Here is a 230,686-nt window from a genome sequence, read left to right as displayed (position 1 = left end):
CTGTTCCGCAGAGAAAATCCGCCCGGCTGAATTCCATTGAAAAAAAACGTTTGCCGAGGCTTTGCCAAAACGGCGAGTAACCGTGTTCATCGATCACGCCGCGCATCTCAGCCACGACCTTCTCATTAAACTTGTCACGAAACGCGGCCATAAACATAAAGCGCGATTTTGACAACAAATAGCCGTTGCCTTCTTTTCGCCAGTCCGGATCGAGAAACAGCGTACAAAGCTCGCTGCTACCCGTGTGATCGTTACTCAGAAACAACGTCGGCAGCGCGTTATACACATTCAGCTCTTTCGAGGCGTGGACCAGTGTGCCGACCCGATAGTTGTACCAGGGATCGTTAAGTCCTACCGCCACCTCAATGGCGCAAATCCCGGCCACAGTTCCGCTGGCGCTGTCTTCCAGCACAAACACATATCCCTGCTCACTTTTGGGCAACTCACCGCGCCAGGTTTGTAGCGAACGTTCGATACGCGCCATTAGCGTCGCTTCATTCGCCGGTAGCGAGGTCAATCCGCCGCCGGTCTTACCGGCAAGCTGCATCAACGCGGTGATATCAGCACGTTCAATGGGACGAATCACCATCATGATGAACCTCCTGCTTTAATGCGTTCGCAGGCCAGCGCAAAGCGATCAAGTCCGGTGGCGACTTCTTCTTCGCTGACATTGAGCGCTGGCGCAAAACGCACCACGTTAGCGCCAGCAATCAGTACCATCACCCCGGCAACAGCCGCTTCTTGCGAGATGAGTTTCGCTTTCCCGGCAAATTCCGCGTTCAGCACGCAGCCGATCAGCAGCCCGAGTCCACGAATTTCACTAAACAGTCCAAAACGTTCGTTAATGGCGTTAATACGCTCCACAAACCAGTCGTGGCGCTGTTTTACTCCGTTGAGCACTTCCGGCGTGTTAACAATTTCCAGCAGTTTACCCGCCACCGCCGTCGCCAGCGGGTTGCCGCCGTACGTTGTACCGTGCGTACCCACCGTCATCACACTGGCGCAATGCTCTGTCGCCAGCAGCGCGCCGATGGGGAAACCACCGCCCAGCGCTTTAGCTGTCGTCAGCAGGTCCGGCGTAACGCCGTAATGCATATAGGCATACAGCTCGCCAGTACGGCCAACCCCGGTCTGAACCTCATCAAAAATCAGCAGCGCATTATGGCGATCGCATAATTCACGCACCCCCTGCAAAAACGCGTTTGTTGCCGGCACCACGCCGCCTTCGCCCTGGACAGGCTCGACGATGACCGCACAGGTCGTGTCATCAATCAGTTGGCTGGCAGAATCGAGATCGTTATACACGGCATGGCGGATATCCGGCGGCAGCGGCGCGAAATCCTGTGAATAGGCGGGCTGACCACCGGCGCTGACGGTAAACAGCGTGCGGCCATGGAAGGCATTTTTAAACGCCACAATCCCGCTCTTCTGACTGCCAAAACGATCGTGGGCATATTTACGCGCCAGTTTTAGTGCCGCTTCGTTGGCTTCTGCGCCGGAGTTACAGAAGAAAATGCGCTCGGCGAAGGTGGCGTCAATCAGCTTTTTCGCCAGACGCAATACCGGCTCGTTGGTGTAGCCATTTCCGGTATGCCAGAATTTGCTCGCCTGGTCGTTTAATGCCTCGCGCAATGCCGGATGGGCGTGACCCAGCGCGTTAACCGCAATGCCTCCCGCGAAATCGATATACTCTTTACCCTGCTGATCCCACAGACGTGAACCTTCACCCCGCACCGGAATAAAAGGGGCCGGAGCGTATACAGGCATCATCCATTCATCAAAATTTTCACGCGTAATTGACAGAGACATAGCGACCTCAACGGTAAATAAAAGGTTATTTATATGTTAATAAATATAGTGTTTGCGGTGTAAATGTAGATTGCAGGGTTCGTGCCAGCCAGCGAAAAAAGTGCATAAACGGAGGTCGAGGACGGAATATCAACGGGTTACAACGTGACGATATTCACTATACGTGCATATAAAGTGAATATGTTTGCGCATCAGGTGACTAAACAGAGGAAAAAACGCAGTTTTATTCAGTCGCCAAATATAATTCTGGAATTGTGATCGTATACGAAATTTTTCGGAAATTATTGCTCCATTCCGGCGCGCTTCGCGCCAAAACGGTGCAGTTTTTGCTCCATCGTTAACACCATTAGCAATCATTGTTGGAATCAGGTGACAAGAAGCAGTCAGTCTGCAGAAATTCTGCTACCATCCTTGCACTATTCATCTTGCAAAGTGGCAGTGACTATGAAATTTGTCTCTTTTAATATCAACGGCCTGCGTGCCCGTCCCCATCAACTGGCAGCCATTGTCGAAAAACATCAACCGGATGTTATTGGCTTACAGGAGACAAAAGTCCACGACGATATGTTCCCTCTCGAAGAGGTAGCAAAGCTCGGTTACAACGTCTTTTATCACGGCCAGAAAGGCCATTACGGCGTCGCGTTGTTAACGAAAGAAACGCCAATTGCGGTACGTCGTGGCTTCCCGGGCGATGACGAAGAAGCGCAGCGTCGTATTATCATGGCAGAAATTCCGTCCCCTCTGGGCAGCATCACTGTGATCAACGGCTATTTCCCGCAGGGCGAAAGCCGCGACCATGAAACTAAATTCCCGGCCAAAGCCGCGTTTTACCAGAACCTGCAAAACTATCTTGAGACAGAGTTGAAGCGCGACAATCCGGTATTGATCATGGGCGATATGAATATTAGCCCAACCGATCTCGATATCGGCATTGGCGAAGAGAACCGTAAACGCTGGCTGCGTACCGGAAAATGTTCCTTCCTGCCGGAGGAGCGTGAGTGGATGGAACGCCTGCTGGGCTGGGGTCTGGTGGATACCTACCGTCACGCAAATCCTGAAAAGAATGACCAGTTCTCGTGGTTTGATTACCGCTCAAAAGGCTTTGACGATAACCGTGGCCTGCGTATCGATCTGCTGCTGGCGAGCAACCCATTGGCGGAACGCTGCGAAGAAACCGGCATCGACTATGAAATTCGCAGTATGGAAAAACCGTCCGACCATGCGCCGGTATGGGCTAAATTCCGCGTCTGACCTTCTATGTTTTTTTACTCTCCGGGCCCGGCCTGGAGAGTCTGTTTATTCTGTGCAAAATCAATAAAGCGACGGTAATACATTGTTGCGGCCGGGAATTTATTATATCTTCGCGCGCACTTTTCGCTGACGAAAATGCTCCATTGCACTCGGTTTTACAGGAGAACCCCCATGAAAAAGAAGTTCGCATAAAGCAGAATACCGGCTGCTGATTGTCGCGGTCCTGTTCTGCGTTCTGGCGGGAGTTTTCCATCATTATGGTCTGACCGACCTGATAACCAATTTCCACCATTTGCAAGACGTCATCCGCCAAAGCGGTATGTTCGGCTATACGCTTTATATCCTGCTGTTTATTGTTGCTGCGCTGTGTCTGATCCCCGGCAGCATCCTGGTGATCGTCGGCGGTGTGCTGTTTGGCCCCGTGGCAGGGACGCTTATCTCGTTAGTGGCAGCAACCGTGGCCTCGGCGCTGTCGTTTTTGCTGGCTCGCTGGCTTGGACGGGATCTGCTCCTGAAATACGTTGGGCATACGACAATGTTTCAGGCTATCGAAAAAGGTATTGCCCATAGCGGAGTTGACTTTCTGATCCTCACCCGGCTCGTGCCGCTGTTCCCTTATAATATTCAAAATTACGCCTATGGGCTGACGGCCATTCCGTTCTGGTCATTTACCGTGATATCTGCGGCAACCACTTTACCAGGCATTTTTATTTATACGCTGATGTCGCACGAACTGGCCAGCGAAGGAATTAGCTGGGCATTTATCGGTAAGCTCAGCGTGGCGGGGCTGGCGTTATTCGCCCTCGTACAGGCAACCAAAGCCTGGGCCCGTTATAAGCATGTCGATCCATCAGCTCCTCACGAGTGCGCAGATAAATGATAAAACGACGCATCCATTACTACCGCGCAGGAGTGATAATCCTGCTGCTGCTCGCGCTGATAGCGTGGGCGTGGATACCTGGCGTGAGCGATTTTCTCCACGCCAGCCTGGCGGCATTTGCCACGCTCGATCAGCATGCAATTGAGAATTTTATTCGTTCTTACGGAACTCAGGCGGCGGTCGTTTCATTCTTCCTGATGATCTTGCAGGCCATCGTCGCCCCGCTTCCCGCTTTTGTGATCACCTTTGCCAACGCTTCGCTGTTTGGTGCATTTTGGGGCGGCATATTGTCCTGGTGCAGCGCAATGGCAGGCGCGGCGCTGTGCTTTTTTATTGCCCGCGTTTTAGGCCGTGGCGCGGTGGAGAAACTGACCGGAAAAACGGTGTTGAACAACATGGACGCTTTTTTCGAGCGCTATGGCAAGCACACCATTCTGGTCTGTCGCCTGTTACCTTTTGTACCGTTCGATCCGGTAAGCTACGCAGCAGGCCTGACCTCGATTCGGTTTCGCCATTTTTTCATCGCCACCGGCATCGGTCAGTTACCCGCCACTATCGTCTATTCATGGGCGGGTAGCCTGTTAACCGGCGGTACATTTTGGTTTGTAACCGGCCTGTTCATCCTGTTCGCTCTGAGCGTAATAATTTCAGTGGCGAGAAGCCTTTATCTTGAACATCAGCGAAAAAAAACCTGAGACTTCCCCCCATTTTTAGCCATGGAGATACTATGCGTTACTGCTTATTGTGCCTGAGTTTAATGCTCTGTCCGCTGGCGACGTTTGCCCAGGACGACGGCTGGCAACAAATCAAAAATGATGCCCGCGGTCAGACGGTGTGGTTCAACGCCTGGGGTGGCGACAATGCAGTTAACCAGTATCTCGATTGGGTTAGCGGCGAGATGAAAACGCACTATGCAATTAACCTGAAAATCGTACGTCTCGCAGATGCCGCCGACGCGGTAAAACGTATCCAGACAGAAGCAGCATCCGGGCGAAAAACCGGGGGTTCTGTCGATTTATTGTGGGTTAACGGCGAAAACTTCCGCACCCTGAAAGAAGCCGGGCTTCTGCAAACTCAGTGGGCGCAAACGCTGCCTAACTGGCGCTATGTTGATACCCAGAAACCGGTGACCGAAGATTTCTCCGTTCCAACGGAGGGGGCTGAATCACCGTGGGGCGGTGCCCAACTCACCTTTATTGCCCGGCGCGATCTCACCGCACAGCCGCCGCAATCTCCGCAGGCACTGCTTGAATTTGCGCAGGCGCACCCTGGCACGGTGACCTATCCGCGCCCGCCAGACTTTACCGGCACGGCGTTTCTGGAGCAGTTGTTAATTTCGCTCACCACCAAACCACAAGCATTGAAAGTTGCGCCAGATGCAGCGACATTCGCCGACGTTACCGCGCCATTGTGGCATTATCTTGATACCTTGCACCCTGTACTTTGGCGTGAAGGCAAAGATTTTCCGCCCACGCCAGCACGAATGGATGTACTGCTCAATAGCGGCACCCTGCGTTTGTCATTGACCTTTAACCCAGCCCACGCGCAGCAAAAAGTAGCCAGCGGCGAATTGCCTAAAAGCAGCTACAGTTTTGGTTTCTCACAGGGCATGCTCGGCAACGTGCACTTTGTTGCCATTCCGGCGAATGCCCGCGCCAGTGCCGCAGCAAAAGTCGTGGCAAACTTCCTGCTTTCGCCCGAAGCACAACTACGTAAAGCCGACTCAACTGTCTGGGGAGATCCTTCGGTGCTTGATCCACAAAAATTACCTGTCGAACAGCGTGATGCGCTGCTGGCACGGATCCCACAAGGACTCCCTGCCGTTCTGCCGGAACCGCATGCTGCCTGGGTAAACGCTCTGGAACAAGAATGGCTACGCCGCTACGGTACGCATTAATTTTGCTACTCTGGGCCATCATGGCGACAGTTTATCTGCCGTTGGTGCCAGCGGCTTTCTCTCTGATAACGCCAGCCCTTAGCCTACCCCATTGGCAGGCTCTCTTTGCCGACCCTCAACTTCCGCAGGCGTTACTGGCGACGCTTGTTTCCACAGGACTGGCTGCCGGCGGCGCACTAATCATCGCGCTGCTGGCGATCCTCGCTTTATGGCCCGGTGCAGGCTGGGCGCGACTAAGCACCCGTCTTCCGTGGCTGCTGGCGATCCCGCATGTTGCCTTCGCCACCAGCGTGCTGTTGGTTTTTGCCGAAGGCGGTAAAATCTGGCAATGGCTTCCGTTCCTCAGCCCACAGCCAGACCGTTACGGCATTGGGCTTGGCGTGACGCTGGCGGTAAAAGAGAGCGCTTTTTTGTTATGGATCCTCTCGGCTCTACTGAGTGAAAAACAACTTTCGCAGCAGGTTATCGTGCTGGATTCGCTGGGTTACAGCCGACTGCAATGCCTGAACTGGCTGGTACTGCCCGCTATCGGCCCGGCATTAGGCAAAGCTATGCTGGCGATTGTTGCCTGGTCACTCTCCGTTGTGGATGTGGCAATCGTCCTCGGCCCCGGAAATCCGCCAACACTGGCCGTATTGAGCTGGCAATGGCTCAGTCAGGGCGATGTCGAACAGCAGGCGAAAGGCGCACTCGCCAGCCTGTTGCTGGTGCTGTTACTCCTCATTATCGCGCTGGTGAGTTATCTGTTGTGGCGCGCCTGGCGACGTACTATCCCGGCAGTAAATGGTGAACGCCTGCATTTTTCACCTATAACAATCGCACGCCCGCTGGTACAGATCTTGCCCGTCAGCGGTGTGGTATGCGCGCTTGTACTGGCGCTTATCGCCAGCTATTCCTCACTAAACCACGAGGCGCTCAGCAATAGCCTGCAGCTAGGGCTCCTTTCCAGCGTGTTAACGCTACTGATACTTTTTGTCTGGCTGGAATGGGGTCCACAAACCGGGCACCGCTGGGTCTGGCTACCGCTCATTTTGCCTGCGCTACCACTGGTAACCGGACAATATCTGCTGGCGTTATATGCCGGACAGGATGGACTGATGACGACCATTATCTGGGGCCACCTGCTGTGGGTGATGCCCTGGATGCTATTTGTGCTTAAACCGGCCTGGCAGCGCATTGACTCGCGATTAATTTTGATTGCACAAACGCTGGGCTGGTCGCAGGGGCGGATATTCTGGCTGGTGAAATGCCCGCTGCTGGTGCGCCCGGCATTGATTGCCTTCGCGGTTGGCTTCTCGGTCAGTATCGCCCAGTATATGCCGACGCTGTGGCTAGGTGCCGGACGCTATTCCACTCTGACCACCGAAGCGGTGGCATTAAGCAGCGGCGGTAGCAGCGAGATTCTGGCAACACAAGCGTTGTGGCAGCTTCTTCTACCACTGCTCGTTTTCGCACTCGCAGCCTTTCTCGCCGCGTGGGTTGGCCGCTTTCGACAAGGACTCCGCTAATGCTCATTGTGCAAAACGTTTCGTTGTACCAGGGGGCGACTGCGCTGCTGAAGAACGTTACCTTTGAGGTTGATAAAAGTGACATTGTCACGATCATGGGTTCTTCCGGCAGCGGAAAGTCTTCGTTGTTTTCGTGGATGGTCGGGGCGTTGTCGCCTCAGTTTCAGGCATCAGGCGAGCTGTGGCTCAACGAACGACGCGTTGACGCGCTACCTACGGCGCAGCGCCAGATTGGCATTCTGTTCCAGGATGCGTTGTTGTTTGACCATTTCAGCGTTGGGCAGAATTTACTGCTGGCCCTACCTGCCAGCCTGCAGGGTTCCGCCAGACGACATGCGGTGGAAAGTGCTCTCGCACGCGCTGACCTGGCCGGTTTTTATTCTCGCGATCCGGCGTCGCTCTCCGGCGGACAACGCTCGCGTGTCGCCCTGCTCCGCGCGCTACTGGCTCAGCCCCAGGCACTGTTACTTGATGAACCCTTTAGTCGGCTGGATGCGTCGCTACGCGACACCTTTCGCCAATGGGTCTTCACCGAGGTGCGTAAGCTAGGGATCCCGGTGGTTCAGGTGACCCATGACGCGCAGGACGTTCCGCCTGCAGGCCGCGTACTTCAGATGGAAAACTGGGCGTGAATGTGGCGATATGCTGCGTTAACGCAAGGTTTTTACGTAACCGGCGGCACAGAATGTCGTCCTCTTTTTTTCAACGTCGGGCTATTCGATGAAACGTGTTTCTCAAATGACCGCGCTGGCACTGGCTTTAGGGCTCGCTTGCGCTTCTTCCTGGGCAGCTGAAACAGCTCAGACGCTCACCCTCGACCAGTTACAGCAAAAGCAAGGCGCGGCGATCGATACCCGTCAGAGCGCTTTTTACAACGGCTGGCCGCAGTCGCTTAATGGTCCTTCAGGACACGAACCTTCCGCACTGAACCTGTCTGCCGCCTGGCTCGACAAGATGAATGATGAACAACTCAGCGCCTGGATTCAGTCACATCAGTTGAAAACTGATGCGCCAGTAGCGCTGTATGGTAGCGATAACGACATACAGGCTGTCAAAGCCCGCCTGCAAAAAGTTGGCTTTAACCATATCTCCACCCTCAGCGATGCGCTTACGGACCCAGCCCGCCTGCAACGTCTGCCGCACTTCGAACAGCTGGTGTACCCGCAGTGGCTGCACGACCTGCAGCAGGGTAAAAACGTAACCGCTAAACCGGCGGGTGACTGGAAAGTGATTGAGGCCGCCTGGGGCGCGCCGAAGTTGTATCTGCTCAGCCACATCCCTGGTGCGGGCTACATTGATACCAACGAAGTTGAAAGCGAACCGCTGTGGAATAAAGTTTCCGACGCGCAGCTCAAAGCGATGCTGGCGAAACACGGTATCCGCCACGACACCACGGTGATTTTATACGGTCGCGATGTCTATGCCGCTGCTCGCGTGGCGCAAATTATGCTGTACGCAGGCGTGAAAGATGTTCGTCTGCTCGACGGCGGTTGGCAAACCTGGTCCGACTCAGGTTTACCGGTCGAACGCGGAACTCCGCCAACGGTGAAACCAGAACCTGATTTCGGCGTGAAAATCCCTGCCCAGCCGCAGCTGATGCTCGATATGGAACAGGCTCGCGGTCTGCTGCATCGCCAGGATGCGTCTTTGGTGAGCATTCGTTCATGGCCAGAATTTGTCGGTACCACCAGTGGCTATAGCTACATTAAGCCAAAAGGTGAGATTGCAGGTGCACGTTGGGGCCACGCTGGCAGCGACTCCACGCATATGGAAGATTTTCATAACCCGGATGGCACCATGCGCAGCGCGGATGACATCGCCGCCATGTGGAAGCAATGGAATATCCTGCCGAATCAACAGGTCTCTTTCTATTGCGGTACCGGCTGGCGCGCTTCAGAAACGTTTATGTATGCCCGCGCGATGGGCTGGAAAAACGTCTCCGTCTACGACGGCGGCTGGTATGAGTGGAGCAGCAATCCAAAAAATCCGGTTGCCAGCGGTGAACGGGGCCCGGACGCCAGTAAGTAAGATTGTCATTATTGCCGGATGCGGCGAGAACGCTTTACTCTGCCTGGATATACCATCGTTGTAGGCCGGATAAGCGAAGCGCATCCGGCAACGCAATATCTTACTCCTGACGCTGGACCGCTTTCAGTGTCAGGTATCCGCTCCAGATCCGGGTAAATGTCGTCATCCAGCACAGCGCGCCAAAGACCCACGCCATCACGGCAAAATATTCCGGGAACAGACAACCCAACACAAATAGCAAAATCGTCTCAGTACCTTCGGTCAGTCCCCCCAGATAATAAAACGATTTATGCGCGTAGCCCGGGTTATCAATTTGATGTTTCGCCGCCAGCGCGGCAAAGGCCAGAAAGCTGCTGCCGGTTCCCATAAAGGCGAACAGCAGCCAGCCGCCAGCCAGCGAGTTAGCCGCCGGATCGGCGAGCATAAAACCGAATGGCACTAAGGCGTAAAACAGAAAATCGAGCGTGATATCAAGAAATCCGCCTGCGTCGGTTAGCCCTCTGCGCCGCGCCAGAGCCCCATCCAGCCCATCAAAAAGCCGATTGAGCACAATGACCGCCAGCGCTGCCAGATACCAGCCTAACGCCAGAAATGGCAAGGCCAACACGCCAATGGCAAAACCGACCAGCGTAAGCCCGTCCGGGGTAATCGCCGGTTTATCAATAATGCTTACGCAGCGATGCAAAAGGGGTTTTAATCGCGGATGAATATGACGATCAAGCATGCGGGCGTCCTTTAAAGCTGTCGCACAGCCCCTGGGAAGGAATATCGAGAGCAGCATTAAAACGCGCCGAGAGATTTTGAAACGCAATCAGCGCGGTCATTTCCGTAATGACATCATCGGTAAAATGCTGCTTCATCTGCGCTTTCAGCGCATCATCAACCTGTGGAGGCGTTGCGGTCACCGCATCGGCATAGGCCAGCGCTACTCGCTCTTCTGCGCTAAATAGCGCCGATTCTTGCCAGTTGGCAACCTGTAAGACTTTATCCAGCGCGCCACAGCGTTCAGCCAGCCGTAGACTGTTGGCATCAACGCAGAAAGCGCAGTGGCACACCTGAGAAACGCGGGTCATCAACAGCGCGCGCATCACCGGCGTTAAACGCGCCTTTTTACGCTCCAGAAACCCGACAAACAGCGCCACCAGCCAGAACAGAAACGGCATCCGCCCCCACCAGCGCGTGGGATGCAGCACATCGCCATAATGTTTTTTCTGCGTAGCAACGAGCGGTTTTAGACTGGAAGGGATACGCGTTAACGGCTTTACCCACGACTGAGGTTCGTTCAACGGTGGCTCCTGAATACTTTAGATAAAACAAAGATAACGATAGTATGTCATTTTCTGCTGTTAGATCTTGATGAATATAATGAAAACCCTTGATGTGGTCGCCGCTATCATTGAACGTGATGGCAAAATTTTACTGGCTCAGCGTCCGCTACAGGCGGATCAGTCAGGCATGTGGGAGTTTGCCGGCGGTAAGGTTGAACCGGGCGAAAGTCAACCCGAGGCGCTGTTCCGTGAACTGCGTGAAGAGTTGGGCATTGAAGCAGTCGTGGGGCGCTACATTGCCAGTCATCAGCGCGAGGTTTCGGGCAGACTGATCCACTTACATGCCTGGCATGTACCGTCATATCAGGGGGAACTGAAGGCGTATGAACATCAGGATATCGTCTGGTGTTCACCCGAAGAGGCGCTGCGTTATCCGCTGGCGCCTGCCGATATCCCACTACTGGAAGCGTTTATTCTTTTACGCGACGCCAGACCAGCGGATTTGTGCTGATCGTTTTCTCATCGCGTTGGCACTGAAGCAAGACGCCGTCAGCTTTAATCACTGCCCCTTCTGAATAGTTTTGATCCTGATAAATACAGCACTGGCTACAGGGCTGCGCCCGCTGACCGCTGGAACTGAACACTTCCGGCGGTACGTTAACCTGCACATCCGGGCGATAAGGCTGATTTGCCAGCGTCGCGCCGGACACCAGGGCCAACACGCCTGCCACGATTAAACGGCGCATATTCTTTCCTTTTTAACTGACAATTATGCTCAGTATAACGGTATAAATCGGCAGAAACTTTAGCCTCTTCGATCATCGTTTTTGGTTATGACCCACGACACAATATTAATTTACTTAGCGGGGTTAATTTTTTCTTGCGTCGCGTCACAGTGCTGATGGTATAGTCAAAAACTGCACAACACTTAACACAAAAATCAAAAATATAACCATATCAATACATAAGAGGTTCTTATATCTATGGATCAGACATGTTCTCTGGAGTCATTCCTTAACCATGTGCAAAAGCGCGACCCGAATCAAACCGAGTTCGCGCAAGCCGTTCGTGAGGTAATGACCACGCTGTGGCCTTTCCTTGAGCAAAACCCGCGTTATCGCCAGATGTCATTGCTGGAACGTCTGGTTGAACCGGAGCGCGTGATCCAGTTCCGCGTAGTCTGGCTGGACGACCGCAATCAGGTGCAGGTCAACCGCGCATGGCGCGTGCAGTTTAGCTCTGCCATTGGCCCATACAAAGGCGGTATGCGTTTCCACCCTTCCGTGAACCTGTCGATCCTGAAATTCCTTGGCTTCGAGCAGACGTTTAAGAATGCCCTCACCACGCTACCAATGGGCGGGGGTAAAGGCGGGAGCGATTTCGATCCAAAAGGGAAAAGCGAAGGCGAAATCATGCGTTTCTGCCAGGCGCTGATGACCGAACTGTTCCGCCATTTAGGTCCCGATACCGACGTTCCGGCGGGCGATATCGGTGTGGGCGGCCGTGAAGTCGGCTTTATGGCCGGGATGATGAAAAAACTCTCCAACAACAGCGCCTGCGTCTTTACCGGTAAAGGTCTCTCTTTCGGCGGCAGCCTGATTCGCCCGGAAGCCACCGGCTACGGTCTGGTGTATTTCACCGAAGCGATGCTCAAACGCCATGGTCTGGGCTTTGAAGGCATGCGCGTAGCGGTTTCTGGCTCCGGTAACGTGGCGCAATTCGCCATTGAGAAAGCCATGGAGTTTGGCGCGCGGGTGGTTACCGCCTCCGATTCCAGCGGTACCGTAGTTGACGAAAGTGGATTTACCAAAGAAAAACTGGCGCGGCTGTGCGCAATCAAAGACAGCCGCGACGGTCGCGTAGCAGATTATGCCCGTGAGTTTGGCCTGACCTATCTGGAAGGCAAACAGCCGTGGTCGGTTCCGGTCGATATCGCCCTGCCGTGTGCCACGCAGAACGAGCTGGATGTCGATGCAGCACGCGTATTGATCGCCAACGGCGTGAAAGCTGTCGCCGAAGGGGCAAACATGCCGACCACTATCGAGGCCACCGATCTGTTCCTCGAGGCAGGTGTACTGTTCGCACCGGGTAAAGCCGCTAACGCCGGTGGTGTAGCGACATCCGGTCTGGAAATGGCGCAAAACGCCGCTCGTCTGGGCTGGAAAGCGGAGAAAGTGGATGCGCGCCTGCACCACATCATGCTGGATATTCACCATGCCTGCGTTGAATACGGCGGCGAAAGCAAGCAGACCAACTACGTACGTGGCGCCAACATCGCAGGCTTCGTAAAGGTTGCCGACGCGATGTTGGGTCAGGGTGTGATTTAATATCTTCTCTGTAGACCCGTAGGCCGGATAAGGCACAGGTGCCGCATCCGGCAAAGCCTGATGGCGCTACGCTTATCAGGCCTACAAACTTACAGGCCCGCCTCTTCAGATGGCGGGCTTTTTTTCGCCGGACGTTTACGCGGCGCACTCTTTTTCTTATCGCCACCACTACCGCCAGGTGCAGCAATTCCACGAAAGCGTCGTACCGGTGTGCTGCGCGCCTGATCGATAAGCTGATACAGCGTCCCCACCAGCGGCTGCATGAAATCCTGATAGCGACATTGCTTTTCGCTGATTTGGGTCAGGATAGATTCCCAGTGCGCGGTCATGTCCGGACGCGTCGCCATTTCTGGCAACGAGTGGAACAGCGCTTTTCCCGCGTCGGTAGAATGGATATACCGTCCTTTTTTCACCAGGAACCCGCGCTTAAACAGCAGTTCGATAATTCCGGCGCGCGTCGCTTCTGTACCTAAACCATCCGTTGCACGCAGGATCTTTTTCAGATCTTTATCCTGCACGAATCGCGCAATCCCGGTCATCGCTGACAGCAGCGTGGCATCGGTAAAGTGACGTGGTGGTTGAGTCTGACGTTCAACCACTTCGCCTTTTTCGCACAGCAGTTCGTCATCTTTTGCCACCACCGGCAACGGCGTTCCGTCGTTGTCTTCGTCGCGCTCTTTGTTGCCAAGCAGCGTGCGCCATCCGGCTTCCGCCAGAAAGCGCGCTTTGGCGACAAACTTGCCTTTGGCGATGTCCAGCTCAATCACGCACTTTCTGAATACCGCATCCGCGCAAAACTGCATCAGATACTGACGGGCAATCAGGTTGTAGATTTTCGCTTCGTTGTCGTTCAGGTTAATGGATGAACTGCGCGCGGTAGGAATGATGGCATGGTGCGCATCCACTTTTTTGTCGTCCCAACAGCGATTTCGCGTATCGGGATTGACCGCCGGTTGCGGGAGCAGATCCGGTGCATGGACGCTAATCGCGTTCAGTACCGCATGACGTCCGGCAAAGTGCTCTTCCGGCAGATAACGGCTATCCGAACGCGGATAGGTAATCAACTTATGGGTTTCATACAACTTCTGGCAGATATCCAGAACGTTTTGCGCACTTAAACCGAAGCGCTTCGCCGCTTCAATCTGCAACGCCGACAGCGAGAACGGTAACGGCGCGGATTCTGATTCCCGTTTATCGTTATAGCTGGTGACTATCGCCGGTTGACCGTTAATTCGGTTCACCACGTGTTCAGCCAGCGTGCGATTCAGCAAGCGCCCTTCTTCATCCTGATACGGCTCACACGCTTCACTCGGCTGCCAGATAGCGGTAAACCGCTCATCGGCGGGCGTTACGATATGCGCTTTCACTTCGAAGAAGTCTTTGGCGACGAAGTTCTCAATCTCTTCATCACGACGCACAACCAGCCCGAGCACCGGCGTTTGTACGCGCCCGACCGAAAGTACGCCCTGATAGCCTGCGTTACGTCCGAGAATGGTGTAAGCGCGCGTCATATTGATACCGTACAACCAGTCCGCACGCGCTCGCGCCAGTGCCGACACGCACAGCGGAATAAACTCACTGTTGGCGCGCAGCCGCTCAATAGCCCGCTCAACGGCCTGCGGGTTGAGGTCGTTAATCAGGCAACGCTGCACCTTCTGGCGCTTTTCAGGCGCCAGTTGCAGGTAATCCAGCACTTCATCCACCAGCAGTTGCCCTTCACGATCGGGGTCACCGGCGTGAATAACTTCGCTGGCCTCATGCAAAAAGCGCTTAATGACGTTGAGCTGTTTGGTCACCGAGGGGCGCGGTTGCAGTTGCCACTTTTCCGGGACAATCGGCAGATCGACCAGACTCCAGCGAGCATAACGACTGTCGTAGGCATCCGGCTGCGCCTGTTCAAGCAGGTGACCAATACACCAGGTCACCACTTGTCCATTTCCGCATTCGATAAAACCATCGCCTTTGCGATGCGGCTTTGGCAACACATCGGCGATAGCACGCGCCAGACTTGGTTTTTCGGCAATAAACAACCGCATCGAGTTAACGAATCTCAACCATGGCGCGACCGCCACGAGCTTCCACTAACTCACCAATGGCGGTGAGATCGATACCGAACTGCGCCGCTGCCGCTTTCACTTCGGCTTCAGCTTCCGGCGTTACCGCCAGCAGTAGGCCACCGGAAGTTTGCGGATCGCACAACAGATCGCGTACCGATTGCGGCATTTCACCCATCAGGTGTCCGTAGCTGGCAAAGTTACGTTGGGTACCGCCGGGTACTGCACCCTGCGCGATGTATTCTTCAACGCCAGGCAGTTTAGGAATATCCTGGTAGATAATTTGCGCCTGAACGCCTGCGCCCTGACACATTTCGCTCAGATGCCCCAGCAGACCAAAACCGGTAACGTCGGTCATGGCTTTCACACCGTCGATATCGGCGAATGCCGCACCGGCAATGTTCATCCGACACATCACTTCTGTCGCCAGTCCTTTGTGTTCTTCCTTCAGTAGTGATTTTTTCTCTGCTGTCGTCAGAACGCCAATCCCCAGAGGCTTGGTCAGGAATAACTTACACCCTGCCTCTGCGGTGCTGTTTTTCTTCACGCGTTCGGTCGGCACAACGCCGGTTACCGCAAGGCCAAAGATAGGCTCTGGAGCATCGATAGAGTGGCCGCCCGCCAGCGCAATACCCGCCTGACGGCAGGCAAAACGTCCGCCTTCGGTGACTTCGCGGGCGATTTCCGGCGCCAGCTTATCCAGCGGCCAGCCCAGAATAGCAATTGCCATAATCGGTTTGCCGCCCATAGCGAATATATCGCTGATGGCGTTAGTCGCGGCGATGCGGCCAAAATCAAACGGATTATCGACAATCGGCATAAAGAAATCGGTGGTGCTGATAACGCTGGTGCCGTTTCCCAAATCGTATACGGCCGCGTCGTCGCGAGTTTCATTACCCACCAGTAAGTTCGGATCAACAAACTTCGCCTGCTCGCTGTGCAGGATGGTTTCCAGCACTTTTGGGGAAATTTTACAACCGCAACCGGCTCCGTGGCTGTATTGCGTTAAACGAATAGCTTGCTCGCTCATGGACATCTCCTGTCATTGCAATCCGGATATGGTAGCGCTCATTCCATGATGTGGTAAGAGTGACTGTCTGAATTCGAGTGTCTTTGCTCAGAATCCAGACAGTTTTGCCGTTGATATCAGAAATAACGGACGAATGCGCTCGGATCGGCAAGGTTGATCGTCGTGGATGCTTTTAGCTGCGGTGTGCCCAGATAGAGGAAACCGACGATTTTATCTTGCGGGCGACAGTCGAATGCTTCACGAACGACCGCACTTTCGGTTAATGCACCACTTCGCCAGATACCGCCAAAGCCCTGGGCAATTGCGGCCATCTGCATAGCCATCACCGCACAACCGGCAGACATTTCTTGTTCCCACAGAGGAACCTTGTCGTTTTCTTCACATTTCGCCACCACGGTAATAATCAGCGGTGCGCGAAACGGTGCGTTGCGCGCTTTTTCCTGAGCTTTCTCATCGCTACCTGCGGCAATCGCGCCTTTCTCAAGTACGGTGCTAAAGCGTTCACGCCCTTCGCCCTCAATGACATAGAATTGCCACGGTTGCAGCGTTTTATGGTCCGGTGCGCGCATTCCCGCCCGCAGAATGTTTTGCAGTTGCTCTCCCGCCGGGGCCGGCTCGACAAGACGAGAAGCGCTACGACGGGTGATAAGTAATTCGAGTGCATCCATTTGCTTAACTCCAACAATGAGATTTGTTCACAAAATTAACACGTGAGCGGATTTTGTTACAGCACAGGCGGTGATTCCTGCTGACAAGTGCCTGTCTGGTCATTACGATAGCCTCATCTTATCGCCTTTCTCCGGGATTTCGGGATGGCGTGTTGTTAATCGGTAGGGAGAATACATGCGAACCCTGTGGCGATTTATTGCCGGATTTTTTAAATGGACATGGCGATTACTTAATTTCGTCCGTGAATTTGTGCTTAACCTGTTCTTCATCTTCTTGGTGCTGGTGGGCGTGGGTATCTGGATGCAGGTCAGCAGCAGCAATACCAGTGAACACGCTGAGCGAGGCGCACTGCTGCTGGATATCTCGGGGGTGATTGTCGATAAGCCGTCGAGCACCAGTCGCTTAAGCGTTATTGGTCGTCAGCTGTTTGGTGCCAGTTCCGATCGCCTGCAGGAAAACTCCCTGTTCGATATCGTGAATACTATTCGCCAGGCAAAAGATGATCGCAACATCACCGGCATTGTGATGGATCTGAAAAATTTTGCCGGGGCCGACCAGCCTTCCATGCAGTATATCGGTAAAGCGCTGCGGGAATTCCGCGACAGCGGCAAACCGGTCTTTGCCGTAGGCGATAACTTCAGCCAGGGGCAGTACTACCTCGCCAGTTTCGCCAATAAAATTTATCTTTCTCCACAGGGTTCCGTTGATCTGCACGGCTTTGCCACCAACGGTTTGTACTACAAGTCCCTGCTCGACAAGCTGAAAGTTTCCACACACGTGTTCCGTGTCGGGACTTATAAGTCTGCCGTAGAACCGTTTATCCGTGATGATATGTCTCCTGCCGCGCGTGAAGCTGACAGCCGCTGGATCGGCGAGCTGTGGCAGAACTATCTCGACACGGTTGCTGCCAATCGCCAGATCCCTGCTCAGCAGGTGTTCCCTGGCGCACAGGCCATGCTGGACGGTTTGACAAAAGTCGGGGGTGATACCGCGAAATATGCGCTCGACAACAAACTGGTGGATGCACTGGCCTCCAGCGCTGAAGTCGAAAAAATGCTGACCAAACAGTTTGGCTGGAGCAAAGCGGATAAAAATTATCGCGCTGTCAGCTATTACGATTACTCACTGAAAACGCCAGCGGATACTGGAGACAGCATTGGCGTTATCTTCGCCAATGGCGCGATTATGGACGGTGAAGAAACCCCTGGGAATGTGGGCGGTGACACGACTGCCGCGCAGATCCGCGAAGCCCGTCTTGATCCGAAAGTAAAAGCAATTGTTCTGCGCGTGAACAGCCCTGGCGGCAGCGTCAGTGCCTCCGAAGTCATTCGTGCTGAGCTGGCTGCGGCAAAAGCGGCGGGTAAACCGGTTGTGGTGTCCATGGGCGGCATGGCGGCATCCGGTGGGTACTGGATCTCCACCCCAGCAAGCTACATTGTGGCGAACCCCAGCACGCTGACCGGTTCAATCGGCATCTTTGGCGTGATCAACACCGTGGAAAACAGTCTGGATTCCATTGGCGTACACACCGACGGCGTGGCGACATCCCCACTGGCGGATATCTCCATCACCAAAGCGTTACCACCAGAAGTGCAGCAAATGATGCAACTTAGCATCGAGAACGGCTATAAGCGCTTTATCACGCTGGTCGCAGATGCGCGTAAAACAACACCTGAGCAGATTGACAAAATCGCGCAGGGCCACGTCTGGACCGGACAGGATGCAAAAGCCAACGGTCTGGTAGACAGTCTGGGTGATTTTGATGACGCCGTGGCGAAAGCGGCTGAGCTGGCCAAACTGAAACAATGGCACATTGCGTATTATCAGGACGAACCGACATTCGTTGATATGGTGATGGACAGCATGTCAGGCTCCGTTCGTGCCATGCTGCCTGACGCCATTCAGGCTATGCTCCCACCACCGCTGGCCTCTGCGGCCAGTGCAGTAAAAGCCGAAAGCGATAAGCTGGCCGCATTCAACGATCCGCAAAACCGCTATGCGTTTTGCCTGACCTGCGCCAACGTTCGCTAACTATTGACCCCTCTTCGGGATGAAGAGGGGTTTTCTTTGAGACAGAAGAAAAGTCATGCAGAAAAAATCAATTTACGTTGCCTATACCGGCGGTACCATTGGTATGCAGCGCTCAGAACAGGGTTATATTCCCGTTTCCGGTCATCTGCAGCGCCAGCTGGCATTGATGCCTGAATTCCACCGTCCGGAGATGCCAGACTTCACCATCCACGAATACGCCCCGCTGATGGATTCCTCCGATATGACGCCGGAAGACTGGCAGCATATTGCGGAAGACATTAAAGCGCACTACGACGATTACGATGGTTTTGTCATTCTGCACGGCACTGACACCATGGCGTTTACGGCTTCGGCACTCTCTTTTATGCTGGAGAATCTGGGCAAGCCGGTCATTGTGACAGGGTCACAAATCCCATTAGCAGAACTACGTTCTGACGGACAAATCAATTTGCTGAATGCGTTGTACGTTGCAGCAAATTACCCGATCAATGAAGTTACCCTGTTTTTCAACAATCGATTGTTTCGCGGCAACCGGACCACTAAAGCGCATGCTGATGGTTTTGACGCGTTTGCCTCACCCAACCTTGCACCACTGCTGGAAGCCGGGATCCACATTCGTCGGCTGGGAACTCCGCCCGCACCTCACGGTACAGGTGAGTTGATTGTGCATCCTATCACTCCGCAACCGATTGGCGTGGTCACCATTTATCCTGGGATCTCCGCTGATGTAGTACGCAACTTCCTGCGCCAACCTGTAAAAGCATTAATTTTGCGCTCCTACGGCGTGGGGAATGCGCCGCAGAATAAAGAGTTCCTGAAAGAACTTGAAGATGCGAGTTCGCGTGGCATTGTGGTGGTGAACCTTACGCAGTGTATGTCCGGCAAGGTGAACATGGGGGGCTACGCGACAGGCAATGCGCTGGCGCATGCTGGCGTGATTGGCGGCGCGGATATGACCGTCGAAGCCACTCTCACCAAACTGCACTATTTGCTGAGTCAGGGACTGGATACGCAGACGATCCGTGAAGCGATGACGCAAAATCTGCGTGGTGAGCTCACGCCTGACGATTAAAGGAGTCTATGCCCATGGCCCGAGCCTTACTGTTGGTCGATTTACAAAATGACTTTTGTGCCGGTGGTGCCCTCGCGGTCCCACAAGGTGACAGCACAATCGATATTGCCAACCGTCTGATTGACTGGTGTGCCTTACGCGGCGACATGGTCGTTGCCAGTCTGGACTGGCACCCGGCTAATCACGGCAGTTTTGCCAGCCAGCATCAGGTCGAGCCCTACAGCCAGGGACAACTCGATGGACTGGCGCAGACATTCTGGCCCGATCATTGCGTACAAAACAGCGCAGGTGCAGCCCTGCATCCGCTGCTGAACCAGCGTGCGATAACTCAAACGTTCACTAAAGGTGAGAACCCGCTGGTCGACAGCTATAGTGCGTTTTTTGATAACGGTCGTCGTCAGGCTACCGCGCTGAATGCATGGCTACTCGAACGCCGCATTGCCGAGCTCATCATCATGGGTCTGGCAACCGACTATTGCGTTAAATTCACTGTACTGGATGCGCTCGATCTTGGCTACACCGTCAGCGTTATTACCGACGGCTGCCGTGGGGTTAATATTCAACCCCAGGACAGTGCAAACGCCTTTATAGAAATGGCGGCGGCGGGTGCAACGCTGTATACGTTGGACGACTGGCTGGAAACCCAACCGTAAGCGATGCCGACAGGGTCACTCCTGTCGGCGCGTTATCTCAGGCCAGCGCTGAAATCTCTTCCAGCGATACTTTGCGTGTTTCGATGCCAAAACAAAAAAGAATCAGCGCGCATAGAACCAACATTACTCCTAACACGATAAAGACCGTAACGGAGCCATAGCGGGTCAACAAAATAGCGACGCCATAGGGCGTAAACACAGCGACAATCCTTCCCACCGCATTAACAAAACCTGATCCTCTCAATCTTAGGTGCGTGGGCCATAGTTCTGGGACATAAACTGCAGAGGCAAAGCAGACATACATATACAGAAAAAAAATCATCACCAGCCCGTAGCTCAGAATGGCCCACTCTTCAGTTTGAAGTGAATAGAAATACCCGAGCAATGCGATAATAATCAACAAGAATGAGCCAAACAATCGCCGTGGAAAGCGATCGATAATTAACGCGGCAATAAATATCCCAACTGGCGCGCCAATCATAATTATCGCGGTCATAAATATGGATTTCGTTACATCGATTCCCGAATTAACAAATATAGTCGGGATCCATACCGTAATGGTGTAGAGCGAAATATTCATTGCGATAAGCACCGTGATCGCCACCAGTGTACAGCGCAACATTGGCCCCTTAAACAATAGCCAAAATGAACCACTTGCCGTGCTTAAATCCGCCGACGGGCATTCGTTCCGGCAGGATGGTAAAGTGATGTTTTTTTCTAGCTCAATTTGCGATTCAACCTGCATAAGATGTTTTTCAGCTTCGCTTCTCTTCCCTTTACCAGCCAGCCAACGTGGGGATTCAATATAGTATTTTCCTGACAGATACCAGGCCAACAGCATTGCCATGCCACCGAGCAGAAACATCACCCGCCAGCTTAAAAGTGCAATGATCACGACGCCAATTGCCGCAGATAGCATTGGTGCCCAGTTGCCGACAAATGACAGACGGGCAGACCATTTCCCACGTACCGCGGGTGGAATGAATTCTGTAAATGAGGCATAGCCCACCATAATTAGCGCCCCCATTCCAATCCCCATCAGACAGCGGAAGAAGATAAGCCAGTACATGTTGGGCACAAACGTTGCAGCGCAGGCTGAGGCCCCGACGATTAACAAATTGATACGGAACGCTTTGCGTCGACCGAGATAATCACCAATAAAGCCGCCGGCTAGTGAACCGATAAAGTAGCCGAACATCAGCGCTGAGGTAAACGCGGCATTTAGATAATTGTTTGACCAGCCAGTGTTGACTAATTTTGCTAATACCACATTCCCGGAATAGCTGAGAAAACCGGTTATTAACAAACTAAAACTAATAATACCGAAAATACGAAAATGAAATCGAGATAAAGGTAAGCGATCTAATCTTGCGCCGATAGGGTCACATTGTTCCATCTGGATGCCTCAAATTCAGCTAAATAGAAAGTATGGCGATCGCGGCAGAAGCAATTTTGCCGCGCCATCCATCATCATTAGATTCTTATGGCATTTCCCAGGTGCAAACTAAAATAATATCGACACAACCCTCGCTATAGTTAATAAACGAGTTGAATATTATTCTCTTTGCAAAATGCAATCCACTCTGCACCCGGTGCCTTATTGGTTATTAGGTAATTAATATGGCTAAAGTCCACTAGCTGAACGAAAGCTTTACGATCAAACTTTGAGTGATCAACTAACAATGCCACCTCAGTCGCCTGGCGGATCATGGTTTTTTTGATTTCCGCTTCCGCTTCATTAGAATCAAGCGCCCCACTCTGCATATCCAAACCTTTGCAGCTCATCACCATGATATCAACATGATAGCGGCTGATAATCTCCTTGGTGATTCTTCCCTGCAGCGACAGCGTATTCTTATTCAGCTCACCGCCAGTAGAGACCACGTTAATTTCTGACTGCGCCAGCTCATGAAATGCTTCAGCCGAATTGGTAAGCAACGTCAGATCGTTTCTTTCCTTCAACAGCTTTAATAATTCCATCGCGGTACTGCTGGAGTCGGCAGCCATTGTGGTCTTATTTTTAATAAACGGTAATGCATTACGTGCAATGATCTGCTTTTCTTCGAAGAAAGATTTTGCACGCTTATAAAAATGAATATTGTCGGACAACGCAGTGGTATTGAGCACTGCACCGCCATATGTTCGGGTCAAAAAACCTTCATCTTCCAGTTTTTCAAGATCGCGGCGAATCGTTTCCTCAGTCACCTGAAAGATTGAACTTAAATTAGATACCACCACTTTCTTATCGTTAGCCACCATTTGCTTAATGGCCTGAATCCTGTCTTTTGCCGCCACGATGATACCTCTGTTTCCTGCAAAGTAATAATAAGACCCTAGTATCTCACAGGCTATATTTATTTTCAAAAGAACATGTCTGAATCACAGATTTTAATACTCTTTTACACAGAAACAGAGGTCAATCCTATCTGAATTAATTTATATCCAACGCTTCCGCCATTCGCCTCATCAATAATGAATCATCATCTGTCAGGGGAATGGTTAACGCCTCGACATTCTCGCGAACCTGTTCAGGTGCGGTTGCGCCACTCAGTAAGGTGATCAAATCGCTTTGCTTTAAAATCCACGCCAGAGCTAGTGCGGGGATTGTGCAGCGGTATTTTTCACAAAGCGGCTGCCACTGCCCAAGCATATCAATCACCCGCAACATATTTTCCCGCTGAAACCAGACCTTGTTAGCCCGCGCGCCGCCAGGAACATAATCTCGGGCGATAGTACCGGTCAACAACCCCTGCTCAAGCGGTGAATATACCTGCACGATGATGCCATTCTGCTGACATAGCGGCAGCAGTTCAGCTTCCAGCGCCCGGTCAAGAATGCTGTACTTGGCCTGGATAATATCCAGCTCACCGTGTTTGAGATACTCCCTGATATGCCCGGCATTGACGTTTGCCGCACCAATCGAACGGATTTTCCCCTCTTTTTTCAGTGCGTTCAGCGTGTCTACGGTTTCCGAAATCGGCGTAAAACAGGGTTCGACCGACTGCCAGTGGGTCATATAGATATCAATACTGTCGATACCCAATCTTTGCAGGCTGGCATCAACCTCTTCGCGAATAGACTCAGGCGTGAGGTTTTTATACAGCTGGCGATCGCCCACTTTGTTAAACAGGCTGCCTGTTCGCTCCCAGACGATGCCGCATTTGGTTTCAACCACTACCTCGCTGCGCGGCAGCTTTTTCAGCGCCTGACCGACAATCACTTCACTGTTGCCAAAGTTGTAGCCTGGCGCGGTATCAATCAGATTGATACCGCAGCGATGCGCCTCAACAATGGTATCGATACAAATCTGCAGATCGAGATCGCCATTCCATGCCGGACCACCGCCAATAGCCCATGTGCCTAATCCCATGCGGGAAAGCGTAATATCCGTACTTCCTAAAGGAATCATTTTCATCTGCCGCTATTACCCTTCGTATTCGTCAAGAAGTTGTTCAACCAGCTTTCTGTTCTTCACACCCGTCGTGGCACCCACGCTCAGTACCGATATTGCCGCCGTTGCATTAGCAAACAGCGCGCAGTCGCGAAGCGGTTTGCCTTCTAGCAGCGCGGAGATAAATCCTGAAGCAAAGTTATCCCCCGCGCCGATGGTGTCGATGGCGGTAATTCCTGACACCGCCGGGACCTCCATTTTCATGTCAACACGCTTGATAAAACAGCCTCTCTTGCCGGTCTTAATCACGACGGTTTTCACGCCACAGTTCAGAAAACTGTCGGCAATCTCATCCAGCGTCTCTTTCCCAGTGAGCAGTTTTGCCTCTTCAAAATTGGGAAACAGATAATCCACGTAGCTCAGCGCTTCACGGATATCGTCCAGCGTTTCATTCAGTCGCGGTTTAATCATATCCGCGCAGATAATGAGCTTATGCGCTTTCGCCTGAGTGAAAATTGCCGTCAGTGCATCACCATCCAACAACGGGCTATTAAAAATACTCGCCAGCGACAGCAGCTTTGCTTGAGAGAAACGGTCAAAATCAACATCGTTTATATTCAGTTTCCATAAGCTGCCGTTACGGTTAGTCACAAAGGTGCGTTCACCATCAGCGGTGACTAAACCCACGTTAATGGAAGTATCAATATCAGCATCCTGCTTCAGGCTTTTAATATCAATATTCTCCCGACGGCAGTGGTCGACAATAAAATGCCCCGCAGCATCGTCACCTATCCGGCCTATTAACGCCGTGCGATGGCCGAGGCGAGAAATAATCGTCGCCTCATTAATAGCGTCACCTCCCGTGGTCATAGCTATTCGTTCTAATGGATAAGAGTCAACATCAAAGATATTTTTACTCACTGGTTGCAAGGGAATATCAACAATTGCCGCCCCTATACAAATAACCTCGATATTATCCATATTGTCATTCCGCTTTACCGTCTGAACCAAACAATTTGATTTTCTCCAGCGCGCGCGCTTTTACGGCTTTACGTACTTCACGTTCAACGTGCAGGAACGGCTGGTCCTGGTTCTCCTGCACCGCCACCATTGCGGCCTGGCACAGTTCGGTGTGAATATTGATTTTCGAAATGCCTAATGAAATGGCTTTTTTGATATCCGCGTCGCTAATGCCGGACGCGCCGTGCAGCACCAGCGGAACGGATACCGCCTGACGCACTCGTTTAACCACGTCAAAGTTCAGTTTCGGTTCGGAGGTGTAGACGCCGTGCTGGTTACCAATCGCTACCGCCAGCGAGTCACAGCCGGTACGCTCGACAAACTCAGCCGCCTGGCTTGGGTCAGTGTAGTGATAACCCGCCAGCGCCTCTTCGTAGACCGTTTCATTACCCACATGGCCCAGCTCTGCTTCGACCGGAATACCCAGCGGGTGGAAGAAATCGACCGCCTCTTTGGTCAGGCGAATATTCTCCTCGAAATCAAAAGCGGAAGCATCACGCATCAGTGAATTCATGCCGTGGGCCCATGCGTTATGGATTATCTCCATGCTGCGTCCGTGATCCCAGTGGGTAATAACCGGCACCGAGGCTTTTTTCGCCATAGAAACCATCATATGCGAAAAATCTTCAAACGAGGTATTACCCACAAAGCCGGTACCGAAGGAGATAATTACCGGCGATTTAGATTCTTCCGCCGCATCAATCACTCCCATTAGCATTTCCGCATTCCACACGTTAAAGTGGGCAATCGCATAATGTTTATTTTGAGCATCATTTTCCCAATATTTAATATCTGCCAGCATGGTTATTTCTCCCTTTTCAATAGATTAATAATTTACTTTAATAACGCCTTTGATAATTTCACATTTGTTATTAACGGATTCATCAAACGCGCGCTGAACATCTTCATAATCGTAAATATGCGTCACCATCGACTTCACATCAAAACGCCCTGAGGAGATGGCTTCAATCGTGACCGGGTAGCGGTTGGCATAACGGAAAACGGTCTGAATAGACACTTCACGGTTAATTTTGAGGAAATTAATCGCTGAATCACCAGGTACAGTACCCACGATCATGATTTTCCCGCCGCGCATTACCAGATATGGAGCCTGCTTAACAGTGATCGCTGAACCTGCGGTTTCAAAAACAATATCGGCCCCCATATCGCCGGAGAACTGCTGGCAGCGGACAACGGTGTCCTCTTTCGCCCCGTTGATCACGGTCGTCGCACCAAGTTGCTCGGCCATGGTCAGACGCTTTTCCAGGACATCAACCACCGCAATGTCGGTAGCACCCAAACATTTACAGGCTTGCAGGGTCATTAAACCAATACAGCCCGCCCCCAGAATGACGATTTTCTTGCCCGGTTTAACGTCCGCCAGCATTGCGGCATGCATCCCTACCGCCGCGGGCTCTACCAGCGCGCCTTCCATGGTGTCCATATTATCGGGCAACTTGTAAGTGAAGCTCTCCGGATGGCACAGATAGTGGGTTAGCGCGCCGCGATAATTAGGTTGCGTGGCCATAAAGTCAACATCAGGGCAGATGTTGTATTTCCCTTCCAGACAGAAGCGGCAGTGACCGCACGGCACGCCCGGTTCGATATTCACCTGGTCGCCGGGTTTAAATTCAGTCACACGGTTCCCTACTGCCACCACCGTACCGGCGCATTCATGCCCCAGACCAATTTCCTGATTGGGATCTTTCGGCGGAATAAAAGGACCTGATTCAAAACCATGAACATCTGATCCACAAATTCCAACGTATTCCACTTTAATCAGCACTTCGTGCTCTTTTGGCACCGGGATATCGGCGGCAATAATTTTCATCGTGCCCGGCGTTTTTAATATCGCTTTTGAATTTTTCATTTTATTTCCCATCAATATTATTTGCTGGTAACTGCATCAATACCGAGACTTTCGACAGAGACGCCTTTGGTTTCAATTCCGATGGTAGCAATGGCGACAGCGACAATAATGGAGACCGCACCCAGCAGTACAAATACACCCGTCACTCCATAACCATTAAGCAATACCGCGACCGCATAAGGCGCAGCGATACCACTGATACGTCCTACCGCATTCGCCAGACCAGAACCGCGGAGTTTCGCTTCGGTTGGCCATATTTCCGGAACATAGACTGCCGAGGCGTAGCAAACGTACATATAGACAAAAGTAATCAGGAAGAAACCAATTAGCGTAATCAGCAGCATGCTGGTTTGCAGTGAATAGATATATCCCAGCACGGCAATTAACACTAATAACCCCACACCCATGGTCTTTCTCGGAATTTTATCCATTACCAGCATGGCGATAAAAATCCCAAACGGCGCGCCGAACATACTCATGGTATTTAAGACAATGGAGTCTTTCAGATTAATGCCCTGTGTCATAAATATTGTCGGTAGCCAATTAATTAAGGTGTACTGGACGACGTTCATAGCAATCAGAACAAAGGAACCCAAAATAACCCGCTTCAGTAACACCCCTGTTAATAATGCGGAGTACGGAACAGAACACGGTTGTTTGCCATCATCATCTATTACGACTGGTGGCAGCGGCTTACCGGTCTGTCGAATGACACCTTCCTCAATTGCCCGCATCACCTTTTCGGCTTCCTGGTAGCGCCCGCGAGACTCCAGCCAGCGAGGCGACTCAGGGAAACTGCGCCAGGCAATAACCGTTGCTATGAGCGACAGCACCGCAGGAATCAACAACTGTACGCGCCAGTTCCATTCCGTGCTGATAAGTGGCGTCAGCCCCATCGCAATCAGCGAACAGAGTGGATAAGACCAGTTGCCGATAAACGAGACCCGACTCGACCATGTACCACGATTTCTACCAGGCATATATTCGGTAAACCCGGCAAATAAGGTCACTAACAGCGCGCCTAATCCAACTCCCATTACAAAACGGCAGGCGATCAGAAAGGTCATATTGGGTGAAAACGCACCCACGATCATAGAAATAATATGAATCGCTTCATATAGAATAAATGCGTTTTTACGCCCGATTTTATCGCCAATAATTCCCCCACCGAGCGCGCCGAGAAACATTCCTGCCGTCGTAATGGCAGAGAACGTGGCGGTGGTGGAATTATCAGTCCAGCCAAGTTCTTTTAACTGCGCGAGAATTAATCCGCCGACGGCATTACTCCAGCAAACCAGTAATCCGAAGGCAACCATCGCAAACATTGACGTATGCCAGCGACAGTCAGGTAGCCTGTCCAGTCTGGCGCCGCAGTGCGGTTTTGCTATTTGTTCCATGCGATAACGTCCTTTTAATAAACATGTTATTCATCAAAGTCGTAAGTCATGATGACTTTAATCGCGGTTTTATTGACCATGGCGTCAAATCCTTCGCGCCATTGCGATAGGCCGATACGGTGAGTGATCATCGGTTTGACCTTGATCGCTCCGCTGGCCAGCAGGCGTATGGCGTTGCGCCAGGATGTAGAATCGTAGGCCATATGGCCAATGATGCTTTTGTTCCACGCGGTGATGTCGTTGATGGAGAAATCGAGAGGTTTAAAGCCCATGCCGACGCGAACGACTTCACCATTCGGGCGCAGCATTTCGATCGATTGTTTCAGAGCTATATTGGCACCAGAGCATTCAATGACTAGCCCCAGATTGTCTTTACCGCAGATTTCCTGGCAACGTGCAACCACATCTTCGGTCGAACCGTTAACGACAGCTGTCGCGCCCAGGTCTTTGGCGATGGGGAAGCGTACGGCAACATCCTCTTCCAGCCCGACCATCACAATATTAACGGCCCCCATAATGCGCGCCATTTGCACGGAAAAGAGCCCTAATGGGCCGGTGCCGAAAACCACGACATCCTGGCCGGGAAGGAATTTGGATTGCTGAGCAATAGATTTGTAGGCGTTACAGATAGGATCCAGCACCGCCGCTTCTTCATAATCAACGCCTTGTGGGATTTCCCACAGCGCATGGCGGTGAATTTTGAGGATTTCTCCCGGCACCAGGCAATATTTAGAGAACCCTCCGCCCCATGTGTTGTTGTCGAGACCTAAGTTCACTTTTTCTGTACAACACAGAAAATCGCCTTGTTCGCAGGCCGGGCAAACACCGCAGACATGTCCACTATTGTCAGAAACCACCCGCTGACCGACTTTCCAGTCCTTAACTTTGTCGCCAACGCGGACAATTTTACCGGCGAACTCATGGCCGCGGATGGAGTTAAATTGATCAGATCCGCTATCAACATTGTAGTGTTTCATGTCCGCGCCGCAGATAGCCGCCGCTTTGATTTCAATCACGATGTCATCCGGGCCACAAACTGGTTCCGGTACATCAATCATCTTATAGCCGCCAAAGGCCTTGCCAAATCTTGCCAGTGCTTTCATTGAATTTTCCTTTGTGTTCAGTTTTGCATCAGTGACAATCATACTTATCCATATAATTTTTGAGGTCAACATCAAATCTTTAAAACACAGATTATTATCTGCATTTCACAACCAAGATCACAAATAAGTGCAAAGATGAATTGAAAACCAAGTGAACCTGGCAGCCGCTTCGCTAAAATGGCGTGAACCCCTTCGCATTTTTCCTGTTATGAAACTGTTAACCTGCGGGTGCTGTTTTTTTCGCCACGCCATTTCCGTGGCGTGTTTACTTGTTTAAATGTCAAAGAGGAACACCGATGAAACTATTGCCTTTGTTGGCAGCATTACCCTTGCTCTGCGCCAGCGTTGTTTCCGCCAATTCACTGATGTCAGTTGGCTACTTTAATGGCGGTGGCGACGTCACTGCCGGTCCTGGCGGCGACATCAATAAACTGGATGTTCGCCAGATAACTCATCTCAACTATTCGTTTGGCCTTGTCTACAACAACGAAAAAGACGAGACCAATGACGCCTTAAAAGACGCCAGCAAACTGCATCAAATTTGGCTTTCACAGAAAGTGCAGGATGATTTGCTGAAAATTCCACAGCTGCGTAAACAAAATCCAAACCTGAAAGTGTTACTTTCCGTCGGCGGTTGGGGAGCGCGTGGATTCTCTGGTGCGGCGGCAACGAAGGATACGCGCGCAGTGTTTATTCAGTCTGCGCAAGAGATAATTGCGAAATATGGTCTGGATGGCATCGACCTCGACTGGGAATATCCGGTTAACGGAGCCTGGGGACTGGTCGAAAGCCAACCGGCTGACCGCGCTAACTTTACCGCGCTGCTAACAGAACTGCGGACCGCATTGGGGCATAAAAAACTGCTGACCATCGCCGTGGGCGCAAATGCAGAAAGTCCGAAAAGCTGGGTGGATGTAAAAGCCATTGCACCATCGCTCGACTACATCAACCTGATGACCTATGACATGGCTTACGGCACCCAGTATTTTAACTCGAACCTGTATGATTCGACGCAATGGCCGACGGTCGCCGCGGCGGATAAATACAGCGCCGATTTTGTGGTCAGTAACTATCTCGCAGCCGGTCTGAAACCGAGCCAAATGAATCTGGGCATTGGCTTTTATGGACGCGTACCAAAACGCGCCGTTGAGCCAGGTATTGACTGGAGCAAACCTGACGCGCAGAAAAACCCGGCTACCCAGCCCTATTTCGAGTCAGCTCAAATTGAGTTGTTCAAATCACTGGGCGTCGACCTGAGCAAAGATACCTACGTGAAGTACAACGATATCGTGGCGAAGTTGATCAACGATCCGCAAAAGCGCTTTAGCCAACATTGGGATGATGAAGCGAAAGTACCGTGGCTGTCGGTGCAGTCTGCGGATGGAAAAACACTCTTTGCCCTCTCCTATGAAAATCCGCGTTCGGTGGCGATCAAAGCCGACTACATCAAAAGCAAAGGGTTGGGAGGCGCCATGTTCTGGGAGTACGGCGCAGATGACAATAATCAATTGGCGAAGCAGTTAGCCGATTCATTAGGCATCAAACACTGATCCCAACGCCTGACACAATAGGTTATGATTAGCACATTCTGCTGCGCCAGCTTTTGGCGCAGCTCTTCATTTTCTACTGGAGGCATGAGCTTTATGGCTTTTATCCCTAAAAATTACGCCCGTCTGGAAGTCGGTTACCGGGAAAAGGCGCTTAAACTCTTTCCCTGGGTCTGTGGACGCTGTTCCCGTGAGTTCGTGTATTCAAATTTGCGCGAGCTGACAGTACATCACATCGATCACGATCACTCCAATAACCCGGAAGACGGTAGCAACTGGGAGATGTTATGCCTGTACTGTCACGATCATGAGCATTCGAAATACACTGAGGTGGATCAGTATGGTTCTACCGTAGTGGCAGGGGAAGATGCGCAGAAAGACGTCGGCGAGGCGAAATACAATCCGTTCGCCGATCTGAAGGCGATGATGAACAAGAAATAACAGCAACTGCGGGCCCGACACCGATGTTTGCCGGGCCAGGTTAATCAGGATTTAAACGTCGCAATCGGTTCGGGCGTAATACCAAACTCAACCTTCAACTGCTGCTTGCTCTTCATCACCATCTCACCGTTGGTATCAATCGTCATATGCTGCGCGTCAATATTGTTTCGCGCCTGCCATAACATTACCAGCTGTAAGCTGTTCTCTTTTTGTTCTGCCGTTAGCGCTACGCCATCCGGCCATTTTCCGAGTTCAACGGCAGTCGATAAGCGCTGATAAACTTCCGGCGTCATACTGTTGATCATCTCATCAAGATTCATGTTAAATCCACTCTCCGTAGAATAATTTGCTGAATCGTTTCTTCAACCCTTGGTTTGCTCACCGTTTTCACTATCGGTGAAGTTCAAAGACGCTGAGTTAACGCAGTACCGTTCACCGGTAGGTTTCGGACCATCCGGGAAGACGTGTCCCAGGTGCGCATCGCAGTTTCCGCAGCGGATTTCTATGCGCTGCATGCCGTGTGACGTATCTTTTATGTAATGGATAGCCTCATCGCTGACAGGCTCGTAAAAGCTGGGCCAGCCGCAGCCAGAGTCATATTTTGTCTCGGAACGAAATAGCGGTTTATCGCAGATCAGACAGTGGTAGATGCCGTCACGCTTGTTATGCAGCAAACGCCCGGTAAATGGCGGTTCTGTCCCGTGATTCTGCGTCACGTAGAACTGCATTTCGGTTAAATTTTTTTTCAGTTCTTCTGGAGAAGGTTGATTAGCCATTTGCTCACATCTCGCTTTATCTAAACTCACATCGCGAGACAGATTCTAACAAAACATTAACACCGGAGTGCGAACTTTTGTTCTAAACTTGATCCTTGCGAAATGGCAGCCTGCAATTCGTGATCAGAATCACGTTTTTATCTTGATTGCCCTTTAAAATTCGGGCCGCCGACCCCATGTGGTTTCAAGCCCAAAGGAAGAGTGAGGCGAGTCAGTTGCGCAAAGCTTAGGCAGCAGATTGATTTGTCGCAATGATTGACACGATTCCGCTTGACGCTGCGTAAGGTTTTTGTAATTTTACAGGCAACCTTTTATTCACTAACAAATAGCTGGTGGAATATATGACTATCAAAGTAGGTATCAACGGTTTTGGCCGTATCGGTCGCATTGTTTTCCGTGCTGCTCAAGAACGCTCTGACATCGAGATCGTTGCAATCAACGACCTGTTAGACGCTGACTACATGGCTTACATGCTGAAATATGACTCCACTCACGGCCGTTTCAACGGTACCGTTGAAGTGAAAGACGGTCATCTGATCGTAAACGGTAAAAAAATCCGTGTTACCGCTGAACGTGATCCGGCTAACCTGAAATGGGACGAAGTTGGTGTTGACGTAGTAGCTGAAGCTACTGGCCTGTTCCTGACAGATGAAACCGCTCGTAAGCACATCACTGCTGGCGCGAAAAAAGTGGTTCTGACTGGTCCGTCCAAAGATAACACTCCGATGTTTGTTAAAGGCGCTAACTTTGACAAATACGAAGGTCAGGACATCGTTTCTAACGCATCCTGCACCACTAACTGCCTGGCTCCGCTGGCTAAAGTTATCAACGACAACTTCGGCATCATCGAAGGTCTGATGACTACTGTTCACGCGACCACCGCTACTCAGAAAACCGTTGATGGCCCGTCTCACAAAGACTGGCGCGGCGGCCGCGGCGCATCCCAGAACATCATCCCGTCCTCTACCGGTGCTGCTAAAGCTGTAGGTAAAGTACTGCCAGAACTGAACGGCAAACTGACTGGTATGGCGTTCCGCGTTCCTACCCCGAACGTATCCGTTGTTGACCTGACCGTTCGTCTGGAAAAAGCTGCTTCTTACGAAGAAATTAAGAAAGCAATCAAAGCTGCTTCCGAAGGCCCGATGAAAGGCGTTCTGGGTTACACCGAAGACGACGTAGTATCTACCGATTTCAACGGTGAAGTTTGCACTTCCGTGTTCGATGCTAAAGCTGGTATCGCACTGAACGACAACTTCGTGAAACTGGTATCCTGGTACGACAACGAAACCGGCTACTCTAACAAAGTTCTGGACCTGATTGCTCACATCTCCAAATAAGTTGAGATGAGTATCTGATCCAAAAAGGCGACTTCGGTCGCCTTTTTTTATGACCAAAATATTCACATACCAAGGATTGCATCATGATTAACAAAATTTTCGCTCTCCCGGTCATTGAACAGCTTACCCCTGTCCTCTCCCGCCGTCAGCTTGATGAGCTTGAGGTTCTTGTTGTCGATCACCCCCAGGTTAAAGCGTCTTTCGCGCTACAGGGCGCACATCTTCTTTCCTGGAAACCAAACGGCGAAGAGGAAGTCCTGTGGTTAAGCAACAATACCCCGTTTAAAACCGGCGTAGCGCTGCGTGGCGGCGTACCCATTTGCTGGCCGTGGTTTGGTCCGGCTGCTCAGCAGGGCCTGCCTTCGCATGGTTTTGCCCGTAACTTGCCATGGACGCTGAAAGCGCACAACGAAGACGACAATGGCGTGGTGTTGACGTTTGAACTGCAGAGCAATGCCGAAACGCATCAGCTTTGGCCGCACGAGTTTTGCCTGCTGGCCCGTTTCAAAGTGGGAGCCACCTGTGAGATGGAGCTGGAAGCTCACGGTGAGTTTGAAACCACCTCGGCACTGCATACCTATTTCAACGTTGGTGACATTGCGGCAGTGAAAGTTAGTGGTCTCGGCGATCGCCTGATCGATAAAGTGAATGATGCTAAAGAAGATGTGCTGGCTGATGGTATCCAGACCTTCCCGGACCGCACCGATCGTGTCTATCTGAATCCGGAAGCGTGCAGCGTGATTCATGATGATGCGTTGAATCGCAATATCGACGTTGTCCACCACCACCACCTGAATGTCGTGGGCTGGAACCCTGGCCCGGCGCTGTCCGTCAGTATGGGCGACATGCCGGATGATGGCTACAAAACGTTTGTTTGTGTAGAAACGGCTTACGCGACCGCTCCGCAGAAAACCACCGAAGAAAAACCATCTCGCCTCGCGCAGACTATTCGTGTTGCTAAACGCTAAGACAACTCTGCACAACATGCCGGATGCGGCTAACGCCTTATCCGGCCTACAAACACACGCAGTCGTAGGCCTGATAAGCGCAGCGCCATCAGGTAAATCAGTGCAACATGCCGGATGCGGCTAACGCCTTATCCGGCATGCAAACCACACGCAGCCGTTGGCCTGATAAGCTGCGTGAGCATCGTCATTTGGCAAATCAGGCCATATCCAGCGCTGTTTTACCTTTTGGCGCCGGATACGCCTTATCTAACTGCTTCAGCTCATCTACAGAGAGCGTTATCTGCAGCGCGGCGGCATTTTGTTCGACATGCGCTACGCTTGCGGCTTTCGGAATTGCTATTACACCCGACTGACGAATCACCCACGCCAGCAAAATCTGCGCAGCACTAACATTGTGCACGCGCGCAATGTCATTCACCACGGAATTAGAAAGCAAATCGCCACGCAGGCGTCCCGCCTGGGCCAGCGGACTGTATGCCATAACCGGCATCTGCTGCTGCTGGCACCACGGCAGTAAATCATATTCAATACCGCGCGAGGCTAAATGATAAAGCACCTGGTTAGTCGCACACTCCCGTCCACCGGGTACCTGCCATAACGCCTGCATATCATCATAATCGAGATTTGAGACGCCCCAACGGCGGATTTTCCCTTGCGCAATCAGTGTTTCCATGGCATCGACGGTCTCTGCAAATGAAAAATCGCCCATCCAGTGCAGCAAATAGAGATCCAGATAATCAGTTTTCAGTCGACGCAGGCTGGCTTCGCAGGCGGCAATGGCTTTCTCTCCACCGGCATTCCATGGGTAAACTTTCGAGACTAAAAAAGCGCTATCACGCCGTCCCGTTAATGCTTCACCCACCACCTCTTCCGCTGCACCATCAGCGTACATTTCTGCGGTATCAATCAATCGCAGGCCGAGATCCAGTCCGGCCTGCAGCGCAGACACTTCATCCCGGCGTCGGCTTGGATCCTCGCCCATGTACCATGTTCCCTGCCCAATAGCAGGAAGCGATACCTGGTTTGTAAACGTCACCTGTTTCGCTGTCATCGCACCCTCCTGTGTTAATGCACCACAGTAAAGCAAAACAACGTGCATGTGTCCTGTTAGGGTGCACAAATTGCACCATCATGATCTGGGGGTTGTCTTAAATTTAATGACGTAAAAAAGCCCGCAGAGATGCGGGCTAGTGTTTGACACCGAGTAGTATCAGAACTTGTAGGTCACACCCACCGAGAAGATGCCAGACCAGGACTTATCGACCATCGGGCTGTCTTTAACTTCATCACTCAAACGCACATAACGGCCAGTGCCGTACACGTTCCAGTTGCCAAGGAAGTTATAGCTCGCGGTCAACTCCAGGTACGGATCCCATCCATCGTCAGCGTTGTAGCTATTCAGACCACTGCGGCGAGACTCGTGATTGGACACACCATAATAGTAGTCGTTGTAGTTTTCGCTGCTGTACTGCACACCGATACCCGGCGTCAGGGTCAGACCACCATTGGTGTAACGGTAGAGCCAGGCCAGATCCCAGATAAAGCCGTTGCTGTTATCCAGGGTATCACCCGCCAGTGCGGTACGCAGGAAACCATACTGGGTGTTATGTACATATGATAGACCAGCCATCAAGCTGCTTTTACGCTTGTCGAGTTGGCGTAAAGCATGGCTATCGCTATCACCCGGCTTGAAATGCGTCGGATCATAGTACGCCATGATGGAAAGCTTATCTGCCGTATCATTCCACAAATAGTAACCGCCACCCAAGCCGCGGAACCACACATTATCGCCTTCATAGGTGACAACCGGAACAGGGTAAACATCGCGGTCATACTGTTTGTACGGGCTGTTAATCACACCAACACCCGCGCCAACAGTCCACTGACTTTCCGCCTGTGCGGTGCTAACTGCGGTTGCGGCAAGGACGCCAAGTGCCAGAAGTTTGAGTTTGGTCACAATCCATAATTCCTTATTCAAATGTGTAGCGGTCAAAGTGTAACCGCCAATACGCTTCAGCCCAACTATTTTACGTATTCACCCCAGAATGTAACCCCCTAATTTCTCAGCGAGTGATGACATTTTGCTTGCAGCACGGTGAACACCGCATGAATCCCGCTCCAATTCTTTACATAAGATGTGCTTTTTTTGCTGATGAGTTATTGATATGCCATTGAAATTCATTTGCGCACACAGGCAAGTTTTGCAAATGCCATCTACGCTTAATTTTAGAAGGTGTATCACCGAATACGTTGATCTCCTGACCACTAAAATGGCATGAGAGTTGCTTATTTCTTCAGCAGCGACGTCGTTCAGTTTACCTCTTCAGGGGCCTCTACTATTCATATGAACGGCTCTTAACATGTGCTAAAAAACGAAAGGACGGCATACCATGAATATATTCGATCACTATCGCCAGCGTTATGAAGCTGCCAAGGACGAAGAGTTCACGCTGCAGGAGTTTCTTACCACTTGTCGGCAAGATCGCAGTGCTTATGCCAACGCGGCAGAGCGGCTATTAATGGCTATTGGTGAGCCTGTCATGGTTGACACTGCCCATGAACCTCGACTTTCTCGACTCTTTTCGAATCGGGTAATTGCACGCTATCCCGCTTTTGAAGAGTTTTACGGCATGGAAGACGCCATTGAGCAGATTGTTTCTTATTTGAAGCATGCGGCTCAAGGTCTGGAAGAGAAGAAGCAGATTCTGTATCTGCTGGGGCCTGTGGGAGGGGGGAAATCATCTCTTGCTGAGCGGCTGAAGTCGCTGATGCAACGAGTACCGATTTATGTCCTGAGCGCCAATGGCGAACGTAGCCCGGTCAACGATCATCCGTTATGCCTGTTTAATCCGCAGGAAGACGCGCAGATCCTGGAAAAAGAGTATGGGATCCCGCGTCGTTATCTCGGTACGATCATGTCGCCGTGGGCTGCTAAACGTCTGCATGATTTTGGCGGGGACATTACAAAATTCCGCGTCGTCAAAGTCTGGCCGTCTATTCTGGAGCAGATCGCTATCGCTAAAACGGAGCCTGGTGATGAAAACAACCAGGATATTTCTGCGCTGGTCGGGAAAGTGGATATTCGTAAACTCGAACACCACGCCCAGAACGATCCTGATGCCTACGGTTATTCGGGCGCACTGTGCCGCTCAAACCAGGGGATTATGGAGTTCGTTGAGATGTTTAAAGCACCGATTAAAGTGCTGCATCCTCTGCTGACCGCCACCCAGGAAGGAAACTACAACGGGACAGAAGGTATCTCCGCCCTGCCGTTTAACGGGATTATTCTTGCCCACTCGAACGAGTCTGAATGGGTAACGTTCCGTAATAACAAAAACAATGAGGCGTTCCTTGACCGTGTTTACATCGTCAAAGTGCCTTATTGCCTGCGGATCTCTGAAGAGATCAAAATTTACGAAAAACTGCTTAACCACAGTGAGCTGACCCATGCGCCTTGCGCACCGGGCACGTTGGAAACGCTCTCTCGCTTTACCATTCTTTCTCGCCTGAAAGAACCTGAGAACTCGAGCATTTACTCGAAGATGCGCGTTTACGATGGCGAAAGCCTGAAAGATACCGATCCAAAAGCGAAATCCTATCAGGAGTATCGTGATTACGCCGGGGTTGATGAGGGAATGAACGGTCTGTCCACGCGTTTCGCGTTTAAGATCCTCTCTCGCGTATTTAACTTTGACCATGCTGAAGTGGCAGCTAACCCGGTTCATCTGTTCTACGTACTGGAGCAGCAAATCGAGCGTGAACAGTTCCCGCAGGAGCAAGCTGAGCGTTATCTTGAGTTCCTGAAAGGCTATCTGATCCCGAAATATGCTGAATTTATCGGCAAGGAGATCCAGACAGCTTATCTCGAATCCTATTCCGAATACGGACAGAACATTTTCGACCGTTATGTCACTTATGCGGATTTCTGGATTCAGGATCAGGAGTATCGCGATCCAGATACCGGGCAGCTGTTTGATCGCGAGTCACTGAACTCAGAACTGGAGAAAATTGAGAAGCCGGCGGGTATCAGTAACCCGAAAGATTTCCGTAACGAGATCGTCAACTTTGTTCTGCGTGCCAGAGCGAATAACAGCGGTCGCAATCCAAACTGGACCAGTTACGAAAAACTACGCACGGTTATTGAGAAGAAAATGTTCTCCAATACCGAGGAGCTGCTGCCGGTCATTTCGTTCAATGCTAAAACCTCGACTGACGAGCAGAAAAAACACGACGATTTTGTCGACCGTATGATGGAAAAAGGCTACACGCGTAAACAAGTGCGTTTACTGTGCGAATGGTATTTGCGCGTACGTAAATCGTCTTAACATAAGTGCCCGGTGGCGCATGCGCTTACCGGGCTTGCAAAACAATGTTCCGTAGGCCGGATAGCGACAGCGCCATCCGGCACTTACAGACATGGCGAACAGTTGGCAGTACGGGGGGCTTATGACCTGGTTTATTGACCGGCGTCTTAACGGCAAAAACAAGAGCACGGTAAACCGCCAGCGCTTCTTACGCCGTTATAAATCGCAAATTAAACAGTCGATCTCCGAGGCCATTAACAAGCGTTCGGTGACTGATGTGGATAGCGGCGAATCTGTCTCTATTCCGACTGATGATATTAGCGAACCAATGTTTCATCAGGGACGTGGTGGCCTGCGCCATCGCGTACATCCGGGTAACGACCATTTTGTGCAGAATGACCGCATTGAACGCCCACAAGGCGGCGGTGGCGGCTCAGGAAGTGGACAAGGCCAGGCCAGCCAGGATGGTGAGGGTCAGGATGAGTTCGTCTTTCAGATCTCTAAAGATGAATATCTTGATCTGTTGTTCGAAGATTTAGCACTTCCTAACCTGAAGCAGAATCAGCAGCGTCAGTTAACGGAGTATAAAACACACCGGGCAGGTTTTACCTCTAACGGTGTGCCTGCCAACATTAGCGTGGTGCGATCCCTGCAAAACTCACTGGCGCGCCGTACGGCGATGACAGCGGGTAAGCGTCGCGAACTGCATGCTCTCGAAGCGGATCTGGAAACCATCGCGAAAAGCGAACCAGCGCAGTTGCTGGAAGAGGAACGGTTACGCAAAGAGATTGCCGAACTGCGGGCAAAAATCGAACGCGTGCCATTTATCGACACCTTTGATTTACGCTACAAAAATTATGAAAAACGCCCCGACCCTTCCAGCCAGGCGGTGATGTTCTGCCTGATGGACGTCTCTGGTTCGATGGATCAGTCGACCAAAGATATGGCTAAACGCTTTTATATCCTGCTGTATCTGTTCTTAAGCCGGACCTATAAGAACGTGGAGGTGGTTTATATTCGCCACCATACCCAGGCGAAAGAAGTGGATGAACATGAGTTCTTCTACTCTCAGGAAACCGGGGGAACCATTGTCTCCAGTGCGCTGAAGTTAATGGATGAAGTGGTGAAAGATCGCTACAACCCTGCCCAGTGGAACATCTATGCTGCACAGGCATCGGACGGTGATAACTGGGCAGATGATTCACCGCTGTGTCATGAGATTTTGGCGAAAAAGCTACTGCCAGTGGTACGCTATTACAGCTATATCGAAATCACTCGCCGCGCCCACCAAACCTTATGGCGTGAATACGAACATCTGCAATCAACCTTTGATAACTTTGCGATGCAGCATATCCGCGACCAGGATGATATTTACCCGGTATTTCGCGAACTGTTTCATAAGCAAAGTACGACCAGTAACAATTAATCTAAACAAATCAGTCAGCGCGTAGATGTGCTGACTGATTTTATAAATAGTGCCCCATCCTGTTTTTATTTTCCCTTAACAGAGCAGCAGGCAATGTAGTTTAGCTGATGACGTTGCGAACGGAAGAAGCGAAACATTTTCAGGAACCGACGACGATTTTCGCTCGTGCGTAAGCCGTTAAACACAATTTTAACTGCCCCTGTAAGCCCTTCATCACGAATTAATCCGCGCGGTGACATCAGCGACATGTTGCCATTCTGCTGCAAGACCTGTTCGAACCCGCAGTTAAGAAACAAATCACGCCAGCCTTGTCTGGTCATTGGGCTAACGTTTGATTTCACCACATCGACAAGCTGGCCCTGTTCGCCCGCGCCCAGTTTTTGGGCGGTGAACATAATATCGTGGGTGAGCAGGCGCCCACCGGGCTTCAACACGCGATAATATTCGGCTATTAACTTCGCCTTCGCTTTATCGGCATACATTGTCAGCATGGCTTCGTTAATCACAACATCGAAACTGTTATCCGCAAAAGGAAGAGTGTTGGCGTTTGCCGCCATCACATGAATGTGATTTTCCAGACCATTTACTGCCACATTATTTCTGGCATTAGACAGCGCGGTTTTATCCATATCGATAGCGTAGACCGTACAACCAAAGCGTTGAACTAACTCTATCGCCGTCGTGGCCATGTTGCACGCCACTTCAAGCACCTGGCTGCCGGGCGTCAGCTGTGACTGGCTAAACAACCATTCTGTTGCTTCAACGCCGCCCGGACGCAGACGGGTTTTGCCCAGGCTGGCTAAAAATGTATGACCCGCTTTTTCAGTCGCGCTCATTGGCCTGTCTCCTTTTATAAGTTGCATTATAAATACAACATTAAGAGTTAAAGGTGAAGCGCGCGAATGATTTTTATTACAAAATGTCCTTGCCCGTAGCGTTAGAGCGGATGTATGCCGTGTGATAGACTGAATTATCAGACTTACAGGGCTGTAAACCATTATGAAATTGCATCATAAAGCGCTCAGGCTCTTTATCTCCGTCAGCGTAATTGTTTTGACGTCTTCTTTTTTGGTTTATGAGCTCATTGCCAGCGATAAAGCAATGAATGCGTACATGCGCTATATCAATGAGAAAGCCGACTCATCGTTTCTCTATGATAAGTACACAAATCAAAGCATCGCAGCCCATCTGATGCGCACATTTTCGTCCCCCCAGGAGCCAGCCTCTCTCGAACAGCAAAAAGCACTTTGCACCACTTTCGACAGCGTTAACGGCGCTCATGGGCTCAACCTTACTAAGCACAACTATCTGCCATTGCACGGTACGTTGCAGACCACCTCAACAAAATGTAGTGAACAGCTTGATGACATTTTTCTGCTGCCTTCTTTTGACCGGGCGGTCAATGTTAATCGTCAGCAGAAAGATTACGGTCAGGGATTAGGGACGTTAGAGTATAAATTTCGATATTACGTCGATCTCAAAAATAACTACGTCTATTTCTATGATTTGATCGACTCGCGGAAATTTGCGATACACAACTGGTCGTTTTTGCAAAAAGGTACGCTGGGAATCGACCAGAATGATATTGATGGTATTTTCACCGGCCGCACGGTGATTTCCAGTATTTATGAAGATAACCTGACCGAGAAAAAAGTGATGAGCTTTTTAACACCGGTCTACTACACCGGTAAGTTAAAAGGTGTGGTGATGGTAGATATTAATAAAGAGAATTTACAGAATATTTTCTATACCAGCGACCGCCCTCTCGTCTGGCGCTATCTTAATGTAACGGTCTCGGATACCAGCTCCGGTAAAGAGATTCTCGTTCATAAAAGTGAAACCGATCTGTTCCGCTATGTTGACTATGAGAAGGACATACCCGGTGGTATACGCATCACACTCTCACTCGATGTTATGTATTTTATTGTCTCGTCCTGGAAGATATTCGCATTCTATTTACTGGCAACGATATTACTGCTGAATATGGTCAGAACGCATTTTCGGTTGTATCACAACGTCACGCGGGAAAATGTCAGTGATGCGATGACCGGGCTCTACAACCGTAAAATTTTAACGCCGGCGCTTGAGCAGCGTTTGCAACAGTTGGTGAACACGGGAACGCTCGTCACCTTTATCGCCATCGACTGCGATAAACTGAAAGTCATCAATGACACGTTAGGGCATAAAGAAGGCGATCGGATTATCACCCATCTGGCCAAAGCCATTCAAAGCTCTATTCGCAAAAGCGACTACGCCATCCGCCTCGGCGGCGATGAGTTTTGTATTATCCTCATCGACCACCCCAGTGATTTAACGCCCCGCCTGCTGGAAAGAATTCGCTATAACTTACAAATTATTGCGCATGATATATCCATCAGCTTCTCCGCCGGGGTTTATAATATGCAGCCGAACGACACTATTGATGATGCTTACAAAGCATCTGATGCACAGCTCTATCTGAACAAACAGAAAAAACACGCCGGTGCGTGATTATTTTTCTGCAGGATTTTCATTGTTGTACCAGGAGTAAGTCATGACGGAAGTGAACAAAGGTAACGCAACGCATCAGCGTTTAATTTCGCTGTTGTCAGAGCAAGGCGCAACGTACCGCGTGGTAAGCCATGAAGCCGTCGGCAAATGTGAGGCAGTTTCTGAAATTCGTGGTACCGCACTGGGCCAGGGAGCAAAAGCGCTGGTCTGCAAAGTAAAAGGCAACGGCGTCAATCAGCATGTTCTGGCGATCCTCTCTGCCGATCAGCAGGCCGACCTGAGCCGGTTAGCCAGCCATATTGGCGGGTTGAGAGCGTCTCTTGCCAGCCCGGCGGAGGTAGATGAACTGACTGGCTGCGTATTTGGCGCTATCCCACCGTTCAGTTTTCATCCTAATCTCAAGCTGGTCGCTGATCCGCTATTGTTTGAGCGTTTTCATGAAATTGCGTTTAATGCCGGGTTGCTGGAAAAATCCGTGATCATGGATACCGCAGATTACCTGCGTATCGCGCAACCTGAATTAATCCCTTTCCGCCGCGAACAATAATAGTCTGCGTTAGCAGTAAAAAACGTCGCATCGTGCGTTAGCCCAAAAAAAATCATAATCATTAAAAAAAGCCTGTTCCGTCACGCATTTACGCGTACAGTAAGCAGGCTTATTTTTTCTTTTGGCAAGGAAACTACGATGTTTGATGTCACTCTGCTGATCCTCCTCGGACTGGCAGCTCTGGGCTTTGTCAGCCACAACACCACTGTCGCTGTTTCAATTCTGGTGCTGATCATTGTCCGTGTTACCCCTCTGAATACTTTCTTCCCCTGGATTGAAAAACAGGGCCTGACCGTCGGGATTATCATTCTGACCATTGGCGTCATGGCACCGATCGCCAGCGGAACGCTACCGCCCTCCACGCTCATCCACTCCTTTGTAAACTGGAAATCACTGGTCGCTATTGCCGTCGGGGTATTTGTCTCATGGCTCGGCGGACGCGGCGTTACGCTAATGGGCAGTCAGCCCCAGCTTGTTGCCGGATTACTGGTGGGCACGGTACTGGGCGTGGCGCTGTTTCGCGGTGTGCCGGTGGGGCCGCTTATTGCGGCAGGCCTGGTCTCGTTGATTGTTGGGAAGCAGTAGCCAGCCCGTTCAGATAACGGCCTGGCGTCTGCCCCAGGCCTTTTTTGAACATAGTGATAAATGCCGTGGTCGAATCGTACCCGAGCATTTGCGCGACCTGTTGTACATTGCGGCCATCGATCAACGCCTGCAACGCCAGAATCAGCTGGAGCTGGTGACGCCAGCGGCGAAAACTCAACCCCGTTTCTTTGACGACCAGACGAGCAAGGTTACGTTCACTCATCGCAAATACGCTGGCCCATTGTCCCAACGTCTGCCATTGTGCAGGCTCTTTCGCCATCGTTGCGACCATTCTGCGAATTTTCGGGTGATCGGAAACCGGTAACTGCATCTGCTCCTGGGGTTGCTGCGGGAGTTCATCAAACAACACTTGCGTCAGCCGCTGAGTTGCCGGTTCCAGTCGCTGAGCATCCGATTTGGACGCCAGCGCCAGAATGAGTTCCCGACATAACGGGGCGATTTTCAGCGTGCAGCAACGTTCAGGCATCACGACAGCCTGCGGCTCAATAAATAGAAAACACAATTGCGCGCCCACGGTAACGTGGTTGCTGTGTGGAATTTCGCCAGGGATCCACACCGCATATTGCGGAGGCACCATCCACATAGCGTTTTCAACTTCACAGGTGATCGCGCCATGCAGCGCCAGGATCAACTGTCCCTTACGATGCTGATGCAGCGGACTGAAAAGTTCATCTTCCCGAGCCTGAATACAAAATGCTACCGCCGCATCGTGGTGCAAATCGGGCTCATATCCATCCAGTCTCAGTCCCAACATAAGAATGTCCTATTTTAGCGATAATCTGTCATTTTAGCTTGATTCATCCATAGTGTAAAAACGCTAAAGTATCGCCTCGCCTGACGATATGAGAAAAAAATGATTACTACACCTTCCTCCCGTGGCAAAAATGCAGCGTTGCTGATCGCGGGGATCCTGATGATTGCCACCACACTGCGCGTCACCTTTACCGGCGCAGCCCCGTTGCTGGATGCCATTCGCGCCGACTACGGCTTGAGTACCGCCCAGACTGGGCTTCTGACTACCCTGCCGCTGCTGGCCTTCGCGCTGGTATCACCCCTGGCTGCCGCCGTTGCGCGCCGCTGGGGCATCGAACGTAGCCTGTTTGCCGCGATGCTGTTGATTTGCGTAGGTATTGCGATTCGTTCGCTGCCTTCCTCAGGGTTCCTGTTTAGCGGTACCGCCATCATTGGTTGCGGAATCGCGTTGGGAAATGTGCTGTTACCCGGATTGATTAAGCGTGATTTTTCCCAGCATGTGGCGAAACTCACTGGCGCATACTCGCTGACCATGGGCGCGGCGGCGGCACTGGGCTCGGCAATTGTGGTTCCATTGGCACTAAATGGATTTGACTGGCGCGGTGCGTTGATGGTGCTGATGGCCTTCCCGCTGCTGGCGCTGATTATCTGGTTGCCCCAATGCCGCCAGACTGCTCATGCCAGCCTGAGTAACTCGCGCGCCTTGCATTCCCGCGCGATCTGGCGCTCTGGCCTAGCCTGGCAAGTGACGCTGTTTCTGGGGATCAACTCCCTTGTCTATTACGTCATCATTGGCTGGCTACCCGCCATTTTAATTAGCCATGGCTACAGTGAATCTCAGGCCGGTTCGTTGCATGGTTTACTGCAGCTGGCGACTGCCGCGCCGGGAATATTGATCCCTCTCGTCCTGAACAGATTTAAGGATCAGCGCGCCATCGCCGCTCTGGTTTCGTTAATGTGCGCCGTCGGCGCGGCGGGATTCGCCATAATGCCCGAACAGGCATTGCTATGGACCATCCTGTTTGGCTTTGGCTCAGGCGCGACGATGATCCTCGGCTTAACCTTTATTGGCCTGCGCGCAAGCTCAGCGCATCAGGCTGCAGCGCTCTCCGGCATGGCGCAGTCTGTCGGATATTTACTGGCCGCCTGCGGGCCACCGCTGATGGGGAAAATTCACGACCTCAACGGTAGTTGGCTGATTCCATTAACGGGTGTCGCCGTGTTAGCGATGCTGATGGCGGTGTTTGGTTTGTGCGCGGGGCGCAATCGGGAGATCGCGAGCGCATAATGCAGAGGGCAGGTTCGCGGACAACCTGCCCAATATTTATCCGCGCGCGGCGCGCAGCATCGCCTGAACCAGAGGTACGGGTTTTCCCGCCAGCGCTCCGCGTTCATGCTGAAAGAGCGTGCCGACATAAAATGGATGTGTCACCAGCTCAATGGCACGAATATCACCAGCCTCATCCCAACCGGTCACACGGAGATCGCCACGCTCCAGCTCAGCGGCAAAATCTTCCGATACGCCGTAGTTGCAGTGATATCCCTCCGAGATAACATCCCGTCCGTAGGCTTTGGCAATCAGCGTATTGGCCCGAAGCTCAATATCATCCGTTTTTTCTACCAGCGAGCAGGTCAACGGTGCTATCACCATCCGACCCGTGGTGTCCGTCTCCGCGTGGGCGGCGTCGATCCAGCCCAGCACGTTGCGGGCATACTCCAGAATGGCATGTTGAAAGCCGCCACAGGTACCCAGGAATGGGATGCTGTTTTCACGCGCATAGCGTATCGCGATCAGCGCCCCTTCCAGGTGGCGATAAGGACTGCCTGGAACGACCCAAATGGCATCATAACCTACCAGGTCCTCACTGCTGCTGATATCAGATGTGGTTAGCCAGTCATAATCAGCCACTAATTCCAGGACGGCAGCGGCATCATCAATGGCAAGAGGAATAGCCTGATGCGCCACAATATCGGGGTTGTAATCGCCCACCAGCGCAATGCGAAGCGTATCTTTAATCGGGGAAATTTCCATTAAACGTTCCTTATGTCCAGACAATGAGGGACACTATAAGGAGCCTCAGCCTACCGATTTTTTGTTGGTATCACAATCCCTTAAATTGGGAGTCAGGGCTGGCGGAATGCTATAATGGTCACGTTTTACGATCTTATTTAACCGTAATAGCGATAGCTTAATGGAGCGGATGAAGAGATGAATATTCAGTGCAAACGTGTGTATGACCCGGCAGAAAAAAGCGATGGTTACCGCGTGTTGGTCGACCGGTTATGGCCTCGCGGGGTGAAAAAGAGCGATCTTATTTTCAACGAATGGAATAAAGCACTTACCCCGTCATCTGATTTACGTAAGGCATTCCACGCAGAGTTGATTGATTTCTCGCATTTTTCTGAGCAATATCGCGCTGAACTGGCTCAACAGCAGCAAGAAGGAAAGCGCCTCGCAGAGATTGCCCGACAGCAAACCTTAACGCTACTGTATGCGGCGAAAAATACCCAGCAAAACCACGCGCTGGTGCTCGCTGAGTGGCTACGTCAATGCTGACCGCGTATCACTTGCCCGCTGTCGGATGATCTCTACGCCAGAGCGCCCATTCATCAATCACTTCCCCTCCGGGTAGTTTGCAGTCTGACCTTACGCCTTGCGGAGTCTGCACCGCAACCAGCGTACCGCCCTTTTGTTCGCAATACACCGATGCCGGATTCGCCATGCCGATTTTTGGTGGTTTAGGGGCATCAGGCTGCGTTGTACACCCCGCCAGCACCAGCAAGCCGGGCAAAATAATAGACGCTAGTTTCATCTCTACTCCTGTTTAAAAGTATTATTCCGGCAGGTTACCCCGACTTCCCTTCTATCTCCATGTTTTACGTTCTAATTTCAATTTTATGATTACATTTCAGCCAGAAACACGTGTTTCATCTTGCTCCCTGATGTTCTATCATGCGCCCACGCCAGCCTTGTCATCACTCAGGAGTATTTACACCTCATGTCGGACATGATCCTTGCCAGAGTCTCACAATCCTTAGCCACGGAGCAGTCAGTTGAGAGTCTGGTACGCCAACTTCTGGAAATGCTGGAAGTAGTGACTGAGATGGAATCTACATACTTGACCAAGGTCGATCTGGATGCCCGTCTGCAGCATATTCTGTATGCGCGTAATAGCTGCCAAATGCAGATCCCCGAAGGGCTGTCCGTACCGTGGGATGAAACGCTGTGCAAACGCGCTATTGAGGAAAACTGTCTGTACAGCGACAACGTGCCCGCACGATGGCCGGAATGTACCGCCGCTCGCGCACTGGACATCACCACTTTTCTGAGTACTCCCGTTCATCTTCCGGACGGAACGTTTTACGGAACGCTCTGCGCCACCAGTCGCCGCCAGCATGCGTTAAGCGAACGTGGTGAACAGGTGTTGCATCTGTTTGCCGGACTAATCGCCCAGTCTATTCAAAAAGAGTCGCTGGTTGCTCAGTTACGTGAAGCGAACGCTGCGCTGATTGCTCACTCCTACACCGATGCCCTGACCGGATTACCGAATCGGCGCGCAATTTTTGAAAATGTAGAGACCCTTTTTTCGCTCGCCCGCCACCTCAGGCAGAAGATAGTTGTCGCCTATATCGATTTGGATGATTTCAAATTGATAAATGACCGCTTTGGTCACGAGGTTGGCGACCAGTTCCTGATCCAGATTGGCCACCGCCTGCTGCGTAAATGTAGTGATAATGACATTCTCGGTCGACTGGGCGGTGACGAATTTTTAGTCGCTCGCCTGTCGCCGGAAGATGACAGGGAGCAACGTGTTCGTCTGCAGCAGGTGAAACATCAGTTGCAGCAGCAAATTTGCGGCGACTATCACCTGGGCGATATTCATCTGTTTTATCCTGGTGCCAGTCTGGGCGTGGTGGAAATTGATCCGCTGGAGACTGATGTAAACTGTGCGCTTCATCTCGCAGACAGCGCAATGTACAAGGATAAAAAGCGTCAGGATAAAACCGCTTTTGTCGTACATTAACCCCTGCTATGCTGACTCGTCTTTAAATAACTCTGGTAGATAATCGTATGCGACTCGGTATTATTTTCCCTGTCATTATTTTCATTTCCGCTGTCGTTTTCTTATCCTGGTTTTTTATTGGCGGTTACGCTGCGCCTGGAGCATAACGATGAAAAAAACAACGCTTATTATGATTGGCGTGGCTATCATCGTGGTTCTGGGCACGGAACTGGGGTGGTGGTAACCAAAGAAAAAGGCCACTTATCAGTGGCCTCTATTGTCTGCATGTTTACTTAACTTTTGACTTTTCTATAGATAAACAACACCACAATCGCACCGATAACCGCTACGACAAAACTACCAAAGTTGAAACCATCAACTTTACCAAAACCAAAGAAGGTACTGATCCAGCCACCTACTACCGCACCGACAACCCCTAAGATGATGGTCATAAAGAATCCGCCGCCATCTTTACCCGGCATAATCCATTTTGCCAAAATCCCAGCGATAAGACCGAAAATCACCCATGAAATAATGCCCATAATATCCCTCACTTATGTTTTTAAGTTAACGATTCGCTCGTTGTATAAAAGCATAGCATAGCGCTGAAAAATTAAAATTTGTGATCGGTATCACCTGCTATTTTCATCTTTTTCTGATCTTTCATAAGGTTAAACCATTCGATGGAGACATTTTCCCTGACGTAGCTCGTCATTAATGTCGAATCGTCAGTCATTCTGCTTTACTCATTCGCCCTCAGTCCCTGCAATTACTAGGTTTTCACTTCTGGCACGATTTATGCTTAAACAGCCGGTCACTATGACAAATCGTAGTCCGCGATGCGTATCGCGCGGCTCCGTTTACAATTCGCGCTATTTCAGCATTTAACAGGTCTGTTATTGATGAAAAAAATCACCAGTGTATGCCCATACTGTGGGGCCGGGTGCAAGCTCAAGCTTGTTGTTGAGAATAACAAAATCATCCGCGCCGAGGCCGCAGAGGGTGTAACGAACCAAAATCAGTTATGCCTGAAAGGCTACTATGGTTGGGATTTTCTTAACGACACTCGCCTTCTGACTCCCCGTCTGACTCGCCCGATGATCCGTTATGAAAAAGGTGGAAAATTCACTCCCGTTAGCTGGGATGAAGCCATTCGTTACACCGCAAAACGCTTATCTGAAATCAAAAATACCTATGGCCCCCGCGCCATTATGACCACCGGGTCTTCACGTGGAACAGGGAATGAAACCAACTACGTGATGCAAAAATTCGCACGTGGCGTTCTCCATACCAATAATGTCGATTGCTGCGCCCGTGTCTGTCACGGCCCTTCCGTTGCCGGGTTACAGGAAACATTAGGCAATGGCGCCATGAGCAATTCCATCAGCGACATTGAAAACTCAAAATGTCTGCTGATCTTTGGCTATAACTGCGCCGACTCGCACCCGATCGTGGCTCGCAGGGTAATTAAAGCTCGCCAGAATGGCGCAAAAATCATTGTCTGTGACCCACGTCGTATTGAAACTGCTCGTATCGCTGACCAACATTTGCAGTTAAAAAACGGTTGTAATATGGCACTGGTTAACGCCTTTGGCCATGTCCTCATCGAAGAGCAACTCTACGATCGCGAGTATGTACAAAAGCATGCGGAAGGACTGGAAACATACTGGGAAACCGTGAAGGACTATGCGCCTGAAGCCGTTGAACATTTAACGGGTGTTCCCGCACAGCAGGTTCGTCAGGCGATGCGTACATTTGCCGCAGCGCCATCGGCAACCGTGATGTGGGGAATGGGCGTCACCCAGTTTGGCCAGGCCGTTGACGTGGTTCGTGGTTTGTCGAGCCTGGCGTTGCTGACCGGCAATCTGGGACGTCCTAACGTCGGCGTTGGGCCGGTGCGTGGGCAGAATAACGTGCAAGGCGCGTGCGATATGGGGGTACTGCCTAACCAGTTCCCTGGGTATCAGGACGTGACCGATTTCACCGTCAGGGAGAAATTCGCCAACGCCTGGGGCATTGACGTTAATCAGATGGATGACAAGGTTGGGACGCGCATCACCGAAGTTCCGCATCTGGCTATTGAAGGCAAAATTAAAGCCTACTACATCATGGGGGAGGATCCGTTGCAAACCGAGGCCGATTTAGGTCTGGTCCGCGAAGGGTTTAACGCGCTCGATTTTATTGTCGTGCAGGATATCTTCATGACCAAGACAGCGGAAATGGCCGACGTCCTCCTGCCGGCCACCTCCTGGGGTGAACACGGTGGCGTCTTTACCTGCGCCGATCGTGGATTCCAGCGTTTTGAAAAAGCGATTGAACCCTCAGGTGATGTCAAGCGTGACTGGGAGATCATCAGCCTGCTGGCCAGTGAAATGGGCTATCCCATGCGGTATCAAAGTAACCAGCAAATCTGGGATGAGATGCGCGAGCTGTGCCCGCTGTTCTACGGCGTAACCTATGAGAAAATGGGTGAAATGGGGCATGTTCAGTGGCCATGTCCGGAGCTCGATCACCCCGGCACACCTTACCTTTACGCGAACAGCCAGTTTGATACCGCCAATGGCAAAGGCAAACTGTTTGCCGCACAATGGCGAGCGCCCGCAGAAGTTCCTGATGAAAAGTATCCGCTGGTCCTGTGTACAGTGCGTGAAGTTGGGCACTACTCTTGTCGTTCAATGACCGGCAACTGCGCAGCGCTGCAAGCCCTGGCAGATGAGCCTGGGTATGTGCAAATCAATACTCATGATGCAGAAAAACTGGGTATTCGTCATCGTGACCTGGTATGGGTCAGCTCGCGTCGTGGTAAGGTCATCAGCCGCGCGGATGTATCCGAGCGTATCAATACCGGAACGGTGTATATGACCTATCAATGGTGGATTGGTGCGTGTAACGAGTTAACCCAGGATAACCTCGATCCTATTTCGAAAACGCCGGAAACCAAATATTGCGCCGTAAGTATTGAGCACATTAGCGATCAGGGATGGGCTGAAAAGTATGCCGCACAGACGTATAGCGACATGAAATCACGCTTGTGCGAGGCCATTGCGTAAGTCACCTCGCTAACCGCCTGAGTCTGGTCATTCCAGACTCAGGTATTTTCCCGTTACTTCGCCAGCTGTGGTTCACTAAAGCGAATGGCAGCAGATTCTTCCTGCTTATCCCGCTGCATAAAACCGAGGTTCATAAGGAACAATCCCACCATAAACGGGAGTTCATACAGCTCTTCAATGAGATCGCCGTACTGCGCGTTGTGCAAAAAGATAGGGGCCAGCAGACGATGATGCTCTACCGTATCGGAGATCAAAAATGCACAGGTGGTGATCGCTAACAGCCCTAGCGGCAGCGGTTCATTGCGTAAGCGACGGGCTATATCCTGGCGTAAGCGTTTTGATATCAGGACAGGCAGAATAATCATTGCAATCAATACCACTGAGATAACTCTGAACAGAAGTTTAGGGTGCTCGGGGAAATAATCACGGCCCCAACTGGTACTGCGACCCAGCAACACCAACCACCACACAGCCGCCCAAAGCCAAAATTGTTTCTCGCCTTCAGGACGTGATAAAGGCCGGATGTAGCTGAGAGTAAAAAGCGCTCCAAACAGCAGCCATAACGCCTGGCCATTCTCAATCCATCTGACGACAGTACCGTTGAGCAAAGGTAGATTCCAGTTCGCAGTGAACGGGATCGCTACGATGATCAGCCCAAGAATGAAAGTGGGTAATGTTAGTCGGGTATTCAGTTTCATAAGCGAGGTTCTGTATTGTGACTGTTTCACGATCATAACCCCTGTGAATGATCCAACATTAGCAATCAATGCGGATTTCTTAAGGTATTCTTAAGAAATCTTTTTCCGGATATTTCCAGGTTTAACACGGATAAAAAAACCGCTCTGCGCCAGAGAAACGCAGTGCGGTTTATAAATCAAAAACGAAAATATGCAATCAGAGGCAGAGGCTAACATCTACCAGCCGCAGACGTCGTGCTCATTCTCGGTATCGTATGAACGTACCGTATTGACCAGGTCTTTAACCACTTCAGCGGCCACATCCGGAATCAACAGCGTCATCGGCGCTTCAGTTTCATAATCGACTGACACGCCGTTGCTGTTATTGGTCACTGTTACGGTATAGGTTGCTTTGCCCATGATTTACTCCTTGCCGGTGCGCACGACTTTTCGTTGATTCGCGCTCTCCATCAGAACTTCCGGGGCAACGAAAAAATCGATATTAAAGTAAGTGTCGTCGGTCATCACTTCGATGTTATGCCATTTTTCCGGTGGAAAAACGCCAAACTGACCGGCTTCAATAACCATCACCTCTACGGGCTCCGGGCTATGTTCATCTGCGTATCCGAGATATTTGACCGCCCCCTGCATAACCGAAAGTCGAGGGTAAACCCCGGCACGGGTTCCTTTATCAAGGTGGCGTTCGAAAATTCCGGCAGGTGCCGTTTCTTTGTTCCAGAATGGAGTAGAGCGTGTATGGATATGGTTCTGTGGAATTTGAAGCATTTTTCTTCCCTTTTCCAGTCGACAACCAGCGAGTTCTTACTGAACCGCTGCTGTACACAGGGTACGCCTCATAATATTCATTTGAAATACCATTTATTGGTTATAACAATACAATTATAAATGAATTGCAGGGTGTAATATTGAAGGCCCGCCGTAACCAACGGGCCAATGGCGTCACGACTGAAGCGTGGCCAGACGAGCGGCAAAACCAACAAAAATCAGACCAATAAGGGAATTACCCACTTTGGCCAGCTTTTTCTTCGTACGGATATACTGCGTCACGAACGCGCCGGAGAAAATAAGAAAGCTCAGGTAGAAAAAGCTCACTATCTCAAGCGTAATAGCCAAAATAAAGAATGACAGCCCTGAGTGCGGCGCATTGACATCAATAAACTGCACGAAGAACGAAACATAAAAAAGAATAGCTTTAGGATTCGTCAGGCTCAGAATTAACGCACGTTTAAAAATAGCGCCAAACGGGACTTCTTCAGGCGCGGCATCGCTTGCTTTCGATTTCAGTGTTGCATACAGGATCTTCGCACCGAGGTACAGCAGATAAAACGCGCCAAGATAGCGAACGATGTTGAACAAAACGGGCGTTGTTTTGATCAATGCGGCAACTCCGGCATAGGCCAAAAACATTAACACGGCATCGCCGATAAACACACCGCTTGCGGCGAGATAACCGCCCTTCACTCCCCGACCAACGCTGTTCTTCAACACAAATATCGTATTTGGCCCCGGTACCAGCACGATAAAAATAGCCCCCACCAGATACGTCCAGTAATTCAGAACTCCATACTCTGCGAACACGTTAACCTCTTCCTGAAAAAACACATGCACTTGCTGCGAGACAATATGCTAACGAATGCATCGGGTGATGGAAAGAGAAGGTTATGAATTAAAAAACCCGCCACTGGTGACGGGTGTGTACAGATAAGGTTAGCCCGGATTAATGGTGCAGCATCTCATCCACAACCTCTTCTCCCTTCAACTGGTAAGGGTAGTAGGTCGGCCAGTTTTCCATCTCTTCAAGCAAGGCTGCCTGCGAGGTATTTCCCATAAAAATATGGAAGTGGCTCGATTTACGCGGCGCGATAATATGATCGCTGAATTGCACGTATTTAGGTGCTTTGCTGTTAGCGTCTTTACACTCAAACAGATAACGTACACCTTTCTTGCCTGACTTATAGTGCAGAATTTTATAACCGGCGTAGTCGTATTTACATGATGCAACCTGATTACCGGTGTGAAATTCCATTACGTCATTTTCGATGCCGATGGTGTCTACGTTGGTTGCATAACCTTTACGGTAGTAATCTTTAATTTGTTCTGCCGTTTTGCTTTTGTCTTTCTCAGCTTTCTTTTTGAAGACCGGATCAAGCTCGCCGCTGACCAGATACGGATAGACAGATTGCCACATGCCATCCCAGTCGGTCAGCGCCCTATTTTGCACCTGGTTATCATCAAAAACCCCTTCCGACGCCTTTTGTTCTGCTTCGCTCATCGGCGCACCATGGGAATGATGACCGTGCGCCATAACCGAACCACTGACTACAAGCATCCCCAGAGCAATTGTCAGTTTTTTAATACAAATAGCCAAAATTTCACCCTCAAATCATTTGCGAGTGAATGTTATAATATAACATATCAATTTAATCAATAGATCAGCTACAAGCCTTATCTCATTTCACGTTACAAGGAGTTTGCTGGAACAAAGCTGCTCAAGCAGGGCCTGTTGATGGCTGATAATCAGCATAGCCAATGGCCGACGCTGGCATTCTTCAAGCAGCAGCGCCCAGATATCCCGTTGAATGGAAGGATCGAGCTGGGCGGTAATTTCATCAGCAATAAGAAAACGTGTCCGCGGGTCCAGCGCACGAAGTAAAGCAATTCGCGCCAGTTCACCGCCAGAAAGTTGTCCGGGGCGGCGAGTTAACCACTCTGGGTTGATGTGAAGACGGGTAAGCATTTCAGCATCCGGTCGCCAGGCATCATGAACCGCATCACCGGTGCTGCGTCGGGGGTTAAAAGTTAATTCCGGATGCTGTGGCACCAGTTGCACCGGGCAATACTGGTGCATCGGTAACGGTTGTTCATCAACCAGAATGTCACCCGAAGTTGGTTTCTGCCAGCCCGCCAGTACGCGTCCCAGCGTCGTTTTGCCCGTCCCACTTTGCGCACAAATCCCAATACGTTCTCCAGGGTGTAGAGAGAAGGTCAGATTTTGCCACAGAACCTTTTCTCCCTGACGGATTGTTACATCACGACAGCACAACATCGCGCTCTCCAAAAAGTTGATTTCTTTCAGGCAGCGCCCGCCATTGTCGTTGCAGATGTTCGCTAATCTCTCCGCGTAACAGCTGTTCCCGGCTGACGTTATCCGACACCCTTCCCTGATGCAGCGCGACAATACGATCCGCATGGCGGGCCGCCAGCGTGAGGTCATGCGTTACCCATAAAACGCCAGCCCCTTGCTCACATTGCTCACGCAACTGTTCAAGGAGTTGATTAGCCAGAGGTGCATCAAGCCAGGCGGTAATTTCATCCGCCAGAATATAGCGAGCCTGACTCAGAGACGCATGACAGGCCAGGACACGTTTCGCCATACCGCCTGAAAGCTGGCGCGGAAAAGCATCTAATACGCGACTTTCCAGTCGGCTACGCTGGAGCAATCGTTCAATTTTTCCGGCATTCCATTGTTGGCCAGAAAGCTGGCATGCCCTGCGCAGATGCTTTTCAATCGAGAGCAGCGGGTTAAGCGCCTGAACGCCTTGCGGGACATAGCTGAAGGTATTGCCACGACATTTGCGAATATCATCGCTGTTCAGCGTTTTTCCCTCCAGCGTGATAGTGCCCTGGAAGCGCAAATTCTCCGGTAAGAGATCGAGCAGGCATTGCAGCAGCAGGCTCTTACCCTCCCCGCTTCCTCCCACTAACGCCACCATTTGACCCGGTGCCACGTCGAAAGAGATATCCTGCAACAGCGAAGACCAGTTTCTCGCGCCATACCAGCGATAACGCGCCACCTCCAGCGAGACCTGTCTTAAACTCAACATGCGTCACCTCGTAACCATAAACGATGTACCGCCCTTGCGAGCTGATCGAATAACATCACCAGACTGAACAGCATCAGTCCCGGAAACAGCACCAACCACCAATCGCCATGACTGATAAATCTCAGCGCATCCGCCAGCAGCAGTCCCAGTGACGGTTCATGCGGTGCCAGCCCAAAACCGAGGAAGCTTAACGCCGCACTGTGCAACACCGCGTGGGGAAACATCAGTAGTGTTCCCGTTAGCCATTGAGGTAATAAGGCGGGTAGATAGTGATGTCGCCAGCAGTAAAAATGGCCGTGCCCCAGGCGCCAGGTCAGCGTCAAGTAGTCACTGTGGGCCACGCGCTGCGCTTCAGCACGCAGGATTAGCGCCAAACGCGGCCAGTGGGTCAGCGCAACCGCCATAATCACGCCGTTTTTCCCACCGCCCAGCGTAAAACAGATCAAAATGAGCAACAGCAGATGCGGCATCGACAGCATGGCATCGGTAATCAGGCGCATAAGCACATCCAGACGCGGATGTATGCGCGAAACCGCCGCCATCACTAACGCGATGAAACCGCTGCACAATGCCGCGCCAATACCAATTTGCAGACTGGTTAGTGCCCCCTGAAAACAACGGATCCACAGGTCGCGACCAAGGTTATCGGTGCCAAACCAGTACAGCGCATCAGGCGGTAAATGCCGGGCAAGCAGATTAACGCTCAACGGGTTATCCAGCATTGCGGCACCATACACTGCAATGAATAACAGGCAGCTAAAAGAGAGCAAAAGACGAATCAGCGTCGGCGTCGGGTTATAGAGCATCAGGTCGTTCCAGAGCACGGTTCAACATACGGACAAGCCAGGTAGACAGCGAGTTACCAATAAACACCAATACGGTACTGAACAATACAATTCCCATCAGTAACGGCAGATCTCCACGTAATCCGGCATCAATAGTGGCCTGCCCCAGTCCCGGGTAAGCAAAGACTTTTTCGGCCAATAATGCGCCTCCCAACAGCTCCCCCAGCGAGGCAAACTGCAAACACAGCGCAGGCGTAATTGCATGACGCAGAACCTGATGGCGTAACAGTGACCAGCCTTTATCTCCCTGAGAACGCGCAAAACGGACAAAATCGCTTTTCATCACGCTGGCGATGCTTTCCCGTGTATGAAGCGTAATTTGTCCCAGTCCCAGCAAACTGAGCGCGCAAACGGGAAGCACCAGATGGCGCAGACGCTCAGTCAGCGTCGCCATATCGCCGCTATTGCCCGGCTCCCACGCGCAGCAGACCGGAAATACCGGCCAGCGCACGGCAAATAATGCCAGCAACAGCATGCCAATCCAGAAGGTCGGCAGCGAAGAAAGCAGATAACTGAGGCGACAGATTGCTTTATCCGGCCAGCGATTCAGGTAGCGACCCGCGACAAACCCCATTGCCGTTCCCAATATGCCAGAGAGTAGCCACGCGCCACCAAGCAGCGCAAACGAAGTCGCAAAGCGCTCCTTGATCACGCTGGCAACCGGCGCGTTAAACAACATTGAGTAGCCGAGATCGCCCTGTAATACACGGCCAAACCAGTGACCAAAACGCTCCCATAGCGGTTGGTCCAATCCCCAGCGAGCCGCGATACGCGCATATTGCTCCGGCGGCACATGCAGGAGATCGTTGCCGATATAAGCCCGAATAGGATCGACCGGAGAAAAGCTGAGCAGCACAAAAGTGCCAGCCGCAACCAGCACTAATAACACTATCAGCCGTAGAAAATGGCCCACAACAGACTTCATCAACGGCAGGTCCAGGTCCATTCATCCAGATTATTGAGCAGTGACCAGCTACCGTGAATCTCCGGTGCGCCTTTACCTAAGTCAATACACGGATTTGCCAGGTAGGTATGCTGAATATTCAGCAGCCATGCCCAGGCAGCATCGCCCTGCACGCCAGCCCCTTGCTTGCCATCCCACTCAACTTGTTGCCAGAACGGCAACGCTTTTTGCCAGTCCGGAGCGTCAATTGCCTGTTTAAGATGCTGCTCAACGACAGGATTGCTGTAATAGCCTGGATTGTAGTATTCCACGCCCGCAGCCTGATTACTGTAGTGATGGAAAAGCTCCATCGGATCCAGACTTCCCCAGCCAAACAGCGTCGGGTTGGCATGCATATGCCGCTCAACAGTTTCCCAGCTCCCGGATTGCAGAGAAATCTGAATACCCACTGGCTCCAGCATCGCACGTACGGCTTCGGCTAAATCCCGGCGTGTACTGTCACCGCTGGCGTACCACAACGTTAAGCGAGCCTCTTTACCGTCCTTCACGCGTACGCCGTCTTTACCCACCTTCCAGCCGGCTTCTTCAAGAATCGTTCGCGCTTTTTCGCTATCGCCATCTTTGAACGCAACTGATTGTCCCTGCCATGGCAGACCCTGAACCGCGCTATACGCCGGAATCGCATGACCTTCCATGACCTGATCGGCAAGCTGCTTACGGTCGATGGCGTAGTTGATGGCGCGCCTGATGGCAACATCGGCAGTGATATCGTTCCCAATCGGATAGCCATTGGCGTCTTTTTTACCTGCAGGAACCATCGGGAACACAATGCCGCGGTTTTCCACGCTGTCGCGTACCCAAAGTTTCAAATTTTTCTGCTGAGGAGCGACCGCCATCGACGGCGCGATACGTACGAGTCCCAGTTGGCCACTACGCGCTGCGGCATAAGCGTTATCTTCATCAAGGAAGACAAACACCAGCTTACTGAAATCATTTTTCTTACCGGCATACCAGGGGTTAGCCTCAACGATCAACTGCTGCCCCGGCTGAAAACTCACCAGTCGATACGGACCCGCGCCAATCGGATTTTTAGCGAATGTTTTTTCGTCATACCGTTTTTGCGGAACAATTCCTAATGAACCCAGCACGTTCACAAAGGTACTTTGCGGGCTACGCAACGTAATTTCTACCGTGCGGTTATCTTTCAGACTGGCATGGGTGAAGTTTCCCATGTCGATTTTGCCGCCGCTTTTTGCTGCTTTGTTATAGGTGAACACCACATCTTCAGCGGTTAACGGCGAACCATCAGAGAATTTAAGGTCAGGTTTTAACATCAACGTCCAGGTTTTGCCGTCTGCGCTGGTCTCTACTTTTTCCGTCAGCAGGTTTCCCCAGCTCATATCTGCATTTTGTTTTAATAATGGTGCATGCAAAAGCAGATAGCTGCCATGACTCCAGCCCAACATCGGGTCAAAACCTTCCGTTGGCTCCGGTCCAATTGCCAGTTTTAACGTCTGCCCTTCGCTCGCATTTTGCGCGGCGAGAAGTGGTGAGGTTAATGCGAGAGTCAATACGCACGTAAGCAGTGCCAGCTTGCCTTTGATCATTATGTTATCCAGATTTACGTTATTTTTATGCTGCATAACGATTTACAGTCGTTAAGCAGTCTCCTGGGGAAGGGATTATGGCGGACAGAAATGACGAAAAAAATGATGCGGCGCAGAAAAGTATGACGATTTTCTAAAATTATCATACTTTTTTTCTGATACTCCGTTATGAGTACGATGTGAATCTCAAAATATAGATTAATCCCTCGCCATTTATTCAAAGGAATATTAATCCCTATCTAATAATTACTCATGCGGACTATTTACCCTTCCTGCTATTTCCTTATCTAAAATTCATGACAATTTATGTATATTTATTCAAAAAAAACACCAGAAGTGACAAGTTATGTAAATTTGTAATGATAATTATTTGTATTATCATTACGATCACTTATCTTACTGCCTTTGATTTTTAACAAAGGAAGTTTGACTATGCGTTTAAAACCTGTTGCCTCTGTCGTTCTGTCCTGTTTAGGATTTTCCAGCCCCCTGGTATTTGCTGAAGATGTCATGGTGGTAACCGCTTCCGGTTACGAAAAGAAAATCACCAATGCCGCCGCCAGCGTCTCTGTTATTTCGCAGCAAGAGTTACAAACCAATAAATATAATGACTTAGGTGAAGCCCTGCGTTCTGTTGAAGGGGTAGATGTTGAAAGCAGCACCGGTAAAACTGGCGGTCTGGAGATCAGCATCCGTGGCATGCCCGCCAGCTATACCTTGATCCTGATTGACGGTATTCGTCAAAACGGCAGCAGCGACGTGACGCCAAACGGCTTCTCTGCCATGAATACCAGCTTTATGCCCCCGCTGGCGGCAATCGATCATATTGAGGTTATCCGCGGCCCGATGTCGACGCTTTATGGCTCCGACGCAATCGGTGGCGTGGTGAATATCATCACCAAAAAAAGCACCGATAAATGGAGCACTTCCATCAATACCGGCGTTAACCTGCAAGAGAGTAATAAATGGGGTAACAGTACGGTCGCCAACTTTTGGTCAAGCGGCCCGTTAATCGCGGGCGTACTGGATATGCAGGTTCGGGGGAGCACAACCCAGCGTCAGGGTTCCAGCGTCACTTCGCTGAGCGATACCTCTTCCACCCGCGTACCTTATCCAACCGAGTCGGAAAACTACAATATTGGCACGCGATTCGACTGGAAAGCCAATGAAAGCAATACGCTGTGGCTGGATCTCGACTCCGCCAGACAGCGTTATGACAACGATGACGGTCAGTTGGGTAACCTGACGGGAGGTTATGATAAAACGCTGCGCTATGAGCGTAACAAAGTGACCCTCGGCCACGATACCGCCTTAACGTTCGGCACCTGGAAATCCTCCCTCGGCTGGAATGAAACCGAGAACAAGGGCCGACAACTGGTCTCCTCCGCACTCACGCCAGAGAACGCAGGTCGGGCCGGTGACGCGCGTGAACTGAAGAACACCAACGTCATTCTGGACTCCGTGCTGCTGACACCACTAGGTGATTCGCATCTGTTAACCCTCGGCGGGGAATATTGGGATGCACGGATGAAAGATGGTGTGGTGCTGGCCAATACCGGCGAGACGTTCCACCAAAAAACGTGGGCAGCCTATGCCGAAGATGAATGGCATATTCTCGATTCGCTGGCCTTAACCGCAGGAACACGCTATGAGCATAACGATGTCTTTGGCGGTCATCTCAGCCCACGTGCGTATATGGTCTGGGACGTATCTGATGAATGGACCCTCAAAGGCGGCGTAACGACAGGTTATAAAGCACCATCACTGAGTCAGTTACATAACGGGATCAGCGGTGTAACCGCGCAGGGAACGGTGAATACAGTCGGTAACCCGGACCTCAAACCAGAGGAAAGCATCAGCTACGAAACCGGGCTGTATTACGAGAACAACGCCGGGCTTAACGCCAACATTACCGGCTTCTATACTGAATACAAAAATAAAATTGTCTCGTATTCTATCGATGATAATACCAACAGTTATACCAACAGCGGCAAGGCGAGGACCGATGGCGTTGAATTTGCCAGCACCTTCCCTCTATGGTCGGATGTGCTGACCTTATCTCTCAACTACACCTACACTCAGAGCAAGCAAAAAGATGGTGACAATAAAGGCGCGCCGTTAAGCTATACACCAAAGCATATGGCTAACGCCCGTCTGAACTGGCAGGCAACGGAAGATATGAACGCCTGGCTGAGCGCACGTTATCGCGGTAAGGCCCCACGCTTCACGGAAAATTACGACAATCTCAGCGCAGTACAAAAAGCCGTCTATGACGATAAAGGTGCTAATTTAAAAGCCTGGACCGTCCTGGACATGGGAATGTCTTACAAACTGACCAAAGATCTGACACTTAATACGGCAGTTAATAACGTGCTGGATAAAGACTTTAGCGAGGTTAAACTTTACCAGGTGGGCCGTAATAGCACCTACGCAGGTGATTATTATCAGACTGCACAATCCACTACCGGATACGTAAACCCGGGCCGTAACTACTGGGTATCGTTAAACTATCAGTTCTAATGTTGTTTTCCCTTCCTGACGGACTGGAATTGATAGCCCGTCAGGAATTATGTTACATCAAATAACAGGCGGATGATGTTATAAAATCGCACTCTTTATAAGGATATGATTAAAACACTCTCAGCCACCTGTAACTAAAAGTAACTAATTTTCATGTTAAATTCTTACCAGGCAAGAACACCAGAATCAGATTTATTCACACAACAAATGCCTAGATTTTAAAAACCGAAAAACAAAAGCCAACATCATCATATTTTTCTGAGTTACCAGACCTTACTCTCAAAAAACATTTATCAAAATAATAATAAAAATACATTCACATAATCAATTCTTCAAGTTTAAAAAACAAAAAGAAACATCTTCTTTGATTTGGAACGGATACTCAATGTTATTATTTCAAAAATAACATCCACGGTAACCGCCATGCTCATCACACGCGAAATACTTAATGGAATAATGGGTGAAAGAGTTTCCGATGATTGTATTATTTACTTGTCTGGACCTTCATCATTAGATACGCCCCTTGAGATAATGCGTAGTAAAAGCTGCATTTGCGTAAATGGTAGCGCAGGCTATTTAATTAACAACAATATCCCTGTATTTCTTTATGTTGTTTGTGACGGTTCTTTTTATGAAAACAATAAAGACTTATTTTATAAGTATTCCGCCTATGCTCAGCATACCTTTATTAGTGAAGATGTTATTAAAAGAGCTAATTCAACAGAGGCAGAGAACTTGCTCAACACATGTTTTCTGTTAAAGGACATTTGCAAATCCAGAGGTGGTATCGGTAGAAAGATTCGCTATAAAATAAAAACAATGACTAACAGGAATCTTCGAATTAAATGCTCTGCATTCAGAAAAGTGAAAACAATTGCATTTTCAACTGATATAACACATGGTCATTTTGGTAGTGCTACGGTCGCATTTAGCGCGTTACAAATAGCCTTTAGTCTAAAATTTGAAAGAATAATTTTTTCAGGTTTAGATTTGAAAGGTAGCTGTAAACGGTTTTACAATGAAGTTAACGCTCAACCCACGACTCTACCCGCTGATCTTAGCTTTATATTAAAGTCATTTTCTTATGTAAGTAGCCACTATGACGGTAAGATCTACAATCTTTCTCCACAAACAGCTATTCCCTACGATGTTATTCCGTTCATCAATACAGAAGAAGTAGCTTGTTCCACCTCCTACTAGCAATACACCAACGGTAAGAATATTTAAACAATTAATACAGAAACACCCCTTCTTGCGCCATTAGATACAATGTCAAAACAATAACCCCGACGATACCACCTAAAAACAGTACTGCGGCAATCGCAAACTGGTTGCGGTTTGTGTACTTCGTATTGTTTCGCACATCCAACTTTTTTTTCGCCGCTTTGTGACTTGAATCACGCTCCATCGCGAATGTTATATCTGCCATGCCATTATCCAGTTGCTGTATATGAAAACACAAATAACCACCATATCGATAAGGGTATAGATTTTAAATAACAGAATCTGAGATTTGTCTCACGATAAAGATAATCGTCGGATTTTTACTCCCGAAGCAGATTTCATGCTCCCTTTTCATCAATAAGGTTATCCTGTATTTATTCGACAAAAACCTTCACTTTAGGCTTTGCCAGCAGAATCATGACGAACTCAGTGAAGGCTACTGGTTTATAGAAATAGTACCCTTGCAGGAAAACAATGTTGTTTTTGTTGAGATAATCGAGCTGGGCCTTCGTTTCAACTCCTTCTGCAACGATGCTTAAAGATAGCTTGCGCGCCAGATCGAGAACACAATCCAAAATTCGGGTTGAATCGGGAAGCTCATTAACCCTTCCCACAAAGCTCTGATCGATTTTAATGTAATCAATGTGCAGGTCATGCAAATAAGAAAGCCCGGAATAGCCCGTACCAAAATCATCAAGCGCAATCACAAAGCCATTTTCATGCAGGATATTGAGCCTCTGCACAAGTTCTTCATCTACATGTAATGGCTCACGCTCAGTAACTTCAATCACCAGGTTGAGATCATGGCGGCTGAAGCTATCTTTGAATTTCAGACACTCTTCAACAAATGTAGGGGTAGTGATATGGGATGCGCTGAAGTTAATACCGACATGGAATCCAGATGGCAGTTTGCTGGCAATGGCGTTCATATTCGCCGCAACCTGCCTCATCAGACTTTGAGTTAGTGGCACTATCAGGCCTGATTTTTCGGCGACGGGAATGAAGGAGGCAGGAGAGATATATCCGGCTGTTGGATGTTTCCATCGGGCCAGCACTTCAACACCGCGTAACGTCCCCTCACGACCATTTACGATAGGTTGATAAAAAGGCACGATCTCTCCTTTTACTATCGCTCTGCGCAACGTTTCTTCTGGGGTATCGTTCTTATTTAGATATTTATCAATGGCATAAGCGGCTGCGAAAGATATTAACAGGATAAAAACCAGAATCCCTGAACCTTGTGTAACCAGCCTTTTTGCACTAAACAATGGCGGTTCATTATAAATAATGCTGAACGGATACTTTGCGGAATTTACCTGACCAGACATCTGTGAGCTTGCTGTAACGGTTTTCACATCACCCAATAAATCAAGCACTTCGTCACCTACGAGTAGTGAATATGTCACCCCCTTTAACGGAACATTCAATGCTCCACGGATATGCACCCCGCTAATAGTGACAATGATGTGGTTGGTTTGAAAACGAGTTTGATACAGCAGAACGGGTATCTCATTTTCCGTATTTCTTGCGGGAGTAAGCAGCAAATTTGTATCAGCAATCACCGGAATTTGCTTAAGCAAGATCCGATTACCTGGCAGTGACGTACACCAAAGCTTCCCCTGTCGGATAATGATCAGCGTTCGCAAATGAGGGCGAAGTGCAGCTTCAGTTCCAAGTTGGTATTGACCCTCCAGATCGCATTTTTTTTCGGCGATGTGCATAGCAGTTCGAGTTGCCTGGAAAGCTTCATCCAGTATGTTATCCATATTTTTCGCGGCATATCTGGCTCCTCCAAGGGTTTCTGTCGAAGAGGAATACCAAAGCTGCATATTAAGAATAAAAACACCTATCAAAAAAAGACACACCGCAGCGGTTACCGGTAAAAGTACTTTGCGCATTCTCATGTCCCGTGGCGAAAACTGATCAGTCGTTGCGATGAGCATTGACGTGTTCTAATTTATCTCTACAGAGCATGGTAGATAGAATCAAAAGTCGCCATGCGCCCAGTCACACTTCCAAAGCCACAACATAAGAAATTGATTTTTATATAAAATTAACCCTGAAAAGATCATAACAATAATGACATCCCTCCTTCCGATTTTGCTATCATATGAATGTACTAATAAGAGGTAAGCAAATGAAAATCTTTATCACTGACAATGAAGGGAATCTCATTCCTGTTGACGGAAAAAGCGTCGTGATCGAATTGAATAGCGGCGGAACTATTGAGATCGCCGAGGAGTACAGTCGGGACGATGTTCCTGAAGGTATTAATCTGTGGGGAGGACGAGAACCTTCCCCTTCACTCTCATTCGAGGAAATTAAAGCTCGAACAGAAGGCCTTGGTGTTTACCCCATTGCAGCCAATGCCCTGCACGTATTCCCATACAAACTTTCATCAAAAGAATGATTACATACAGCAGGCGAAGCGTTTTTCTCAAACCAAATTAAGGCCATTGTTATCATAAATACCTCTGGCCTTGGGGGGAGTCAATTCGCCAATATCTGTTACTTCTGATTGCAGTCCATGCTGGCGCTGCATTATTTCATCACTATATACAGAAAAAAATACGCTTTTGAGAGTGATTCCTGAGCATAAGCATTTGAATAATTAATAAATGATTATAATGTTAAGAACATAAGCACTCAAGACAGTAAGTACGTGGTCTAAAATATTAATCGTCATCATAATGCTTATGCTTCTTGCGATCACTCATAGACTCTTTAAAAGCATCTGCTTGTGTATTAGCAGCCTGCAGTCGACTCATGTTAGCACTGTAATTATTCCAATATTCTTTTTCTTCATGATAACAAACATCACGGCTAATTCCCTTCGCTTCGCACTTAGCTAAGCGTTGTTCTTCTGATACGCAACCAGACATCAAAGAAACAGTAGAAAATGCAACTAGTATTATCATTAATTTATTCATATAAATAACCTTAGAATTTCCAGCCGGCACCGACTACAATACTATTAGCTTGCGCGCCAAAGACCTTAGAACCTTCATAGCCTGCATCAACAGTGAAAGCTGCAATGGGGGTAAACTGAATACCAGCACCATAGGCAAAACCTGTAGAAGTATCAGTTTCACCATTAGCTTTGATCGCACCTCTCCCAATACCCACCATTACATAAGGTTTTATCACATCATTTACTTTATAACTTGCACCGACTAATGCAGAACCATAACCACGATCTATATCATTATCGTCATTTGCTGAAATAGTTAAGGATGTTATAACGCCTAAATCACTTTCATCTGGGGTATAACCATATTTAGCGTTAAGACCGTTAAGGTTCTGTCCATCTGTCCGGGTATGTACATAACCGCCGGTGACTACGCTTTCTCCTGCATAAACTGTCATAGCAAAGCATAATGTAACAGCCACTAAACCTGTTTTTAAACTTAGCATTTTAATAACCATTTTCATCATCAACTAATAGTAAGTTACATACATAACAAGGAGTCATGCTTTGAATTTTATTTCTCAAACATGTCGCCAAGATAAAAACAGAAAGGTAATAAAAAATCAATCGAGAAAAATGTTCTTTTTTGGACATTATTATCGTTCAGAATAATAAATTGTCATAACATGCTGATAAAAATGGATTTAAAATTAGAGAAAAATAACATTAAAACGCCACCACATTTAATATCCCCCCAATATTTTCTTGTTTTTAAAACGACTGTTTTACATCTAAAAATCAACAATATACAAACACCACTCAATTATAGTTAGCTCTCATGCCCGAATATATTTAAATAAATATTGAAAGATATGGATATCTTTTATCAATAAATAGAATTGTAATGACAAAGATAAAAATTAAATCTTTAGTGCTATTAAAATGAGTTTAATAGTCTGAGTGCCAGGAAAGCACTTTGCAGGTAAAAAAACGGGAACCAATCGGCTCCCATTCTTATACAACCCAGAATCTGGATTACATGTTTTCGATGATCGCGCCTTCCATACCTTTAACAATTAAGTCAGTCGCTTCGGTCCACCCCATGTGGCGCAACATTTCATTGCTAAAATCATAGCAACCATTTGATAAAGTCGAAATTATCATCCTCTCTACTTTCAAATCAGCCAGTAGCTACCATTTTAAACTCATTGATTATCTAAACTTTGGTTTTAGTTTTGGGGAAGAGTTTTCGCCAAGAATCCAAGTTTTTCACGCCAGCGCATTCAACATGTTGCGACCAATGACAAACCTTAATGGTGAAGCTTTTACAGTCGCTGAAATTCGCTATTAGCTAGAAGCGGAAGTCCGCCAGGCATTAGCGACATCGCTAAGTCTTAATTAATAGGGAGTAGGTTGCACATATCAGCAATGAGCCATCGCAGGCAGTAAGTGACGCATCCACAACAAGCAGCCCCCCTGACGTATTCCTTCCCTGAAATGTGAACGCGATGCCCGCATGAAATAAGTCGCTGCGGGCTGGCTGATTAGTTGCTGATCGAGGGAGATTCGTGTTTCAACATAATCTGCCGCAGGTGAAGGAAAGCCCATGTTTATGCCCTCTCTTGAATACCGGATAAAAACACAGTATAAATACTGTATACCCATCCAGTAAAAAGGCGATAAGCAATGTTCGTGGAACTCGTTTATGACAAAAGGAATTTTGATGGTCTGCCCGGTGCAAAAGATATCATTCTGGGCGAATTGACCAAGAGGGTTCACCGGATTTTCCCCGACGCTGATGTCCGGGTTAAACCGATGATGACATTGCCGGCGATCAACACTGACGCCAGCAAGCACGAGAAGGAACAGATAAGCCGTACTGTTCAGGAAATGTTTGAAGAGGCTGATATGTGGCTGGTTTCAGATTAAGTGCGTTCGATTCATCTTCCTTTACCCTATCCCGCTCAACTGTATTCTGCTGCTATACGCAGATAGCTGTCACAGCCGGGATTAAGTGCAGCAGTCAGTAATTCATCTGTGTTGAGGCCTGATTAAGCCGTATCGCGGTTAAATAGCCAAGGAACCTTAACTGGAGAAGCATTGATGGAGTGGGTAAACGCGTTGATGAGCCATTTCGCGCTTCATCCTTTCAGCCTGTGGGGCCTGCTTTTTGGAATAGCATTCGCAAAATCTACGTTCCTCATTTCAGCTGTATTACCGCCAGCATCTGTTATGTTGGTTGCTGTAATTTCCGTCGGCAAAGCGACTATTGCGCCATGGGAAGCGGGAATTGCTGTAATGATTGGCGCATGGTGCGGGACAATTGTTAATTATCACCTTGGAATGATGATGGGACATCTACCCTGGCTGGCACGCATCATGTCGCGTCATGCCGATACAGTAGTACGGGTTCGACGCCGGTTGCAAGACAGTTCTGTACCGATACTTTTTACTTCGCGCTTTATTGCCGTGCTGCGTTACATTGTGCCATTAGTTGCTGGAATGTTGCATCTTCATCCAGTGAAAGTGTATGCAGTCAGTCTGATCTCTGCGGCGACCTGGTCAGCGCTTTATGTCGGAGGCTTTAGTCTCGTTTTGCCTTTTTTTAGCTAAACCAAACATAAATAGACCACAACAAGCCCTGATCCCCCCTAGTGCTGGGCGGATAAAAAGACAGGGAAAGAATTTATCAGGCACAAAAAACGGGAACCAATCGGCTCCCGTTCTCATACAACCCAGAATGTGGATTACATGTTTTCGATGATCGCGTCGCCAAACTCACTACATTTCAGCAATTTAGCGCCATCCATCAGACGTTCGAAGTCATAGGTTACGGTCTTGGCGTTAATCGCGCCTTCCATACCTTTAACGATCAGGTCAGCCGCTTCGGTCCAACCCATGTGGCGCAGCATCATTTCTGCAGACAGAATGATAGAACCTGGGTTCACTTTATCCTGACCTGCATACTTCGGTGCAGTACCGTGGGTTGCTTCGAACAGTGCGCATTCGTCACCGATGTTTGCACCCGGCGCGATACCAATACCACCAACCTGTGCGGCCAGCGCATCGGAGATGTAGTCACCGTTCAGGTTCATACAGGCAATCACGTCATACTCAGCCGGGCGCAGCAGGATCTGTTGCAGGAACGCATCGGCAATGACGTCCTTAACCACGATCTCTTTACCAGTTTTCGGGTTCTTGATTTTAACCCACGGACCGCCATCAATCAGTTCACCACCGAACTCTTCACGCGCCAACTGGTAACCCCAGTCTTTGAACGCGCCTTCGGTGAATTTCATAATGTTACCTTTATGAACCAGGGTAACAGAATCACGATCGTTAGCGATGGCGTACTCAATCGCTGCACGAACCAGACGCTTGGTCCCTTCTTCGGAACACGGCTTGATACCGATACCGCAATGTTCCGGGAAGCGGATTTTCTTCACGCCCATCTCTTCGCGCAGGAATTTAATCACTTTCTCAGCATCAGCGGAGTCCGCTTTCCACTCAATCCCCGCATAGATATCTTCTGAGTTTTCACGGAAGATGACCATGTCGGTCAGTTCTGGGTGTTTAACCGGGCTAGGCGTACCCTGGTAATAACGCACCGGACGCAGGCAGACATACAGGTCAAGTTCCTGACGCAGGGCAACGTTCAGAGAGCGAATACCGCCGCCAACTGGAGTGGTCAGTGGGCCTTTGATGGCAACACGATATTCACGAATAAGATCAAGGGTTTCAGCAGGCAGCCAGACGTCCTGGCCATAAACCTGAGTGGATTTCTCACCGGTGTAGATTTCCATCCAGGAGATTTTACGCTCGCCTTTATAGGCTTTCTCGACAGCAGCATCGACAACTTTGATCATCGGTGGGGTTACATCAACGCCGATACCGTCGCCTTCAATGAACGGGATAATCGGATTTTCAGGAACGTTGAGTTTGCCGTTTTGCAGGGTGATCTTCTTACCTTCCGCCGGAACAACTACTTTGCTTTCCATTCACCTCTCCTTCGAGCGCTTCTGGTTCTGCTCGTCTGTCATCGCGCTGCATGTGCGTTTGCGTCCTGCTGCACGAATGCGTTAGAGCAATTTTTTGTTAATGTTTTGTAATGAGCATGTCAATACTACCCTAATGTTTGCCGCCATGAAAGACACTCGTTCTTAGGCTATAATGCGGCAATTGATATAATCTGAAAATACCATGCAAAAAACTTCTTTTAGAAATCACCGGGTTGAGCGATTCAGCTCACGACAAGTCACCAGGCAGCGTAAAGAAAACCAGCCAAAACGCGTGGTTTTGTTCAATAAACCCTACGATGTTTTGCCGCAATTTACGGACGAGGCAGGCAGAAGCACGTTAAAAGATTTTATTCCCGTGCCGGGAATCTATGCTGCGGGCCGACTCGACCGGGACAGTGAAGGGCTTTTGGTGCTGACCAATGACGGTGCGCTGCAGGCCCGTTTAACACAACCCGGAAAGCGCACCGGGAAAATTTATTACGTCCAGGTTGAAGGCGAGCCGACGACAGAAGCGCTGAATGCGCTGCGTACCGGGGTAACGCTCAATGACGGTCCCACGCTGCCAGCAGGTATTGAAGTGGTAGAAGAGCCTGCATGGCTGTGGCCGAGAAACCCACCCATTCGGGAGCGGAAAAATATCCCCACCACCTGGCTGAAAGTGACCTTATATGAAGGCCGCAACCGCCAGGTTCGCCGTATGACAGCACATGCTGGATTCCCGACGCTGCGCCTCATTCGCTACGCCATGGGAGATTACACACTGGATAATCTCGCCAATGGTCAATGGCGGGATGTAACTAACTGAATAAGGAACAGGTATGTTCAAACCGCACGTCACGGTCGCCTGCATTGTGCATGCAGAAGATAAGTTTTTGGTCGTTGAGGAAACAATCAATGGCAAAGCCTTGTGGAATCAACCAGCAGGACATCTGGAAGCGGATGAGACGTTAGTGCAGGCCGCCGCGCGCGAGCTCTGGGAAGAGACAGGTATCCACGCACAGCCACAACATTTCATTCGAATGCATCAATGGATTGCGCCGGATAAAACGCCCTTTTTACGTTTTCTGTTTTCTATCGAGCTTGCCAATATGTGCGCTACCGAACCTCATGACAGCGATATAGATTGCTGTCACTGGGTCAGCGCAGAAGAAGTTCTCTGCGCGCCAAACCTGCGCTCACCGCTGGTTGCGGAGAGCATTCGCTGCTACCAGAGCGGACAACGCTACCCGCTGGCGATGATCGGTGAATTTAACTGGCCGTTTACAGAGGGTGTCAAGTAAGGGGCTGCGTGCTAGAATATGCCGCCTTGAAGTTCAATGTCGTGAGTATTCCTATGTCTGAAAGCCCAAAAAAAGTGATCGTCGGCATGTCCGGCGGTGTCGATTCCTCCGTTTCTGCCTGGCTGTTGCAACAACAGGGTTATCAGGTAGAAGGCCTGTTCATGAAGAACTGGGAAGAGGACGATGGCGAGGAATATTGCACAGCAGCCGCCGACCTTGCGGATGCTCAGGCTGTCTGTGACAAACTCGGCATTGAGCTGCATACCGTCAACTTTGCCGCAGAATATTGGGACAACGTCTTTGAACTGTTCCTTGAAGAGTACAAAGCGGGTCGTACGCCGAACCCGGATATTCTGTGCAACAAAGAAATTAAGTTTAAAGCCTTCCTCGAATTTGCCGCTGAAGATTTAGGTGCCGATTACATCGCCACCGGTCACTACGTGCGTCGCGCGGATGTCGACGGTAAAAGTCGATTGCTGCGTGGGCTTGATGGCAATAAAGACCAAAGCTATTTCCTCTATACCCTCGGCCATGAGCAAATCGCGCAAAGCCTGTTCCCGGTTGGCGAACTGGAAAAACCGCAGGTACGTAAAATTGCCGAAGATCTGGGTCTGGTTACTGCGAAGAAAAAAGACTCCACCGGCATCTGCTTCATCGGTGAACGTAAGTTCCGTGAGTTCCTCGGTCGTTACCTGCCAGCACAACCCGGCAAGATCATTACCGTTGACGGTGAAGAAATTGGCCAGCATCAGGGGCTGATGTATCACACCCTGGGTCAGCGTAAAGGTCTGGGTATTGGCGGAACAAAAGAAGGTACCGAAGATCCATGGTATGTGGTGGATAAAGACGTTGAGAACAACATTCTGGTTGTCGCTCAGGGTCATGAACACCCGCGCCTCATGTCCGTTGGCCTGATTGCACAGCAATTACATTGGGTCGACCGTCAACCGTTCACCGGCACCATGCGCTGCACGGTGAAAACCCGCTATCGTCAGACCGACATTCCGTGCACCGTTAAGGCACTGGATGCCGAGCGTATTGAAGTCATTTTCGATGAACCCGTCGCGGCGGTAACGCCGGGTCAGTCGGCGGTCTTTTACAATGGCGAAGTGTGCCTCGGCGGCGGCATTATCGAACAACGATTGCCTCTGCCGGTATAATTATTTACACATTTGATACAAGGAAGCAGTGAACGTGGCAAAGAATTATTATGACATCACCCTCGCCCTGGCAGGCATTTGTCAGTCGGCACGCCTGGTGCAAGAACTGGCGCACCAGGGGCATTGTGATGCCGATGCATTACACGTTTCACTGAACAGCGTCATTGACATGAATCCCAGCTCTACGCTGGGCGTGTTTGGCGGCAGCGAGGCCAACCTGCGTCTCGGTCTGGAAACGATGCTCGGTGTGCTCAACGCCAGCAGCCGTCAGGGGCTGAACGCGGAACTTACCCGCTATACATTAAGCCTGATGGTACTGGAGCGTAAGCTTTCGGCCGCCAAAGGCGCCATGGACACGCTGGGAGACCGTATCAACGGCTTGCAGCGCCAACTGGACCATTTTGATTTGCAGTCAGAAACACTGATGAGTGCGATGGCCGGCATTTATGTTGACGTCATCAGCCCACTCGGCCCGCGTATTCAGGTCACTGGCTCCCCGGCTATCCTGCAGAGCCCACAGGTTCAGGCCAAAGTACGCGCTTCATTGCTGGCTGGCATTCGCGCTGCCGTGCTCTGGCATCAGGTAGGTGGCGGCCGTCTGCAACTCATGTTTTCTCGTAATCGCCTGACGACTCAGGCAAAACAAATTCTTGCTCATTTAACCCCGGAGTTGTGATCTATGGAATTATCCTCACTGACCGCCGTTTCCCCTGTCGATGGACGCTACGGCGATAAAGTCAGCGCGCTGCGCGGGATTTTCAGCGAATACGGTTTGCTGAAATTCCGTGTACAGGTTGAAGTACGCTGGCTGCAAAAACTGGCCGCGCACGCAGCGATCAAGGAAGTTCCTGCTTTTGCTGCCGACGCAATCGGTTACCTTGATGCGATCGTCGCTAACTTCAATGAAGAAGATGCTGCGCGTATCAAAACCATCGAGCGTGCGACCAACCATGACGTGAAGGCAGTTGAGTATTTCCTGAAAGAAAAAGTGGCGGATATCCCGGAACTGCACGCTGTTTCCGAGTTTATCCACTTCGCATGCACCTCAGAAGACATCAACAACTTGTCTCACGCGCTGATGCTGAAAACGGCGCGCGACGAAGTAGTCCTGCCGTACTGGCGCCAACTGATTGATGGCATCACCGCGCTTTCTGTTGAATATCGCGATATTCCCCTGCTCTCCCGTACTCACGGTCAACCTGCCACCCCGTCAACGATGGGCAAAGAGATGGCAAACGTGGCGTACCGCATGGAACGTCAGTATCGCCAGCTCAACCAGGTTGAAATCCTCGGTAAAATCAACGGTGCTGTGGGTAACTATAACGCCCACATCGCCGCTTACCCGGAAGTTGACTGGCATCAGTTTAGCGAAGAGTTCGTCACCTCGCTGGGCATCCAGTGGAACCCCTACACCACGCAGATTGAGCCGCACGACTACATTGCTGAGCTGTTTGATTGCATCGCCCGTTTTAACACCATTCTGATCGATTTCGATCGCGACGTCTGGGGTTACATTGCGTTGGGTCACTTCAAGCAGAAAACTGTTGCCGGTGAAATTGGTTCTTCCACCATGCCGCACAAAGTAAACCCTATCGATTTCGAAAACTCTGAGGGTAACCTGGGCCTGTCTAACGCGGTTCTGCAACACCTGGCGAGCAAACTGCCGGTTTCCCGCTGGCAGCGCGACCTGACCGATTCAACCGTTCTGCGTAACCTGGGCGTGGGCATTGGCTATGCGCTGATCGCCTATCAGTCCACGCTGAAGGGTGTGAGCAAACTGGAAGTGAACCGCGATCATCTGCTGGATGAACTGGATCATAACTGGGAAGTTCTGGCAGAGCCGATCCAGACCGTGATGCGTCGCTATGGCATTGAAAAACCGTACGAGAAGCTGAAAGAACTGACTCGCGGCAAACGCGTTGACGCCGAAGGTATGAAGCAGTTTATCGATGGTCTGGCACTGCCGGAAGAAGAGAAAACTCGCCTGAAAGCAATGACGCCTGCCAATTATATTGGTCGCGCCATCGCCATGGTTGATGAACTGAAGTAATCAGCAACTCCCCAGATGCTGAACAGAAGCCGGATAAGCGTAAGCGATTCCGGCTTTTTATCACCCGCTACATTATCCCTTCCCCCCCACCACATTTGCCCCCAAATAAGTAACAATCTATGGTGGTCTAAGCTGCTACTAATTTATCCACGATCTGAAACTGCAGCCACCCGCAGAATGTTTAAACCACTCTGGCAGCATGGCCGCGCAATTTTCTTTGCTGATGGTTGCTACGAATGGAAAAATGAAGGCAACAAGAAACAGCCCGGATTGCCGGAAAGGACCCGTAAGTGATAATAATTATTAAAACATTCACGTGCGGTCATTGGAATAACAATTTCTTAATCTCTCAACGAAAATAAGGATTTGTTAAGCTTCATACTTTATGGTCGATGCAACACACCCTTTGAGGAAACAATAATGATGAAATTCTCAAAACTTCAGATTCGCTTACACTGGCTGACTCTGATGTTAATAGCGATAACCTATGCAGCTATGGAGCTACGCGGCTGGTTTCCTAAAGGCAGCAACACCTACCTGCTCATGAAAGAAACACATTACAATGCCGGGGTATTTGTCTGGTTTTTAATGATAATACGATTAATTATTAAACATAAGTATCATGACCCAGCCATCACTCCGCCCCCACCGACCTGGCAGATGATGGCTGCTAAAATAATGCATATCCTGCTATACATTTCTTTTTTGGCTCTGCCATTATTAGGTATTGCAATTATGGCTTACGGTGGGAAGGACTGGAGCTTCTTAAGTTTTAACATTTCACCTTTCGTTACTCCTGACGGGGAAACAAAATCACTTATTAAAGATATTCACGAAACACTGGCAAACGTCGGATACTTTTTAATTGCAGCGCATGCAGGTGCAGCGTTATTTCATCACTACGTCCAGAAAGATAATACTCTTTTGAGAATGATCCCTGACTGTAACGATAAGAAATAAATACAAATTTTAATGTTTAACATTACAGCAGGCACTCAGTGAATGCCTGCTGTAATCCTGGAGAATTGGTATCGCGTCTTTTGGTAGTTCTTTAGTGCGATCAATGGCTAATTCAACTCCCATAATTACCTCCGATGTATACACTGTTTTTTTATACAGCCCCCCTGTAAGCAGAAATGATCAACGATTTAAGAGCGCAAATTATTAATTTTTTACGTAATGTATTTACACATCAGATATTCCGTTTTTTCGGGTCCTACACATTTTTGTCGCGACATTGGATTTAAATTACCTGGCTCATGCTCAACTTAATGTTGACATAATGTTGACTCGCCATACTGGTAAGACGCTAAAAGAGGTCTTCCTATGCGAATCTTATCTCCTTATACGTTGCGCTGGCTTCCAGGTGAACGTGAGCAAAATGATATTTCAGAGTTTATTCGTGAAAGTTATTCTCAGTTTTATCATGCTTCTCTTCCTCGCTGCATGCCATGGTTACTTGGAATGTTCGATGCCAACGGAGAATTAAAAGCAGCCTGTGGCGTCCAGCCGGCCTCAATGGGCAAGATATACCTCGAACACTATCTTGATGTCCCGGTTGAAGTCGTGCTGTCTGCACGATTGTCACATCCCGTTTCACGCGACTCGATTGTTGAAATTGGTAATTTTGCCGCGAGCGATGGGGCAAGCACCCGAATAATGTATGCGGCTCTATGCCTGCTTCTCAATCAATACTGCTATTCGTGGATTGTCTTTACCGGAACTAAAAAAATACGCAATACCTTTTTCCGCCTGAATCTGCAACCAGTCACATTGATGCCTGCTGACTCGACAAGGCTTGGCGAAGCTGCGCGTGAATGGGGGAGCTATTACGAACATGACCCGCAAATTATGGCGGGGGAGTTACATGGTGGGCAAACCACACTGAGTCAGACCAGCCTGTTGCTGGGAATGTTTGCTGATCCGCCTTCTGCTCCCTGGATAACCCCTTCCGGAGGATCTTATGCTTCTGAACACGCTTGAGAAACAGGCTGCGCTTCAGCCAAATGCCATCGCCCTGCAGGGCGATTCTCGCTCGTGGAGCTGGCAGCAATACCATGATGCCGTTAAAGCAGTGGCCGAACAATTAGGTAAAACGGCTGGCACTTGAAATGGATAACAGCCCTGAATGGGCCATCATCGATCTCGCATGCCTGATAAGTGGAGTGGTGATCATCCCTGTCCCCTCCTTTTTCAGCGGGCAACAGAAAGCCTGGGTACGATCATCAGCCTCTGTGGATGCACAAATCGGTGGAGAAATCCTGGCGGATTGGCAGGAACACGATTTTGTACTCGGGAGACTGCAAATCCGTGCAGTAGAGGACCCCGTGACTCTGCCGGCAGGAACGGCAAAGATAACGTATACCTCCGGTACAACCGGAGAGCCAAAAGGCGTCTGTCTGAGTCTGGATGGTATGGTATGGATGGCTCAAACGTTAGCGGCCGCATTGCACCCCCTGAAACTGGAAAAACACCTGGTGACACTGCCCCTCAGTATTCTGCTGGAAAATCTGTGCGGCGTTTACATCCCTCTGCTACTTGGCGCTGAGACGGTGATTCTCCCACCCTCCCGGATTGGGTTTGAAGGTTCCAGCCGCTTTAATCCAGCCCAGTTTCTTCAGGCGCTGACCACCTGGTGCCCACAAAGTCTGGTGCTGGTACCAGAGTTGCTACGTGTGTTACTGCATCTACACAAGCAGGTACCAGGCAGTACGCAATCTTTACGGTTTGTCGCCGCAGGCGGTGGCAAGGTTCCGGCTTCATTGCTGACAATGGCGATAAAGAGTGGCTTACCTGTATATGAAGGATACGGTCTCTCAGAATGTGGCTCTGTCGTTGCCCTCAATCTGCCCGACGCTATAAAAGAGAACAGCGTCGGTCGGCCATTGCCAGGTATCCAGATCAATGTTGATGACCAGCAACAATTGTGTGTCACCAGCCCGGCTAACGCTTTGGGATATCTGGGATCCGCACCAGCCTCCCCAACAGTTGCCACCGGCGATCTTGGCAGTGTTGATGAACACGGGTTTGTTCGTATTCAGGGGCGCCTGAAGAATGTCCAGATAAACGCTTTTGGTCGTAATTTTTCACCTGAATGGCCTGAGGCAGAGGCCATGACCTGTCCAGCTGTACGCCGGATAGTGATTTTTGGAGAAGGCTTAAGGCATAACGTTGCACTCGTCGATGTCTTCGACGGGCAACAGATGCAGGCCCGCGAGCAGCTGCTGGCCCTTTCAGCTCGCCTGCCTGATTATGCGCAGTTCCATCGCCTGTTATTCACTTCAGCTATATCAGAGCCTGGCATGCTCACTGCAAATGGCCGCCCACGCCGGGAACTCATCCGGCAATCCCTCTGGCAACACATTCTCACCTGTAGTGAAGAGGAGTCATCATGAGCTTTTATAACAAATTACAACAACAGACTGAGGCCGAACGCCGGAGTTTACTCTCCTCGCCTGTCATCGCGCGCTGCCAGACTGGTGACATCTCGCGCGACCTGTATATCGCTTTTCTGACACAGGCTTACTATCACGTCAGCCATACCGTCCCCCTGTTGATGAGTGCTGGCAGCCGTTTGCCAGCCTCACATGAAGCCATTCGGGGCGCAATTGCTGAATATATTGACGAAGAGTACGGGCATCAGGAATGGATCCTGAACGATATTCAGGCTTGCGGCGGTGATGCGGAAAGCGTTCGCAATGGCACCCCAGGGATACCGATAGAAATGATGGTGGCCTGGCTCTACTACCGCATTGAACGGGTCAACCCTATGAGTATTTTTGGCATGGTACAGGTTCTGGAGGGAACCAGCGTATCTATTGCTACCGCGATTGCAGCCCAGGTGGAACGGACACTGGGGTTGCCAGAACAGGCGACAACCTACCTGCGTTCACACGGTGAACTTGATCAAGGACATCTTAAATTTTTCGCCTCACTTATGGATACCGTGACTGACGAGGCCGATCAGGCAGCCATTATCTATGCCGCTCGTCGCGTCTATCACCTGTACACAGAGATGCTTAACCAACTGGGGCAGACCACGTATGAACCTGCATGATAAAACCGTTCTGCTGACTGGCGCCAGCGGTGGTATCGGACAAGAGCTGGCGCACAGGCTGGCGCACAAAGGAGCCAGACTCTGCCTGGTTGGACGAAATGCACAGGCGATGACGCTTCTGAAAGAGATGCTTCCCTATCCGGAACGGCATCATATTGTGCTAATGAGCAGTTATACTGATGACGAAATCGTCGCGCTGGCCAGCAGATTCAAAGATGAGAACAAACTGGATATCCTGATCAACAATGCCGGAACCAGCCGTTTTGCACTGTTTGAACAACAGTCTTTTGACGATATTCGGGAACAGATTAGAACCAATATCGAAATCCCCACTCTGTTGACCCGCGCCATGCTGGATAAGTTTAATCCACAGGGCATCATCCTAAACATTGGTTCGATATTTGGTGAGATTGGCCACCCTGCCTGGAGCGTGTATAGCGCCACCAAAGCGGCCACGCACCGTTTGTCGGAAGCGCTGGGGCGCGAATTAAAGGGGAATGGTATCAGCGTACTGTATGCCGCGCCGCGTGCTACCGAAACGGCGCTCAACAGTGACGAGGTTTACGCGCTTAACCGCAAACTGGGCAACAGCAGTGACTCCCCACAATTTGTCGCCGTACGTCTGGTACATCTCCTTGAGACAGAGCAGAAACGCTACCGCTTCGGCACGATGGAACGTCTGTTCGTTAAAATCAATGCCTGGTTTCCCGGTATGGTAGACAAAGCGCTGGGTAAAAAATTAGCAGTGATCCAGTCCTATACCCAGGGCACATTCAAAGGTGAAGACAAATGAAAATTATAAAAACGTTGCTCCTGACAGCAGCTTTTCCCGCCTCTGCCATGGCGACTACCACGCTGGAAAACCTCCAGCACGACTGGTCCGTTTGTCAGTATCAGACCCTTGAAGCAAAAAAAGAGAGCTGCTTTACCACACTAAGTCAGCGGGCCCATAGTGCGAGTCAGGCAAAAAATAATGCTGACGCAGCATTGCTTATTTGGTCGGCGATTATCGACAGTAGCTGGGCGGGGGCTAAAGGAGGGCTGGGTGCATTGAGTCTGGTCAAACAGGCCCGTAGCGATCTGGAAAAAGCGATCAGCATCGACCCCAATGCTTTACAAGGATCAGCCTGGACCAGCCTTGGGGCGCTATATTATCAGGTTCCCGGCTGGCCGATTGGGTTTGGTGATAAAAGCAAAGCCGAAGAAATGCTGAAAAAAGCACTGGCGATAAATCCTGATGGCATCGATCCAAACTATTTTTATGGTGACTTTTTGCTGAAAGAGAAAAAGACTGGCGAAGGGAAACGCTATCTGGAAAAGGCTCTTAAAGCGCCGGCTCGCCAGGGGCGTGAGATTGCCGACCAGGGACGCCATCGCGATATAGCAAAAGACCTGGAAAGTATTCAGTAAAATATTCAACCCCTGCGTTGTTATAACGCCAGGGGTTGTTGATCTGTAAATCCGTGTCACCTTTCCTCAATTGGCGAACTCTCCGTGATGATTTACTCGGTAATGATCATAAGGGCATTTCAGTCCCCCCATACCCATCCCATATGGTTTTAGGGTGTATTCAGGCAATCTTCGCGCGCTCATCACAAGCGAAATACAGCTCGGTAAGTTCGACTATGCGGAACGTTTCCCGGAATCCAAAGCGCTTAAGAAGTTCATCACAACCCAAAAAATCATCACGTTTAAAGAACTGAGTGATTTTTTTACAGACACCAAAGCCTTAGAGGTATCTGGTGCAACACTGCTATCGCTTACTTCGGTCGTAAATACGTTACTGCGTGTAATCGGAGAAAATACCCGTCTGGTAGATATTGAGCATGCCGACATTTTGCATTACCGAAAGGAGTTATTGACCGGGACAATTATTAACCCGGCAATGCCGAATCTGGCCAGGCAGGGCCGCGCGCCCTCAACAGTCAATAAACAGATGGCAGTTTTATCAGAAATGCTTAAGCTCGCAAACCGAAGCCAGTTTATATTGCATGCTCCTTATGAAGGAGTGTCGCGACTCAAGTTATCTAAAAATGATCCCGACCCACTTTTACTTCATGAGTACCAGGCACTGATAGCCGCCCTTCCCCGTAGCCAGGCATTAATCATCATTGTTGCCGTTCATACGGGGATGAGGCCGGGCGAGATATGCGCCCTGGCATGGGAAGACATTGATTTGGTAAAAGGTGAAATCCACGTATCCAGAAGTTTGACGAATAAGCGAGTATTTGTACCCCCTAAGACAGATGCCGGAATAAGGACGATAACGTTGCTTAAACCTGCTCTGGATGCACTGAAGGAACAATACGAAGTCACCGGCGCTAATCCGAAGCAAGAAATTCGATTTCACCATCGGGAGATCGGAAAAACTGAGCAGCAATCTCTTCGCTACGTTTTTTCACCGACAGCATATTCGTCAAAAAAAGGCAGTTACTTCTCCAAGAACTCGATTGCCTATGGCTGGAAGCGAGGCACTAAACTTGCAAATATCCGCGAAAGGAATCCTTATCAGTCACGGCATACCTACGCATGCTGGACGTTGATGGCCGGAGCGAACCCGTCATTCATAGCGAGTCAGATGGTACATGAAGATGCGCGCATGGTGTACGAGGTTTACTCCAAGTGGATTGGCGACATGAACCAGGATCAGGTCAACATGCAGAACAATCAGATGCCAACAGCACTGCCCCCTGGACGCCCCCACGGGCAGGGGAGCATGAGAAAAGTTATTTAATTTCATAGCGCTGCTTTCAATCCACATAATCAGCGTTAAACTATTCATACCATTATTTTAGGGAGAAACGATGATGCGCGTACTGGTTGTCGAGGATAATGCTTTATTACGCCACCACCTCAAGGTTCAGTTACAGGATTTAGGGCATCAGGTGGATGATGCAGAAGATGCGAAGGAAGCGGACTATTATCTGAATGAGCATCTGCCGGATATCGCGATCGTTGATTTAGGGCTCCCCGATGAAGATGGTTTGTCGCTAATCCGCCGCTGGCGCAGTAATGAGGTTTCGCTGCCAATTCTGGTATTAACCGCGCGCGAAGGCTGGCAGGACAAAGTGGAAGTCCTCAGTGCAGGCGCTGACGATTATGTCACCAAACCGTTTCACATCGAAGAAGTGGCTGCACGCATGCAGGCACTGATGCGTCGAAACAGCGGTCTGGCATCGCAAATTATCTCCCTTCCGCCTTTTCAGGTAGACCTCTCCCGACGCGAGTTATCCGTCAATGATGAGGTTATCAAGCTCACGGCGTTTGAATATACCATTATGGAAACTCTCATCCGTAATAATGGCAAAGTGGTCAGTAAAGATTCGCTCATGTTGCAGCTTTATCCGGATGCCGAGCTGCGCGAAAGTCACACTATTGATGTCCTGATGGGGCGTCTACGTAAAAAAATTCAGGCGCAATATCCGCATGAGGTGATCACTACCGTACGTGGACAAGGCTATCTTTTCGAACTGCGCTAATGAATAAACTATTGCGTCATTTTTTCCCGTTATCGCTGCGGCTGCGCTTTTTACTGGCCACCGCGGGCGTGGTATTGGTGCTTTCACTGGCCTACGGCATGGTTGCCCTGGTAGGCTATAGCGTCAGCTTTGATAAGACAACGTTCCGCCTGCTGCGGGGCGAAAGTAATCTGTTTTATACCCTGGCGAAATGGGAAAACGGCAAGATTAACATCGAGCTGCCCGAGAACCTCGACATGCAAAGCCCAACAATGTCTCTGATTTACAATGAAGCGGGTGAACTTCTGTGGGCGCAGCGCAATGTTCCCTGGCTGACGAAAAGTATCCAACCGGACTGGCTAAAAACCAACGGATTTCATGAGATTGAAGCCAACGTAGACGCTACCAGCACCCTACTGGGCGAAGATCACTCCGCGCAGCAGCAGTTAAAAGAAGTCAGAGAAGATGACGACGACGCCGAAATGACCCACTCCGTGGCGGTAAACGTCTACCCTGCTACTGCCAGAATGCCGCAACTGACCATTGTGGTTGTCGATACCATTCCAATAGAGCTAAAGCGCTCGTATATGGTCTGGAGCTGGTTTATTTATGTGCTGGTCGCCAATCTGTTGCTGGTCATTCCGCTGTTATGGGTGGCCGCGTGGTGGAGCCTGCGGCCGATTGAATCGCTGGCGCGTGAAGTCCGTGAGCTTGAGGAACATCATCGTGAGATGCTAAACCCCGCCACCACACGCGAATTGACCAGCCTGGTTCGTAATCTCAATCGGCTGTTAAAAAGCGAACGTGAGCGTTATGACAAATACCGCACCACGTTAACAGACCTCACCCATAGTCTGAAAACACCACTGGCGGTATTGCAGAGTACTCTGCGCTCAATGCGTAATGAAAAGATGAGCGTCAGCGACGCAGAGCCTATCATGCTGGAACAAATCAGCCGTATTTCCCAACAGATAGGCTATTACCTGCATCGCGCCAGCATGCGTGGCAGCAGTGCCCTGCTCAGCCGCGAACTGCACCCGATCGCGCCGTTGCTGGATAAACTGACCTCGGCACTGAATAAGGTGTATCAGCGTAAAGGCGTCAACATTAATCTCGATATCTCACCTGAAATCAGCTTTGTGGGCGAACAGAATGATTTTGTCGAGGTGTTGGGCAACGTACTGGATAACGCCTGTAAATATTGTCTGGAGTTTGTCGAGATTTCAGCGCAACTGTCTGAGGATCAGCTGCATATTCTGGTTGAAGATGATGGTCCTGGTATTCCGCAAAGCAAACGGGAAGTGGTGTTTGACCGTGGACAGCGCGTAGATACGCTACGTCCAGGACAAGGCGTCGGTCTGGCGGTGGCGAGAGAAATCACCGAACAGTATGACGGGCAGATTATTGCCGGTGATAGCCTGCTGGGTGGTGCGCGCATGGAAGTTATTTTTGGTCGCCAGCAGCCGGGCCAGAAAGACGAGTAATCGTCGCATGTAATAAATATGTACTGACTTCACGCTTGAGGTTAAGTATCCGTTATAATCGGTTGCAGATACCAGCCTGCGGGATGCTCATTATGGAATACCAACTCACACTTAACTGGCCCGATTTTCTTGAACGCCACTGGCAGAAACGCCCGGTGGTCTTAAAACGCGGGTTTAACAATTTTATTGATCCTCTCTCTCCTGACGAACTGGCTGGACTGGCAATGGAAAGCGAAGTCGACAGCCGACTCGTCAGCCACCAGGACGGAAAATGGCAGGTTAGCCACGGTCCCTTCGAAAGCTACGACCATCTTGGCGAGAACAACTGGTCTTTGCTGGTGCAGGCGGTCAACCACTGGCACGAGCCAACTGCCGCGCTGATGCGCCCGTTCCGTGAATTACCGGACTGGCGCATCGACGACCTGATGATTTCTTTCTCTGTCCCCGGCGGCGGCGTTGGCCCGCACCTGGATCAGTACGATGTATTTATCATTCAGGGAACAGGTCGTCGTCGCTGGCGCGTAGGTGAAAAACTGCAGTTGAAACAACACTGCCCTCACCCGGATCTCCTTCAGGTCGACCCGTTCGAAGCTATTATCGATGAAGAGCTGGAACCCGGCGATATCCTGTACATTCCACCGGGATTCCCGCACGAAGGTTATGCGCTGGAAAACGCGATGAACTATTCGGTCGGTTTCCGTGCGCCAAACACTCGCGAGCTGATCAGCGGGTTCGCCGATTACGTTTTGCAACGCGAACTGGGTAGCACCTATTACAGCGATCCGGACCTGCCGCCGCGCGATCATCCGGCCGACGTTCTGCCGCAGGAGATGGATAAGCTGCGCGAAATGATGCTCGGGCTGATTAATCAACCAGAACATTTCCAGCAGTGGTTTGGCGAGTTTATTTCTCAGTCTCGTCATGAACTGGATATTGCCCCGCCGGAGCCACCGTATCAGCCAGACGAAATTTACGATGCCCTGAAGCAAGGTGATGTGTTAGTGCGTCTGGGCGGATTGCGTGTATTGCGTATTGGCGACGACGTCTACGCTAACGGTGAGAAAATTGATTCACCGCATCGTCCTGCCCTGGAAGCGCTGGCCAGTCATATTGTGTTGACGGCTGAGAACTTTGAGGATGCGCTGGAAGATCCTTCTTTCCTTGCCATGCTTGCCGCGCTGGTCAACAGCGGGTACTGGTTCTTCGAAGGATAATGCGAAGTGTGCCTGATGCGACGCTACGCGTCTTATCAGGCCTACTGGAGTGTAATAATGTAGGCCGGATAAGCGAAGCGCCATCCGGCAACTACACATACTTTATTTTTGTTGCGCGGCCAGTTCAGCAATACGCACAATCACTTGTACCGCTTTTTCCATTCCTTCCAGGGTTACAAACTCATGTTTACCATGATAGTTGTAGCCGCCGGTGAACAGATTCGGACACGGTAATCCCATAAACGACAGCTGCGCGCCGTCAGTGCCGCCACGGATCGGTTTTAGCACCGGCTCAATATCGCAATCGCGCATCGCCTGCTGGGCGATATCCAGTACGTGCGGATGCTCAATCACTTTTTCGCGCATATTGTAGTAACTGTCTTCAATCACCAGTTCGATATAGCAGTCGGGGTGTAACCCTTTACCGACCTTCTTGGCGATATCCATGATCTTGCGTTTACGCGCTTCAAACTGCTTACGGTCAAAATCACGAATAATGTAGTGCATATCCGCCCGATCGACCGTCCCTTTCATGCTCGCCAGATGATAAAAGCCTTCGTAACCTTCCGTCTTTTCCGGGCTTTCATCTGCCGGAACCTCTGCATGAATACGCGCCGCCAGCGACAGCGCATTCACCATCACCCCTTTTGCGGTGCCGGGATGCACATTGTTGCCAACAATTTTAATATTAACCGACGCAGCGTTGAAGTTTTCAAACTCCAACTCACCTACGCCACCACCGTCAACGGTATAGGCCCACTGCGCATCGAATGCCGCAACGTCAAAATGCTTCGCCCCTTTACCCACCTCTTCGTCCGGTGTAAAGGCCACGCGGATATCACCGTGCGGAATATCTTTTTGGATAAGCACAGCCAGTGCGGTCATGATTTCCGCCACGCCTGCTTTATCATCCGCGCCCAGCAACGTTTTGCCATCTGTGGTGATCAACGTCTGCCCCAGAAGTTGATGCAGCACCGGGAACATCACTGGCGATAAAACTTCATCACCAATGCCTAACGCAATATCGCCACCGCGATAGTTTTCAACAATTTGCGGATTGACATTTTTACCACTGAAATCCGGTGAGGTATCCACATGGGAAATAAAGCCGATCGCAGGAATATTGCCAGCAACGTTAGCGGGTAACGTTGCCATCAGCGTGCCTTTTTCGCTCAGTGAAATATTAACCAGCCCCATCTCTTCGAGCTGTTGTTTGAGCAGTTGTAATAATTTCCACTGTCCTTCGGTGCTGGGTACCTGCCGCACGCCCGATTTTGATTGGGTGTCCAGCGACACGTAGTGTAAAAAACGCTCAAGTAGTTTATCCATGCAGTCACCCTCACTTTTTGTGACAACATTATCAATAAGCAACAAAAGACAAATATTGCGTCAGGTCACTTTTATCCCCGCAAGTGAGAATATTTCGCCCTGACATCCCCTCTGACTATAGGGCTAAGTCAGTAATTCGCAACAAGGATTGGCGATTACAATGGTTTGCCGTAGAATAACGGCCCTCATTAAGAGTCATCAAGGTGGTTAACCACAAACCCCGCATCGGTCAGCCATCCGTTGCGTTTACATGGGACAGAGTAAAAAATTGAATAAACAACCGCGTTCGCTTTCTCCACTGGTGCAATTAGCGGGAATTCGCAAAAGTTTCGATGGCAAAGAGGTGATTTCCAGCCTGGATTTGACCATCAATAATGGCGAGTTTCTTACGCTGCTTGGCCCCTCTGGCTGCGGTAAAACAACCGTTCTTCGCCTGATTGCCGGTCTGGAAACGGTTGATTCCGGTCATATTATGTTGGACAACGAGGACATTACTCACGTTCCAGCGGAAAACCGCTACGTGAATACCGTCTTCCAAAGCTATGCGTTATTCCCCCACATGACCGTATTTGAGAATGTGGCCTTTGGTTTACGCATGCAAAAAACGCCCGCAGCCGACATTTCTCCCCGCGTTACCGAAGCCCTGCGCATGGTGCAACTGGAAGAGTTCGCCCAGCGAAAACCGCATCAACTTTCCGGCGGCCAGCAGCAGCGCGTAGCGATTGCCCGAGCTGTGGTCAACAAACCCCGCTTACTCTTGTTAGATGAATCCCTCTCTGCGCTGGACTACAAACTGCGTAAGCAGATGCAGAATGAACTGAAAGCTCTGCAGCGTAAGCTTGGTATCACTTTTGTCTTTGTCACACACGATCAGGAAGAAGCGCTGACTATGTCCGACCGCATCGTGGTGATGCGCGATGGTAAGATTGAGCAGGACGGTACACCGCGCGAAATCTACGAAGAGCCCAAGAATCTGTTCGTCGCCGGGTTTATCGGCGAGATCAATATGTTTAACGCCACGGTGATTGAACGTCTGGATGAACAGCGCGTTCGTGCTAACGTTGAAGGCCGCGAGTGCAATATTTATGTCAACTTCGCGGTGGTTCCCGGACAAAAGCTGCACGTCCTGTTACGTCCTGAAGATTTGCGCGTAGATGAAATCAACGATGATAATCATATCGAAGGCCTGATCGGCTACGTGCGCGAACGCAACTACAAAGGCATGACGCTGGAGTCGGTTGTGGAACTGGAAAATGGCAAGATGGTGATGGTCAGCGAATTCTTCAATGAAGACGATCCTGACTTTGACCACTCTCTCGACCAGAAAATGGCGATTAACTGGGTAGAAAGCTGGGAGGTAGTACTGGCTGATGAAGAACACAAGTAAATTCCAGAGTGTGGTGATCGTCACCATTGTCGGTTGGCTTGTGTTATTTGTCTTTCTGCCCAACCTGATGATCATCGGTACCAGCTTTTTGACCCGCGACGACGCCAATTTCGTCAAAATGGTCTTTACGCTGGAGAACTATACGCGCCTGCTCGATCCGCTCTATTTTGAGGTGCTGGTTCACTCCCTCAATATGGCGCTGATTGCCACGCTCGCCTGTCTGGTACTCGGCTACCCGTTTGCCTGGTTTTTGGTGAAACTGCCGGAAAAAGTGCGCCCGCTGCTGCTGTTCCTGCTGATTGTTCCGTTCTGGACCAATTCACTTATTCGTATCTACGGACTCAAAATTTTCCTCAGTACCAAAGGCTATCTCAACGAGTTTCTGTTATGGCTCGGGGTTATCGATACACCCATTCGCATCATGTTTACCCCCAGCGCGGTGATTATCGGGCTGGTATACATCCTGCTCCCGTTTATGGTGATGCCGCTCTATTCCAGCATTGAAAAGCTCGATAAGCCGCTGCTGGAAGCCGCACGCGATTTAGGCGCCAGTAAACTTCAGACCTTCACCCGCATCATTATTCCGTTAACGATGCCGGGGATTATCGCCGGATGCCTGCTGGTCATGTTGCCCGCAATGGGGCTGTTTTACGTTTCCGACTTAATGGGCGGCGCGAAAAACCTGCTGATTGGCAACGTAATTAAAGTTCAGTTCCTGAACATCCGTGACTGGCCGTTTGGTGCAGCCACCAGCATTACGCTGACCATCGTGATGGGTCTGATGCTGCTGATCTACTGGCGTGCCTCGCGCTTGCTGAACAAGAAGGTGGAACTCGAATGATCGGTCGACTGCTCCGCGGCGGTTTTATGACCGCTATCTACGCGTATCTGTATATTCCAATCATCATTCTGATTGTGAACTCCTTTAACAGCTCGCGCTTCGGCATCAACTGGCAGGGTTTTACTACCAAATGGTACGGCCTGCTGATGAATAACGACAGCCTGTTGCAGGCGGCGCAGCACTCGCTGACGATGGCGGTGCTATCCGCCACGTTTGCCACCTTGATCGGCTCACTCACTGCGGTTGCGCTGTATCGCTACCGTTTTCGCGGTAAACCGTTCGTCAGTGGTATGCTGTTCGTGGTGATGATGTCGCCAGATATTGTGATGGCAATATCTCTGCTGGTGCTGTTTATGCTGATCGGCATTCAACTGGGTTTCTGGTCGCTGTTGTTCTCACATATCACTTTTTGTCTACCTTTTGTGGTGGTGACAGTTTACTCACGCCTGAAAGGTTTTGATGTACGCATGCTTGAGGCTGCTAAAGATTTGGGTGCCAGCGAAGTAACTATTCTGCGCAAGATTATACTGCCACTGGCTATGCCTGCGGTGGCTGCGGGTTGGTTGCTGAGCTTTACGCTGTCGATGGATGATGTCGTCGTTTCGTCCTTCGTTACCGGACCGGGTTATGAAATTTTGCCATTAAAAATCTACTCAATGGTCAAAGTCGGCGTATCACCAGAGGTGAACGCGCTGGCGACCATTTTGTTGGTTCTGTCGCTGGTTATGGTGATCGCCAGCCAGCTTATTGCACGTGATAAAACCAAGGGCCGCTGAGGCCCTTAATTCAGGGGACGTTAAATGATGAAAAAATGGTCACGCCACCTGCTCGCGGCGGGTGCTCTGGCACTGGGCATGAGCGCCGCTCACGCGAATGACAACAACACGCTCTATTTCTATAACTGGACCGAGTATGTCCCGCCAGGACTGCTGGAACAGTTCACCAAAGAGACCGGCATTAAGGTTATCTATTCGACCTACGAGTCGAACGAAACCATGTACGCCAAGCTCAAAACCTATAAAGACGGCGCATATGATCTGGTGGTTCCGTCCACCTATTACGTCGATAAAATGCGTAAAGAAGGCATGATCCAGAAGATCGACAAGTCGACGTTGACCAACTTCCACAACCTCGATCCGGAAATGCTCAACAAGCCGTTTGACCCGAACAATGACTACTCCATCCCGTATATCTGGGGTGCGACGGCCATTGGCGTAAACAGCGATGCTATCGATCCGAAAACCGTCACCAGTTGGGCCGATCTATGGAAACCGGAGTACAAAGGCAGTCTGCTGTTAACGGATGATGCGCGTGAAGTGTTCCAGATGGCGCTGCGCAAGCTGGGATACTCCGGCAATACCACCGACCCGAAAGAGATTGAAGCTGCCTATAACGAGCTGAAGAAACTGATGCCTAACGTCGCGGCGTTTAACTCTGACAACCCGGCCAACCCGTATATGGAAGGTGAAGTCAATCTGGGGATGGTATGGAACGGCTCCGCGTATGTTGCGCGTCAGGCAGGTACACCACTGGAAGTGGTATGGCCTAAAGAAGGTGGCATTTTCTGGATGGATAGCCTGTCTATTCCGGCTAACGCGAAAAACAAAGAAGGTGCGCTGAAGCTGATTAACTTCCTGCTGCGCCCGGACGTAGCGAAAGAAGTTGCGGAAACAATTGGTTATCCGACGCCAAACCTGGCAGCACGTAAGCTGTTAAGCCCTGAAGTCGCAAATGATAAAACCCTGTACCCTGACGCAGAAACCATCAACAAAGGGGAATGGCAGAACGATGTCGGTTCCGCCAGCGCTATCTATGAAGAGTATTATCAGAAGCTAAAAGCAGGACGTTAATTGCCCTCCTCATAGGCCGGATAAGACGCGCCAGCGTCGCATCTGGCGCATCATCACTGCCCGATGGCGCTACGCTTATCGGGCCTACGCCATCCGTTCTTACAGACCTTTCAATAACTTCTCAACAAACTCTGGCACCACCTGGCTTGCCGGACCGTAATACTTCTCTTCAAACTCGCTGCCAACCTGGCTCGGTTCGAGATTTAGTTCTACCGTATGTGCCCCATGCAGCCGCGCCTCATGCACAAAACCCGCAGCCGGATAAACATGTCCCGATGTGCCAATCGCAATAAATACATCCGCCATTGCCAGCGCCATGTAAATTTCATCCATGCCCAGCGGCATTTCACCAAACCACACCACGTGTGGTCGCAGCGGTGCCGGAAATTGACAGCAGTGACATTTATCTTCCGGGGTCACATCGTCCTTCCATTCCAGAATCTGCCCGCTTTGCGAGCAGCGAACCTTGAGCAGTTCGCCGTGCATATGGATAACGTTCTGGCTGCCCGCACGCTCATGCAGGTTATCAATGTTCTGCGTCACCAGTAAAAAACGGTCGCCCAGTTCGGCTTCGAGTTTTGCCAGTGCGATATGCGCCGCGTTGGGCTGGATTTCTGGCTGTTGCAATTGATGGCGACGGGCGTTATAAAACGACTGAACCAGTTCCGGGTTTCGACTAAATCCTTCCGGAGTCGCAACGTCCTCAACCCGATGTTCTTCCCAGAGACCATCCGCCGCGCGGAAGGTTCGAATTCCTGACTCAGCGGAGATTCCCGCTCCCGTCAGTACCAGCACTCTTGGTTTTTCCATCAATTCAGGCACCACTCTGTCTCTGAAAAAGATTCGTTGACGCAGGCGATCGCGCAAATGGCGTTTATTTTTACGAAAGCGGCTTAACCGATGACCCCGACGCGACAGCATAACAACCTCTTTGTATTAATCGGTAAGATGTAGGAAAGCAGCCCCGCGCATCCCGCCGGCATCACCGTGCCGTGCCTGCTCAATACGCGGTACCCGGGCAACCGGCAACAGATGACGAGGCAGTCGGTCCGTCAGTTGCGTCGTAATAGCGGTAAAATTCGATAAGCCTCCGCCAATCACCACCAAATCAGGATCGACGATAGTCAGGATATTCCCAAGACACACCGCCAGCAAATCCAGATAGCGTTCAACGTGTGCACGCGCATGTTCATCGCCTTGCTCCCACAACGCGATAATTTCACGGGCATCCAGCGGTTGATGGTAGTAATGCTGATACAACCACGCAAATCCACCGCCGGAAAGATAGCTTTCGATGCATCCCAGTTGGCCGCATCCGCAGCGACGCAGCGGGAAATCAAAGCCCATCAGCGTCAGCGCATCGACCGGCAAACGAATATGACCAAACTCGCCGGTGATATAGCTGCGTCCGGTGATGGATTTCCCGTTAAGCACCAGGCCGCCGCCAACGCCCGTACCGAGGATCAACCCCATCACCAGCGGATATTGGGTAAACTCGTCATCCCAGGCTTCGGAGAGAGCAAAACAGTTCGCATCGTTATCCAGACGCACATCGCGGTCAAGGCGAGCGCTAAGATCGGCGCGGAGCGGTTTGCCACTGGCGGCAGGAACGTTGGCCGCGTACAACGTGCCGTCTTCCGTTTCCGGCATGCCAGGAATCCCGATACCGACCGAACCTTTGATACCAAAACGCTGGTCAGCTTCCGTCACCAGATTGCAGACCGCATCAAGGAAAGCGTCGTAGCTGTCGCGAGGTGTAGGGACGCGAGTTTCCCATTGCAGACGACGTTGCTTATCAAACACGCCCAGCGCAATTTTGGTCCCGCCGATGTCAAATCCGTAATACATCACCGCTCCTTGATACACGTCATCCTTCAAGATGCCTCTGCGTTGGCTACGCCTTGATGCAGCATGAATGCTGTCGTGTATTATTGTTGTTATTGGCCGCTAAGTACTCTCGCTGGATCAATATTGCTGGCGCGACGCGCCGGATACCAACTTGCCAAAAGACTCAGCACGAGTGCTGTCACCAGCACGTAAATCACATCCAGCCAGTGTAATTCCGATGGCAGGAAGTCAATGAAATAGATATCGCCGGACAGGAACTGATGACCGATAAGCGCCTCGATTCCGTTGATGATCGGCGTCAGTTGCAACGAGACAACCACCCCGATGACGACGCCTATCAGGCTACCGAACAGGCCCGCCAGCAGGCCGTACCAGACAAAAATGGCACGGATCAACCCATCTTTCGCCCCGAGGGTTCTTAATACCGCAATATCGCCGCTTTTGTCTTTTACCGCCATCACTAACGTGGAAACGATATTAAAGCAGGCCACACCAATCACCAGCACCATCGCCAGATACATAATGGCGCGAATCATCTGGATATCGCGATACATATAGCCGTAAGTACCGATCCAGCTCTTAATATAAACATAGTTATTGGTGACTTCACCCGCGTCGCGCACCAGCTTATTGGCGTTAAACACGTCGTTAACTTTCAGCGCAATCCCGGAAACGCTGGTTCCCATATCCAGATATTGCTGCGCATCTTCCATTGGGATCATGGCAAAGCTGTGATCGAGTTGGCCGCTCAGTTGCAGGATCCCAGTAACGTGTAAACGCACGCGTTTAGGCTGCTGTAACTTATGATCCGCGCTGGCGTTAGGGATCATAATCGACACCCAGTCGCCCTGCTTCACCTTCAGCGCATCGGCAATACCCTTACCAATGATGATTTGTTGTTCACCGGCTTTAAAATTATCCCAGGCATGGTTTTGCACGAAGGATGGCAGTGCGCTTAAACGCTGTTCCTGTTTCGGGTCAACGCCCTTCACCTGCACCGCGCGTAAATTCGCCCCACTCTCTACCAGTCCGGTAAAGTTGATATAAGGCGCCGCGGCGACAATACCCGGCACTTTTTGTACTTTGTCGAGCGCTTCCTGCCAGTTATTCCACGGCTGATTTACGGCTTCAATCTCTCCGTGTGGGACTACGGCCAGAATACGGTTGTTCAGCTCACGCTCAAATCCGTTCATGGCACTTAAACCAACGATCAACACCGCCACACCCAACGCGATGCCAACGGTGGAAATCACAGATATCAGCGAAACCATACCGCCGCGCCGCCGACCACGGCTAAAGCGCAGACCAATCAATAACGATAAAGGCGAAGCCATTACTCAGCTCCCATCAGGCTCAGTTCAGCCGTCAGGCGACCATCGCGCATTTCAAGCTGGCGGCTCATCCGCTTCGCCAGTTGCAGATCGTGCGTCACCACCAGAAATGCCGTGCCCTGAGAGCGGTTCAGCTCGCCCAGAAGCTCGAAAATGCTATCCGCGTTACGCGCATCCAGGTTACCCGTTGGCTCATCCGCCAGGACCAGACGCGGGTTATTCACCAGCGCACGAGCGATGGCCACACGCTGGCGTTCGCCGCCAGACAGTTCAGACGGGCGATGACTGGCACGATGATCCAGTCCTACGGCTTTCAGCATATCCCGTGCGCGCTCGGTTATTTCAGCCGGTTTTTTCTTGCCGATCAGCAGCGGCATCGCTACGTTTTCCAGCGCGGTAAAGTCCGGCAGTAAATGGTGGAACTGGTAAATAAAGCCCAGCTTCTGATTGCGCAGTTCCGCTTTCGCCGCCGACGAGAGCTTGCTCATCGGCTGACCGCTAAAAATCACGTCGCCGGAAGTCGGCGTATCCAATCCGCCCAGCAGATGCAGCAGCGTACTCTTTCCGGAGCCAGAGCTGCCGACAATCGCCATCATCTCACCTTCGCCGACGCTAAAACTGACATCGTGCAGGACATCGGTCTGCACAGTGCCTTCCTGATAGCGTTTGCACAGGTTGTCGCATTGCAACAGGATCTTATTCATAACGTAAAGCCTCAGCGGGTTGAGTGGCGGCAGCGCGCCAGGAAGGATAAAGCGTAGACAGCAGCGCGATGGCCATCGCCACCAGCGCAATGACGATAACCTGCAGCGGCTCGATAGCGACCGGCAGCGCCGCGCCATCCAGCAGCACACCAATAATTGGCATTAAATTGTTCAGTTGACTGGCGAGCAATGCGCCCAGCACCGCGCCAAGCAGCGCGCCGATAATCCCGGCACTGGCCCCCTGAACCATAAACACCATCATTATCTGCCGCGGCGTTAGCCCCTGCGTTTGTAGAATCGCCACTTCCCCTTGCTTCTCCATTACCATCAGACCCAGCGAGGTAATAATATTAAAAGCCGCCACAGCCACGATCAGGCTAAGCAGTAGCCCCATCATGTTCTTCTCCATGCGCACGGCCTGGAACAGTTCTCCTTTGCGCTCGCGCCAGTCCTGCCATTTGGTGCCCTGCGGCAGCGTTTGCTGGCTCAGCGTATCAACTTTTAACGGTTCGTTCAGCCACAAACGCCAGCCGGTAATATTGCCCACCGGATAGCGCATCAGGCGGGAAGCATCCTGAATGTTGGTCAGCATCTGGTAGCCGTCTACTTCGCTGTTGGCGGCGAAGGTGCCAATCACCGTAAACAGACGCTGGCTCGGCAAACGCCCCATCGGCGTAAACTGGCTGGCCGAAGGCACCATCACGCGAATTTGATCGCCACGGTTTACGCCCAACTGCCCGGCAAGCTGCTCGCCGAGGATGACATTATACTTACCCGGTTGCAGATCTGTTTGCTTCACATTGACCAGATACGGCGTTAACGGATCTTTTTGCGCCGGATCGATACCGAGCATCACGCCGACCGCCACGCTACGCGCGCTTTGCAGCACCACATCTCCCGTAGTTATGGGTGCAACGCGGTTGACGCCGTTCAACACCACCGCTTTTTCCGGCAGTTGTTGCGGGTTGAGGGAACCCTGTTCAGACGAGAGAACGGCCTGAGGCATCAGGCCAAGAATATTGTTTTGCAGCTCGCGCTCAAAACCGTTCATCACCGACAACACCGTGACCAGCGCCATTACCCCGAGGGTAATGCCAATGGTGGAGAGCCAGGAAACGAAGCGACCGAAGCGATCTGCTGCACGCCCACGCATATAACGCAGGCCGATGAATAGAGCGACAGGTTGGTACATGAAATCCGTCTGGTTGCTGTTAGCAAAGTCACGAGTATATAAGCGAAAGCGGAATGGGTAAATGACTGAACCGTAAGTGTTCGTCAGCACTATTCCTAAAAGTATAAATAAATCAATTCGCTAAAGTTGTCCGTCTTCCCTTCCATCCTGGTCCCTGATCTTTATCTTAAAAAATCAAAATGCAGACAGTTACGCATTACAGCGCACAGCGGGTTGCGCAGGATGGCAGGCTATAACCAACAATATGGATACGCCGTCTCGATGAATAAAAAAGAACTATGGATTAATCAAATCAAAGGGTTATGTATTTGTCTGGTGGTGATTTACCACTCGGTAATCACATTTTACCCGCACCTCACTACTTTTCAGCATCCGCTTTCAGAGCTGCTGAGCAAATGCTGGATTTACCTCAATTTGTACCTGGCGCCGTTTCGCATGCCGGTCTTTTTCTTTATTTCGGGATATCTGATCCGTCGCTACATTGATAGCGTCCCGTGGACCACCTGCGTGGATAAACGAATCTGGAGTATTGCCTGGGTGCTGATTCTCTGGGGTGTGGTGCAATGGCTGGCGTTAGTGACGCTCAATAACTGGCTGGCCCCACAGCGCGATCTGAGCCATGCTGCCAACGCCGCTTATGCTGGTTCGATCGCAGGTTTTACCCACGGGATGCTGACCGCCAGTACCAGCTTGTGGTATCTGTACGCGCTGATTGTCTATTTTGTTCTGTGTAAAATTTTCAGCCGCTGGGCGGTGCCGCTGTTGGCGTTATTTGTGGCGCTGAGCGTGGCGATCAACTTTGTCCCGACGCCGTGGTGGGGAATGAACAGCGTGATTCGCAATCTGCCCTGGTACAGCCTCGGTGCATGGTTTGGCGCAACGCTGATGGTATGGATTAAGGAGGTGCCCCTGCGCCGCCATGCGCTCATTGTTCTGGTTAGCGCAATCGCCGCCATCGTCGCGTGGCTGGCAAATGTCTCACTATTACTTTCTCTTCTTTCCATTGTGCTGATCATGAAGCTGTTTTATCAATTTGAGCTGCGCTTTGGTATGCGTGAGTCCGGCCCGTTAAGCGTGATTGGTGCCAATACCATCGCCATCTACACCACCCACCGTATTCTGGTTGAGCTGTTCAGCTTAACGCTAATCCCAAACATTAATCATGCCGCCTGGCCTGCATATGCAGAGCTGGCCCTGCTGCTGGTGTATCCATTCGCCTGCCTGCTGCTGTGCACCTTGTTTGGCCTGTTGGTGCGTAAAATTTCACAAAAAACAGTGGCCGACCTGCTCTTTTCCCCGCCTTCATTATCGGTCGTTTCGCGCTAACCCCAACGCGCTTTTTGCCCCCATCAGGGGGCGAATCAATTTGCTTATGAGAAACGATCACGGATAATAAAGAACATTGCTTATCAGATGTATATCTAAACGAGAACCTGACAACCGAATGCCTGAACAACATCGTTACACGCTCCCAGCGAAAGCTGGCGATCAGCGCCAGTTGGGTGAGCTTACCGGTGCCGCCTGCGCAACGCTGGTCGCCGAAATCGCCGAACATCACGCCGGTCCAGTGGTGCTGATCGCGCCGGACATGCAAAATGCTTTGCGCCTGCATGATGAAATTCGTCAGTTTACCGACCAGATGGTGATGAACCTGGCCGACTGGGAAACGCTGCCCTATGACAGTTTTTCTCCCCATCAGGAGATTATCTCTTCGCGTCTCTCTACGCTGTATCAACTGCCTGCCATGCAGCGAGGCGTGCTGATCGTTCCGGTAAATACTCTGATGCAGCGTGTCTGTCCGCACAGCTATCTGCACGGGCATGCGCTGGTCATGAAAAAAGGTCAGCGGCTTTCGCGCGACGCCCTGCGCGAACAGCTGGATAGCGCTGGCTATCGCCATGTTGATCAGGTCATGGAACACGGCGAATACGCCACGCGCGGCGCGTTGTTGGATCTGTTCCCGATGGGCAGCGAGTTGCCTTATCGTCTGGATTTCTTTGATGACGAAATCGACAGCCTGCGTCTGTTTGATACCGACACCCAGCGCACGCTGGAAGAAGTCGATGCCATTAATTTGCTTCCCGCGCACGAATTCCCGACTGACAAAACGGCCATCGAGCTATTCCGTAGTCAGTGGCGCGATACCTTTGAGGTTAAACGCGACGCCGAACATATTTATCAGCAGGTCAGCAAAGGCACGTTACCTGCGGGTATTGAATACTGGCAACCGCTGTTTTTCAGCGAGCCGCTGCCGCCGCTGTTCAGCTACTTCCCTGCCAATACGTTATTGGTCAATACCGGTGATATCGAGACCAGCGCAGAACGCTTCCAGGCCGATACCCTGTCACGCTTTGAAAATCGCGGTGTTGATCCAATGCGCCCGCTTCTGCCGCCGGAATCGCTGTGGCTGCGGGTTGATGAGCTGTTTTCTGAACTTAAACGCTGGCCGCGCGTTCAACTGAAAACCGAGAGTCTGGCGAACAAAGCTGCGAATACCAACCTCGGGTTCCAGAAGCTGCCGGACATCGCCGTGCAGGCACAGCAAAAATCACCGTTAGATGCGTTACGTAAATTCCTTGAGGGCTTTACCGGCCCGGTGATTTTCTCGGTCGAAAGTGAAGGCCGACGTGAAGCGCTTGGCGAGTTGCTCGCTCGTATCAAAGTGGCACCGAAGCGGATATTGCGACTCGATGAAGCCGTAGATAACGGTCGTTATCTGATGATTGGCGCAGCTGAGCACGGCTTCATCGATAGCAAACGCAATCTGGCACTGATTTGTGAAAGCGATCTGCTTGGGGAACGCGTGGCGCGTCGCCGCCAGGATTCGCGTCGCACCATCAACCCGGATACATTAATTCGTAACCTTGCAGAGCTGCATCCCGGTCAGCCGGTAGTGCATCTGGAACACGGCGTGGGTCGCTATGCCGGGATGACCACGCTGGAAGCGGGCGGTATCACCGGTGAATATCTGATGCTCACCTATGCCAACGATGCCAAACTGTACGTGCCGGTGTCGTCACTGCATCTGATCAGCCGCTATGCAGGCGGTGCAGAAGAGAATGCACCGCTGCATAAACTGGGCGGCGATGCCTGGTCACGCGCCCGACAGAAAGCCGCTGAGAAGGTGCGCGATGTCGCGGCAGAGCTGCTGGATATTTATGCCCAGCGCGCGGCGAAAGAAGGCTTTGCCTTTAAGCATGACCGTGAACAGTATCAGCTGTTTTGCGACAGCTTCCCGTTTGAAACCACGCCTGACCAGGCGCAGGCGATCAACGCTGTACTCAGCGATATGTGCCAACCTCTGGCCATGGACCGCCTGGTGTGCGGTGACGTCGGTTTTGGTAAAACCGAAGTCGCGATGCGCGCCGCTTTCCTTGCCGTAGAGAACCACAAACAGGTTGCCGTGCTGGTTCCGACTACCCTGCTCGCACAGCAGCACTTCGACAACTTCCGCGATCGTTTTGCCAACTGGCCGGTACGCATTGAGATGTTGTCCCGTTTCCGTAGCGCCAAAGAGCAAGCGCAGATTCTGGAACAGGTTGCCGAGGGGAAAATTGATATTCTCATCGGCACGCACAAACTGCTGCAAGCGGATGTGAAGTTAAAAGATCTGGGTCTGCTGATTGTCGATGAAGAGCACCGTTTCGGCGTTCGCCACAAAGAACGCATCAAGGCGATGCGCGCGGATGTCGATATTCTGACCCTGACGGCAACGCCTATTCCGCGTACGCTCAATATGGCGATGAGCGGCATGCGCGATCTGTCGATCATCGCCACGCCGCCCGCTCGTCGTCTGGCGGTCAAAACCTTCGTGCGCGAATACGACAGCCTGGTGGTACGCGAGGCGATCCTGCGTGAAGTTCTGCGCGGGGGACAAGTTTATTATCTGTTTAACGACGTCGAAAATATCCAGAAAACCGCTGACAGATTAGCAGAACTGGTGCCGGAAGCGCGTATTGGTATCGGCCACGGGCAAATGCGCGAGCGCGAGCTGGAACGCGTGATGAACGATTTCCACCATCAGCGTTTTAACGTGCTGGTGTGTACCACCATTATCGAAACCGGGATCGACATTCCGACCGCAAACACCATTATCATCGAACGCGCCGATCACTTTGGTTTAGCGCAATTGCACCAGCTACGCGGTCGTGTGGGACGCTCACACCATCAGGCGTACGCCTGGCTGCTGACGCCGCATCCAAAAGCAATGACCACCGACGCGCAAAAGCGTCTGGAAGCCATCGCTTCGCTGGAAGATTTGGGTGCAGGATTTGCGCTGGCGACCCACGACCTTGAAATTCGCGGCGCCGGGGAACTGTTGGGTGAAGATCAAAGTGGTTCCATGGAAAGCATCGGCTTCTCGTTGTATATGGAGCTGCTGGAAAATGCTGTCGATGCGCTCAAAGAGGGACGCGAACCATCACTGGAAGATCTCACCAGCCAGCAAACCGAAGTTGAATTGCGTATGCCGTCTCTGCTGCCGGATGACTATATACCGGATGTTAACACCCGACTATCGTTCTACAAGCGCATTGCCAGCGCGAAAGGCGAAAACGAACTGGAAGAGATTAAGGTCGAGCTGATAGATCGTTTTGGCCTGCTGCCCGACCCGGCCCGTACGTTGCTGGATATCGCTCGTTTACGCCAGCAGGCGCAGAAACTGGGGATCAGAAAGCTCGAAGGTCATGACAAAGGCGGTACCATTGAATTTGCCGAGAAAAACCACGTCAACCCGGTCTGGCTGATTGGTTTACTGCAAAAACAACCGCAACACTTCCGTCTGGACGGCCCAACCCGACTGAAATTTATGCAGGATCTGGGCGAGCGTAAAACGCGGATCGACTGGGTCCGCCAGTTTATGCGTCAGCTTGAAGAAAACGCCGTAGCATAGTGAACAGGCCGGGTGAGCACACCACTCACCCGGCCTGATGAATTTACAAACTCTTTGCACTTCCCTGCACTTCCAGACACAGCAAACCGCCATAATTCTCGTTTACTTTTACATAATAAAAACCACGTAAAAACAATGGATTTATGGTGATGTTAAACAATAAACGACTCTCTCGCTGGCTCGCGTTTTTTACGCTGGCAGCGACCTTCGCGTTAGCACTTCCGGCTCAGGCAAACACCTGGCCGCTGCCACCGCCGGGAAGCCGTCTGGTAGGCCAGAATACCGTTCACGTTGTTGAAGACAATGGCGGTTCTCTGGAGGCGATTGCGAAAAAATATAATGTCGGCTTTTTAGCGCTGCTGCAGGCCAACCCCGGCGTTGACCCTTACGTACCACGTCCGGGCAGCGTGCTGACTATACCGTTACAAACTCTGCTACCTGACGCCCCGCGCGAAGGTATTGTTATCAACCTCGCCGAACTGCGTCTTTATTATTACCAGCCGGGGACCAATTCGGTGACCGTTTATCCTATTGGTATTGGCCAGTTAGGTGGTGACACGCTGACGCCTACGATGGTAACCACCATTTCTGATAAACGCGCCAACCCCACCTGGACGCCGACGGCAAATATCCGCGCGCGATACAAAGCAAACGGAATTGACCTGCCTGCCGTTGTACCTGCCGGTCCGGATAACCCGATGGGCCATCATGCAATTCGCTTAGCGGCATACGGCGGCGTTTATCTGCTGCACGGCACCAATGCTGACTTTGGCATCGGCATGCGCGTCAGTTCCGGCTGTATTCGTCTGCGCGACGGTGATATCGAAACCCTGTTCCGTCAGGTAACGCCCGGAACTAAGGTCAATATTATCAATACGCCGATCAAAGCATCCGTTGAGCCTAACGGCGTGCGGCTGGTAGAAGTACATCAGCCGCTGTCCGAAAAAATCAATGACGACCCGCAACTGTTGCCAATCGTGCTGAACGCGTCCATGCAGACATTTAAAAATGCGGCGCAAACAGATGCCGCCGTCATGGATCATGCGATGGAGATTCGCTCAGGCATGCCGGTCGATGTGACCCGTCATCACGACGTTGCTCAACAGCCGATGTAAACTCCGCACATAAAAAAACCCCCGCTGGATTTTATTCCGCGGGGGTTTTTTATTTAACTCGCAGTGGCATTGCGATGGGTTAAATCTTATTTGTAGATAACAGCAGTCCCATGAAGGGTGTTAGGGCCGGTAACGGAAGTAATACGGAAAGACTTCGCACCCATCTCATCGGCTTTCTGCGCCAGTTGATCTTCCAGTGAACCTAAGTTAGTCCCCGCATTCGCAGAAATAGTACCGACTTTCTCTTGACCCGCAGGTGTGGACTGAACTTCAACAGCGGCGAAGCTTGCAAATGACAGTGAGCTAAGAACAGCAGCAACAAACAGGGTTTTTACGTTTTTCATGATAGTGACCTTTAGCAGATGAATGGGTGTCGGAAAGATTAACTTAACGATCGATAGGTAAATCATAGATGTGATCCAGGTCACACGTCAATACTTTTTTATAATGATCGTTATATAAAATATAAAGGTCTTATTTTTCATGACAATAGATATAATTTATTTTTATCGTGAATCCGCTGGAGTGTGCAGTCGAATATTTTTATAATGGTTATTCAATAAACCCAACAAAGGTACATCGGCGCCATGACAACTGAAACGACAGGTTGTGCAAAAAAAAGCCGTGGCCGACCAAAAGTGTTCGACAGGGAAGCCGCGCTTGATAAGGCCATGACACTCTTCTGGCAGCACGGATATGAAGCGACCTCGCTCGCCGATCTCGTAGAAGCTACCGGCGCAAAAGCGCCCACGCTGTATGCGGAGTTCACCAATAAAGAAGGGTTGTTCCGTGCCGTACTGGACCGCTACATCACCCGCTTTGCGGCGAAACACGAAGCCCAGCTGTTTTGTGAAGAAAAAAGCCTTGAGTCCGCACTGGAAGACTATTTCACCGCCATAGCGACCTGCTTTACCAGCAAGGACACCCCAGCGGGATGTTTCATGATTAACACTTCTGCGACGCTGGCAGCCTCTTCCCGCGATATTGCGCATACGGTGAAATCTCGCCATGCGATGCAGGAACAGACGCTTACTCAGTTTCTTCATCAGCGTCAGCAACGAGGTGAAATCCCCGCCTACTGTGACGTGCAAAAACTGGCTGAATACCTGAACTGTATTTTACAAGGTATGTCGATCAGCGCCCGTGAAGGTGCAACGTTTGAAAAACTGATGCAGATCGCACGTACCACCCTGCGGCTGTGGCCCGAACTCGTCAAAGCTTAACCCTTTCCCGCAATTCCCCCGCTGTACTAACACCCCCGGGAGCTGATAAAGCCCCCGGTTAGATTCCCGTTCCATTGCCCCTACATTTCTCATTGTTTTCATCGTGTTATCCGATCATTTTTTGTAAAGGGTATTGATAACGACAATTGTTATCAGCAATATTCGCATTTGTTTTAATGCCTGTTTCACAATGTAACCATCGGTTTCTCTACCTCCATAACAAAAACAGATCGACTCTTTTTAAAAGGAATACAAATGAATAAGCGTCTCTGGGTGCTCAATCCTCTCCTGTTGTCTTTAACCCTCCCGGCCATTGCGGCTGAGGAAGAGAACCTCATCGTCAGCGCCAACCGTAGCCAACGCACCGTGGCAGAAATGGCGCAAACGACCTGGGTTATTGAAGGAAGCGAGATTGAACAACAGGTTCAGGGGGGGAAAGAGTTCAAGGATGTTCTTGCTCAGTTAATCCCAGGAATCGATGTCAGTAGCCAGGGGCGTACAAACTACGGCATGAACATGCGTGGTCGCGCCATTGTCGTGCTCATTGACGGTGTCCGTCTGAACTCCTCACGAACCGACAGCCGTCAACTTGACTCCATTGACCCGTTTAACATTGCGCACATTGAAGTCATTTCAGGCGCAACCTCACTTTATGGCGGTGGCAGTACCGGCGGATTAATCAACATCGTCACCAAAAAAGGCCAGCCGGAGCGTGAAGTAGAACTCGAACTGGGGAGCAAAAGCGGCTTCAACAACAGTAACGATCATGATGAACGCGTTGCCGCGGCGGTGAGTGGAGGAACAGATCGCGCTTCCGGGCGTATGTCCGTCGCGTATCAACGATTTGGCGGCTGGTATGACGGTAATCACGATGCCCTGCTGCTGGATAACACCCAAACCGGGCTACAGCACTCCAATCGTCTGGACGTGATGGGCACCGGGACGATTGAACTTGACGACGACCGTCAGTTGCAACTGGTTACACAGTATTATAAGAGCCAGGGAGATGACGATTACGGGCTGGATCTCGGCGAGAATATGTCCGCCGTAACCGGAAACGGTAAAGCTTATACCAGCAGCGGACTGAATTCCGATCGTATTCCCGGCACCGAACGTCATCTGATCAGCCTGCAATATTCAGATGCGGATTTTTTCGGCCAGAACCTGGTCAGCCAAATCTATTACCGCGACGAATCGCTGAAATTCTATCCTTTCCCGACGCTCAGCAAAGGTAAGGTCACCAGTTTCTCCGCATCACAGCAGGACACAGACCAGTTTGGCGCCAAAATTACCCTCAACAGCCAGTTGATGGATAACTGGGAGCTGACGTGGGGTATCGATGCCGATCACGAGACCTTCGATTCCAATCAGAAATTCTTCGATCTGGCCTGGTCCCTGCCCTCCGGCGGCATGGATAACCGCACCGCTTATACCACCGGGCGTTACCCCGGTTACAGCATCACCAACTTTGCGCCTTTCCTGCAAAACAGCTATGACATTAACGACATCTTTACCCTCAGCGGCGGCGTGCGCTATCAATGGACCGAAAACAGGGTTGATGATTTCGTTGGCTATGCTCAACAGCAGGGAATCGCGACCGGGCTTGCGAACTCTGCCGATACCATTCCGGGCGGCAAAACCGATTACGATAATTTCCTGTTCAACGCCGGTATCCTCGCCCATCTGACTGACCGTCAGCAAACGTGGTTTAATTTCTCTCAGGGCGTGGAGCTTCCGGATCCAGGGAAATATTACGGTAACGGCACCTATTCGCTGGTTGGCGATCATTACCAGCTCCAGCGCAGCGTCAACGTGGCGGATTCACGTCTGGAAGGGATTAAAGTTAACTCGTACGAACTGGGATGGCGCTACACCGGCGATAGTCTGCGCACGCAACTGGCCGCTTACTACTCGACTTCGGATAAATCGATCGTTATCAACCGCAGCGATATGACCATTAACGTTCAACCCGACGATCGCCGCATTTATGGCCTTGAAGGCGCGGTGGATTATTTCATTGCGGATACGGACTGGAGCCTGGGCGGCAACTTCAATGTCATTAAATCGGAAGTGAAACAGAACGGTAAATGGCAAAAATGGGATGTGACTCTGGCCTCACCGTCGAAAGCAACCGCATGGATCGGCTGGGCACCAGAACCGTGGATCTTGCGCGTACAGAGCCAGCAAACATTTGATCTGACCGACGCCAGCGGCAATAAGCTGGATGGCTATAACACCATGGACTTTATCGGCAGCTATCAGCTCCCGTTGGGTAAGCTGACCTTTAGCGTGGAAAACCTGCTGAATGAAGAGTACACCACGCTGTGGGGACAACGTGCGCCACTGCTGTACAGCCCAACCTACGGCAGTCCGTCACTGTATGAATACAAGGGCCGGGGCCGCACCTTTGGTCTGAACTATGCCTTAACCTTCTGATAAAAAAAGCCCCCCAGCCTGAGCGAATGGGGGGCTAATGTTCAGGATAATGCTATTTTACGCTTTGTTATTCAGTATCAACTGTCCGTTGTTATCCAACGGAATTTGCGCGCCGGGGTCCTTATCCATACGGATTTTCCCCTGCTGATCGCCAATTTTGTACGTCACGTCGTAGCCCAGCATCTTTTCAGATTTGTCATACACCGTTTTACAACGCTGCTGCGTGGTGGTGTAAGTATCGTTTTCCTGCATCGAACCCTGAATCTGATTACCTGCATAGCCGCCGCCTAAAGCCCCGGCCACGGTGGCAATATCTTTACCACGTCCGCCGCCAAACTGATGGCCAATAACGCCACCCGCAACCGCCCCCAATACGGAACCCGCAATACGGTTTTCATCTTGTACCGGCTTACGGTGCGTGACAGTTACGTTCCGGCACTCCTGACGCGGTGTTTTTACCGACTCTTTAATCGGTGTTGCAGAGACAACTTGCGCATACTGTGGGCCACGCTCGAAAACGTTCAGACTGGCCACTGCTGCAACACCCAGCGCAGCAGCTACGCCAATCCCTATACCCGCCAACATTGATTTATTCACGGGACTTCCTCCTTTTTTGCTATTAGCAACAACTTTGCAACAGAAGGTAAGGAATGCCAATCAGATTACGGATGAAAATAGCAGGATGAGGCATGAACGCAGGATGATTCGGAGAACTCTGAAGGAAGGCGCCGGATGCGTAAAATCATCCGGCGCCACAAGTCGATATTAATGCAGTTTCAGACGCGGGCGAATCACCCGGTTGATACTGCCGACCAGCATCATCAGGCCGGTTTTGAAGTAGCCGTGTAAAGCAATCTGGTGCATGCGGTACAGTGAGATGTATACAAAGCGCGCAATACGCCCTTCCACCATCATCGAACCACGAGTCAGGTTGCCCATCAGGCTACCCACGGTAGAAAAGTTAGAGAGCGAGACCAGAGAGCCGTGATCTTTGTACTGATACGCTTTCAGAGGCTTGCCGTTCATCTGTGCCAGAATATTGTTCATCGCACAGGTCGCCATCTGGTGTGCTGCCTGAGCGCGCGGAGGCACAAAACCCCCTTCCGGGCGAGCGCAGGAAGCGCAGTCGCCAATCGCGTACACGTCAGGATCGCGCGTGCTCTGCAAAGTTGGCTCAACCACCAGTTGGTTAATACGGTTCGTTTCGAGACCGCCAATGTCTTTCATAAAGTCTGGCGCTTTGATACCCGCCGCCCACACCATCAGGTCGGCTTTAATGTATTCGCCATCTTTGGTGTGCAGTCCGCCTTCGTCAGCGCTGGTAACCATCGTCTGGGTCAGTACGCGTACGCCCAGTTTGGTTAACTCATTATGCGCAGCACCGGAAATACGCGGCGGCAACGCAGGCAGAATGCGCTCGCCAGCTTCCACCAGCGTAACGTTCAGCGCATCGTTGGTCAGCCCTTTGTAACCATAGCTGTGCAGCTGTTTTACCGCATTGTGCAGCTCAGCGGAGAGCTCAACCCCCGTCGCACCACCGCCCACAATGGCGATATTCACTTTTCCGTTAGCGCCCAGATTCGCGGAATACTTCAGGAACAGATTCAGCATCTCCTGGTGGAAACGACGCGCCTGATGCGGGTTATCGAGGAAAATGCAGTTTTCTTTCACGCCAGGAGTGTTGAAATCGTTGGAGGTACTGCCCAACGCCATCACCAGCGTGTCATACGGCACTTTACGCTCAGGAACCAGCAGATCCCCCTTCTCATCGCGCAGCTCAGCGAGAGTAATGGTCTTCGCTTCACGATCGATATCTATCACCGAACCTAACTGAAACTGGAAGCCATGGTTACGGGCATGTGCCAGATAGCTCAGCGCATCCACGCCTTCATCCAGTGAACCCGTCGCCACTTCATGCAGTAACGGTTTCCACAAGTGACTGTGGTTTCTGTCTACCAGTGTGATTTTGGCCTTTTTCTTACGCCCGAGTTTTTTACCCAACTGCGTCGCCATTTCCAGTCCGCCAGCACCGCCGCCGACAATCACGATCCTTTTCAATGGTGTAGTCAACGTGACCCCCTCAAATTTATTAACCAATTGTTAATTAAAAGTTATTAATATAGCTCTTAATTAACAACAAGTTACAGTAATGAAAATGTTCTTCGAGAGTGAGAATAACACGAACGGTGCATTGGTCATACCAAAATTGATGTGTATCAAGTTTTGATGCTGAAAAGATAGACAACCGGAACTTTAAGAACAAAAAAACCAGCCCGATGGCTGGTTTTTTACGCATTCAATAAGGATTAACCTAACGTCTTGAACGCTTTGATGCGCTGCAAATGCGGAGAGATATTCTTAAACTTATGCGTCTGCTCTTCGTCCCAGACTATCTCGTAAAAGTGATGCAGCTCTTCCGACGAACGCTGGCTATTGAGCGCTTCATCATGACGCGACAGGATAACCAGACAGCGATCGCGATTCTTTTCGCGGAAATTGGTCACGCATTTTGTTGCGATGTCTGCATACTCCTCAGGTCTGTCAATTTTGCCTTCCATGTTCTCATACGGGAACAGGTTAGGATTAAACACGACCTGACGAATATCACACAGAAAACCAATCCGTTCAGCCCAATATCCCCCGAGCCCCACACCACAAATCAGCGGACGGTCATCCACATTCAGCTGTAGCATTTTGTCCACTTCTTTTAGCAGATGCTGCATATCATGTTTGGGATGCCGCGTACTGTAGCTAATCAGCCTGACATCCGGGTCGATGAATTGCAGCTGCAACACCTTCTCATGGTTGCCCGGGCTGTTAGAGTCAAAACCGTGTAAATAGATAATCATCGCATCCTCGCCAAACTTGCGTTAATGACCTGCTTTCTCTTCCTGCCAGCGCTCATGAAGCTGGTTTAGCTGAGCGCTTACCGTCTTCCAGCGTGCCGAATCCATCAGTTCCTGACGTGAAAATGAACCTTTATGATACAAACGTGTAACACGTTCTGCATTGATCGGCGACAGATTATCTAACACACTGACCGCTCCCTTACGATTATTGCAGACCAGGATCATATCGCAACCTGCATCCAGCGATGCCTGTCCACGCTGGGCATAGCTTCCCATAATCGCCGCCCCTTCCATCGACAAATCGTCGGAGAAAATGACACCATCGAAGCCAAGCTCCTGGCGCAGCACCGTTTTCAGCCAGTGAGGTGAGCCACTCGCCGGACGCGGATCTACATCACTGTAGATAACGTGCGCAGGCATAATGGCATCCAGTTTGTTCTCAGTAATCAACGTCTGGAACACGGACATATCTTTCGCACGAATCTCGGCTTCTGAGCGAGGATCGGTTGGGGTTTCTTTGTGTGAATCCGCCGTCACGGCCCCATGACCAGGGAAATGTTTACCGGTCGTTTTCATGCCTGCGGCATGCATACCGTCAATGAAGCGGGTCGCCATCGCCAATGCTTTTAGCGGATCGGCGTGGTAAGAACGCTCGCCGATTGCGGCGCTGATATGGCCCACATCCAGTACCGGTGCAAAGCTGATATCAATGTCCATCGCGATCATTTCGCTGGCCATCAACCATCCGGCGTCCTGAGCCAGTTTGCCGCCCTCTTCCAGACCGTGCAGCGCGGCAAACGATTGAGCCGCAGGCAGGCGAGTAAAGCCTTCTCGAAAGCGCTGTACGCGTCCGCCTTCCTGATCTACCGCCACCACCAGATGGTTACGTGACGCAGTCCGGATCTGTCGCACTAATTCACGCAGCTGTTCCGGGTCATGATAATTTCGGGTAAAGAGGATCAACCCACCTACCAGCGGATGCGCCAGAATCTCACGCTCTTCTGCGTCCAGCTCATACCCTTCGACATCCAACATTACTGGGCCCACACTGCTCTCCTTATCCTTTCATTGTTAGCTGCCGCCAGGTTTCATCGGCCAGCCTGATAAATTGTCTATCGCCGGTTTGCCGCCAGCGATACTCAAACCACCCCGCCTTCAGCATCATTATCCAGGGTTGCCATTGTCTGACTTGTCGCCACAAAACGTCTGGCTCAATGTGCGCTCGTTGAGCGTAGGTGCTAACCAGCTGTTGGTGCTGGGATTCATCGCTGACCCATACCGCCGCCAGCTCCAGGGCAATATCACCGTCTCCGGCGTATTCCCAGTCAATCAGCCGCAGCCCTGAGGCTGTGCGTACGATGTTGTCACCGTGAACATCCATATGCAGCGGCCCCAGACGCAAAGGTCGAGGCTCACCTCGTTTCCTCAGCCGCTTCAGCGCGCGCAGCCAGCATGGTGTACGACGCGCCGGATCGCCACACTGCCAGTACTGTTCAAGTAGCGGCAGCAGGCTGATTCGCCAGCCCAATCGGGGTTGCTGGTGCAGATGATACAGTAAGCCTGTGAGTTCGTCGGCGTCCGGTAATCTGGATTCTACCTTACCGTGAAAAAACTCGACGGCCATCCACCCACGCGTATAAAAATAAGGACGTGGCGCAAGGTTTTCTGGCAGGTGTTTTAACGCATGATATTGGCGTAAGAAATGCGATTCCGGCGCATCAGGGTCGTGATGACAACGCAGTACCAGCCGGTGAGAATGATGCTCAATGATGCAGCTCCCGCCGCTCAGGCCAGTTTGGCTGGCTGCGACGGGATGATACTGCGGGAAATAGCGCGACAACACTTCGCCGCGCGTGAGTCTGTTATTGTTGCTGAACGGCACCTTTACCTGACCAGATTATCTCGCCAGTTTGTACCAGCATTAATTGCATTTGCAGCGCAGGCGAATTGACGTTGCCGGATGCGCTGGAATAAAGCACATACTGCGCGCCAACGTTACGGGCGATACCAATCGCTTTACTGCGCGTTCCCAGGCTATCGTTCGGCGACAGACCTAACTGCTGCTTGGCAACTGCCAGTTGCTGAGCGGAAACCAGAGTAAACTTACCGTTATTCGCCAGAGCATTACGTAAGGTTTCGGTGGCTTCACCCGCGTTTAACGAGCCGTTGGTGCGGTTATTCACGCTATCAACCAGCAGAACGCCGCCCGCTTTTACGCCGTCAGCCTGCAGCATTTTTCCGACCATCGGCTGCATAGCCCCGTTCCAGTCATAATGACGTTGACGTGGCGTCGGCTGCGCCGTTTGGTCCTCGTGCTCAATCGGACCCGGCTGCTGCGGTATGGTTGGCACCGTTGGCACTACTGGCACCGGCTGTTGCGGCTGCACAGGCTGTTCCGGCACCGGCTTGACTTCCTCTACCGGTGCGGGCTCTCGTTGCACCACACAGCCAGAGAGAAACATCGCCAGCGCGGCAATCAGTGCGTAGCGATTCATTTTGATCATCAAGATTCACCCCTTACAAATAAAGATAAAGTCTAACCTTGTGCGCCCCCAGAAAATTGGCGCTGCCGTACAGCGTCACCGACGAATGAGCCGGGATAGTCACGCTGCGCGGCGCTTCCAGAGGATGCATTTCCAATCCTCTGGCGTCATACCAGTAAAACCGATAATGAACGGTGACGGGTTCTTGTCTTTCGTTATAGAGTCGCGAGGATGCCGAGGCCTGAATATCAGACGTGGTTAACGTGGGCTGTTCTGCTGTTATACCTGCCGCCAGAATCGTTGACTCCATCACCAGCGACTGCTCATCACTTACCGGAATTTCTGGGTGTGTTCGACAACCCGCCAGTAGCAGCAAGCCCAGTGAAAGTACAATGCATCCTCTGATCATGCCTACAGACCTTTATGCGCGAGCATTGGGCCAAGCGCACGGCCACCCAGCAGGTGCATATGAATGTGATACACCTCCTGACCCCCGTGGCGGTTGGTGTTCATGATTAAGCGGTACCCATCTGCAGCAATGCCTTCCTGCTCAGCAATTTTCGCTGCAACGGTGATCATGCGGCCCAATGCCTGTTCATGTTCAGCCGTCACATCGTTGACGGTTGGGATCAGGATGTTAGGAATGATCAGAATATGCGTAGGTGCCTGAGGGGAAATATCACGAAACGCAGTGACCAGTTCATCCTGGTATACGATATCCGACGGAATTTCACGACGAATAATTTTGCTGAATATAGTTTCTTCTGCCACGACGTTTTCCTTTTTTCATTAACAGCCCAAGCGTTTTGCCATGCTACGCCGGGTAACTCTGCGAGTATAGAGTATGAGCGAGTTACTCACGCTCTTTCAACTTTAACCCTCGATTTTTTAAGCGAAAACCCCAGTCAGTGCTGCTCTTATAACCATTTCCCTGCGCTATTGCTTAAGCATAGTACTGAAATCCTATTTTATTTATGCCCAAAGCGGTTTACACGTCAGGCATCAATGCGTGGCCGTTACCTTCTCGTCAGGGCGTATAACGGCTACATGACGATATCGGCCTCCCCGGCCATCACCAGGCGCAAGAAATCGTCCCGCCGATGGTTTTTAATTTTGGGGTTCCATGCCACACCAATGTTCCAGCGAATTTGTTTTTCAGCGAGCATCAATAGTCTCGCTTCGGCAGGCAAAAAATGCCGGACACTTGTGGGTAAAAAGGCGACTCCGTTCCCCCCGGCAACCAATGCCAATAGCGTAGTCATGTCATTTGTTACAGAGACCGGTTCAGCGCTAAGTTGGATGCTTTGTAGAAAGAGTGAGGTTTGTTCCGCAAGACATGGGCTGGTTGATGGATCCAACTGGAGTAAGGGATATGCCGATAGCGCACTCTGAATAGTCATGCTTTCCATATAACCCTCCATCGGAACAGCAAGAGCCAGCGTTTCCTCATAAAAAATATATGAAGCCAGGCCTTTACTGACCGGCATCCGGACAAAACCGATATGCAAGCGTCCTTCCAACAACATTTTCATCTGAGCGCTGGAGGGAAGATGATTAATAACCACTTCACACTCGGAAAATTGCTGATGGAATTGATTTATCCACTTAGGTACTTGCTGAAAAGAGGAAAGACCAAATCCCATAAATAACTTTTCACGATTTCTGGTATTTATTTCTTTCGCATAGTTTAGAAATTCAATATGGGATTGTAAAAGTTCATTGGCTTTTGAAAAAATCTGTTGACCAAATACTGTCAAACTCGCGCCATGGCGTCCGCGCAAAAAAAGCTCACCACCGGTCAAATGCTCCAGCGTTTGTATCTGCTTTGACAGTGCTGGCTGAGTCAGGAAAAGTTCCTTTGCAGCATTGCTATAACTTCCTTTTATCGCCAACGTAACAAAGGCACGCAGCAATTTCATATCTATTCCTTTCATTTATCGAACCTTGAAAAAAATGGAATTATACAAATACCTATAATAAGCACATGATAGCAAAGCATGGCAATAAATAAACATAACTCTCCATAGAGAAATCGCAAAAAAAATTACGCCCATTATTTTAATGATAAAAGAATATAAATATGCCAAATGTAGCTGTGTTAACAAATGATCTGCAATATGAATTTACATATAAAATAACCCATTCGACTCAGGAATTAGAACAAAAATTGACTGCATTTAATCAGTTTCTTGACGGCATCAGAAATCAAAACCAGGCAGTCATCCATTTGCAGTTAATAAATGACCCTGCCGATCCCGCAGTACAACGGCGCTATAAAAATCGCGATGCAGGTATTCCCGCCCTCGCAGGACGACCTGAAAACCGAATAATCGACAGTATTTGCGCCCCCTCCGATCTCATCGTAGTAAAAGGCAGAGATAGCGGTTTCTTTAATAATAATCTTGATGAAACACTGCAAAAACTGGGTGTAAAAACGGTCATCGTGACCGGCTTACAAACGCATGTTTGCGTACAAACCACGGCCGCAGATGCATTTTTCCGCGGATACAATGTTTGGGTGCCGGAAGATTGCGTATTTGCCCCTTCTGCCGATGATACCACTCGCGCCTTAGAGTGGCTTGCCAGCTATTGCGCAACCGTTGCCCCCTCGGCTGAGATTTTATCGCTGCTAGCAAAACATGACGATCTTCCTGAGCGCAACGAAAGGAAAACCGCATGAAAAGTCCATTAACACAAGCGATGAAACCAACAGATACCGTCGTTCTGGACCATGGCACGGGCGCTCGCCTGAGCAGGGAACTGGTCGAATTAATTGCGGAAATTTTGGGCGATACTTATCTGGGAACCATGGAAGACAGCGCGTTACTGGAGTTACCGTCCCGACAAATTGCATTTACTACAGATTCTTTTGTTGTCACTCCGCTGATCTTTGGCAATGGGGATATCGGTAAAATTGCCGTATGCGGTACCGTTAACGATCTTGCGGTAAGTGGCGCACGTCCGCTGTATCTGACGCTGAGTCTCATTATTGAAGACGGTATGCCCATATCTGAACTGAGCGCCATTATTGAGTCAGTTCGCGATACAGCCATTGCTGCAGACGTCAAAATTGTTGCCGGAGACACGAAAGTTGTCGGCAAGGGTGAGGCAGATCGCTTGTTCATCAATACAGCAGGCGTCGGCGTTATTGAGCGCGCCCCCGTTTCAATCAAAAACGTGCGCCCAGGACAAAAAATCATCCTCAGTGGTTTTATTGGGAATCACTCCATTCATTTGTTATCTCTGCGTGAAGGTCTGGGGTTTGAACGAAATATTCTCAGCGACTGCGCCCCTCTCAACGCGATGATTCACCAGCTTATCGATGCCGTTCCTGCCGGGAAAATTGCCTCGATGAGAGATGTCACTCGCGGTGGACTTTCCGCGGTACTCCATGAACATGCCCGTGCAGCAAAGCATGAAATGCGCTGCGAACGGCAATCTTTACCCATCCAGCCTGAAACGGCGATGGCGGCAAATATGCTGGGCGTCGATGTCATCAATCTTGCAAACGAGGGATGCCTTTGCCTGTTTGTCGAACCAGACAGCGCAGAAGACGTGCTCAGACTATTAAAGACGCACCCACTTGGCCAAAAAGCCGCCATTATTGGCGAGGTATTAGCAACGCCAGAAGTGAGAGTCAGCATGCTTGAGCAGGATGGAACCGTATCGACAATAGAGGAGCTCTATGGTGCAGAATTGCCACGACTCTGCTGAGCAAGGCGGCGCTCTGGAAACCCGACGTTACCGCATTTGCGGAATTGTCCAGGGAGTCGGGTTTCGTCCTTTCGTCCATCGACTGGCTCGCACCTTTGCCGCGACCGGCTGGGTTCTCAATGATTCCGAAGGCGTGTTACTGGAACTACAGGCTACATCAGACAATATCGCGCAGCTTATTGATGAGCTGGCATCTAACCCGCCGCCAATGGCCCGCATCAATGGTATTGTGGAGGTACCGCGAGAAAATTCGGATCAACGTTACGCAGAGTTTAGTATCCGTAAAAGCCGTCAGCTTGCGAAGATGGATACCATTATCCCGCCAGACTCAAACGTCTGTCAGGATTGTCTGAACGAAATGTTTGATCCGCAGAACCCGCGCTATCGGTACGCTTTTATTAATTGCACAAACTCTGCGGGCCGCGATATTCAATTATCCAGGCAATGCCCTATGACCGTTCACAAACAACAATGCAAGCCTTTGCAATGTGCCCGGCCTGTCAGCATGAGTATGACGATCTCGATAATCGTCGTTATCACGCGCAACCCAATGCCTGCCCCGCATGCGGACCAAAACTGGATCTGAGGTCGCGTAATGGCGAGACCGTAATAACAGATGATATCGTCAAATTTGCCATAGCAAGGCTACACGAAGGGGCGATTATTGCGATTAAAAGCCTTGGCGGTTTTCATCTGGTTGTTGATGCGAGTAATGAAGATGCGGTTTCGCAACTGAGGCAACGCAAACGTAGAGATGCAAAACCTTTTGCCATTATGGTAAGGGACGCGGACAACGCGGCACAAATAGTCCACGTCAACGCTCAGGAAAGAAAACACCTGGAAAGTGTAGAGCGCCCCATCGTACTGCTGCGTAAACGCCGCAGTACGATGCCGGAAATCATCGCACCGCATAACACGAATATTGGCGTCATGCTGCCATCAACGCCGCTTCAGTATTTAATGCTAGAAGATGCCACAATGCCAGCGCTGGTGATGACCAGCGGCAATCTTTCAGGCCACCCTATCGTATTTGATAATGTGAGTGCAATTGCGCAGTTGGGCGAAATCGCGGACTATTTTATTCTTAACGATCGTGATATTCACACGCGTATCGATGATTCAGTGGTCCGCGTTATGGCTCATCGTAACCACCTTTCATTCCTGCGACGTTCACGAGGTTATGCCCCCTATCCTGTCCACCTTCCTTTCAACGTTGATCCGATCATCGCTCTCGGGGCGGAACTGAAAACCACCGTTAGCATTGCTAAAGGTAATAAGGTGTTTATGAGTCAACACATTGGCGATCTCAAAAATGACCTTACGTTTAAATCACACCTTGCGTGCGTCAATCACCTGCAAAAGCTCCTCGATATTGAGCCAACGATTGTGGCCTGTGACCTTCATCCGGCATTTCGCTCAACGCGCAATGCGCTGGAGCAATCGCAGCTGCGGGTTATTCAGGTACAGCATCATCATGCGCATATGGCTGCGTGTATGGCCGAGAACGGACTCAGAGGAAAAACAATTGGCGTAGTATTCGACGGTACGGGTTACGGCACTGATGGCACAATCTGGGGTGGCGAATTTCTTGTGGGGGATACCAGAAGCGTTGAACGTGCAGCACATCTGCGCCACATCGCTTTGCCAGGCGGTGACAGCGCAGTTAAAGAACCCATCCGGATCGCTATTTCGCTATTAACAGAAATTTTCGGCGAGCATATTCCTGAATCCTCAATTCCAGGTCTAAGCACGTTGCCGGCTCAACAGCGTGACGTCTTCGCCAAAATGGCTATGCGCAGGATCAACACGCCTGTAACCAGCAGCATCGGTCGACTTTTCGATGGCATCTCCGCATTAATGGGTATTTGTACGCATATTGAATACGAAGCGCAGGCCGCCATTGAATTAGAAGCGTTGTTGCAATGCGATCTTCATATGGCACAACCTTTTGCCTTCTCGATTGTGGAATCAGAAGGCCATCTCGAAGTGGATTATCGCCCGTTGGTCCACGAACTGATTTCAGCACTGACAACACGGCCTCTCGATTTACCTGAGTTAAGCCGACGCTTTCATTCGACCATCGTAGAGATTATTACCGCGGTCTGTATCCGTTTGTCTGTGCACGCAAAAACACGGCAAGTGGTATTAAGCGGCGGGGTTTTTTGTAATGAGTTTCTTCTCATCAATGCTCTTGACCGATTACACGCGGCAGGATTTGAAGCTTACTGCCATCAACTTGTACCCACTAATGATGGAGGGATCTCTTTAGGACAAATTGCCGTCGCGTCCAGACTAAGTCAAACGAGTCAAACTAATAATAAGGAAACCGAGTATGCATAATATCACCAACAGAGCTGCCGCCGTGTTATTTGACATGGATGGTGTGCTTATTGATTCAAATGAGGTTATAGAAAGAGCCTGGCGCGAAGCAGCAGATATGTATGGTAAGACAATATCTGAAGACGAGATTATCAAACATATCCACGGGCAACCTGGTCCACATACTATTAGGGCACTGTTCAGTGACCTACCGCTCGTGGATCAGCAAAAAGTTCAGGCTCATATTATTCATGTCGAAAACACGGCTTCCTACAACCCTATTCCCGGTGTCTCTGAGCTTATCACTGCGCTGGATGCAGCAGGCGTCCGGGTTGGTATTGTAACCAGTGGCTGGCGTGAGAAAATCGACCGTGTGACGGCGATGCTTCAGGTTCAGTCTTGCATTTCCGTTATTGTTGAACGCGATGACGTCTCCCGGGGAAAACCCTTCCCTGACCCGTATCTTCTCGCAGCCGAACGTCTTGATCTTCCTGCGGAGAAAACAATCGTCTTTGAAGATTCTAAAAGTGGCGTAACGTCCGCAGTTGCCGCTGGCGCGTTTTGCGTTGGCATCGGTGGCGTTGAATTGATTCCATGTGGTGCCAGACTTGCTATTCCAGACTTTACCGGTGTTGAGGTCATATCACGACTGGACGGAAACACCGCGATTTCATTTTGTCCGGACCACATTTTGATCATCGATAAAAAAGATATGTCTCAGGCATCAGAGTAGAATTAAAAGGATCACTAATGGAAGTCGCGCAAAAAGGGCGCTGGGCTGTTACAACATTATTTTTAGTGAATGGGTTTGTAACCGGTGCCTGGGCAGTACAAATTGCCCAACTGGTTTCACGCTTTCACATTACTGATAAAGTAATTGGCCACCTGATATTGATTTTCGGGCTTGGCGCATTATTTATGATGCCGATGTCCGGCATGGCCATGGAAAAATACGGCTCACAGCGTGTCGTGCGCATTTTTTCCATTGCGGCATCCGTCGCCCTTATTCCTGTTGGATTCGCACCTGATATCTACTGGTTAGCACCAGTGCTATTTTTGCTGGGTGCTATGATTGGAGCAATGAACGTCGCAATGAACTCGAATGCCGTGGCAGTCGAAAAAGCACTGTCACGCACGGTGTTATCTTCATGTCACTGTTTCTGGAGCATTGGGCTTTTCATTTCAGGTCTTATTGGGGGGTATCTGGTTAAGCAATTCGGCTTTCTCATGCACCTGTTTTTAATTAGTGCTATTTCCTTAGCGATCACGCTGTCGGTATATCCACATATCATCAAAGATAAATCGATAAAAATAAAACGGTTAATCAAAGGAAAGCAGCCACATCGCTCATGCACGATCTACTTTATAGGCGTTATTGCCCTGCTCGCCATGATCCCGGAATGTGCTGTTGTGGACTGGTCGTCACGTTATTTATTGAAAAATCTCAATGCGACTACAGAAACGGCAAGCCTTTCCTTTGCCTGCTTTGCGGGAACAATGGCAATCTTTCGCTTCATGGGAGACTTCATTCGTAACCGCTTTAATGCCATTCTCGTGATGCGCTCATCCAGTCTGTTAGCTGGGATTGGGCTGCTGGCAGCCGCAATGGCTAGTCATCCCTGGCAAGCCACCGTTGCCTTCGCTATTGCCGGTATTGGCATAGCCAATCTGGTACCGATTGCTTTTTCCGCTGCGGGAAACCAGCCTGATATCTCGACCAACACGGGAATGAGCATCGTCACCACGATCGGTTATCTGGGTACGCTACTGGCCCCTGCACCTATAGGCCTGGTGGCTGAAATCACAGGTTTTCCTGCTGTATATACCGGGATGGCCGCCATGTTGGGCATGATTATGCTGCTTGCTCCCCTGATTAGGGTAAAGGCCAGCGTCAAATTTGATGCCAATTTGACGCGTTGAAAACAAAAAGCCTGCTTAGTTTCCTGAGCAGGCTTCTTAAATATGGCTCCTCTGACTGGACTCGAACCAGTGACATACGGATTAACAGTCCGCCGTTCTACCGACTGAACTACAGAGGAATCGTTGTGGAGGCTTATCTTAGCGGCGAAAAAAATTTTGTCAAACCTCATTTCTTCGAATGCGAATCAATTGATGCTTCTCTCGACAGTTTGTTGCATTTACAGACATTTTAAATAGAAAAAACTTTGCAGCTTTTATGATTCTCCCTCATCATTTGAAATGAGGTTTCAACTTTCTTCGTTAAGGTCCACTTTGAACGTCTCCGCTGCCTTACGCCAGGTCGCTTCCCGCACGCCCTGGTATGCCAAACGCAAGAGTTATAAGGTTCTTTTTTGGCGCGAAATCACTCCGCTGGCTGTCCCCATTTTCCTGGAAAACACCTGTGTGCTATTGATGGGTGTTCTGAGTACCTTCCTGGTAAGCTGGTTGGGAAAAGAAGCAATGGCCGGTGTCGGACTCGCCGACAGTTTTAATATGGTCATCATGGCATTTTTCGCCGCCATCGATCTGGGTACCACCGTAGTTGTAGCATTTAGCCTCGGGAAACGAGATCGTCGACGGGCCAGAGCCGCAGCCAGACAATCGCTGGTGATCATGACAATTTTTGCTACCGTGCTGGCAGCGGTCATTCACTATTTTGGTCAACAGATTATTGACGTTGTCGCAGGTGAAGCAACGCCAGACGTTAAAGCTTTGGCACTTACCTATCTGGAGCTAACGGTGCTCAGCTACCCGGCGGCAGCCATTGCGCTGATCGGCAGTGGCGCACTACGTGGGGCCGGAAATACTAAAATACCGTTGTTGATAAACGGCGGTATGAACATCCTGAATATCATCATCAGTAGCATCCTGATTTACGGGATCTTTTCCTGGCAAGGTCTGGGATTTGTGGGAGCAGGCCTGGGACTGACCATTTCGCGCTACATCGGGGCGATTGCCATCATCTGGGTACTGATGATTGGTTTTAACCCCGCGCTGCGAATTCCCTTCAAAAGCTATTTTAAGCCACTCAATCTCGCCATTATATGGGAAGTGATGGGGATCGGCATTCCGGCAAGTATCGAGTCAGTGCTGTTCAACGGCGGTAAACTTTTGACGCAGATGTTTGTTTCAGGCATGGGAACCAGCGTTATCGCCGGGAACTTTATTGCATTTTCTATCGCCGCGCTTATCAATTTACCGGGGAATGCTTTAGGTTCCGCGTCGACAATCATTACCGGCAGGCGTCTGGGAAATGGCCAGATTGCCCAGGCTGAAATCCAGCTACGGCATGTGTTCTGGCTGTCGACGATTGGGCTAACGGCAATTGCCTGGCTAACCGCACCTTTCGCCGGGGTGATGGCCTCATTTTATACCCACGATCAGGATGTAAAAGAGGTCATAGTCATCCTGATTTGGCTCAACGCAGCATTTATGCCGATATGGGCAGCCTCCTGGGTGTTACCAGCGGGCTTTAAAGGTGCGCGAGATGCACGTTTTGCTATGTGGGTATCGATGCTGGGCATGTGGGGCTGCCGCGTAGTCGCGGGCTACACTCTGGGTATCGTATTAGGATGGGGAGTTGTCGGCGTTTGGTTAGGTATGTTCTTCGACTGGGCCGTGCGCGCCGCGTTATTTTACTGGCGTATGGTCACAGGCCGCTGGTTGTGGAAATACCCACGCCCCGAACGTGAAAAGTGCATAAAACAACCGGTTGCGTCTGAATAATCGGCGAAATGGGGAATATTTCAGCAAACGATCGCATTTATCCATTCAGGCTTTGACAACGCTGAGCGGCATCGCTAATATTCGCCTCGTTCAAACGATTCCTCTGTAGTTCAGTCGGTAGAACGGCGGACTGTTAATCCGTATGTCACTGGTTCGAGTCCAGTCAGAGGAGCCATATTTAAGAAGCCTGCTCAGGAAACTAAGCAGGCTTTTTGCTTTTCTGCGATCCCATTAGCCAGGTAGAGCGCTTCACTTCACACCCAGGCTTTTCCATACTGGCGACGAGAGAAGCCCGTTTGCTCACGGGCTTTTATTGTTAAATCTGATAATCAATCACCGCTTCATCTGGCTCCATCGCCTGACGCTTAATTTCATCGACGGATAACCCTGCGTTGCATAGCTCGATGAATCGCCAGACGTAGTTACGCTGCAGTTGTCCGCGTTTAAGTCCTAGCCAAACGGTATTTGCATCAAACAAATGCCGGGTATCCAGACGGGTTAACGTCCCCTCTTCCTGCTCGCCGCTGGATTGCTCTGCCACCAGCCCAATCCCCAATCCCAGTGACACGTAAGTTTTAATCACATCCGAGTCCTGGGCGCTGAGAATAATATCAGGTATCAGCCCCTTGCGAGCAAACGCCTCATCGATGCGGGAACGCCCTGTAATCCCTTGACGATAGGTAATTAACGGCCAGTGAGCGATGGACTCCAGCGTTAGCGGAGAAACCTTCACTAATGGATGGTCCTGAGGAACAAGCAGGCTGTGGTGCCAACGAAACCAGGGAAAAGCCACCAACAATGGATCGCTGCTCAGCCGCTCACTGGCAATTCCGATATCTGCCCCGCCATTTTGTAGCAGGACATCAATCTCCTGTGGTGTGCCCTGAATAAGTTCCAGACGCACCTCAGGGAACAGCTCACGAAAGGCTTTTATCACCGCAGGCAAGCTATAGCGTGCCTGGGTATGCGTGGTGGCAATCGTCAGAACGCCGGACGTGTCATTGGTAAACAGATCCGCCAGTCGACGAACATTACTGGCCTCATTCAGAATACGTTCGGCAATGATCAGCAAGGCTTTACCCGGTTCAGTCATGCCCAACAGGCGTTTACCGCGACGGATAAAAATTTCGATGCCAAGTTCATCTTCAAGTTCACGAATGTGTCGGCTGACGCCCGACTGCGAGGTGTACAGTATATTCGCGACCTCCGTCAGGTTGTAATCCTGACGGGCCGCCTCGCGGATTATTTTGAGTTGCTGGAAATTCACGTTTCACTCCGGGCACATCAGACATTACGCTATTGTTAAAGTCTGATGCCCGGCATAACAAATAATAAAAACCTGCATCTTATTCCTCGCGGGAATAAGGTTTAGCTGACCAGCTGCAGTTCGCGATTTTCCAGCGCCGGACGGCTAACCAGCGACATCAGGATCTCCTTCACTGCCTGCGCCTGGGGCGATAAGCTCCCTCTGGCTGACACGTTCAACGATAATGGCAGATTCATCGATGGGGTTGTGATGCGTGCCATCCAGCCGTTCGCTGCATTGCATAATGAACGGGCGGCCGACTCGGGCAACACTGTGACGCCCATACCACTGGCAATGGCAGCCGTCAGGGTGGAGATAGATTCAATTTCGCCAATCACTTTAGCCGTTAAGCGACGTAGCGAAAAAGCTTCATCTACGCGCAGGCGAACCGCGCTGTAATCCCGTGGCAAGAACAAATTCATCTGCGCCACCGCGGCTAAATCGACGCTTTGCCCCGGGCACTCACGCGTGCCGACCAGATACAGATCCTCTTTAAGCAACGGTTGACTGCTGATGCCCGCCACGGGTGAACGCTCATAGAGCACTGCCATATCTAATTGCCCGCTGAGCAGCTTGTCATTCAGCACTGCCCCACTGTTTTCATGCAGATAGACCTGCACATCGGGCAGTTCGGCACGTAGCGTCTGTAATAACGGCATGGTAATGGATGACGCTGCTGTCCCCGGCGCAAGGCCGATAGAGACCTGGCCTGTCAAGGTCTGTCCCACGTTATTAACCGCAAGTTGCGCCTGTTCACACTGACGTAAAATCGTCCGGGCGTGGGTATATAACACTTTTCCTGCTTCCGTCGGCGTGACGCCACGCTTGGTACGAATCAGCAATTGCTGATCAAGCTCACCTTCCAGCGTTGCGACCTGCTGGCTCAGCGCGGGTTGCGCAATGTGCAATACTTCCGCTGCCTGGGTCAGGCTACCAATATCGACGATTTTCACGAAATATTTCAGTCGTCTGAAGTTCATTTTGCCTCCTGTCGGAATACCAGAACCCGTGCTGGCAGTCATTGAATTCAGGATTGCAAGATGCTTGCCACTTTCGTCTAAAACGGTGTTTTATGGTTAAAGCCGCACAAAGTCAGGAGTAAAAGCGAAGGAAGATCATTCTGCACACCGAAATATCTCATTCAGGCTGCCCTGGAAGAGGTAGACACGCACCAGAATGGGGCAAAAGCATAAAAAGACGGAAAGATCGCCGCTTTGCTGATTTTGTCAGCAAACGAACACACAAATGTATTTACCCCTTTGACAAGCCTCACCACCCTCGCTAATATGCGCCTCGTTCAAACGATTCCTCTGTAGTTCAGTCGGTAGAACGGCGGACTGTTAATCCGTATGTCACTGGTTCGAGTCCAGTCAGAGGAGCCATATTTAAGAAGCCTGCTCAGGAAACTAAGCAGGCTTTTTGCTTTTATGCTATTGCTCATTGCGCATATCAAAGCCACAGCTCAGTCTGGCCAACACTTCATTCATAATGACCGCAGGTATTTGTTCCAGGCGCTTGCCGTTCCGAGGTTCCATATCAATAGTTCTGGGCTGATCACGACGAATAACGCCCGTCGTTTTAGTGCCCGCATCATCCAGATAAACGCTAACACCAGCAGCATGAGCAAGGTTTCCGCCACTGGTGACAGGAAGTGAGGTGTCCGATTCTCACTCACAACAGACATGGTCAGATGTCATTCCAACCATCACATGCCAAAAGCAGACTCCTTTTCCCGTCTAATATCCACATCATAAGATTTTTATAAAAAACAATGCGTTAATACGTTCAACGTAATACAATTATATTTCCAATTGTAATGATAACCATTCTCATATTACTATAATCGCGTGATAATTAACTTTTGATACATTCCGCATGTCTGACCACGCCACTACCACTGCTTCCTTTACGCTCGAGTCGCTTTATGGCGCACATCACGGCTGGCTGAAAAGCTGGCTGACGCGCAAACTCCAGTCCGCCTTTGATGCAGATGACATTGCCCAGGACACTTTTCTACGGGTAATGGGCAGCGGGTCGCTCTCGACGATCCGCGATCCGCGCTCCTTCCTGTGCACTCTCGCCAAACGGGTAATGGTCGACCTGTTTCGTCGAAACGCGCTGGAAAAAGCCTATCTGGAGATGCTGGCGCTGATGCCGGAGGCGCTCGCGCCTTCGCCCGAGGAACGCGAGAGTCAGCTCGAAACCCTGCAACTCATCGACAGCATGCTTGACGGGCTAAGCGGAAAAACACGCGAAGCGTTTCTCCTTTCGCAGCTGGATGGTCTGACCTACAGCGAAATAGCGCTAAAGCTCGGTGTTTCGGTCAGTTCAGTGAAAAAATATATGGCAAAGGCTATCGAACATTGTCTGCTGTTTCGTCTGGAGCACGGTCTGTGAACGCTTCTATCACCGATTCTCGCCGTCAGGCTTTGCGCTCGGCATCACACTGGTATGCCGTATTGAGCGGCGAGCGTGTCAGCCCACAGCAGGAAGCGCGCTGGCAACAATGGTATGAAGAGGACAAAGATCATCAGTGGGCCTGGCAACAGGTTGAAAACCTGCGCAGCCAGCTCAGCAGCGTTCCGGGCGATGTCGCCAGCCGGGCGCTGCACGATACGCATCTTACCCGTCGTCATGTCATGAAAGGGCTACTGCTGCTGCTCGGCGTGGGCGGCGGCTGGCAGCTCTGGCAATCTGAAGCCGGAGAAGGTCTGCGCGCAGACTACCGCACAGCCAAAGGCGCGGTCAGCCATCAGCGGCTGGACGATGGCTCGCTGCTGACGCTCAACACACAAAGCGCCGCGGACGTTCGTTTTGATACGCGTCAACGCGCTGTCCATCTCTGGTACGGCGAAATTGCTATTACTACCGCAAAAGACGCGAAGCAGAGACCTTTCCACGTTGTGACCCGCCAGGGCCAGCTCACCGCGTTAGGCACAGAATTTACCGTCTACCAGCAGGACAACGTCACACGCGTTACCGTTCAACAACACGCGGTTGAAGTCTTACTGGCAAATCTTCCGCAGGAAAAACGCATCGTCAGCGCTGGCGAGAGCCTGCAGTTTAGCGCGTCTGAATTTGGTGCAATTACCTCAGCGGATGATGAAAGCGCCGCCTGGACGCAGGGCATTCTGAGCTTTAGCGATAAACCTCTGGGTGAAGTGATTGCCACGCTGAGCCGTTATCGCAACGGCGTGCTGCGCTGCGATCCGGCTGTGGCCGGGTTACGCCTGAGCGGGACCTTCCCGCTGAACAATACCGATGCCATCCTGAATGTTATCGCGCAGACTCTTCCAGTGAAAATTCAGTCGGTTACGCGATACTGGGTAAATATCTCAGCATTGTAAGAAAAATAATTCTCATTTCGATTGTCCTTTTTCCCCTTCTCATTCGACTCATAGATGAACACAACAAAAATGATGATGGAGAAGGTATGACGCCTTTACGCGTTTTTCGCAAAACAACACCTTTGGTTAACGCCATTCGCCTGAGCCTGCTGCCGCTGGCTGGGCTCTCGTTATCCGCTTTCGCAGCGCAGATTGATATTGCACCAGGCTCACTCGATAAAGCGCTAAACCAATATGCCGCACGCAGCGGAATTACCCTGTCTGTTGACGCCAGCCTGACGCGCGGCAAACAGAGTAACGGTCTTCACGGTGACTACGACGTCGAAACCGGTCTGCAACACCTGCTGAACGGTAGCGGCCTGCAGGTGAAACCACTGGGGAATAACAGCTGGACGCTCGAACACGTTCCTGCGCCGCAGGAAGATGCGCTCACGGTTGTGGGCGACTGGCTGGGCGATGCGCGCGAAAACGACGTATTCGAACATGCCGGCGCGCGTGACGTTATCCGCCGTGAAGATTTCGCCAAAACCGGCGCGACGACCATGCGCGAGGTGCTGAACCGCATTCCTGGCGTTACCGCCCCGGAGAACAACGGTACCGGTAGCCACGATCTGGCGATGAACTTTGGTATTCGCGGCCTGAACCCGCGCCTTGCCAGCCGTTCAACGGTACTGATGGACGGTATTCCGGTGCCGTTTGCCCCTTACGGCCAGCCGCAGCTTTCCCTGGCACCCGTTTCGCTCGGAAATATGGACGCCATCGATGTGGTACGCGGCGGCGGTGCCGTACGTTACGGACCTCAGAGCGTGGGCGGCGTGGTGAACTTTGTCACCCGCGCCATTCCGCAAGACTTCGGTATCGAAGCCGGCATGGAAGGCCAGCTCAGCCCAACGTCCTCACAAAATAACCCAAAAGAGACACACAATCTGATGGTGGGCGGCACGGCGGATAACGGTTTTGGTACCGCCCTGCTTTACTCCGGCACCCGCGGCAGCGACTGGCGCGAGCACAGCGCGACGCGCATCGACGACCTGATGCTGAAAAGCAAATATGCGCCGAACGACGTGCATACTTTCAACAGCCTGCTGCAATACTACGACGGTGAAGCCGACATGCCCGGCGGCCTGTCGCGCGCGGATTACAACGCCGACCGCTGGCAGTCCACGCGCCCTTACGATCGCTTCTGGGGGCGCCGCAAGCTGGCAAGCCTCGGCTATCAGTTTCAGCCGGACAGCCAGCATAAATTCAATATTCAGGGCTTCTACACCGAAACCCTGCGTAGCGGCTACCTGGAACAGGGCAAACGCCTCACCCTTTCACCGCGTAACTACTGGGTACGCGGCATTGAACCGCGCTACAGTCAGAGCTTTATGGTGGGTCCTTCCGCGCACGAAGTGGGCGTGGGATACCGCTATGTGAGCGAGTCGACGCATGAAATGCGTTACTACACCGCCACCAGCAGCGGACAACTCCCGTCCAGCGCTAGCCCATACGATCGCGACACCCGTTCCGGTACCGAAGCGCACGCCTGGTATCTGGATGACAAAATCGACGTAGGCAACTGGACGATCACACCGGGTATGCGCTTTGAACATATCGAGTCATACCAGAACAACGCCATCAAAGGCACACATGAAGAAGTGAGTTACAACGCCCCACTTCCGGCGCTAAACGTGCTTTATCACCTGACTGATAGCTGGAATCTTTATGCAAACACTGAAGGCTCATTCGGCACCGTACAGTACAGCCAAATTGGCAAGGCTGTGCAAAGCGGCAATGTGGAACCGGAAAAAGCGCGAACCTGGGAGCTCGGAACCCGATACGACGATGGCGCGCTGACAGCGGAAATGGGGCTGTTCCTGATTAACTTTAATAATCAGTACGACTCCAACCAGACCAACGACACCGTAACCGCACGGGGTAAAACGCGCCATACCGGGCTGGAAACCCAGGCCCGCTATGACCTCGGCACGCTGACGTCAACGCTCGACAGCGTTTCGGTCTACGCAAGCTATGCGTATGTGAACGCCGAGATCCGCGAGAAAGGCGACACCTACGGCAACCAGGTGCCGTTCTCCCCGAAACACAAAGGCACATTGGGCGTGGACTATAAACCGGGTAGCTGGACGTTCAACCTGAATAGCGATTTCCAGTCCAGCCAGTTTGCGGATAACGCCAACACCGTGAAAGAGAGCGCCGACGGCAGTACTGGTCGCATCCCTGGCTTTATGCTCTGGGGCGCACGCGTAGCTTATGATTTTGGTCCGCAAATGGCAGACCTGAACCTGGCGTTCGGCGTGAAGAATATCTTCGACCAGGCGTACTTCACCCGCTCTTATGACGACAACAACAAAGGCATCTACGCAGGCCAGCCGCGCACGCTGTATATGCAGGGGTCGTTGAAGTTCTAATTCACACCGATTTCGTTGGCCGGGTAAGCGCAGCGCCACCCGGCTTTCAGGAGCACCGATGTTCACATTTATCCGCACACTTTTCGCCGCTCTGCTGCTGGTCACCAGCCACGCTTTTGCCGCCACGGTTCAGGACGAACATGGCACCTTTACGCTTGATAAAACGCCACAGCGGATAGTGGTACTGGAGCTGTCGTTCGCGGACGCGCTGGCTGCCGTCGATGTCAGTCCGGTCGGCATTGCCGACGATAACGATGCCACGCGCATTCTTCCCGAAGTTCGCGCCCATCTGAAACCCTGGCAGTCTGTCGGCACGCGTGCGCAGCCGAGTTTAGAAGCCATTAGCGCGCTGAAACCGGACCTGATCATCGCCGACAGCAGCCGTCATGCGGGTATTTACAGCGCCTTACAGCAAATCGCACCGGTGCTGCTGCTGAAATCTCGCAATGAAACCTACGCTGAAAATCTTCAGTCTGCGGCCATCATCGGCGAGATTGTGGGCAAAAAGGCACAGATGCAGTCACGTCTGGCGCAACACAAACAACAGATGTCAGCGTGGGCCAACCAGTTACCAAAAGGCACGCTGGTGTTGTTTGGTACGTCCCGGGAGCAGCAGTTCAACCTGCACACGCAGGAGACCTGGACTGGGGGCGTCCTGACCGCTCTGGGGCTGAAGGTACCTGCGGCGATGGCGGGTGCGTCTATGCCGTCCATCGGCCTGGAACAGCTGCTGGCGATCAATCCTGCATGGCTGCTGGTCGCCCACTACCGCGAAGAGAGCATCGTCAAACGCTGGCAGCAAGACCCGCTGTGGCAGATGTTAACGGCTGCGCAAAAACAGCAGACGGCGTCGGTCGACAGTAACGCCTGGGCGCGGATGCGCGGCATTTTTGCGGCCGAACGTATTGCCAGCGACACGGTAAAAATCTTTCATCACCAGCCTTTATCCGATGTGAAATGACAGTTCTCAGACATCCGGCACTGCAATGGGGGCTGCCCCTTGCCGCGCTTATCGCAATTTTCTGGCTGAGTCTGTTTTGCTACTCGGCCATTCCTGTTTCTGGCGTTGATGCTATTCGCGCCCTGCTGCCGGGCCACGTGCCGACGCTTGCACAAGCGCTGGTGCAAAACCTACGTCTGCCGCGAAGCCTGGTCGCCATTCTGATCGGCGCAAGCCTGGCTCTCGCGGGAACGCTGCTGCAAACCCTGACGCATAATTCAATGGCCTCCCCTTCACTGCTCGGCATTAACAGCGGCGCGGCGCTGGCTATGGCACTGACCAGCGCGCTCAGCCCCGTGCCCGTCGCGGGTTACTCCATCGCCTTTATCGCCGCCTGTGGCGGCGGCGTAAGCTGGCTGCTGGTGATGACCGCAGGCGGCGGATTTCGCCACACCCAGGACCGAAACAAACTGATCCTCGCGGGTATCGCTTTCTCGGCGTTTTGCATGGCCCTGACCCGCATCACCCTGCTGCTGACGGAAGATCACGCCTACGGCATTTTTTACTGGCTCGCAGGGGGCGTATCTCACGCACGCTGGCAGGAGTTCTGGCAGCTTTTACCGGTGGTGGCGGTCGCTGTACCGGTGGTGTTGCTGCTGGCCAATCAACTGAACCTGCTTAACGTCAGCGACAGCACCGCCCGCACGCTGGGGGTGAATCTGCCGAAGCTGCGTTTGATCATCAACATTCTGGTGCTGCTTCTGGTCGGTACCTGCGTCAGCGTGGCTGGCCCGGTGGCGTTTATCGGTCTGTTGATGCCGCATCTGGCTCGCTTCTGGGTAGGATTTGACCAGCGCAAGGTCCTGCCGATGAGCATACTGATGGGCGCCACACTGATGCTAGTGGCGGATGTTCTGGCCCGCGCGCTGGCTTTTCCTGGCGAATTACCCGCGGGGGCTGTGGTTGCTCTGATTGGTGCGCCCTGCTTTGTCTGGCTGGTCAGGAGGCGTGGTTGAAAATTGTGTTAGTCATTTTTATCGCCCTCGCACTGGCAGGATTTTCGCTGCTGTCTCTGCAAATGGGGGGGATCGCCGTTCCCTGGCGCGCCCTGCTGACCAACTGGCAGGCCGGGCGTGAGTATCATTACGTGTTAACGGCGTACCGCCTGCCGCGACTGCTGCTGGCGTTGTTTGTCGGAGCAGCCCTCGCGGTTGCAGGCGTTCTGGTACAAGGGATCGTTCGTAACCCTCTGGCGTCGCCGGATATTCTCGGCGTAAACCATGCCGCCAGCCTTGCCTCTGTGGGCGCACTGCTTCTCGTACCGTCACTGCCGGTGATTGCTCTGCCGCTGCTGGCCTTTGCCGGTGGCATGGTGGGCCTGATACTGCTGAGAATGCTGGCGAACACCAGCCAGCCGATGAAGCTGGCACTCACGGGTATCGCGCTGTCTGCCTGCTGGGCCAGCCTGACGGACTGGCTGATGCTTTCGCGCCCGCAGGATGTGAACGGCGCCCTGCTGTGGCTGACCGGCAGCTTATGGGGCCGTGACTGGAGCTTTGTGAAGATTGCCGTCCCGCTGCTAATGTTGTTTCTGCCGCTGAGCCTGGGTTTTTGCCGCGATCTCGACCTTCTGGCACTGGGCGATGCCCGCGCCACCACGCTCGGTGTGTCGGTGCCGCGTATCCGGCTCCTGGCTTTGCTACTGGCCGTCGCCATGACATCTACCGGCGTGGCCGTCTGCGGCCCAATTAGTTTTATTGGTCTTGTGGTGCCGCATATGGTGCGCAGTATTACCGGTAGGCGTCACCGCTGGCTGCTGCCCATATCGGCCATGACAGGTGCGTTGCTGCTGGTGGTTGCCGACCTGCTGGCGCGAATTACTCATCCCCCGCTGGAGCTTCCGGCTGGCGTACTGACCGCCATTATCGGTGCACCGTGGTTTGTCTGGCTGCTTGTGAGAATGCGATAAATGACATTACGAACTGAAAATCTGACGGTCTGTTACGGTACAAACAAGATCCTTGATGGCGTTTCACTCGCCCTACCAGCGGGGAAGACAACCGCCCTGCTCGGCCCTAACGGCTGCGGGAAATCGACGTTGCTAAACTGTTTTTCACGGCTGTTAGCGCCGCAATCCGGTGGCGTATTTCTCGGCGATAATGCCATCAACACGCTCTCATCACGCCAGCTAGCCCGCAGGCTGGCGCTGCTGCCCCAGCACCATTTAACGCCAGAGGGGATCACCGTCCAGGAGCTTGTTTCGTACGGTCGCAACCCGTGGTTGTCACTCTGGGGGCGCCTCTCCGTTGAAGACAATGCGCGGGTCCAAGATGCTATGCACCAGACCCGGATCCAACATCTTGCCGACCGACGGTTAACCGATCTTTCCGGCGGTCAGCGCCAGCGCGCCTTTCTGGCGATGGTCCTGGCCCAGAATACACCCGTCATACTACTCGATGAGCCAACCACCTATCTCGATATCAATCACCAGGTGGAACTGATGCGGTTGATGGGCGAACTCCGGGCTCAGGGGAAAACGGTGGTCGCAGTGCTGCACGACCTTAATCAGGCCAGCCGGTACTGCGATCATCTGGTGGTAATGGCGAACGGACATATTATGGCGCAAGGCACACCAGAAGCGGTGATGAACCCTGGATTGCTGAGAACCGTATTCAACGTGGATACGGAAATACACCCCGAACCAGTATCTGGTAGGCCGATGTGTGTAGTGAGGTAAATGACACAAGCTGTAATGTTACCATGGTCTCAACAGGTCGCCTGTCATATCACTTGCGCTGTGATGACTTCACTCTGCCCAGGTAACATTTCAACTGTTCTGAGCTGAATAATATTGCAGCGTTCTGTCATCAATCATCATGCGTTTAGGACCAGTCAAAACCATGTTAATCATCGGTTCATAAACTGCAGACAGGCGGTGTTCAGGGATTACTCTCAACACCATAGCAACCCGTGAAATGCAGGTTTCGGTACGCTGATTATCCGTGGCTAATGCAAGTTCTAGTAACTTCGGTAATTTTTGCATTTACCGAGTGATAACACGTCGCTGTATGCACAGCAAGAGAGGCAGGATAAAGGAAAAAGCGAAGAGGATGGAGAAACGGGGAGACGCGTTAATTCATCTTTCCGCTTAATATTAACGGGCGCCGGGTTGCTTCATGCCAACACCCGCGGTGTACCAGGAGCGGACGTTGCTAAGTTTGGTCTGCATTAATTTGAAGGGAGCAGGACATATGAGCCAAGAACGAATTTCTGCGGATTTTTTTTCGTGCACCGCGGAGGTAAAGGTCATAAATGGTACGCCAGCACCGACTTTACCTGGTTTTTTTAAGTTCAGCAGCAAAACCTGCCTTGTAGGTTTCCGGCGTCGGGATAATCGATACTGAACCTTGTGCATACCATTCTCATCAGTTGAATTAAAGATTCCACAGTCTTTGCCGATATCACCTTGGTTCTTGCTTGTGATGCGTTCAGTGTTCAGCGCTATTTGCTGTAGCCCTCCGGACTGATTACAGACCGCCTCTTAAAAGCCAATCCATACTCTAAAGGGAACTCATGAGATTAAAATACTCAGCACTCTTACTCGCCGTTGCCATTACAGGCTGTGATAACAAAAAAGACATGATCGGTTGTTCCTCTGAAATGACCCAGTCAGCTCTCATGGATTTATTAAAAAAATCTGCTTATGAAGGTCTCTCTGAACAGGTCGACAAATACCCTGACGTCACTAATCAGACCAAACGAAGCGCTTTGGACAAGATTAAACTGACCATCTCTGAAATCTCCACAACTTCAAGTGACACGGGCAGCACAATGAAAACTTGTGAAGGGACCGTGACGATGACCCTACCTGCGAACGAGTACGCACAGCTTTCTGATGCTTACAGAAAGAACTTTAACCGTAATCTCGACAAGCAAATGGAAAGCCTGTCTTTGGATAACAACGCAAACGCCTTTTCAAAACGCATCTCCTACACCGCACAGGCAACCGACGATCAGAAAAACGTTTTTGTAAAAGCTTCTTCTGATAACCCAATATCAGTGGGTGCCGCTGCACTGACATCGCTTTCCATCATCAACCCGATCGTTGAGCAGCAGAAAATCCAGCAGGCTAAGGATGCCCAGCAGAGTCAAATTGAAGCAGAACAACAGGCACAACTCAGGGCGCAGCAACAAGCTAAGTATGAGGCGGAGCAGCAAGCTCAGCAAACCATTCAACAACAATCCTACCAGCAGCCTCAGCAGCAAAAAGCTGACAACCTTGATCAGTCCCGAATGGCTTTTGCGAATGCCGACTCTGATTTGAATACCGCTTGGAGCACATTAACGCCAGCGAAGAAAAAAGAGTTGCTGCCTTCTCAGCGCCAGTGGATCAAAACTAAGGATGCTATGTGTGGCAAAGTTTCAATGCAGGGAACAGATGCTGAAGTCAAGAAAATGGTCGACTGCCAGACACAAATGACTCTTTCAAGGACCGCTTTTTTCAGAAATCAATAGCGGAAGCTCCCTTCAAGCTGGTGGCCAGGGCTAAGCTGGCGCCAGCGGAATGCGGGAAAATTTCAGCCGTTGTTCCCTGATGTCCCACGCGGATATTTTGCTCGCGGTTAGAACGGGATTTTGGGGCGTAGATATTTCCTTAAAGGCGATGATCAGTATAGTCATCAAGTACATGAACTTTCTGTTACAGATATGCAAGTATTAAGACAACTTGCTTTCCGTGATTACCAATGATGTTCATCGTTGCAGGCACTCAAAAAAGAATTCATCGATCATCAATTGCAACAGGTATTGCCTGCCCGGGATCGATTAATACAAATTAAATTTGTTACTGGAGAGTGATGCCTAATTATTCTGGAACGCTCCACCGCCATGAGTAAAATGTCTGCACTTCGCTCAAAGTTGCCCCTCAGCTCCACACCAGGTGTTGAGTAAACGCATCCGTGTAAGTGCACAATTTTCATGTGCCACTAAAGCAGTGTGTTCCCATCGACGTTCAGTCAGCTTTATACGCCTGCCACTCGCGCCAGACATTCTCAGGATCAATATCGCGGTAGCCACGCTCTCTGATTATATCCTCGGCTGCTTCGGCCGGCAGGCGGATGGCTGTAGCGCCATCGCGAATGGACTCAACCTCATCGCGGGTCAATTCCCGTCCTATGTCCTGTTCTTTATCAATCAGGACTACGATCAACGCAGGGATAAAAACAATCTTCATACTGACAAGCCTCTGAAATATTCGCATCCCACTGTATCACTGACAGTTTTGATATAATTTAGTAATCGTCAATTTATTACCAGGACGGGAATCATTCATGACATTACAAATCCGTGACGCCACACCGGCCGACGCGATGTTGCTTAATGCGCTGGGCTACCGCATCTACCGCGCACACTTTGAACAAAAGGCACTGGAGCTTCGCTTATATGTCCACGGAGATAACGGGCGTGCGATTCGTGCTTATGAGCGATGTGGTTTCACTGAATCTCCGTATACCATTATGAAAGTGGGTATATAGCTTCCCCAAATACAGTACTCCTAATGCTCCGCCTGAAATCAGAACACTCCTGACAGGCCACGATTCCACCTGATTCAGATTTTTCATTCATCTTATTTTTCATGTTGCCATCAGATGAGGGAGATAATCGTTTTCACTTCCCGTCTGTCGCGATAATCTCATAACGGTCGTTAATATTGCGACTGCAATGTGTGTAACCCAACTCAAATACTAATAACTAAAAAACAGTACAGACAGGATAACTATGGATTCCACCCTCACCTCCACGGGTCCCCAACAGGACGCCTCTTCGCTTAACCGCGCCCGACGCGCTGCGCTTGGCAGCTTCGCGGGTGCCGTGGTCGACTGGTATGATTTTCTGCTTTATGGCATTACTGCCGCACTGGTCTTTAACCGCGAGTTCTTCCCGCAAGTCAGCCCAGCGATGGGGACACTTGCCGCATTTGCTACCTTTGGCGTCGGATTTTTGTTCCGTCCGTTAGGCGGGGTGATCTTCGGCCACTTCGGCGATCGTCTGGGCCGTAAACGTATGCTGATGCTTACCGTCTGGATGATGGGTATTGCCACTGCGCTGATCGGGATTATTCCCTCTTTTGACACCATTGGCTGGTGGGCTCCTGTGCTGCTGGTGACACTACGCGCCATTCAGGGATTCGCCGTTGGCGGTGAATGGGGCGGCGCAGCGTTGCTCTCGGTCGAAAGCGCGCCGAAAAATAAAAAAGCCTTCTACAGCAGCGGCGTCCAGGTTGGTTACGGCGTCGGACTGTTACTTTCTACCGGTCTGGTCTCGCTGATTAGCTCGCAAACCACCGATGAGCAGTTCCTGAGTTGGGGCTGGCGTATTCCATTCCTGTTCAGCATCGTGCTGGTATTGGGCGCGTTGTGGATGCGTAACCGAATGGATGAATCGGCCGAATTCGAACAGCAGCAGCAGGCACCGCAACCAGAGAAAAAGAGACTACCGGTAGTCGAGGCATTAATCCGTCATCCAGGGGCGTTTTTGAAAATTATCGCTCTGCGCCTGTGTGAACTGCTGACGATGTATATCGTCACCGCGTTTGCCCTTAATTACTCCACGCAGAATCTGGGCTTACCTCGCGAACTGTTTCTGAATATCGGGTTGTTAGTTGGTGGACTGAGCTGTCTGACCATCCCCTGCTTTGCCTGGCTCGCCGACCGCTTTGGTCGCCGGCGCGTTTACATTACTGGCGCACTGGTCGGGACGCTTAGCGCATTCCCGTTCTTTATGGCGTTAGAAGCGCAATCCATTTTCTGGATCGTGTTCTTCGCGATTATGTTGGCCAACATTGCACACGATATGGTGGTCTGCGTACAGCAGCCTATGTTTACCGGTTTGTTTGGCGCAAGCTATCGCTACAGCGGCGCAGGCGTTGGTTATCAGGTAGCAAGCGTAGTTGGCGGCGGTTTTACCCCCTTCATTGCTGCTGCACTGGTAACATTCTCCGGCGGAGACTGGCACAGTGTAGCCATTTATCTGATGGCGGGTTGTCTTATTTCCGCGACTACAGCATTGCTGATGCGGGATAAGCAGCACGGTTAAGCCAGGGTGCGGAGGCCGTCCGGTCTTCGCGCAATCTTCCTCAACGTCTGACTTTTGTTTCACATTCCTGTGACATACTATCGGGAGAGCAGTACATCTGTGGAACAAGGAGACAGACATGAACAATAAGGGCTCCAGCCTGACCCCGGCTCAGGCACTGGATAAACTGGACGCGCTGTACGAGCAGTCGGTTAAAGCACTGCGTAGCGCCATTGGTAAGTATATTGAAACAGGGACGCTCCCTGATGTAATCGCCCGCCATAACGGTCTTTTTGTTTACCCATCACTGTGTGTCACCTGGGATGGCATCGCCACCAATCCCCCGAAAACCCGAGCCTATGGTCGTTTTACCCATGCGGGCAGCTACACCACTACGATTACCCGTCCGTCGCTTTTTCGTCCGTATCTTGAAGAACAGCTCACGCTGCTGTATCAGGATTATGATGCGCATATCTCGGTCGAGCCGTCGCAGCATGAAATCCCCTATCCCTATGTGATTGACGGTTCAGAACTGACGCTGGATCGCTCGATGAGCGCCGGATTAACGCGCCATTTCCCCACCACTGAATTGTCGCAGATTGGTGACGAAACGGCAGACGGGATTTTTCATCCGGCGGAATTTTCTCCGCTGTCTCACTTCGATGCCCGACGCGTGGATTTTTCGCTGGCGCGACTACGTCATTACACGGGAACGCCGGTTGAACATTTTCAACCTTTTGTGCTGTTCACCAACTACACCCGCTACGTCGATGAGTTTGTGCGTTGGGGTTGCAGCCAGATCCTCGACCCGAACAGCCCATATATCGCGCTTTCTTGTGCGGGCGGGATCTGGATCACCGCCGAAACCGAAGCGCCAGAAGAAGCCATCTCCGATCTCGCCTGGAAGAAACACCAGATGCCCGCCTGGCATTTAATCACGGCTGACGGTCAGGGGATCACGCTGGTCAATATCGGCGTTGGCCCGTCTAACGCCAAAACCATTTGCGATCATCTGGCCGTACTGCGTCCTGACGTCTGGCTGATGATTGGTCACTGCGGTGGTCTGCGTGAAAGCCAGGCGATTGGCGACTATGTTCTGGCCCACGCTTATCTGCGTGACGATCACGTTCTGGATGCCGTACTACCGCCGGATATTCCGATTCCGAGCATTGCGGAAGTACAACGCGCCCTGTATGACGCCACCAAAGAAGTCAGCGGTATGCCCGGTGAAGAAGTTAAACAGCGCTTGCGTACCGGTACTGTCGTCACCACCGACGATCGTAACTGGGAGCTACGCTATTCCGCTTCTGCGCTGCGTTTCAACCTCAGTCGCGCGGTGGCTATCGATATGGAAAGCGCCACCATCGCCGCTCAGGGATACCGTTTCCGCGTTCCGTACGGCACGCTGCTGTGCGTTTCCGACAAGCCGCTGCACGGTGAGATCAAACTACCTGGTCAGGCCAACCGTTTTTATGAAGGTGCTATTTCTGAGCATCTGCAAATAGGTATCCGGGCTATCGATCGTCTGCGTGCTGAAGGCGACCGACTGCACTCCCGTAAGTTACGTACATTCAACGAACCGCCGTTCCGTTAAGACCTGAAGGTTAACTATGCACAACTCAACTCCTCTTTCCGCCCTGCGCAACCTGCTGATAGCGCAGGGGCTGGATGGCATGATTGTTCCACGCGCCGACGCTCATCAAAGCGAAGATTGTACGCCGCATGACAATAAACTGGCCTGGCTGACCGGATTTAGCGGCTCTGCCGGCCTCGCGTTGGTCCTTCAGGACCGTGCGTTAATGTTTGTCGATGGACGCTATCAGGTCCAGGTACGCAATGAAGTCTCTCTGGATGATTTTGAAATTCATCATTTACACGATGAACCGCTGGCCGACTATTTGCAGTCTCACGTTGCAGCGGGTACACGTATCGGCTTTGAACCGCTGCTGATGGTCAACAGCCAGTTTGAAGCCTTGTCGGCAACTCATTGCGAGCTGGTACCTCTTGAGCAAGATCCTTTTGACCAGGTGTGGCTTGACCGACCGGCAGCCCCCTGCGGCATCATTCGTGAAATGCCCATTGAAATCAGCGGGGAAAGCAGCACGCAAAAGCGTGCCCGCGTCGTGGAACAACTCGCTCAACATGAGGCTGACGTACTGGCAATTACCCTGCCGGATAACATTGCCTGGCTGTTGAATGTTCGCGGTTCAGATCTGGCTATGGTGCCAGTACCGTTTTCGTTTGCCCTGCTCCATCGCAGCGGTGAGCTGGAATGGTTTGTGGATAGCAACAAAACGCAGCAACTACCCGTATCACTGCTGAACACGCTCACGCTGGCCCCGCAAGAGAGTTTCCTGGTACGTTGCCAGCAACTGGCCAGTGGGAAACGCTTCCTGGTCGATAAAGACTACGCCCCGGTTGCGTTGCGTTTTGCCATTGAAGAACACGGTGGCAACGTCTTATGGGCCCCTGATCCCATCACCTTGATGAAAGCCCACAAAAATGACGTTGAACTGGCGGGCTATCGGGAATGCCATGAACAAGATGGCGCAGCCTGGGTTAATTTCCTTGCCTGGCTGGCCCATGAAGTCCCTTTGCGCGAAGCGGCTGGCAATCCGGTCACCGAACTGGAAGCCCAGGCAAAACAACTGGAATTTCGCCAGCAGCAGCCGGGATTTATTGAGCAAAGCTTCAGCACGATATCGGCCTCTGCCAGCAATGCGGCGATGTGTCATTACCACTCCAGTGAAAAAACCAATACGCCAATTACCTCGCAGGCCATGTATCTGAATGATTCCGGCGGCCAGTACCACAATGGTACGACGGATACGACGCGTACCTTCGCGTTTGGTCCACAGGATCCGCAACGTCGTCTGCATTACACCGCCGTGCTGAAAGGCTTTTTGTCGCTTATTTCACTGCAGTTTCCCAGCGGCACTCAGGGCCATCAACTGGATGCCTTTAGCCGTCGGGCGTTGTGGGATTTAGGCCTGGATTTTGATCATGGAACAGGACACGGCGTAGGCCACCAGTTGCTTATCCATGAACAACCCCATCGCATTGCCAAGAAAGTAAACCCCTGGCCTCTGGTCGCGGGCAATATCATCACTATCGAACCGGGTTACTATCTGGCCGGGCAATATGGGATCCGTATTGAGAACCAGGTGGAAATAATCAACAGCCGCCCTGGTTTCTGTCGTTTCTCTACGCTGACGCTGGTGCCGATTGATTTGAATCTGGTTGAACTGCATCTATTGAGTGAAGCTGAAAAGCAATGGATTGATGATTACCACCAGCAGGTCAGAGAGACGTTATCCCCTCGCGTGAATGCAGAGGCTCGTCCGTGGCTGTTCGCAGTCACCGCGCCGATTCGCATTCAGGCTAATTAATGCAATAAAAAAGGCAGCCCGTAGGCTGCCTTAGTTCTCCCCAATTTCTTACTGCTTAGCTGTTACGGATGTACTCATCCATTTCAGTTTTCAGGTTATCGGACTTAGTACCGAAAATCGCCTGAACACCGGAACCAGCTACCACAACGCCCGCCGCACCCAGTTTCTTCAGGCCAGCCTGATCCACTTTGGCAACGTCAGCCACGCTGACACGCAGACGGGTGATACACGCATCAAGGTTAGTGATGTTTTCTTTACCGCCGAACGCCGCAACCAGAGCCGGAGCCATTTCGCCTGACGCACCTGCTTTGCTGTCTTCGGTGGCATCTTCACGACCCGGAGTTTTCAGGTCCAGCGCTTTGATCAGCACACGGAAGATGGTGTAGTAAACAATCGCATAACCGATACCGACAATCGGGAACAGCCACAGTTTGCTGCTGTTACCGGAAAGAACGATAAAGTCGATCAGACCGTGGGAGAACGACGTACCGTCACGCATACCCAGCAGGATACAGATCGGGAATGCCAGACCAGCCAGAATCGCGTGGATGATGTACAGGATCGGCGCCACGAACATGAAGGAGAACTCGATCGGCTCGGTAATACCGGTCAGGAACGAGGTCAGCGCCGCGGAGATCATGATACCGCCCACTTTCGCGCGGTTTTCTGGTTTAGCAGAGTGCCAGATAGCGATAGCAGCAGCCGGCAGACCGTACATTTTGAACAGGAAGCCACCAGACAGTTTGCCCGCAGTCGGGTCACCCGCCATATAGCGAGGGATGTCGCCGTGGAACACCTGACCTGCAGCGTTGGTGTATTCACCGATCTGCATCTGGAATGGAACGTTCCAGATATGGTGCAGACCAAACGGCACCAGGCAGCGTTCAATGAAGCCATAGATACCGAACGCCACGACCGGGTTCTGGTATGCAGCCCACTGGGAGAACGTCTGAATAGCAGTACCGATTGGCGGCCAAATGAAGGACAGAACCACACCTGTGAAGATAGCAGCCAGACCAGAAATGATAGGAACGAAGCGCTTACCCGCAAAGAAGCCAAGATACTCAGGCAATTTAATACGGTAGAAGCGGTTGAACATATACGCTGCAATCGCACCGGAGATAATCCCCCCGAGAACACCCGTATCAGCAAGGTGTTTAGCTGCGATCTCTTCAGCAGGTAAATGCAGAACCAGCGGCGCAACTACAGCCATGGTCTTAACCATGATGCCGTAAGCAACAACGGATGCCAGTGCAGATACACCGTCATTATTAGTGAAGCCTAACGCAACACCGATAGCAAAAATCAGCGGCATGTTCGCAAAAACAGAACCGCCCGCTTCTGCCATTACGTGCGATACAACGGCTGGCAGCCAGCTGAAGTTAGCGGAACCGACGCCCAGCAGGATACCTGCAATTGGGAGTACGGATACCGGCAGCATCAGCGATTTACCGACCTTTTGCAGGTTAGCAAATGCATTCTTAAACATAATTAGGAGTGCTCCTGAGTATTTGTGCTTTTCTACGTTCTCACGCATTAGCGAGGGGGGAGAACCTCGCCGTGTACAGGGCATCTAAGTACCCTTTATTTATTACACAGAGTAAAATAATTCAGTTTGTTTTTGTTTGACGGCTATCACAGTTCAGTCGTGAATGGCCGCAAAATCCGCACATTCCGATAAAATGCGTTTCTGAATGTGTCAAGCTGGTTATTCACCGCCCATTTTGTGGCGGTGAACTTTACTCGCATTAGCGATTAATTACGAGCTTTAAAAAAAGTCAGTTAACGAACAGATTGCAGGCGAGAAGCGTCGATGTGAAACAGGCGGGCAAAGTTATCAGTGGTTGCCTGCGCCAGTTCTTCAACGGCAACACCTTTCACTACGGCCATGTACTCTGCAACGTCACGAGTCATGGCGGGCTGGTTCTCTTTTCCACGATGCGGTACAGGCGCAAGGTAGGGAGAATCCGTCTCGACCAATAACCGGTCCAGAGGAACATAGCGGGCGGCATCACGGAGCTGCTCTGCATTTCGGAACGTGACGATGCCGGAAAACGAGATATAGAATCCAAGGTCCAGTAGTTTGCCCGCCGTTTCTCTGTCCTCTGTAAAACAGTGTAGTACGCCGCCACAATCCGTCACTTTTTCTTCGCGCAGAATAGACAGCGTATCGGCTCGCGCATCGCGGGTATGCACGATAACCGGCTTCTGTAACTCACGGCCGATCTGAATATGGTGGATAAAGGATTCCTGCTGGCGCACCTTTGTTTCCGGCGTGTAAAAATAGTCCAGTCCGGTTTCTCCCATCGCCACAACCCCCTCTTCAGCGGCAAAACGACGCAGCACCTCAACATCATAGGTTTCATCCTGATTTAACGGATGCACGCCGCAGGAAAAAACCACATTGTCACGCTCACCAACCAGTTCACGCATACTGCGGTATCCTGGCAAGGTGGTTGCAACGGCAAGACAGAATTTCACATCGCGTGCGGCCGCTTTCGCCAGCACGTCGTCCACGTCCTTATGCAGAGATTGATAATCCAGGCCATCAAGATGGCAGTGTGAGTCGACTAAAAACATAATGTCTCTCTCAAAGATGGGGAACAGGCAGTACGGTGCCTGGTTGCAGGTAATGCTCAATACGAAGAATAAGATCGGTTAATACCAGCTCGCGGTTTACGCCCGTCACGTTCAGCAACTGCTGACGGCAATGACAAACGTCACCGAGTATCGCCTGTATCTGGGCAACGGATAACCGTTCTGCGATGGAAGATATCAGGTCCAGGGCATCGGGATTGGTTAAATGGGCAATCCCATACGGACGTTTCAACGCATCCGTAAGCAACGTTGCCAGCCAGTGTAAACGGGCGGCAGCCTGATCGTGGTTTAACGCCGCGAGCAAGATATACCAATCACCGGCGTTTAATGTATTCACCAGTGCCGCACAAAAATCTGTACGGTGCGCCCAGCTTTCAGCCTGTAACAGCGTGAGTGCCGCGCCTGGCGAACCGGCACTTAGACGTAACGCGCTAAGCAGCGCTTCTGACGACGCAGTCACTTCACGAGCAAGCCAGGAGATAGCATACGACTCCGGAGGTGGCGCAAGATGATGTAACCGACAACGGCTGCGTAATGTCGCCAGCAAACGAGCAGGCTCTGTGCTGGCGAGGAAAAACCAGGTCTGTGCCGGGGGTTCTTCCAGCGTTTTCAACAGGGCATTGGCGGCAGCATCGGTTAACTGGGCGGCATCAGGGATCCACACGACCTTCGCACCGCCGAGACGCGAATGCTCGTACAGCTTTTCACTGACTTCGCGTACAGCATCAACCCCCAGCGTGCTTTTGCCTTTTTCTGGCAGCAGCGAATAGTAGTCAGGGTGCGTCCCCGCCTGCATCAGCTGACAGCCACGGCACTGTCCGCAGCTTTTATGTCCTTCCGGCTGCTGGCACATTAAATAGCGGCTGAGAGCGTAAATAAGCGCCTCGTCGCCCATTCCGGGTAACGCCTGAATCAGTAACGCATGGTGACCACGACCCGCCTGGTAGCTGGCCACCAGTTTTTCAAAATCCGGTCGTAACCATGGGTACCATTTCATGCGCCCTGCTCCTTCACCCACTGGGTGATGGTATTGCGAATATCAGCCATCACAGCCTCCAGCGGCTGCGTAGCGTCTATAGTGCGAATGCTGGCGTCTTTGGCAGCCAGCTCAAGATAGCGCGCGCGGGTACGATTAAAGAAATCGAAAGATTCCTGCTCAATACGATCCAGCTCGCCGCGTGCACGGGCACGCTTCAACCCGACTTCTGGCGTCACATCCAGATAGATAGTCAGATCCGGGCGAAAATCGCCGAGCACTGCATCGCGCAGGGTTGCCAGCATGTTTTGATCGATACCACGTCCACCACCCTGATACGCCTGCGTAGACAGATCGTGACGATCGCCAATTACCCACGCGCCTTTCGCCAGCGCAGGTTTAATAACGGTTTCGACCAGTTGTACGCGCGCGGCGTAAAACATCAGAACTTCGGCTTTGTCGGTGATAACCTCGTCACCCACCGACTTAATGTCCAGCACCAGGCTTCTTAGTTTCTCAGCCAGTTGCGTGCCGCCAGGTTCGCGGGTGAAAACCATGTCACGAATACCGAGTTGCTCAAGTGTCTCTACCACTACGTTACGCGCGGTGGTTTTTCCGGCGCCTTCCAGGCCCTCGATGACGATATAGTTACTGCCCATTTTTTTCCTTAAGCACTTTCAGGTAATCCTGCACGGACCGGTTGTGGCTGGCAAGATTGGTGTTAAACGTGTGGCCACCTTTACCGTCAGCCACAAAATAAAGATACGGCGTTTTTGCCGGATGTGCCGCGGCCTGCAACGATGCCTCTCCCGGCATGGCAATCGGGCCAGGTGGCAGTCCTGTAATGGTATAGGTGTTATAAGCGGTCGGGGTGTCTAAATCCACGCGCGACAATTTGCCATTATACCGTGACCCCATACCGTAAATCACCGTCGGATCGGTTTGTAAACGCATACCGATACGTAAACGGTTAATAAACACCGAAGCCACCTGGTCACGCTCGCTGGCAACCGCAGTCTCTTTTTCAATAATAGAAGCCATGGTTACCAGCTGATTTTTGTCCTGATAAGGCAGGCCGTCAGCGCGCCCTTCCCAGACAGTATCCACCGCTTTAACCATTTTCTGATGCGCGCGTTTTAGCAACGCTACGTCAGTCGTATTGGCGGTATACATCCAGGTATCTGGCCAGAACCAACCTTCCACCCATTGCGGGTTTTCCAGTTTCAGCGCCTGGGCCACGGTCTCATAGCTATCGTCGCTTAACGTATGTTTGATATACGGGGCATCGCGCACCTGTTTCAGGTAATCGCTTAGGCGCATCCCTTCAACCAGACGTAACGGGAACTGCGCCTCTTTTCCGCTTTCCAGCAGTTGCAGCATATCCCGAACCGTCATGTCGGGTGTAAAACGGTAGGTTCCGGCCTTAAAATGCGACAGTTCAGGTTCCACACGCAGCAGCCATTGGAACACGCGCGGACGGTTAATAACCTTGTCCGCATACAGCTGTTCGCCAAGGGCCAGGCGGCCCGTCCCCGCTTTCAGCGTAAAAATCGTCTCTTCTTTAATCAATAATTTACTGTCCGCCAGATGGCGAACTTTCCACATTCCCACTCCCGCGGCAATGCCCAGCACAACCAGCAATAACAGGACAACGAGTAACAGTTTTTTCATGACTAATTCGGGTGCTCACAAAGTGGGGCTAAAAAATCGAATAACAAACGTGAAGACAGCAATGTGTCGCCACAGGCACGCACGGGAATAATGGGCATTAACGCGTTACAGACGACGATTTCATCAGCCTGCATAACCTCCTCCAACCCGGCATACACTTCGACAATACTGAATGGCGATTGTGCCAGCATCCGGATACAGAATTGTCGCATAATGCCGTTTACTCCGGCCTGATCCAGGCGGGGCGTGTAAACCACATCACCTTTACGCCAGAACAAATTAGCCGCACAGCATTCCGTAACCCATCCCTCGCTGTCAAGAACCAGTGCTTCATCTGCGTCCGTCTGTTCAAGATGAGAGCGAATCAACACCTGCTCCAGTCGATTCAGATGTTTAAGCCCGGCAAGCAGTGGATTACGTCCCAGACGTACTGGGCTTAGCGCCAGCACAATGCCATCTTGCCGCCAACGATCGTAATGAACGGGCCAGGCTGAAACGGAGAGGATGCGTGTGGCGCTGTGACAACTTTTGCCACTGTAGCCCCGGCCTCCACTGCCACGGCTGATAATCACTTTCAACACCCCGCGTACGTGCCCTTTCGCCAGCATTTTCATTTCATTTTGCAGCTCGGACCAATTTTCAAAAGAGATCAGCAGTTTTTGGCAAGCGTCTTGTAAACGCTCAAGATGCGCTGCAAAGAGAGGGATTTCGCCGTCGATAATACAGGCAGTGGTAAAACAGCCATCACCAAATTGTGTCGCTCGATCGCTTGCTGCCAGCATATTTTGCTCGCAGCCATTAATTAAGAACATGGTGGCTCCTTATTTCTGGTCCGCTAGTTTGGCAGGATGAGTAACACAGGACAAGGGCGGAAAACCGAATAAAAAAAGGCCCGACAAGCGGACCTTTTCAATTTGCTATCGATGCTAGCGCATCACCTAACGGGCTTAAATCTTTTTAAAGATCAAAGAGCCGTTGGTACCACCGAAGCCAAAGGAGTTACACAGCGCATACTCCAGACCACTAACCTGACGCGCTTCGTGAGGTACGAAGTCCAGATCACAACCTTCATCCGGGTTATCCAGGTTGATGGTTGGCGGAATAGCCTGATCGCGCAGCGCCAGAATAGAGAAAATAGACTCTACCGCGCCCGCCGCACCCAACAGGTGTCCGGTCATAGATTTGGTGGAGCTTACCATTACACGGCTTGCCGCATCACCAAAGACAGATTTCACTGCCTGGGTTTCTGCTTTATCGCCTGCAGGCGTAGACGTACCATGCGCGTTGACATAGCCAATCTGACCCGCTTCAATAGCCGCATCACGCAGCGCGTTGACCATTGCCAGCGCAGCGCCTGCACCGTTTTCCGGTGGTGACGTCATGTGGTAAGCATCACTGCTCATACCGAAGCCAACGACTTCAGCATAGATTTTTGCACCGCGCGCTTTCGCATGTTCGTACTCTTCCAGTACAACCATGCCTGCGCCGTCGCCCAGCACAAAGCCATCACGTTCTTTGTCCCACGGACGGCTTGCCGCTTGCGGGTTATCATTACGTGTAGACAGCGCACGTGCCGCGCCAAAACCACCCACGCCCAGCGGCGTACTGGCTTTTTCTGCACCACCCGCAACCATCGCGTCCGCATCGCCGTATGCAATGATACGTGCAGCATGACCGATGTTATGCACGCCTGAAGTACAGGCGGTCGCGATGGAGATGCTTGGCCCTTGCAGGCCGTACATGATGGTCAGGTGACCTGCCACCATGTTAACAATCGTCGACGGAACGAAGAACGGGCTGATCTTACGCGGTCCACCATTTACCAGAGAGGTATGGTTTTCTTCGATAAGACCGAGACCGCCAATACCAGAGCCGATAGCGGCGCCAATACGGTGGGCGTTCTCTTCCGTTATTTCGAGGCCAGAATCCTGCATGGCCTGAACGCCAGCGACAATTCCATATTGAATGAAAGCATCCATCTTGCGCTGTTCTTTGCGCGAGATAATGTCTTCACAGTTAAAATCCTTTACTAAGCCAGCAAATTTCGTTGCATAGGCGCTAGTATCGAAATGGTCGATCAGGCTGATGCCACTCTGACCGGCAAGGAGAGCTTTCCAGGTAGACTCTACGGTATTGCCGACAGGAGACAACATGCCCAGTCCGGTCACAACTACACGACGCTTAGACACGGTTGTCCTCCAGGGAGGGAAAATAATTCAAGTGGGATAAAAAGATAAAACTCAGGCGGTCGAATGACCGCCTGGAGATGTTCACTTACGCCTGGTGGCCGTTGATGTAATCAATGGCAGCCTGAACGGTAGTGATTTTCTCAGCTTCTTCGTCCGGAATCTCAGTATCAAACTCTTCTTCCAGAGCCATTACCAGCTCAACGGTGTCAAGAGAATCTGCGCCCAGGTCTTCAACGAAGGAAGCATTGTTGGTTACTTCTTCCTGCTTAACGCCCAGCTGTTCGCCGATAATTTTCTTAACGCGTTCTTCGATAGTGCTCATACTCTTAAATTTCCTATCAAAACTCGCTTTCGCGATGGTTTTCGTAGTGTATAAAATGTTGAAAAATTTGCAACTAAATCCCGGCAGGTCTTACCACGATTTTGCGCTATTTTGAGGCCATTCACCCTAATAACGCAAATATTTTTCAATCGTGGTTAAACCATGTACATCCCGCCGTTGACGTGCAAAGTCTCACCTGTGATGTAACTTGCTTCGTCAGAAGCTAAAAATGCAACCGCACTGGCGATTTCCTGAGCGCCGCCAAGGCGACCCGCAGGAACCTGCGCCAGAATACCCGCACGCTGATCATCAGACAGCGCACGCGTCATGTCCGTTTCAATAAAGCCCGGAGCAACAACGTTTACAGTAATGCCACGAGACGCAACTTCGCGCGCCAGTGATTTACTGAAGCCGATCAGACCCGCTTTCGCCGCAGCGTAGTTAGCCTGACCTGCATTTCCCATGGTACCAACCACAGAACCGATAGTGATAATACGCCCATGACGCTTTTTCATCATAGCTCGCATTACCGCTTTTGACAGACGGAAAACAGATGACAGGTTGGTTTCGATGATATCGTTCCATTCGTCATCTTTCATGCGCATTAACAGGTTATCACGAGTAATCCCGGCATTATTGACCAGGATATCGACTTCACCAAATTCTGCGCGAATATTTTCCAGAACAGATTCGATAGATGCAGGATCGGTCACATTCAACATCAGACCTTTACCATTTGCACCTAAATAATCGCTAATGGCCTGCGCGCCGCTTTCGCTGGTAGCAGTACCGATAACTTTCGCGCCACGGGCAACGAGTGTCTCAGCAATTGCGCGGCCAATGCCACGGCTTGCACCGGTAACCAGCGCGATTTTTCCTTCAAAACTCATGGTCTTCCTCTTTTATTGCTCTAGCGCCGCAGACAGTGCCGCCGGCTCATTCAGTGCCGAAGCAGTCAGGGTGTCAACAATACGTTTCGTCAAACCGGTCAGAACTTTACCCGGACCAACTTCATACAGGTGCTCTACGCCCTGGGATGCCATAAATTCAACGGTTTTAGTCCACTGAACCGGGCTATACAGCTGACGAACCAGCGCATCGCGAATTGCGTCTGCCGTGGTTTCACACTTCACATCGACGTTGTTCACGACCGGAACTGTCGGTGCATTAAAGGTGATTTTCTGCAGCTCAACGGCCAGTTTCTCAGCAGCAGGCTTCATCAGCGCACAGTGAGACGGCACGCTAACTGGCAGTGGCAGAGCACGTTTCGCACCCGCAGCTTTACAGGCAGCGCCCGCACGTTCAACCGCTTCTTTATGACCCGCGATAACCACCTGGCCTGGCGAGTTGAAGTTAACCGGAGAAACAACCTGACCTTCTGCTGACTCTTCACATGCTTTAGCGATAGACACATCATCAAGACCGATAATCGCAGACATGCCGCCTGTGCCTTCTGGTACAGCTTCCTGCATGAACTTACCGCGCAGTTCTACCAGACGTACGGCATCAGCAAATGCGATCACGCCTGAGCAGACCAGCGCAGAATATTCGCCCAGGCTGTGACCCGCCATCAGCGCAGGTGTTTTACCACCCTGCTGCTGCCATACGCGATAAAGCGCGACAGATGCGGTCAACAGCGCTGGCTGCGTCTGCCAGGTTTTATTCAGTTCTTCGGCCGGGCCCTGCTGAGTCAACGCCCACAGATCATAGCCCAGCGCAGCTGATGCTTCAGCAAATGTTTCTTCAACAATTGGGTAGTTTGCTGCCATTTCAGACAACATCCCAACGGTCTGGGAACCCTGCCCCGGAAACACAAATGCAAATTGCGTCATGTTTAAATCCTTATACTAGAAACGAACCAGCGCGGAGCCCCAGGTGAATCCACCCCCGAAGGCTTCAAGCAATATCAACTGCCCAGCTTTAATACGCCCGTCGCGGACGGCTTCGTCCAGCGCGCACGGTACGGAGGCAGCAGAGGTATTACCATGTCTGTCGAGCGTCACGACAACATTATCCATCGACATACCCAGCTTTTTCGCCGTCGCGCTGATAATGCGCAGGTTAGCCTGATGCGGTACCAGCCAGTCCAGCGCAGAACGGTCGAGATTATTGGCTTCCAGCGTTTCATCAACGATGTGCGCAAGTTCGGTCACCGCGACTTTAAATACTTCGTTACCCGCCATCGTCAGATGAATCGGGTTTTCTGGGTTCACGCGATCGGCGTTAGGCAGCGTCAACAGTTCGCCATAGCGACCGTCGGCGTGCAGATGCGTGGAGAGAATGCCTGGCTCTTCCGATGCGCTCAGTACAACCGCGCCCGCCCCATCACCGAAAATGATGATCGTTCCGCGATCGGTTGGATCACAGGTGCGCGCCAGAACATCAGAGCCAACGACCAGAGCATGCTTAACTGCGCCAGATTTAACATACTGGTCGGCAACGCTCAGGGCGTAAGTGAAACCAGCGCAAGCGGCCGCAACGTCAAACGCCGGACAGCCTTTGATCCCCAGCATACTTTGGATCTGGCACGCCGCGCTTGGAAATGCGTGAGTGGATGATGTGGTAGCAACCACAATCAGACCAATTTGTTCTTTGTCGATGCCCGCCATTTCAATCGCACGGTTTGCGGCGGCAAAGCCCATCGTCGCAACTGTTTCATTTGGCGCTGCAATATGGCGTTCACGGATACCTGTACGAGTGACGATCCACTCATCAGATGTCTCAACCATTTTTTCCAAATCGGCGTTAGTACGCACTTGTTCAGGCAGATAGCTGCCAGTACCAATAATCTTCGTATACATGTACGCTCAGTCACTTTTTGGTTATATACCGCCACGAGCAAATCGCTGATACGGTGGCTACATTCACAAACGCACCGTTATCTGTGTGCTCGTGAGGTTGCGCTTTCGCCACCGTCCAGCAGTTCGAATCCAGCTGGGTATACAGATTCCAGGCGAGCGGCAATTCGCTGAGGAACTTGTCGCTGCACCGCCTGCACTGCCTGTTCAATCGCGACTTCAAATGCTCGCTGATTGGCCGCACCATGACTCTTAATCACCGTGCCGCGCAATCCTAACAGACAGGCGCCATTATACTGGTCGGGGTTGAGGTGACTAAATCGCCTTGTCAGGCTTTTTTGTAACCAACGTTTTAATAACAGAAGCCACCACGACCGTTTTTTGCCCTCACCCTGAGATTTCAGCAGTGAAAGGAACATTCTGACAACACCTTCCATCGTCTTTAATGTGACATTACCTGTAAAACCGTCACAGACCAACACATCGGTTTTGCCAGTCAGTAACTCATTGGCTTCAAGATAGCCGATATAATTAATGGAAGGGATTGTTTTTAGCACAGCTGAAGCATCTCGAATACTGTCGAGACCTTTCGTTTCTTCTTCGCCGATGTTGAGTAACGCTACGCGAGGATTGGCAATGCCAACAACCTCTTCTGCCAGCACGGAACCCATGACGGCAAATTGCACCAACATCGTGCTATCACAATCTACGTTGGCGCCCAAATCCAGCACCACCGTTTTGCCCTTTTGCTGATGCGGTAAAACCGTCACCAACGCCGGACGCTCAATCCCCTCAAGGGGTTTGAGCAATAACTTCGCAAGTCCCATAAGTGCGCCCGTATTACCGGCGCTGACACAAGCTTGTGCCTGACCTTCTTTCACGAGCTCCAGGGCAACACGCATTGAGCTTCCACGACTGGCGCGAATAGCTTGCGAGGGCCGGGCATCACTGGCAATAACTGACTGAGCAGGGATAATCTGCAGACGCGAACGTTGTTCGAAGTCAGCTTTGGCAAGTAATGGCGTGATTGTATCGGGATCCCCGACTAAAAGAAGTGTGAGTTGCGAATTAGAATTCAGTGCCTGCAATGCTGCAGGCACTGTCACGGTAGGGCCAAAATCTCCCCCCATGACATCTAACGCCAGGGTTAGACGTGTCAAGGTATCGTCGCTGCCCGGTTAGGTGTTTCCCCAGTTACCCGGGGAAAGCCTCACTAAGCTTCATCACGCGTTCACTCTTTGTCTTTCTCACCAGCGGTGGAAAGCCATTGAGTCATGCGTGATTACTTAGCGATTACCTTACGGCCACGGTAGAAACCGTCGGCAGTGATGTGGTGACGCAGGTGTTGTTCACCAGAAGTTTTGTCTACAGACAGGCTGGTGACTGCGGTCAGAGCGTCATGAGAACGACGCATGCCACGTTTGGAACGGGTTGGTTTATTCTGTTGTACGGCCATGGACCTTACTCCTCAATTACTTACGCTTTAAGCTGGCTAATACGGCAAATGGGTTTGGTTTTTGCGCTTCATCAGGCAATTCGCCAAAGACCATGTCCGCCTCGGACACTTCACAGTGTTCAGAATCATGCACCGGAACTACCGGCAAGGAGAGGATAATCTCATCTTCAACCATTGCAAGCAGATCGATTTCACCGAATTCGTTAACCTCAATCGGCTCATACGCTTCCGGGAGTGCTTCAGCCTGCTCGTCAGAACGGACAGGACTAAAACAATATGTTGTGTGAACATGAAGTGGGAACGGTTTCCCGCAACGCTGACATTCGAGCGTAACCGATACCTTCGCATCACCGGTTATAACGGCGAGACGCTGGTTATCGATAGCGAACGACATGGAGCATTCCACATCACTGTCCACACTGACTACAGAATCGGCGACGCGCTCAACCAGATCAGAAGTATAGATACCTTCATAATCGAGGCGTTTCTGAGCCGTACGAACCGGATCAAGAGTCAGGGGTAATTTTACCTTTTGCATAGGGCGCGCATATTAACTTTGTAACGTCATATAGTCAAAGAAAAAGGCAGCCTGTGGTTGCCTTTTGCCAATAATTCGCACACATTGCGGGTCATCGACTTAAAATCGCTCAAGACAAGCCACTACAGCCAGCTTGTAGGTCGAAGTCCATAGTTTAAAATGGCTCTCATCAATACGCTATATGCGAGGGAAAAAATATGCCTCAACTTATTCTTGCTTCCACCTCTCCCTGGCGTCGCGCTTTACTCGAAAAACTAGCAATTCCGTTCGAATGCGCAGCACCAGAGGTTGATGAAACACCATTACCAGGCGAGGCGCCGCGTCATCTGGTGTTGCGACTGGCGCAGCAAAAAGCACAATCACTCGCCCACCGTTATCCCTCGCATCTGATTATTGGCTCCGATCAAATTTGTGTTCTTGATGGTGAAATAACCGGCAAACCATTAACAGAAGAAAATGCGCGCCAGCAATTACTCAAAGCCCGTGGCAATATTGTGACGTTTTACACCGGACTGGCGCTGTATAATTCTGCGAGCGGACATTTACAAACTGAAGTAGAACCTTTTGACGTCCATTTCCGTCATTTAAGCGAGGCGGAAATTGACGATTATCTGCGCAAAGAGCGTCCGCTCCATTGTGCAGGTAGTTTCAAAAGTGAAGGGTTAGGTATTGCACTCTTTGAACGCCTGGAGGGTCGTGACCCAAATACCTTGATAGGTTTGCCGCTGATCGCGTTGTGTCAAATGCTGCGGCGGGAAGAAATGAACCCGTTGAACGCCTGATTAATCTGCATGATGTCGACGCGATGCGTCTTATCAGGCCTACGGTCCATCACACGATTGTAGGCCTGATAAGCAACGCGCATCAGGCTTTGCTGCGTAATACCTCGAGGCAGCGCTTCAACTGCTTATCCATTGGCGCTTCAATACGCATCACTTCTCCCGTACCCGGATGAGTAAACTTCAACGCTGCGGCATGCAGGAAAAGTCGGTGCAACCCCGTATCCGCCAGTTGCTTATCGAACTCACGGTCACCGTAGCGATCGTCAAAAGCAATTGGATGACCGGCATACTGGGTATGCACACGGATCTGGTGCGTACGTCCGGTCACCGGACTACAGCGCACAAGCGTGGCAAACGCATAGCGCTCTTCCACTTTAAAACGTGTTTCTGACGGTTTGCCTTCCTGATTCACCCGCACGATACGCTCGCCGCTTTGCAGAATGTTCTTTAACAGCGGCGCCTGCACGGTTTTGACATGCGACTGCCATTGGCCACGAACCAGCGCGAGGTAATCTTTCTGCATGCCTTTTTCACGCAGTTGTTCATGCAATGAACGCAAGGCTGAGCGTTTTTTGGCAACCAGCAGCACACCGGAGGTATCCCGGTCGAGGCGATGCACCAGCTCAAGGAAACGCGCTTCCGGACGCAACGCACGTAATCCTTCAATGACGCCAAAGCTTAACCCGCTTCCGCCATGCACGGCCGTACCTGAAGGTTTGTTAAGCACCAGAATGTGGTCATCTTCATATAAAATGACATCGGTCAGCGCCGCAACCTTCTGCAGGTTTGGCGAAATGGCCTCTTCTTCACGTTCAGCGACACGCACAGGTGGAATACGCACAATATCCCCATCTTCGAGTTTGTACTCGGGTTTAATGCGTTTTTTATTCACCCGCACTTCGCCTTTACGCAAAATGCGATAAATCATACTTTTCGGCACGCCCTTAAGCTGGGTGCGCAAAAAGTTGTCGATGCGTTGCCCTGCTTCGTCGGCAGTAATGGCAACTGTTTTTACGGCTGGAGTCTCTGTTTTCATGGGGGCCGATTTTAAATAGCCATCAAGATTCGCGCCACACATTTTTCTATGCTTATATTAACTGCTATACCTTATTACTTAAGTTTGACATAGCCGATTTGGTGGTTATTAAAGCAATCACTACGCGGAAGTGAAAAAACTGTGAGTAACCGGGTGATAAATGGCAAAAGTCATCTTGCTATAACAAGGTTAGCAGTGGAATAATGCGGTTGTTTCCGTGTTGAATCTTGTTAAAACAAGAACTTTTCCGGAATGACCCAATTTTGCCCGACCGATCATCAACGCAGCAATGGCGTAAGACGTATTGATCTTTCAGGCAGTTAGCGGGCTGCGGGTTGCAGTCCTTACCGGTAAGTGCTCTATGGATTTCACATTGTAGGAAGGCGGCAAGTCTGGATACCCCCAGGTTCTTACTCCTGTAAGTGACCAGGGTGAGAAGATAAAGCCAACGCACCGACAGCGTGAAAGACGACAAGCACAATGGAAGCTTCTCTGGAGAGTAACACCCAGACTGTTCCCCTGATAATTGCGCTGTGTTTCCGTATGAAATACAGGCAACCGACACTCTGCGCCTCTTTGAGCTGACGATAACCGTGAGGTTGGCGACGCGAATAGACACGAGGCCATCGGTTCACACCCGGAAAGGCATTACTCTGCCCGCAGCTTAGTCGTCAATGTAAGAATAATGAGTAAGTTACGATGAAAAGAATGTTAATTAACGCGACTCAGCAGGAAGAGTTGCGTGTCGCCCTTGTAGATGGGCAACGTCTGTACGATCTGGATATCGAAAGTCCTGGACACGAACAGAAAAAAGCCAACATCTATAAAGGCAAAATTACCCGTATTGAACCGAGTCTGGAAGCTGCTTTTGTTGATTACGGCGCTGAACGTCACGGTTTCCTCCCGTTAAAAGAAATTGCCCGCGAATACTTTCCCGCTAACTACAACTCCCATGGTCGCCCCAACATTAAAGACGTGTTGCGTGAAGGTCAGGAAGTCATCGTTCAGATCGATAAAGAAGAACGCGGCAACAAAGGCGCTGCGCTGACTACCTTTATCAGCCTGGCGGGTAGTTATCTGGTTCTGATGCCGAACAACCCGCGCGCGGGCGGCATCTCCCGTCGCATTGAAGGCGACGACCGTACCGAATTAAAAGAAGCGCTGGCAAGCCTGGAACTGCCTGATGGCATGGGGCTTATCGTGCGTACCGCAGGGGTAGGCAAATCCGCCGAAGCGCTGCAGTGGGACCTGAGCTTCCGCCTGAAGCACTGGGAAGCGATTCAAAAAGCCGCTGACAGCCGCCCTGCTCCGTTCCTGATCCATCAGGAAAGCAACGTTATCGTGCGTGCCTTCCGCGACTATCTGCGCCAGGACATCGGCGAAATCCTCATCGACAACCCAAAAGTCATGGAGATGGCGCGTCAGCACATCGCCGCGCTGGGTCGTCCGGATTTCAGCAGCAAAATCAAACTGTACACCGGCGAAATCCCGCTGTTCAGCCACTATCAGATCGAGTCTCAGATTGAGTCCGCGTTCCAACGCGAAGTGCGTCTGCCGTCCGGCGGCTCAATCGTTATCGACAGCACTGAAGCACTGACCGCTATCGATATCAACTCCGCACGCGCAACCCGCGGCGGCGACATCGAAGAAACAGCGTTCAACACCAACCTTGAAGCAGCCGATGAAATTGCACGTCAGCTGCGTCTGCGCGACCTCGGCGGTCTGATTGTAATCGACTTCATTGATATGACGCCGGTTCGTCACCAGCGCGCGGTTGAAAACCGTCTGCGCGAGGCCGTACGCCAGGACAGAGCGCGTATTCAGATCAGCCATATTTCTCGCTTCGGTCTGCTGGAAATGTCCCGTCAGCGTCTGAGCCCGTCACTGGGTGAATCCAGCCATCACGTGTGCCCGCGCTGCTCCGGCACTGGTACCGTACGTGATAACGAATCACTGTCGCTGTCTATTCTGCGTCTGATCGAAGAAGAAGCACTGAAAGAAAATACGCAGGAAGTACACGCTATTGTTCCTGTGCCGATCGCTTCCTACCTGCTCAACGAAAAGCGTACCGCGGTAAATGCAATCGAGACGCGTCAGAATGGCGTGCGCTGTGTGATCGTGCCAAACGATCAGATGGAAACCCCGCACTATTCTGTGCTGCGCGTACGTAAAGGGGAAGAAACGCCGACCCTGAGCTATCTACTGCCGAAACTGCATGAAGAGGCAATGGCATTGCCGACGGAAGAAGAGTACGTCGAGCGTAAACAGCCTGAGCAACCGGCGTTGGCCACCTTCGCCATGCCAGACGTTCCGCCAGCTCCTGCTCTGCAGGAACCTGCCGCGAAGGCCGCCGCGCCTAAAGCTGCGGCAGCGACTGCAGCCGTTGCCGCACAGCCCGGTTTGATTAGCCGTTTCTTTGGCGCACTGAAGTCCATCTTCGGTGGTAGCGAAGAAGTGAAACCGGTTGAACAACCTGCGCCGAAAGCTGAAGAGAAAACCGAACGCCAGCAGGATCGTCGTAAACCGCGTCAGAACAATCGTCGCGACCGTAACGATCGTCGTGATAACCGTGATAATCGCGGTGACCGTGACAACCGTAACGAACGTTCAGAAAACGGCGAAAACCGTGAAGATAACCGCCGTAACCGTCGTCAGTCACAGCAGCAAAATGCGGAAGCTCGCGATAACCGCCAGCAAACTACTGACGTTGCAGACAAAGCGAAATCTGGCGATGAGCAGCAAGCTCCGCGTCGCGAACGCAACCGCCGTCGTAACGATGACAAGCGTCAGGCACAGCAGGAAGTTAAAGAGCTGAACCAAGCTGAACAACCTGTGCAGGATGCCGAGCAGGAAGAGCGCGTACGTCAGCCTCAGACTCGCCGTAAACAGCGTCAGTTGACTCAGAAAGTGCGTTTCACTGACAGCCCGGCGGTTGAAGCCGAAGTGGCAACTGCCGCAGTAGTCGCTGAAACCGCTGTCGCTCAGCCTACTGAACAGTCTGCGCCGGTACAGCGTACCGAACTGGCGAAAGTTGATCTGCCAGCCGTCGTTGCGACTGAGCAGGAAGACAACAGCGACGCGCGTGACTCCAATGGTATGCCGCGTCGTTCCCGTCGCTCCCCTCGCCATCTGCGCGTCAGTGGACAGCGTCGTCGTCGTTACCGTGACGAGCGTTATCCGGTTCAGTCACCAATGCCGTTAACGGTCGCCTGTGCATCTCCTGAATTAGCGTCCGGTAAAGTTTGGATCCGCTACCCTGTCGCACGTCCTCAGGATCAGCAGGTTGAAGAACAGCGCGAACAAGAAATGGTCCAGCAACAAGCCGCACCTGTCGCCGTAGAGCCTCAGGTTGCTGCAACTGCCGTGGAACACATTGTGGATGCCCCTGCGCCAGTTGAAGCCGTGCAGCCAGAGATTGTCGTAGCTGAGCCTCAGGCCGCCGTTGTTGAAACCACACAGGTTGAAACCACGCATCCGGAAGTCATTGCGACCCCGGTCGAGGAACAACCGCAAATTATCGCTGCATCTGATGCGCCCGTTGCAGAAGAAATCGCCGCTGGAGCCGAACCTGTGGCTGACGTTGTGACTGCGCCGGTTGTTGAAGAGCCTGCAGAGGTTGTTATTTCCCAGCCAGAAGTGGTTGAAGAGATTGCCGAAGTTGTTGAAACAGCGCCAGTTGATGAAGAGATTGCTGCGCCGCAGGAAGTTGTTGCAGCGCCAATTGTAGAAGCGACTGTCGTTAAGCCTGAAGTTGTCGCAGCCAGTGTTGATGCTGAACACCTTCACAGCCATGCGACCGCACCGATGACCCGCGCCCCGGCACCGGAATATGTGCCAGAAGCGCCGCGTCATAGCGACTGGCAGCGTCCGGCATTCGCCTTTGAAGGCAAAGGTGCCGCAGGTGGACACAGTGCAACGCATCAAGCGACTGCGCCAGCAACACGTCCTCAGCCTGTCGAGTAAGCAATAATAATATCAAAGCCGGCCTTCGGGTCGGCTTTTTTATATCTGATCTACGCCTTTCATCCCCGTCAGCTGCGGCATAACATCCTTCATTAAGTCCAGAAACTTGCGTAAGCGAATCGGATAGTAACGCGCCCACGGATAAACCAAATGTACAGGCAACGGCGCCGCATGCCACTCAGGTAGCAACGCAACCAGACGTCCGTTGGCAATATCCTCCGCCACCATCCAACTTGAAACAATAGTCACTCCCAACCCCGCCAGCGCGGCATTCCTTGCGACATAAATACTGTCGGTACTTAATCTGGGTGAAATATTCAACGTGACTGGCTCATTACGCAATTGGTGCAACAACGAAACGCTATGTTGATAAAACGTGTTCACGGCAATCCAGGGCAGCGCTGATAACTGCTCAGGATGAGAAAGCTCGCCGTATTGTTCCAGCAGCCCAGGGCTCGCCACCATACTACGGGGAACTTCAGCCAGTAAAACGGCAACCGTGGCCGGATCCACCTCGGCACCAACCCTGATAGCGCAGTCAATATTATCGCTCAGAAAATCAACGGTTTTATCGTTGAGCATCCACTCTACTGCTACCTGGGGATAGCGCGAAAGAAACTGCAAAAGCGGCTCAAGCAGTTGTTGTTGCCCGAACGCATGCGGTGCACGGACTCGCAACGTCCCCACCGGTTCATCTTCCGTGACATTAAGTCCATCTTCCAGCGCCAGCCAGGCATCAATAATCTTCTTGGCATGCTGGTAGCCTCTTTCGCCGTCGTCGGTCAATTTCATCGCATGCGTGGTACGCATGATCAGTTTCACACCCAGCAGAGTTTCCAGGGATTGCAACCGTCGGCTTACGGTCGCTTGCGTTGTCCCCATCTGTTTTGCCGCTGCCGAAAGCGATCCTGCTTCGACAATACGTACAAACGTACGCATCAGCTCCACCCTGTCTATACGCTCATTTTTTATCATTTTCAGTTTCATCATACGCCTGACGTATAACTGTTTTACCACTGCGCTCGCTACCACGCCACTCGCTGAAGGATAAAAATAGCCGCACATCCTGTGATTGAGGAATCATTTGTGAACACATATATTGCACTTTCCCGTTGGGTCACTTTCGTTCTGGCAGTAGGTGCCGGATTCAGTGTCGCTGCTATCTACTATGCTCAACCCCTTCTGCCTTTAATGGGTCAGGATCTGAACTTAAGTATTACCGGCATGGGGTTGGTCCCGACGCTGACCCAGGCGGGATACGCGCTGGGTATTTTGTTTTTATTGCCATTGGGCGATCGTTATGACCGCAGGACATTAATCCTGCTGAAAAGTATCTCTCTTGCTGTGCTGCTTCTGGCATGCAGCTTTACCGGGCAGTTGCATTCACTGTTAATAGTGAGCCTGTTGATGGGCATGGCGGCAACCATGGCACAAGATATTGTGCCTGCGGCGGCAATACTGGCGCCCGAAGGCAAACAGGGAAAAACGGTGGGCACCGTAATGACGGGCCTTCTGCTGGGAATTTTACTCTCACGTACCGTCAGTGGGCTGGTCGGTGAGGCGTTTGGCTGGCGTGAGATGTACCAACTTGCTGCCGTCAGTATTGCCGTAATTACCGCGATTATGTGGAAAGCACTGCCTCGTTTTACGGTCCATTCCACGTTGAGCTATCCATCATTAATGCTCTCGATGGTGCAACTTTGGCAACGATATTCCACCTTGCGCCGCGCAGCACTGGCACAAGGCTTTCTGTCCATTGCTTTTAGCGCCTTCTGGTCTACGCTGGCGGTGATGTTATCTGAGCATTACCACCTGGGTAGCGCTATAGCGGGTGCTTTTGGTATCGCGGGAGCAGCCGGAGCGCTTGCTGCACCGATGGCGGGCCATCTTGCCGATAAAGTGGGTGCAGCAAAAGTGACGCAATTGGGTGCTTTGCTGGTAACGGTATCTTTCGCACTGATGTTTTTGTTACCCGCCCTGCCCGTTCAGGGGCAGTGGCTGCTTATCGCCCTTTCGGCGGTAGGTTTTGATCTCGGATTGCAATCCAGCCTGGTTGCCCACCAAAACCTGGTCTATAGCCTGGAGCCTCAGGCACGAGGACGATTGAACGCTCTGCTGTTTACGATGGTGTTTATCGGTATGGCTCTGGGTTCCGTTCTCGGGAGTCAGGTCTATGCGCTTGCCAACTGGGAAGGAGTGGTGACGCTGGCAACATTCAGCAGTGCGATCGCGTTGGTCATAAGACTGACGGGGAACCCGTCGCTTAGTAAGCCGTCGGTTGCCTAAAAAAATGCCCGCTCCGGGGTGTTAAAGGAGCGGGCAGACAAACATACCCAGTTTCATGATATGTTCAAAATGGATCGTTACCGGTTAAGCTGGAACAGCGACATTCCCTGCATATCAGTAAACGTTTTATACGATGCCTGTAGTGCGGCTTGTTGCATCACGTAAGACGAAATCGCGGCGTTCCAGTCGACATCCACCAGATTACTCATCTGCTGAGTTTGCCCCAATGCACGATCGGCGCCCAGTGAATCCAGCGAGCTCAATTCGCTAAGCTGCGTGCCTAATTCTGCACGCACGGACAGCACATTATTCAGCGAGTTTTTAAGACCTCGGCTGGTTTTATCGATGGCTGCAGTGGCAGTAGCTTTTGCCGCATCATTGCCCTCAACCGGTGTCTTAAGCGCATCAATAGCAGTATCCAACATTTTGAACACATTCTTTTCCTGGGTACCGCCGCCTGGCTCCGGCACAGCGTTGCTGGTCAGACTGGCGAAGACTTTATCACCGGTATGACCAATCACCATGGTCCGGGAGGCATCAACCTGCTGGGTGACGTTTGTCGTACCGCCGCTGTAAGCGCCATCAGCCTGGGCAAACGGTGCAGATTCTGTTTTATATCCGCCAAAAATGTAGCGCCCATTACCGTCGGTGCTGTTCGCCAGGTTCATCAGTTGATCGCGGATCCCCTGCAGGTCGGTGGCCAACGATGCACGGTCATCATCACTTAACGTACCGTTTCCCGCACTAACGATTTTTTCCTGCGCGGTCTGGATCGCCGTCGTCACCTGATTCAGCACGTTCTCTTCCAGCGATACTTTTTGCGTCGCGAATGAACGCGCCAGCGTGTATTGGCTGTTCTGCGCCTGAGCCTGCGAAAGTACTACGGCCTGCGAGGCGGCAATCGGATCGTCAGATGGATTGATCACGCGTTTACCCGTCGACATCTGCTCACCGAACTTCATCCATTCAGCCTGAGAGTTAGTGATGCCGCGCATATTCTGCTGGTACATCATCTGGGTGCTAATACGCATAGTCTCCCTCTCCCTTAGCGAATATTGATCAGTGCATCAAACAGCGCATTCGCAGTTTGCAGAACTTGCGCATTAGCCAGGTAATATTGTTGATAACGCTGCAAATTTCCGTACTCTTCATCGAGGTTAACCCCGGAAATAGACTGCTGCTGCTTATAAAGCTGCGTTACCACGTTGTTCTGAGTGGTGGCGCTGGTTTTCAGCGTCGCCGTTTTGTTCCCGACATCGCTCACCAGCGTAGCGTAAGCATCGTTAAAGGTTTTATTCCCGATGGTTGCCTTGGTTTGCAGATCCAGCAGTTTCTGGCCGTTACGGTTATCGCTTTTTCCTTTATCAACATTGGGATCAGTGTCATTTTTGGACACTTCAGCCATGGCGATTTTCGACTCATCGGTCACCGCCACTTTCATATTAATAATGGCGTCACCCACGGGTTTCACCGTAAAGCTGTCATTTGCCAGCGCACCATTTTTGACGGTGATTTCCAGCCCATCAAAGGACATTTTTCCGCCAGTGACGGTCGGCTTAAAGCTGGTATTGTCAGCCAGACGGGTTACCTGCCAGTCAGTACCATCAAACGTAATTTTATAGTCTGTGGCTTGCACCGACGAACTATCCGTTATTTTAACATCAAGCGCACCGGTCCCTTTATTCGTCGTATTGCTAAGGACTGCCGGGCCACCAATATCGAAAAAGTTTTTGCCCGGGTCGCCGTTGGCATCAAAACCTTCTTTGTGCTGCGTGTTAAACGCATCAGCAAAAGCGAGGGCCAACTGACCAAGGGTATTACGCGTTTGGTCGAGTTCCTGCGAACGGAACGTCAACAGCCCGCCCAGCGAACCGGTCGTGATCAGCTTTTCCGGGATGGCAACTTCTCCGGCCACGCCGTCAACATAAGCGACAGTCGTGCGAGAGGGATCGTCGCTGGAAGGGACTGCCGCCAGTTGGCGAGCGTTGCTGCCCTGCACCAGCGAATAGCCATTCGCCATGGTCACGTTGTAAGTCCCGCCGTCCTGCACGCTGACTTCCACGCCGACAATTTGGTTCAGTTCACTCACCAACTGGTCGCGCTGGTCGAGTAAATCGTTCGGCGATGCCCCCGCGCCGACGCCCGTCATACGGGAAATCTGGTCGTTAAGGTTGGCAATCTGTTTCGAGTAATTGTTGATCTGGTCAACGCTGGCCTTAATCGCCGTGTTTACTTGCTTGTCCTGATCGCGCAGATACTGATCGGTCGTTTTAAACTGATTTACCAACCCATCAGCTTTACCGATCAGCGCCTGACGTGCCGCCGGATCTTCAGCGTTGCTGACCAGCGTCTGCAGGCTGGTAAAAAAACCCTGCATTGAGGTCGAAATAGAGCTGGTTTTGCTGGAGAGCAAATTATCGATTTTTGACATTTGCTCATAGCGCGTCGTCAGACCGCTGCTCTGGTTCTGCGCTGCTCTCAACTGGTTAGTGATAAAGGAGTCATATTCACGTTGTACACCAGAAACATAGACGCCATTACCTACCCAGCCCCCCGCACCCAGCGTGCTGTTCGCTTGCGCCATAATTGTTGTTTGTCGGGTATATCCGGCAACGTTATAGCTGGAGATGTTATTACTGGCAGTATTCAACGCGGCCTGCGCTGCGCTGAGTCCACTCATCGCGTTATTAATCAAGCTGGACATGGAGGTTCCTTGTAATCCTTCAATACTCGTTATTATCGGCAGCAGGTCGGTAGACTTGAGCTATTTAAAAGAGATTATCGAGATTCGTGCTGTAGGTTTTACTCACCTTTTCGCTCATCGATTTCAACTGCTGGATCATGCTGGTTAATTTACGTGCATAGTTAGGGTCTGTGGCGTAGCCCGCATTTTGCAATGCCTGCGCCCCCTGTTCGGCGGTCGCGGCAGCGGTCACCGCCGCATAGCGCGGGTTACGAGATATCAGACCGACATAATCCGACAACGCCTCAAGGTAAGAGCTATAGACGCGGAATCTGGCTTTCACCTTTTTCGCCTCACCGTTCTCATATTCAGTGGTGGTGATTTCAGTGGTTGGACCTTTCCAGCTTCCCGAAGCCTTCACACCAAAAATGTTGAAACTCGGTTCGCCATTCTCGCGACGAATTTGTCGCTGCCCCCATCCGGACTCCAGCGCCGCCTGCGCCAAAATCAGATGATGCGGGACCCCGCTCTGCTGACTGGCCAGCTTAGCCGGCAGTGACAGCTGGGCGAGGAAGTCTTTGCTGTCACCTGACAGCGGCTCATCATTGCTGTCTGTCGCCCGGGGGATGGCTTTGCGGACCAGTTGCGTCAGTGCCTGATTTTGATAGCTGGTCACCGTTTCCAGTGAAAACTTCATCGGCACCTGCGGCGCGTCATCCGCAGGTTGCGCTTGCCCTTCAGTCATCTGCTTGACCATCATTTCAGCCAGCCCCAGACCTTTGCCTGCGGTCATCTGCTGCGCAATTTGTTGGTCATACATGCTGGTATACAAGCGCGTTGAATCGCTGCTAAACACGCCATCTTTCGGTAACGCTTCACGCATGCTTTTCAACATCATTTGCACGAACATCCCTTCAACCTGACGGGCGACCGGGCGGATATTCGCCGCCGGGTCCTGACCCGCTTTCGCTTTCAGTTCGTTCAGAGATTGCGCATCCCAGGCGGCACTGGTCAGCAGTTTGCTGTCACCAATCATTAGATGATTTCCAGTTTGGCGCGTAAGCAACCCGCGCTCTGCATCGATTGCAGAATGGACATCAAATCCATCGGCGTTGCTCCCAGCGCATTCAGCGCACGCACAACATTGTTCAGGTTGGCGCTGGAACGCACGCTTTGCAGCGAACCACCGCTTTGGCGCAGGTCAATCTGAGTTTGTGGCGTCACTACGGTTTGTCCACCGCCAAACGGTGTGTCCGGCTGGCTGACGTTCGCCTGGCGGTTCACCGTGATCGACAAGTTGCCTTGTGCCACGGCACAGCTATCCAGCGTTACTTCGCGGTTCATGACGACAGATCCGGTGCGCGAGTTGATAATCACTTTAGCGTCCTGCGGCGTGACGTTCACCTCCATATTCTGGATATCAGCAAGGAAACGCACCTGCGAGCTGTTGCCGCTTGGCACGCGCACCTGAATAGTGCGGGCATCCAACGCCGTTGCGCTGCCAAAGCCACGCGAGCGGTTAATGGTGTCGGTAATCTGCTGCGCCATCGTGAAATCTTCATTATTCAGTTGCAGATTAATGGTGTTACCGCCGCCGAACTGGCTGGGTAATTCACGTTCGATGGTCGCGCCGTTGGTAATGCGTCCGCCATTGAGCTGGTTTACCTGCACGCTGCTGCCACCCGCAGCCGCGCCGGCACCGCCAACCAGAATATTCCCCTGCGCCAACGCATATACCTGGCTATCGACCCCTTTCAGCGGGGTCATCAGCAACGTTCCGCCGCGCAGGCTTTTAGCGTTACCCATGGAAGAGACCACAACGTCAATAGTTTGCCCCTGACGACCAAAGGCCGGGAACTGCGCGGTGACCATTACCGCTGCCACGTTTTTCAACTGCATATTGGTGCCGGTGGGCACGGTGATCCCCAACTGCGACAGCATGTTGTTGAGCGTTTGCGTGGTAAACGGCGTCTGGGTGGTCTGGTCGCCTGTACCATCCAGACCGACCACTAGCCCATAACCAATCAGCGAGTTTTCCCGCACGCCTTGCACGCTGGTCAGGTCACGAATACGGTCGGCATGCGCGAAGGCGGTTACCAGCACCAGTGCCATTCCAACAAAAAATTTAAACACGGGGTACCTCGCTTACATCGGCGACAAATTAAGGAAGAAACGCTGCAACCAGCCCATATTTTGCGCTTCATTGATGTAGCCGTTGCCGACGTACTCAATACGCGCATCCGCAACCTGGGTTGACGGTACGGAGTTGCTGCCACTGATGGTGCGCGGGTTAACGACCCCGGAGAAGCGAATGAATTCAGTGCCCTGATTTATGGCGATCTGTTTTTCACCCACGACATGTAAGTTGCCATTCACCAGTACCTGATCGACCGTTACGGTCAGCGTACCGCTGAAGGTATTTCTGGCGTTCGCGCCGCCTTTACCGTTAAAGGAGTTACCGCCTGAGGCTTCTACGTCGGCACGTTCGTTACCGAACAGACCTTGCAGATAGCGCGGTACGGTATCAAAGCCAAAGTTTGTCTTGCCGTCGCGGCTGGCGTTCGCCGAAGAGCTTTTGCTCGCGCTGACGTTTTCCTGCAATACGATGGTCAGCGTATCGCCAATATTGCGTGGACGACGGTCTTCAAAGAGTGGCTGATAACCATAGTTAATCGGTTGTGCCGACTGGAAGATTGAGCCATTCGCCACCGGCGTTGGACCTGGAACGGGCTGGGCAGTCGTCGCACCCTGCACGAGGGGCGTGGCCGGGATCCAGGCACATCCTGTTAGTGAAACCACCAGCAGGGCTAAAATAGGGTATGGGTGAAGCGCGTATTTTCGCATTGCGGTCATCTTCAAAATCAGTGTGCCGGTGAGGTTTTCACCCCACCGGACTCCACTTTAGAGTTGCGTCAGTTTTTGCAGCATCTGATCGGTGGTCGATACCGCTTTACTGTTGATTTCGTAAGCGCGCTGAACCTGGATCATGTTTACCAGCTCTTCCGCCACGTTGACGTTAGAGGTTTCAACATAGCCCTGATACAGCAGACCCGCGCCGTTCAACCCCGGCGTGCTCTCGTTCGGCGCACCGGATGACTGCGTTTCGGTGTACAGATTCTCACCAATACTTTCCAGACCGGTATCGTTCATAAATGTTGTCAGGTTAAGCTGCCCGACCTGAACAGGCGCCGCCTGTCCCTGCTGGGTCACACTGACAATACCGTCGCGTCCAATGGTGATACTGAGCGAGTTAGCCGGAATGGTGATGGCAGGCTGAACCTGAAAACCACCCGCCGTCACCAACTGGCCGTTCTGATCCACCTGGAAAGAACCGTCGCGGGTATAAGCGGACGTACCATCGGGCAACATGACCTGGAAAAAGCCCTGGCCTTTAATCGCCACATCTTTACTGTTGTTGGTCTGCGACAGGTTACCCTGGCTGTGTAAACGCTCGGTTGCAACCGGACGTACACCGGTACCAATCTGCAAACCAGACGGCAGCGTGGTTTGTTCAGAAGACTGTGCGCCAGGCTGACGAATCGTCTGGTACAACAGATCTTCAAACACGGCGCGTTGGCGCTTAAATCCGTTGGTGCTGACGTTTGCCAGGTTGTTGGCAATCACATCCATGTTGGTTTGCTGCGCATCCAGGCCGGTTTTGGCGATCCATAATGAACTGATCATAAAATGTCCTGTATTAACTCATCGACAGCAGTTGGTTGGCGCGGCCCGCGTTATCATCCACGCTACTGATAATTTTCATCTGCATTTCAAAGCGGCGGGCGTTGGCGATCATGTCGCTCATCGCAGCAACCGGTTTAACATTACTGCCTTCCAGCACGCCCGACATCACACGGATACTGGGGTCGGCCTGTAACGTCGCACCACGGGTAGCCTGTGCGGCCTGGGTCAGACGGAACATACCGTCATCGCCACGTTGCACTTCGATCCCTGTAGCCTTCACCAGCTTCAGCCGCCCCACTGGCGCGACCGTATTAGCCGGATCGCCAGGGTTAAGTGCAGAAATTGTCCCGTCCGCCGCAATGGTGACTTCTGAACCTTCCGGTACGGCTATCGGTCCGGCTTCGCCAATTACCGGGTGTCCCTGAATAGTCAGTTCACCCGTTGGGCTTACCTGAATAGCACCGTTACGGGTATATCCTTCGCTACCATCCGCGGTCTGCACAGCCAACCAGCCATCCTGTTGCAGCGCCACATCCAGCGGGCGGGAGGTATAGTCCATCTGACCCGGTGTCATATCGGCCCCCGGTGTGGAGGCCACGACCAGCGTACGCGTCGGTAAAGACAATCCTTCTACAGGAACCGCGCGCAGTGCATTGAGCTGTGCACGAAACCCTGGCGTGGAGGCGTTTGCCAGGTTGCTGGCCGTCACCGCCTGTTGATTCAGCGTCTGACTGGCCGCGCCCATGGCGGTATAAATTGCGTGATCCATTAAGCCATCCCGTCAGGCGCTTAGCGCAGGTTGACCAGCGTGTTGAGGATCTGATCCTGGGTTTTGATGGTCTGCGCGTTCGACTGATAGTTACGCTGGGCGACAATCATATTCACCAGTTCTTTACTCAAATCCACGTTTGACGCTTCCAGCGCACCGTTGGTCAGCTTACCGAAGTTACCTTCGCCTGCGGTACCCAGCAGCGCCACGCCGGAAGCCTGAGTCGCCGCCCAGACGTTATCGCCCTGAGATGCCAGACCTTCGTTATTGGCAAAGTTTGCCAGCACGATCTGCCCCAGAACCTGTTGCTGTTCGTTGGAGTAGTTACCGACCACCGTACCGTCATTGTTAATCTGGTAGCTCACCAGATCGCCCGGCTTGTAGCCGTTCTGATTCGTGGCGACGATGTTGTTGGCACCGGTGTTTTGCTGCATGGAGTTCTGGAAACTCATTGCGAAGGTGACAGCCGGTGCGCCATTGAGCGCAGCTGTAGTGATATTAAATGTACCGCCGCCGGTTAGCGCCCCATTGGTATCAAATTCCAGCGTGGACGTCGGTGCGGTTGGTACAGCAGCGTTAGGATCGCTGCTATCAATGGTATAGACAGCCCATTTGTTATTAGGCTGTTTTACAAAATAGGCGTTAACTTCGTGGGCATTGCCAAGGCTGTCATAAACGGTGACAGGGCCTTTTTTGTTATAGCTGTCAGCATCTTTCGGATCGAACTTTGTCGTTGTCGGAATTATTTTATCCGACGAGTTCAGGTTGATCTGCATTGAGGCCTTGCTGGTTGGCTGTGCCGCCATCAATGTATTAGGGATCGTGATCGGCCCCGGGTTCGCACCCTGCTGAACTGTCGGTGGCGTACCGGTAGCCGGGTAGCCCGTCAGTTGCAGCCCCTGCATGTTGACGATATTGCGGTTTTCATCGAGCTTGAACTGACCGTTACGGCTGTAGAAAACGGAACCGTTGCTGTCTACCATACGGAAAAAACCGTTCTGGCTGATAGCAACATCCAGCCCGCGGCCGGTGTTGGTGGTGGTGCCGTCGGTAAAGTCCTGGGTAATACCCGCAACTTTAACGCCCAGACCCACTTTAGAACCGGCGAACATATCGGCAAAAGATGCCGTACCGGATTTAAAACCGTAGGTGGCGGAGTTGGCGATGTTGTTACCAATGACATCGAGGTTGGTCGCTGCAGCGTTCAGACCGCTGACCGCTTGAGAAAAGGCCATGACTTACTCCTGATAAGTGTGAAGGCTTAAATTATCTGCCGTACTTCGTCGAGGGTGGTGGTTCCATAGGTGCCAAGATCCAGCGTATTACCGCCGTTACTGCGAATAACGCCCTGCACCAGCGCAAACTGAAGCGGCTGTGCCACCAGTTGCGTTCCGCCATTGCTGGCAGCAATTGACACGTTGTAAGAACCGCTTGGTGCATCCGTGCCATCGGTCATGGTGCCGTCCCAGGTAAAGGTATGAACGCCTGCTTTCAATCCGCCAATGTCAATGGTGCGTACCACTTTGCCGTCTTTATCGGTAATGGTTGCGGTAACCTTATCTGCCGGCTGCTGCAGCTCAACGCCAAATGGTGTTGTCGTGGTTTTGGCACCCTCTTCCGCCCCTTTACCGGTCAGGATGGTGGTACCCGGGATCATGACCCCGTGGCCAATCAGCGTACTGGCCTGCAGCGACTGACTGTTGTCGATCTGCCCGGAGATCGACCCTAACGTGGTGTTCAGTTTCTCAATCCCGCTCACGGTACTGATTTGCGCCAACTGGGTAGTCAGTTCGTTGTTTTGCAGCGGATTGGTTGGGTCCTGGTTTTTCAACTGTGCGACCAGCAGCGTAAGAAAGCTGCTTTGCAGGTCAGCGGCATTGCTGCCCGTCAGGGAGCTATTCCCCGTGGCGGCATTAACCCCCGTCGTGCTCGGGTCATTCATTTTTACAGCAATAGACATGTGCGCCTCCTTTACTGGCCTAGCGTCAACGTTTTGAGCATCAGGCTTTTCACGGTGTTGAGCACTTCGACGTTTGCCTGGTAGCTACGTGAGGCAGACATGGTGTTGACCATCTCGCCAACAACGTCCACATTCGGCATTTTTACGTAGCCATTCGCATCGGCCAGCGGATTACCGGGTTCATAAACCAGCTTATCCGGCGCCTGACTTTCAATGACGTCAGCAACTTTTACGCCACCGGTAGCCGCACCTGGCGCAGCATCTACCTGAAAAACAACCTGTTTCGCGCGATACGGCTGACCGTCGGGCCCGCTGACGCTATCCGCATTCGCCATGTTACTGGCCGCGACGTTCAGGCGTTTAGACTGAGCCGTCAGCGCAGAACCTGCGATATCAAAAATATTTAACAGCGCCACGAATTAGTTCCCTCCTTGCAGCACGTTCATCATGCCTTTGATTTGCCCACCCAGCGCGGTCAGCCCCATTTGATACTTGAGGCTGTTGTCTGCAAATTGCGTGCGCTCCCGGTCCATATCCACCGTGTTGCCATCAAGAGATGGCTGGTCAGGAATACGGTAGAGCAGCTCCGTAGACGGCGAAGAAACGGTCTGGGCCGGAATGTGTTGTGCAGAGGTCAGCGTCAACGAAACGCCGCCGGTTTGTTCCCGTCCTCGCACCATGACTTTTTTTAATTCACTGGCGAAATCCAGGTCACGCGCCTGGTACCCCGGCGTGTCGGCATTGGCAATGTTGGCCGCCAATATTTCCTGGCGTTGGGCGCGCAAATTCAGCGCTTCCTGTTGAAAACGTAAGGCGGCGTCGAGCTTATCGAGCATATCTCCTCCGCAAATGACAAAATTCAGCCGACAGCTTAAATCCCATTACGCGCGCGTTATCGCCGGAATAAACGCAAAATGCGTCGCTATTTGTTGCGTTGATGACTGCGTCACACAGGTAAAATCCTGCCACTACCTGAAAAAGCGCGAGGTTTTGATGCAAACGTTTAAACGTGGAATAGTCGTGGCAGCACTGCTGTTCAGCCCTATGACGCTGGCGCAAGACCTGAATTCGCAGCTAACGGCATGGTTTTCCCAGCGCCTGGCCGGATTTAGCGATGAGGTGGTGGTCACTATCCGAACGTCGCCAAACTTATTGCCGAGCTGTGAGCAACCGGCATTAAGCGTGTCAGGTAGCGCGAAACTGTGGGGTAATGTGAATGTGCTGGCTCGCTGTGCCAACGAAAAACGTTATCTGCAGGTGAACGTCCAGGCGACGGGAAACTACGTAGTAGCCGCCGCGCCTGTAGCGCGAGGTAGCACCCTGACCCCAGCCAGCGTAACGCTGAAACGTGGTCGACTGGACCAACTACCGCCGCGCGCGGTGCTGGATATGAGTCAGGTGCAGGATGCTGTGAGCCTGCGCGATCTGGTCCCTGGTCAACCGATACAGCTTTCGATGTTGCGCCAGGCATGGCGGATCAAGGCCGGTCAGCGCGTGCTGGTTATTGCCAACGGAGATGGCTTTCGGGTTAACGCCGAAGGTAAAGCGCTGAACAACGCCGCTGTCGCACAGAATGCGCGAGTGCGGATGATTTCAGGCCAGGTGGTGAGCGGCGTCGTCGATTCTGATGGGAATATTCTTATTAACCTATAATAGGTTAAAGATTTTTTAGCGTGTGCCGATAGATAAACAACCAATGATTACAGCGGGCCGCTATAGCGTAACCCCTCGATGAGGAAAAATAAAATGAGCATTGATCGTACCTCACCATTGAAGCCAGTAAGCACCGTTCAGCCGCGTGAAACCAGCGATGCGCCGGTACAAAAAGCGCAGAAGGAAAAAACCACCGCGACCACCAGCACCAGCGTCATGCTGAGCGACGCCCAGGCCAAACTGATGCAGCCCGGCACCAATGACATCAATATGGAACGCGTGGAAGCACTGAAAACCGCAATCCGTAACGGTGAATTGAAAATGGATACCGGAAAAATTGCCGACTCGCTGATTCGCGAGGCGCAGAGCTACCTACAGAGTAAATAAAGTATGACTCGTTTGTCAGAAATACTTGACCAGATGACGACTGTCCTCAATGACCTGAAAACGGTAATGGATGCTGAACAGCAGCAGCTTTCCGCAGGGCATATCAATGGCAGCCAGCTACAGCGTATTACAGAAGAAAAAAGCTCGCTGCTGGCAACCCTTGATTATCTTGAGCAACAGCGCCGCCTGGAGCATGACGCCACGCGCAGCGCCAATGATGAGATTGCTGAACGCTGGCAGACTATCACCAAGAAAACACAGCACTTACGCGACCTCAACCAGCACAATGGTTGGCTGCTGGAAGGGCAGATCGAGCGTAATCAACAAGCAATACAAGTGCTGAAACCGCACCAGGAACCGGCGTTGTATGGCGCAAACGGTCAAACTTCAGCTGCGCACCGCGGCGGGAAAAAATTCTCTATCTGATGCAAGCCTGATAACGTTTTGCTTATCAGGCCTACACTTTTTGTAGGCCGGATACGGCGTTATGCCGCCATCCGGCATTGATTCTTTATGCCGTCCGGCGCACAAACTCTTTTACTTTAAAGCCCAGCACAGCGAGTGCTACGAAGTAAGCAGCAATACCTGCCACCACGACCGCCATCAGACGCAGCAGGCGCCACAACATCGTTCCCTGCGACCAATCTGGCATGATGTAAAGCATCCCTACCAGTGCCGCCGACATCACCAGCACAGAAATCACCAGTCGCGTCAGGAACCAGGTCCAGCCCGGTTGCGGGGTGAAGATTTTCTGCTTACGCAACTGCCAGTACAGCAGTGAAGCGTTCAGACACGCTGCCAGACCAATCGACAGCGACAGCCCGGCATGCTTTAACGGCCCGATAAAGGCCAGGTTCATCACCTGGGTCATAATCAGCGTCACAATGGCAATCTTCACTGGCGTTTTTATATCCTGGCGCGAGTAAAAGCCCGGAGCCAACACTTTCACCACGATCAAGCCAATCAAACCTACCGAATACGCCACCAGCGCACGCTGGGTCATCGCAGCATCAAAGGCAGTAAATTTACCGTACTGGAACAGAGACACCGTCAGTGGTTTGGCCAGAATACCCAACGCTACGGCACTCGGTAATGCCAACAGGAAACACAAGCGCAGGCCCCAGTCCATCAGGCGACAATACTCATCATGATTACCGCTGGAAAAGCTTTTGGACAGCGATGGCAGCAGGATAGTCCCCAGCGCTACGCCAAGCACACCGGACGGAAACTCCATCAGACGGTCGGCATAGTACATCCACGAAACTGAGCCAGAGGCCAAAAACGAGGCGAATATCGTATTGATAATCAGTGAAATCTGGCTGACTGATACCCCAAGGATCGCCGGGCCCATCTGCTTGACGACACGCATCGCCCCCGCATCGCGGAAGTTCACACGCGGCAGTACCAGCATGCCAATTTTCTTCAGATGCGGAAGCTGATAAATCAGCTGTAGCACGCCACCCACGGTAACGGCCCACGCCAGCGCCAGCACTGGCGGATGAAAATAAGGGGCCGCAAACAGCGCGAAACCGATCATGCTGATATTCAGAAAAGTCGGGGCAAACGCAGGAATAGAAAAGCGGTTCCAGGTGTTAAGGATCGCACCAACCAGTGAGGCCAGTGAAATCAGTAGAATATAGGGAAAAGTGATCCGCAGCAGTTGAGTGGTCAGCGCAAATTTATCCGCTGTGTCGGCAAACCCCGGCGCGGTAACTAAAATCACCCATGGCGCAGCCAACATCCCGGCTACCGTCACCACAGCCAGCGCCAGCGTCAACAGTCCGGAAACGTAGGCAACAAACACGCGGGTAGCATCTTCCCCCTGCTTGCTTTTATACTCAGCAAGAATCGGCACAAACGCCTGCGAAAATGCGCCTTCGGCAAAAATTCGGCGCAGCAGGTTAGGAAGTTTGAATGCCACAAAAAAGGCATCTGTCGCCATCCCTGCACCAAAGATTCTGGCGACAATCGCATCACGCGCAAAACCCAGCACACGTGAAAACATCGTCATCGAGCTGACGGCTGCCAGCGACTTTAATAAATTCATCTATGTTGTATTCCAGACTCTGAGGCAAAACCCCGACAAACCTGCCCGTAGGTCGGATAAGGCATTTTCGCCGCCATCCGACACTTTTGCTGTGCCTGATGGCGACACCGTAGCGCCTTATCAGGCCGACAAATCAGCCTATGGTTGAAAAGAGGTGTTATTTTGAGTGGGCATATAGTACCTGGATTACAATGAATTACTACCGCCAGATGTTACAGGGGGTTATTCAGCCATCGCCTCCCGCCACAGCTTTTCAACAACACGCTGGGCCAGTAGCGCCTGCTCGCCTGCCGTCTGGGGAACCGTCTGATTTTGCACGCACTCAATGAAATGACGCGCACATCCGGCAAAACCACGCTGTTCTAAGGTCGTTTGCCAGCCCGCTATCGGCTTATGAACAACACCTTGCCCACGCTCTTCCCGCCATTCCCGCATATCAGTTACGTCAATCAGGCCACCGTCCGTCACCGCCTGCACGCTCTCACGCTGGCTACCGGCACGGCGATGCATACTGGTCGTTATCTGCATTTGACCGGTAGAAAAATGGTGCTCGGCGTAAAGCATCGCACCAGATTCATTGGTCAGCAGCGTGCCGTTATTTAACTGCGCCTGCCCTCCCGCCAGCCACAGTGCGGTATCGACTACGTGCAGATAGTCGTCCAGCAAAGTGAAACGCAGATCGTGCGGCCCAACGCTATCCGTACGGTGCTTATCCATACGTACAGACGCTGCGGTGCTCAACTGGGTTTTGAGATCCTGGTACAGCGGTGCAAACCGGCGGTTAAACCCGACCATCAGCGTGAGTTTTTTCCGCGCGGCCAGTTCCACCAGTTGCTCAGCCTCGCGCAGGTTTTCCGCCAGCGGTTTATCCACACACACGTGAACTCCGGCATTCAGCAATTCACTGACTACCGCATAGTGAGTCGCGGTGCTGGAATGGACGAAAACCGCGTCGCAGGTTTGCGCCAAATTCATCAGTGAATCCACGTAGGGTATCCGCCAGGTATCACAGATACGCTGTGCTTTATCGCGCGAAGGTGAAAAGGCGCCTTGCAGCGTCCAGCCCGCGGAGGTGCCCAGCACGGGTAGCCAGGCCTTTTGTGCAATACCGCCAAGGCCGACAACGCCGATACGTAATTTATTCACGTTAGTCCCCCAGGTGCGCCAGCAAGGAATCAAGTCGCTGCTTAAGTTCTGCGACCTCCGTTTCCAGCATTTCCACGCGTGCCTGCAGATCACCGGAGGCTGCAGGGAGTTGATCTGCCGCGGCAATGGCTTCATCAACCTCACCGCAAAACAGGTGCATATAGCGACTTTCACGTTTGCCCGGCTCGCGCGCCAGGCGGATCACATAAGGCCCATCTTCTCGGGTTGCCAGATTTTCCAGTGTCGATTCCACTTCGGCCATATCGCTGAATTCGTACATACGGGATGCGCGACTACGCAATTCACCAGGCGTCTGAGCGCCCCTCAGCAGCAGTGTAGTGATTACGGCCACCTCTGCGGCACTAAGCTTCAGATTGCCAAATTCAGAGTTACAGAAACGCTGCTCATATTTCGTAACGCGATTGCCAAAGCCGCTCACCGTGCGCAGAAAATGTCGCTTAACCAGGTTATCCAACTGCTCCTGCACGTCCGATTCCGACAGGTTCATCACCGGTTCACGATTCGTTTTTTGATTGCAGGCTGTTACGACTCCATTAACGGAGAGTGGGTACTGTTCCGGCGTTGTCACTTGTTTTTCTAATAAACAGCCAATCACTCGTGCTTCGGTGGCGGTTAATTCGTATTTCATCGTCTTCTCCATTAATCATGGCTGCATCTGAAACTTAGCGGCCGGGGGTCCATTCTGATGTGGTCAACGCCGTCAGCACGTGATCGCGCCACTGCCCGTCAATCAGCAGGTAGTCTTTGGCATAGCCTTCTTTTTCAAAACCCAGTCGCGCCAACAGGTCACCGCTGCGCTTATTATGTGGCATGTAGTTAGCCATAATGCGGTGAATATGCTGCGTGCGCTGCATATAACGGATGGCCGAAGTTAAGGCTTCATACATTAGCCCCTGCCCCTGCCATTTCTGCGCAATGGAGTAGCCGAGATAACAGGCATGGAAGGATCCCCGCACTACGTTTGAGAAGTTCGCAACGCCGATAATCTCTTTTTCGTCCGGATCGAGCAGCGCAAAATAATAAGCGGTGCCCTGTTTATGAAACTCAGAGATCATGCCAAGACGCGCCTGCCAGCCGGACGGATAGCAGTGGCTTTCATCGCGAATAGGTTCCCAGGGTTTTAAGAAATGACGATTTTCTGCGTAATAATCTGCCAGACGCCAGGCATCACGCTCATGCACTAAACGCACGACCAGGCGGTCCGTGGTTAAGCGCACTTTTGGCACGTTACTGCGATAGCCAAACATTCTATACCTACTCCTTCCCGTAACGTCTTCAATACGCTATTCGCATTACTATACCTGTGCGAATACACCCTGTGAAAAGAGCAAAATGCCATTTTTTGAATTATTCACACATTTTGATGAAAACTCTCTATCAAGACGGACTTTTGATAAAAAAATATTGTCCCGCGAAGGGTGGGAAAAGCGATGACGACACCGCAGAATAGGAGGTGCTTATCTTTTAAACTCTATCCAGAGTGACGAGTTTTTCCCTGGAGGGGAAATGTCGCAAGTCTCGCAGGCAAGGAACCTGGGTAAATACTTCCTTCTCATCGATAATATGCTGGTCGTGCTGGGTTTCTTCGTCGTTTTCCCGCTGATCTCAATTCGTTTCGTCGACCAAATGGGCTGGGCCGCCGTGATGGTCGGTATCGCGCTTGGATTACGTCAATTTATCCAGCAGGGGTTGGGTATTTTCGGCGGTGCTATTGCTGACCGTTTCGGCGCCAAACCGATGATCGTCACCGGCATGCTGATGCGCGCAGCCGGGTTCGCCACCATGGGCATTGCGCATGAACCGTGGCTGCTGTGGTTTTCCTGCTTTCTTTCCGGGCTGGGGGGCACGCTGTTCGACCCTCCCCGTTCGGCGCTGGTAGTCAAGCTGATCCGCCCGGAAAAGCGCGGGCGTTTTTTCTCTATTCTGATGATGCAGGATAGCGCCGGGGCCGTGGTCGGCGCGTTACTCGGCAGTTGGTTATTGCAATACGATTTCCGTCTGGTATGTGCCACCGGCGCAATTTTGTTCGTTCTGTGCGCGGCGTTTAACGCCTGGCTGCTCCCGGCATGGAAGCTGTCGACGGTGAAAATTCCGGTGCGCGAAGGGATGAGCCACGTGATGCATGACAAGCGCTTTGTCACCTATGTGCTGACGCTGGCGGGCTATTACATGCTGGCGGTACAGGTGATGCTGATGCTGCCCATCATGGTGAACGACATCGCTGGCTCACCAGCCGCCGTGAAATGGATGTATGCCATTGAGGCATGTCTCTCTTTAACGCTGCTGTACCCGATTGCCCGCTGGAGTGAAAAACGCTTTCGCCTTGAACATCGCCTGATGGCGGGCCTGCTGGTGATGTCTCTAAGTATGATGCCCATTGGGCTGGTCGGGAATTTACAGCAGTTGTTCACCCTGATCTGCACGTTCTATATTGGCTCGATCATCGCCGAACCGGCGCGTGAAACTCTGAGCGCCTCGCTGGCGAATGCGCGGGCCAGAGGAAGCTATATGGGCTTCAGCCGACTGGGACTCGCCATCGGCGGCGCAATTGGCTATGTCGGCGGCGGCTGGCTGTTTGACATGGGCAAGGCCCTGGCACAGCCTGAGCTGCCCTGGATGATGCTCGGTATTATTGGCTTCATCACCTTCCTGGCGCTGGGCTGGCAATTCAGTCTCAAACGCCCAACGCGAGGTATGCTGGAGCCAGACGCCTGATAGCCGAACCTGCGTCCGGGCACTTTTCAGTTTTTTCTGCTGGCGTCCGGGGCGCTGGTACTCGATGATGCTTTGTGTCACGATTACACCACATGCATCATGTTGAGGAACCCCATGAAAAAGTTTTTTTTTGCCGCTGCACTGATTGTCAGCGGCCTGTTGGTTGGTTGTAATCAACTCACGCAATACACGGTTAGCGAGCAAGAAATTAATCAAGCCCTGGCAAAGCATAATAACTTTTCAAAAGACATCGGTTTGCCCGGCGTTGCTGAAGCACATATCGTACTGAATAATCTCGCCAGCCAGATTGGTCGTGAAGAGCCAAACAAAGTCACCCTGACCAGCGATGCCAACCTGGACATGAACTCCCTGTTTGGCAGTCAGAAAGCGACCATGAAGCTGAAGCTGAAAGCCTTACCGGTTTTCAATAAAGAAAAAGGCGCGATTTATCTGCAAGAGATGGAAGTCGTCGACGCCACCGTCACGCCAGAAAAAATGCAGTCAGTACTGCAAACCCTGATGCCGTATTTAAATCAATCGCTGCGTAACTATTTCAACCAGCAACCAGCGTACATTCTGAAGGATGACAGCAGCCAGGGTGAAGCGCTGGCGAAAAAACTGGCGAAAGGTATTGAGGTGAAACCGGGTGAAATCATCATCCCGTTCACCGACTAATAAAACTGAGGGCGCTGATGCGCCCTTTTTTTTCGTGCAAACGAAAACGTTTCCGCTTATCCTTTGTTTCCGGCAAAAAAGACTATCCTCAGCCGGAGCATATTGATGACTGCACCATCCCAGGTTTTAAAGATCCGCCGCCCAGACGACTGGCATCTTCACTTTCGCGATGGCGACATGTTAAAAACTGTCGTGCCCTATACCAGTGAAGTTTATGGCCGCGCCATTGTCATGCCGAACCTGGCACCGCCCGTCACCACGGTTGACGCGGCTATCACTTATCGCCAGCGCATTCTTGACGCGGTACCTGCCGGACACGACTTCACGCCATTAATGACCTGCTACTTAACGGATACGCTGGATCCCAACGAGCTGGAACGTGGATTTAACGAAGGCGTATTCACCGCGGCAAAACTCTATCCAGCCAATGCCACCACCAACTCGACGCATGGTGTAACCTCTATTGACGCCATCATGCCGGTGCTGGAGCGGATGGAAAAATTGGGTATGCCACTGCTGGTGCACGGCGAAGTCACGCATGCAGATATCGATATTTTCGATCGCGAAGCACGCTTTATTGAAACGGTGATGGAACCGCTGCGTCAGCGTTTGACCTCGCTGAAAGTGGTGTTCGAGCATATCACCACCAAAGATGCTGCCGAATACGTGCGCGATGGTAACGAACTTTTGGCTGCGACCATTACGCCACAGCACCTGATGTTTAACCGCAACCACATGCTGGTTGGCGGGATTCGCCCTCACCTGTATTGCCTGCCAATCCTCAAACGTAACGTCCACCAACAGGCGCTGCGTGAACTGGTTGCCAGCGGGTTTAAGCGCGCATTCCTCGGTACCGACTCAGCGCCGCACGCTCGTCATCGCAAAGAGTCAAGCTGTGGCTGTGCGGGCTGTTTTAATGCACCGACCGCGCTGGGCAGCTATGCCACCGTGTTTGAAGAGATGAATGCGCTCGACCATTTCGAAGCCTTCTGCTCACTCAACGGCCCACAGTTCTATGGCTTGCCGGTAAATGAGACCTTTATTGAGCTGGAACGCGTGGAGCACCTGGTTCCTGAGAGCATTGCACTGGAAGACGATACGCTGGTGCCTTTCCTGGGTGGCGAAACGGTACGCTGGTCAGTAAAAAGCTAAAAAAAGTGTAGCCAATTGACACGAATGACTGTATAAATAAACAGTATATTCCACAGGGGGCTACTATGCGTATTGAAGTCACTATTGCCAAAACTTCACCTTTACCTGCCGGTGCAATTGATGCACTGGCAGGTGAACTCTCCCGCCGTATTCAGCACCATTTTCCGGATAACGAAGGTAACGTTACCGTCCGTTATGCCGGCGCAAACAATTTGTCGGTTATTGGCGCGACTAAAGAGGACAAAGAACGCATCAGCGAGATCCTACAGGAAACCTGGGAAAGCGCGGATGACTGGTTCATCAACGAATAAATAATGATATGCAGTGATGTTTGTTTGCCGGGTCGCCCCGGCTTTTTTATACACACTATCCTGTAATCAATCGCGCATTTCTTCTGACGAGTATTTAATTTAATATTAACCCACCGATTATCTTTTAACCAAAACAACAAAATAATTGTGCAACATACTAAAAAAAAATGAATAACATGTTGGTTTCTTAGTCAGATAACGCTGAAAACAAAAAATTTATGCCCTTCCCTCTTTAAATTTTCAATGAATACCCTTATTTATTGATATACTGAAGTTGCTTCAGAAAAAAACGCATTGAACCTCGAAAACCGTTGTCTAGTAACACGAATTAGGGGGCATGATGGAAAAGAATAATGAAGTCATTCAGACTCATCCGCTTGTAGGGTGGGACATCAGCACTGTTGATAGCTACGATGCGCTGATGCTGCGTTTGCACTACCAGACCCCGAATCGCCCTGACCCGGATGGGACTGAAGTTGGTCAAACGCTCTGGTTAACCACTGATGTTGCCAGGCAATTTATTTCGATATTAGAAGCAGGAATCGCCAAAATTGAATCTGGCGATTACCAGGTAAATGAGTATCAGCGACATTAAACCTGATACATCCAACCATCAAAAGGCACCTTAACGGTGCCTTTCTTATTTCCAGGTTGAATATTCCGGGTCAGTTATTTAACCTGCTACTATCGCGATTGCAGAGAGAAGCGGATGAAATACGACTTAATCATTATTGGCAGCGGTTCAGTAGGCGCCGCAGCTGGATACTATGCCACACGTGCCGGTCTGAAGGTTCTGATGATCGATGCACATATGCCTCCGCATCAGCAGGGCAGCCACCACGGTGACACTCGATTAATTCGTCATGCTTATGGCGAAGGTGAAAAATACGTTCCGCTAGTGCTACGTGCGCAAACATTGTGGGATGAACTATCCACCCATAATGAAGAACCGATTTTTGTTCGCTCCGGTGTTATCAACCTCGGTCCGGCAGAGTCCACCTTCTTAGCGACTGCAGCGCAAAGCGCCAAACAGTGGCAACTCAACGTTGAACAACTGGATGCGGCAGCCATCATGGCGCGCTGGCCGGAGATTCGTGTACCTGACAACTATATCGGTCTGTTTGAAGCGGAGTCCGGTTTTTTACGCAGTGAGTTAGCAATTAAAACCTGGATCCGTCTGGCGGAAGAAGCAGGCTGTGCGCAACTGTTTAAATGCCCGGTCAGCGCAATTCATCACGGTGATGATGGCATCACGGTAGAAACGGCTGACGGTGACTACCACGCGAAAAAAGCAGTGATCAGCGCCGGTACCTGGGTGCAGGCTTTAGTCCCTGAACTACCGATACAACCGGTGCGCAAAGTGTTCGCCTGGTATCAGGCCGATGGGCGCTACAGCGTTAAGAATAACTTCCCAGCCTTTACCGGCGAGCTGCCAAATGGTGATCAATACTACGGTTTCCCGGCAGAAAACGACGAGCTGAAAATTGGTAAGCACAACGGCGGACAAGTCATTCACTCTGCTGATGAGCGTAAGCCATTTGCCGCTGTAGCCAGCGATGGTTCTGAAGCCTTCCCATTCCTGCGCACAATTCTGCCGGGCGTTGGCTGCTGCCTGCACGGCGCGTCCTGCACATACGATAATTCACCGGATGAAGACTTTATTATCGATACTCTGCCAGCGCACGACAACACGCTAATCATTACCGGGCTAAGCGGACATGGCTTTAAGTTTGCCTCTGTTCTGGGAGAGATTGCGGCAAACTTCGCTCAGGACAAACCGTCTGACTTTGACCTGACCCCCTTCAGGCTAAGCCGTTTTAAGTGATAATAAACGAATGGCCTCGACGGTGAGGCCATTTTTAATGACAGGAATAACGTCAATGCGCCGTATCTTTCACTATCTGGTTAATAATATTCGCGAGCATCTTATGCTCTACATTATTTTATGGTCGCTGCTGGCCATTATGGATGTAATATATATTATGTTTTTCTGATTCCTGCGCGCTGACAATAATTGACAAAAATTGAAATTAGCTTAATTTCATTGCAATAAACTGAACAATAATAAAAATCATAACTACCCATAAACCAAGCACTCCCACCTATTCTCACACTAATCCCTTGATGATTAATTCAATAATCAGTCAACTTTACTGAACAAAAAATAAATATCATCACCATTGTTATTTATTAGTTGCATTAATGTCTTTTACACGCCATTTTCATTCACTTCTGAAATATAAATCGGTGTGCTTATGCAATTCAAAAATAGTCCACAGCGCTATGGCGTAGTGTCAGCCACATTACATTGGCTGGTTGCAATTGCTGTATATGGCATGTTCGCCTTGGGCTTATGGATGGTCACGCTTAGCTACTATGACGGCTGGTATCACCAGGCCCCTGAACTGCATAAAAGCATCGGCATTCTACTCATGATGGGACTGGTTATCCGCGTTGTCTGGCGGTTGTTCTCCCCTCCGCCTGCTGCGTTGGCAAGCTACTCCCGTTTAACCCGCATCGCAGCGGCAATGGGTCACCTCGTACTTTATTTGCTGCTCTTTTCAATTGCCATTAGCGGATATCTAATTTCCACCGCAGATGGCAAAGCGATAAGCGTCTTTGGTTGGTTCGACATTCCAGCCACCGTTGCCAACGCAGGTGCTCAGGCCGACCTCGCCGGTAGCTTGCACCTGTGGCTTGCGTGGACCGTGGTGATTTTATCCCTACTGCACGGACTGATGGCCCTGAAACATCACTTTATTGATAACGACGATACCCTCAATCGCATGTTGGGAAAATCGTCATCTGACTATGGAGCTTAAAATGAAAAAAAACCTGCTGGGACTTACACTCGCCTCTCTGTTATTCACCACCGGGTCGGCCGTGGCGGCAGATTACAAAATTGACAAGGAAGGACAGCATGCCTTTGTTAATTTCCGTATTCAGCATCTGGGTTACAGCTGGCTGTACGGCACATTTAAAGATTTCGACGGTACGTTTACCTTTGATGAGAAAAATGCCGCAGCCGATAAGGTTAACGTAACCATCAACACCAACAGTGTTGACACTAATCACGCCGAACGTGACAAACATCTGCGCAGCGCAGATTTCCTTAACGTAGCAAAATTCCCGCAGGCGACCTTCAGCTCCACCAGCGTGAAGAAAGAAGGTAATGACCTGGATATCACCGGTAATTTGACCCTGAACGGCGTTACTAAACCGGTTACGCTGGACGCGAAGCTCATCGGTCAGGGTGGCGATCCTTGGGGCGGTACGCGCGCTGGTTTTGAAGCGCAAGGTAAGATTAAGCTGAAGGATTTCAACATCACCACCGATCTCGGTCCGGCGTCGCAGGAAGTCGATTTGATCATCTCAGTGGAAGGTGTGCAACAGAAGTAACGCATGAATGGCCGGATGGGGCTCAAGCCACCATCCGGCATAGCGACTATTGCGCAGGGTCTGGAATACCCAGTTTGGTATTCAGGTGACCACGTGATTTATTAAAGATTTTATTGCCATTTTCACGCCCAGCGCGACGACGCCGTTGTTCCTCTTCCGGCAACTCACTCTCTTCGCTACACAGCTCGCTACAGCAGCCTTTATATTTCTGCGCACAAGCCGGGCACTGAATAAACAACAGATGGCAGCCATCATTTTTGCAATTAGTATGGCTATCGCACGCCGTGCCGCACTGATGACAATGTGCGATAACATCTTCAGAGATCCTTTCGCCCATGCGCTCATCAAAGACAAAGTTTTTACCGATAAAACGCACCGGAAGTCCCTGCTCACGCGCCTTGCGGGCATACTCAATAATACCGCCCTCAATGTGCCAGACTTTGCTAAATCCATTGTGTTTCATCCAGGCGCTAGCTTTCTCACAGCGGATCCCACCCGTGCAGTACATCACGATTTTTTTATCTTTATGCGCCTGCATCATTTCAACCGCTTTCGGCAACTGATCGCGAAACGTGTCTGCCGGGATCTCCAGCGCATTCTCGAAGTGACCCACCTCATATTCATAATGGTTGCGCATATCAATGAATACCGCTTCAGGATCGTCAAGCATGGCATTCACCTCTGCTGCCTTGAGATAATCCCCCACGTTGCTGGCGTCAAAGTCTGGATCGTCAATACCATCCGCCACGATACGTTCACGGACTTTCATACGCAGTACCCAGAACGATTTACCGTCATCATCCAGCGCAATATTCAGACGTAAATCGTTCAATGCAGGGTCAAACGCATAGAGTTGCTGGCGAAATGCCTCGACGTTGCTTTGCGGTACGCTGATTTGCGCGTTAATTCCTTCATGGGCAAGATATACTCGCCCGAAGACGTTCAATGCGGTGAACATCTGGTACAGTGCATCACGCGTGTGCTGAGGATTGGCAATGGTGAAATATTTATAGAATGAGATCGTCGTACGCGGCTCGGTCTCGGCCAGCATTTTGGCTTTGAGGGCGTCGTTCGAAATGCGGTTGTGTAACACTGGCATGGTGTACGTATCCTGCAAATAGGGAATAAATGAAAATCGGCGGCATAATAAAGCAAACATCGCCAATTTACATCCACACATTTTACGCTACATTTCATACTTCACTATAAAGTTGCAACAACAATTGCGGAATTAATCACCGTTCTCCCGTCACAAATTTTTGATACGCGCGAAAAAATGCGACAATACAGGGAATTGGTCGTTTGAAGACAGGATAGACATGACGAATTTACCCAAGTTTTCGGCTGCATTACTGCATCCACGTTATTGGTTAACCTGGCTGGGTATTGGCATCCTTTGGTTAATCGTGCAGTTACCCTACCCCATCCTCTTTAAGTTGGGCTGTGCATTAGGTCGACTGGCGCTACGTTTGATGAAACGTCGGGCAAAAATTGTTTCCCGAAATCTGGAACTGTGCTTCCCGCAGATGAGTGAGCAGGAACGCCAGCAGATGGTCGTCAAGAACTTCGAATCCGTGGGCATGGGCGTAATGGAAACCGGGATGGCCTGGTTTTGGTCCGATAAGCGTATTTCACGCTGGACTGAAGTGATCGGGATGGAACATATCCGTGACGTTCAGGCGCAAAAACGCGGGATCCTGTTAGTGGGTCTGCACTTTCTGACTCTGGAACTGGGTGCGCGTCAGTTTGGTTTGCAGGAGCCGGGTATTGGTGTGTATCGCCCTAACGACAACCCGCTTCTCGACTGGCTACAAACCTGGGGCCGTATGCGCTCGAATAAATCAATGCTCGATCGTAAAGACCTGAAAGGGATGATTAAAGCGTTGAAAAAGGGCGAAGTGGTCTGGTACGCGCCGGATCACGATTACGGCCCTCGTGCCAGTGTGTTTGTACCACTTTTTGCTGTTGAACAGGCCGCAACGACCTCTGGGACCTGGATGCTTTCACGCATGTCCAATGCCTGCCTGGTACCGTTTGTTCCTCGCCGCAAACCTGACGGTAAAGGGTATCAATTGATTATGCTGCCTCCGGAGTGTTCACCGCCTTTGGACGACGCAGAGACCACTGCCGCGTGGATGAACAAAATTGTTGAGCAATGCATCATGATGGCGCCAGAGCAGTATATGTGGCTGCATCGTCGCTTCAAGACGCGCCCTGAAGGTTCTCCTTCCCTGTACTAAAACACTGTTGCAGTCCTGTGGGCTGCAACACCTTCCCTGCCTGCTTTAGGTTTAACTGCTATCCGCATTGCAGCAACTATCAACCAGGCGCATAATTAGCCTGCTTACTTATATTCAATCGATAGCGCAAACAGCGCGCCACACTGCGGAACGCTATGTCACCCTCAGATGCTCCCATAAACTGGAAACGCAACCTCACTGTTGCCTGGTTAGGTTGTTTTTTAACCGGCGCAGCATTTAGCCTGGTCATGCCCTTTTTGCCACTTTACGTCGAGAGTCTCGGCGTCACGGGACATAGTGCACTGAATATGTGGTCAGGCCTGGTCTTCAGCATCACCTTTCTTTTTTCCGCCATCGCCTCTCCTTTCTGGGGTGGCCTTGCCGATCGCAAGGGGCGAAAAATCATGCTGCTACGATCTGCGTTGGGTATGGCTGTTGTGATGCTGCTGATGGGACTGGCGCAAAATATCTGGCAGTTATTGATCCTGCGCGCCTTGTTGGGGCTGCTTGGTGGATTCATCCCCAATGCGAATGCACTGATCGCCACCCAGGTTCCACGCAATAAAAGCGGCTGGGCACTGGGAACGCTTTCCACCGGTGGCGTTAGTGGCGCACTGCTCGGGCCGCTAGCGGGCGGCCTCCTCGCGGATCAGTACGGACTGCGTCCCGTATTTTTCATCACCGCCAGCGTGCTGTTGGTCTGCTTCATCCTGACGCTATTTTTTATCCGCGAGCGTTTCCAGCCGGTGAGCAAGAAGGAAATGCTGCACATTCGTGAAGTCGTGGCCTCTTTAAAGAACCCCAAACTGGTGCTGAGCCTGTTTGTCACCACTTTGATCATTCAGGTAGCCACCGGTTCTATCGCGCCAATACTGACACTGTACGTTCGAGAGTTGGCTGGTAACGTCAGCAATATTGCGTTTATCAGTGGGATGATAGCCTCTGTCCCCGGCGTTGCGGCATTAATCAGCGCCCCTAAACTTGGCAAATTAGGCGATCGGATTGGCCCGGAGAAGATCCTGATCGTCGCGCTGATCGTTTCCGTGTTACTGCTAATTCCAATGTCATTTGTCCAGACGCCCTGGCAGCTTGGTATTCTGCGCTTTTTATTGGGGGCGGCCGACGGCGCTCTGCTCCCGGCGGTACAAACGCTGCTGGTCTATAACTCGACTAATCAAATAGCTGGACGTATTTTCAGTTATAACCAGTCATTTCGCGACATTGGTAACGTAACAGGACCTCTAATGGGGGCAGCGATATCCGCCAACTACGGTTTTCGTGCTGTATTCTGTGTGACCGCAGGAGTCGTACTGTTCAACGCCCTGTACTCGTGGAATAGCCTGCGCCGTCGTCGGAGTACAGAGGTCGTGGGATGATTTATATATTTATATTCGCAGCTTCAGAATAAAAATTATCTCACGTGACATATATTTCAGTCTTAATGATAATAGTAACACACCTTATTTCTGCCAGAATTTTTGGCTTCATACAAAGCGGCATCAGCATATGAAACAACTTTATCCGCTGATTCATCATCAATTTTACTGCAATATACACCGATACTTATCGTCATTTTTTCTTTTAAATCATATGAATTTGGTATTGTCGTACCATTCTCGACATTTCGCCTAATTCGTTCTGCAACAACAATTGCCTCATCTTGATCGTTACACTTAAGAAGGATCGCAAATTCTTCGCCACCTACTCTGGCAAAAATATCCGTATCTCTGATTGATTTATTGATAATATCGACAATGCTGATTATTACTCTGTCACCTTCCTGATGACCGTAGGTATCGTTAATCCGTTTGAATTTATCAATATCCAGAACCATTACACACACTGCACCTTTTGCTAAGGATGATTTTAATGACTTATAGAATAATTTACGATTATATATTTTAGTCATTGCGTCTTTAATAGCTGAGTCCCTTTCTTTTTTTAAGATGATGAAGGTGTTGTACATCAGTATTGAGATTATACACAGGGCACTTATCACCTCAATCCCCCGGCTAACATACCAAATATACATGCTATATTCATCCAGGCTCAGAAGTAGTACATTGGTCAATATTGCTGAGCAACACAGTAGCCCTATACTTTTCCACAAGATGTTGTGCGTTTTGGTTTTAATGATTAAATACAACAGGACCAGTCCCCAGGATACAATAAGCGAATAAATGTACCCAATATGCCAGTGCACCGTGACATTATCAGGCTTCAGGCTTGTTATCTCGAGTGTAAAATTAGGGTTGTAACTGGCCAGAGTGTGCGCCATCACCGCGATCACTAGCATAATTAAAAATGACAGAACGATATAGCAAGGTTCTCTTTCTTTGGTTTCAATAACTGTCGATGATATTTTATAAGATTTCAATGAAACAAATAGCAGAGCGATGAAACTAATCTGCCGAAAGTAATAGAATATAGCTATATCGTTAGTTCTTTTTTCGATTGATGCATGATCATTAATCAAGTCCTGAACGATGTAGATAGTCTCGACGAAAAATATGTTATTGCCAAGAAACGCCATGCCTAATATCATAAGGCAGGTGAGATCTTTTCTACAAAGATACTGAAATAACATAAACAGGAAAATTATTCCATATAAAAAGAACAACCCTACAATTATAATCAGATATACAGTTTGTGGGACACTTTGCATCGTTAATTTAAATTGTGTAAGACACAAACCACCAAGAACATAGCTAGCCAAACAGATTATATAGAAAGCCATTAACCTTCCATTATTTGAATTATAGTTATCCATAACAACCTTAAGGTAATTCTTAATTTTGCATTTTATATAATAAAGCATAAGATTTTGCAAACTATTATACCCGCACAATTTCAATAACATTAATTCATTTCTTATTTAATGGTTTCTTATAGATTTATAACCTTTGTCATTAATAATATTTTATTATGTATACTATTTTAGTATCACTCACACCATTCACAACCTCTATACACAAAAGACACTTTGTCACTTCCAGAGACACCACTAAGTTTAGCCACTTTCATTGATTACCTCTGCAACACTTCCGTATTGGGCATTAATTTTCTCCTTTACTTTGATTGAGTTATGCAATATTAATTCATAAGCGCTCGCATCCCCCCTCTAAAACACATAAAAAATGGTGTTTAAAACTGAAGATTTTCTAATATAACGCCAGATTTTATTTATTTGATTTTCATTACTGCATTGCAAACCACATACATTACTCTTTTTTCTTGAATTTTTTTCCTGATATTACGTAGGCTTCAGTATCTGCCAATGTAAATTTTTTCATAAACTACCGAAGTTACTTTCACCTGCTCTCGTTGGCATTGCAGGCAGTAATCATCTGATTGAGTTAGCCACGCAGCTAACGGGTTTGACGCTCTGCGGATCGCCGTCTATAGATTGAATCATCCCCCTTTATTGTTCGCCTTAGGAGAAGAAATATGGCAAAGAATGACATGAATTTTTATGCCACGTTGGAAGAGGCTATTGATGCGGCTCGTGAAGTGTTTCTGGCTGATAACCCTGACCTTGAGTCAGACGATGCCAGCGTTCAACAGCTAAGCATCCAAAAATACGTGCTACAGGATGGCGACATTATGTGGCAGGCGGAATTCTTTGCTGACGAGGATGATGTAGATGGCGAATGTCTACCAATGCTGAGCGGAGAAGCGGCTCAGAGCGTTTTTGATGGCGACTATGATGAAATTGAAATTCGCCAGGAGTGGCAGGAAGAAAATACGCTTCACGAATGGGATGAAGGTGAATTCCAGCTGGAACCTCCCCTTGATACCGAAGAGGGGCAGACCGCAGCCGATGAATGGGATGAGCGATAATTACTCGTAAGGTCCATGATGTATGTCGAGCGGCAGCAGCAACGTATCAAACACCAGCGAAAATGGCAGATCGAGGATCGTGACGTAGCGCCATGCCGAGTCCCGAACATCCCATTGCACGCCAGGATAGTATTGATTTCCGTGTCCTTGCCCTGGGATGGTACGACTAATAATGCTGCCGCATCCGCTCAGGAAGAAGATCATTATTCCTACAGCCAATATTCGCACCTACTACCTCACGACCCATTCTATTCAATATAAAAAAATACCGGCACCAGGCCGGTATTTTCACGTTACAGAACGCTTATTTTTTCCTGAGCGCCAACGGGTTCAGAGTCAATCCCTGATAGTAGTTCACCCACGAAGAATACTTATCAGGTGAATTCCAGACGCGATAATGTAAACGTGCCATGGTCACCGGATCGCTCAACAATACAAGGCGGCGATCGCGATTCAGTTTCTCCGGCGTTTCGTTCAGCGCCTGTTCCACATGACGATCGCGTGCAATCTCCAGCACGTTGCTGGCGCGGTGGCGTGCAGTCGCCATGGCCGTGGCCAGTGCGTTAAACGACGGGTTAAACACCGCATGCATAAAGCCATCGTCCAGCGTACGTTTACGGTTCATCACCAGATAAGTATCGGTATCCACCAGCACCTGCGGCGGGGAATACTCTTCCGGGATCAGGAACAGCTTCCAGCGCTTGGTACGTAACCCCACCGTGGAACGGCTGGAAATCACTGAAACAAACGGCGACAGGATCAGCGAGAAGACAATCGGTGCCAGCCAGAACAGGAAACGCAGATCCAGCCAGGCCATACCCACAGCCCACACCAGCCCCAACAATAACTGAGAACCGTGACGCATAAATGCTTCACCCCACGGGGTGGAATCGTCATCGCGCTGCGGCGAATTCCACACCACTTCCCAACCGAGGAAAGCGCTCACGACGAAGACGGTATGGAACAGCATACGCACCGGTGCCAGCAGCACGGAGAACAGAACCTCCAGCAGCAGCGATAGCGTAACGCGGATAAACCCGCCGTACTCTTTCGTCCCTTTACACCAGATGAGCAAAATACTCAGCAACTTCGGCAGGAACAACAGCACCATCGTTGAAGCAAACAGCGCGATCGCCAGTTCAGGTCGCCATTGCGGCCATACCGGGAATAGCTGACGCGGTTGCAGGAAGTACTGCGGTTCCGTCAACGCATGCACCACCTGCAATGCGGTAGAGAGCGCGAGGAACATAAACCACAGCGGCGCGGACAGATAGGACATCACACCAGTCAGGAACACCGCACGGTGAACCGGGTGCATCCCCTTAACCAGGAACAGACGGAAGTTCATCAGGTTGCCGTGGCACCAGCGACGGTCGCGCTTGAGTTCATCCAGCAGGTTCGGCGGTAGCTCTTCATAAGAGCCCGGCAGATCGTAAGCAATCCACACGCCCCAGCCGGCACGACGCATCAACGCCGCTTCGACAAAGTCATGGGAGAGGATCGAGCCCGCAAACGAACCTTCGCCCGGTAACGGCGCGAGCGCACAGTGCTCGATAAACGGCTTCACGCGGATAATTGCGTTGTGGCCCCAGTAGTGTGATTCGCCTAACTGCCAGAAGTGAAGCCCGGCGGTAAACAGCGGCCCATAAACACGGGTCGCAAACTGTTGGCAGCGCGCATACAGCGTATCCATACCGGAAGCCTTCGGTGAAGACTGGATAATCCCGGCATTCGGATTCGCTTCCATCAGGCGCACCAGGCCGCTCAGACAGTCACCGCTCATCACTGAGTCAGCATCCAGCACAACCATGTAGCTGTACTGATTTCCCCAGCGACGGCAGAAGTCATCAATGTTGCCGCTTTTACGCTTCACGCGACGACGGCGACGGCGGTAGAAAATCTGTCCTTCGCCCTGCACTTCGGCAATCAGCTCCATCCACGCTTTTTGTTCTGCCACGCAGATATCTGGATTGTAGCTGTCGCTCAGAATGTAAACATCGAAATGCTCAGCGTTGCCCGTTGCTTTGACCGACTCCCACGTGGCGCGAAGTCCCGCGAATACGCGATCAACGTCCTCGTTACAGATAGGCATAATCAACGCCGTACGGTGTTCAGGATTCAACGGTTCATCCCCGACCGTTGAGGCCGAGATACTGTACTTATCCCGTCCAATCAGCAATTGCAGGAAGCCCATCAGCGCGGTCCAGAATCCCGCTGATACCCAACAGAAAAGTACGGCAAACAAAATAAGAATGCCGGTCTGGAGCATGTAGGGCAGCAGTTGCATAAAGGAGACCCACAAATCCTGCCCCATCATGTCTGCAGGATTAATGAATGCCCACCCCTGATAAGGAAGGATCGTCTTCATATACCAGGTTGCAACGACCGTTTGCGCCAGCGTTAAGATCAACAGCGTATAACGGCGGATGGTGCCTACGGTACGCCATTTTTGCTCGCTCTCTTGTTCTTCTTTGGTCAAACGCGAAAGATAACGCGGAGTCACATCGCGCCCACGCAGACGATCCCAAAAACGGCCAACCGGGTTGGTACGCCAGGGATCGGGGAACATAGAGGTACGCGTTGCTTTTGGCATCGCCTGTAGCTGATCGCGCCCCTTATCGTCCTTAACCAACTGCTCTTTAGCCAGAGAATCCGGCCATGCTTGCTCAAGACGAGCTTTTACAGAACCCTGCGGTGAATCATCTTCGCGCGAGTACGTACGATGCTCAGCATCCAGCGCCTGATGAACGGCGCGGATGTCAGTTTTCGGCAGTGCCGCTTTTTCGATATCCGAAAGCGGCATTGCGTCAATATACTCAGTTGTCTTATTCATTGGCAGGTAACTGGTAGCTCCAGGTTTCACTCAGCGTCTGATCGGCATTGACCAGGGCAGCACGCATTTCAGTGGTTTTCTTCACGTCTTTCACTTTCACGCGCAATACCAAACGCCAACCTTTAGTGACCGGGTTGTAGCGCACGGTGTTTTCAACGATTTCACCGTTGTCACCAATACTGGTTTGTGCGGTAACCGGCGTATCCTGCGGCAGCTTTTTCATATCGGTGCCGGAAAAGTCCACCACAAACGCGATGGTACCGTCAGGCTGACGAATGAGATTGGACTGTTTAACATCACCGGTAGAACGACGTGTCTGCTGTACCCAGGCGTTATCAGGCGCATGAAGCTTGTCTTCATCACGCGTGAACGTCAGGGTATATTTAAAGTTCATTTCTTTACCGGCTTCAGGCAGTTGATCCGGGGTCCAGTACGCAACGATGTTATCGTTCGTTTCATCGTTAGTTGGAATTTCAACTAACTCAATCTTACCTTTGCCCCAATCGCCTTTTGGCGTGATCCAGGCGCTCGGGCGCAGATCGTAACGATCGTCGATGTCTTCAAAACGCGAGAACTGACGGCCACGCTGCAACAGACCGAAACCTTGCGGATTTTCCATAGCAAAGCTGCTCACCGCGAGATGTTTCGGGTTATTCAGCGGACGCCAAATCCATTCGCCGTTGCCAGCGTGGATGGACAAACCGTTAGAGTCATGCAGTTCTGGACGATAGTTAGTCGTCGGAGAAGGCTGGTTAGGTCCATACAGGAACATACTGGTTAACGGTGCCACGCCAAGTTTGCCCACTTTGTCGCGCAGATAAACTTTGGACTGAACATCGACTACCGTGTCACGACCAGGAATGATGACAAAGCGATACGCTCCTGTTGCACGCGGAGAATCCAGTAAGGCATAAATGGTTAAACGTTTATCAGTTGGTTTCGGACGCTCGATCCAAAACTCACGAAAGCGGGGAAATTCTTCACCAGAAGGCAGAGCGGTATCAATCGCGAGACCGCGCGCAGAAAGGCCGTAGACCTGGCCTGCCCCCAGAACACGGAAATAGCTGGCACCGAGCATGCTGACGATTTCGTCGTTTTTATCTTTGCTGTTGATCGGATACAGCACTTTGAACCCGGCGAAACCGAGATCTTTTACCGTGTCTTTATCATGCTGAACATCGCCGAAATTAAAGTAATCCGGGCTGTATTTGATTCTTTTCACCGCAGTAGCGGTCACTTCATTGATTTTGACCGGCGTGTCGAAGTACATACCCTGGTGGTAGAACTCGAGCTTAAATGGGGTCTTGAGATTGCTCCAGTAGGCTTTATCGCGATTAAACTGGATCTGCTGATAATCCGCATATTTCATGTCGCGGAAAACGGAGGGCAAGTTACTTTTTGGCGCCTCATAGCCTTTATCGGCTAAGGATTGAGCTTGTTTTGCAACATCATCAATGCTGAATGCCCAGCTTGATGACGTGTACAGCGTTAACATGACTGCTGCACCCAACCAACGCATTTTCATCATTTGTAGTTTATGTTTCATAATTAGTAAGCACTTCCCCCTTTGTGTGCTTATATTGATCCGATCCATTTTAATGGATAATCGGGTATTCCGACAACTGAATCCCTGTATTGTTCGCGCGCTGGCTCATGGTTTAAGCAGGTTCGTCTGCCTGTTTTCACTTTGCGTGCTTATCCTGGAGACAGGTTGTTAGACTTCGTGTAGGGTTGCCCTCGAATGTAACCATTATTCGTCTTAGGGATAAGACGAAAAGTCTGAGAATACATAACTGTCTATGAGCTCTGTATCACCACCACGCGAATATTTTCTTGACTCCATCCGTGCCTGGCTAATGTTGTTAGGGATCCCGTTTCATATTTCATTGATCTACTCCACCCACACATGGCACGTGAACAGCGCAGAACCATCGTGGTGGTTGACCTTGTTCAATGACTTTATCCATGCTTTTCGCATGCAAGTCTTCTTTGTCATTTCGGGTTATTTTTCCTACATGCTATTTCTACGCTATCCGTTAAAGCGCTGGTGGAAAGTGCGTGTAGAACGCGTGGGGATCCCTATGCTGACCGCGATTCCACTGCTTACGCTGCCGCAATTTATCATGCTGCAATACGTGAAAGGGAAAGCAGACAGCTGGCATACCCTCAGCGGCTACGATAAATACAACGCGCTGGCCTGGGAGCTGATTTCCCATCTGTGGTTTTTACTGGTTCTCGTGGTGTTAACGACCCTGAGCATGTGGGTGTTTACCCAGATGAAACACAGATTGACGCAAAGAGACGTCGGCAGCGCGCCTGCGGTGTCAATGACGAAGTTAACGCTGATTTTTGCAGTGCTGGGTTTCGGTTATGCCGCCGTCAGAAGAACGATTTTCATCCTCTACCCTTCGATTCTCAGCGATGGCATGTTTAATTTTATCGTTATGCAAACGTTGTTTTATGTGCCTTTCTTTATGCTCGGTGCGCTGGCGTTTATCAATCCTAATCTGAAAGCGCTGTTTACCACGCCATCGCGCGGCTGCACGCTGGGCGCCGCATGCGCATTTGTCGCATACCTGCTCAATCAACGTTACGGCAACGGCGATGCCTGGATGTATGAAACCGAATATGTTATTACCATGGTCATGGGCCTGTGGATGGTGAACGTCGTCTTTTCACTTGGTCACCGTTTGCTGAATTTCCAGTCAGCCCGCGTAACCTATTTTGTCAACGCATCTCTGTTTATCTATCTGGTGCATCATCCGTTAACGCTGTTTTTTGGCGCTTACATCACACCGCATATCAAGTCGAATTTGCTGGGTTTTCTCTGCGGTCTACTGTTTGTAGTCGGGATTGCGGTAATACTGTACGAAATCCATTTACGGATCCCGGTGCTGAAGTTTCTCTTTTCGGGTAAACCAGCCGTCAGGCAGGATAAAAACAAGGCCGTGGCCGGTTAGTTTTCCGTCAATCATTGTGTGGTTCAGAGCAACCACTCAATGGGTAACACGGACGCCAGCTTTACCAGAACCCGCTTCCAGAATCCTGTGGCGGGTTCTTTTTTCAGTACCTGTTCACTGCCAGAAAGTCTGTCGACCCAATTGATTCTTCCCCACCGATCAAGACGTAGTTGCCAGGCCATTTCACGCTGGCTTTGCATAAAACGTTTATGAATCAACTCGGCCAGTACTTCACTCTCAATCACAAACCCCATTTCCGTATTGAGCAGCGTTGAACGGGGATCAAAATTAAGCGAGCCGATAAACACTTTACGACCGTCAATACTGAAGGTTTTCGCATGCAGGCTGGAGCCTGAATTACCGGTTAATCCCCGGTCATGTACTGCTGAAACGCGCTCGCGGGTTGGTTTGAGCTCGTATAACTCCACACCGTAGCGCAAGAGTTTTTTTCGCCAGCGTGCATAGCCTGCGTGAACGACTGCGACATCATTCGCCGCCAGAGAATTAGTTAAAATCGCGATCTTAACGCCTTTTCTCACCAGTCTCAGGAGCTGCGCCACACCGGCGCGAGTTGGTACAAAGTAGGCGGAAATAATATCAATACGCTCGGTGGGAGATCCCATCACGTCAAACAAACGCTGCGGTAATAGTGAGTGGCGCGGCGCTTTCCCCTCTCCTTTTGCGGGATCATCACTCAGCAAGCGCGTTCTCGCCCAAATCAGCGGTAGCGACCTCTGATCGAGGTGGGTCATAAACTGGCTGGTTTCCAGCTTATGTAGATAGCGGCGCGTGATGTCATCGTTATACCAGGATTCTGGAAGTTCGATTTTTTGCGTTGAAGCTGGCTCAGCCACCTCAAGTACGTTTTGCAATGTTGAAACCGAGCGGCAGTGCCAGTAACGCTCAAAGTCGTCAGCAACATCCTGGACCACCGGCCCGATAGCCATAACATCCAGATCGGAAAACAGCGGTTGTTCGCCTGTGCCAAAATAGGCATCGCCGATATTTCGCCCGCCCACGAGAGTTACGACGCCGTCAGCGGTATAACTTTTATTGTGCATACGTCGATTCAACCGGGCAAAATCGGTTAAATAGCCTAGTGCACGCAGGATACGAAAGGAAAAGGGATTAAACAGACGGATTTCTATATTAGGGTGATTGTCCAGCAAACGCAGCGTGTCATCCAGACCTGGCGTGTTGTTATCATCCAGCAACAAACGCACCCGGACGCCCCGCTTCGCCGCGGCCAGCAAAACGGAAAATAGTAATAGCCCGGACATGTCGCTTTCCCAGATGTAATACTGAACATCCAGGGTACGTTCCGCCATTTCCGTCAACCGATAGCGAGCAGCAAATGCATCCAGGCTGTCATCCAACGTCAGAATGCCGCATTCTCCCGGGTGGTTTTCACAAAGTGGCGTGATGGCACGCTCAAGTCGCGTCATATCAGTCCGTGCGTTCATCGCCTTGCTGGGTAAGTAATCTCTTGTATAGCCGAGCGTTTTCTTCATCAAAGCACACGAAGTATATTTGATCGGGAAGCGTACGTCGGGTGATAAATTTCAACACCGTTTTCACCGCGATCTCTGCCGCTGCAGCGCGGGGGTAACCATAAGCACCGGTGCTTATTGCTGGAAAAGCAATGGATTGATAACCATTGGCTAAGGCCAGTTGCAAGCTATTAAAGTAAGCCTCTTCGAGGCGTTCAGCTTCATGATGATCGCCACCCTGCCATACGGGCCCCACGGTGTGGATCACCGCCCTGGCGGGCAAGTTTCCCGCCAGGGTGATAACCGCATGACCGGTTGGGCATTCGCCCTGTTGCTGGATAACCTGTTTGCAGGCCGCCAGCAACGCAGGCCCTGCAGCGCGATGAATCGCTCCATCGACGCCACCTCCGCCCAGTAGCGATGGATTCGCCGCGTTGACAATCACATCAACAGCGATCGTCGTAATATCGCCATGTAACACATGAACACGTGATTGCATAAGTTCCCCCTGACCAAACACTATTTGTTAAGTGTACAGCAGGGTTTTCCCGGAAATCTCACTTTTTAACCAAACGTGTGCATATGTACGCCGGAATGATTCATTTATATTCAATGTTAAGAATTGCCATGTTTTTCTGTTCATTGAGATAGTGCATTTTGACTGTGGCAATTTGCTGCACATTTTGAGGGGCAGTCGCGACCTGTTGTTGACTGTAGAGACTATTACGGGTGGTGCCGTCGCGCATACATGACAATTCAATTTGCTGCTGCCGAGCGTTAACATCGCAAGGTGATTCAACTATTGCACCGCGAAAATGAATAACCCCGCCGGTTGAGATTTGTTGCGCCATTGCGGGGAGGGTAAAAAGAGAAATGCTGCACAAGCTGATACTTAAAAAACGCTTTAATAATGTACACATAAGGGTTCCTCAATGATTAGCCATCCTTGAGGGATCGAAATGATCCTTCGCCGCTGTGATTAACGATCAAATTAAAACGTTCACACGTCTCTATATTCATAGAACAGCAGTGCATTCCCAGCCACACCCTTAATGCAAATACATCAAAAAAATCATGGGTGACTGTTTGAGTCTGGCCATTGCTGAGACAGATGCAGAGACTGCCCATCCGAAACGGTAACGATAATTTTGACCGAATCCTCAGGTGAAATATTAAAACTCAGTTTAGTTAATTCAATCGGCCGATTAGCGGGGACCGAAAGGCTTGTTTTCTGCTGCGATTGGCTTTGTCCCCCGGACCCTTTACGTATGGCAAGGACTTGTACCTCACATACGCACGGTTGAGTTAACGTCACCTGAGGAATAATGGTGTACATATCACCTTGCTGAGTTGTATTGAATGTTATTTGATTTGCCAGCGCGGCAATGAGTAATAGCGTATGCATCATATTCTCCCGAAAAAAAAACAGGGCTCACGCCCTGTTTATTATCAGTCAGAAAACTGAATTAGTGTTGGTTAGCTGTAGCATTGTTACCAAAGCCAACCTGCTGAATCAGCACATTGGAGTCAGAGGCTGTCTGATTAACCAACGCACCGTTGCGGCCACCGAACTGGGTCACGCTAATATCAGCATTTTTTGCGTTCCACTGATCGATAGTGGCACTGTTCTGGAAGCCGGTCTGTTTCAGGCTGATGGTACTGTCATCAGCACCCTGGCCAACAACAGCTCCGTTGCCACGCCCGTGTTGTGTGATGGTGACATCTGATTTACGCGCATCACTTTGCAGAGCATTTGCAGAGTTGTTTGACCCATATTGGTAGATACTCAGTGAAGAGTCTGGGCCATAATTACTGCCACCACCATGATGATTGCCGCCCCATTGCGGAACAACACCAGCCAGAGCACTGCCAGAAACTACGATTGCTGCGAATGCTGCCACTTTTAAAAGTTTCATGGTAAACCCCCATCGGATTGATTTAAACGTCGTTAATGGATTAGCGTTGAGTCACGCGAATTGCCATTTGCGACTGTCTCTGCACCACAACTGCTGTTTTTTGTGTACCGTACTGGGTAATATTGGCTTTATTACCAGAGCCTTTCTGGATAATTACCGCCGTATTACCGTATGAACCTTGTTTAATACTCGCATCATTGGAACTACCCGTTTGATCAATATATGCAAAGTTATATGATCCCGTCTGGTCTGTTTTCGCTCGATTACCAGAACCTTCTTGCGAAATGACTGACAATAACTTCGAGCCCCCCTGGCGGGTATTTGCACTGTTCGCAGTGCCAACCTGACCAATAATGGCTGCCTGATTAAATGAAGACTTACTTAATTCATTTACCGCAAAGTTATATTCTGAATTAGCTAAATCATAACTTGTAGTCGCGGCTGCAATCCCAGGCACACCCAGCATTGTAAACATCATAAATAACAACTTGTTTTTCATGTTGTCACCCTGGACCTGGTCGTACATGAAGTTAAATTAATTACCACTCAAATTGTTGTTAACATGACTTACATTTGTTAACGCCACGTTACGATGAAGAGTATGTCTGCGGAAACATTTTAAATAACTCACCCGCCAGTTGTATTTTTATATTCAGATTCACCCCAAAGTACTAATTAACAGCGAACAATACCGTTACAGCTCTGGATTTCATTTCTTTTTTAACCCGGTGAATGAATTTCTATGCAGTAACAAAAAAAACGCGTTTTCCGCGTTTTCTGGGCCTCGTAGCGAGGTACTTCGATAGTTAGCAGTACAAGTCGTGACAAGCGTCATTTTTTTCTATCTAAAATTGTTCAACTTAGAGTGAGACAAAAAGATCGGAATTCATTAGAAATCAAAAACCATCTAAGCATAAATTTAATTCTTAATAATCAATACCATATTATAATTTGTATGATTTTTTAAATCTATGCAGTATCGCCAAAATGTACAACTTTACTATCAAATCTAAACTTCTAAAAAACCCTAAAATCACATTTTAATATATAAATTTACATTCTGTAACATGTTTAACACTTGCTTTAAGATTTGTAATAGCTAGATTGAAATCAGTTGAAGTCCATTTGTTTTAATATTTTCACCCCGTTGGGTCGATATTTTATTTCTACACAGCAGTGCAACATCTGTCAGTACTTCTGGTGCCTCTATTTTAGTAGAGACAGCTGTCAGGTGTGCGACTAAAAAAGTGGAGTTTCATCATGTTTAATGAAGTCCATAGTATTCATGGTCATACATTATTGTTGATCACTAAACCATCCCTGCAGGCAACTGCGTTATTACAGCATTTAAAACAATCGCTGGCGTTAACCGGAAAACTACATAATATTCAACGTTCTCTGGATGATATTTCCTCCAGCTGCATTGTTCTACTGGACATGATGGAGGCAGACAAAAAACTGATCCATTACTGGCAAGATAATTTGAGCAGAAAAAACAACAATATAAAGACGTTATTGTTGAATACCCCAGATGATTATCCTTATCGGGATATTGAAAACTGGCCGCATATCAATGGCGTATTCTACGCAACGGAAGATGAGCAGCGTGTCGTCAGCGGATTGCAAGGTGTGTTGCGTGGCGAATGCTACTTTTCACAAAAGCTCGCCAGCTACCTGATCACGCATTCCGGGAACTACCGCTATAACAGCACGGAGTCGGCATTACTTACGCACCGTGAAAAAGAAATCCTTAATAAACTGCGTATTGGCGCCTCAAATATTGAAATCGCGCGTTCACTATTTATTAGTGAAAATACGGTTAAAACACATCTTTATAATCTTTTCAAAAAGATAGCTGTCAAAAATCGTACGCAGGCGGTCTCGTGGGCCAATGATAACCTCAGGCGATAAAGCCATGAAAAGCTATTTGTCCTGGATTGTGGCAGCAAATTTGTTCCTTGCTGCCGGGAATCTACACGCTGCTGTAGAGGTGGAGGTTCCCGGACTGTTGACTGACCACACTGTCTCTTCCATTGGCCATGATTTTTATCGTGCCTTTAGTGACAAGTGGGAAAGTAAGTACACAGGAAACTTAACCATTAATGAAAGGCCCAGTGCACGTTGGGGAAGTTGGATCACCATAACTGTCAATCAGGACGTTATCTTCCAGACTTTTTTATTCCCGACGAAAAGAGACTTCGACAAAATTGTGGTCTTCGCATTGGCAGAAACTGAGGAAGCATTAAATCGTCGGCAAATAGATCAAACGCTATTAAGTACGAGCGATTTAGCGCGCGATGAATTCTAAAACATGATTTAGTCCGGAGGCTTTCATGCGTGTCAAACATGCAGTGGTTTTGCTCATGCTGATTTCACCATTAAGTTGGGCCGGAAATATGACGTTCCAGTTCCGCAACCCTAACTTTGGTGGCAACCCAAACAACGGCTCTTTTTTACTGAACAGCGCTCAGGCGCAAAACTCGTATAAGGATCCGAGTGCTGGCGATTACGGGATTGAAACCCCATCAGCACTGGATAACTTTACCCAGGCAATACAGTCGCAAATACTCGGTGGCTTGCTCACCAATATCAATACCGGTAAACCGGGGAGGATGGTAACCAGCGATTTTATCGTTGATATCGCCAACCGGGATGGGCAACTGCAACTGAATGTCACGGACAGGAAAACGGGGAGAACGTCGACTATTGAAGTGTCGGGTTTACAAAATCAGTCGACCGATTTCTAAATTATAGCCACGAAAGGAAAAAATCATGCAGCGCTTACTTATCATGGTGGCAGTAATTTTACTCAGCGGATGTTTAACAGCTCCGCCTCAAGAAGCCGCTAAGCCGACATTAATGCCCCGGGCCCAAAGCTATAAAGATTTGACGCATCTGCCTATGCCTACAGGTAAGATCTTTGTGTCGGTATACAACATTCAGGATGAGACTGGCCAATTTAAACCTTACCCGGCAAGTAACTTCTCTACCGCCGTCCCGCAAAGCGCCACGGCTATGCTTGTCACCGCATTGAAAGATTCTCGTTGGTTCGTCCCTCTGGAACGTCAGGGGCTACAGAACTTGCTGAACGAACGTAAAATCATTCGTGCGGCTCAGGAAAACGGTACGGTTGCGATTAATAACCGGATCCCGCTACAGTCCCTGACCGCAGCAAACGTCATGGTGGAAGGGTCAATTATCGGTTATGAAAGCAACGTTAAATCGGGTGGTGTCGGTGCGCGTTATTTCGGTATTGGCGCCGATACGCAATACCAGCTCGACCAGATAGCGGTAAACCTGCGCGTAGTTAACGTCAGCACCGGTGAGATCCTGTCGTCAGTGAACACCAGTAAAACCATTTTGTCTTATGAAGTACAGGCTGGAGTGTTCCGCTTTATTGACTACCAGCGTCTGTTGGAAGGTGAAATTGGCTACACCTCTAACGAACCGGTTATGCTTTGTCTGATGTCAGCGATTGAAACAGGCGTTATCTTCTTAATTAATGACGGCATCGATCGCGGATTGTGGGATTTGCAGGATAAGAAACAAGTTGATAATGACATTCTGGTTAAATACCGCCATATGTCGGTACCGCCAGAATCCTGATGGATCTTTACTGCATAAAAAGCGTGAGGAAAACCCTCACGCTTTTTTATTTACTGGTCAGCGTCGGCGATATTCGATTTTCACGGCGAGATGCCAGCCACAGACCACTGTTTTTCATCGCATAGCCGAATACCAGGCCCAGTACCAGTGACGGTACAACCAGTCGCCAGTCGCCCTGCCCTGCAAATGTTGCACATGCGCCAATAAACGTGCCCGGTACAAATGAAAGCAACCATTGCTTTGCCTGGATACACATCAGAAACGCGACAATTCCCGTCATGACATAACCAATAATGTCCATATGCGGGGCAAGCGCGCTACCGTTAATAATCACCAACGCCCACACCACACCGCTTAGCAGCGTACACGCCGAGATCCACAGTCCTTTTAGCCCACCTTGCGGGCAGGCGAAATAGGCCGTGCAACCCAGAAAGCCAGCCCAACTGAGTAAGCCAAGAGAAACGGCCACCCATCCCCAGATCCCAGAGAGAATGCCCGTTGTGATTGCAATTGAGAGAAGTATGTTCATGCCGCGTATCTTAGCAGAAAAACGGCATAGGAATGAGATCGTGCACACAATTTATGCAAGCATATAATTTGCGTTGCAGTTTAAAGTGATTTAAATCACATTTATTCGTCAGTATCTTCCTGCAATTCGTCCCACATTGCACTAATAGCATCACGTGTTAGCGGCGCCATGGTACGCCAGAACGGCGTGTTTGCGTGCGCCTCAACTTTGCCAAGGAACGTACCACACCAGGGCAGCAGGTAGTCTACAAACAAGGTATCAAGCGCCTCACTTTCATCTTCCGCAGACTGGTCTTCAAGCCATGAAGCCGCCAGCAACAGCGTACCAATGTGATCTGCCGGCGTATCTGCCAGCGGCATGCCGCGGGCAGAAAGAAATGCACGAACATCCGATTCTTTCGCCCCTTCTACCCAGGCGCTACGATAAGGCGGCACAGCACACTCTTCACCGACAAACAGCGCGTTGTAATCTGCAGCCAGTTGGGGCATATCGCAGCTCTTCTGCAGACGAGTGAGCAGTTCGTCCTGTTCCAACGGCCAGTTGGCGGACAGTTTACCTTCACTAATTAAGGTAAACAGGGGAACCAGTAAAGGGTCCTGCGGTTGGCGATAAAACAGCGAGCCCAGTACACGACACAGGATAGAAAACTCGTTCATTGATATATTCCAGTTAGTAACAATTACAGTTCAGCAAATTCCGCGATCGGCTCCATGCCTCGCGATTCCAGAAACGCCAACAGGCGTTTAGGTGTGACGTTTAAAATTCTGTCTTCAGGGAAATTAACATCATCCAGGATTTTACGGCATTCGCCAAATTCTCCCAGCGTGAAAGCAGTATGTGAATCCGACCCTAACGCCACCCAGCCGCCAGCATCGCGCACAGCCGCAGCAACCGCACGACAATTATCCTCACTGCCCTTACGCGAATGCAAAAACGAAGAGTTATTGATTTCCAGTGCAACCTGGTACTTTGCCGCCGCCTGGGCAATTGCAGTAATATCAACCGGATACTTGGGATTTCCCGGATGGCTAATGATGTGCACATTACCGCTGGCCATCGTGGCTATCATTGCCTGGGTATTGGTTTCTTTATCGTGAGGTGCAAAAACTGGCTCATGGAAGCCCGCAATAATGAGGTCCAGAGAGGTAAACATCGGACCTGAACAGTCAATTTCGCCTTCAATATTCTTAATATTCGCCTCAATGCCGCGCAGGATCCCTACGCCATCTACAACACGTGGCCAAATACGCATATTGATAAAGTGCCAGTGGTGAGGCGCGTCCGCCATGTCCGGTCCATGATCGGTAATAGCAAACAGCTTGATGCCTTTGCGACGGGCTTCAGCGATGTAATCACTTAAGGTGCTGTAGGCGTGGGTGCTGGCGACGGTATGCATATGCAGGTCAACGGGATACATAACTCTCTCCTGTAGTCATTTTTCGTCAAGGATAGCAGGTATCGCCGCTATTTATTAGCTGAAACCCGGCATCCGCCGGGTTAGCATTAGTATCCCCGAACGCGATCGACCTGACCCGTTACGGATTTCCCATTCTCCAGGTCCAAAATCGTGCGGGAAATATAGTCCACTGCCTCTGCTGGTCGCGTTACCGCGGCAATATGCGGCGTCATTGCCACACGCGGATGTTTCCACAGAGGACTGGTTTCCGGCATCGGTTCACGGCTATAGACATCCAGCATGGCACCTTTCACCTTGCCGCTGTCCAGCGATGCCAGAAGATCGTCTTCATTGAGATGAACACCACGCGCCAGGTTCAGCACGTAGGCGCCATCCAGCAATTGGCTAAGTAAATCAGCGTTAATAATACCTACGGTTTCTGCCGTATTAGGCAGGAGGTTGATAAGCACACGAGTTTGGCTCAAAAACGCGCCCAGTTCCTCAGTACCGGCGAAGCTTTCCACGCCAGACCAGGATTTACGCGAACGGCTCCAGCAGCGCAGTGGGAATCCCCATGCTTGCAGGCTTTCGGCAACTTTTGCGCCCAATACCCCTGCTCCCATGATCCCGACGGTAAACTCCTCACGAGTATATTCTGGCAACGGTTGCCATTTCGCCTGATTTTTCAATGCCTGATAATCATCAAAGCGACGAAACCAGTGCAGCACCTGACTAACCGCATATTCCTGCATTTGCAGGCCCATACCCGTATCTTCCAGACGGAAAAGCGGGATCGACGCATCCAACATTTCCGGATGAGCATTGAGTTTACTGAGAATAGAATCGACGCCCGCGCCCAGCGCAAATACGGCTTTTAATTTTCGTCCTGCGAGCATTTCAACCGGCGGATGCCAGACCAGCGCATAGTCAGCATGTGCATTATCTCCCGCTTTCCACTCACGTACGTTTGCACCAGGTATTGCCTTTGCCAACGCATTAATCCACCAGGTCGTATCGAATGTTGGGTGATAGAAAATTATATCCACATTGTCTCCTGAACATTGTTGTGCGGAACTTTCTCGCACTTATTATCATCATTTTCCGAGGGAACATCAGAGTAGCAAATTTTAGGATGCTGGCAAAAAAAACAATTCCCGCTTATTTATGCTCCATGTTGCTTGAAGTTTGTGTAAATGCACATTTTTTTCAAAAAGTTGATTGACGACGGGGCGGTGTTTCCCCTACATTAGCGCCCGTTCCGGTAGCACAGGAACAACAATATGGTGAGGTGTCCGAGTGGCTGAAGGAGCACGCCTGGAAAGTGTGTATACGGCAACGTATCCGGGGTTCGAATCCCCGCCTCACCGCCATATTTAAAAAAGAGCTCGTACGCAAGTACGGGCTTTTTTTTCGTATGTTGCACAGCATGGCGGGTATGAGAAGCCCCGACCGGGGTTCGACACAAAATTGCCGGAGCAATTTTGAACAGCGCCTGCGCTGGCCCCGTAGGGGCGAGGCCCAGGGATGGGCCGAGTAGCGGCGCAGCCAGTTGGACAGACTGAGAGCATAGCGAACAGGCTGCCCGCAGGGCGAGCGAAGCGAGTCAATCCCCGCCTCACCGCCATATTTAAAGAAGAGCTCGTATGCAAGTACGGGCTTTTTTTTCGCATATCGCACAGCCTGGCGGGGATATCGCCCCGCTCAAGGTTTCTGCTCTACTTATCGCGGGTAGCGGCATGGATGAGACTTATCATGCCGGATTTCTTCATCAAATCACGCCAGATCCTCCGGTCCAGATTGCAGGTAATGACCTTCATAGCGGTTTACTCTTTCTCAAGCAACCAGCAGCGGAAGCCATCATCCATTGCCCAGTCCTGCGCAGTTTGCGCGGCATTGCACCCGGTAATGATGCGCTTAAGCAAGGAATGCTGGCCAGGTGTTGTGAGTCCGGCAGCATCACGAATGGTGTGTAATACAGAGGTGTAAGCATCGATCGATTTCGTCGATCGATTACGTAAAAATTGATCTGCAAAATGAATTATCCCGCATGATTGTCCCTGTGCCACAATCTCTAAAACGAATTTAACTGATTGTTTATAAATCTAATTCCTGTCTTATTTAGGAGCGAACACCTTTTGTCCTGGAAGCTCGGCAGGGAAATAGCATAAAGGATGATGTGATGAAGAGATGCGCACGGTGTAATAAGAAAAGGAGCGTCTTTGAATAGTGGCTCTCACTCGATAAAGAATTCTGCGACGAGTGCTTATTTGATATTGACGAGGAAATCAGGGAAAGGCAAATACTCCCCGTCAGACGTCTGAAAGATGATCCAGCCCGCAATACAAATCGGAAGTCTTCCCCTTGATTTTTATCATCATTTTATAGATACGATTATGATAAATTTCACCTTGTTTTTTATATCACCCTGACTGTAAATGAGATTGAGTACTGTAACAGCACACGTTTCTCTTAAGAGCAGGTACATGCCAGAGTGAAGGGTTGACAATGCTCTTCAGAAGAACATGTCGGTATGGCAAGCAAGGATACACATAAATGGTAAAGTTTCTGCGAAATGGACCCGCAGTTGTTGTTCTGGCATTTATATTATGGGGCCTGATCCCATTGTTTTATCAATATCTATCTGGCGGAGCCCTCGCTGAAATTTTGATGTACAGAGTTTTTTGGTCTATACCTCTATTACTGCCAATAAGATTATTATTTCGTAAGAGAACGTTTTTTCGCGATTTACTGAAAGATAAAACCTCCTTCATATCCTGCATGATAGCAGGCTTGCTAATGGTAATTTCGTGGTCAGCTTTTATTTATGCATTAACAAATCATAAGGTACTCGACGCCAGTCTGGGATATTTTATCAACCCACTTATTGTCATTTGCCTTGGATGTATTTTTCTTAAAGAAAAACCATCATTATTTCAACTTATAGCAGTAATATCCGGCGTATGTGGTCTTGGCTATCAGATTATTTCCGCAAACAGTTTTCCTTCACTAGCGTTAATCATGGGGTTTTCATTTGCATTGTACGGACTGGCGCGAAAATTTATCCATTACGATGCAATAACCTCAATCACGCTTGAAACATTCTGGGCTCTACCTGTTGCTCTTTTCATCTTTATCTATACTGGCTCGAGTATAACTACATCATCTGACATCTCTCTGTTCCTTTATATATTAACCGCTCCCGTTACAGTAATTCCGTTAGTGTTATTTGCAGTAGCGCTAAATCGTACATCTCTTATTGTGACAGGTCTTGCTCAGTATATAGAACCATCTTTGCAATTTCTCATTGCCATACTTATATTTGGAGAGGTTATTAATTACTCCGAGCTATTTTGTTTTTCAGCGGTATGGTTTGGATTGTTGCTATGTATATTTGAGAGTCTTTACTATCATTACCGACGTAATCCTCCACGGTCTGAAAGTAATCATCCTGCAGGCACTTTACGGTGATGTACATGCCAGAATATAAAACTCAGTACGCTTATTCGTTTCCCTGGAACACGCGCTCAGGTATGAATGAGTAAACAACTCGAGTTTGTTTATTCAAGATTACCACGTCATTTAGGTACATAGGACAGTTGACTGCATGTTCATGGTTAAAGCCGGACAAAAAAATTTTTCCGATACCTTTATACAGATTGGCACTGTTCATCACCGGTGAATCCCCCGGAACACTGTCGCACTGCAACCAGGCATCGAGCTAGTGCATTTCTCTGAGAACGTGAGTGACCAGAGAATGTTGCGGCCGATCGGTAAAGTCTCTGTATCCGGAAATATTCTTAACGGCAGTACCCTATTCGTGCGTCAGCCAGCGAATCAGGTTCCCCTTGGTATTGTTTTGCGGGCCTGTTTCATAACCATACAATGCAAACTCCTTTTCAGTACAAAAGGTTACCAAAAATATACTGGGCATTATATCTGGAAAGAAAGTCAGGAATGTGTATATCCCAATTTAAGTTATTCAATTTGACAATAATCCACGAAAACCGGCGTATTGCGCGGGAATACAGCCAATTGTGATAGCTGTCATCGTTCAAAATTTGTCCTGACGTTCAAAGTCGTGCGTTTTCCAAACCCCCATGGCTCGCTGAATCACATGATTTACTTCGTTATGTGGTTGACAAGTCAACCTACCAGTTTACTCAATGAACATCGGTATGTTTGTAAAGTATACTTTGTTTAACAAATATATATGTTCTTCTCTGTAGAATGAAAAAAATTTGTTTTCACCAGGATATGCGAACGAGAGAGCGCCTAATGATTATCAACAAAACTGGCATATCAGACATGAATTTATTTTCAAAATGTTTCGCATTAACAAAACAGCGTCAGAGATTCCAGTATTTACACCTTGCACGTAAATAAATTTAAACACCCTGAATTAATAATGATACTTATGAAAAATACATCATATCTAAGTTTCTTTAACCAAATTCTATTGGCACGTGGCCCTTTGCATAGCAAATGGAAGAACAAAAAATTTCGACTCATGTATCTTTTACGATCTATGATAAGTCCTGTCTCCAGTATTCGGTATTATCAAGAATTACATTCCCTTAAATCAATTGATAAGATTCTGGAGATGCAACCTACGTTACCAGCCAAAATTCATCGTCCCTATTTACATAAAGGAGGGCTGGCATGGAATCGAAGGAAAAACATTATTGGTCACTACCGTTTTGTCCAGAGTTTACCAGTGAAACACCAGGCGTTATTATTACCCGACAGAGATGTGCTATTGGTCCATTTCACCGGAAAAAATGGTGAGGATTTTGATATTCACTGTTCTTCAGGCGGTTTTGATCGTGAAGGAGAACTGATGTTATCTCTGAGTTTTAACAACACCCCGGTGGCCCGATTGTCCTTCTCGGTTATCCCGTCAAAAGAAGGACATTGTGCATTTATTGGCGGTCTGCAGGGGGCACCAAAAAATATTGGCCCAGACATTATTCGTAACGCTACTAAAGCCTGCTATGGACTATTCCCTAAGCGGATCGTTTTTGAGGTTCTTTGTTCATTGATGCGTTGCTGTGATATCACTAATATTTTAGCAGTTAGTGAACAGAGCCATGTTTTCAGGCAATGGCGATACCGGTACAAGAAACGTAAATACTTTGTTGCCCTGTACAGTGATTTTTGGGAATCAGTTGCTGGTCGTCCATACGGTAATTGGTATAAGTTGCCAATTTATGTAGAGCGTAAGTCATTTAATGAGCTTGCCAGTAAAAAACGCGCGGAATACCGGAGACGGTATGACCTGTTGGATCATATTAATGAGGAAATCATGATTCTTCTGCAAAATCAGATGTAACATAATGTCGTAACTCAGCTCAGAAACTGGCTGATGAATGCGACATCTCGATAAAAGCGTAGCTATCGTTCCGCGTTGGCGAATCATTACACGAACGTCCGCTGAGTGCTGTGAGCTCAACGGGTCGCTGATCCGCGAGACGCATTCATCACTGGATAAACGCATGAGTCTAAAATAAGGTGTTCTCTATTCCACAGTTCATAAATCAAGCTTTTGACATATCTCAAGTCAGGCAAGGTTCCCCCTCGACTTCAGATATCCTGGTTTCTACTCGTTTTCGATGTTCTATTTCATCAGAGCATACTATTTCAATTTCTAAAATTTACTTAATAACACACAAATAACAAAGCCCGGTTTCCCGGGCCTTGAAGACGGAGTACTTATCAGTTGTAAGCGTTGAGCGTCCGCTGACAGAGCGCAGAGCGGACGCAATCGTCTTTATTGAAACGAACAATCCCAACCATATCATCTTCTTCGAAACGGGCCAGCGCATCGCTAAGCCCTGAGCGAACGTGAGCTGGAAGATCGCACTGGGTCACATCCCCATTCACAATCACCGTCACATTCTCCCCGAGGCGGGTCAAAAACATCTTCATTTGCGCAGCAGTGACGTTCTGAGCCTCGTCAAGAATGACCACTGCATTTTCAAATGTACGTCCACGCATATAGGCGAACGGCGCGATTTCCACCTTACCAATCTCAGGTCGCAGGCAATATTGCATGAAGGAGGCTCCCAGCCGTTTCACCAGCACGTCATACACGGGGCGAAAATAAGGAGCGAACTTCTCGGAAACATCTCCAGGTAAGAAGCCGAGGTCTTCATCAGCTTGCAGAACTGGACGGGTTACAATGATCCGGTCCACGTCTTTGTGGATCAGAGCCTCTGCAGCTTTTGCCGCGCTGATCCAGGTTTTACCACACCCGGCTTCACCGGTGGCGAAGATCAGCTGTTTACTCTCGATAGCATTCAGGTAGTGCGCCTGAGCTTCATTCCGCGCCGTGATTGGCGTGGCGTCGCGACTGTCACGCGCCATACCGATCGCTTCTACGCCGCCCATCTGCACAAGCGAGGTGACCGATTCATCTTCACGTTGCTTATGACTACGCGAATCCCGCCTCAGCACACGTTTTGCTTCACGACGAGCTTTGATCACTGCTTTTTGTCTTCCCATGGATAGCACCTTGAGTTGTAGGTATACATCACACGCGCCGTTGGCGGCACGATTATGCGCACGAACATCTGAGGGTTGGCTTCCTTGTAAGCCATTGCTTGCTTTCGGATAAGACGCCACACACGGCTACGCGCACCGTACAGGGCGTCAGTAACAAGGATAAGAAGTGAATGAGAGAGAGATTTAGCGGTGACGAGGTGGCTACCGGAAGAGAAACGTCCGCGTAAGGTACTGCTGTTACTGTGAAAAACGTGTCCAGTACAGGACTTTTCCATTCGCGATCTCCATAGTGAATGACTATCACCGCCGGGAACTACCGCTATTACTTATAATTACATCATAACCTTTCGCTAATGCAACAATATTTTTACTTATTGTTAACTTAAATTCTATCTTATCACCAGAGACAGTCTCTTGCAGAGAGATGACAGAATTATTTCAGTCGCATACCGAACATAAAAAATAGTTTGTTCCTTCATCAAGATGTCAGGAAAAACCCCGCTGTACTGCGGGGCATCATCATCAGGCTTCGAGCAGAGACTGTCCCAGATAATTGTCTGCAGTTTTAACGCCCGGCAAAGCAAAGAAATATCCCCCGCCAATCGGTTTGACATACTCTTCAAGCGCTTCACCATTCAGACGTTTCTGCACCGCCAAAAATCCTTTTTCCAGATCGTGTTGATAGCAAACAAACAACAGCCCCATATCCAGTTGACCGGAATTAGTCACACCGAGCGAATAGCTGTAGCCACGACGCATCATCAGGCTCGAGTCGGTCTCTTTCGTGCGCGGGTTTGCCAGGCGGATATGACTGTCGAGCGCAATCACCTCACCTTCAGGATCACTGGCATAGTCAGGCACATCATGCTCATGCTGCATACCCAGCGGCGCGCCGGTGTGTTTATCACGACCAAAAATCGTTTGCTGCTCTTTCAGCGGCGTACGATCCCAGAACTCAACGCGGAACTGAATGAGCCTGACGGCCTGATAACTGCCACCTTGCGCCCAGGCAGGTTCGCCCTGCCCATCCGTCACCCACACCACGTCTTGCATCAACTTCGCATCCGTAGCGTCCGGATTCGCGGTACCGTCTTTAAAGCCAAGCAGGTTGACCGGGGTCTCTTTGCCTTTGCTGCGCGCGGCGTGGTCAGAAATAAACCCTTCACGTTTCCAGCGCACGCTGAGGAGATCGGGCGTGTGTTTAATGATATCGCGCAACGCGTGGATGACAGTGTCCTGAGTGTTGGCACAAATCTGCAGCAGCAAATCGCCATGGCACAGCGCCGCATCCAGCGAATCATTCGGGAAGCGGGTCATTTTTTGCAGCTTTTTCGGCATCTGCGATTTCAGGCCATAACGTTCATCGAACAACGATGAACCAACCGACAACGTCATCGTCAGGTTGTCTGGCGCAATGTATGCGCCGAGGATACCTGAATCCATAGGAGGGAGACGCGGATTGGGCGTATCCGGTGCCGGTCCACCGGTGGTCAGAAACGCAAATCGGCTAGTCAACAACCGGAATAAACGCTCAAGATCGGCCTTATCGCTGGCGAGAACATCGAATGCCACCAGCATCATTGATGCCTGCTGCGGCGTCAGGATCCCCGCCTGATGCTGACCATAAAACGGCTGCGTTTCACTACGCGCATCCGGAGACAGCGTTCCCGGCGCGCTTTGTGGTTTTTGCGCGTGGGCAACCGGACACCCACCCGCCAGCGCCAGCGCCCCACCCAGGGCGCCCATCCCTTTCAGTAAACGTCGGCGTGACGGTTCGCTCACGCCGTTTTCATTATCTTGCTGCATAGTGCTTAATCCAGACCCAGAACACCGCGTAATTGCGACAAGTCTTCCGCCAGCGTCGTGATTGGCCCTTTCAGCGCATTACGATCGGCATCAGTCAGTTTGTCATAGGTTTCAAAACCGTCTTTGGTATGGTACTTGCTCAGAATGGTATCAACCTTTTTGAAGTTCGCATCCACCTTCGCCAGCAGCTCAGCATTGGATTTTTGCAACTGAGGACGTAGGAGATCGACAATTTTCTGCGCGCCATCGACGTTGGCCTGGAAATCCCACAGATCGGTATGGCTGTAGCGATCTTCTTCCCCACTGATTTTGCTGGCAGCAACTTCTTCAATCAGTCCTGCTGCCCCGCCAACAACTTTTGACGGTGGGAAAGCCAGCTCGCTAATACGCGTTTGCAGGTCAAGAACATCGCTATTTAATTGGTCGGCGTACTGATCCATACCTTTGGTGGTATTGTCGCCAAACAGCGCTTTCTCCAGGCGGTGGAAGCCGGTGAATTTAGGATCGGCGGCTTTTTGCTCATAATCATCTTCACGCGCATCGATGCTGCCGTCGAGATCGGAGAACAGTTCAGCAATCGGTTCAATACGCTCATAATGCTGACGGGTTGGCGCATACAGCGATTTCGCTTTTTCCAGATCGCCTGCTTTAATTGCATCGGTGAAGGCTTTAGTGCCCGCAACCAACTGCGCGGTTTCAGCTGTCACATAAGCTTTATATTCGGTAATCGCGCCGCTCAGACTCAGCAGAGCATCGCTCTGTGCGGCATCCGCCGTTGCGCTGCCTTTTACGATCAGTTTGCCTTTCGGGTTAGTCAACAGACCGCAGGTCATATCATATTCGCCAGGCTGCAGGTTAGCGGTCATTTTCTGGCTAAAGCCTGGTGCAATGTTTTCGCGCTCTTCAACCACCATAACGCCTTTAAGAATTTCCCACTCCAGCGCTTTCTGGCTGTGGTTCTGGATGATGAACTGCGTTTTCCCGGCGTTAACCGTGATCGTCATCGGTTCACACTGTTTGTCGTTAACCGTGACTTTCACCTGCGGAATATCGGCGGCTTGTGCAGAAAAAGCGGATGCAAACAGCGCGGCAATACCCAACTGCAGCGCACTACGGCGAAAATTAAACGTCATAACCTATCCCTATAAATAAGTATGTTGTAACTAAAAAGTATTCTGCATCGCGTTTTTATCAAGGTGCGGTACGCGATGCCGTAGTGCCTGAACGCGGCGGTAGTGCAAACATAATCAACGCCGGAATCAGGTAGATAAACCAGACAGCGACTTCACTAACGCTTGGCGCTTCCTGATAGCCGAAAATGCCTTCCATCAATGTGCCAAACAGCGAATGCGTCGACAGCACACTGCTCAGGTCAAACGCCACATCCTGAAAATGATTCCACAACCCGGCTTCGTGGAAAGCGCGGATCGCCCCTGCGGCAAGACCGGCAGCTACCAGCAAAATGAACAGGCTGGTCCATTTAAAGAATGCCCCGAGGTTGAGGCGAATGCCGCCGAGGTAAATCAGGTATCCCAGAACCACTGCGGTAGCCAGTCCCAGCATCGCGCCTAACGGCGGCCAGATGCCTACATCCTGCTGGAATGCCGCCAGCAGGAAGAACACCGATTCCAGCCCTTCTCGCGCAACAGCAAAAAAGACCATCATCACCAGCGCCCAGCCGTGATGATTACCGCGTTGCAACGCGTTATCGACAGCCTGTTCAAGCTGGACTTTGACGTTGCGGGAAACTTTACGCATCCAGAACACCATCCAGGTGAGGATCACCACGGCAATGACCGCCACGATGCCTTCAAACAGCTCCTGTTCTTTTTGCGGAAATTCACCGGTGGTTTCGTTGATGAAAATCCCTAACGCCAGGCATAACGCCGCCGCCAGCAGAACACCAATCCACATCACACCAATCCATCGACCACGCTGAGTCCGTTTCAGGTAGCTGGCAATCAGGCTGACAATCAGCGCGGCCTCTAACCCTTCGCGCAACATAATTAGAAATGGAACAAACATGCGAAGAACCCTTAAACGTTATTCTCGGTCAATTGATGAAAAGAAAAGTAAATTACAGTGATAGTGATTATCATTACAGCAAAGAAAAACTCAAGTAGAATGTTTTGAGAATGATGACTTAATGTAAACAGTTAGGCGGGTAATGGTTATGCAGGTTTGCGGGGGCGCAATAAAAAGCCCGCGCACGGCGGGCTTCAGGGACAGGAGATAAATTATTCTGCCTGTAAACGCGATGGCGGAGCTGAGTGATAATGCGCGTCAGCCTCGGCAAAACGTTGCTGCATAGCAGTTGAAGGTGCTTTACCCAACAGGCTGAAGACCACAATACCGATGCTGCCGAAAACAAAGCCCGGGATAATTTCATACAGACCCAGCCAGGCGAACTGCTTCCAGACGATTACCGTCACCGCACCGATGATCATCCCTGCCAGCGCGCCGTTGCGGGTCATACGCGACCACATTACCGAGAACAGAACCACAGGGCCAAACGCCGCGCCGAAGCCCGCCCAGGCGTAGCTTACCAGGCCCAGCACGCGGTTCTCCGGGTTCGCCGCCAGCGCGATGGACACCAGCGCCACGACCAGCACCATGATGCGGCCAATCCATACCAGCTCTTTCTGGCTGGCATTTTTACGCAGGAATGCTTTGTACAAGTCTTCGGTGATTGCGCTGGAGCACACCAGCAGCTGGCAGCTCAGGGTCGACATAACCGCAGCGAGGATCGCAGACAGCAGAATACCGGCAATCCACGGGTTAAACAGGATTTGCGCCAGTTCAATAAACACACGCTCGGCGTTCTGGTTAACGGCACCGGCAAGCTGCGGGTTGTTGTTAAAGTAAGCAATACCAAAGAAGCCCACAGCCACGGCACCCGCCAGACAGAGGATCATCCAGGTCATACTGATGCGGCGAGCATGAACAATGCTATGGTGGGAATCTGCCGCCATAAAGCGCGCCAGAATATGCGGCTGACCAAAGTAGCCCAGACCCCAGCCCATCAGGGAAATGATGGCAACAAAATTCAGCCCTTTGAACATGTCCACGTTCTCAATGCTCTTTTGTTTAATCACTTCCAGCGAATCCTCGAACCCACCCACACCAATAATAACCATCACCGGCGTCAGGATCAGGGCGAAGATCATCAGGCTGGCCTGGACGGTATCGGTCCAGCTTACTGCCAGGAAACCACCGATAAAGGTATAGATGATCGTCGCGGCCGCGCCCGCCCAAAGTGCTGTTTCGTAGCTCATGCCAAAGGTACTTTCAAACAGACGCGCCCCTGCCACAATCCCTGAAGCACAATAGATGGTGAAAAACAGCAGAATAACCAGCGCGGAGATAATACGCAGAATTCGACTTTTATCTTCAAAGCGACCGGTAAAGTAATCCGGTAACGTCAGCGCATTGTTATTGTATTCGGTGTGTACGCGTAAACGTCCGGCCACCAGCTTCCAGTTGATCCAGGCGCCCAAAATAAGGCCGATGGCGATCCAGCTTTCTGAAATGCCCGACAGGAAAATTGCGCCAGGCAGCCCCATCAGCAACCAGCCGCTCATGTCAGATGCCCCAGCGGATAACGCGGTCACGAACGGACCCAGACTGCGTCCCCCCAGAATGTAATCGTCAAAGTTTTTGGTTGAACGCCATGCAATAAACCCTATCAATATCATGCCGAAAATATAGACACAGAATGTCACTAACATCGGTGTGCTAATAGCCATCAAAACTCTCCAAAATTATGTATCAGCAATGCCGTGGCTTGCCGTTTTATTACCCTGCCGGAACGTGGCAAAGATATCTATGTTGACCAGGGCGACCGTATCCTGCCGGAAGCGATGGTTATTCACAATCGATTTAACACACCATTTACATCAAATTTGATCCAGAGTAGATAGCATTTTTCTGTAGGTTGCACTCTCTCACATTTTTTTCGGTTGCACCTTTTAAAAGTGTTAACTACCGCAGAGAAAAAGATTCTGTAATTTTTACAGCCCACATCATAAGACTCATATTTATTAACATCTCATTCATTTCCAAGCTTGCAAACCAAGTCACATTTAACACGGTTGCACAAAGTTGCAACATAGTGGATATTTCTCGGTAACTATCAGACCCGTATTTCAGTACAACAGGAGTAAACGGCATGGGAACCACCACGATGGGGGTTAAGCTGGATGACGCCACTCGCGAGCGTATTAAAACAGCAGCATCACGAATCGATCGCACGCCACATTGGCTGATCAAACAAGCCATCTTTAATTATCTCGAAAGACTGGAAAATGACGACGCGCTTCCTGAACTACCGGCCCTGTTGGCGGGTGCCGCGAATGAGGGTGAGGAGTCAACCACGCCGCAGAATGAAGCGCATCAGCCTTTCCTGGAATTTGCCGAACAGATCCTGCCGCAGTCAGTTTCCCGCGCAGCAATCACCGCCGCGTACCGCCGCGCCGAAACCGACGCAGTGCCGATGCTGATGGAGCAGGCTCGTCTGCCGCAACCCATCGCAGAGCAAGCGCACAAGCTGGCGTACAGCCTGGCCGACAAACTGCGTAACCAGAAGACCGCCAGCGGCCGCGCCGGGATGGTACAAGGTTTATTGCAGGAATTCTCCCTTTCTTCACAGGAAGGCGTCGCGCTGATGTGTCTGGCGGAAGCCTTGCTGCGTATTCCTGATAAGGCAACCCGCGATGCGTTAATCCGCGACAAAATCAGCAACGGCAACTGGCAGTCGCACATTGGACGCAGTCCGTCACTTTTCGTCAACGCGGCGACCTGGGGACTGTTGTTTACCGGTCGTCTGGTTTCTACGCATAATGAAGCCAGCCTTTCACGCTCACTCAACCGTATTATCGGCAAGAGCGGTGAACCACTGGTGCGTAAAGGCGTCGACATGGCAATGCGCTTGATGGGCGAGCAGTTCGTCACCGGAGAGACTATCGCCGAAGCGCTGGCTAACGCGCGTAAACTGGAAGAAAAAGGTTTCCGCTACTCTTATGACATGCTGGGTGAAGCGGCTCTAACCGCCGCTGATGCCCAGGCTTATATGGTTTCGTACCAACAGGCAATCCACGCCATTGGTAAAGCATCAAATGGTCGCGGCATCTATGAAGGGCCGGGCATTTCTATCAAGCTGTCGGCGTTGCATCCGCGTTATAGCCGCGCGCAGTATGACCGCGTGATGGATGAACTCTATCCGCGTCTGAAGTCGCTTACTCTGCTGGCCCGCCAGTACGACATCGGTATCAATATTGATGCTGAAGAGGCAGACCGACTGGAGATCTCCCTCGATCTGCTGGAAAAACTGTGCTTTGAACCTGAACTGGCGGGCTGGAACGGTATCGGCTTTGTAATCCAGGCCTACCAGAAGCGCTGTCCGTATGTCATTGATTATCTCATTGATCTGGCTACACGCAGCCGCCGTCGCCTGATGATCCGCCTGGTTAAGGGCGCCTACTGGGATAGCGAAATCAAACGTGCGCAAATGGACGGTCTGGAAGGTTATCCGGTCTATACCCGTAAGGTGTACACCGACGTTTCCTATCTGGCCTGTGCGAAAAAACTGCTTGCGGTACCGAATCTGATCTACCCGCAGTTCGCCACCCACAACGCCCATACGTTGGCGGCGATTTATCAGTTAGCCGGTCAAAACTACTATCCGGGTCAGTACGAGTTCCAGTGCCTGCACGGTATGGGCGAACCGCTATATGAGCAGGTCACCGGTAAAGTTGCCGATGGCAAACTGAACCGTCCATGCCGCATTTATGCACCGGTAGGCACGCATGAAACGCTGCTTGCGTATCTGGTGCGTCGTCTGCTGGAAAACGGCGCCAACACTTCATTCGTCAACCGCATTGCAGACACTACCCTGCCGCTGGATGAACTGGTAGCCTGCCCGGTCGAAGCCGTTGAAAAACTGGCGCAGCAGGAAGGCCAGGCTGGTCTGCCACATCCGAAGATTGCCCTGCCGCGTGACCTGTACGGTAAAGGCCGCGAAAACTCAGGCGGACTGGATTTAGCTAACGAACATCGTCTGGCCTCGCTGTCCTCCGCCCTGCTCAACAGCGCGCTGCAAAAATGGCACGCTAAGCCAATACTCGAACATCCGGTTGCTGACGGTGAAATGACGCCAGTCGTCAACCCGGCCGAACCGAAAGATATTGTCGGTTACGTGCGTGAAGCGACTCACAGCGAAGTGGAACAGGCATTGCAGAACGCAGTAAATAACGCGCCGATCTGGTTCGCCACACCGCCACAAGAGCGCGCCGCTATTTTGCATCGCGCCGCCGTTCTAATGGAAGGCCAGATGCAGCAATTGATTGGCATTCTGGTGCGCGAAGCAGGTAAAACCTTCAGCAACGCCATTGCGGAAGTGCGCGAAGCGGTAGACTTCCTGCACTATTATGCCGGTCAGGTCCGCGATGACTTCGATAATGAAACCCATCGTCCGTTAGGGCCTGTAGTCTGTATCAGCCCCTGGAACTTCCCGCTGGCTATTTTCTCCGGGCAGATTGCCGCCGCGCTGGCGGCGGGCAACAGCGTACTGGCAAAACCCGCGGAACAAACCCCGCTGATTGCCGCCCAGGGTATTGCCATTTTACTCGAAGCAGGTGTACCGCCAGGCGTGGTGCAACTGTTGCCTGGTCAGGGCGAAACGGTCGGGGCGCAGCTCACTTCCGATGAGCGCGTACGCGGCGTCATGTTTACTGGCTCAACGGAAGTTGCCACGCTGTTGCAACGCAATATCGCGACCCGCCTGGATGCTCAGGGACGTCCAATCCCGCTTATCGCCGAAACCGGCGGGATGAACGCCATGATCGTCGACTCCTCCGCGCTGACGGAACAGGTGGTGGTCGACGTCCTGGCTTCTGCCTTTGACAGCGCCGGGCAGCGCTGCTCTGCGCTTCGCGTCCTGTGTCTGCAGGACGATGTAGCCGACCATACGCTGAAAATGCTGCGCGGCGCGATGGCGGAGTGCCGCATGGGTAACCCGGGCCGCCTGACCACCGATATTGGACCGGTTATCGATGAAGAAGCCAAAACCAATATTGAGCGCCATATTCAGGCCATGCGCGCCAAAGGGCGTCCGGTGTTCCAGGCCGTGCGCGAAAATAGCGACGATGCGCGGGAATGGCAAACCGGTACCTTTATCGCCCCGACGCTTATTGAGCTGGAAAGCTTCGATGAATTACAAAAAGAGGTGTTTGGTCCGGTACTGCACGTCGTGCGTTACACCCGTAATAATCTGGGCAGCCTGATTGAGCAAATTAATGCCTCCGGCTACGGTCTGACGCTGGGCGTACACACCCGTATCGATGAAACCATCGCCCAGGTCACGGGCTCAGCACATGTGGGGAACCTGTATGTTAACCGCAATATGGTCGGCGCCGTCGTCGGCGTGCAGCCATTCGGTGGTGAAGGCTTGTCAGGAACCGGGCCAAAAGCGGGTGGGCCGCTGTATCTGTACCGCCTGCTGGCAAACCGTCCGGAAAATGCGTTAGGCATTACCCTTGCCCGCCAGGATGCAGACTACCCGGTCGATGCGCAGCTTAAAGCCGCACTCGTTCAACCGCTGGAAGCGCTCAGCGAATGGGCAACCGACCGTCCAGCACTGCGTGCGCTCTGCCAGCAGTTTGGCGAACTGGCGCAGGCCGGAACGCAACGCCTGCTGCCAGGCCCCACCGGCGAGCGCAATACCTGGACGCTGTTGCCGCGCGAACGCGTTCTATGTATCGCCGATGATGAACAGGACGCACTGGTACAGGTTGCCGCTGTAACTTCCGTTGGTAGCTTAATCCTGTGGCCAGATGATACGTTCCATCGCGACCTGGCAAAACGCCTGCCAGCCGCGGTCTCCGGGCGCATTCAGTTTGCCAAAGCGGACAACATCGCCACGCAGCCGTTTGATGCCGTTATTTTCCACGGCGATTCCGATCAGCTTCGCGCACTGTGTGAAGCAGTGGCGGCCCGCGAAGGGGCGATTGTGTCGGTCCAGGGCTTTGCCCGTGGCGAGAGCAATATTCTGCTGGAGAGGCTGTACATTGAACGCTCCCTGAGCGTCAATACCGCCGCAGCTGGCGGGAACGCCAGCCTGATGACAATCGGCTAAGGTTGTGGTTAATTAAGGCTCCGGTAACGGGGCCTTTTTTTATGAAGCCAGAGGGAAGCATGAAACGAATCGTACTGACATGTGTAGCGCTGCTGCTGAGCGGCCAGGCGCTGGCGGATGACTGCGCCAACGCGAACACGCAGATTGAGATGAACACCTGTGCGGCTGAGCAGTATAAGGCGGCCGACGCCAAACTTAATGAAACTTATCAGAATGCGCTGAAGCGCGCCGCTCCAACCCAGCGCGATTTACTGAAAAAAGCGCAAATATCCTGGATAACTTTGCGCGATGCGGACTGTGCATTACTCAGTTCTGGTACCGAAGGCGGTAGCGTTCAGGCGATGATTACCAGCCAGTGCCTGACGGATAAGACCAACGAGCGCGAAGCGTTTCTCGCCTCGCTCTTGCAGTGTGAAGAAGGCGATTTAAGCTGCCCTTTACCACCGGCCAGTTAACGCACGCGGATCCCTTCAATAATCATCCGCTGTACGCTCTCGACCGTTTGGTTAAAAAAGGCTTCATCACGCAGCGTTGCGCCTGTCACCGCCTCTACCTGTGGGGCAAAGTCGGCGTAGTGCTGAGTTGAAGCCCAAATCATAAAAATCAGATGATGCGGATCGACCGGAGCCAGTTTTCCGCTTTTGATCCAACCGGCAATCAGCGCGGATTTCTCATCAATTAGCGTTTTGAGATCCCCCTCCAATTCTGCCATCAATAAAGGCGCTCCGGCCAGCATCTCCATACAAAACAGCCGTGATGCCTGAGGGTAATCGCGCGACACTTCCAGCTTAAGGCGAATGTATTCTTTAATGGCCACCAGCGGCGCAAAGTCTTCGCGAAAAGCTTTCAATGGAGCCAGCCAGATGTCGAGGATCTGCCGTAAAACGGCGATATAAAGCACCTCTTTTGACGGGTAGTAATAAAGTAAATTGGTTTTTGACACGCCCGCCTGCTCTGCCACCTGCTCCAGGCGCGTGCCGTGGATCCCATATTGGGAGAAGATATTTAATGCCGCGGTTAATATGGCCTGGCGTTTTGCACTGACGGCCTGCGAACGCTTACCTGTTTTTTTCTCTGCGCGTTGGACCATGCGCCCTCTCCTTCTTGTGAGGGCGTCAGCATATCAAATCACGCGGTGAATGGTTAAATTAAAGCGATTCCGGAGGCGCCTCTTGCGGCTGCGCTTTTTTCTTTTTGAACTTCAGTTCGCTGACCAGCACGCCAACAATAATGAATGCCGCACCAAGCAATGCAAGTAGCGGTAAGCGTTCACCCGCCAGACGGCCAAAGATCCCCGCCCACACTGGCTCACCGGTATAAATAACCGTCGCGCGCGTCGGCGAAACGCTACGCTGCGCCCAGTTCATGGTGACCTGAATAATCGCGCTGAAAATCCCCAGCCCCAGCGCCACCACCAGCAATCCGGTAGACATTGGAGGTACGGTCTCACCGGCTGGTCCCATCGCAATAAACGCCACTATCGAAGCCGTTGCCAGTTGCACTACCGTTACCCGCCGTACATCCACTTTTCCCGCCCACGCGCTAATCAGGATAATTTCTGCCGCAATCGCCACCGCACCGGCGAGCGTGATCCACTCGCCTTCGCCTAAAGCCAGTAAATTGCCTCCCGGTCCGGCGAGAAAAATCAATCCGATAAAGGCCAGTACAATACCGACGCACGGCATCAGTCCAGGCATGCGCCCCAGACACAGCCATTGTAAAAGCGGTACCAACGGAACGTACATCGCGGTAATAAACGCCGATTTACTGCTGGGAATAAACTGTAGCCCCCAGGTTTGCAGGCTATAGCCCAGCGCAATGGCGATACCGATTGCCACCCCTGCTTTGACTTCCAGCCATGTCAGCTTATGCAGTGTGTGTAACGACAAAAGCGCGACCGCCAGCGCGGCAGTGGCAAAACGCACACCGACAAAGAAAAAAGGCCCGCTCAGGGTAACGGCATATTGCACCGCCAGAAACGTGCCACCCCAGAACATGGTGATCACAATGAGGATCGCTTCCTGAGGTTTAACAGAAAAGGAATAACGAGAGAGTAATGACATGAGACACCCGATTAACTGAATGTCATTAGTCTGCGTTGCGTTTTGTTACAGTTCAACCTTGCAGACAAAAAAAACCGCCGGAAGGATCCGGCGGCGGTGGCTACGTAACGTCTGTCTCTGACGCTCATCCGTCACGACATATCTGACAGATAGCCCGACAATTACGATTTGTTGTTGCCGTGGCTATTTTTGCCCCCTTTTTTGCCTGCCTCTGAAGCGCGTTGCGGGTCATTCTTAAAGTTGCCCCCGCTGTGCTGGCCACCTTTTCGACCTGCTTCTGATGCTCTTTCGCGGTCTTCCGCAAAGTTGCCGGAACCGCCCCGATGGTTTGCCATTACTGACCTCCGTCATTGATTAGACATCATATTGCATAGGTACTGAGGAGTGATACCTCACGCAGCGTTACGGGCGAGGCCCTGAAAATAACTGCGTGGGATTAAGCATAGTGAAGCGTGGACTGGGCAGACGCTAACTGTAATATCCTGCAACAGGATCAGGAGTGCCAAAGAAATAATCACCCTAAGAAATCAATAAGTCTTTCTTATGACTACCGAATTCAACCCAGTTAAATATGTATCATTTTGCTACAAAGCAGGTTGTTATAAAAATTGTTATAAATCAAAGAAGTGATTGTGAAATTTGCACTCCTGGCAGTACGTCATATCTTTAAAGGTAGGTAGCGAGTCGCTACGGACACGGTTAACTCGAGGAGTAGTGTAAAATGGCAAAAGTTCTGGTGCTTTATTATTCCATGTACGGACACATTGAAACTATGGCCCATGCAGTCGCAGAAGGCGCAAATAAGGTAGATGGCGCGGAAGTGATTATTAAGCGCGTACCAGAGACCATGCAGCCTGAGATTTTCCTTAAGGCTGGCGGCAAAACACAAAACGCACCAGTCGCAACCCCGCAAGAACTGGCTGATTACGACGCCATCATTTTTGGTACCCCCACGCGCTTTGGCAATATGTCCGGTCAGATGCGTACCTTCCTCGACCAGACTGGCGGGCTGTGGGCCTCTGGTGGTCTGTACGGCAAACTCGCCAGCGTATTCAGCTCAACGGGAACCGGCGGCGGTCAGGAACAAACCATTACCTCAACCTGGACTACGCTTGCCCACCATGGGATGGTGATTGTGCCTATCGGTTACGCGGCGCAAGAGCTGTTTGATGTCTCTCAAGTTCGCGGCGGTACCCCTTACGGTGCAACCACCATTGCCGGAGGCGACGGCTCCCGCCAGCCAAGTCAGGAAGAATTATCTATCGCCCGCTATCAGGGTGAATATGTCGCAGGTCTGGCAGTAAAACTCAACGGCTAATCTTCAACAGGAGGATTCGAATGCCAACTCAAGAAGCGAAAGCCCATCGCGTCGGCGAATGGGCAAGTCTGCGCAATACATCGCCGGAAATAGCCGAAGCCATTTTTGAAGTCGCACATTATGACGAGAAACTGGCGGAAAAAATTTGGGAAGAAGGTAGCGATGAGGTACTCATCAAAGCCTTTGAAAAAACAGACAAAGATTCGCTCTTTTGGGGTGAACAGACTATCGAACGTAAAAACGTCTAGCGCTCAGACTCCCCCGCGAACACGGGGGAGTTTTCTTTTATTTAGCCGCCTCATTCAGCACGCTGTCGAACTTATCTATCGGGCAAAAACCATCCGCATCTATCGGACATCCTTTCAGCTCAAGCGTTACGCGCTGCGCCGGGGATTTCAGCGTCAGAACGTCTGCATTACGCAACTGCAGCGAGCTCTGATACACATACTCGATTTTCATCAGATCACGATTTGCGTTGCTGTCATGCCAGCGCTGAAAGACAATCTTCCCGCCAATCGGCGTACGCTCGTTCTGATCGTGAAGCTGGTATGGTTTGAAATCCAGCGCGGTGAGCAGCGAAGCGATGTTTGAGTCATGTCCCACCAGCACGGTTATTTTCGGTGCTTTCGCGCGTTCCGTAACCAGCGCATTATCAATATATTTCACCAGAGGTTTGGCGACGTTCTGCGCCACTTCCGGGGAGGTGAACAGGCTGTCCTGATAGCCATTTTTCAGCTTCGACAGAACCTTCCACTGCTGATCCGATTTAATCTCGCCCCAGGCAACCTTGTCCATCGGGAAGCCTTCGTAATACTGCAGCGTGAAGGCATCGACCAGCGAATTCCCCACCTTCAGCGGCCCCGATACGCCTGGCTCCTGCTGGTATTTCGCGCTGAACGTATCTTTGGCATCGGTCAGGGAACACTGCTGTTTTTCTTTACAGGATGGAGAGTCTTTGTAGTCGGTCATTTGCTCAAGCAACTGATAGCTATCGTTGAGCTGCATTTTACTTCGCTCTTTCTCCATGGCCTGAACGGCCTGCTGGCTGAAGGTGGCGGAATCATCGGTGATCACCGGATTAAAGGTGGGATCCATGGTGCCCATTTTTTCCTGATGATGGACCGGAACATCGCAACCTGGGAAAGCACCGGTGACAAAGAACTGCGCCGTAGCAACAGTGCGCTGCAGGCTGTTAGCATAGGTATACACCGTATCCGGTGCCGGACATTCGCCCGATTTCACCATCCCATGCTCTGCTAGCCACTCTCGCATGTAGTGGCCCATATAGATTTCCAGCACACCGCCTTTAGTAGTGAGTTGTCCGCCGGGGACATCCCATTCTGGCCATTGTTTGGGTGTGGACTGTTCAAGAACGCTGCCATTATTGGCTAAAGGTGCACGTAAGTTATGCCGACTCATCATCAATACTTGTTGAAGCTGATACCCTTCCGGCGCGGTCTGCGCCTGCGCGGCGTTGGACAGTAATACAGCCCCTGCCACAGCGGCGGCGATTAACGATTTATTCATCCCTACGACCTCTTGTTGTTATCAATCACAACAGAGTGTGACAGAAATATGACATATTTCCGGGAACGCTTTCGCAAAACAGACCATCTAGCGTGTCGTTTTAACACCAAACTCGGTTTCGAGTTTACGAATACCAAGAGGTGTGAAGATGACGTGGCGGCTGCCCTGTACTGTTTTTATCCATCGCTGTTCACTGAACCAGCGCAGCAACGTTGCGCCAAGCACACCACCAGGATGATAACGTCGCTCGCTCCAGTCCAGACAACCGCAGGTTAACTTCCGCCGGGATGAACCCGCCGCTAGGACAATCCCCATCTGGGCCAGCTTTTCCTGGCCAAGAGGAGTCAGCGTTTCACCATCCGGCGTTAACCACTGACGGGAAACCAATGTATCAAACAACCTCACCGCCACCTCTCCGGCGAGATGGTCGTAGCAGGTGCGGGCATGCCGCAAACCTGGCGGCGTTGTGATTCTCCGGGGCGTTGATGTCGCCCACGCAACGCCCATCAGGCGTTCCAGCAGTTCAGCGATATCGGAACCTGCAAGGCGAAAATAACGATGTCTGCCCTGCGCCAACGCTACAACAAAACGTTGTTCGCACAGACGCGCGAGATGCGCGCTGGCGGTCGACGCAGACACATCCGCCACAGCGCTGAGCTCAGTTGCAGTCCAGGCGCGGCCATCCATCAGGGCGCACAGCATACGCGAGCGCGATTTATCGGCCATCACTGCCGCAGTGAGTGCCATTTTCGACTCCAGATCGCCCTCTTCTTCATGTAACATCACGGATGCCATAACGACCTCATTGCCCCTGAATCTCTGAATTAACGATGCCATGAAAGTCGCGCAAAGTCACCGAACCGGTCACACAGCACGCAGCATCATCTCTGTACCCAACCCGACCAGACAAAACAGAAAACAGCGTTTAAACACGAGCGGAGAAATAACCCTTCGCACACGGGTTCCTATCCACTGGCCAATAAGTGCAGGAACAATGGCCAAAGCCGACAAGCTTAGGGATTGTACGGGCAGCGCGTTGTGCCACCACAGACCCAGCGCCAATGCCAGGGTCGAAAAGGTAAAAGAGATCCCGAGCGCCTGTACCAGTTCATCTTTCTCAAAGCCCAGGGACTGGATCCAGGGCACGGCGGGCATCACAAACACCCCGGTTCCGCCGGTCAATAAGCCGGTCACAAATCCAATAACGAGGGAGTACGGTTTTTCACGCTGCGGGGCCACCGCAATTTTCTTTCCTGCCAGTGTCCAGATAGCGTAGGCCACCAGCGCCACGCCGAGTGCAAACTGAGTTCGGGTGGTGTCGCCCCCGGTAATCCAGGCGCTGGCAAGCAGAGTCGCCACTACCACTGTCAGCAGCATTGGCCACAGTCGTTTGAGTAATTGGCGTGTATTTCCACCACCGCCAAACTGGAACAAATTGCTTATCAGCGAAGGCAATAGCAGCATAGCCGCCGCCGCAACCGGTGAAATAAGCGATCCGAGGATCCCCATCGCCACGGTGGGCAACCCCATACCCGTAACGCCTTTCACCATCCCGGCGAGGACAAATGTGGCGACAATCATCACCACCAGAGCGGGTCCAAACGCTAAAGAACTCGTCATGTTGCACTTTCCTGGAAAAGAGAAGATGACTGATTCTGGACGTTAATCACTGTGCTTGCTTCGTCAGGCAACGAAATATGCCTTCCAGAGGAAGGCGACGCCATAAAAAAATGCCGGGTTTCCCCGGCACATTTATCAGAACGTTTTCGCCCACCACAACCGAAGTTTCATGCTCCAGTAGCTGGTCCAGCCGCTGGTGGTTGATACCACCCGACCTTCTGACATCACCACCAATGTGGGCGTGACGCTAATCGCCCAACTGCGGGAAATAACCCCGTTCGCATCATTGATGACCGGAAATTCCACGCCTTTACGCAACAGCCAGCGAGATACCTCAGCTTCATTTCCGGAGCGTAACGCAATGGTCATCACATTTTCCCCTTCAGAACGCAGCCTGTCGACTTCCGGCGTCGTGAAGCGGCATACGCCGCACCAGCTCGCCCAGAAATAAAGCAACACTGGCTTGTCTTTGCTGAGCGCCGCCAGCGTGACGGTTTCACCATCCAGCGTTTGTAAAGGCGTGCTGTCAAAAGAGGCAGGGAGCTGCGGCGCGCGCCAGGCATCCATCAGCAGCATCGCCCCCGCCAACAGTGCCAGTAAGATCAGCCCTTCGCGCAGCCAGCGGCGCAGTTTACTGAGCATTGGCCGCCGCCAGTTTTTCTTTTACCACTTCCTCAAGCGTTTCCCACGGCACCGCTCCGGGAATAAGTTCATCGCCAATGATCGTTGCGGGGGTTCCCTGTACACCCACCAGTCGCGCCAGTTGCAGGTTAGTGCTCAGCGTTTCAGCACTTTGGGCGTCCAGCGTCACCGGACTGGCCCCCGCTTTTTCCTGCGCCTGTTTGATACTGACATCGGTATGGTAGCCCTTCTTCTGCATCAGTTTTTCATGTAGCGCCAGAAACTGCTGCGGATGCTGATGCCATGTCGTCAGCACGGTCCGCGCCGCCAGTTCCGAGCTTTCACCTTTAAACGGCAACGGTTTGATCACTACCGCCACGTCAGGATATTTCTGCACAATTTTTTCCAGCATTGGATCCAACTGCTTGCAGTATGGGCAGTTGTAATCGGTGAAGTTTATCAGGGTCAGTTTTGCCTGCTTTGCGCCAATCCGCGGGCTGTTGGGATCGTTAAACAGGGCTTCCTGAATTAATGCTTCAATTTGCTTTTCCTGTTCCGGGGTAAACGGTGCAGGCTCTTTCGCGATACTGACGGCAGAAAACAGGGTTAACAGCAGAACAATCATCATCTTCATGGGGTAACTCCTTTGGCATCGTTCAACGTTTGCAGTACCGCATCGCGGGTTAACAACGTGGGTAACACCTGGCCTTCCGGCAGACCGGGGCCATAAATTTGGTTATACGGCACAGCAACCTGGCCGCGTTTTTTTAGAAATTCGGTAATGACTTCAGAAGGGAGTGTCCAGTCGCCGCGCAGCGCCACCACATCCGGCTGTTGCAATGCGGCCTGTACGTCATCTTTATGCAAGACGTTGAACTTGTTTACCTTACAGGTGATGCACCAGTCTGCTGTGACGTCAATGAACACGCGCTTATGTTGCGCCAGCGCATCCTCAATAGCTTGCTCGCTTAGCGGTTGCCAGTTCACGCTCTCTTTGCCGGTGCTTTGCCCTACGAACCCGAAATGCGGGAGCAGCAACGTCGCAAGCCAGATAGCGGAACCCAGCATCATCACGCCGAGCAGACGCCGCAAAATATTCATCCAGCGTCCTGGCCGCGGCAAACGCAGCGCCAGACCGGGACGCAGAGCCACCAGCAGCCACGGTAAGCTCATTCCCAGCCCAAGTGCGATAAACAATCCCCACAATGTCGGCAGCGAAGCGGTCAATGCCACCGCCACCGCCGTTCCAAGGAACGGGGCACTGCACGGCGTAGCAAGCAGCGTCGCAAATGCACCTTGCCAGAAATGTCCCGACAGACCGTTGCCGCCGTGAGTCGCCAGCGTGGTAGTCATCGCAGAAGGGAGTCGGAATTCAATCCACCCGAACAGGCTGGCGCTGAACGTCAGCATCACCAATACCATCACGCCAATGAACCATGGATTCTGAAACTGGATCCCCCAGCCAAGCGCCTGATTGGTTAAACGCAACACCGTCATCAATAGAGCCAGAGCCATAAATGAGACAAGTATTCCGGCTACCGATGCGAGGAACTGACGACGGACCTGGCGACGACTTTTTTCCTCGACCAGCAAAATCGAGCCCAGCTTCATGCCCAGAACCGGTAACACACAGGGCATCAGATTGAGGATCAAACCGCCCAGCAGCGCCATTAGCACCACTTGCCACAGTGGGAGTGAGGCGTTCTCAACAACCGGGGCTTCGCCAATCGCAAGACGACTTTCCTGGGCAACACCGTTATCTGCCAGCACCAGGGTGACTGACTTACCACGCAGATCCGGCGCGCCTTCTCCCCAACCGTCATGTACAGGTACCGTGGCGCGTAATGTCTCCCCCTCAACATGGATTTGCGGCATGCCAAAATCCGCATCATCAACAGCATCCAGATACAGCCCTGGTGCAGTCCAGCCTCCCGCACGGTGAGCCTCGACGACTAACTCTCCCGCCCGTGCGCCGGCGCTCAGAGCATCGGTCAGGCCGCTGGCAAGTGGGATCTGTCCCATCGCCTGAGCATAGTCATGTGCAAAAGTCGGGTCCTGGGCTGTGGGCGTTACGGAAAAAGGAAAATCCGTCAACAGGCAAACGTTGCTACAGGTGGATAGCGTCAAAACGCCGCTGAGCGTGGCGGGCGCTCTACCTCGCACCACCATCGGGAACGTCACCTTATCGTGATACCCCTGGGTAGTGATATTGGCGACCTCAAAACGAGCTGGGGTTGGCCAGAACCAGTCGACCGCAGGCATTTCCTCTTTCCAGGCGATAGCAGGCGCAACGCCCCCCTCGCCCGGAGAACGCCAGTAGGTTTTCCAGCCGTCCTCCAGTTTGACATCCAACAACAGACGGGTTTCACCGCCAGCGGACGTATCAGCGCGTAACCGCACGCTGGCGTGATCGTTATCGGGTGAACGCAGCCAGCCGGGTTCAGCCGCCCAGGATACGGGCAGCCATAGCAATAACAGACAGAGCAGTGTCTGCCTGAAAACAGTCATCATAGTTTTTCTCCGTGAATAATTATCTAACAGTCAGCAACGGCTGTTCTGTCATTCACGGAAGACGCAAAATCGGAGATGCACCCGGAGAGTGGGCGGCGAGATGGCTCGCGGTGGGAAAAAAGGTAGACGAAACGCCCGCACTGGCGCCAGCAACGACAGCAGCAGGCACAGCACCAGAATAGCACCTTCAAACAGTACGGGTGGCGCAGCCAGTAATGACTTCGCGCTCAGTTCACAAGGGGTAACGGGTGAGGCCTCATCGGCCTGCACTTGTGCGCTGGCGACAACGCTTGTAACGGCGGTATCCATCTGCAACGCGTGCAGACCCGCCATGCGTTGTGCGGTGCAAACCATCACCACAACACATGCCAGACAGAGGAACCACCATCCCATCCGTTGACGTTTCGCCATTATACCCTCACTCATTGATGCGAGTTATCTTAACCACTCGCCGGTTTTTGGCAACCTTTGCGCTGTAAAGTTATGTCCTAGCATCTGCTGGATATACCGCGATTTCAATCAGATTGAGATCGGGATCCCTGACATAAACCGAGCGAATCGGTCCTGTCGCACCGGTTCGTGCAACGGGCCCTTCAATAATCTCGACTCCGTGGGTTTGAAACGTCTCTGTCACCTCTTCCAGTGTACGCGTGGTGATAAAACACAAATCCAGCGCCCCCGGCGTTGGCGCGTAGGCTTTAGGTTCAAACTCTTTTCCCCGAATATGGAGATTGATTTTCTGATTGCCAAAGACGAAGGCTTTCCGACCTTGTGCGAAAGTTTCCAACCTCATGCCTAAAAGCTCGACATAAAAACGAACGCAAGCCTCTTCATGATTGGTGGTTAGTACCAGGTGATCCAGGTGGTCGATCATAGTGATATCCATTTGGATTGCTCATCTCTGACACTTACCCTATTCATTCACGCGCGACAAGAAAAAGACAATCTACAGGGGTATTTGCAGAACTTAGCGAAACACCTTGCCATTCACGCTTTAAAGGCGAAATGATAATTAATCATATTTTCGTCTTTGTTTATTACACTATAACATTGCTAAAAACACCCCCGAAAATATCACGGAAGTTATCATTCACTATTTACGAAGAATGCCAGAGAATATTTCAATGTCAGCACACAAATAATGCCCGCTACGTACTGATGCGTAAATGAAAGTAAGGGTCAGCGCATTTTCAGGGGATTTCCTTATTATATCCAGACGCAATGAATAACGTATTCATTAGCAGATAATTTGTTTATCAAATGTTATTTAGAGTATATGAAAATGAAAAAATATTTATTACCCCTGATTGGGTTACTTTTTACAGTTAGCGCTCAGGCAGCATCATTTACCGACGGTAAAGAGTATATCACCCTGGAAAAACCCGTCGCTTCCGCCCCAGCTGCGCTGAAGTTTTTCTCATTTTACTGTCCTTCCTGTTATCAGTACGATGAAGTTTTTGAAATCACGGATAACGTGAAAAAAGTACTGCCTGCTGATGTCAAACTCACCGAATACCACGTCGACTTTTTAGGTCCGCTGGGGCAAGACATGACGCACGCCTGGTCCGTCGCCATGCTGTTAAACGTACAAGATAAAGTTAAACCGTTGCTTTTTGATGCCGTTCAGAAAAAACAAACCGTTAAAACAGCGGATGATATTCGTAACGTATTTATCAGCGCGGGCGTCAGCGCCAGTGATTATGATGCCGCCTGGAACAGTTTTGCCGTGAAATCCCTGACCGCAAAACAACAAGAAATGGCTAAAGCGGTAGATTTAACCGGTGTGCCCGCCATTTTTATCAACGGTAAATATATGATCAATCCAAAAGGACTGAAATCTGACGACCTAAACTCTTTTGTGAAGAGCTACGCGGATACGGTTCGCTATCTGATCACCAAATCCTGACATTTCGCTAATTTCACTTTTCGCACCACACAACAGTCAAAAGCGCTGTTGGTGGTGCGCAATCACATCATTTAGACCAATATCCTTTCTTCCCGGTTGGCATTCGCCGTTATCAGGATTACCCTAAACTTAGCGGTGTTACCTGTTGTCGGGGTACACCTTCTTCAAGTGTTGATTTACACGAGAGAACGCTATGGAATTAAAGGATTATTACGCCATTATGGGCGTGA

At 51.0% G+C, this 230,686-nt stretch carries 231 protein-coding genes, 4 tRNA genes and 6 pseudogenes (2 of these 241 cut by a window edge); 114 read left to right on the top strand and 127 right to left on the bottom strand.

The window, feature by feature from the left end; genetic code table 11:
• Nucleotides 1-592 carry the 5' portion of an arginine N-succinyltransferase gene (gene astA, locus OGV57_RS04570; protein WP_032936105.1) on the bottom strand. It extends 443 nt beyond the left edge of the window, so 592 of the gene's 1,035 nt are visible here — the first part of the coding sequence; its start codon is at nt 590-592; the stop codon falls past the left edge of the window.
• Entirely contained in the window at nt 589-1,809 is a 1,221-nt protein-coding gene (astC, locus tag OGV57_RS04565; RefSeq protein WP_054528304.1) for a succinylornithine/acetylornithine transaminase, read from the bottom strand. The genes astA and astC overlap by 4 nt, the downstream gene beginning before the upstream one ends.
• Nucleotides 1,810-2,253: 444 nt before the next feature.
• On the opposite strand from astC, the gene xthA reads away from it, so the two are divergent.
• The 7 genes from xthA to OGV57_RS04530 all read left to right on the top strand — a co-directional run bounded on the left by xthA (nt 2,254) and on the right by OGV57_RS04530 (nt 9,373).
• Nucleotides 2,254-3,060 (top strand): exodeoxyribonuclease III, encoded by an 807-nt coding sequence (gene xthA / locus OGV57_RS04560; RefSeq protein WP_003030642.1) that lies wholly within the window; start codon nt 2,254-2,256, stop codon nt 3,058-3,060.
• 223 nt (nt 3,061-3,283) lie between these two features.
• Entirely contained in the window at nt 3,284-3,940 is a 657-nt protein-coding gene (locus OGV57_RS04555) for a TVP38/TMEM64 family protein (protein WP_170926230.1), read from the top strand.
• Entirely contained in the window at nt 3,937-4,635 is a 699-nt protein-coding gene (locus tag OGV57_RS04550) for a TVP38/TMEM64 family protein (RefSeq protein ID WP_003843444.1), read from the top strand. The genes OGV57_RS04555 and OGV57_RS04550 overlap by 4 nt, the downstream gene beginning before the upstream one ends.
• Before the next feature lie 32 nt (nt 4,636-4,667).
• The gene (locus tag OGV57_RS04545; RefSeq protein ID WP_032936111.1) at nt 4,668-5,837 is read left to right on the top strand and encodes an ABC transporter substrate-binding protein; all 1,170 of its coding nucleotides are present in this window, start codon (nt 4,668-4,670) and stop codon (nt 5,835-5,837) included.
• Nucleotides 5,810-7,345 (top strand): ABC transporter permease family protein, encoded by a 1,536-nt coding sequence (locus OGV57_RS04540; RefSeq protein WP_054528303.1) that lies wholly within the window; start codon nt 5,810-5,812, stop codon nt 7,343-7,345. Before OGV57_RS04545 ends, OGV57_RS04540 begins: the two co-directional genes overlap by 28 nt.
• The gene (locus OGV57_RS04535) at nt 7,345-7,977 is read left to right on the top strand and encodes an ATP-binding cassette domain-containing protein (RefSeq protein WP_054528302.1); all 633 of its coding nucleotides are present in this window, start codon (nt 7,345-7,347) and stop codon (nt 7,975-7,977) included. The genes OGV57_RS04540 and OGV57_RS04535 overlap by 1 nt, the downstream gene beginning before the upstream one ends.
• Nucleotides 7,978-8,065: 88 nt before the next feature.
• Nucleotides 8,066-9,373, top strand: a complete 1,308-nt coding sequence (locus OGV57_RS04530) for a sulfurtransferase (protein ID WP_054528301.1) — start codon at nt 8,066-8,068, stop codon at nt 9,371-9,373.
• Nucleotides 9,374-9,473: 100 nt separating this feature from the next.
• Here OGV57_RS04530 and OGV57_RS04525 read toward each other — a convergent pair whose 3' ends face one another.
• Both OGV57_RS04525 and OGV57_RS04520 read right to left on the bottom strand, forming a co-directional pair.
• The gene (locus OGV57_RS04525) at nt 9,474-10,097 is read right to left on the bottom strand and encodes a CDP-alcohol phosphatidyltransferase family protein (protein WP_003030659.1); all 624 of its coding nucleotides are present in this window, start codon (nt 10,095-10,097) and stop codon (nt 9,474-9,476) included.
• Nucleotides 10,090-10,659, bottom strand: a complete 570-nt coding sequence (locus tag OGV57_RS04520) for a carboxymuconolactone decarboxylase family protein (RefSeq protein WP_044712181.1) — start codon at nt 10,657-10,659, stop codon at nt 10,090-10,092. Before OGV57_RS04520 ends, OGV57_RS04525 begins: the two co-directional genes overlap by 8 nt.
• A gap of 79 nt (nt 10,660-10,738) precedes the next feature.
• Here OGV57_RS04520 and OGV57_RS04515 point away from each other — a divergent pair, with 79 nt between their 5' ends.
• Nucleotides 10,739-11,152: a pyrimidine (deoxy)nucleoside triphosphate diphosphatase gene (locus OGV57_RS04515; RefSeq protein ID WP_016150110.1), complete on the top strand. Its 414-nt coding sequence runs from the start codon at nt 10,739-10,741 to the stop codon at nt 11,150-11,152.
• Here the strand turns inward: OGV57_RS04515 and OGV57_RS04510 are convergent.
• A complete protein-coding gene (locus OGV57_RS04510; RefSeq protein ID WP_016150109.1) occupies nt 11,112-11,387 on the bottom strand; it encodes a YnjH family protein in 276 nt (91 codons plus the stop codon). The genes OGV57_RS04515 and OGV57_RS04510 overlap by 41 nt on opposite strands.
• 237 nt (nt 11,388-11,624) lie before the next feature.
• Between OGV57_RS04510 and gdhA the strand changes: the two genes are divergently transcribed.
• Nucleotides 11,625-12,968 (top strand): NADP-specific glutamate dehydrogenase, encoded by a 1,344-nt coding sequence (gene gdhA, locus OGV57_RS04505; RefSeq protein WP_003832501.1) that lies wholly within the window; start codon nt 11,625-11,627, stop codon nt 12,966-12,968.
• 89 nt (nt 12,969-13,057) lie between these two features.
• Here the strand turns inward: gdhA and OGV57_RS04500 are convergent, their stop codons facing one another.
• The 3 genes from OGV57_RS04500 to OGV57_RS04490 all read right to left on the bottom strand — a co-directional run bounded on the left by OGV57_RS04500 (nt 13,058) and on the right by OGV57_RS04490 (nt 16,720).
• On the bottom strand, nt 13,058-15,004 hold the full coding sequence (locus OGV57_RS04500) for a DNA topoisomerase III (RefSeq protein ID WP_003030667.1): 1,947 nt from the start codon (nt 15,002-15,004) through the stop codon (nt 13,058-13,060).
• A gap of 4 nt (nt 15,005-15,008) precedes the next feature.
• Nucleotides 15,009-16,052 (bottom strand): selenide, water dikinase SelD, encoded by a 1,044-nt coding sequence (gene selD, locus OGV57_RS04495; RefSeq protein WP_003840882.1) that lies wholly within the window; start codon nt 16,050-16,052, stop codon nt 15,009-15,011.
• A 116-nt stretch (nt 16,053-16,168) separates the two neighbouring features.
• Nucleotides 16,169-16,720, bottom strand: a complete 552-nt coding sequence (locus OGV57_RS04490; RefSeq protein WP_003030670.1) for an NAD(P)H nitroreductase — start codon at nt 16,718-16,720, stop codon at nt 16,169-16,171.
• 175 nt (nt 16,721-16,895) lie between these two features.
• On the opposite strand from OGV57_RS04490, the gene sppA reads away from it, so the two are divergent.
• The 3 genes from sppA to pncA are packed head-to-tail and all read left to right on the top strand — an operon-like array spanning nt 16,896 to nt 20,477.
• Complete coding sequence (gene sppA, locus OGV57_RS04485; RefSeq protein WP_054528300.1) at nt 16,896-18,752, top strand: signal peptide peptidase SppA; 1,857 nt, start codon at nt 16,896-16,898, stop codon at nt 18,750-18,752.
• Nucleotides 18,753-18,807: 55 nt separating this feature from the next.
• Nucleotides 18,808-19,824, top strand: coding sequence for an asparaginase (gene ansA / locus OGV57_RS04480; protein ID WP_003030673.1), 1,017 nt, complete (start codon nt 18,808-18,810; stop codon nt 19,822-19,824).
• 14 nt (nt 19,825-19,838) lie between these two features.
• Entirely contained in the window at nt 19,839-20,477 is a 639-nt protein-coding gene (pncA, locus tag OGV57_RS04475) for a bifunctional nicotinamidase/pyrazinamidase (protein WP_003840880.1), read from the top strand.
• A 37-nt stretch (nt 20,478-20,514) separates the two neighbouring features.
• Here the strand turns inward: pncA and OGV57_RS04470 are convergent, their stop codons facing one another.
• The 8 genes from OGV57_RS04470 to OGV57_RS04435 form a co-directional block, all read right to left on the bottom strand.
• Nucleotides 20,515-21,873, bottom strand: a complete 1,359-nt coding sequence (locus OGV57_RS04470) for an MFS transporter (RefSeq protein ID WP_003840879.1) — start codon at nt 21,871-21,873, stop codon at nt 20,515-20,517.
• 140 nt (nt 21,874-22,013) lie between these two features.
• Nucleotides 22,014-22,772 carry a DeoR/GlpR family DNA-binding transcription regulator gene (locus tag OGV57_RS04465; RefSeq protein WP_003030679.1) on the bottom strand — a complete coding sequence of 253 codons (759 nt, stop codon included), beginning with the start codon at nt 22,770-22,772 and terminating at the stop codon, nt 22,014-22,016.
• Between the two features lie 136 nt (nt 22,773-22,908).
• Nucleotides 22,909-23,892 (bottom strand): NADH-dependent methylglyoxal reductase, encoded by a 984-nt coding sequence (gene ydjG / locus OGV57_RS04460; RefSeq protein ID WP_044700027.1) that lies wholly within the window; start codon nt 23,890-23,892, stop codon nt 22,909-22,911.
• A gap of 9 nt (nt 23,893-23,901) precedes the next feature.
• Nucleotides 23,902-24,849: a carbohydrate kinase family protein gene (locus tag OGV57_RS04455; protein WP_003840877.1), complete on the bottom strand. Its 948-nt coding sequence runs from the start codon at nt 24,847-24,849 to the stop codon at nt 23,902-23,904.
• A gap of 4 nt (nt 24,850-24,853) precedes the next feature.
• A complete protein-coding gene (locus OGV57_RS04450) occupies nt 24,854-25,690 on the bottom strand; it encodes a ketose-bisphosphate aldolase (RefSeq protein WP_003840876.1) in 837 nt (278 codons plus the stop codon).
• Nucleotides 25,691-25,714: 24 nt separating this feature from the next.
• Complete coding sequence (locus tag OGV57_RS04445; protein WP_047715844.1) at nt 25,715-26,758, bottom strand: NAD(P)-dependent alcohol dehydrogenase; 1,044 nt, start codon at nt 26,756-26,758, stop codon at nt 25,715-25,717.
• A 17-nt stretch (nt 26,759-26,775) separates the two neighbouring features.
• Entirely contained in the window at nt 26,776-28,155 is a 1,380-nt protein-coding gene (locus OGV57_RS04440) for an MFS transporter (protein WP_047715846.1), read from the bottom strand.
• 26 nt (nt 28,156-28,181) lie between these two features.
• Nucleotides 28,182-29,258: a zinc-binding dehydrogenase gene (locus OGV57_RS04435; protein WP_044700068.1), complete on the bottom strand. Its 1,077-nt coding sequence runs from the start codon at nt 29,256-29,258 to the stop codon at nt 28,182-28,184.
• 296 nt (nt 29,259-29,554) lie between these two features.
• Here OGV57_RS04435 and chiD point away from each other — a divergent pair, with 296 nt between their 5' ends.
• Nucleotides 29,555-30,808, top strand: a complete 1,254-nt coding sequence (gene chiD, locus OGV57_RS04430) for a chitinase ChiD (RefSeq protein WP_044700031.1) — start codon at nt 29,555-29,557, stop codon at nt 30,806-30,808.
• A gap of 93 nt (nt 30,809-30,901) precedes the next feature.
• Nucleotides 30,902-31,246, top strand: coding sequence for an HNH nuclease YajD (yajD, locus tag OGV57_RS04425; protein ID WP_003030690.1), 345 nt, complete (start codon nt 30,902-30,904; stop codon nt 31,244-31,246).
• A gap of 44 nt (nt 31,247-31,290) precedes the next feature.
• Here the strand turns inward: yajD and OGV57_RS04420 are convergent, their stop codons facing one another.
• Nucleotides 31,291-31,566: a YeaC family protein gene (locus tag OGV57_RS04420; RefSeq protein ID WP_003030693.1), complete on the bottom strand. Its 276-nt coding sequence runs from the start codon at nt 31,564-31,566 to the stop codon at nt 31,291-31,293.
• 42 nt (nt 31,567-31,608) lie between these two features.
• Nucleotides 31,609-32,022, bottom strand: a complete 414-nt coding sequence (msrB, locus tag OGV57_RS04415; protein ID WP_003030695.1) for a peptide-methionine (R)-S-oxide reductase MsrB — start codon at nt 32,020-32,022, stop codon at nt 31,609-31,611.
• Between the two features lie 341 nt (nt 32,023-32,363).
• On the opposite strand from msrB, the gene gapA reads away from it, so the two are divergent.
• Nucleotides 32,364-33,359, top strand: a complete 996-nt coding sequence (gapA, locus tag OGV57_RS04410) for a glyceraldehyde-3-phosphate dehydrogenase (RefSeq protein WP_003030697.1) — start codon at nt 32,364-32,366, stop codon at nt 33,357-33,359.
• A gap of 83 nt (nt 33,360-33,442) precedes the next feature.
• Nucleotides 33,443-34,327 (top strand): D-hexose-6-phosphate mutarotase, encoded by an 885-nt coding sequence (locus OGV57_RS04405; protein ID WP_003840872.1) that lies wholly within the window; start codon nt 33,443-33,445, stop codon nt 34,325-34,327.
• A 196-nt stretch (nt 34,328-34,523) separates the two neighbouring features.
• Here the strand turns inward: OGV57_RS04405 and OGV57_RS04400 are convergent, their stop codons facing one another.
• Together OGV57_RS04400 and OGV57_RS04395 are read right to left on the bottom strand one after the other, a co-directional pair.
• On the bottom strand, nt 34,524-35,378 hold the full coding sequence (locus tag OGV57_RS04400; RefSeq protein WP_003846662.1) for an aldo/keto reductase: 855 nt from the start codon (nt 35,376-35,378) through the stop codon (nt 34,524-34,526).
• A 159-nt stretch (nt 35,379-35,537) separates the two neighbouring features.
• Nucleotides 35,538-36,284: a MipA/OmpV family protein gene (locus tag OGV57_RS04395; protein WP_003030706.1), complete on the bottom strand. Its 747-nt coding sequence runs from the start codon at nt 36,282-36,284 to the stop codon at nt 35,538-35,540.
• A gap of 433 nt (nt 36,285-36,717) precedes the next feature.
• Here OGV57_RS04395 and yeaG point away from each other — a divergent pair, with 433 nt between their 5' ends.
• Together yeaG and OGV57_RS04385 are read left to right on the top strand one after the other, a co-directional pair.
• A complete protein-coding gene (gene yeaG, locus OGV57_RS04390; protein ID WP_003030707.1) occupies nt 36,718-38,652 on the top strand; it encodes a protein kinase YeaG in 1,935 nt (644 codons plus the stop codon).
• A gap of 121 nt (nt 38,653-38,773) precedes the next feature.
• The gene (locus OGV57_RS04385) at nt 38,774-40,057 is read left to right on the top strand and encodes a YeaH/YhbH family protein (protein ID WP_003030708.1); all 1,284 of its coding nucleotides are present in this window, start codon (nt 38,774-38,776) and stop codon (nt 40,055-40,057) included.
• Nucleotides 40,058-40,122: 65 nt separating this feature from the next.
• Here the strand turns inward: OGV57_RS04385 and OGV57_RS04380 are convergent, their stop codons facing one another.
• Entirely contained in the window at nt 40,123-40,893 is a 771-nt protein-coding gene (locus tag OGV57_RS04380) for a class I SAM-dependent methyltransferase (protein WP_046670557.1), read from the bottom strand.
• A gap of 163 nt (nt 40,894-41,056) precedes the next feature.
• On the opposite strand from OGV57_RS04380, the gene dgcJ reads away from it, so the two are divergent.
• From dgcJ to OGV57_RS04365, 3 genes are all read left to right on the top strand, one after another.
• Complete coding sequence (dgcJ, locus tag OGV57_RS04375; RefSeq protein WP_286530789.1) at nt 41,057-42,547, top strand: diguanylate cyclase DgcJ; 1,491 nt, start codon at nt 41,057-41,059, stop codon at nt 42,545-42,547.
• A 43-nt stretch (nt 42,548-42,590) separates the two neighbouring features.
• Nucleotides 42,591-43,094, top strand: a complete 504-nt coding sequence (locus tag OGV57_RS04370; protein ID WP_003030712.1) for a YbaK/prolyl-tRNA synthetase associated domain-containing protein — start codon at nt 42,591-42,593, stop codon at nt 43,092-43,094.
• 138 nt (nt 43,095-43,232) lie between these two features.
• Entirely contained in the window at nt 43,233-43,679 is a 447-nt protein-coding gene (locus OGV57_RS04365; RefSeq protein ID WP_003832453.1) for a DUF441 domain-containing protein, read from the top strand.
• On the opposite strand, the pseudogene OGV57_RS04360 reads toward OGV57_RS04365, so the two are convergent.
• Nucleotides 43,662-44,454: pseudogene (locus tag OGV57_RS04360) on the bottom strand (AraC family transcriptional regulator); the annotation flags it as partial. The gene OGV57_RS04365 and the pseudogene OGV57_RS04360 overlap by 18 nt on opposite strands.
• 99 nt (nt 44,455-44,553) lie before the next feature.
• Here OGV57_RS04360 and OGV57_RS04355 point away from each other — a divergent pair.
• Nucleotides 44,554-45,741 (top strand): CynX/NimT family MFS transporter, encoded by a 1,188-nt coding sequence (locus OGV57_RS04355; RefSeq protein ID WP_048216546.1) that lies wholly within the window; start codon nt 44,554-44,556, stop codon nt 45,739-45,741.
• Nucleotides 45,742-45,777: 36 nt separating this feature from the next.
• Here the strand turns inward: OGV57_RS04355 and OGV57_RS04350 are convergent, their stop codons facing one another.
• Nucleotides 45,778-46,485: a CTP synthase C-terminal region-related (seleno)protein gene (locus tag OGV57_RS04350; RefSeq protein ID WP_003846671.1), complete on the bottom strand. Its 708-nt coding sequence runs from the start codon at nt 46,483-46,485 to the stop codon at nt 45,778-45,780.
• 177 nt (nt 46,486-46,662) lie between these two features.
• Here OGV57_RS04350 and OGV57_RS04345 point away from each other — a divergent pair, with 177 nt between their 5' ends.
• The gene (locus OGV57_RS04345; protein WP_003030722.1) at nt 46,663-47,010 is read left to right on the top strand and encodes a DUF488 domain-containing protein; all 348 of its coding nucleotides are present in this window, start codon (nt 46,663-46,665) and stop codon (nt 47,008-47,010) included.
• 7 nt (nt 47,011-47,017) lie between these two features.
• On the opposite strand, the gene OGV57_RS04340 is transcribed toward OGV57_RS04345, so the two are convergent.
• A complete protein-coding gene (locus OGV57_RS04340; RefSeq protein ID WP_003840866.1) occupies nt 47,018-47,266 on the bottom strand; it encodes a putative hemolysin in 249 nt (82 codons plus the stop codon).
• Between the two features lie 186 nt (nt 47,267-47,452).
• On the opposite strand from OGV57_RS04340, the gene OGV57_RS04335 reads away from it, so the two are divergent.
• The 3 genes from OGV57_RS04335 to yoaJ are packed head-to-tail and all read left to right on the top strand — an operon-like array spanning nt 47,453 to nt 48,701.
• The gene (locus OGV57_RS04335; RefSeq protein ID WP_003030727.1) at nt 47,453-48,478 is read left to right on the top strand and encodes a sensor domain-containing diguanylate cyclase; all 1,026 of its coding nucleotides are present in this window, start codon (nt 47,453-47,455) and stop codon (nt 48,476-48,478) included.
• A gap of 47 nt (nt 48,479-48,525) precedes the next feature.
• Complete coding sequence (locus tag OGV57_RS04330; protein ID WP_032941789.1) at nt 48,526-48,624, top strand: YoaK family small membrane protein; 99 nt, start codon at nt 48,526-48,528, stop codon at nt 48,622-48,624.
• A 2-nt stretch (nt 48,625-48,626) separates the two neighbouring features.
• Complete coding sequence (gene yoaJ, locus OGV57_RS04325) at nt 48,627-48,701, top strand: protein YoaJ (protein WP_099530266.1); 75 nt, start codon at nt 48,627-48,629, stop codon at nt 48,699-48,701.
• A 49-nt stretch (nt 48,702-48,750) separates the two neighbouring features.
• Here yoaJ and OGV57_RS04320 read toward each other — a convergent pair whose 3' ends face one another.
• Nucleotides 48,751-48,999, bottom strand: a complete 249-nt coding sequence (locus tag OGV57_RS04320) for a GlsB/YeaQ/YmgE family stress response membrane protein (RefSeq protein WP_003030729.1) — start codon at nt 48,997-48,999, stop codon at nt 48,751-48,753.
• 360 nt (nt 49,000-49,359) lie between these two features.
• Here OGV57_RS04320 and fdhF point away from each other — a divergent pair, with 360 nt between their 5' ends.
• Nucleotides 49,360-51,507: a formate dehydrogenase subunit alpha gene (gene fdhF / locus OGV57_RS04315; RefSeq protein ID WP_016150099.1), complete on the top strand. Its 2,148-nt coding sequence runs from the start codon at nt 49,360-49,362 to the stop codon at nt 51,505-51,507.
• 53 nt (nt 51,508-51,560) lie between these two features.
• Here the strand turns inward: fdhF and OGV57_RS04310 are convergent, their stop codons facing one another.
• The 10 genes from OGV57_RS04310 to OGV57_RS04265 form a co-directional block, all read right to left on the bottom strand.
• Nucleotides 51,561-52,205: a hypothetical protein gene (locus OGV57_RS04310; RefSeq protein WP_046670783.1), complete on the bottom strand. Its 645-nt coding sequence runs from the start codon at nt 52,203-52,205 to the stop codon at nt 51,561-51,563.
• Nucleotides 52,206-52,421: 216 nt separating this feature from the next.
• Entirely contained in the window at nt 52,422-52,604 is a 183-nt protein-coding gene (locus OGV57_RS04305) for a DUF1869 domain-containing protein (RefSeq protein ID WP_003840863.1), read from the bottom strand.
• Between the two features lie 3 nt (nt 52,605-52,607).
• Nucleotides 52,608-52,970: a DUF1971 domain-containing protein YeaR gene (gene yeaR / locus OGV57_RS04300; protein ID WP_003030735.1), complete on the bottom strand. Its 363-nt coding sequence runs from the start codon at nt 52,968-52,970 to the stop codon at nt 52,608-52,610.
• 174 nt (nt 52,971-53,144) lie between these two features.
• The gene (gene leuE, locus OGV57_RS04295) at nt 53,145-53,783 is read right to left on the bottom strand and encodes a leucine efflux protein LeuE (protein ID WP_016152793.1); all 639 of its coding nucleotides are present in this window, start codon (nt 53,781-53,783) and stop codon (nt 53,145-53,147) included.
• Nucleotides 53,784-53,922: 139 nt separating this feature from the next.
• Nucleotides 53,923-54,573: a metal-binding protein ZinT gene (gene zinT, locus OGV57_RS04290; protein ID WP_003840861.1), complete on the bottom strand. Its 651-nt coding sequence runs from the start codon at nt 54,571-54,573 to the stop codon at nt 53,923-53,925.
• A gap of 87 nt (nt 54,574-54,660) precedes the next feature.
• The gene (locus tag OGV57_RS04285; RefSeq protein ID WP_054528299.1) at nt 54,661-55,251 is read right to left on the bottom strand and encodes an ATP-binding cassette domain-containing protein; all 591 of its coding nucleotides are present in this window, start codon (nt 55,249-55,251) and stop codon (nt 54,661-54,663) included.
• Entirely contained in the window at nt 55,235-56,029 is a 795-nt protein-coding gene (locus OGV57_RS04280; RefSeq protein ID WP_003840859.1) for an ATP-binding cassette domain-containing protein, read from the bottom strand. Before OGV57_RS04280 ends, OGV57_RS04285 begins: the two co-directional genes overlap by 17 nt.
• On the bottom strand, nt 56,023-56,835 hold the full coding sequence (locus OGV57_RS04275; protein ID WP_003030742.1) for an ABC transporter permease: 813 nt from the start codon (nt 56,833-56,835) through the stop codon (nt 56,023-56,025). The genes OGV57_RS04280 and OGV57_RS04275 overlap by 7 nt, the downstream gene beginning before the upstream one ends.
• Complete coding sequence (locus OGV57_RS04270; protein ID WP_032936455.1) at nt 56,825-57,799, bottom strand: ABC transporter permease; 975 nt, start codon at nt 57,797-57,799, stop codon at nt 56,825-56,827. Before OGV57_RS04270 ends, OGV57_RS04275 begins: the two co-directional genes overlap by 11 nt.
• The gene (locus OGV57_RS04265; RefSeq protein ID WP_054528297.1) at nt 57,799-59,421 is read right to left on the bottom strand and encodes an ABC transporter substrate-binding protein; all 1,623 of its coding nucleotides are present in this window, start codon (nt 59,419-59,421) and stop codon (nt 57,799-57,801) included. The genes OGV57_RS04270 and OGV57_RS04265 overlap by 1 nt, the downstream gene beginning before the upstream one ends.
• Before the next feature lie 396 nt (nt 59,422-59,817).
• Between OGV57_RS04265 and OGV57_RS04260 the strand changes: the two genes are divergently transcribed.
• Nucleotides 59,818-61,905 (top strand): TonB-dependent receptor, encoded by a 2,088-nt coding sequence (locus OGV57_RS04260; RefSeq protein WP_032936136.1) that lies wholly within the window; start codon nt 59,818-59,820, stop codon nt 61,903-61,905.
• A 423-nt stretch (nt 61,906-62,328) separates the two neighbouring features.
• Complete coding sequence (gene waaZ / locus OGV57_RS04255; protein ID WP_054528296.1) at nt 62,329-63,105, top strand: 3-deoxy-D-manno-oct-2-ulosonate III transferase WaaZ; 777 nt, start codon at nt 62,329-62,331, stop codon at nt 63,103-63,105.
• Nucleotides 63,106-63,136: 31 nt separating this feature from the next.
• Here waaZ and OGV57_RS04250 read toward each other — a convergent pair whose 3' ends face one another.
• Both OGV57_RS04250 and pdeG read right to left on the bottom strand, forming a co-directional pair.
• Complete coding sequence (locus tag OGV57_RS04250; RefSeq protein ID WP_044700054.1) at nt 63,137-63,334, bottom strand: hypothetical protein; 198 nt, start codon at nt 63,332-63,334, stop codon at nt 63,137-63,139.
• Nucleotides 63,335-63,503: 169 nt separating this feature from the next.
• The gene (pdeG, locus tag OGV57_RS04245) at nt 63,504-65,027 is read right to left on the bottom strand and encodes a cyclic di-3',5'-guanosine monophosphate phosphodiesterase PdeG (protein ID WP_054528295.1); all 1,524 of its coding nucleotides are present in this window, start codon (nt 65,025-65,027) and stop codon (nt 63,504-63,506) included.
• A gap of 239 nt (nt 65,028-65,266) precedes the next feature.
• Between pdeG and OGV57_RS04240 the strand changes: the two genes are divergently transcribed.
• Nucleotides 65,267-65,539, top strand: coding sequence for a hypothetical protein (locus tag OGV57_RS04240; RefSeq protein ID WP_003030757.1), 273 nt, complete (start codon nt 65,267-65,269; stop codon nt 65,537-65,539).
• A gap of 104 nt (nt 65,540-65,643) precedes the next feature.
• Nucleotides 65,644-65,744 (top strand): annotated as a pseudogene (locus tag OGV57_RS23770) (cytochrome b); the annotation flags it as partial.
• A gap of 60 nt (nt 65,745-65,804) precedes the next feature.
• On the opposite strand, the gene OGV57_RS04235 reads toward OGV57_RS23770, so the two are convergent.
• The 4 genes and pseudogenes from OGV57_RS04235 to OGV57_RS04225 form a co-directional block, all read right to left on the bottom strand.
• Entirely contained in the window at nt 65,805-66,059 is a 255-nt protein-coding gene (locus tag OGV57_RS04235) for a hypothetical protein (RefSeq protein WP_003846687.1), read from the bottom strand.
• Nucleotides 66,060-66,069: 10 nt separating this feature from the next.
• Entirely contained in the window at nt 66,070-66,543 is a 474-nt protein-coding gene (locus OGV57_RS04230) for an Ail/Lom family outer membrane beta-barrel protein (protein ID WP_224773599.1), read from the bottom strand.
• A 544-nt stretch (nt 66,544-67,087) separates the two neighbouring features.
• Nucleotides 67,088-67,153: pseudogene (locus OGV57_RS23765) on the bottom strand (hypothetical protein); the annotation flags it as partial.
• A gap of 301 nt (nt 67,154-67,454) precedes the next feature.
• Nucleotides 67,455-67,645 (bottom strand): annotated as a pseudogene (locus tag OGV57_RS04225) (S24/S26 family peptidase); the annotation flags it as partial.
• A gap of 78 nt (nt 67,646-67,723) precedes the next feature.
• On the opposite strand from OGV57_RS04225, the gene OGV57_RS04220 reads away from it, so the two are divergent.
• A complete protein-coding gene (locus tag OGV57_RS04220) occupies nt 67,724-67,966 on the top strand; it encodes a DinI family protein (protein ID WP_003840850.1) in 243 nt (80 codons plus the stop codon).
• A 174-nt stretch (nt 67,967-68,140) separates the two neighbouring features.
• On the top strand, nt 68,141-68,650 hold the full coding sequence (locus OGV57_RS04215; RefSeq protein WP_054528294.1) for a DedA family protein: 510 nt from the start codon (nt 68,141-68,143) through the stop codon (nt 68,648-68,650).
• 134 nt (nt 68,651-68,784) lie between these two features.
• Here the strand turns inward: OGV57_RS04215 and icd are convergent, their stop codons facing one another.
• The gene (gene icd / locus OGV57_RS04210; protein WP_003841892.1) at nt 68,785-70,035 is read right to left on the bottom strand and encodes an NADP-dependent isocitrate dehydrogenase; all 1,251 of its coding nucleotides are present in this window, start codon (nt 70,033-70,035) and stop codon (nt 68,785-68,787) included.
• 202 nt (nt 70,036-70,237) lie between these two features.
• Here icd and rluE point away from each other — a divergent pair, with 202 nt between their 5' ends.
• The 17 genes and pseudogenes from rluE (at nt 70,238) to roxA (ending at nt 84,759) form a co-directional block, all read left to right on the top strand.
• Nucleotides 70,238-70,861, top strand: coding sequence for a 23S rRNA pseudouridine(2457) synthase RluE (rluE, locus tag OGV57_RS04205; protein WP_054528293.1), 624 nt, complete (start codon nt 70,238-70,240; stop codon nt 70,859-70,861).
• A gap of 13 nt (nt 70,862-70,874) precedes the next feature.
• A complete protein-coding gene (locus tag OGV57_RS04200; protein ID WP_048211947.1) occupies nt 70,875-71,336 on the top strand; it encodes an NUDIX hydrolase in 462 nt (153 codons plus the stop codon).
• Between the two features lie 53 nt (nt 71,337-71,389).
• Complete coding sequence (mnmA, locus tag OGV57_RS04195) at nt 71,390-72,496, top strand: tRNA 2-thiouridine(34) synthase MnmA (protein ID WP_048212599.1); 1,107 nt, start codon at nt 71,390-71,392, stop codon at nt 72,494-72,496.
• A 34-nt stretch (nt 72,497-72,530) separates the two neighbouring features.
• Nucleotides 72,531-73,172, top strand: coding sequence for a high frequency lysogenization protein HflD (hflD, locus tag OGV57_RS04190; protein ID WP_016153409.1), 642 nt, complete (start codon nt 72,531-72,533; stop codon nt 73,170-73,172).
• Nucleotides 73,173-73,175: 3 nt separating this feature from the next.
• Entirely contained in the window at nt 73,176-74,546 is a 1,371-nt protein-coding gene (gene purB, locus OGV57_RS04185) for an adenylosuccinate lyase (protein ID WP_054528292.1), read from the top strand.
• A 120-nt stretch (nt 74,547-74,666) separates the two neighbouring features.
• Nucleotides 74,667-74,813, top strand: a pseudogene (locus tag OGV57_RS04180) (SOS response-associated peptidase family protein); the annotation flags it as partial.
• A gap of 153 nt (nt 74,814-74,966) precedes the next feature.
• Nucleotides 74,967-75,506 carry a cytochrome b gene (locus OGV57_RS04175; protein ID WP_054528291.1) on the top strand — a complete coding sequence of 180 codons (540 nt, stop codon included), beginning with the start codon at nt 74,967-74,969 and terminating at the stop codon, nt 75,504-75,506.
• A gap of 366 nt (nt 75,507-75,872) precedes the next feature.
• On the top strand, nt 75,873-76,529 hold the full coding sequence (locus OGV57_RS04170; protein WP_286530783.1) for a thermostable hemolysin: 657 nt from the start codon (nt 75,873-75,875) through the stop codon (nt 76,527-76,529).
• Complete coding sequence (locus OGV57_RS04165) at nt 76,510-76,656, top strand: hypothetical protein (protein WP_226791592.1); 147 nt, start codon at nt 76,510-76,512, stop codon at nt 76,654-76,656. Before OGV57_RS04170 ends, OGV57_RS04165 begins: the two co-directional genes overlap by 20 nt.
• Before the next feature lies 1 nt (nt 76,657).
• On the top strand, nt 76,658-77,941 hold the full coding sequence (locus OGV57_RS04160; protein WP_230131690.1) for an AMP-binding protein: 1,284 nt from the start codon (nt 76,658-76,660) through the stop codon (nt 77,939-77,941).
• Nucleotides 77,938-78,603 (top strand): iron-containing redox enzyme family protein, encoded by a 666-nt coding sequence (locus OGV57_RS04155; protein WP_003841877.1) that lies wholly within the window; start codon nt 77,938-77,940, stop codon nt 78,601-78,603. Before OGV57_RS04160 ends, OGV57_RS04155 begins: the two co-directional genes overlap by 4 nt.
• Nucleotides 78,590-79,396 (top strand): SDR family oxidoreductase, encoded by an 807-nt coding sequence (locus tag OGV57_RS04150; RefSeq protein WP_054528290.1) that lies wholly within the window; start codon nt 78,590-78,592, stop codon nt 79,394-79,396. The genes OGV57_RS04155 and OGV57_RS04150 overlap by 14 nt, the downstream gene beginning before the upstream one ends.
• Nucleotides 79,393-80,013 carry a hypothetical protein gene (locus OGV57_RS04145; protein WP_114070821.1) on the top strand — a complete coding sequence of 207 codons (621 nt, stop codon included), beginning with the start codon at nt 79,393-79,395 and terminating at the stop codon, nt 80,011-80,013. Before OGV57_RS04150 ends, OGV57_RS04145 begins: the two co-directional genes overlap by 4 nt.
• Nucleotides 80,014-80,167: 154 nt before the next feature.
• Nucleotides 80,168-81,337 (top strand): tyrosine-type recombinase/integrase, encoded by a 1,170-nt coding sequence (locus tag OGV57_RS04140; protein ID WP_054528289.1) that lies wholly within the window; start codon nt 80,168-80,170, stop codon nt 81,335-81,337.
• A gap of 73 nt (nt 81,338-81,410) precedes the next feature.
• On the top strand, nt 81,411-82,082 hold the full coding sequence (gene phoP / locus OGV57_RS04135; protein WP_003030783.1) for a two-component system response regulator PhoP: 672 nt from the start codon (nt 81,411-81,413) through the stop codon (nt 82,080-82,082).
• Nucleotides 82,082-83,545 carry a two-component system sensor histidine kinase PhoQ gene (phoQ, locus tag OGV57_RS04130; protein WP_003841868.1) on the top strand — a complete coding sequence of 488 codons (1,464 nt, stop codon included), beginning with the start codon at nt 82,082-82,084 and terminating at the stop codon, nt 83,543-83,545. Before phoP ends, phoQ begins: the two co-directional genes overlap by 1 nt.
• Nucleotides 83,546-83,637: 92 nt before the next feature.
• Nucleotides 83,638-84,759 (top strand): [50S ribosomal protein L16]-arginine 3-hydroxylase, encoded by a 1,122-nt coding sequence (gene roxA, locus OGV57_RS04125; RefSeq protein ID WP_003030786.1) that lies wholly within the window; start codon nt 83,638-83,640, stop codon nt 84,757-84,759.
• 102 nt (nt 84,760-84,861) lie between these two features.
• Here the strand turns inward: roxA and pepT are convergent, their stop codons facing one another.
• Nucleotides 84,862-86,088 carry a peptidase T gene (pepT, locus tag OGV57_RS04120; RefSeq protein ID WP_016150059.1) on the bottom strand — a complete coding sequence of 409 codons (1,227 nt, stop codon included), beginning with the start codon at nt 86,086-86,088 and terminating at the stop codon, nt 84,862-84,864.
• Nucleotides 86,089-86,338: 250 nt separating this feature from the next.
• Here pepT and potA point away from each other — a divergent pair, with 250 nt between their 5' ends.
• From potA to potD, 4 genes are read left to right on the top strand one after another with little or no spacing between them, the layout of a single operon-like run.
• Complete coding sequence (potA, locus tag OGV57_RS04115; RefSeq protein ID WP_003030791.1) at nt 86,339-87,475, top strand: spermidine/putrescine ABC transporter ATP-binding protein PotA; 1,137 nt, start codon at nt 86,339-86,341, stop codon at nt 87,473-87,475.
• A complete protein-coding gene (gene potB / locus OGV57_RS04110) occupies nt 87,459-88,316 on the top strand; it encodes a spermidine/putrescine ABC transporter permease PotB (RefSeq protein WP_003030793.1) in 858 nt (285 codons plus the stop codon). The genes potA and potB overlap by 17 nt, the downstream gene beginning before the upstream one ends.
• Nucleotides 88,313-89,092, top strand: a complete 780-nt coding sequence (potC, locus tag OGV57_RS04105) for a spermidine/putrescine ABC transporter permease PotC (RefSeq protein ID WP_003030794.1) — start codon at nt 88,313-88,315, stop codon at nt 89,090-89,092. The genes potB and potC overlap by 4 nt, the downstream gene beginning before the upstream one ends.
• 27 nt (nt 89,093-89,119) lie before the next feature.
• Nucleotides 89,120-90,166 (top strand): spermidine/putrescine ABC transporter substrate-binding protein PotD, encoded by a 1,047-nt coding sequence (gene potD, locus OGV57_RS04100; protein ID WP_003030797.1) that lies wholly within the window; start codon nt 89,120-89,122, stop codon nt 90,164-90,166.
• 99 nt (nt 90,167-90,265) lie between these two features.
• Here the strand turns inward: potD and cobB are convergent, their stop codons facing one another.
• The 5 genes from cobB to lolC all read right to left on the bottom strand — a co-directional run bounded on the left by cobB (nt 90,266) and on the right by lolC (nt 95,241).
• Entirely contained in the window at nt 90,266-91,087 is an 822-nt protein-coding gene (gene cobB / locus OGV57_RS04095) for a Sir2 family NAD+-dependent deacetylase (protein WP_003030799.1), read from the bottom strand.
• A 15-nt stretch (nt 91,088-91,102) separates the two neighbouring features.
• Nucleotides 91,103-92,014, bottom strand: a complete 912-nt coding sequence (nagK, locus tag OGV57_RS04090) for an N-acetylglucosamine kinase (protein WP_003030802.1) — start codon at nt 92,012-92,014, stop codon at nt 91,103-91,105.
• 89 nt (nt 92,015-92,103) lie between these two features.
• A complete protein-coding gene (gene lolE, locus OGV57_RS04085; protein WP_003030804.1) occupies nt 92,104-93,348 on the bottom strand; it encodes a lipoprotein-releasing ABC transporter permease subunit LolE in 1,245 nt (414 codons plus the stop codon).
• A complete protein-coding gene (gene lolD, locus OGV57_RS04080) occupies nt 93,348-94,049 on the bottom strand; it encodes a lipoprotein-releasing ABC transporter ATP-binding protein LolD (RefSeq protein ID WP_003030805.1) in 702 nt (233 codons plus the stop codon). Before lolD ends, lolE begins: the two co-directional genes overlap by 1 nt.
• Nucleotides 94,042-95,241 carry a lipoprotein-releasing ABC transporter permease subunit LolC gene (lolC, locus tag OGV57_RS04075; RefSeq protein ID WP_003030806.1) on the bottom strand — a complete coding sequence of 400 codons (1,200 nt, stop codon included), beginning with the start codon at nt 95,239-95,241 and terminating at the stop codon, nt 94,042-94,044. The genes lolD and lolC overlap by 8 nt, the downstream gene beginning before the upstream one ends.
• Before the next feature lie 261 nt (nt 95,242-95,502).
• Between lolC and OGV57_RS04070 the strand changes: the two genes are divergently transcribed.
• The 3 genes from OGV57_RS04070 (at nt 95,503) to ldtC (ending at nt 101,247) form a co-directional block, all read left to right on the top strand.
• Nucleotides 95,503-96,567, top strand: a complete 1,065-nt coding sequence (locus OGV57_RS04070; RefSeq protein WP_003846719.1) for an acyltransferase family protein — start codon at nt 95,503-95,505, stop codon at nt 96,565-96,567.
• A 118-nt stretch (nt 96,568-96,685) separates the two neighbouring features.
• Nucleotides 96,686-100,132, top strand: coding sequence for a transcription-repair coupling factor (gene mfd, locus OGV57_RS04065; protein WP_003846721.1), 3,447 nt, complete (start codon nt 96,686-96,688; stop codon nt 100,130-100,132).
• A gap of 149 nt (nt 100,133-100,281) precedes the next feature.
• Nucleotides 100,282-101,247: a L,D-transpeptidase LdtC gene (gene ldtC / locus OGV57_RS04060; RefSeq protein WP_016149995.1), complete on the top strand. Its 966-nt coding sequence runs from the start codon at nt 100,282-100,284 to the stop codon at nt 101,245-101,247.
• Nucleotides 101,248-101,333: 86 nt separating this feature from the next.
• On the opposite strand, the gene bhsA is transcribed toward ldtC, so the two are convergent.
• A complete protein-coding gene (gene bhsA / locus OGV57_RS04055; RefSeq protein WP_003030810.1) occupies nt 101,334-101,591 on the bottom strand; it encodes a multiple stress resistance protein BhsA in 258 nt (85 codons plus the stop codon).
• Nucleotides 101,592-101,834: 243 nt separating this feature from the next.
• Here bhsA and comR point away from each other — a divergent pair, with 243 nt between their 5' ends.
• On the top strand, nt 101,835-102,470 hold the full coding sequence (comR, locus tag OGV57_RS04050; RefSeq protein ID WP_003030812.1) for a TetR family copper-responsive transcriptional repressor ComR: 636 nt from the start codon (nt 101,835-101,837) through the stop codon (nt 102,468-102,470).
• Between the two features lie 255 nt (nt 102,471-102,725).
• Nucleotides 102,726-104,906 carry a TonB-dependent siderophore receptor gene (locus OGV57_RS04045; protein ID WP_054528288.1) on the top strand — a complete coding sequence of 727 codons (2,181 nt, stop codon included), beginning with the start codon at nt 102,726-102,728 and terminating at the stop codon, nt 104,904-104,906.
• Nucleotides 104,907-104,963: 57 nt separating this feature from the next.
• Here the strand turns inward: OGV57_RS04045 and OGV57_RS04040 are convergent, their stop codons facing one another.
• The 9 genes from OGV57_RS04040 to OGV57_RS04000 form a co-directional block, all read right to left on the bottom strand.
• Entirely contained in the window at nt 104,964-105,503 is a 540-nt protein-coding gene (locus tag OGV57_RS04040) for a glycine zipper 2TM domain-containing protein (RefSeq protein WP_032936150.1), read from the bottom strand.
• A gap of 168 nt (nt 105,504-105,671) precedes the next feature.
• Nucleotides 105,672-106,976: an NADH-quinone dehydrogenase gene (gene ndh / locus OGV57_RS04035; RefSeq protein ID WP_003030815.1), complete on the bottom strand. Its 1,305-nt coding sequence runs from the start codon at nt 106,974-106,976 to the stop codon at nt 105,672-105,674.
• A 236-nt stretch (nt 106,977-107,212) separates the two neighbouring features.
• Nucleotides 107,213-107,755: an alpha/beta hydrolase YcfP gene (ycfP, locus tag OGV57_RS04030; RefSeq protein WP_003030817.1), complete on the bottom strand. Its 543-nt coding sequence runs from the start codon at nt 107,753-107,755 to the stop codon at nt 107,213-107,215.
• 21 nt (nt 107,756-107,776) lie between these two features.
• On the bottom strand, nt 107,777-108,802 hold the full coding sequence (gene nagZ / locus OGV57_RS04025) for a beta-N-acetylhexosaminidase (RefSeq protein ID WP_003841848.1): 1,026 nt from the start codon (nt 108,800-108,802) through the stop codon (nt 107,777-107,779).
• Nucleotides 108,803-108,812: 10 nt separating this feature from the next.
• Nucleotides 108,813-109,637, bottom strand: a complete 825-nt coding sequence (gene thiK, locus OGV57_RS04020; RefSeq protein ID WP_049016313.1) for a thiamine kinase — start codon at nt 109,635-109,637, stop codon at nt 108,813-108,815.
• A complete protein-coding gene (lpoB, locus tag OGV57_RS04015; RefSeq protein ID WP_003846732.1) occupies nt 109,618-110,259 on the bottom strand; it encodes a penicillin-binding protein activator LpoB in 642 nt (213 codons plus the stop codon). Before lpoB ends, thiK begins: the two co-directional genes overlap by 20 nt.
• 13 nt (nt 110,260-110,272) lie before the next feature.
• A complete protein-coding gene (locus OGV57_RS04010) occupies nt 110,273-110,647 on the bottom strand; it encodes a YcfL family putative periplasmic lipoprotein (protein WP_003846733.1) in 375 nt (124 codons plus the stop codon).
• A gap of 2 nt (nt 110,648-110,649) precedes the next feature.
• Nucleotides 110,650-111,009, bottom strand: coding sequence for a purine nucleoside phosphoramidase (gene hinT / locus OGV57_RS04005; RefSeq protein ID WP_003030826.1), 360 nt, complete (start codon nt 111,007-111,009; stop codon nt 110,650-110,652).
• Between the two features lie 272 nt (nt 111,010-111,281).
• Nucleotides 111,282-112,172 (bottom strand): LysR family transcriptional regulator, encoded by an 891-nt coding sequence (locus OGV57_RS04000; RefSeq protein ID WP_003846736.1) that lies wholly within the window; start codon nt 112,170-112,172, stop codon nt 111,282-111,284.
• A 146-nt stretch (nt 112,173-112,318) separates the two neighbouring features.
• Here OGV57_RS04000 and OGV57_RS03995 point away from each other — a divergent pair, with 146 nt between their 5' ends.
• Genes OGV57_RS03995 through OGV57_RS03970 form a run of 6 tightly spaced genes read left to right on the top strand, consistent with a single transcriptional unit; the run spans nt 112,319 to nt 118,191 of the window.
• A complete protein-coding gene (locus OGV57_RS03995; RefSeq protein ID WP_016149989.1) occupies nt 112,319-112,918 on the top strand; it encodes a cysteine hydrolase family protein in 600 nt (199 codons plus the stop codon).
• On the top strand, nt 112,915-113,952 hold the full coding sequence (hypE, locus tag OGV57_RS03990; RefSeq protein WP_003846740.1) for a hydrogenase expression/formation protein HypE: 1,038 nt from the start codon (nt 112,915-112,917) through the stop codon (nt 113,950-113,952). The genes OGV57_RS03995 and hypE overlap by 4 nt, the downstream gene beginning before the upstream one ends.
• On the top strand, nt 113,924-114,538 hold the full coding sequence (locus OGV57_RS03985; protein ID WP_226791588.1) for an acylphosphatase: 615 nt from the start codon (nt 113,924-113,926) through the stop codon (nt 114,536-114,538). The genes hypE and OGV57_RS03985 overlap by 29 nt, the downstream gene beginning before the upstream one ends.
• Complete coding sequence (gene hypF / locus OGV57_RS03980; RefSeq protein WP_226791586.1) at nt 114,424-116,292, top strand: carbamoyltransferase HypF; 1,869 nt, start codon at nt 114,424-114,426, stop codon at nt 116,290-116,292. The genes OGV57_RS03985 and hypF overlap by 115 nt, the downstream gene beginning before the upstream one ends.
• Nucleotides 116,285-117,004 carry an HAD family hydrolase gene (locus OGV57_RS03975; protein WP_016149987.1) on the top strand — a complete coding sequence of 240 codons (720 nt, stop codon included), beginning with the start codon at nt 116,285-116,287 and terminating at the stop codon, nt 117,002-117,004. The genes hypF and OGV57_RS03975 overlap by 8 nt, the downstream gene beginning before the upstream one ends.
• Nucleotides 117,005-117,021: 17 nt before the next feature.
• On the top strand, nt 117,022-118,191 hold the full coding sequence (locus tag OGV57_RS03970) for an MFS transporter (RefSeq protein ID WP_003842132.1): 1,170 nt from the start codon (nt 117,022-117,024) through the stop codon (nt 118,189-118,191).
• 43 nt (nt 118,192-118,234) lie between these two features.
• On the opposite strand, the gene OGV57_RS03965 is transcribed toward OGV57_RS03970, so the two are convergent.
• A tRNA-Asn gene (locus tag OGV57_RS03965) sits at nt 118,235-118,310 on the bottom strand.
• Nucleotides 118,311-118,316: 6 nt separating this feature from the next.
• Here OGV57_RS03965 and OGV57_RS23675 point away from each other — a divergent pair.
• The 3 genes from OGV57_RS23675 (at nt 118,317) to OGV57_RS03955 (ending at nt 120,133) form a co-directional block, all read left to right on the top strand.
• Complete coding sequence (locus OGV57_RS23675; RefSeq protein WP_219906050.1) at nt 118,317-118,424, top strand: DUF5951 family protein; 108 nt, start codon at nt 118,317-118,319, stop codon at nt 118,422-118,424.
• A 46-nt stretch (nt 118,425-118,470) separates the two neighbouring features.
• Nucleotides 118,471-119,958, top strand: coding sequence for an EmmdR/YeeO family multidrug/toxin efflux MATE transporter (locus OGV57_RS03960; protein WP_003846749.1), 1,488 nt, complete (start codon nt 118,471-118,473; stop codon nt 119,956-119,958).
• A 99-nt stretch (nt 119,959-120,057) separates the two neighbouring features.
• Nucleotides 120,058-120,133, top strand: a tRNA-Asn gene (locus tag OGV57_RS03955).
• A gap of 141 nt (nt 120,134-120,274) precedes the next feature.
• Here the strand turns inward: OGV57_RS03955 and cbl are convergent.
• Both cbl and nac read right to left on the bottom strand, forming a co-directional pair.
• Nucleotides 120,275-121,225, bottom strand: a complete 951-nt coding sequence (gene cbl, locus OGV57_RS03950; protein WP_016149950.1) for an HTH-type transcriptional regulator Cbl — start codon at nt 121,223-121,225, stop codon at nt 120,275-120,277.
• Nucleotides 121,226-121,326: 101 nt separating this feature from the next.
• A complete protein-coding gene (gene nac / locus OGV57_RS03945) occupies nt 121,327-122,244 on the bottom strand; it encodes a nitrogen assimilation transcriptional regulator NAC (protein ID WP_054528287.1) in 918 nt (305 codons plus the stop codon).
• A gap of 326 nt (nt 122,245-122,570) precedes the next feature.
• Here nac and OGV57_RS03940 point away from each other — a divergent pair.
• Nucleotides 122,571-122,646 (top strand) — tRNA-Asn (locus tag OGV57_RS03940).
• A 48-nt stretch (nt 122,647-122,694) separates the two neighbouring features.
• Here OGV57_RS03940 and OGV57_RS03935 read toward each other — a convergent pair.
• Nucleotides 122,695-122,916 (bottom strand): annotated as a pseudogene (locus tag OGV57_RS03935) (type II toxin-antitoxin system PemK/MazF family toxin); the annotation flags it as partial.
• A 223-nt stretch (nt 122,917-123,139) separates the two neighbouring features.
• Here OGV57_RS03935 and fecI point away from each other — a divergent pair.
• The 7 genes from fecI (at nt 123,140) to fecE (ending at nt 130,699) form a co-directional block, all read left to right on the top strand.
• Entirely contained in the window at nt 123,140-123,661 is a 522-nt protein-coding gene (fecI, locus tag OGV57_RS03930; protein WP_003036312.1) for a ferric citrate uptake sigma factor FecI, read from the top strand.
• Complete coding sequence (gene fecR, locus OGV57_RS03925) at nt 123,658-124,611, top strand: ferric citrate uptake sigma factor regulator FecR (protein ID WP_032936174.1); 954 nt, start codon at nt 123,658-123,660, stop codon at nt 124,609-124,611. Before fecI ends, fecR begins: the two co-directional genes overlap by 4 nt.
• Nucleotides 124,612-124,697: 86 nt before the next feature.
• Entirely contained in the window at nt 124,698-127,022 is a 2,325-nt protein-coding gene (gene fecA, locus OGV57_RS03920; RefSeq protein ID WP_054528286.1) for a TonB-dependent Fe(3+) dicitrate receptor FecA, read from the top strand.
• Between the two features lie 58 nt (nt 127,023-127,080).
• The gene (locus tag OGV57_RS03915; RefSeq protein WP_054528285.1) at nt 127,081-127,983 is read left to right on the top strand and encodes a Fe(3+) dicitrate ABC transporter substrate-binding protein FecB; all 903 of its coding nucleotides are present in this window, start codon (nt 127,081-127,083) and stop codon (nt 127,981-127,983) included.
• Nucleotides 127,980-128,978 carry an iron-dicitrate ABC transporter permease FecC gene (gene fecC, locus OGV57_RS03910; RefSeq protein WP_054528284.1) on the top strand — a complete coding sequence of 333 codons (999 nt, stop codon included), beginning with the start codon at nt 127,980-127,982 and terminating at the stop codon, nt 128,976-128,978. Before OGV57_RS03915 ends, fecC begins: the two co-directional genes overlap by 4 nt.
• Nucleotides 128,975-129,931 (top strand): Fe(3+) dicitrate ABC transporter permease subunit FecD, encoded by a 957-nt coding sequence (gene fecD / locus OGV57_RS03905; protein WP_054528283.1) that lies wholly within the window; start codon nt 128,975-128,977, stop codon nt 129,929-129,931. Before fecC ends, fecD begins: the two co-directional genes overlap by 4 nt.
• Nucleotides 129,932-130,699 carry a Fe(3+) dicitrate ABC transporter ATP-binding protein FecE gene (gene fecE, locus OGV57_RS03900; RefSeq protein ID WP_003036301.1) on the top strand — a complete coding sequence of 256 codons (768 nt, stop codon included), beginning with the start codon at nt 129,932-129,934 and terminating at the stop codon, nt 130,697-130,699.
• Nucleotides 130,700-130,789: 90 nt separating this feature from the next.
• Here the strand turns inward: fecE and OGV57_RS03895 are convergent, their stop codons facing one another.
• Entirely contained in the window at nt 130,790-130,924 is a 135-nt protein-coding gene (locus OGV57_RS03895) for an AraC family transcriptional regulator N-terminal domain-containing protein (RefSeq protein ID WP_226791653.1), read from the bottom strand.
• 611 nt (nt 130,925-131,535) lie between these two features.
• On the opposite strand from OGV57_RS03895, the gene OGV57_RS03890 reads away from it, so the two are divergent.
• Nucleotides 131,536-132,477 carry a lysozyme inhibitor LprI family protein gene (locus tag OGV57_RS03890; protein ID WP_054528281.1) on the top strand — a complete coding sequence of 314 codons (942 nt, stop codon included), beginning with the start codon at nt 131,536-131,538 and terminating at the stop codon, nt 132,475-132,477.
• A gap of 496 nt (nt 132,478-132,973) precedes the next feature.
• On the opposite strand, the gene OGV57_RS03885 is transcribed toward OGV57_RS03890, so the two are convergent.
• Entirely contained in the window at nt 132,974-133,195 is a 222-nt protein-coding gene (locus OGV57_RS03885) for a hypothetical protein (RefSeq protein ID WP_003036289.1), read from the bottom strand.
• Between the two features lie 97 nt (nt 133,196-133,292).
• On the opposite strand from OGV57_RS03885, the gene OGV57_RS03880 reads away from it, so the two are divergent.
• The 4 genes from OGV57_RS03880 to OGV57_RS03865 all read left to right on the top strand — a co-directional run bounded on the left by OGV57_RS03880 (nt 133,293) and on the right by OGV57_RS03865 (nt 138,425).
• Nucleotides 133,293-133,496, top strand: coding sequence for an N-acetyltransferase (locus OGV57_RS03880; protein ID WP_016149941.1), 204 nt, complete (start codon nt 133,293-133,295; stop codon nt 133,494-133,496).
• A gap of 244 nt (nt 133,497-133,740) precedes the next feature.
• Complete coding sequence (shiA, locus tag OGV57_RS03875; protein WP_003036285.1) at nt 133,741-135,057, top strand: shikimate transporter; 1,317 nt, start codon at nt 133,741-133,743, stop codon at nt 135,055-135,057.
• A gap of 118 nt (nt 135,058-135,175) precedes the next feature.
• On the top strand, nt 135,176-136,630 hold the full coding sequence (locus OGV57_RS03870) for an AMP nucleosidase (protein ID WP_003036283.1): 1,455 nt from the start codon (nt 135,176-135,178) through the stop codon (nt 136,628-136,630).
• Between the two features lie 16 nt (nt 136,631-136,646).
• Nucleotides 136,647-138,425, top strand: a complete 1,779-nt coding sequence (locus OGV57_RS03865) for an aminopeptidase P family protein (RefSeq protein ID WP_054528280.1) — start codon at nt 136,647-136,649, stop codon at nt 138,423-138,425.
• 55 nt (nt 138,426-138,480) lie between these two features.
• On the opposite strand, the gene ptsG is transcribed toward OGV57_RS03865, so the two are convergent.
• From ptsG to yceD, 14 genes are all read right to left on the bottom strand, one after another.
• Nucleotides 138,481-139,914, bottom strand: coding sequence for a PTS glucose transporter subunit IIBC (ptsG, locus tag OGV57_RS03860; RefSeq protein ID WP_003036277.1), 1,434 nt, complete (start codon nt 139,912-139,914; stop codon nt 138,481-138,483).
• A 293-nt stretch (nt 139,915-140,207) separates the two neighbouring features.
• Nucleotides 140,208-141,005 (bottom strand): metal-dependent hydrolase, encoded by a 798-nt coding sequence (locus OGV57_RS03855; RefSeq protein ID WP_032936194.1) that lies wholly within the window; start codon nt 141,003-141,005, stop codon nt 140,208-140,210.
• Between the two features lie 10 nt (nt 141,006-141,015).
• Nucleotides 141,016-142,020 (bottom strand): DNA polymerase III subunit delta', encoded by a 1,005-nt coding sequence (gene holB, locus OGV57_RS03850; RefSeq protein ID WP_054528279.1) that lies wholly within the window; start codon nt 142,018-142,020, stop codon nt 141,016-141,018.
• Nucleotides 142,017-142,658, bottom strand: a complete 642-nt coding sequence (tmk, locus tag OGV57_RS03845; RefSeq protein ID WP_003036268.1) for a dTMP kinase — start codon at nt 142,656-142,658, stop codon at nt 142,017-142,019. Before tmk ends, holB begins: the two co-directional genes overlap by 4 nt.
• Nucleotides 142,648-143,670 carry a cell division protein YceG gene (yceG, locus tag OGV57_RS03840; RefSeq protein WP_054528278.1) on the bottom strand — a complete coding sequence of 341 codons (1,023 nt, stop codon included), beginning with the start codon at nt 143,668-143,670 and terminating at the stop codon, nt 142,648-142,650. Before yceG ends, tmk begins: the two co-directional genes overlap by 11 nt.
• A 2-nt stretch (nt 143,671-143,672) precedes the next feature.
• On the bottom strand, nt 143,673-144,482 hold the full coding sequence (gene pabC, locus OGV57_RS03835; RefSeq protein WP_054528277.1) for an aminodeoxychorismate lyase: 810 nt from the start codon (nt 144,480-144,482) through the stop codon (nt 143,673-143,675).
• Nucleotides 144,483-144,617: 135 nt separating this feature from the next.
• Complete coding sequence (fabF, locus tag OGV57_RS03830) at nt 144,618-145,859, bottom strand: beta-ketoacyl-ACP synthase II (protein WP_003036260.1); 1,242 nt, start codon at nt 145,857-145,859, stop codon at nt 144,618-144,620.
• Between the two features lie 85 nt (nt 145,860-145,944).
• A complete protein-coding gene (gene acpP, locus OGV57_RS03825) occupies nt 145,945-146,181 on the bottom strand; it encodes an acyl carrier protein (protein ID WP_000103754.1) in 237 nt (78 codons plus the stop codon).
• A gap of 155 nt (nt 146,182-146,336) precedes the next feature.
• A complete protein-coding gene (gene fabG / locus OGV57_RS03820; protein ID WP_003036255.1) occupies nt 146,337-147,071 on the bottom strand; it encodes a 3-oxoacyl-ACP reductase FabG in 735 nt (244 codons plus the stop codon).
• Between the two features lie 12 nt (nt 147,072-147,083).
• Complete coding sequence (fabD, locus tag OGV57_RS03815; protein WP_054528276.1) at nt 147,084-148,013, bottom strand: ACP S-malonyltransferase; 930 nt, start codon at nt 148,011-148,013, stop codon at nt 147,084-147,086.
• 15 nt (nt 148,014-148,028) lie between these two features.
• Nucleotides 148,029-148,982 carry a beta-ketoacyl-ACP synthase III gene (gene fabH / locus OGV57_RS03810; protein ID WP_003832181.1) on the bottom strand — a complete coding sequence of 318 codons (954 nt, stop codon included), beginning with the start codon at nt 148,980-148,982 and terminating at the stop codon, nt 148,029-148,031.
• Between the two features lie 77 nt (nt 148,983-149,059).
• Nucleotides 149,060-150,139 carry a phosphate acyltransferase PlsX gene (gene plsX, locus OGV57_RS03805; RefSeq protein WP_003846798.1) on the bottom strand — a complete coding sequence of 360 codons (1,080 nt, stop codon included), beginning with the start codon at nt 150,137-150,139 and terminating at the stop codon, nt 149,060-149,062.
• Between the two features lie 122 nt (nt 150,140-150,261).
• On the bottom strand, nt 150,262-150,435 hold the full coding sequence (gene rpmF / locus OGV57_RS03800) for a 50S ribosomal protein L32 (RefSeq protein WP_003036242.1): 174 nt from the start codon (nt 150,433-150,435) through the stop codon (nt 150,262-150,264).
• A 16-nt stretch (nt 150,436-150,451) separates the two neighbouring features.
• Entirely contained in the window at nt 150,452-150,973 is a 522-nt protein-coding gene (gene yceD, locus OGV57_RS03795; protein WP_003036239.1) for a 23S rRNA accumulation protein YceD, read from the bottom strand.
• Nucleotides 150,974-151,170: 197 nt separating this feature from the next.
• Here yceD and OGV57_RS03790 point away from each other — a divergent pair, with 197 nt between their 5' ends.
• Nucleotides 151,171-151,755 (top strand): Maf family protein, encoded by a 585-nt coding sequence (locus OGV57_RS03790; protein ID WP_054528275.1) that lies wholly within the window; start codon nt 151,171-151,173, stop codon nt 151,753-151,755.
• Nucleotides 151,756-151,837: 82 nt separating this feature from the next.
• On the opposite strand, the gene rluC is transcribed toward OGV57_RS03790, so the two are convergent.
• Nucleotides 151,838-152,791: a 23S rRNA pseudouridine(955/2504/2580) synthase RluC gene (gene rluC, locus OGV57_RS03785; protein ID WP_191218796.1), complete on the bottom strand. Its 954-nt coding sequence runs from the start codon at nt 152,789-152,791 to the stop codon at nt 151,838-151,840.
• 699 nt (nt 152,792-153,490) lie between these two features.
• Between rluC and rne the strand changes: the two genes are divergently transcribed.
• Nucleotides 153,491-156,754 (top strand): ribonuclease E, encoded by a 3,264-nt coding sequence (gene rne, locus OGV57_RS03780; RefSeq protein WP_071684314.1) that lies wholly within the window; start codon nt 153,491-153,493, stop codon nt 156,752-156,754.
• Nucleotides 156,755-156,793: 39 nt separating this feature from the next.
• Here rne and OGV57_RS03775 read toward each other — a convergent pair whose 3' ends face one another.
• Nucleotides 156,794-157,819, bottom strand: a complete 1,026-nt coding sequence (locus OGV57_RS03775; RefSeq protein ID WP_044700682.1) for a LysR family transcriptional regulator — start codon at nt 157,817-157,819, stop codon at nt 156,794-156,796.
• A 21-nt stretch (nt 157,820-157,840) separates the two neighbouring features.
• On the opposite strand from OGV57_RS03775, the gene OGV57_RS03770 reads away from it, so the two are divergent.
• Nucleotides 157,841-159,040: an MFS transporter gene (locus OGV57_RS03770; RefSeq protein ID WP_046670471.1), complete on the top strand. Its 1,200-nt coding sequence runs from the start codon at nt 157,841-157,843 to the stop codon at nt 159,038-159,040.
• Between the two features lie 77 nt (nt 159,041-159,117).
• Here OGV57_RS03770 and flgL read toward each other — a convergent pair whose 3' ends face one another.
• From flgL to flgB, 11 genes are all read right to left on the bottom strand, one after another.
• On the bottom strand, nt 159,118-160,071 hold the full coding sequence (gene flgL / locus OGV57_RS03765; protein WP_003836751.1) for a flagellar hook-associated protein FlgL: 954 nt from the start codon (nt 160,069-160,071) through the stop codon (nt 159,118-159,120).
• Nucleotides 160,072-160,085: 14 nt separating this feature from the next.
• Nucleotides 160,086-161,744 (bottom strand): flagellar hook-associated protein FlgK, encoded by a 1,659-nt coding sequence (gene flgK / locus OGV57_RS03760; RefSeq protein ID WP_054528272.1) that lies wholly within the window; start codon nt 161,742-161,744, stop codon nt 160,086-160,088.
• A gap of 64 nt (nt 161,745-161,808) precedes the next feature.
• Nucleotides 161,809-162,759, bottom strand: a complete 951-nt coding sequence (gene flgJ, locus OGV57_RS03755) for a flagellar assembly peptidoglycan hydrolase FlgJ (protein WP_054528271.1) — start codon at nt 162,757-162,759, stop codon at nt 161,809-161,811.
• Nucleotides 162,759-163,835 carry a flagellar basal body P-ring protein FlgI gene (locus OGV57_RS03750; protein ID WP_057063917.1) on the bottom strand — a complete coding sequence of 359 codons (1,077 nt, stop codon included), beginning with the start codon at nt 163,833-163,835 and terminating at the stop codon, nt 162,759-162,761. Before OGV57_RS03750 ends, flgJ begins: the two co-directional genes overlap by 1 nt.
• A 33-nt stretch (nt 163,836-163,868) precedes the next feature.
• The gene (gene flgH, locus OGV57_RS03745) at nt 163,869-164,567 is read right to left on the bottom strand and encodes a flagellar basal body L-ring protein FlgH (protein ID WP_003836756.1); all 699 of its coding nucleotides are present in this window, start codon (nt 164,565-164,567) and stop codon (nt 163,869-163,871) included.
• A 57-nt stretch (nt 164,568-164,624) separates the two neighbouring features.
• On the bottom strand, nt 164,625-165,407 hold the full coding sequence (gene flgG, locus OGV57_RS03740) for a flagellar basal-body rod protein FlgG (protein ID WP_003036202.1): 783 nt from the start codon (nt 165,405-165,407) through the stop codon (nt 164,625-164,627).
• 13 nt (nt 165,408-165,420) lie between these two features.
• The gene (locus OGV57_RS03735; protein ID WP_003036200.1) at nt 165,421-166,176 is read right to left on the bottom strand and encodes a flagellar basal body rod protein FlgF; all 756 of its coding nucleotides are present in this window, start codon (nt 166,174-166,176) and stop codon (nt 165,421-165,423) included.
• 20 nt (nt 166,177-166,196) lie between these two features.
• Complete coding sequence (gene flgE / locus OGV57_RS03730) at nt 166,197-167,411, bottom strand: flagellar hook protein FlgE (protein ID WP_054528270.1); 1,215 nt, start codon at nt 167,409-167,411, stop codon at nt 166,197-166,199.
• A 26-nt stretch (nt 167,412-167,437) separates the two neighbouring features.
• On the bottom strand, nt 167,438-168,136 hold the full coding sequence (gene flgD, locus OGV57_RS03725; protein ID WP_054528269.1) for a flagellar hook assembly protein FlgD: 699 nt from the start codon (nt 168,134-168,136) through the stop codon (nt 167,438-167,440).
• An 11-nt stretch (nt 168,137-168,147) separates the two neighbouring features.
• A complete protein-coding gene (gene flgC / locus OGV57_RS03720; protein WP_003036191.1) occupies nt 168,148-168,552 on the bottom strand; it encodes a flagellar basal body rod protein FlgC in 405 nt (134 codons plus the stop codon).
• A 3-nt stretch (nt 168,553-168,555) separates the two neighbouring features.
• Entirely contained in the window at nt 168,556-168,972 is a 417-nt protein-coding gene (gene flgB / locus OGV57_RS03715) for a flagellar basal body rod protein FlgB (RefSeq protein WP_003836763.1), read from the bottom strand.
• A gap of 157 nt (nt 168,973-169,129) precedes the next feature.
• Between flgB and flgA the strand changes: the two genes are divergently transcribed.
• The 3 genes from flgA (at nt 169,130) to flgN (ending at nt 170,602) form a co-directional block, all read left to right on the top strand.
• Nucleotides 169,130-169,789, top strand: a complete 660-nt coding sequence (gene flgA / locus OGV57_RS03710; RefSeq protein ID WP_003036186.1) for a flagellar basal body P-ring formation chaperone FlgA — start codon at nt 169,130-169,132, stop codon at nt 169,787-169,789.
• Between the two features lie 93 nt (nt 169,790-169,882).
• Complete coding sequence (flgM, locus tag OGV57_RS03705) at nt 169,883-170,176, top strand: flagellar biosynthesis anti-sigma factor FlgM (protein ID WP_003036183.1); 294 nt, start codon at nt 169,883-169,885, stop codon at nt 170,174-170,176.
• Between the two features lie 3 nt (nt 170,177-170,179).
• A complete protein-coding gene (flgN, locus tag OGV57_RS03700; RefSeq protein WP_003036178.1) occupies nt 170,180-170,602 on the top strand; it encodes a flagella biosynthesis chaperone FlgN in 423 nt (140 codons plus the stop codon).
• 85 nt (nt 170,603-170,687) lie between these two features.
• On the opposite strand, the gene murJ is transcribed toward flgN, so the two are convergent.
• From murJ to rimJ, 4 genes are all read right to left on the bottom strand, one after another.
• Nucleotides 170,688-172,223 carry a murein biosynthesis integral membrane protein MurJ gene (murJ, locus tag OGV57_RS03695; RefSeq protein ID WP_054528268.1) on the bottom strand — a complete coding sequence of 512 codons (1,536 nt, stop codon included), beginning with the start codon at nt 172,221-172,223 and terminating at the stop codon, nt 170,688-170,690.
• A 222-nt stretch (nt 172,224-172,445) separates the two neighbouring features.
• Nucleotides 172,446-173,369 carry a Gfo/Idh/MocA family protein gene (locus tag OGV57_RS03690; protein ID WP_054528267.1) on the bottom strand — a complete coding sequence of 308 codons (924 nt, stop codon included), beginning with the start codon at nt 173,367-173,369 and terminating at the stop codon, nt 172,446-172,448.
• A 1-nt stretch (nt 173,370) separates the two neighbouring features.
• The gene (locus OGV57_RS03685; protein ID WP_003836771.1) at nt 173,371-174,018 is read right to left on the bottom strand and encodes a YceH family protein; all 648 of its coding nucleotides are present in this window, start codon (nt 174,016-174,018) and stop codon (nt 173,371-173,373) included.
• A 34-nt stretch (nt 174,019-174,052) separates the two neighbouring features.
• Nucleotides 174,053-174,637 (bottom strand): ribosomal protein S5-alanine N-acetyltransferase, encoded by a 585-nt coding sequence (rimJ, locus tag OGV57_RS03680; protein ID WP_016149925.1) that lies wholly within the window; start codon nt 174,635-174,637, stop codon nt 174,053-174,055.
• 259 nt (nt 174,638-174,896) lie between these two features.
• Here rimJ and mdtH point away from each other — a divergent pair, with 259 nt between their 5' ends.
• The 9 genes from mdtH to OGV57_RS03635 all read left to right on the top strand — a co-directional run bounded on the left by mdtH (nt 174,897) and on the right by OGV57_RS03635 (nt 181,642).
• Nucleotides 174,897-176,105: a multidrug efflux MFS transporter MdtH gene (gene mdtH / locus OGV57_RS03675; protein ID WP_003036166.1), complete on the top strand. Its 1,209-nt coding sequence runs from the start codon at nt 174,897-174,899 to the stop codon at nt 176,103-176,105.
• Between the two features lie 114 nt (nt 176,106-176,219).
• Nucleotides 176,220-176,780: a lipoprotein gene (locus tag OGV57_RS03670; protein ID WP_054528266.1), complete on the top strand. Its 561-nt coding sequence runs from the start codon at nt 176,220-176,222 to the stop codon at nt 176,778-176,780.
• Between the two features lie 105 nt (nt 176,781-176,885).
• On the top strand, nt 176,886-177,932 hold the full coding sequence (gene pyrC / locus OGV57_RS03665; RefSeq protein WP_016149924.1) for a dihydroorotase: 1,047 nt from the start codon (nt 176,886-176,888) through the stop codon (nt 177,930-177,932).
• A gap of 65 nt (nt 177,933-177,997) precedes the next feature.
• A complete protein-coding gene (dinI, locus tag OGV57_RS03660; RefSeq protein WP_003036157.1) occupies nt 177,998-178,243 on the top strand; it encodes a DNA damage-inducible protein I in 246 nt (81 codons plus the stop codon).
• Between the two features lie 340 nt (nt 178,244-178,583).
• Complete coding sequence (gene bssS, locus OGV57_RS03655) at nt 178,584-178,838, top strand: biofilm formation regulator BssS (protein WP_003036154.1); 255 nt, start codon at nt 178,584-178,586, stop codon at nt 178,836-178,838.
• 114 nt (nt 178,839-178,952) lie between these two features.
• Nucleotides 178,953-180,068, top strand: coding sequence for an N-methyl-L-tryptophan oxidase (gene solA / locus OGV57_RS03650; protein WP_003836779.1), 1,116 nt, complete (start codon nt 178,953-178,955; stop codon nt 180,066-180,068).
• 55 nt (nt 180,069-180,123) lie between these two features.
• On the top strand, nt 180,124-180,237 hold the full coding sequence (locus OGV57_RS03645) for a YceO family protein (protein ID WP_003036148.1): 114 nt from the start codon (nt 180,124-180,126) through the stop codon (nt 180,235-180,237).
• Between the two features lie 261 nt (nt 180,238-180,498).
• Complete coding sequence (locus tag OGV57_RS03640) at nt 180,499-181,065, top strand: cytochrome b (RefSeq protein ID WP_054528265.1); 567 nt, start codon at nt 180,499-180,501, stop codon at nt 181,063-181,065.
• A gap of 1 nt (nt 181,066) precedes the next feature.
• The gene (locus OGV57_RS03635; protein WP_054528264.1) at nt 181,067-181,642 is read left to right on the top strand and encodes a YceI family protein; all 576 of its coding nucleotides are present in this window, start codon (nt 181,067-181,069) and stop codon (nt 181,640-181,642) included.
• Between the two features lie 46 nt (nt 181,643-181,688).
• Here the strand turns inward: OGV57_RS03635 and trhO are convergent, their stop codons facing one another.
• Nucleotides 181,689-182,741 (bottom strand): oxygen-dependent tRNA uridine(34) hydroxylase TrhO, encoded by a 1,053-nt coding sequence (gene trhO / locus OGV57_RS03630; protein WP_003846819.1) that lies wholly within the window; start codon nt 182,739-182,741, stop codon nt 181,689-181,691.
• A 220-nt stretch (nt 182,742-182,961) separates the two neighbouring features.
• Here trhO and OGV57_RS03625 point away from each other — a divergent pair, with 220 nt between their 5' ends.
• On the top strand, nt 182,962-183,882 hold the full coding sequence (locus tag OGV57_RS03625) for a Kdo(2)-lipid IV(A) acyltransferase (RefSeq protein ID WP_003036136.1): 921 nt from the start codon (nt 182,962-182,964) through the stop codon (nt 183,880-183,882).
• Between the two features lie 155 nt (nt 183,883-184,037).
• Nucleotides 184,038-185,258, top strand: a complete 1,221-nt coding sequence (mdtG, locus tag OGV57_RS03620) for a multidrug efflux MFS transporter MdtG (protein WP_054528263.1) — start codon at nt 184,038-184,040, stop codon at nt 185,256-185,258.
• 62 nt (nt 185,259-185,320) lie between these two features.
• Here the strand turns inward: mdtG and OGV57_RS03615 are convergent, their stop codons facing one another.
• Nucleotides 185,321-186,652, bottom strand: coding sequence for a sensor domain-containing diguanylate cyclase (locus OGV57_RS03615; protein ID WP_016149918.1), 1,332 nt, complete (start codon nt 186,650-186,652; stop codon nt 185,321-185,323).
• Between the two features lie 692 nt (nt 186,653-187,344).
• Between OGV57_RS03615 and OGV57_RS03610 the strand changes: the two genes are divergently transcribed.
• The gene (locus OGV57_RS03610; RefSeq protein ID WP_032936472.1) at nt 187,345-187,722 is read left to right on the top strand and encodes a MysB family protein; all 378 of its coding nucleotides are present in this window, start codon (nt 187,345-187,347) and stop codon (nt 187,720-187,722) included.
• Here the strand turns inward: OGV57_RS03610 and OGV57_RS03605 are convergent, their stop codons facing one another.
• The 3 genes from OGV57_RS03605 to mdoG form a co-directional block, all read right to left on the bottom strand.
• Nucleotides 187,723-187,950, bottom strand: coding sequence for a YceK/YidQ family lipoprotein (locus OGV57_RS03605; protein ID WP_003832117.1), 228 nt, complete (start codon nt 187,948-187,950; stop codon nt 187,723-187,725). It lies immediately after the preceding gene.
• A gap of 76 nt (nt 187,951-188,026) precedes the next feature.
• Entirely contained in the window at nt 188,027-190,555 is a 2,529-nt protein-coding gene (mdoH, locus tag OGV57_RS03600; RefSeq protein WP_054528262.1) for a glucans biosynthesis glucosyltransferase MdoH, read from the bottom strand.
• Nucleotides 190,548-192,083, bottom strand: coding sequence for a glucans biosynthesis protein MdoG (gene mdoG / locus OGV57_RS03595; RefSeq protein ID WP_003836790.1), 1,536 nt, complete (start codon nt 192,081-192,083; stop codon nt 190,548-190,550). Before mdoG ends, mdoH begins: the two co-directional genes overlap by 8 nt.
• Nucleotides 192,084-192,354: 271 nt before the next feature.
• Here mdoG and mdoC point away from each other — a divergent pair, with 271 nt between their 5' ends.
• Entirely contained in the window at nt 192,355-193,515 is a 1,161-nt protein-coding gene (gene mdoC, locus OGV57_RS03590) for a glucans biosynthesis protein MdoC (protein ID WP_054528260.1), read from the top strand.
• Between the two features lie 23 nt (nt 193,516-193,538).
• Here the strand turns inward: mdoC and OGV57_RS03585 are convergent, their stop codons facing one another.
• From OGV57_RS03585 to csgB, 6 genes are all read right to left on the bottom strand, one after another.
• Nucleotides 193,539-195,026: a phospholipase D family protein gene (locus tag OGV57_RS03585; protein ID WP_114070820.1), complete on the bottom strand. Its 1,488-nt coding sequence runs from the start codon at nt 195,024-195,026 to the stop codon at nt 193,539-193,541.
• On the bottom strand, nt 194,962-195,504 hold the full coding sequence (ymdB, locus tag OGV57_RS03580; RefSeq protein ID WP_003036110.1) for an O-acetyl-ADP-ribose deacetylase: 543 nt from the start codon (nt 195,502-195,504) through the stop codon (nt 194,962-194,964). Before ymdB ends, OGV57_RS03585 begins: the two co-directional genes overlap by 65 nt.
• A 100-nt stretch (nt 195,505-195,604) precedes the next feature.
• Nucleotides 195,605-195,925: a YmdA family protein gene (locus tag OGV57_RS03575; protein WP_032936233.1), complete on the bottom strand. Its 321-nt coding sequence runs from the start codon at nt 195,923-195,925 to the stop codon at nt 195,605-195,607.
• Nucleotides 195,926-196,077: 152 nt separating this feature from the next.
• Complete coding sequence (gene csgC / locus OGV57_RS03570; protein ID WP_044712473.1) at nt 196,078-196,410, bottom strand: curli assembly chaperone CsgC; 333 nt, start codon at nt 196,408-196,410, stop codon at nt 196,078-196,080.
• Between the two features lie 61 nt (nt 196,411-196,471).
• On the bottom strand, nt 196,472-196,921 hold the full coding sequence (gene csgA, locus OGV57_RS03565) for a curli major subunit CsgA (protein ID WP_003036098.1): 450 nt from the start codon (nt 196,919-196,921) through the stop codon (nt 196,472-196,474).
• 40 nt (nt 196,922-196,961) lie between these two features.
• Nucleotides 196,962-197,420, bottom strand: coding sequence for a curli minor subunit CsgB (gene csgB / locus OGV57_RS03560; protein WP_003036094.1), 459 nt, complete (start codon nt 197,418-197,420; stop codon nt 196,962-196,964).
• A gap of 761 nt (nt 197,421-198,181) precedes the next feature.
• Here csgB and csgD point away from each other — a divergent pair.
• From csgD to csgG, 4 genes are read left to right on the top strand one after another with little or no spacing between them, the layout of a single operon-like run.
• Complete coding sequence (gene csgD / locus OGV57_RS03555) at nt 198,182-198,832, top strand: biofilm master transcriptional regulator CsgD (RefSeq protein ID WP_003036091.1); 651 nt, start codon at nt 198,182-198,184, stop codon at nt 198,830-198,832.
• A gap of 4 nt (nt 198,833-198,836) precedes the next feature.
• A complete protein-coding gene (gene csgE, locus OGV57_RS03550; RefSeq protein WP_003036087.1) occupies nt 198,837-199,229 on the top strand; it encodes a curli production assembly/transport protein CsgE in 393 nt (130 codons plus the stop codon).
• A 25-nt stretch (nt 199,230-199,254) separates the two neighbouring features.
• Nucleotides 199,255-199,668, top strand: a complete 414-nt coding sequence (gene csgF / locus OGV57_RS03545; RefSeq protein ID WP_003036084.1) for a curli production assembly/transport protein CsgF — start codon at nt 199,255-199,257, stop codon at nt 199,666-199,668.
• A gap of 25 nt (nt 199,669-199,693) precedes the next feature.
• Complete coding sequence (gene csgG, locus OGV57_RS03540) at nt 199,694-200,527, top strand: curli production assembly/transport protein CsgG (RefSeq protein ID WP_003036082.1); 834 nt, start codon at nt 199,694-199,696, stop codon at nt 200,525-200,527.
• A gap of 46 nt (nt 200,528-200,573) precedes the next feature.
• On the opposite strand, the gene OGV57_RS03535 is transcribed toward csgG, so the two are convergent.
• The 4 genes from OGV57_RS03535 to ghrA form a co-directional block, all read right to left on the bottom strand.
• Entirely contained in the window at nt 200,574-201,056 is a 483-nt protein-coding gene (locus tag OGV57_RS03535) for a DUF1097 domain-containing protein (protein ID WP_008320293.1), read from the bottom strand.
• A 101-nt stretch (nt 201,057-201,157) separates the two neighbouring features.
• Nucleotides 201,158-201,712 (bottom strand): TorD/DmsD family molecular chaperone, encoded by a 555-nt coding sequence (locus OGV57_RS03530; RefSeq protein WP_003036073.1) that lies wholly within the window; start codon nt 201,710-201,712, stop codon nt 201,158-201,160.
• A gap of 23 nt (nt 201,713-201,735) precedes the next feature.
• Entirely contained in the window at nt 201,736-202,473 is a 738-nt protein-coding gene (locus OGV57_RS03525) for a phosphatase (RefSeq protein ID WP_003836800.1), read from the bottom strand.
• Nucleotides 202,474-202,559: 86 nt separating this feature from the next.
• Complete coding sequence (gene ghrA, locus OGV57_RS03520) at nt 202,560-203,498, bottom strand: glyoxylate/hydroxypyruvate reductase GhrA (protein ID WP_054528258.1); 939 nt, start codon at nt 203,496-203,498, stop codon at nt 202,560-202,562.
• 236 nt (nt 203,499-203,734) lie between these two features.
• Between ghrA and OGV57_RS03515 the strand changes: the two genes are divergently transcribed.
• The 4 genes from OGV57_RS03515 (at nt 203,735) to OGV57_RS03500 (ending at nt 207,781) form a co-directional block, all read left to right on the top strand.
• Nucleotides 203,735-203,822, top strand: a tRNA-Ser gene (locus OGV57_RS03515).
• 273 nt (nt 203,823-204,095) lie between these two features.
• Complete coding sequence (locus tag OGV57_RS03510; RefSeq protein ID WP_071686695.1) at nt 204,096-204,425, top strand: hypothetical protein; 330 nt, start codon at nt 204,096-204,098, stop codon at nt 204,423-204,425.
• A gap of 580 nt (nt 204,426-205,005) precedes the next feature.
• Nucleotides 205,006-205,920, top strand: a complete 915-nt coding sequence (gene rarD, locus OGV57_RS03505) for an EamA family transporter RarD (protein ID WP_003036060.1) — start codon at nt 205,006-205,008, stop codon at nt 205,918-205,920.
• A 937-nt stretch (nt 205,921-206,857) separates the two neighbouring features.
• The gene (locus OGV57_RS03500) at nt 206,858-207,781 is read left to right on the top strand and encodes a VirK/YbjX family protein (protein ID WP_139239338.1); all 924 of its coding nucleotides are present in this window, start codon (nt 206,858-206,860) and stop codon (nt 207,779-207,781) included.
• Nucleotides 207,782-208,164: 383 nt separating this feature from the next.
• On the opposite strand, the gene phoH is transcribed toward OGV57_RS03500, so the two are convergent.
• The 6 genes from phoH to putP all read right to left on the bottom strand — a co-directional run bounded on the left by phoH (nt 208,165) and on the right by putP (nt 214,505).
• Nucleotides 208,165-208,953, bottom strand: coding sequence for a phosphate starvation-inducible protein PhoH (phoH, locus tag OGV57_RS03495; protein ID WP_003036052.1), 789 nt, complete (start codon nt 208,951-208,953; stop codon nt 208,165-208,167).
• A complete protein-coding gene (locus OGV57_RS03490; RefSeq protein WP_008320287.1) occupies nt 208,932-209,228 on the bottom strand; it encodes a hypothetical protein in 297 nt (98 codons plus the stop codon). Before OGV57_RS03490 ends, phoH begins: the two co-directional genes overlap by 22 nt.
• A 247-nt stretch (nt 209,229-209,475) precedes the next feature.
• Nucleotides 209,476-210,759, bottom strand: a complete 1,284-nt coding sequence (gene efeB, locus OGV57_RS03485; protein WP_003836807.1) for an iron uptake transporter deferrochelatase/peroxidase subunit — start codon at nt 210,757-210,759, stop codon at nt 209,476-209,478.
• Nucleotides 210,760-210,764: 5 nt separating this feature from the next.
• Nucleotides 210,765-211,892, bottom strand: a complete 1,128-nt coding sequence (efeO, locus tag OGV57_RS03480) for an iron uptake system protein EfeO (protein ID WP_054528257.1) — start codon at nt 211,890-211,892, stop codon at nt 210,765-210,767.
• Between the two features lie 58 nt (nt 211,893-211,950).
• Nucleotides 211,951-212,784 carry an iron uptake transporter permease EfeU gene (gene efeU, locus OGV57_RS03475; protein ID WP_003036041.1) on the bottom strand — a complete coding sequence of 278 codons (834 nt, stop codon included), beginning with the start codon at nt 212,782-212,784 and terminating at the stop codon, nt 211,951-211,953.
• Nucleotides 212,785-212,996: 212 nt separating this feature from the next.
• Complete coding sequence (gene putP / locus OGV57_RS03470) at nt 212,997-214,505, bottom strand: sodium/proline symporter PutP (RefSeq protein WP_032936247.1); 1,509 nt, start codon at nt 214,503-214,505, stop codon at nt 212,997-212,999.
• 422 nt (nt 214,506-214,927) lie between these two features.
• On the opposite strand from putP, the gene putA reads away from it, so the two are divergent.
• Entirely contained in the window at nt 214,928-218,890 is a 3,963-nt protein-coding gene (gene putA, locus OGV57_RS03465; protein ID WP_054528256.1) for a trifunctional transcriptional regulator/proline dehydrogenase/L-glutamate gamma-semialdehyde dehydrogenase, read from the top strand.
• Between the two features lie 59 nt (nt 218,891-218,949).
• Nucleotides 218,950-219,345 (top strand): lysozyme inhibitor LprI family protein, encoded by a 396-nt coding sequence (locus tag OGV57_RS03460; protein WP_048219137.1) that lies wholly within the window; start codon nt 218,950-218,952, stop codon nt 219,343-219,345.
• Here OGV57_RS03460 and rutR read toward each other — a convergent pair.
• The 3 genes from rutR to OGV57_RS03445 all read right to left on the bottom strand — a co-directional run bounded on the left by rutR (nt 219,342) and on the right by OGV57_RS03445 (nt 221,288).
• Entirely contained in the window at nt 219,342-219,980 is a 639-nt protein-coding gene (gene rutR, locus OGV57_RS03455; RefSeq protein ID WP_003036026.1) for an HTH-type transcriptional regulator RutR, read from the bottom strand. The two genes, OGV57_RS03460 and rutR, sit on opposite strands and share 4 nt — an antisense overlap.
• 58 nt (nt 219,981-220,038) lie before the next feature.
• Nucleotides 220,039-220,953, bottom strand: a complete 915-nt coding sequence (locus tag OGV57_RS03450) for a DMT family transporter (protein ID WP_032936254.1) — start codon at nt 220,951-220,953, stop codon at nt 220,039-220,041.
• Nucleotides 220,954-221,114: 161 nt separating this feature from the next.
• Nucleotides 221,115-221,288, bottom strand: coding sequence for a con-10 family general stress protein (locus OGV57_RS03445; protein WP_003036022.1), 174 nt, complete (start codon nt 221,286-221,288; stop codon nt 221,115-221,117).
• Nucleotides 221,289-221,674: 386 nt separating this feature from the next.
• On the opposite strand from OGV57_RS03445, the gene wrbA reads away from it, so the two are divergent.
• Nucleotides 221,675-222,271 carry an NAD(P)H:quinone oxidoreductase gene (gene wrbA / locus OGV57_RS03440; protein ID WP_003832057.1) on the top strand — a complete coding sequence of 199 codons (597 nt, stop codon included), beginning with the start codon at nt 221,675-221,677 and terminating at the stop codon, nt 222,269-222,271.
• Between the two features lie 20 nt (nt 222,272-222,291).
• Nucleotides 222,292-222,519: a YccJ family protein gene (locus OGV57_RS03435; RefSeq protein ID WP_003036015.1), complete on the top strand. Its 228-nt coding sequence runs from the start codon at nt 222,292-222,294 to the stop codon at nt 222,517-222,519.
• 37 nt (nt 222,520-222,556) lie between these two features.
• On the opposite strand, the gene agp is transcribed toward OGV57_RS03435, so the two are convergent.
• The 8 genes from agp to OGV57_RS03395 form a co-directional block, all read right to left on the bottom strand.
• Nucleotides 222,557-223,798, bottom strand: a complete 1,242-nt coding sequence (gene agp, locus OGV57_RS03430) for a bifunctional glucose-1-phosphatase/inositol phosphatase (protein WP_054528255.1) — start codon at nt 223,796-223,798, stop codon at nt 222,557-222,559.
• 87 nt (nt 223,799-223,885) lie between these two features.
• On the bottom strand, nt 223,886-224,593 hold the full coding sequence (locus OGV57_RS03425; protein ID WP_054528254.1) for an ArsR/SmtB family transcription factor: 708 nt from the start codon (nt 224,591-224,593) through the stop codon (nt 223,886-223,888).
• A 69-nt stretch (nt 224,594-224,662) separates the two neighbouring features.
• Nucleotides 224,663-225,418: a sulfite exporter TauE/SafE family protein gene (locus OGV57_RS03420; RefSeq protein WP_054528253.1), complete on the bottom strand. Its 756-nt coding sequence runs from the start codon at nt 225,416-225,418 to the stop codon at nt 224,663-224,665.
• A gap of 135 nt (nt 225,419-225,553) precedes the next feature.
• A complete protein-coding gene (locus OGV57_RS03415) occupies nt 225,554-226,060 on the bottom strand; it encodes a protein disulfide oxidoreductase (protein ID WP_054528252.1) in 507 nt (168 codons plus the stop codon).
• The gene (locus OGV57_RS03410; RefSeq protein WP_003035975.1) at nt 226,050-226,673 is read right to left on the bottom strand and encodes a DsbA family protein; all 624 of its coding nucleotides are present in this window, start codon (nt 226,671-226,673) and stop codon (nt 226,050-226,052) included. The genes OGV57_RS03415 and OGV57_RS03410 overlap by 11 nt, the downstream gene beginning before the upstream one ends.
• The gene (locus OGV57_RS03405; RefSeq protein ID WP_054528251.1) at nt 226,670-228,550 is read right to left on the bottom strand and encodes a protein-disulfide reductase DsbD family protein; all 1,881 of its coding nucleotides are present in this window, start codon (nt 228,548-228,550) and stop codon (nt 226,670-226,672) included. Before OGV57_RS03405 ends, OGV57_RS03410 begins: the two co-directional genes overlap by 4 nt.
• 48 nt (nt 228,551-228,598) lie before the next feature.
• Entirely contained in the window at nt 228,599-228,961 is a 363-nt protein-coding gene (locus OGV57_RS03400; RefSeq protein ID WP_003836824.1) for a hypothetical protein, read from the bottom strand.
• Between the two features lie 70 nt (nt 228,962-229,031).
• Complete coding sequence (locus OGV57_RS03395; protein WP_003035964.1) at nt 229,032-229,436, bottom strand: VOC family protein; 405 nt, start codon at nt 229,434-229,436, stop codon at nt 229,032-229,034.
• A 396-nt stretch (nt 229,437-229,832) separates the two neighbouring features.
• On the opposite strand from OGV57_RS03395, the gene dsbA reads away from it, so the two are divergent.
• Nucleotides 229,833-230,456 (top strand): thiol:disulfide interchange protein DsbA, encoded by a 624-nt coding sequence (dsbA, locus tag OGV57_RS03390; RefSeq protein WP_003035960.1) that lies wholly within the window; start codon nt 229,833-229,835, stop codon nt 230,454-230,456.
• 193 nt (nt 230,457-230,649) lie between these two features.
• Nucleotides 230,650-230,686, top strand: partial view of a curved DNA-binding protein gene (gene cbpA, locus OGV57_RS03385; RefSeq protein ID WP_003035957.1) — the start only. 884 nt of this gene lie beyond the right edge of the window; 37 of the gene's 921 nt are visible here — the first part of the coding sequence; the start codon lies at nt 230,650-230,652; its stop codon lies beyond the right edge, outside the window.

This window comes from Citrobacter sp. Cf087 (genome assembly GCF_030334285.1).
Lineage (GTDB): Bacteria > Pseudomonadota > Gammaproteobacteria > Enterobacterales > Enterobacteriaceae > Citrobacter > Citrobacter freundii.
The sequence above is the reverse complement of the archived record's forward strand: the minus strand, read 5'-3'. Positions and strand labels throughout refer to the sequence as shown.

Bases quoted from the DNA above. Each gene is read 5' to 3' on its own strand.
- astC (WP_054528304.1), bottom strand. From the start codon at position 1,809: ATGTCTCTGTCAATTACGCGTGAAAATTTTGATGAATGGATGATGCCT.
- xthA (WP_003030642.1), top strand. From the start codon at position 2,254: ATGAAATTTGTCTCTTTTAATATCAACGGCCTGCGTGCCCGTCCCCAT.
- OGV57_RS04550 (WP_003843444.1), top strand. From the start codon at position 3,937: ATGATAAAACGACGCATCCATTACTACCGCGCAGGAGTGATAATCCTG.
- OGV57_RS04545 (WP_032936111.1), top strand. From the start codon at position 4,668: ATGCGTTACTGCTTATTGTGCCTGAGTTTAATGCTCTGTCCGCTGGCG.
- OGV57_RS04540 (WP_054528303.1), top strand. From the start codon at position 5,810: ATGGCTACGCCGCTACGGTACGCATTAATTTTGCTACTCTGGGCCATC.
- OGV57_RS04535 (WP_054528302.1), top strand. From the start codon at position 7,345: ATGCTCATTGTGCAAAACGTTTCGTTGTACCAGGGGGCGACTGCGCTG.
- OGV57_RS04530 (WP_054528301.1), top strand. From the start codon at position 8,066: ATGAAACGTGTTTCTCAAATGACCGCGCTGGCACTGGCTTTAGGGCTC.
- OGV57_RS04525 (WP_003030659.1), bottom strand. From the start codon at position 10,097: ATGCTTGATCGTCATATTCATCCGCGATTAAAACCCCTTTTGCATCGC.
- OGV57_RS04515 (WP_016150110.1), top strand. From the start codon at position 10,739: ATGAAAACCCTTGATGTGGTCGCCGCTATCATTGAACGTGATGGCAAA.
- OGV57_RS04510 (WP_016150109.1), bottom strand. From the start codon at position 11,387: ATGCGCCGTTTAATCGTGGCAGGCGTGTTGGCCCTGGTGTCCGGCGCG.
- gdhA (WP_003832501.1), top strand. From the start codon at position 11,625: ATGGATCAGACATGTTCTCTGGAGTCATTCCTTAACCATGTGCAAAAG.
- OGV57_RS04500 (WP_003030667.1), bottom strand. From the start codon at position 15,004: ATGCGGTTGTTTATTGCCGAAAAACCAAGTCTGGCGCGTGCTATCGCC.
- selD (WP_003840882.1), bottom strand. From the start codon at position 16,052: ATGAGCGAGCAAGCTATTCGTTTAACGCAATACAGCCACGGAGCCGGT.
- OGV57_RS04490 (WP_003030670.1), bottom strand. From the start codon at position 16,720: ATGGATGCACTCGAATTACTTATCACCCGTCGTAGCGCTTCTCGTCTT.
- sppA (WP_054528300.1), top strand. From the start codon at position 16,896: ATGCGAACCCTGTGGCGATTTATTGCCGGATTTTTTAAATGGACATGG.
- ansA (WP_003030673.1), top strand. From the start codon at position 18,808: ATGCAGAAAAAATCAATTTACGTTGCCTATACCGGCGGTACCATTGGT.
- pncA (WP_003840880.1), top strand. From the start codon at position 19,839: ATGGCCCGAGCCTTACTGTTGGTCGATTTACAAAATGACTTTTGTGCC.
- OGV57_RS04470 (WP_003840879.1), bottom strand. From the start codon at position 21,873: ATGGAACAATGTGACCCTATCGGCGCAAGATTAGATCGCTTACCTTTA.
- ydjG (WP_044700027.1), bottom strand. From the start codon at position 23,892: ATGAAAATGATTCCTTTAGGAAGTACGGATATTACGCTTTCCCGCATG.
- OGV57_RS04455 (WP_003840877.1), bottom strand. From the start codon at position 24,849: ATGGATAATATCGAGGTTATTTGTATAGGGGCGGCAATTGTTGATATT.
- OGV57_RS04450 (WP_003840876.1), bottom strand. From the start codon at position 25,690: ATGCTGGCAGATATTAAATATTGGGAAAATGATGCTCAAAATAAACAT.
- OGV57_RS04445 (WP_047715844.1), bottom strand. From the start codon at position 26,758: ATGAAAAATTCAAAAGCGATATTAAAAACGCCGGGCACGATGAAAATT.
- OGV57_RS04440 (WP_047715846.1), bottom strand. From the start codon at position 28,155: ATGGAACAAATAGCAAAACCGCACTGCGGCGCCAGACTGGACAGGCTA.
- OGV57_RS04435 (WP_044700068.1), bottom strand. From the start codon at position 29,258: ATGAAAGCACTGGCAAGATTTGGCAAGGCCTTTGGCGGCTATAAGATG.
- chiD (WP_044700031.1), top strand. From the start codon at position 29,555: ATGAAACTATTGCCTTTGTTGGCAGCATTACCCTTGCTCTGCGCCAGC.
- yajD (WP_003030690.1), top strand. From the start codon at position 30,902: ATGGCTTTTATCCCTAAAAATTACGCCCGTCTGGAAGTCGGTTACCGG.
- OGV57_RS04420 (WP_003030693.1), bottom strand. From the start codon at position 31,566: ATGAATCTTGATGAGATGATCAACAGTATGACGCCGGAAGTTTATCAG.
- msrB (WP_003030695.1), bottom strand. From the start codon at position 32,022: ATGGCTAATCAACCTTCTCCAGAAGAACTGAAAAAAAATTTAACCGAA.
- gapA (WP_003030697.1), top strand. From the start codon at position 32,364: ATGACTATCAAAGTAGGTATCAACGGTTTTGGCCGTATCGGTCGCATT.
- OGV57_RS04405 (WP_003840872.1), top strand. From the start codon at position 33,443: ATGATTAACAAAATTTTCGCTCTCCCGGTCATTGAACAGCTTACCCCT.
- OGV57_RS04400 (WP_003846662.1), bottom strand. From the start codon at position 35,378: ATGACAGCGAAACAGGTGACGTTTACAAACCAGGTATCGCTTCCTGCT.
- yeaG (WP_003030707.1), top strand. From the start codon at position 36,718: ATGAATATATTCGATCACTATCGCCAGCGTTATGAAGCTGCCAAGGAC.
- OGV57_RS04385 (WP_003030708.1), top strand. From the start codon at position 38,774: ATGACCTGGTTTATTGACCGGCGTCTTAACGGCAAAAACAAGAGCACG.
- OGV57_RS04380 (WP_046670557.1), bottom strand. From the start codon at position 40,893: ATGAGCGCGACTGAAAAAGCGGGTCATACATTTTTAGCCAGCCTGGGC.
- dgcJ (WP_286530789.1), top strand. From the start codon at position 41,057: ATGAAATTGCATCATAAAGCGCTCAGGCTCTTTATCTCCGTCAGCGTA.
- OGV57_RS04370 (WP_003030712.1), top strand. From the start codon at position 42,591: ATGACGGAAGTGAACAAAGGTAACGCAACGCATCAGCGTTTAATTTCG.
- OGV57_RS04365 (WP_003832453.1), top strand. From the start codon at position 43,233: ATGTTTGATGTCACTCTGCTGATCCTCCTCGGACTGGCAGCTCTGGGC.
- OGV57_RS04355 (WP_048216546.1), top strand. From the start codon at position 44,554: ATGATTACTACACCTTCCTCCCGTGGCAAAAATGCAGCGTTGCTGATC.
- OGV57_RS04350 (WP_003846671.1), bottom strand. From the start codon at position 46,485: ATGGAAATTTCCCCGATTAAAGATACGCTTCGCATTGCGCTGGTGGGC.
- OGV57_RS04345 (WP_003030722.1), top strand. From the start codon at position 46,663: ATGAATATTCAGTGCAAACGTGTGTATGACCCGGCAGAAAAAAGCGAT.
- OGV57_RS04340 (WP_003840866.1), bottom strand. From the start codon at position 47,266: ATGAAACTAGCGTCTATTATTTTGCCCGGCTTGCTGGTGCTGGCGGGG.
- OGV57_RS04335 (WP_003030727.1), top strand. From the start codon at position 47,453: ATGTCGGACATGATCCTTGCCAGAGTCTCACAATCCTTAGCCACGGAG.
- OGV57_RS04330 (WP_032941789.1), top strand. From the start codon at position 48,526: ATGCGACTCGGTATTATTTTCCCTGTCATTATTTTCATTTCCGCTGTC.
- OGV57_RS04320 (WP_003030729.1), bottom strand. From the start codon at position 48,999: ATGGGCATTATTTCATGGGTGATTTTCGGTCTTATCGCTGGGATTTTG.
- fdhF (WP_016150099.1), top strand. From the start codon at position 49,360: ATGAAAAAAATCACCAGTGTATGCCCATACTGTGGGGCCGGGTGCAAG.
- OGV57_RS04310 (WP_046670783.1), bottom strand. From the start codon at position 52,205: ATGAAACTGAATACCCGACTAACATTACCCACTTTCATTCTTGGGCTG.
- OGV57_RS04305 (WP_003840863.1), bottom strand. From the start codon at position 52,604: ATGGGCAAAGCAACCTATACCGTAACAGTGACCAATAACAGCAACGGC.
- yeaR (WP_003030735.1), bottom strand. From the start codon at position 52,970: ATGCTTCAAATTCCACAGAACCATATCCATACACGCTCTACTCCATTC.
- OGV57_RS04285 (WP_054528299.1), bottom strand. From the start codon at position 55,251: ATGTTGTGCTGTCGTGATGTAACAATCCGTCAGGGAGAAAAGGTTCTG.
- OGV57_RS04280 (WP_003840859.1), bottom strand. From the start codon at position 56,029: ATGTTGAGTTTAAGACAGGTCTCGCTGGAGGTGGCGCGTTATCGCTGG.
- OGV57_RS04275 (WP_003030742.1), bottom strand. From the start codon at position 56,835: ATGCTCTATAACCCGACGCCGACGCTGATTCGTCTTTTGCTCTCTTTT.
- OGV57_RS04270 (WP_032936455.1), bottom strand. From the start codon at position 57,799: ATGAAGTCTGTTGTGGGCCATTTTCTACGGCTGATAGTGTTATTAGTG.
- OGV57_RS04265 (WP_054528297.1), bottom strand. From the start codon at position 59,421: ATGCAGCATAAAAATAACGTAAATCTGGATAACATAATGATCAAAGGC.
- OGV57_RS04260 (WP_032936136.1), top strand. From the start codon at position 59,818: ATGCGTTTAAAACCTGTTGCCTCTGTCGTTCTGTCCTGTTTAGGATTT.
- waaZ (WP_054528296.1), top strand. From the start codon at position 62,329: ATGCTCATCACACGCGAAATACTTAATGGAATAATGGGTGAAAGAGTT.
- OGV57_RS04250 (WP_044700054.1), bottom strand. From the start codon at position 63,334: ATGGCAGATATAACATTCGCGATGGAGCGTGATTCAAGTCACAAAGCG.
- pdeG (WP_054528295.1), bottom strand. From the start codon at position 65,027: ATGCGCAAAGTACTTTTACCGGTAACCGCTGCGGTGTGTCTTTTTTTG.
- OGV57_RS04240 (WP_003030757.1), top strand. From the start codon at position 65,267: ATGAAAATCTTTATCACTGACAATGAAGGGAATCTCATTCCTGTTGAC.
- OGV57_RS04235 (WP_003846687.1), bottom strand. From the start codon at position 66,059: ATGAATAAATTAATGATAATACTAGTTGCATTTTCTACTGTTTCTTTG.
- OGV57_RS04230 (WP_224773599.1), bottom strand. From the start codon at position 66,543: ATGCTAAGTTTAAAAACAGGTTTAGTGGCTGTTACATTATGCTTTGCT.
- OGV57_RS04220 (WP_003840850.1), top strand. From the start codon at position 67,724: ATGTTCGTGGAACTCGTTTATGACAAAAGGAATTTTGATGGTCTGCCC.
- OGV57_RS04215 (WP_054528294.1), top strand. From the start codon at position 68,141: ATGGAGTGGGTAAACGCGTTGATGAGCCATTTCGCGCTTCATCCTTTC.
- icd (WP_003841892.1), bottom strand. From the start codon at position 70,035: ATGGAAAGCAAAGTAGTTGTTCCGGCGGAAGGTAAGAAGATCACCCTG.
- rluE (WP_054528293.1), top strand. From the start codon at position 70,238: ATGCAAAAAACTTCTTTTAGAAATCACCGGGTTGAGCGATTCAGCTCA.
- OGV57_RS04200 (WP_048211947.1), top strand. From the start codon at position 70,875: ATGTTCAAACCGCACGTCACGGTCGCCTGCATTGTGCATGCAGAAGAT.
- mnmA (WP_048212599.1), top strand. From the start codon at position 71,390: ATGTCTGAAAGCCCAAAAAAAGTGATCGTCGGCATGTCCGGCGGTGTC.
- purB (WP_054528292.1), top strand. From the start codon at position 73,176: ATGGAATTATCCTCACTGACCGCCGTTTCCCCTGTCGATGGACGCTAC.
- OGV57_RS04175 (WP_054528291.1), top strand. From the start codon at position 74,967: ATGATGAAATTCTCAAAACTTCAGATTCGCTTACACTGGCTGACTCTG.
- OGV57_RS04170 (WP_286530783.1), top strand. From the start codon at position 75,873: ATGCGAATCTTATCTCCTTATACGTTGCGCTGGCTTCCAGGTGAACGT.
- OGV57_RS04165 (WP_226791592.1), top strand. From the start codon at position 76,510: ATGCTTCTGAACACGCTTGAGAAACAGGCTGCGCTTCAGCCAAATGCC.
- OGV57_RS04160 (WP_230131690.1), top strand. From the start codon at position 76,658: ATGGATAACAGCCCTGAATGGGCCATCATCGATCTCGCATGCCTGATA.
- OGV57_RS04155 (WP_003841877.1), top strand. From the start codon at position 77,938: ATGAGCTTTTATAACAAATTACAACAACAGACTGAGGCCGAACGCCGG.
- OGV57_RS04150 (WP_054528290.1), top strand. From the start codon at position 78,590: ATGAACCTGCATGATAAAACCGTTCTGCTGACTGGCGCCAGCGGTGGT.
- OGV57_RS04145 (WP_114070821.1), top strand. From the start codon at position 79,393: ATGAAAATTATAAAAACGTTGCTCCTGACAGCAGCTTTTCCCGCCTCT.
- phoP (WP_003030783.1), top strand. From the start codon at position 81,411: ATGCGCGTACTGGTTGTCGAGGATAATGCTTTATTACGCCACCACCTC.
- phoQ (WP_003841868.1), top strand. From the start codon at position 82,082: ATGAATAAACTATTGCGTCATTTTTTCCCGTTATCGCTGCGGCTGCGC.
- roxA (WP_003030786.1), top strand. From the start codon at position 83,638: ATGGAATACCAACTCACACTTAACTGGCCCGATTTTCTTGAACGCCAC.
- pepT (WP_016150059.1), bottom strand. From the start codon at position 86,088: ATGGATAAACTACTTGAGCGTTTTTTACACTACGTGTCGCTGGACACC.
- potA (WP_003030791.1), top strand. From the start codon at position 86,339: ATGGGACAGAGTAAAAAATTGAATAAACAACCGCGTTCGCTTTCTCCA.
- potB (WP_003030793.1), top strand. From the start codon at position 87,459: ATGAAGAACACAAGTAAATTCCAGAGTGTGGTGATCGTCACCATTGTC.
- potC (WP_003030794.1), top strand. From the start codon at position 88,313: ATGATCGGTCGACTGCTCCGCGGCGGTTTTATGACCGCTATCTACGCG.
- potD (WP_003030797.1), top strand. From the start codon at position 89,120: ATGAAAAAATGGTCACGCCACCTGCTCGCGGCGGGTGCTCTGGCACTG.
- cobB (WP_003030799.1), bottom strand. From the start codon at position 91,087: ATGCTGTCGCGTCGGGGTCATCGGTTAAGCCGCTTTCGTAAAAATAAA.
- nagK (WP_003030802.1), bottom strand. From the start codon at position 92,014: ATGTATTACGGATTTGACATCGGCGGGACCAAAATTGCGCTGGGCGTG.
- lolE (WP_003030804.1), bottom strand. From the start codon at position 93,348: ATGGCTTCGCCTTTATCGTTATTGATTGGTCTGCGCTTTAGCCGTGGT.
- lolD (WP_003030805.1), bottom strand. From the start codon at position 94,049: ATGAATAAGATCCTGTTGCAATGCGACAACCTGTGCAAACGCTATCAG.
- lolC (WP_003030806.1), bottom strand. From the start codon at position 95,241: ATGTACCAACCTGTCGCTCTATTCATCGGCCTGCGTTATATGCGTGGG.
- OGV57_RS04070 (WP_003846719.1), top strand. From the start codon at position 95,503: ATGAATAAAAAAGAACTATGGATTAATCAAATCAAAGGGTTATGTATT.
- mfd (WP_003846721.1), top strand. From the start codon at position 96,686: ATGCCTGAACAACATCGTTACACGCTCCCAGCGAAAGCTGGCGATCAG.
- ldtC (WP_016149995.1), top strand. From the start codon at position 100,282: ATGTTAAACAATAAACGACTCTCTCGCTGGCTCGCGTTTTTTACGCTG.
- bhsA (WP_003030810.1), bottom strand. From the start codon at position 101,591: ATGAAAAACGTAAAAACCCTGTTTGTTGCTGCTGTTCTTAGCTCACTG.
- comR (WP_003030812.1), top strand. From the start codon at position 101,835: ATGACAACTGAAACGACAGGTTGTGCAAAAAAAAGCCGTGGCCGACCA.
- OGV57_RS04045 (WP_054528288.1), top strand. From the start codon at position 102,726: ATGAATAAGCGTCTCTGGGTGCTCAATCCTCTCCTGTTGTCTTTAACC.
- ycfP (WP_003030817.1), bottom strand. From the start codon at position 107,755: ATGATTATCTATTTACACGGTTTTGACTCTAACAGCCCGGGCAACCAT.
- lpoB (WP_003846732.1), bottom strand. From the start codon at position 110,259: ATGATCAAAATGAATCGCTACGCACTGATTGCCGCGCTGGCGATGTTT.
- OGV57_RS04010 (WP_003846733.1), bottom strand. From the start codon at position 110,647: ATGATCAGAGGATGCATTGTACTTTCACTGGGCTTGCTGCTACTGGCG.
- OGV57_RS04000 (WP_003846736.1), bottom strand. From the start codon at position 112,172: ATGAAAGGAATAGATATGAAATTGCTGCGTGCCTTTGTTACGTTGGCG.
- OGV57_RS03995 (WP_016149989.1), top strand. From the start codon at position 112,319: ATGCCAAATGTAGCTGTGTTAACAAATGATCTGCAATATGAATTTACA.
- hypE (WP_003846740.1), top strand. From the start codon at position 112,915: ATGAAAAGTCCATTAACACAAGCGATGAAACCAACAGATACCGTCGTT.
- OGV57_RS03985 (WP_226791588.1), top strand. From the start codon at position 113,924: ATGGTGCAGAATTGCCACGACTCTGCTGAGCAAGGCGGCGCTCTGGAA.
- hypF (WP_226791586.1), top strand. From the start codon at position 114,424: ATGCAAGCCTTTGCAATGTGCCCGGCCTGTCAGCATGAGTATGACGAT.
- OGV57_RS03975 (WP_016149987.1), top strand. From the start codon at position 116,285: ATGCATAATATCACCAACAGAGCTGCCGCCGTGTTATTTGACATGGAT.
- OGV57_RS03970 (WP_003842132.1), top strand. From the start codon at position 117,022: ATGGAAGTCGCGCAAAAAGGGCGCTGGGCTGTTACAACATTATTTTTA.
- OGV57_RS03960 (WP_003846749.1), top strand. From the start codon at position 118,471: ATGAGGTTTCAACTTTCTTCGTTAAGGTCCACTTTGAACGTCTCCGCT.
- nac (WP_054528287.1), bottom strand. From the start codon at position 122,244: ATGAACTTCAGACGACTGAAATATTTCGTGAAAATCGTCGATATTGGT.
- fecI (WP_003036312.1), top strand. From the start codon at position 123,140: ATGTCTGACCACGCCACTACCACTGCTTCCTTTACGCTCGAGTCGCTT.
- fecA (WP_054528286.1), top strand. From the start codon at position 124,698: ATGACGCCTTTACGCGTTTTTCGCAAAACAACACCTTTGGTTAACGCC.
- OGV57_RS03915 (WP_054528285.1), top strand. From the start codon at position 127,081: ATGTTCACATTTATCCGCACACTTTTCGCCGCTCTGCTGCTGGTCACC.
- fecC (WP_054528284.1), top strand. From the start codon at position 127,980: ATGACAGTTCTCAGACATCCGGCACTGCAATGGGGGCTGCCCCTTGCC.
- fecE (WP_003036301.1), top strand. From the start codon at position 129,932: ATGACATTACGAACTGAAAATCTGACGGTCTGTTACGGTACAAACAAG.
- OGV57_RS03895 (WP_226791653.1), bottom strand. From the start codon at position 130,924: ATGGTGTTGAGAGTAATCCCTGAACACCGCCTGTCTGCAGTTTATGAA.
- OGV57_RS03890 (WP_054528281.1), top strand. From the start codon at position 131,536: ATGAGATTAAAATACTCAGCACTCTTACTCGCCGTTGCCATTACAGGC.
- OGV57_RS03885 (WP_003036289.1), bottom strand. From the start codon at position 133,195: ATGAAGATTGTTTTTATCCCTGCGTTGATCGTAGTCCTGATTGATAAA.
- OGV57_RS03880 (WP_016149941.1), top strand. From the start codon at position 133,293: ATGACATTACAAATCCGTGACGCCACACCGGCCGACGCGATGTTGCTT.
- shiA (WP_003036285.1), top strand. From the start codon at position 133,741: ATGGATTCCACCCTCACCTCCACGGGTCCCCAACAGGACGCCTCTTCG.
- OGV57_RS03870 (WP_003036283.1), top strand. From the start codon at position 135,176: ATGAACAATAAGGGCTCCAGCCTGACCCCGGCTCAGGCACTGGATAAA.
- OGV57_RS03865 (WP_054528280.1), top strand. From the start codon at position 136,647: ATGCACAACTCAACTCCTCTTTCCGCCCTGCGCAACCTGCTGATAGCG.
- ptsG (WP_003036277.1), bottom strand. From the start codon at position 139,914: ATGTTTAAGAATGCATTTGCTAACCTGCAAAAGGTCGGTAAATCGCTG.
- OGV57_RS03855 (WP_032936194.1), bottom strand. From the start codon at position 141,005: ATGTTTTTAGTCGACTCACACTGCCATCTTGATGGCCTGGATTATCAA.
- holB (WP_054528279.1), bottom strand. From the start codon at position 142,020: ATGAAATGGTACCCATGGTTACGACCGGATTTTGAAAAACTGGTGGCC.
- tmk (WP_003036268.1), bottom strand. From the start codon at position 142,658: ATGGGCAGTAACTATATCGTCATCGAGGGCCTGGAAGGCGCCGGAAAA.
- yceG (WP_054528278.1), bottom strand. From the start codon at position 143,670: ATGAAAAAACTGTTACTCGTTGTCCTGTTATTGCTGGTTGTGCTGGGC.
- pabC (WP_054528277.1), bottom strand. From the start codon at position 144,482: ATGTTCTTAATTAATGGCTGCGAGCAAAATATGCTGGCAGCAAGCGAT.
- acpP (WP_000103754.1), bottom strand. From the start codon at position 146,181: ATGAGCACTATCGAAGAACGCGTTAAGAAAATTATCGGCGAACAGCTG.
- fabG (WP_003036255.1), bottom strand. From the start codon at position 147,071: ATGAGTTTTGAAGGAAAAATCGCGCTGGTTACCGGTGCAAGCCGTGGC.
- fabD (WP_054528276.1), bottom strand. From the start codon at position 148,013: ATGACGCAATTTGCATTTGTGTTTCCGGGGCAGGGTTCCCAGACCGTT.
- fabH (WP_003832181.1), bottom strand. From the start codon at position 148,982: ATGTATACGAAGATTATTGGTACTGGCAGCTATCTGCCTGAACAAGTG.
- rpmF (WP_003036242.1), bottom strand. From the start codon at position 150,435: ATGGCCGTACAACAGAATAAACCAACCCGTTCCAAACGTGGCATGCGT.
- yceD (WP_003036239.1), bottom strand. From the start codon at position 150,973: ATGCAAAAGGTAAAATTACCCCTGACTCTTGATCCGGTTCGTACGGCT.
- OGV57_RS03790 (WP_054528275.1), top strand. From the start codon at position 151,171: ATGCCTCAACTTATTCTTGCTTCCACCTCTCCCTGGCGTCGCGCTTTA.
- rluC (WP_191218796.1), bottom strand. From the start codon at position 152,791: ATGAAAACAGAGACTCCAGCCGTAAAAACAGTTGCCATTACTGCCGAC.
- rne (WP_071684314.1), top strand. From the start codon at position 153,491: ATGAAAAGAATGTTAATTAACGCGACTCAGCAGGAAGAGTTGCGTGTC.
- OGV57_RS03775 (WP_044700682.1), bottom strand. From the start codon at position 157,819: ATGTGCGGCTATTTTTATCCTTCAGCGAGTGGCGTGGTAGCGAGCGCA.
- flgL (WP_003836751.1), bottom strand. From the start codon at position 160,071: ATGCGTATTAGCACCCAGATGATGTACCAGCAGAATATGCGCGGCATC.
- flgK (WP_054528272.1), bottom strand. From the start codon at position 161,744: ATGTCCAGCTTGATTAATAACGCGATGAGTGGACTCAGCGCAGCGCAG.
- flgJ (WP_054528271.1), bottom strand. From the start codon at position 162,759: ATGATTGGTGACAGCAAACTGCTGACCAGTGCCGCCTGGGATGCGCAA.
- OGV57_RS03750 (WP_057063917.1), bottom strand. From the start codon at position 163,835: ATGGCACTGGTGCTGGTAACCGCCTTCGCGCATGCCGACCGTATTCGT.
- flgH (WP_003836756.1), bottom strand. From the start codon at position 164,567: ATGCGAAAATACGCGCTTCACCCATACCCTATTTTAGCCCTGCTGGTG.
- flgG (WP_003036202.1), bottom strand. From the start codon at position 165,407: ATGATCAGTTCATTATGGATCGCCAAAACCGGCCTGGATGCGCAGCAA.
- OGV57_RS03735 (WP_003036200.1), bottom strand. From the start codon at position 166,176: ATGGATCACGCAATTTATACCGCCATGGGCGCGGCCAGTCAGACGCTG.
- flgE (WP_054528270.1), bottom strand. From the start codon at position 167,411: ATGGCCTTTTCTCAAGCGGTCAGCGGTCTGAACGCTGCAGCGACCAAC.
- flgD (WP_054528269.1), bottom strand. From the start codon at position 168,136: ATGTCTATTGCTGTAAAAATGAATGACCCGAGCACGACGGGGGTTAAT.
- flgB (WP_003836763.1), bottom strand. From the start codon at position 168,972: ATGCTCGATAAGCTCGACGCCGCCTTACGTTTTCAACAGGAAGCGCTG.
- flgA (WP_003036186.1), top strand. From the start codon at position 169,130: ATGCAAACGTTTAAACGTGGAATAGTCGTGGCAGCACTGCTGTTCAGC.
- flgM (WP_003036183.1), top strand. From the start codon at position 169,883: ATGAGCATTGATCGTACCTCACCATTGAAGCCAGTAAGCACCGTTCAG.
- flgN (WP_003036178.1), top strand. From the start codon at position 170,180: ATGACTCGTTTGTCAGAAATACTTGACCAGATGACGACTGTCCTCAAT.
- murJ (WP_054528268.1), bottom strand. From the start codon at position 172,223: ATGAATTTATTAAAGTCGCTGGCAGCCGTCAGCTCGATGACGATGTTT.
- OGV57_RS03685 (WP_003836771.1), bottom strand. From the start codon at position 174,018: ATGAAATACGAATTAACCGCCACCGAAGCACGAGTGATTGGCTGTTTA.
- rimJ (WP_016149925.1), bottom strand. From the start codon at position 174,637: ATGTTTGGCTATCGCAGTAACGTGCCAAAAGTGCGCTTAACCACGGAC.
- mdtH (WP_003036166.1), top strand. From the start codon at position 174,897: ATGTCGCAAGTCTCGCAGGCAAGGAACCTGGGTAAATACTTCCTTCTC.
- OGV57_RS03670 (WP_054528266.1), top strand. From the start codon at position 176,220: ATGAAAAAGTTTTTTTTTGCCGCTGCACTGATTGTCAGCGGCCTGTTG.
- pyrC (WP_016149924.1), top strand. From the start codon at position 176,886: ATGACTGCACCATCCCAGGTTTTAAAGATCCGCCGCCCAGACGACTGG.
- dinI (WP_003036157.1), top strand. From the start codon at position 177,998: ATGCGTATTGAAGTCACTATTGCCAAAACTTCACCTTTACCTGCCGGT.
- bssS (WP_003036154.1), top strand. From the start codon at position 178,584: ATGGAAAAGAATAATGAAGTCATTCAGACTCATCCGCTTGTAGGGTGG.
- solA (WP_003836779.1), top strand. From the start codon at position 178,953: ATGAAATACGACTTAATCATTATTGGCAGCGGTTCAGTAGGCGCCGCA.
- OGV57_RS03645 (WP_003036148.1), top strand. From the start codon at position 180,124: ATGCGCCGTATCTTTCACTATCTGGTTAATAATATTCGCGAGCATCTT.
- OGV57_RS03640 (WP_054528265.1), top strand. From the start codon at position 180,499: ATGCAATTCAAAAATAGTCCACAGCGCTATGGCGTAGTGTCAGCCACA.
- OGV57_RS03635 (WP_054528264.1), top strand. From the start codon at position 181,067: ATGAAAAAAAACCTGCTGGGACTTACACTCGCCTCTCTGTTATTCACC.
- trhO (WP_003846819.1), bottom strand. From the start codon at position 182,741: ATGCCAGTGTTACACAACCGCATTTCGAACGACGCCCTCAAAGCCAAA.
- OGV57_RS03625 (WP_003036136.1), top strand. From the start codon at position 182,962: ATGACGAATTTACCCAAGTTTTCGGCTGCATTACTGCATCCACGTTAT.
- mdtG (WP_054528263.1), top strand. From the start codon at position 184,038: ATGTCACCCTCAGATGCTCCCATAAACTGGAAACGCAACCTCACTGTT.
- OGV57_RS03615 (WP_016149918.1), bottom strand. From the start codon at position 186,652: ATGGATAACTATAATTCAAATAATGGAAGGTTAATGGCTTTCTATATA.
- OGV57_RS03610 (WP_032936472.1), top strand. From the start codon at position 187,345: ATGAATTTTTATGCCACGTTGGAAGAGGCTATTGATGCGGCTCGTGAA.
- mdoH (WP_054528262.1), bottom strand. From the start codon at position 190,555: ATGAATAAGACAACTGAGTATATTGACGCAATGCCGCTTTCGGATATC.
- mdoG (WP_003836790.1), bottom strand. From the start codon at position 192,083: ATGATGAAAATGCGTTGGTTGGGTGCAGCAGTCATGTTAACGCTGTAC.
- mdoC (WP_054528260.1), top strand. From the start codon at position 192,355: ATGAGCTCTGTATCACCACCACGCGAATATTTTCTTGACTCCATCCGT.
- OGV57_RS03585 (WP_114070820.1), bottom strand. From the start codon at position 195,026: ATGAAGAAAACGCTCGGCTATACAAGAGATTACTTACCCAGCAAGGCG.
- ymdB (WP_003036110.1), bottom strand. From the start codon at position 195,504: ATGCAATCACGTGTTCATGTGTTACATGGCGATATTACGACGATCGCT.
- OGV57_RS03575 (WP_032936233.1), bottom strand. From the start codon at position 195,925: ATGTGTACATTATTAAAGCGTTTTTTAAGTATCAGCTTGTGCAGCATT.
- csgC (WP_044712473.1), bottom strand. From the start codon at position 196,410: ATGCATACGCTATTACTCATTGCCGCGCTGGCAAATCAAATAACATTC.
- csgA (WP_003036098.1), bottom strand. From the start codon at position 196,921: ATGAAACTTTTAAAAGTGGCAGCATTCGCAGCAATCGTAGTTTCTGGC.
- csgB (WP_003036094.1), bottom strand. From the start codon at position 197,420: ATGAAAAACAAGTTGTTATTTATGATGTTTACAATGCTGGGTGTGCCT.
- csgD (WP_003036091.1), top strand. From the start codon at position 198,182: ATGTTTAATGAAGTCCATAGTATTCATGGTCATACATTATTGTTGATC.
- csgE (WP_003036087.1), top strand. From the start codon at position 198,837: ATGAAAAGCTATTTGTCCTGGATTGTGGCAGCAAATTTGTTCCTTGCT.
- csgF (WP_003036084.1), top strand. From the start codon at position 199,255: ATGCGTGTCAAACATGCAGTGGTTTTGCTCATGCTGATTTCACCATTA.
- csgG (WP_003036082.1), top strand. From the start codon at position 199,694: ATGCAGCGCTTACTTATCATGGTGGCAGTAATTTTACTCAGCGGATGT.
- OGV57_RS03535 (WP_008320293.1), bottom strand. From the start codon at position 201,056: ATGAACATACTTCTCTCAATTGCAATCACAACGGGCATTCTCTCTGGG.
- OGV57_RS03530 (WP_003036073.1), bottom strand. From the start codon at position 201,712: ATGAACGAGTTTTCTATCCTGTGTCGTGTACTGGGCTCGCTGTTTTAT.
- OGV57_RS03525 (WP_003836800.1), bottom strand. From the start codon at position 202,473: ATGTATCCCGTTGACCTGCATATGCATACCGTCGCCAGCACCCACGCC.
- OGV57_RS03510 (WP_071686695.1), top strand. From the start codon at position 204,096: ATGCAAGTACGGGCTTTTTTTTCGCATATCGCACAGCCTGGCGGGGAT.
- rarD (WP_003036060.1), top strand. From the start codon at position 205,006: ATGGTAAAGTTTCTGCGAAATGGACCCGCAGTTGTTGTTCTGGCATTT.
- OGV57_RS03500 (WP_139239338.1), top strand. From the start codon at position 206,858: ATGATACTTATGAAAAATACATCATATCTAAGTTTCTTTAACCAAATT.
- phoH (WP_003036052.1), bottom strand. From the start codon at position 208,953: ATGGGAAGACAAAAAGCAGTGATCAAAGCTCGTCGTGAAGCAAAACGT.
- OGV57_RS03490 (WP_008320287.1), bottom strand. From the start codon at position 209,228: ATGGAAAAGTCCTGTACTGGACACGTTTTTCACAGTAACAGCAGTACC.
- efeB (WP_003836807.1), bottom strand. From the start codon at position 210,759: ATGCAGCAAGATAATGAAAACGGCGTGAGCGAACCGTCACGCCGACGT.
- efeO (WP_054528257.1), bottom strand. From the start codon at position 211,892: ATGACGTTTAATTTTCGCCGTAGTGCGCTGCAGTTGGGTATTGCCGCG.
- efeU (WP_003036041.1), bottom strand. From the start codon at position 212,784: ATGTTTGTTCCATTTCTAATTATGTTGCGCGAAGGGTTAGAGGCCGCG.
- putP (WP_032936247.1), bottom strand. From the start codon at position 214,505: ATGGCTATTAGCACACCGATGTTAGTGACATTCTGTGTCTATATTTTC.
- putA (WP_054528256.1), top strand. From the start codon at position 214,928: ATGGGAACCACCACGATGGGGGTTAAGCTGGATGACGCCACTCGCGAG.
- OGV57_RS03460 (WP_048219137.1), top strand. From the start codon at position 218,950: ATGAAACGAATCGTACTGACATGTGTAGCGCTGCTGCTGAGCGGCCAG.
- rutR (WP_003036026.1), bottom strand. From the start codon at position 219,980: ATGGTCCAACGCGCAGAGAAAAAAACAGGTAAGCGTTCGCAGGCCGTC.
- OGV57_RS03450 (WP_032936254.1), bottom strand. From the start codon at position 220,953: ATGTCATTACTCTCTCGTTATTCCTTTTCTGTTAAACCTCAGGAAGCG.
- OGV57_RS03445 (WP_003036022.1), bottom strand. From the start codon at position 221,288: ATGGCAAACCATCGGGGCGGTTCCGGCAACTTTGCGGAAGACCGCGAA.
- wrbA (WP_003832057.1), top strand. From the start codon at position 221,675: ATGGCAAAAGTTCTGGTGCTTTATTATTCCATGTACGGACACATTGAA.
- OGV57_RS03435 (WP_003036015.1), top strand. From the start codon at position 222,292: ATGCCAACTCAAGAAGCGAAAGCCCATCGCGTCGGCGAATGGGCAAGT.
- agp (WP_054528255.1), bottom strand. From the start codon at position 223,798: ATGAATAAATCGTTAATCGCCGCCGCTGTGGCAGGGGCTGTATTACTG.
- OGV57_RS03425 (WP_054528254.1), bottom strand. From the start codon at position 224,593: ATGGCATCCGTGATGTTACATGAAGAAGAGGGCGATCTGGAGTCGAAA.
- OGV57_RS03420 (WP_054528253.1), bottom strand. From the start codon at position 225,418: ATGACGAGTTCTTTAGCGTTTGGACCCGCTCTGGTGGTGATGATTGTC.
- OGV57_RS03415 (WP_054528252.1), bottom strand. From the start codon at position 226,060: ATGCTCAGTAAACTGCGCCGCTGGCTGCGCGAAGGGCTGATCTTACTG.
- OGV57_RS03410 (WP_003035975.1), bottom strand. From the start codon at position 226,673: ATGAAGATGATGATTGTTCTGCTGTTAACCCTGTTTTCTGCCGTCAGT.
- OGV57_RS03405 (WP_054528251.1), bottom strand. From the start codon at position 228,550: ATGATGACTGTTTTCAGGCAGACACTGCTCTGTCTGTTATTGCTATGG.
- OGV57_RS03400 (WP_003836824.1), bottom strand. From the start codon at position 228,961: ATGGCGAAACGTCAACGGATGGGATGGTGGTTCCTCTGTCTGGCATGT.
- OGV57_RS03395 (WP_003035964.1), bottom strand. From the start codon at position 229,436: ATGGATATCACTATGATCGACCACCTGGATCACCTGGTACTAACCACC.
- dsbA (WP_003035960.1), top strand. From the start codon at position 229,833: ATGAAAAAATATTTATTACCCCTGATTGGGTTACTTTTTACAGTTAGC.